Origin of the sequence: Caulobacter segnis (assembly GCF_023935105.1) — a bacterium.
In the GTDB taxonomy this organism is placed as follows: domain Bacteria; phylum Pseudomonadota; class Alphaproteobacteria; order Caulobacterales; family Caulobacteraceae; genus Caulobacter; species Caulobacter segnis_B.
In genome coordinates, this window is the sequence record NZ_CP096040.1 from 3,430,186 (window position 1) to 3,660,871 (window position 230,686).

A 230,686-nucleotide genomic window follows, 5' to 3' on the forward strand; every position below is an offset into this window, starting at 1 on the left:
AGCACGCCGCGACGCGTCGCTCCCTTGGTCACGCAACTACTCCTGGAACTAGAACTTCAGGCCCATGCCGACGAAGAAGCGGCGACCGAAGTAGCCGAGCTCGGTCAGGCGGATGTCGCCCGCGGTCGAGCGTTCCTCTTCCTTTGTCAGGTTCTTGCCCTCGACGAAGAACGAGATGTTCTGGACGCCGAACAGCTGCTGCGGCTTCCAGGTGATCTTGCCGTCCAGATAGCCCGTCGCGTCGCGGTACACCGGCTGCAACGAGTTGTCGGCGGCCGAGACCAGGTACTTGGACCGGTAGTTGTAGGCCAGGCGGGCGTTGATCGGCCCCTTGTCGTACCAGACCGTCAGGTTGGCGCTGTCAGAGGACAGCCCCGGGAAAGGCAACGGCGAGCCGTCCAGCTGCGAGAACAGCTCGACGTCCTCGGCCTTCTGGTAGGTGTAGTTGGCGTCGACGCCGAAGCCCGAGAAGATGCCCGGCAGGAAGGTGAAGGCGGTCTTTGCCGTGATTTCCACGCCCTGAATCTTGGCGCCGTCGCCGTTGATGTAGGTGCTGTAGTTGTAGAGCACCCCATCGCCATAGACGTCGCGCTTGCCCAGCAGCGTACGGTTGGACAGGTAGAACGACTTGATGTCCTTCTTGAAAAGGCCCACCGAAACCTGGGTATCCTTGTTCGGATAGTATTCGAACGACAGGTCGTACTGGTTGGCGCGATAGGGCTTCAGCGCGGGATTGCCGCCCACGCAGCTGGGTTCGTCGAACTCGCCGTTGGCGTCGGGCGAATTGTCGGTGGTGCAAGTCACCGTCGGCATCAGGAAGTCGAGACGTGGACGGGCCAGGAGTTGGGCGAAGCCAGCGCGCGCCGTCAGCTTGTTCGGGATGACCCAGAGCCCGGCGTTAAAGCTGGGCAGCCAGGCCGTATAGCTTTTGCTCGTGCTGACCAGCGCGTTAGACAGGGTGTAGGTGGTCGAAGAGCCGCCGTTCGTCGCCGCGTAGGTCTGAGCCCGCGACGAGACACCAGTGCCAGTGCTTTCGGTGTGCACCCGACGCCAGCCGAAATTGCCCTCGACCTCGTAGTCGCCCAGCGGGAACTCGTAGTCGAACTTGATGTACTGGGCGTCGGTCTTCTCGGTCATATAGTACGGGAACTGACTGTAGGCCTTGCCGTCGCTGCCGACCGTCTGCTCGAGATTGTTCAGATTGAAGTGCGAGGCGTCGAGCTGGGCCGCCACCGTGTTGAAGTCTGGATACTTCCAGGTCGACGGAATGCCGCCGCCGCCGAAGTAGAAGTCGCTGGGCAGGCTGGTCATGGCCTGGGCGAAGATCGAATTCGAGAAGGCCCGCGACCAGGTCTCCGTCGTCGCCCAATAGCCGGTGGTCGAGGCCGGCGAGGCGTTGACCGGACTGGTCTGATCGATCGTCTGGCTGGCCAGGATCGTCGCCGTCGAGTTCACCGCGTTCGAGTAGATGACGGTGTCGTCGGCGGTCGAATACGGATTGGCCCCGGCATTCAGGATGAAGCCGCCGTAGCCATAGCCCTTGGTGGAATAGTCCGTCACCCGACCACCGAACTCGATCTTCGGCACGAACGGCAGGTGCGTGTCGAAGTCGAAGTCGACCTTGTACTGGTCTTCCTTCGAGCTGGAATTCGATGGACGGTACTGGATCTGCCACTGACGGATGGCCGAGGCGTCCGCCGGGCTGTAGCCGTTGGCGAAGGTGAAGGCCGGATTGCCGGTCGATGGATCCAGAGTTACGGTCATGCCGGGCGTGTCGAAGCTGACGCTGACATTGTTGGTCTGCTTGACATTGCTGGTGTCGGCGCTGGAGCCCTGGAACTCGATCTGCAGGCGGTCGCCGCGATAATTGGCGCCGAAGTTGTAGTAGTTGGCGGTGGTGTCGTCCTGAAAGTCGCGGGCGCTGATGCCGAAGCCCGAATAGCCACCCGCGCCTGCCGTGGTCAGGCAGTTGCCCAGGGTGTAGGCCGTGACGTTGTGGTTGGCATCAACCTTGACCGACGAGGCCGTCGTGTCGGTCGAGGAGCAGGCTGTCGCGGACGCCGCGTTGCGCAGACGGGTCAACGACGTGAAGTCGGTGCCATAGTTGATGTCGTTCAGGCGCTGCTTGCGTTGATTGCGCTCGTAGCTGACCCAGCCGTCGATCCGGTCGGTGAATCGAAACTGGGCCGTGAACTCGGCCGAGACGCGCTCGTCGTTGCGGGTCCAGACGCCGTAGCGGGCGGTGCGCGGCGCATAATCGTACCATTGCGACAGACAGGCCGTGCGCAGGTTGGCGGTCGAGATCTGGGTCGCGTCGGGCGTGGTCAGGCTGCTGCAGCCGGCCTGAGCGCCGACTCCCCGGGCCAAGGCGTTGATCTGGTCGCTGTAGAGAGCGCTGTAGTAGTCGACCGTTTTATTGGCCGAGTTATCGAAGTCGGCGAATCGGCCCCAAGAGGTGTTGCGCACATAGTCGCCGCGCGTGTCGACGTCGTCATAGGTAACGTTGGCCATCAGACCCAGGCGACCATCGAACAGCCTAGTGGTGGCTAGAACGTTGCCACGCGGCTTCCAGCCCTTGCCCGTATCCAGGTTCTGGGCCGACGCCGTGAGCGACAGCGTCGGCTTCTTGAAGTCCAGCGGCTTGCGGGTCTTGATCGAGACCGTGCCGCCGACGCCGCCCTCCGTCATGTCGGCGGTGAAGCCCTTGAACACGTCGATTGACGCGACCAGTTCGGAGGCCAGTTCACGGAAATCGTTGGCGCGGCCGCCCCCGCCATAAACCTGAAGGTTGCCGGCACTCGACAGCGTGCTCATGCCGTTGATTTCGACGCGGTTCAGGTCGGGTTCGACGCCGCGGATCGACACCGCATTGCCCTCGCCGAAGTCGCGGGCCAGTTGGACGCCGGTGATCCGACCCAGAGCCTCGCCGACATTCTTGTCGGGGAACTGGCTGATGTCCTCGGCGACGATCGAGTCGGAAATGGTGCCGGCCCGCTTCTTGCGGTTCATGGCCGATTGCAGGCTGGCGCGCGTGCCCACGACGATCTCATCGACGACGGTGGCTTCGTTCGCGCCCGGACCGGTCGGCGCCTGTTGCGCCCAGGCCTGGTCGGCGATCGCGAGTCCGGCGCCGAGCGCGAGCCAGGAAACCGTGGCGGCGGTCGCGCGGCGGCGAGCCTTCGAGAATTGCATGGGGTGTCCCTCCCTTACCAGTTGGCCTGACGCTCCTTCCCAGGGCGCGTCGGACGCCTGCAGCACGCGGACTGGCCCTGAGGCGCAGCCGACGCACACCGGCGCATTCTTAGTACAAATACCGTAGTGCCATATGTTGAGATGTCAACGCAATTTATGGGAAGACACAATGGAGCTTTCGTGATGTAACCCTGAGCGATCCTGGGAGCGCCCTTTGTGGCGCGCACGACAGAAGCCGCGCCACGCGGCCTTCGGGATCGCGTAAGGCTTTCAGGGAGGGCGCGGCGCTCATGACACCCCCGAGACACAAGCGACTCGGTGCGACCGTCTGCGCCGCCGCGATCCTGCTGGCGACCGGCGCGGCTCAGGCCGCCCCGCGCTGGATGGAATCGCTGGATCGCGGCGTGGTGGCGGTTCCGGCCAAGGATGGCGGGACACTGGTCAGCTGGCGGCTACTGGGCGACGACCCGGGCGGCGCGGCCTTCAACCTCTACAAGGATGGTCGCAAGCTGAACGCCAAGCCGCTGACCGGCGGCACGGACTTCGTCGACAGGACCTCCGGCGCGGGCGCCTATACGGTGCGCCCGGTCAGCAAGGGCAAGGAAGGTCCGGCCAGCGCTCCGGTCCAGGTCTGGACCGACGGCTATCTCTCGATCCCGATCGAGCCGCCGCCCGGCGGCGTCACCCCGGCGGGCGAGACCTATACGTACACCGCCAACGACGCCAGCGTCGGCGACCTGGATGGCGACGGCCGCTACGAGATCATCCTGAAGTGGGACCCGACCAATTCGAAGGACAACGCCTTCGGCGGCTATACGGGGAACGTCTATCTCGACGCCTACACCTTGGAGGGCAAGCGCCTGTGGCGCATCGACCTGGGCCGCAACATCCGGGCCGGCGCGCACTACACCCAGTTCCAGGTCTATGACTATGACGGCGACGGCAAGGCCGAGATCGCGGTGCGGACCAGCGACGGGACGATCGACGGGACCGGCAAGGTGCTGGGCGATCCGAACGCCGACTGGCGCGAGACCGGCGGCGAGCGGCCCCAGGCCGACCGCACCGGCGCCTTCGTCCAGCCGGACGGAACCAAGGTCGCCAAGGTCCAGGGCCGCATCCTCAAGGGACCCGAGTTCCTGACTGTGTTCGAGGGCGCGACCGGCAAGGCCCTGGCCAGCGCGCCCTACTCGCCCCCGCGCGATCCGCGCACCGACGCGCCCAGCATCGCGCAGATGACGGAAATCTGGGGCGACGGCTACGGCAACCGCTCCGACCGGTTCCTCGCTGGCACGGCCTATCTGGACGGACAGCGCCCCAGCATCATCATGGGGCGCGGCTACTATGCCCGCAGCACGATCGCGGCCTGGGACTTCCGGGACGGCAAGCTGACCCAGCGCTGGCTGTTCGACAGCTCAGCGCCCGGTAACGAGGCCTTCGCCGGCCAAGGCAACCACCAGCTCAGCGTCGCCGACGTCGACAGCGACGGTCGCGACGAGATCCTCTACGGCTCGATGGCGATCGACGACACCGGCAAGGGCCTGTGGAGCGCCCGCCTGTTCCACGGTGACGCCATGCACGTCGGCGACCTCGACCCGACCCATCCTGGCCTGGAGAAGTTCGGCGTCCACGAAAGTCCGAAGATGAACGGCGGCGTCGGCGCGGCCATGCTGGACGCCAGGACCGGCAAGGTCCTGTGGAGCACGCCCACCGACCACGACACTGGCCGGGGCCTGGCCGCCGACATCGACCCGCGCTTCCCCGGCGACGAGGCCTGGGGCACGAATTCGGACGCGCTCTACACCGCCCAGGGCAAGGTCATCGAGGACGTGAAGCATCCGCGCCAGACCAATTTCGCCATCTGGTGGGACGGCGACGATTTGCGCGAGCTGCTGGACAAGAACCAGATCAGCAAGTGGGACTGGAAGACCGGCCAGGCCGCGCCGCTGCTGACCGCCGAGGGCATGACCTCGAACAACGGCACCAAATCCACCCCGGCCCTGTCGGCCGACATCCTGGGCGACTGGCGCGAGGAACTGATCCTGCGCGCCGAGGACAACAGGTCCCTGCGGATCTACGCCACGCCCTACCCCACCGACCGCCGTCTGGTGACCCTGATGCACGATCCGCAGTATCGGGTCTCGATCGCCTGGCAGAACACCGCCTACAACCAACCACCGCACACCAGTTTCCACCTCGGCGCGGGCATGAAGCAGCCCAAGCCGGCGGCCATCATTACCCGGAAGGCGTCCCAATGAAGTCGTTCATGATCGGCGGTCTGGCCGCCCTCCTGTTGGCCTCCACCGCTCTGGGCGGCGTCGCCAGCGCCCAGGACATGCAGACCCTGGCCAAGCCCGGCGCGCCGGAAGCGCCGCTGGAATGGGTGGACAAGACGACCGGCCACCGCATCTTGCGCCTGTCGCGCGAGCCGGGCAGCTCCAGCCTCTATTTCAACTACAACGGCTACACGCCCAAGGGCGACCGATTGGTCTTCGCCTCGCCCACCGGCATCACCGCCATGGACCTGAAGACCCGCACCCTGACCAAGATCGTCGAGGGCAAGGTCCGGCTGCTGTTCGTCGGCCGCAAGTCCGGCGCAGTCTATTATGAGAAGGCGCTGACGGCGGACCCGATGGGTCCCAAGGCGGTGATGGCGACCGATCCCTACACCAAGGCCACGCGCCAAGTGGCCAAGATGGAGAGCGGCTCGCTGCAAACGATCAACGCCGACGAGACTCTGCTGGCCGGCGTCGCCGTGCGCACCGACGTGCCGATCCCGCCGAACCTGGCCGACTCCCTGCCCAAGAACCCCGACGACGTGAAGAGCGCCGACGGCCGCGAGCTGTCCTACGCCGAGGGCCGCGAGGTGCAGCTGAACGCGCGCCTGGACAGCCGTATCCCGATGGAGATCTTCACGATCAACACGGGCACCGGCGAGCGCAAGATCGTCCACCAGGCCACCGACTGGCTGAACCACCTGCAGTTCTCGCCGACCGATCCGGGCCTGCTGATGTTCTGCCACGAGGGTCCCTGGCACAAGGTCGACCGCCTGTGGCTGGTGCGGACCGACAAGGCGGGCGACACCCCGGTCAAGATCCACACCCGCACCATGAACATGGAGATCGCCGGCCACGAGTGGTTCAGCGCCGACGGCAAGACCGTCTGGTACGATCTGCAGACCCCGCGCGGCGAGGACTTCTGGGTGGCCGGCTACGAGATCGCCACCGGCAAGCGCAATTGGCTGCACGTTCAGCGCAACGACTGGTCGGTGCACTTCAACTCATCGCACGACGGTAAGCTGTTCGCCGGCGACGGCGGCGACAGCGAGATGGTCGCCCATGCGCCGGACGGCAAATGGATCGTGCTGCTGAAGCCTCGCGCCGTTCCCGACGTCGCCGGCATCCACGCCCCCGGCGCCGAACACCTGATCGCCCCCGGTGTGCTCGACGCCGAGCGCTTGGTCGACATGCGCGGCCACGACTACCGCCTGGAGCCGAACGTCAACTTCACGCCGGACGACAAGTGGCTGGTGTTCCGCTCGAACATGCACGGGGCCGACCAGGTGTATGCGGTGGAGGTGGCGAAGGCGCAGTAGGGCACGCTTTCCCGACGCTCTAATCCCGTGTCATCCCGGAAAGCGCGTAGCGCTTATCCGGGACCCGGGAGTCGATGCATCGCGGTGGCCCCTGGGTCCCGGCTCTCCGCTTCGCTGCGGCCGGGATGACACGCTTCGGGAACTACCGCACCAACCGATGCAGCTCCGCCTCGACGATCCCCAACCTTCCTCCGGCCGCCACCTTCTCGGCGCCGGTGTCGAAGCTGGCCTTAGCGCCGTTGACCTCGACGATCTTGCCGAACGCGTCGCGATCCACGGTCGGCGCGGTCAGGGCGATGCGTAGGCGCGAGCCCTTCAGCGGCTTCAGCGGCAGGACGACATAGCCGAGGCTTTTGGCTGGCGTGCCCTCGTAGACCGCCTGGCCGTCCAGGGTGACGCGTAGCGGATAGGATCGCAGGCGCCAGCCGATCAGCTTCAACTCCAGCTCGTCGACGACCTGGGGCTTGTCCAGGCGGTACTCGATCCAGGCATTGGCCAACTGGCCATCGCTGGCCCAGTGGGTCATCTCGTCGTCGTCCATGGCCAGGCGGGCGTCGGCGGCATTGGAGCCGGCGATGGTCTGGGCCGGACGCACCGTGACGCGCCAGGTCTTGAACGACGGCGTCGAGGGCGTCGGGCCGCGCGCCAGGCTCACCGGCAGAGCGTCGTCGCCCACGGGCCACTGGCCGTCCGCTTTGGGCGTCGCGGCGATGTCCAGCGTGATCGAGGCGTCCGGCAGGCCATCGGCCTTGGCGGTGACGGTCACCTTGCCCGGCTCCAAGGTCGAGCGCAGGGAGATGCGGTTGACGCCCGCCTCGACCGGCAGGGTCTTCGAGAGAATGAAGTTGTCGTCGGTCCGCGACGCGCCAGGGAACTTGGTCACCTGGTCCGCGCCCGCCGCCTTCTCGGGCTCGGTCGAGGTCGGGGCGACGGGCTTGCGGCCCAGGCTGTCGCCCTGGGCGATGCCACCGCGCCATTCGACCGGCCCCGTCGTCGAGAAGCTGACCGTGTTCAGCGCCGTCGGCACGCGGCGGCCCTGCTTGTCGACGACCTCGACATCGACAAGCGCCAGGTCCGCGCCGTCGGCCTTCCAGCCGCCCGGCCCGGTGCGCGGCGTCAGGCGCAGGGCGGCCGGCTCGCCGGTGGTTTCCACGGCGTGGCGCGAGACCACCTTGCCCTTGGCGTCGTAGCCGACCGCCTCCAGCTTGCCCGGCGCCCACGCCACCTGCGGGAAGGTGAACAGGAACCCGTCGCTCTTCTTGCCCCAGCCCAGGGCGCGGCCGTTCAGGGACAGAGCGACCTTGTCGGCGCTGGAGACGACCAGCACGTCCTTCACCACGCCCGGCGCGTAGTTCCAGTGGCCGATGATGTGGCTGCGCGGATGCTCGACATCGACCCAGCCGTCCCACATCACCTGGTGGGCGTAGAAGCCTTCCTTGGGCAGCCGCATGCCGTCCACCTCACCGCTGCGGCGGTAGTTGTTGTCGCCGCGGAAGTGGGTGTTGCTGTCGGAGAAGACGATGTTGACGCCGCCCGAGCTGACCCGGTCGCCGCCGCCCGGCCGCTCACGCCAGTAGTCGTACCAGCGGCGGACGTTCTCGGCCGCGTGGCTGTCCTGGTTGCGGTTGTAGTCGGGGCTGTCCTTGTGGAACGGCGGGGTGAAGTCGTCCTGGAACTTCCGCGCGCCCTCGTCGCGGGAATATTCCATGGCCCACACCGGCTTGGATGCGCTCTTGTTGATGTAGAGCATCTCGCCGCCGTACTCGGCGACCTTGCTGGACAGCATCTCGCGCGAGCCGATGGCGCGGCCGCCGTGGGGATCGAAGCGGTCGCGGATGGCCTTCAACTCGGCCATGTGCGCGTCGCTGATGTTCTCATTGCCGCCTTCGTAGAAGACGATCGAGGGGTTGTTGCGGAAGCGGACGATGGCGTCGGCCATCACCTCCTTGCGCTGCTCCCAGCGGCGGCCGGTGACATCGCTCTCGGCGTCGCCGGCGGGCATGGCCTGCAGCAGGCCCACGCGGTCGGCCGAGGTGACGTCCTGGCGGGCCGGCGTGATGTGCATCCAGCGCACCAGATTGCCGCCGCTCTCGACCATCAAGGCGTTGGAGAAATCGCTGATCCACGGCGGGATGTCCGTGCCCAAGGCCGGCCACTCGTTGCTGGTGCGCTGCGCGTAGCCGTGGACCTGGATCACCCGGTCGTTCAGCCGGACCATGCCCTGGCCGAAGCCGGTCTTGCGGAAGCCCGTGCGGGTGGTGACCTCGTCGACCGCCTTGCCGTCCTCCACCAGCGCGGTGGAAACGCCGTAGAGATAGCCGTAGCCCCAGCTCCAGAAGTTCAGCCCCGACAGGCGCTGCTTGGCCGTGACGATGCGCGTCTCGCCGGGGGCCAGGGTCACGGTCGGACCGGCGAATGCGCCGACTATCTTGCCGTCGACGTCGCGGACGGTGACGCGGTAGCCAAAGGTGCGCGGCCGATCGGTCTCGTTACGAACCTCGGACTCGGCGTGGACGGTGGCCGCCCTGCCCTTGATGTCGAAGTCGTCGGCCCAGATGTAGACGCCGGTCGTGCCCAGGCTGGAATACAGCGGCAGGGTCTGGTGCAGGCCGCCGGTCAGGTGCAGGCGCACGGCGCGATGGATGCCACCGTAGTTCACATTGAAGTTGTCGTTGTTCCACTGGAAGCCGCTGCCGGTGGCCTTTTCCTTGTACTTCCAGTCGCTGTCGACGCGCACGGCGACCACGTTCTCGAACGGCGCGGGCTTGAGGACCTTGGAGGCGTCGACGCCGAAGGCCGTGACGCCGTTCTCGTGCCCGCCCGCCCGCACGCCGTTGACATAGACCTCGCCGGCCTGGCGGACGCCCTCGAACACCAGGAACGCCTTGTCGCCAGCGGCGAAGCCGGCCGGCAGCACGAAGCGCTTGCGGTACCAGGTGATCGCGCCCTTCAGGTCGTGAATGTCGACCCGGAAGGCGTCGTCCTCATTGTAGGCGCGCGGCAGGGTGACGGGCTTCCAGGCGGCGTCGTCGAAGCCGGGGGCCTCGGCGCCGGCGATCTCGCCCGTGGCCATCCGCCAGCCGTCGTTGAAGGTGAACTCGGCGCGTTGGGCCTGGACGACGGCCGGCGCGACGGCGGCGAGGAAGACGCAGGCGAGCGGAACGGGCCGGAAAAAGCGCGACATGTGACACCTCCCATTTGGTCAGGCCACTTTGGGCTCTCCAGCAGCTTTGGCTTGACAACCCCAGAGCTGTCAAGCAATCTCATTATATCGGACGATATCTCAATATTTGGGAATTATCCGCCAGCGGGTGGTCGCCTCCTCGGGCCCCGCTGCGCACTTTTCGCCCGCCATTCCTCCGTGCGGGCTTATGGAGCGCCTCGAGCGAGGCGCTCCATTTTCTTTGCCTAGCGCGAGGGACAGCTGGGGCCGCCCAGTTGCGCCTGGTTATCTAAGGGCGCCGGATGGACGTGGCGCGAGATCGGCAGCTTCAGCCGCGCCAGGCTGGTCGCCACCAGGGCCGCGCCCAGGCGGGCGCCCTGCTCGTTGATATGGGTGTCGTCGCTGATCCCCTCGGGATAGCGGGCGATGTGGTCGTAGGGCTTGTACTGGAGATACAGCCCGCGTGACGCCAGCTCTCCCCTCGCCTTCAGCGCCGCCATCATGTCGCCGTCCAGGTCGACCAGCGGGACCTTGAGGTCGGTCGCGACGCGATGGATCGTCGCCGCGTACGGCCCGTGGGCGTCCTTGGGCTGGCCGTTCTCCCACAGCCAGCGCGCGATCGGGGTCACCAGCACCGGCGTAGCCTGCTTGGCCCGCACGTCAGCCACGAAGCGGCGCAGGTTGACGTCATAGGCACCGTTCGGGTCGGTGAAGCGGACGATCTTCTTGGTGTCGGCGTCGTTGTGGCCGAACTGGATAAGCACCGTGTCGCCCGGCTGCAGCTGAGCGACCAGTTGGTCCCACAGCCCCTCCTCGATGAAGGTCTTGGTCGAGCGGCCGCCGCGCGCCAGGTTCACGACCTGGACGTTGGGATCCAGCGAGCACTTCAGCACCATGCCCCAGCCCATCTGGGGGTACTGCGCCGGCCCGTAGCTGGCGGCGGTGGAGTCGCTGGCGATGATGATGCGCGGCGGAGCGGCCGCCAGGGCGGCGGCGAGAGCCAGGGCGGCGATCACGATTTCAGCTCCGCCAGGATCGAGCGGTCGATGCTGGCGACATCGCGCACGCCAGTCAGGGCCATGGCCACGCGCATCTCCTTCTCGATCAGGTCCAGCAGTTGGGTGACACCGGCCTCGCCGCGCGCCGCCAGGGCGTAGACCGCGGCGCGGCCCAGCAGGACGCCCTTGGCGCCCAGGGCTAGCATCCGCACCACATCGAGGCCCGAGCGTACGCCGCCGTCGGCCAGCACGGTAAGCTTGTCGCCCACCGCATCGGCGATGGCCGGCAGGGCCCGCGTCGACGACAGCACGCCGTCCAGCTGGCGGCCGCCATGGTTGGAGACCACGACCCCGTCCGCGCCGATGTCGGCGGCGGCCTTGGCATCCTCCGGATCCAGCACGCCCTTGATGATCAGCGGGCCCTTCCAGAGGTCGCGGATCCACTCCAGGTCCTTCCACTGGATGGACGGGTCGAAGTTCGCCCCCAGCCAGCCCATGAAGTCCTCGAGGCCCGAGTTCTCGCCCAGCACGGGCGCGACATTGCCCAGGGTATGGGGACGCCCCATCACCCCGACGTCCCAGGCCCATTGGGGCTTCATCATCGCCTGGACCATGCGGCGGGCGGCGGCGTTGGGACCGCTCATCCCGGAGTGCGCGTCGCGGTAGCGAGCCCCGGGCACGGGCATGTCGACCGTGAACACCAGGGCCGTGGCCCCGGCCTCGCGGGCGCGGACTAGGAGGTCGCGCATGAAGGCCCGGTCGCGCAGCACGTAGAGCTGGAACCAGATCGGCGCGGACGAGGCCTTGCTGACCTCGTCGACGTCGCAGACCGACACGGTCGACAGGCAGAACGGCACGCCCTTCTTGGCCGCCGCGCGCGCCACCTGGCACTCACCCCGGCGGGCGTACATGCCCGTCAGGCCGACGGGGGCCATGGCCACCGGCAAGGCCTGCTTGACGCCGAACAGCGTGGTCGAAGGATCGCCGGACGAGACGTCCTTCAGCACCCGCTGGCGCAGCGCGATGTCGGCGAGGTCCGAGATGTTGCGCCCCATCGTCCGCTCGGCATAGGCGCCGCCGTCGATGTAGTCGAACAGGAAGCGTGGCAGCTTGCGCCGCGCCGCCTCACGAAAGTCCGTGGTGGACGAGACGATCATGGGAGGATCGGCGCCGGACTATTGCAGGTTCACGAAGGCGCCGCCGTCGACCAGCAGGGCCGCGCCGGTCACGTACTTGGCCAGGTCCGAGGCCAGGAAGACGATCGGGCCCGCCAGGTCGTCAGGCTCGCCCAGGCGGCCCAGCGGGATGCGGCCGGCCATGTATTCGCGCTTGGCGACGTCGGCCAGGTCTTCCTTGTTGATCGCCGTCTCGATGGTGCCCGGCAGCACCGAATTGCAGCGGATGCCGTACTTGCCCAGCGCGATGGCCGTGGACTGCATCAGGCTGTGCACGCCGGCCTTGGTCGGGGTGTAGTGGGTCTGCATGCCGCCGCCGACCAGGGCGCTGATCGACGACACGGCGATGATCGCGCCGCCATGGCCTTGCCTGACCATCTGGTTGGCTGCCGCCTGGACCATGTAGTAGGCGCCGAACAGATTGACCTTCATCGTCCGCTCCATGACTTCGGGCGGCATGTCGAGGAAGGCGTGGAAGGGGCAGATGCCGGCGTTGTTGACGAACACGTCGACCTTGCCGAACGCGTCGACTGCGGCCTGCACGAAGGACTTGGAGGTCTCGACGTTCGCCACGTCGCCCTTGATGGCGATGGCGCGGCGGCCCAGCGCTTCGATCTGGGCGACGGCGTCAGCCGCGCCGGCCTCGTCGGAGTGGTAGTTGATCGCCACGTCCGCGCCGTGCTGGGCGCAACCGATCGCGGCGGCCTTGCCGATCCCCTGCGAGGCGCCGGTCACCAGCACCACCTTGTCCTTCAGCAGCATAACTACCTCTTCCTACTCAGCATCAGCGGGCCAGCCGCTTTCCGTTCCAGCCCAGGTCGCGGCCGATGGCGTTGGCCGTGTCACGCACGTCGTCGACCAGCGTCTTCATCCGCTCGTCGTCCATGTACTGCGCCGCGCCCGAGACGCTGATCGCGCCGACGATCTGGCCCGCGGCCCCGCGGATCGGCGCGGCGACGCAGCGGATGCGGTCTTCGTTTTCTTCGAGGTCGAAGGCGATGCCGCGCTTGGAGTAGTCGCGCATCCAGTCGATCCACTGCTTCTCGTCGGGCGCGCCCGGCGAGGCCGGCCCTTCCGACTGGTACAGCGACCGCCAGCGGTCCTCGGTGTCGTCCAGCACCAGCGCCTTGCCCAGGCCCGTCGAGCGGATCGGCTGGCGATCGCCCACGCGCGAGCTGATGTTGATGCGGCGGCGGCCGGTCAGCTTGTCCAGATAGAGGGCGCGGTCGTCGTCGAGCACGCCCAGGTGCACCGTGTCCTCGGTGTCTTCCCACAGCTTTTCCAGGTGCGGGCGCGCGATGCGCGGGAGATCCATCTGCTGGCTGGCCAGATAGCCCAGCTCCAGGAGCTTGGAGCCCAGGCTGTAGCCTTCGCGCGGCGCCTGCGAGAGCAGTCGGCGCTCGACCAGGGCCGTGGCCAGACGGTGAGTCGTGCTGCGGGTCAGGCCCAATTGCTTGGCCAGGGCCGGCAGGGCGATGGTCCCGGACTCGGCGACCACGTCCAGCAGATCGAGGCCGCGAAACAGGGTTTGGCTACCGCTGGGAGACTTGGTCGTCGCGTTTTCGTCCGCCGCCACCGGTTCCGCTCCCCTTGACGCTGGTTTCATTTTGTAGCACTACCTCTCATATTGTGGAACGCAAGGCAAGCGGAACGACGGCGACTCTTACTGAGCGCGCCGGCCTCGCGAACCGATAGCGTGTCATAGGTTATGTTGGGGAGGTAGGCGAAGCTCGACGGCTTCGCCACGAGCCTACCGGAACGCTTCCGGCGGGCGCAGCCTCCCTTGTCCCAGGGCGGCGTCCAGGCGCGACCGCCCATAAGGTTGGAGCCCCGTCGTCCATGGCGTTTCCGGTCATCAAGCACGTACGCGCGTTCGTGGTCCGCGGAGGCGGCGCCGACTATCACGACCAGGGCGACGGACACTGGATCGACGACCACATCGCCACCCCGATGTCGCGCTACCCGGAATATCGCCAGAGCCGCCAGAGCTTCGGCATAAACGTGCTGGGCACGCTGGTCGTCGAGATCGAGGCCGCCGACGGCACGATCGGCTTCGCGGTGACCACCGGCGGCGAGCCGGCCGCCTATATCGTCGAAAAGCACCTGGCCCGCTTCTTGGAAGGCCGCGACCCGACCGAGGTCGAGAAGATCTGGGACCAGATGTACTTCTCCACCCAGTATTATGGCCGCAAGGGCCTGGTGGTGAACGCCATCTCGGGTGTCGACCTGGCACTCTACGACCTCTTGGGCAAGCTGCGTCAGGAGCCGGTCTACGCCCTGCTGGGCGGCAAGGTCCGCGACGAGCTGACCTTCTACGCCACCGGCGCACGCCCAGACCTGGCCAAGCAGATGGGCTTCATCGGCGGCAAGATGCCCCTGCACCACGGCCCGGCCGAGGGTGAAGAAGGCCTACGCAAGAACATCGAAGAACTGGCCACCATGCGCGAGCGCTGTGGCGAGGACTTCTGGCTGATGTTCGACTGCTGGATGTCGCTGGACCTCAACTACGCGACCAAGCTGGCCCACAAAGCTCACGAGTACGACCTGAAGTGGATCGAGGAAGCCCTCAGCCCCGACGACTACTGGGGCTATCGCGACCTGAAGAAGAACGCGCCCAAGGGCATGCTGGTCACCACCGGCGAGCACGAAGCCACCCGCTGGGGCTTCCGCATGCTGCTGGAAATGGAATGCTGCGACATCATCCAGCCGGATGTGGGCTGGTGCGGCGGCGTCACCGAACTGATCAAGATCGCCAACCTGGCCGACAGCAAGGGCGTGATGATGATCCCGCACGGCTCGTCCGTGTACAGCTACCACTTCGTCATCACGCGCCATAACAGCCCGTTCGCCGAGTTCCTGATGATGGCCCCGAAGGCCGACGAGGTGGTGCCGATGTTCCACCCGCAGCTGATCGGCGAGCCCGTTCCGGTGAACGGCAAGCTCAAGCTCTCCGACGCGCCGGGCTTCGGCGTCGAACTCAATCGCGAGGTCGGCTTGCACCGCCCTTACGCCCGCTAGACTTCTCCTGAAGGCAAGACACTCATGAAACTGCTCCGCTACGGCCCCAAGGGCGCCGAGAAGCCCGGCCTCCTCGACGCCGAGGGCAAGATCCGCGATCTGTCGGGCCACGTGGCCGACATCACCGGCGCCCAACTGTCGCCCGCCAGCCTCAAGGCCCTGGCCGCCATCGACCCGACCACCCTGCCCCTCGTCGAGGGCTCGCCCCGCTACGGCGTGCCGGTCAACGGCGTCAGCAAGTTCATCGCCGTGGGCCTGAACTTCGCCGACCACGCCGCCGAATCGAACCTGCCGATCCCGGCCGAGCCTGTGCTGTTCACCAAGGCCGTCAGCTGCCTGCAGGGCCCGAATGACCCGGTGATGATCCCGCGCGGCTCGGAAAAGACCGACTGGGAAGTCGAGCTGGGCGTCGTGATCGGCTCGCGCGCCAGCTACGTCACCGAAGAAGAAGCCCTGGACCACGTGGCCGGCTACGTCCTGATCAACGACGTCTCGGAACGCGCCTTCCAGATCGAGCGCGGCGGCACCTGGGACAAGGGCAAGGGCTGCGACACCTTCGGTCCGGTCGGCCCGTGGATGGTCACCTCCGACGAGGTCGGCGACCCGCAGAATCTGGGCATGTGGCTGGACGTCAACGGCCAGCGCAAGCAGGACGGCTCGTCCAAGACCATGATCTTCCCGATCAGCAAGCTGGTCTCGTACATCAGCGAGTTCATGACGCTGGAGCCGGGCGACCTGATCACCACCGGCACGCCTCCGGGCGTGGGCATGGGCCAGAAGCCCGAGCCCGTCTATCTGAAGGCCGGCGACGAAATCCGCCTGGGCATCGAGAAGCTGGGCGAACAGCGCCAGATCGTCGTGGCCTGGTCGAAGGACGGCGCCCAGTGAGCCCCGTCTCCTCCTCCAAGATCTACGCCGATCGTTTCGCCGGCCGCGTCGCGGTGGTCACCGGCGGCGCCTCGGGCCTGGGCAAGGCCGTGGCCGCCCGCATCGTCGCCGAGGGCGGCCGGGTCTCGCTGTGGGATCTGGACGCCGAAGGCCTGAAGGCGGCCGCCGCCGAAGTCGGCGCGGCCCATACCTTCGCCCTGGACGTCTCCGACGAAGCCGCCGTCCTGGCCGCCGGCAAGGCCGCCAACGAAGCCCTGGGCCGCATCGACGTCCTGGTCGCCTCGGCCGGCATCACCGGCGCCACGGCCCCGGTTTACGAATACCCGACCGATAGCTGGAAGCGCGTCTTCGACATCAACGTCAACGGCGTCTTCTACAGCTGCAAGTCGGTCGTGCCGCACATGCTGGCGAACGGATATGGCCGCATCGTCAACGTCGCCTCGGTGGCGGGCAAGGAAGGCAACCCCAACGCCGGCGCCTATTCGGCGTCGAAGGCGGCGGTGATCGGCCTGACCAAGTCGCTGGGCAAGGAACTGGCCACCAAGGGCGTCATCGTCAACAGCCTGACCCCGGCCACCTTCGAGAGCCCGATCCTGGAGCAGCTGCCCCAGAGCCAGGTCGACTACATGCGCGGCAAGATCCCGATGGGCCGCCTCGGCGAAGTCCACGAGAGCGCCGCCATGGTCTGCTTCATGGCTTCGGAGGAGTGCAGCTTCACCACCGCCGCGACCTTCGACACGTCCGGCGGCCGGACCACCTTCTAGAGCGAGACTGGAGCCATGGCGTACACCGGCCCCATCGTCGATCCCCACATGCACCTGTGGGACCTCGATCGGCACTACTACGCCTGGCTCCAGGACACGCCGCTGCCGACCAACCCGGCCGGCGACATGTCGTCGATCGCCTACAAGTCCTATGGGCTCGACGACTACCTGGCCGACGCGAAAGGCTGGAACGTCGTCCAGGTCGTGCATGTCGAGTGCGGCCTGCCGCCCAAAGATCAGCTGTCGGAGACCGACTGGCTGCAGTCGATCGCCGACCAGCGTGGCGTGATCGGCGGCATCGTCGCCGGCGCCAACCTGGATGATCCCGATGTCGAGGCGATGCTGGCGGCCCACGCCGCCCGCAAGAACGTCCGAGGCGTCCGCCAGATCGTCAATTGGCACAAGGATCCGGCCAAGACCTACGGCCCGACCGACAAGCTGCTGGACGCCCAGTGGCGCAAAGGCTTCGCGCTCCTGGCCAAGTATGGCCTGTCGTTCGACTTGCAGCTCTACGCCTCGCAGATGGACGTGGCGGCCGAACTGGCCGACGCCCATCCGGACATCCCGCTGATCGTCAATCACGCGGGCATGCCGACCGACCGCGACGAGGCTGGCCTGGCCGCCTGGCGCGAGGGGATGGCGACCCTAGCGAAGCGTCCGAACGTCAGCTGCAAGATCTCGGGCCTGGCCATGGTCGACCGATCGTGGACTACCGCCAGCCTCAAGCCTTTCGTGCTTCAGGTCATCGAGACCTTCGGCGTCGACCGCTGCCTGTTCGCCAGCAACTTCCCGGTCGAGAAGGTGCACGGCAGCTTCGGCGCCTTCTACGCCGCCTACGACGCGATCACGGCCGGCTTCAGCCATGACGAGCGCGAGACGCTGTTCGCCGGCAACGCCCGGCGGATCTACCGATTGACCTAAAAAAGAAGAGTCCTGGGAGGAAGACGATGAGCAAGACGACGGAAAGCCGCCCCCTCGCCTTCCGCATGCAGCTGAAGCCGGGTGTCGCCGCCGAGTACGAGCGCCGCCACGACGAACTGTGGCCCGACCTGGCCGCCGCGCTCCGCGAGGCGGGCGTCTATGACTATTCGATCTTCCTGGACGAGGAGACCATGAGCCTCTTCGCCGTGCTGCGCCTGCGTCCCGACAACAAGAAGGACGCCCTGCCGCTGCAGCCGGTGATGAAGCGCTGGTGGGACTTCATGGCCGACCTGATGGAGGTCCATCCCGACAACAAGCCCGTCGAGTGGCCGCTGAAGCCTGTCTTCTACTTCGAGGGCTGAGCATGCGCGCCCTCCCCGCCCTGGGCCTCGTCGCGACGCTGCTGGCCAGCACGGCGCCCCTACAGAAAGTCTGGGCAGAGCCCGTCCGCTACACGATGACGGCGTTCACCAACGCCAGCCAGTCGAACATGAGCGTGTACGACTCGGCCGACGGCACGCGTTTCACGCTGAAGAAGCCGCTGGCCTATACGCCGCCCCAGGGCCTCATCCGCGATCCCAGCGTGATGAAGCATACGGACGGCTGGTACTACGTCGCCTACACCACCGGCTGGACTGGCGACACGATCGGCCTGGCCCGCAGCAAGGATCTGACCGACTGGACCTTCCTGCGCGACGTGAAGATCGAGGTTCCGGGCGCGACCAACGGCTGGGCGCCGGAGTGGTTCGTCGACCAGGACGGCGCGGTGAACCTGATCCTGTCGGTCTCGACCACCGGCATCGCCGGCCAATTCCAGCCCTATCGCATCACCGCCAGCGACGGTCCGCTGGCGACCTGGAGCGCGCCCAAGGTGCTGTCGGGCCTGGGGCCGAACTTCATCGACACCTTCGTGGTGCGCCAGGACGGCCAGTACCAGGCCTTCGCCAAGAACGAGACGACCAAGTACATCGAGCTCTACACGGCCCCGTCGCTGGATGGGCCGTGGGCGCCGAAGGGTACGGGCGACTGGGCTGGCTGGGGTCGCTACCTGGAAGGCCCGGCCATGAGCCGCACGCCCGACGGCGCCTGGCGGATCTATTTCGACGAGTACATGGCCAAGCGCTACTGGTACTCCGACAGCAAGGACGGCTTCAGGACCTGGAGCCAGAAGACTGAACTGCCTGAGCTTTCCGGCACGGTGCGCCATTTCACGGTGCTGAAGGAAGGCGGCGATCCGCCCGCCGTCGCCAAGCCGGCGCAAGCCCATCAGATCACCTGGGACAAGTACTCGCTGAAGGTCGATGGCCAGCGGCTGTTCTCGTGGGGCGGCGAGTTCCACCCCTTCCGCGTGCCCAGCCCGGATCTCTGGCGCGACATCCTCCAGAAGATGAAGGCCAGCGGCTACAACACGGTCGCGATCTATTTCGACTGGGGCTACCACTCGCCCAAGCAGGGGGTCTACGACTTCAGCGGCGTGCGCGACATGGACCGCGTGCTGACCATGGCCAAGGAAGAAGGCCTGTACGTCATCACCCGCGCCGGGCCTTACGTGAACGCCGAGCTGACCCGGGGCGGCTTCCCCGGCTGGATGGTCAACCAGCAGGCCCGCGCCCGCACCGACGCGCCGGAATACATCCAGGCCGCCGACGAGTGGCTGACCCGGATCAACGCCGTCATCGCCCGCCACCAGCTGACCACCGGCCAGGGCACGGTCATCGCCCACCAGATCGAGAACGAGCTGGACGTCGTCGGCGCGCCGCAGCAGCGCTACATGCAGTGGCTGTACGACAAGGCCAAGGCCGACGGGATCACCGTCCCGATCTTCCACAACGACAAGGGCCGCAACGGCTACTGGGTGCCCAAGGGCTCGAACGTGCCGGGCACGGTGGAAGGGCCCAACGACCTCTATGCCTTCGACGGCTATCCCGGCGGCAACTGCCGCGTCGACTCCAAGCCCGCCAATCCAGGCGTCGCGCCCGACTGGGGCATCTATGGCGCCAATGGCGCCAAGGGCGGAGCCCTGGCCAGCCCCAACACCCCCGGCTTCCTGGCCGAGTTCGGCGGCGGCTGGTTCGACTACTGGGGCAGCAATGGCGACTACGACTGCACCGCCATTCACCGGGGTGTGGGCTACCAGCGGGTGTTCTACGGCACGAACATCGCCAACGGCCTGACGCTGCAGAGCTTCTACATGACCTATGGCGGGACCAGCTGGGGCTGGCTGCCGGCGCCGGTGGTGTTCACCTCGTACGATTATGGCTCGGCCATCGACGAGGCGCGGGGGCTACGCGACAAGGCCCGGGTGATGAAGCAGATGGGCGAGTTCATCGCGTCGGTCCCCGACCTCACCCGCATGGACAAGGGCGAGGCGGTCGCTGTCTCGAACGACAAGGTCCGCGTCTATCACAACGTCAACGCCGAGACGGGCAGCCACCTCTATGTAGTGGTTCACAACCCCAGCAGCGCCACGGGCGACGAGGCCTTCACCTTCAAGCTGAAGACCCGCGATGGCGAATATGTCGTCCCCTCGCGGATCAAGGGCCAGGACAGCAAGATGCTGATGGCCAGCTACGACCTGGGCAGCCAGCGGCTGGTCTATTCGACCTCCGAGATCCAGACGCACCTGAAGTGGAACGACGGCGATCTGGCCCTGCTCTATGGCCGCGCCGGCGAGGCTGGCGAGACGGTGCTGCGCTACGCCAGTGCGCCGAAGGTCGAGGTGATCGAGGGCGAAGTGACCTCGGCCTTCGACGCGGCCAAGGGCGACCTGAAGCTGACCTACGCACACAAGGGTCTGGCCCGCGTACGGATCTCCGGCGGCGGGCGTCCGCCCCTCACCCTGCTGCTGGCCGACGCCGAGACCGGCCAGACCTTCTGGCGGCGTGAGAACGCCTTGATCCGTGGCCCTGGCCTGGTGCGTAGCGACGCCAACAAGGGCGGGGTTCTGTCGCTAACCGGCGACACCGAGACCGACAGCCCGCTGGAGGTCTTCGCGCCCAAGGCCGTGACGTCGCTCCGGTGGAACGGCGCCAAGGTCGCGGCCAAGGCGACCGCCTCCGGCAGCCTGCTGGCCGACAAGCCCCTGGCCGGTCCGAGCCCGGTCGCCCTGCCCGACCTGGCCCAGCTGACCTGGAAGACCGCCCCCGGCTCGCCCGAGGCGGATCCCAAGTTCGACGACGCCTCGTGGCTGAAGACCGAGGGTCGCCGCAGCGGTTCGACCGTGCGCGGCCCTACCGGTCAACCGGCGCTGGACATGAGCACCTACGGTTTCCACCAGGGCGACGTCTGGTATCGCGGCCGCTACCAGGGCCAGGCCGACATCGACACCCTGACCCTGCACTACGGGGCCGGCGGCGCGGGCATGCTGCAGGTGTGGCTGGACGGCCGGTTCCTGGGCGAGCACGAGTTGGACGGCGGCCTGCCCCGCCCGATCACCACGGGCGTGGCGACCTTCAAGCTGCCCGAGGATCTGCGCGGGACCGGCGAGCACGTGCTGTCGGTCATGGTGCGCAACAACGGCCACAACTGGGACCTCGACGCCGACGACTTCCACAAGGAAGCCCGCGGCCTGGTCTCGGCCTCGCTGTCGGGCCCGGCGTCCTACAGCTTCGCCGTGCCGATCGCCTGGAAGATCCAGGGCAACAAGGGCGGCGAGGACATCCAGGACCCGGTGCGCGGCAACGCCAACAACGGCGGCCAGTACGGCGAGCGCGAAGGCTGGCACCTGCCGGGCTTCCCCGATGCGTCGTGGACCAAGGCCGACATGGCCGCGACCACGCCCTATGCCGGGACAACCTGGTACCGCACCAGCTTCGACCTCAACCTGCCCCAGGATCAGGACACCACCCTGGGCCTGACCATCGGCGACCCCGACAAGCCGCGTTCGCCCAATAAGCGCTATCGCGTGCTGATCTTCGTCAATGGCTGGAACATGGGGCAGTTCATCGCCCATGTCGGCCCGCAGCGGACCTTCGTCCTGCCCAACGGCATCGTCGATCCGCGCGGCAAGAACACCATCGCCCTGGCGGTGACCAGCGACGGCGCCGCAGGCGACGCCCTGGAAGCCGTCAAGCTCGTCAACCTGCGGACCGTGCGCGGCGGCGTCCCCGTCGCCCGCGTGCCCGCCCCCGACTTCAAACCCTGATTACCCGACGACTGGAGACTACCGTGCCCAATCTCGCACACGGCATCGACGCCAAGGACATCAAGGCCAAGATCGCCTCGCTGATCAGCAATCTGGTCGACATCACCGACGAGACCGGCGAGTTCCTGCTGCGCCTGGACGACGGCCGGGTCATCGACACCAAGGGCTGGAACGACTGGGAGTGGACCCACGGCGTCGGCCTGTACGGCCTGTGGAAGCAGTACGAGATGCACGGCGACGAGCGCGCCTTCGACATCATGACCCAGTGGTTCGCCGACCGCTTCGAGGCCGGCACCCCGACCAAGAACATCAACACGGTCTCGCCGTTCCTGACCCTGGCCTACCTGTACGAGGCCACCGGCGATCACACCTACATCCCCTATCTCGAGACCTGGGCCGACTACGTCATGTACGAGGGGCCGCGCACCGAGGAAGGCGGCTTCCAGCACATCGTCTTCAACAGCGAGAACCCCCAGCAGCTGTGGGACGACACGCTGATGATGAGCGTGCTGCCGCTGGCCAAGATCGGCCTGCTGCTCGACCGCCCCGACTTCGTCGAGGAGGCCAAGCGCCAGTTCATGGTCCACATCAAGTACCTGGCCGACCGCAAGACCGGCCTGTGGTTCCACGGCTGGACCTTCCTGGGCCGCCACAACTTCGCCGACGCCCTGTGGGCGCGCGGGAACTGCTGGGTGACGATCGCCATCCCCGAGTTCATCGAGCTCCTGGACCTGAAGCCGGGCGATGGCCTGCGCGCTTTCCTGATCGACGCGCTGGAGGCCCAGATCAAGGCCCTGACCGAGTTCCAGGACGCCGAAACGGGCCTGTGGCACACGATCATCAACGACAAGACCTCGTACCTGGAAGCCTCGGCCACGGCCGGCTTCGCCTACGGCATTCTGAAGGCCGTGCGCAAGCGCTACATCGGCAAGGCGTACGAAGCCGTCGCCATCCGCGCCATCAAGGGCGTGCTGGCCAATATCGATGAGGCGGGCGAGCTGCAGCAGGTCTCGTTCGGCACCCCGGTGTTCGACACGATCCAGGGCTACAAGGACATTCCGCTGACCTCGATGCCGTACGGCCAGTCGCTGGCCATGCTGGCCCTGGGCGAGTTCCAGCGGGCCTTCATCTAACCCCCATCCGCATCACCCCGGTCCAGCCCAGCGCTGGACCGGCAAGGGGCGCCAAGACCCCACCTCGAAGGGAAAGACAAGCACATGGCCACCGCCGAAACCCGCAAACCCACCTGGGTCAACTATTGGGGCTGGGGCTCCGGCGACATGCTGGGGGCCGGCGCGCAGGCGGTGATCACCGGCTGGCTGGCCTATTTCTTCATCACCTTCTGCGGGCTGTCGCCGGTCGAGACGGGCCTGATCCTGGGCCTGCCGCGCTTGCTGGAAGCCATCACCTGCCCGCTGATCGGCTACGTCTCCGACAACCTGCGCCACACCTGGGTCGGACGGAAGATCGGGCGGCGGAAGATCTTCCTGATCATCACCATCCCGCTGCTGCCGGCCTTCGCGTTGATCTTCGTTTCGGGCCAGACCTTCGCCTACTACCTGACGACCTTCATCTTCTTCGAGTTCGTCTACACGATGTTCCTGATCCCGTGGGAAACCCTCGCGGCGGAAATGACGAAGGATTACAAGGAGAAGGCTAAGTTCGCCGGCGTGCGGATGATCATCGCCCAGAGCTCGGCGATCCTGGCTTCGTACCTGCCGACCCTGATCATCAACAATTTCGGCGGCAAGGATTCGCCCAACACCTTCCTGATCATGGCCGCGATCTTCGGCGTGCTGTTCAGCCTGGTGGTGACCCTGGTCGTCTTCCTGTCGTGGGAGCGCCCCTACACCGAGGCCGAGAAACTGATCCAGCCCGAGCCGATGGACTGGGGCAAGGCGGCGATGATCCCGGTCAACATGTTCCGCGACCTGTTCTCGACCCTGAAGATCAAGGCCTTCCGCCAGCACCTGTCGCTGTATCTGGGCGGCTACATCAGCCAAGACATCTTCAACACCGCCTTCCCGCTGTTCGTGGCCACGGTGATGGTCGGCTCGACCCTGATCATCTCGCAGCTGATGACCACCATGTACGTGGCCCAGTTGATCTCGGTGATGATCGCCATCCGGGTGATCATCCGCACCGGGCCGGTGGTCGCCTATCGCCTGGCGATCACCTCGGTCGGCGCGGCCCTGCTGCTGTTCCTTGCCTTCTACCTGATCAAGCCGGCGGGCTTCGCGCAGGGCGTCGCGGCGCTGAACGGCAACATCTTCGGCGGCGGGGCGCCGATCGCCGTGCTGTTCTGGCTGTTCGTGCCGATCATCCTGGCGGGCCTGGGACGTGGCACGCTGAACTTCGTGCCGTGGGGCGTCTACAACTATCTGCCCGACGTCGACGAGGCCGTCACTGGCCAGCGCCGCGAGGGCATCTTCGCCGGCGTCATGACCCTGACCCGCAAGGTCGCCCAGTCCGGCGCCATCCTGCTGACCACCACCCTGATCGGCATGGGCGGCTTCGTCTCGGCCGCCAAGGGCAAGCCGGTCATGCAGCAGACGCCGGAAGCCATCCAGGCCCTGGTGATGGTCATGGTCGGCGGGCCGCTGGTGGTGATGATCGTCGGCATGCTGATCTCGTGGCGCTTCCGACTGAACGCCCGCACCCACGCGGTGCTGGTCCACGAGGTCGAGCGCCTCCGCGCCGGGGCCACCGAGGCCGAGAGCGCCGACTCCAAGCAGATCGTCGAGGACCTGACGGGCTGGAAGTGGGAGCGGCTCTGGGGCCGCCACTAGGACCTCAGAGCCAACCGTTGGCGCGGGCGATCCGGCCCGCCTCCACCCGGTTGGCCGCGCCCAGCTTCTGGGCCGCTTCGGACAGGTAGTTGCGGACCGTGCCGGGCGAGAGGTCCAGCACCTCGGCGATATCCTTGTTCGAACGCCCCTCCTCGGCCAGGCGCAGGATCTCGCGCTCGCGGTCGGTCAGCGGATCGGGCTGGGCGTCCCAGACCGCCTCGGACAGCTCCGGGGCGATGGCTCGTCCGCCGGCGGCGATGGTGCGCACGGCGGCCGCCAGCACGCTGCTGGGGCCGTCCTTCAGCAGATAGCCCTTCACCCCCGCGTCCATCGCCCGCCGCAGATAGCCGGGCCGGCCGAAGGTGGTGACGATCAGCACCCGCGTCGCCAGGCCTTCGGCCTTCAGCCGCCCGGCCACGTCGATCCCCGTCAGGTGCGGCATCTCGATGTCGGAGATCAGGACGTCGGGCTTCTCGGACTGGACCAGCGCCAGGGCCTGGGCGCCGTCCGCCGCGCGGCCGACCACCTGGATGTCGCCCTCCAGCTCCAGCAAGGCGCTGAGCGCGCCCAGCACCATCTTCTGGTCTTCGGCGATGACGACACGGATCACGAGGCGGGCTCCACAGGCGCGATGGCGACCAGGCGCGTGCCGCTCTCGTCCGACACGACGTCGAGGTCCCCGCCGATCGCCGAGAGGCGCGTGCGCATGCCCTTCAGGCCCGAGCCCTCGACCAGGCTCCCGCCCCTGCCGTCGTCGACGATGCTGAGGGTCAGGGCCACCGGGCTGGGCGCCACCCGGATCTGGCAGCGCGTCGCGCCAGCATGGCGGATGACGTTGGTGACGGCCTCGCGCAGCGCCATCGCCAGGACAGCCTCCTGCCCCGGATGCCCCTGGATCTCGGCGGAAGAGATCTCGGCCTGGATGTTGGCGGCGGCCAGGGCCGTCCTGGCGCGCTCCAGCTCGGTGGTCAGGGAGGCGCCCTTCATCCCGACCACGGCGGTGCGGACCTCCGACAGCGCTTCGCGGGCGGCGGCGGCCACCGACTGCATCTCGCGCTCGGCGGCAGCGGCGTCGCGGCTGACCAGCTTGGCGGCCAGCTCGGCCTTCACCGCCACGAGGGTCAGGGTGTGGCCCAAGAGGTCGTGCAGGTCGCGGGAGATCCGCTCGCGCTCGGCCATGGTGGCCAGGGCGCGGACTTCCTCATGAGCGACGGCCAGCTCCTGGTTCTTGCGCTCGACATCGGCCTGCATCAGTCCGGCGAAGCCCGTGATGCCGCCGAACAGCACGCCCGAGGCCCAGACCGGCCAGTTGTAGTTCAGGAACAGCGGCCCCATGGCCAGCAGCAGCAGCTCCATGCCGACCATGGTCCGCACCGCCAGCCGCCGGGACGGCAGGCGCGCGGCGAACGACATCGCGTAGATCGTGTAGACGCTCCAGCCGACGTTGAACCGCGACAGCGCCACCCCGATGCAGAAGATCGCCAGCACGTGCCACAGGGTGGGACGCCCGCGCCGGACCCAGATCCAGTAGAACAGGCCCACGAACGCCGCCATGCCGGCGACCGAGGCGACGATCTCCAAGGTCCCTGGCCGCCGGAACAGCCAGGCGATGAAGTAGAACGGCAGGTACGACAGGAAGATCAGGCTCCAGCGGCGGCGGTTCAGGCCATCCGCCAGCGGCGCGCTGTTCGCCTCGTCCTTGCTTCGACTCGTGGTCGCCGGGTCCATGGGGGCGATGTCGCGCGCCAGGCTCGTCAGGGTCAAGCCGCCTGCCTCCGCCAGGCTGCCCAGGTGCCGGCCACGGCGGCCAGGCTGATCGCGGCCAGGACCATCACGTGGCGCTGGACGTCGGCCATCGGCGTCATGCCCGACAGCATCATCGACAATCGGCCCAGGTGGTACGACGGCGTCAACTCGGCGAGCTTGACGATCCAGCCCGGCATCAGGTCCAACGGCACCCACAAGCCGCCGAACAGGCAGAAGCTGAGGAACAGCAGATTGGCGACGGCGGTCGCTCCCTGAGAGCCCAGGCGCAGGCCGATGTTTAGGCCGATCAGGGCGAAGGGAATGGCCGAGGCCAGCCCCAGCCCCAGGGTCGCGGCCCAGCGCCAGGGGACCATCACCACCCCACCGAACCAGGCCAGCACGCCCAGCAGGCCGATGGCGGTGGCGACCAGGGCCAGGGCCGCGACCAGGCGTCCGGCCAGGTAGCCGCCGGCCGGCAGCGGGGCGATCTGCTTCAGCTCGATCAGCTTGGCCTCGCGCTCGGCCGCGACGGCCGCGCCGAAGCCAAACATGGCCGGCGCGATGGCGGCGAAGATCACGTAGTTGGCCAGCATGACATGCGCGATCTCCTCGCGCCCCTTGCTGAGGCCCAGGCCGATGACGCCATAGAACAGCAGCGGCAGGGCCAGGCTGGGGATCAGGAACTGCGGGGTGCGCCAGGTCGAAACGATCTGGGCGCGGGCTTCACGGGCGTAGACGGCGAGCGTGTGCATCTCAGGCGACCTCGGCTTGACGGGGTTGGCCAGGCGCGCCGGCCTGGACGAGACGGGTGACGGCGTCCTCCAGCGAGGCCCCGGCGACGGTCAGGTCGTCGACGGTCTCGTCGCGAACCAGAAGTTCGCGAAGGGTGGCCGGGGCGGACGTGGTCAGCAGCGTGATCCTGCCGCCGTCGCGGCTGACGCCCGTGACCCGCGCCAGGCCCGCCAGCTCGGCGTCGGATAGGCGCGTGCGGCAGCGGATGGCGACGCCGGAGACCCGGGCCTTGATCGCCTCGGGCGAGCCGTCGGCGATGACCTGGCCGTGGTCGATGACGACGATGCGGTCGGCCAGGGCCTCGGCCTCGTCCAGATGGTGGGTGGTCAGTAGCACCGCGCAACCGCGAGCGATCTCGGCGCGGACGGCGGTCCACAGACCGCGACGGGCGTCGATGTCCATGCCGGTGGTGGGTTCGTCCAGCACCAGGAAGTCCGGACGGCCGGCGATGGCCAGGGAGAACTGCACGCGGCGCTGCTGGCCGCCCGACAGCGCCCCGCAACGGCGGCGCTCCAGGCCGTCGAGGCCGGCCAGGCGGACGATCTCGTCCAGCGGACGCGGCGTCTTGTAGTAGCCCCGGAAAAGATCGACCTGCTCGCGGACGGTCAGGGTGCGCGGCAGGCCCGCCTCCTGCAGCATGACGCCCATGCGGCCCCGGCCGGCGATGTCGCGCGGATCGCCGCCGAACAGCGCGGCCTCGCCGGCGTCCGGCCGCAGGCGGCCGGTCAGCAGGGCGACACTGGTGCTCTTGCCCGCGCCGTTCGGTCCCAGCAGGGCCACGCACTGGCCGGGGCGGATGATCAGGTCCAGGCCGTTCAGGGCCAGGGTCGCGCCTCGGCGTTTGACCGCCTTGGACAGCGCCGCGACGGGCAATGGCAGATCTGGCGGCGCGGGATTGGATGACATGGTTGGCTCCCTCGATGTGGAGCCAACATGACCACCTGCCCGGTGGCGCATCAGTGCCGGGCGTCATCGGCCCGACATGACAAACGTCACCCCCGGTGTCAGGCCGCCGCGTTCCAGGCCTTGGTCATCAGGGTGACCGGCGAGAAGTCCCCGAATTCCCAGCGCAGCGGCAGAGCCGCCGCGCGGCGCCAGGCCCTTTCTGGCTTGAACCGCCACTGGCGCTGGACGCCTTCGGGCCAAGACTGGCCGGTCGGCGGATCCCAATCGATCTCCACCCGTCCTTGCAGGTGCAGCAGATCGCCGGTGTCGAAGTCGACGAACAGCAGCGCCGCGCGCGGGTCGGCCACAAGATTGCCCAGCGTGTTGAAGAACCGGTTGCCGCGGAAGTCCGGCACGACCAGCTCGCCGCCCACGACCTTGACGAACCCCGGCAGCCCGCCTCGGTGCGAGATGTCGACACCGCCATTCTCCACGCCCGCCGCGCCCGACGCCGTGGCGACGAAGAAGGTGTCGGCGTCGGCGATCTGGACCAGGACCTCAGGCGCGTCGACGGCGACCGTCTCGGCCTGAACCGTGGACGCCGGCGCGCTCTCGACGGCGCGGGTCTGGATGTATTGCGGGCAGTTGCCGAAGCTTTGCAGCACGTTGAGGCGCAGACCCCCGGCGTCGGCGGTCTCGATCACCCCGTTGGCGCGGTTGCGGCGGCGGGTCGCGAAGTCCAGGCCCAGCGCGCCGAACGGTCGGCCGGCGCGAAAGGACTCATGACCCGGCTCGCCCTCGCGCGGCGTCGCCGAGATCATCAGTGTCGTCGGGTCTGGGCTGGAGATGAACCCCGGCTGGCCCGTCAGCACCGTGGCCACCGGCCACCCCGCCTCGTCCACCGTGGCGATGAACAGATACGGCAGCAGCCCGAAGAAGTCCCGATGCTGGTCGGGCATGAACGGCCGGATGCCGGTCATGCCGGGCGCGTGCAGGCCCGCCCGCGCCTGGGCGGCCAGTTCGCCGCCATGGAATGGCTGGTCCATCTCAGACCCCCTCGTATTCGGCGGCCCTCGCCTGGGCGAGCTGGACGAAGTCCGGCATGGGCTGGAACCATGGCTGGGCCTCGACCCGCGCCAGCCAGGCCCGCACGTTCGGATAGGGATCAAGCGACACCCCGCCTTCCGGCGCATGGGCGACATAGCTGTAACAGGCCAGGTCCGCGAGCGTGACATAGTCGGCGGCCAGGAAGGTCCTATCCGCCAGATGGTCGTCCATGAAGATCAGGACCCGGGCGGCGATCCGCGCGGCGCGCGCCGGATCGTCGGGCAGGCCGAACAGGGCGATCATCCGCGCCACCGCCGGGCCGTGCATGACCTCGCCGGCCGCGATCGACAGCCAGCGCTGCACCGAGGCCGCCGCCGCCGGCTCCTGCGGCAGCCACGGCCCGTCCGGGGCGTAGCGGCGGGCCAGGTAGACAAGGATGGCGTTGCTGTCGGCCAGGGTCAGGTCGCCGTCCTGCAGCACCGGGATCTGGCCCAGCGGATTGCGGGCCAGGAAGGCTGGCGAGGCGCGGACGTCCTTCGGCGCATCCGCGAACACGTGGCGCAGGCCCAGGGCGTTCAGCATCAGGGCCACTCGGTGGGTGTGCCCGGACAGGCTCGTGCCGTGCAGGACAATGGCGGCCATGGCGGATCTCCGACGCTTCGAGACGCACGCATATTGGCCATTGCGCCCGCCGCAATGAATTGAGCAAATCCGCAATATATTTTTCCAATTTACGGAATTCCGAATGGATCGCCTCGACGAGCTCTCCCTGCTGGTGGCGGTGATCGACGCGGGAGGCCTGGCCGCGGCGGGACGGCGGCTGCGGCGTTCGCCCGCCGCCATGACCCGCGCCCTGGCGGCGCTGGAGGAACGCGCCGGCGCGCGACTGATCGAGCGGACCACCCGACGCCTGGCCCCGACCGAGGCCGGCCGCGAACTGGCCGACCGGGCCCGCCGCCTATTGGCCGATTACGAGGCGGCTCTGGAAACCTCCGCGCCCGACGCCGTGCGCGGCCTGCTGCGCGTCACCGGTCCCACGGTGTTCGGCGGCCGCCACCTGGCGCCGATAGTCAACGCCTTCCTGGACCAGCATCCCGACGTTCGGGCCGACGTCACCCTGCATGACCGCAATCTGGACCTGATCGACTCCGAACTGCATGTGGCGCTGCGGATCGGCGCGCTGGCCGACTCCAGCCTGGTGTCGCGGCGGGTCGGCGCCATACGCCGGGTCACCATCGCCTCGCCCGACTATCTGGCCCGGTTCGGCGAGCCGAAGACGCCGGCCGATCTCGCGCGCCACCAGACCGTCCTGACCACGGCGGTCTCGGCCACGCCGGAGTGGCGGTTCGAAGCCGGCGGCCGGCCCCGCGCCGTGCGGCTGGATCCGCGCCTGCGGGTCAACGATGTCGAGGCCGCCCTGGCCGCCGTGCTAGCGGGCCAGGGGATCGGCCGCGCCCTCTCCTATCAGGTGGCCGACGAGCTGGCGGCCGGACGACTGGTCCGCCTGCTGCCCGATTTCGAGCCGCCGCCGCTCCCCGTCCAGCTTCTGACCGCCGGCGGCCGCTTCATGGCGCCGCTGGTGCGGGCGTTCCTCGATTTCGCCGCGCCCCGACTGGAACGTTTGGCCGTCCTGCGCGAGACCTGACCCAGCTTCGTTTCCTCGGAGCCCCCGCGCCCGCTCGGCGTTGATGCCTCGCGTAACAACGAGGCAGCGTCATGAGCAGCTCTTCCTTCCGGCGGGACACGATCACCCGGCCGATCTTCCAATGGGCCAAGGGCGTGCTGCCCGCCCTGTCGGAAACCGAGCGCGACGCCATCGAGGCCGGCGACACCTGGTGGGACGCGGCGCTGTTCACCGGTGACCCCGACTGGGACGAACTGCTCGCCTTCCCCAAGCCGACGCTGACGCCCGACGAGAAGGCCTTCATGGACGGCCCGGTCGAGACCCTGTGCGCGATGCTCGACGACTGGCGCATGACCTGGGAGACCCGCGACCTGCCGCCCGAGGCGTGGGACTTCCTCAAGCGCGAGAAGTTCTTCGGCATGATCATCCCGAAGGAGCATGGCGGCTTGGGCTTCTCGCACCTGGGTCATGCCGAGATCGTCCGCAAGATCGCCACTCGCTCGACCTCGGCGGCGGTGACGGCGATGGTGCCCAACTCCCTGGGCCCGGGTGAACTGATCCTGCGCTTCGGCACGAAGGAACAGCAGGACTACTGGCTGCCGCGCCTGGCCGACGGGCGCGAGATCCCGGCCTTCGGCCTGACCAGCCCCGAGGCCGGCTCCGACGCCTCGGCGATGAGCGACGAGGGCGTGGTCTGCCGGGGAACATGGAAGGGCGAACAGGTCCTGGGCGTGCGCCTGAACTGGCACAAGCGTTACATCACCCTGGGGCCGGTCTGCACGGTGCTGGGCCTGGCCTTCAAGCTGCGCGATCCCGACGGCCTGCTGGGCGGCGACGAGGACGTCGGCATCACCTGCGCCCTGGTCCCGACCGATACGCCAGGCGTCAGCATCGGCCGCCGCCACCTGCCGGCCTTCCAGACCTTCCAGAACGGACCGAACTGGGGCGAGGACGTCTTCATCCCGTTGGACCTGATCATCGGCGGCGCCGAGCGGGCCGGCCAGGGCTGGAAGATGCTGATGACTGCCCTGGCGGCCGGGCGCGGCATCTCCCTGCCCGCCATGTCCGGCGCGGCGGCGGCCTACAGCGCCTTGACGACCGGCGCCTACGCCCGCGTGCGTCAGCAGTTTGGCATCGCCATCGGCAAGTTCGAGGGCGTGCAGGAGCGCCTGGCCCGCATCGCGGGCAACGCCTACCTGGTCGACGGCGCGCGGCGGCTGACCTGCGCCGGCCTGGACATGGGCAAGCATCCCTCGGTGATCTCGGCCCTGCTGAAGTCCGGCGCGACCGAGCGGATGCGGGTGGTCGTCAACGACGCCATGGATGTCCACGGCGGCAAGGCGATCATGGAGGGTCCGCGCAACTACATGGGCAGCCAGTACCGCGCCGTGCCGGTCGGAATCACGGTCGAGGGGGCCAACATCCTGACCCGCAGCCTGATGGTGTTCGGCCAGGGCGCGATCCGGGCGCATCCGTACATGCTGCGCGAGATCCTGGCCCTGGGCGAAACCGACGAGTCCAAGGGCCTGGCCGATTTCGACGCGGCCTTCTGGGAGCATGTCGCCCATGCCCTGCGCAACGGGATCAAGGCCACGGCCCGCGCCTGGACGAACGGCGCCCTGTCGCCCGCGCCGGACGCCGGCCGCGCCAGCCGGTTCTACCGCCAGCTGGGCCGATACAGCGCCGCCTTCGCCCTGACCTCGGACATCGCCCTCCTGACCCTGGGCGGCGCGTTGAAGCGCAAGGAGATGCTGTCGGCCCGCCTCGGCGACATCCTCTCCGAGATGTACTTCCTGTCCGGCGCGCTGAAGCGCTGGGAGGACGAAGGCCGGCAGGACGCCGACTTCCCGCTGCTGGACTGGTGCGCCCAGACGGCCTTCGCGACGATCGAACAGCGCTTCGACGAGATCTTCGCCAATCTGCCCAACCGCCTGGCCGGCTGGCTGCTGCGGGCGGCGGTCCTGCCGTTCGGGGTGCGCCGTCGGGGGCGCCGGACCGCGTCACCCGCGCCTGCGCCGACCTGATCCTGCATCCCTCGCCCACCCGCGACCGCCTGGTCGAGGGCGTCTATGTCGGCGGCGAGGACGAGGCGATCGGCCAGCTGATCGACGCCTTCGAGCGCGTGGTCGCCACCCAGCCGATCCACGACCGCCTCAAGGATCAGGGCGTCCGGAGCTGGAAGGAAGGCCTGGACAAGGGATTGCTCACGCCCGAAGAGACCAGCGCCCTGGCCGCCGCCGACGAGGCCATCGCCAAGGTCATCGCGGTCGATGACTTCGCGGCCGAGGAGCTCGTCACCCGCGACGCCACGCCCATCCAGCCGCGCGCGCCGGCCAAACCGGCTCGCGCGGCGGCGACCGCCGAACCGCGGATCGACCGCGAACCGCGCGCGTTCGGCGACGAAACGCCCTACCCCGCCTGACAAACACTGCCTTGGAGCCAGCGCTCGGCCCGCTGTAGAACAGCGGTACGGCGCTGAGTCTCCGGAAGGTCGGTGGGTCCATGCATACGCAGAGAATTCTGGTCACGGGCGGGGCGGGCTTCGTCGGCTCGCATCTTTGCGATCGCCTGCTGGAGTCCGGCGCCGAAGTCCTATGCGTGGACAACTACTACACCGGCTCGCGCCTGAACGTGGCCCGGAACCTCTCCAATCCGCGCTTCGAGCTGCTGCGGCATGACGTGACCATGCCGCTGTATGTCGAGGTCGACCAGATCTACAACCTGGCCTGCCCGGCCAGCCCGGTGCACTACCAGTTCGACCCGGTGCAGACGACCAAGACCAGCGTCCACGGGGCCATCAACATGCTGGGCCTGGCCAAGCGCGTGAAGGCCAAGATCCTGCAGGCCTCGACCTCGGAGGTGTACGGCGACCCGACGATCCACCCACAGGTCGAGAGCTACTGGGGCAACGTCAATCCGATCGGCATCCGCTCGTGCTACGATGAGGGCAAGCGCTGCGCCGAGACCCTGTTCTTCGACTACTGGCGTCAGCACAAGCTGCGCATCAAGGTGGCCCGGATCTTCAATACCTATGGCCCGCGCATGCACCCGAACGACGGGCGCGTGGTGTCGAACTTCATCGTCCAGGCCCTGAAGGGTGAGGACATCACCCTATATGGCGACGGCAACCAGACGCGCTCGTTCTGCTATGTCGACGACCTGGTCGACGGCCTGACCCGGCTGATGAACACCGGCGACGACGTCACCGGCCCGATCAACCTGGGCAACCCGGTCGAGTTCACGATGCGGCAGCTGGCCGAGCTGGTGCTGGAGCTGACCGGCGGCAAGTCGGCGCTCGTCCACCGCCCCCTGCCCTCCGACGACCCGCGCCAGCGCCAGCCCGACATCACGCTGGCCAAGCAGCACCTGGACTGGACGCCGACCGCGCCGCTGAAGGTCGGGCTGATGAAGACGATCGAGTATTTCGACGATCTGCTGAAGGTCGCCTAGCCCTTCGGTCGGCTGCGGGGTGACAAACGTCACCCCGAACGCGTGACCCCCGGCACTGCACCGCTTCGAGTCGCTCCGGCAGGTTCCTCGTCAACAGAGGAGACCTTCCATGACCTTCCCGACCCGCCGCGTCGCCCTGCTGGCCGCCACGGGCCTGGCCGCGATCAGCGCCGCCGCCAACGCCCAGACGGCGACGACCTCTTCCGCTCCGGCCAAGAAGGAGCAGTCCACCCAGGTGCAGGGCGTCACCGTCACCGCGCCGGGCGCGCAGGACATCAAGACCTCGATCGACCGTCGCAGCTACAGCCTGGGCAAGGACCTGCAGGCCACGACCGGCTCGGTGGCCGACGTGCTGCGCAACGTCCCCTCGGTGCAGGTCGACGTGCAGGGCAATGTCAGCCTGCGCGGCGACAGCAACGTCACCATCATGATCGACGGCAAGCCCTCGGGTATGTTCAAGGGCGAGAACCGGGGTCAGGTCCTGCAGCAGATCCCCGCCAGCCAGTTCGAACGGGTCGAGGTGATGACCAACCCGTCGGCCGCCTTCAGCCCCGAGGGCACGGCCGGGATCATCAATCTGATCACCAAGCAGCAACGCGGCGTCGGCACGACCGGCTCGGTCCGCGCCAACATCGGCACCGGCGGGCGCAAGAACGGCAGCGTCACCCTGGCCCGCAACACCAAGCGCCTGACCCTGTCGGGCGACGCCGGCTGGCGGCGCGACAAGGCCAAGGGTGAGATCACCGACGACCGCCAGCGCCTGGACGCGCTCAGCGGCAAGTACGCGACCAGCCACCAGAAGATCGGCTTCACCAGCCGGGGCCAGTCGTACAACGCCCGCGCCGGCGTCGACTACGACCTGGACAAGCGGACCCGCCTCAGCGCCGAGGGCCGCTACAACCAGGTGATCTTCCGCTCGGACGCCGGCTCGGCCTACGAAGGCCAGGACATCAACGGGGCCCCCATCGCCCGCTTCCAGCGCGTGGGCGACGGCGAGATGAGGCGTTCGGTGGCCGGCCTGTCGGGCGATCTGCGCCGCAAGCTGGGCGGCGAGGACCACGAGTTCACGCTGCATACCAGTCTGGAGCGCACCCGCGACCGCCAGATCACCCTGGCCGACGCCTTCACCCAGCTGCCGACCGTCTCGAACTATGTCGAGCGCGTCCGCGTCGGCGACGAACTGATCCAGGGCCGCCTGAAGGCCGAGTACAAGAAGACCCTGGCCGGCGGCGCCAAGCTGGTCGCCGGCTACGAGCTGCAGGTGGACGACAACGACTACGACAACTACGGCGCCCGCGGCCCGAACCTGGGCGCGCTAAGCGTCGATCCGTCGCTGACCAATCAATTCAAGTACGACCAGACGGTCCACGCCGCCTATGTCACCTACAATCGCGCGTTCGGCGACTGGACGGTCATGCCGGGCCTGCGTGTGGAGGAAGTGACCATCGACACCAACCAGGTGACCTCAAACCTGAAGGACAGCTACGACTACCTGCGCGTCTATCCGTCGCTGCACGTGCAGTACAAGCTGGGTGACACCCGCCAGGTCAACGCCAGCTACAGCCGCCGCATCCAGCGCCCGGCGGCGGGCGACCTGAACCCGTATCGGATCTATCAGGACCCCTACAACTACCGTCAGGGCGACCCGCGCCTGAAGCCCCAGACCACGGACTCGTTCGAGGTCGCCTACCAGACGCGCAAGGGCTACAACTACTACCTCGGCACCCTCTATTGGCGCGAAGCGCGCGATGGCGTCACCGATGTGGTCCGCGACCTGGGCGGCGGCGTGCTGCTGACCACCAAGGCCAACCTCGCCAAGAGCCGCGCCGGCGGTCTGGAGCTGGTCGCCAACGCCCGGATCACGCCTAAGGTCTCGTACACGATCAGCGGCAGCGCCGCCTGGAACGAGATCGGCGCCACCGACTTGGGCTTCGCCGACAAGCGCTCGGCCTGGACGGTCTCCGGCTATGCGGCGTTGAACGTGCAGGCCACGCCCAAGGACTTCGTCCAGATCAGCGGCTTCGCCATCGGCAAGCGCCTGACGCCGCAGGGCTATCGCGAGCCGACGGGCATGCTGAACCTGGGCTATCGCCACAAGTTCAACGACCGCCTCTCGGGCGTCGTCACCGTCCAGGACGCGCTGAAGACCTTCGGCGACAAGCTGGTCATCGACACCGTCGCCCTGAAGGATCGCCGGACCATGGACCTGGACCTGCGGGCGATCTTCGTCGGCTTCACCTATGGCTTCGGCGGCCAGGGCGTCCTGAACCCACGCCGCCCGCGCGAGCCAGCCTTCGACTTCCAGCCGCCGGCGGGCGGTGTGGGCCCGATGTAGGTTCCGCTACGGTCTCCAACCCTTGAGCAGGTTGGAGACCGTGTAGGCCTTGGCCTGCCCGGCGGGCAGTTGGCGGCGACGGCCGGACGGCCTGCCCGCCCCCGGCCCTCGACTGGCGTATTCGAACAGGCGCGCGTCCTCGGGCTGGTACATGGCCCGACGCCCGCCCTTCAGATTGTAGTGCATCGGGTACCAGCCCTCGGGGACGATGTGGTCGTCCATCCAGCAGCGCACGAAAGCGGCGTGGCCCACCGCGTCCGGATTGCCGTAGCGGCCGTCCGGGAAGGTCATGGTGTGTCGCCACGGCCGCCCCAGCGCCATCGTGTGCCGGGGCATGTCCGGGTCCCGCGTCAAGCGGCAATCCAGGAAGACCAGACCGTAGGGCTGGCGGCGGTCGGTGTCGGGGGCGGCGATGAAGCCGTGGAAGTCCTTGCCCGGCCGGGTGCGCGAGCGGATCTCGCAGCGGTCGAACACCGCCACGCCCCGGCCGTAGATGAAGTCGACGCAACCGCTGATGAAGCAATTGCGGAACAGGCTGCGGCCGGCGTCGGTGAACAGGGTGTCCTGCCAGCCGGTCAGGGCCACGTCCTCGAAATAGGCGCGGTCGCTGCCCTCGCCCAGCTTCAGCGCCGTGGCCTGGGCCCCGCTGGCGCCGGTGCGGTCGTAGTCGACCTCGGCCGGCATGTTGTGCGGATAGTCGAAGTCGTTGGCGATGGTCAGGCGCTCGGCGCGGAAGCCCGGCGCCAGCACGGTCATGGTGGCGATCTCGGACGGACCGCCCGGCCGGTTGCGCCCTGCGGCGTACTCGTTGAACACGATCACGCTGGCCGCCCGGCCCTCACCCACCAGGTGGACGTTGGGCTTGGTCACCGTCACCTGCTCGCGCCAGGTCCCCTTGGGCACAAGGATGCGGAAGGGCTTGTCGCCGGACGCCGGCGCGGCGGCCAGGGCCTCGCCCAGGGTGGCGAAGCTGCGCGCGGCGCGGGGGTCGGGCTTGTCGGAGAGAACGGCGTCAAAGGCGGCGGGCTTGGCGAAGGCCGGCGCGGCCGTCAGGCCCGCGAGGCCGGCCAGCACCACCGATCGGCGATCGGGAAATCTGGACATCGGGAGCCTGTAAAGAGAAGCGGCGCGGCCCCGAAGAACCGCGCCGACTGTTGTCTTAGAAGGTGTAGCGGAAGCCGGCGAAGAACTCGCGGCCGGTCTCGTGGTAGAACGACACCAGCTGGCTGCTGTCGTAGTACTGATCCTGGACCTCGTTGGTCAGGTTCACGGCCTCGAAGGTAAAGGCCAGGTTCTTGTTCAGGGTGTAGGTCAGCGAGGCGTCGAAGTTCAGCGTCGCCTTGGTGCCTTCCACGTCCGAGCCGTTGCGGCCTGGGATCTGCGTCAGGTACTTGCTGCGATAGGCCGCCGAGACGCGGCTGCTGATCTTCTTGTTCTCGAAGTAGAGCGTGGCGTTGTAGCTGTTCTTCGACAGGTTGGTCAGCGGGCCGACGGCCGCCACCACACCGGTCGACGACAGATAGGTCACGTTCGACGTCACGTGGGTGTAGTTGCCCAGGAAGCCGAACTTGTCGAACGGCGCTGGCAGGAAGGTGAACGGCTGCTGGTAGTTGATCTCGAAGCCCTTCAGCGGACCGCCCGGCGTGTTCACCGAGGTGCTGAACTGCCAGACCGGCAGGCTGGGCGAGCAGCCGGGCGTGCTGCCACAGGCCGCGACCGCGGCGCTGTCCGGCAGGCCGAAGGGGTTCTTGTCGAAGGTCGACAGCGGCGACGTATAGCTCTGAACGAAGGTCGAGATGTCCTTGTAGAAGTAGGCGAAGGACAGCAGCGCCCCGGGCTGGAAGTACCATTCGATCGCCGCGTCGGCGGTCTTGGCGCGGTACGGATCCAGGAACGGGTTGCCGGAGGTGACCGTCTTGTTGCTGCCCGTGCTGATGTTCACGCCCGGCGTCAGCGAGCCCAGGTTCGGACGCGACATCACCTTGGCCGCGCCGAAGCGCAGCAGCAGATCCTCGGTCGGTTCGACGACCACGTTCATGGCCGGCAGGACGTCGGTATAGGAGCGCGAGGCGGTCGTGGCCGAGATCGTTTGGTAGTTCACGCCGCTGACCGTCGAGGGCACCACGCCGTAACCGAGCGCCTTCTGGCGGGTCTGGACGTAGCGCACGCCCAGGTCGCCGCGGACCGGCACGCCGCCGACGTCGAATTTGAAGTCGCCCTGCACGTAGCCCGTCGTGTCCCACTCGTCGATCGAGTAGTTGCTGCCCAGGCTGGGCTCGCGGCCCAGGTTGTAGATGCCGCAGCCGGCGGTGAAGCACGAATTGCCGAACGGGCTGGTCCACACCGTGCCCGGCGTCGTGGTGACCATCTTACCGTAGTTGACGTCGTCCATGTGCAGGGTGGCGATCGCCTTCTGCAGGTCCGGCGTGATCCACGAGGTGACGTTGCCGGCCGGGAGGCTCAGGCTCGAGAAGTCGATCGTCTGGGCGTAGGACGAGCGCGGGATGGCGCGCAGTTCGGCCGAGCTGATCGGGTTGATGTTGGCCGTCGTGCCGTTCGAGCGGGCGAAGGCGGTGCTGTCGGTGCCATAGGCCTTGTACGACAGGCCGCCCTTGACCTTCAGATTGTCGTTGAAGTCGTAGGCGACGTCGAACTGGGCGGTCTTGTAGCTGTTGTCGACGAAGCCCTGGACCATGCGGATCTCGGCCAGGGTCCAGGCGTCGGCGTTGGTGGTGTCGCCCGTGCCGTACTTGATGACCGGATACGCATCGCCGCCGCTGTAGTCCCAGCTGTAGCCCTGGACGTTGTACTGGTCCCACTGGACCGTATTCTGCACCGGGTTCGAGAAGGTCGACTTCGAGAAGCCGAGCACGCCCTTGACCTTCAGCTTGTCGGTCAACTCGTGCTCGCCCGTCAGGGTGAACTGGCGGAACTCGGTCTTCAGCTTGTCGAACCGCTGCTCGGTCTTCAGGTCGACGTTGTTCAGCGTCGCCTTGGTCATGACCGGGAAGTTCGAGCGCGGGGTGGCGATCGTGTAGTCGATCACGTCCACCTGGTTGATGCCGCACGAGGCCGGCGAGCTGGCCGTACAGGCGCCGGCCGTCTGGGGCGTGAAGGTCTCCAGGAAGTCCTCGTTCCTCTGACCCTTGAACTGGGCGTACAGCGCGTCGAAGGAGACCGTGGTCTTGTCGTCCGGCTGCCACTGCAGCGAGCCCGTCATGCCCAGGCGGTCCTGCTTGTTGCGGTACCAGTCGAAGCGCGGAATGCGCGGATGGACCGCGCCATTGGCCTCGGCGCAGGCGGCGGCGTTGGTGGCGCAGGTCACGCCCTTCACGCTTCGGAAGCCCGGCGAGGTGGCCGTGCCCGTCTGCCAACGCACGGTGCTCGTGCCCTCGTCCAGCAGGTCGCGCTTGGAATAGGCCACCGAGAACAGGGCGCCGATGGTGTCGTCACGCCAGGTGTTGGAGATCAGGGCGGCGACGCGCGGCGACGCCTTCTCAGCCTGGTCGTTGTAGCCCATCTTGCCCGACACCGCGAAGTTGAAGCCGCGCTTGTCGAACGGGTGGGCGGTGTTCAGGTCGACGGTCGCGCCCAGCGACCCCTCTTCCGTCTCGGCCGAGGCGGTCTTCTGCACGGTGATGCGGTTGAAGAGGTCCGAGGCGAAGACGTTGAAGTCGAACGAACGGCTGCGGTTGGTGCCGCCTGAGGCGTCGGTGCCGCCCGAGGTGGTCAGGGCTTCCATGCCGTTGATGCGCACGCGGGTGAACTGGGCCCCCAGGCCGCGGACCGAGATCTGGCGGCCTTCGCCGGCGTCACGCGAGATGGCGACGCCCGGGATGCGCTGGATGGATTCCGAGAGGTTCAGGTCCGGGAACTTGGCCATGTCCTCGGCGTAGATCGCGTCGACCGCCGCGGCCGAGGAGCGCTTGACGTTCAGCGCCTGCGCCAGGCTGTTGCGGAAACCGGTGACGACCACCGCCTCGACGGTGTCGTCGCTGGCCGGCGGCGCGGCCTGCTGGGCGCTGGCGGCGCCGGCGGACATGATCGAGATCGAGGCGGCCGCTCCGCAGAGCAGGCGGGCGCGCAGACGGAAATCTTCCGAAGAAGCCATTCTCATTCCCTCCCTGTGCGGTGTTCTTATGACACCGGTATCAATTGCTCACATGCTGCGTTTTCTTTCCATTTTTTGCAAGCCACTGTTGGTGAGACGTCCTGACGCGGCCTTTGACGAAAACCGTTGATTCAAAGGGCTCAGCGGCAAAAAGCGGAATGAATACGGGGTCCAAGCGGCTGAGCCGTCGTCGCGCCCTGAGCGAAGGCGCGGTCGCTTTTTCAACCCTTCCTTGCCGAAATGCGGCGCCTTTTTGTCCCAGGCGCGTTTTCCGAGTCGATCCATTCAGCGTGATCGCAGGGTGTGATGCGCAGGTTTCGGTTCGAGATTGTCTCGCCTGAACACTTCCCCGACCCGGAAGGCGCGCTGCTTGGCGACCTCGAGGAAGCCCGGCGCGAGGCTTTGAGATTGGGCGCCGCCCTCATCCGCGACTATCCCGAGGCGTTCGCCAAGCCGGGCCCCTGGCTGATGACCATCCTGGACGAGGCGGGCCATGTCCTGGCCGAGGTCGACCTAGGGCCGCGGACGCGGTCGCCCCTTCACCTCGTTGGCGCGCAACGCGCCCCGCTCCAGTCGGACGATGGTCTTGGGTCTTTGGCCTTCGACGGCGGCCAGCCTTATCTGCGTCAGCGACCGGGCAAGAAGGAGCGATAGCGTATCCAGATCCTGGCGCGAGAACCCCGCGAACACGCTGTCATGCACCGGCGCGAGGCTGATCAGCACCGCATCCACCAGGGCCTTGCCGAGCGGCGTCAGATCCACCACCACCAGGCGGCGGTCCTCGGCCGGCGTCCGGCGATCGACATGGCCAGAGGCGACGAGGCCATCGATGGTGCGGGTCAGGGTCGTTCGGTCGGCGCCGATCGCGGCCGCCAAACCGGTCATCGACGACAGGCCCTCCTTGTAGAGAGCGTCCAGCACCAGCCACTGACCGAAGACGATCCCGTGTCGGCTCAACCGATCGCCGACCAGCAGGCGGCGGGCCTGTTCGGTTTGGAAAAGCAGTCGGTTCAGGTCGTCGATGTCGAGCGGCAAAAGTCGGTTCCGGCGTCTCCAGACAGACTTTCAACGCAGAAACGGGGCTTTCAGATGACGATGTTCCGTCAGTTTTTCGGCCACGTTGCCAAGGCGCCATAAAAGAAGCCTCCCTCGCGAGGCGGCGCCTCACGATCAGCCTTGGATGACGCTCCACCCCACCATCGCGATCACCAGCCAGCCGCCCAACAGGCAGCCCGCGAAGTTTCGGATCAGCCAACCCCTGGTCTTGTGCAACGCCAGCATGCAACGCCCCTCAACGCACTTGTTCGTACGCTGCCAACTGATTCTATCCACAGGCAAGCATCTCGATGTTTCGAGGCTCGTCGTTTCGAGGCTCGTCGGCGGCCTGTCCCCGCATCAAGCCAAATTCTGTATCGGTCCATAGCGCCTTTGGCTTAGACCCCGCCCCACGCCCTCTCTACCGTGATGGTCAACAAGCGGCCTCCCGGAAAGACCCGAGACGAGGCCGCCGCTCGGAGAGGACTTCATGAGCCGAATGTCGCCGACGGAAATGGCCCGCCAACTCGGCGGCGGCCTGCTGTCGTTCCCCGTCACCCATTTCGACGCCAACCACCAGTTCCTGGAAGGCCCCTACCGCGAACATTGCGGCTGGATGCTGGAACGCGATCTGGCCGGCCTGTTCGCCGCCGGCGGCACGGGCGAGTTCTTCTCGCTGCGCCCCGAGGAAGTCGGCCAGGTGGTCCGCGCCGCAGTCGCGCAGACCGCTGGCAAGATCCCGGTCATCGCCGGCTGCGGCTACGGCACGGCCATCGCCACCGACCTGGCGCGTGACGCCGAGGCCGCCGGCGCCGACGGCGTGCTGCTGCTGCCGCCCTACCTGACCAACGCCATGCAAGAAGGCCTGCTCGGCCACATCGAGGCGGTCTGCAAGTCCACCAAGCTGGGCGTCATCGTCTACAACCGCGACAACGCCATCATCAACGAGGACACCCTCGAGAAGCTGTGCGAGCGCAACCCGAACCTCGTCGGCTTCAAGGACGGCGTCGGCGACCTGGAGCTGATGATGCGGGTCTATGCCCGCATGGGCGACCGCCTGACCTATATCGGCGGCCTGCCGACGGCCGAGACCTTCGCCCTGCCCTATCTGGAGATGGGCGTGACGACCTACTCGTCGGCGATCTTCAACTTCATGCCGGAGTGGGCGCTGGACTTCTACAAGTCGGTGCGCGCCCGTGACCGCGAGGCGGTGATGACCGGCCTGCGCGACTTCGTGCTGCCCTACATCGCCCTGCGCAACAAGGGTAAGGGCTACGCCGTGTCGATCGTGAAGGCCGGCATGAAGGCCATCGGCCGCGACGCCGGTCCGGTGCGCCTGCCGCTGACCGAACTGACCCCCGCCGAGTTCGGCGAACTGCAGGGCCTGATCGCCCGCGTCGACGCCGGCGATCAACGCCGCGCGGCCAACGCCTAGCGATCTCGGGGTCGATGCTCACGACGCATCGACCTCGCCCGCGCCTTCGATGAACGCGTTCACGCCCCTGCCCGGCAAGAAGACGTTGGCGATCGGTCCGAACGAGCGTCTAGCTTCACGCCTTCAAGGTGTTGTCGACGGGCGCTTTCCGATGTTCGAACTGAGCCAGCTGCGCTGCTTCGTGGCCACGGCCGAGGAGCTGCATTTCGGGCGCGCCGCCCAGCGGCTGAACATGACCCAGCCTCCGCTGAGCCGGCAGGTCCAGCTGCTGGAGCGGATCCTGGGCGTCACCCTGCTGGACCGCACCAGCCGTTCGGTGCGCCTGACCCCCGCCGGCCGCGCCTTCCTGCTGGAGGCCCGCCGCATCCTTCGTCTGGCCGAGAGCGCGGCCCTGGCCACCCGCCGCATCGCCAGCGGCGAGGCCGGCCAGATCGCCATCGGCTTCACCGCCGCCTCGGGCTACAACTTCCTGCCGCGGCTGGTGATCCTGTCGAAGGCCCGCCTGCCAAACGCCGACCTGACCCTGCGCGAGATGGTCACCCGCGAGCAGGTCGAGGCCCTGCTGACCGGCCGCATCGACATCGGCCTAGTCCGCCCGCCGATGGAGCGGGCCGAGTTCGCCACCGCCCGCGTCTTGTCCGAGCCGCTGGTCGCGGCCCTGCCCACCGGCGACGCGCGCCTGGCCAAGGCCTCGCTGACCCTGGCCGACTTCGACGCCGCTCCGCTGATTATGTATTCGCCCGAGGGCGCGGGCTATTTCTACAACATGCTGACGACCCTGTTCGACGCCAACGGCGTGACTCCGAACTACGTCCAGCATGTCACCCAGATCCACTCGATGCTGGCCCTGGTCCATGCCGGCCTGGGCGCGGCGATCGTGCCCGAGGCGGCCATGAGCCTGCACTTCGACGACGTGCAGTTCCGGCCCGTGGCGACCACGCCCGATCGGCCGGTCGAGCTCTACATGGCCTGGCGCAAGGACAACGAGAGCCCGATCCTGCAGACCTTCATCGACCTATGCCTGGCCGAGGCCTCGCCGACGGAGCCGGGCGCGCGCTGAGGCGCGGCGTCTCTCCCTCTCGGCGGGCCCTGGCCCAACGACGACAAGACTTGGGAGAGACAAAATGACCCTCGATCGCCGCGCCGTACTGGCGGCAGCCGCCGCGCTTTCCGTCGCCCCGAGGGTCAACGCCGCCGGCCGCGCCGCGCCAGTCGCCACGACCACCGCCGGCCGAGTGCGCGGCGCCGACGTCGACGGGATCAAGGTGTTCAAGGGCGTCCGCTACGGCGCCGACACGGCCCCGCGCCGCTTCCAGCCGGCGCAGGCCGCCCAGCCGTGGAAGGGGATCGCCGACGCCCTCGCCTACGGTCCGGCCAGCCCGCAGAGCAAGATCGACGAAGGGACCAGCGAGGACTGTCTGTTCCTCAATGTCTGGACGCCTGGCCTGGCCGACGGGAAGGCGCGGCCGGTAATGTTCTATGTCCACGGCGGGGCCCACGCGAACGGCTCGGGCTCCAGCCCGCTGTACGACGGGACCTGGCTGGCCAAGACCTATGACGTCGTGGTGGTGACGGTGAACCATCGTCTCAACTGCTTCGGCTACGCCTACCTTGCGCGGCTGGGCGGGCCGGAGCTGGCCGACAGCGGCAATGTCGGCAATCTCGACCTGATCCTGGCCCTGCAGTGGGTGCGCGACAACATCGCCGCCTTCGGCGGTGATCCCGGCAATGTCATGACCTTCGGTCAGTCGGGCGGCGGGGCCAAGTGCGTCACCCTGATGGCCATGCCCAAGGCGGCGGGCCTCTACCACAAGGTCGCGACCATGAGCGGCCAGCACGTCACGGCCATGGGTCCGATCCACGCCACGATCCGCGCCCGCGCCTTCATGGAGAAGCTGGGCCTCAAGCCCGACCAGACCGAGGCCCTCAAGACCCTGCCCGCCGGCCAGTTGGTCGAGGCGCTGAAGATGCGCGACCCGCTGGAGCGCAAGGGCGGCATCGTCTTCTGGTCGGTCGTCGACCACGGCGTGCTGGCTCGTCACCCGTTCTATCCGGACGCCCCGCGCGAAAGCGGCCACATCCCGATGATCATCGGCAACACCCACGACGAGACCAAGGCCTTCCTGGGCGGGGATCCCAAGAACTTCGCCCTCACTTGGGAGGAACTGCCGGGCCGTATGGAGAACGAGCTCGTTTTGGACGTCGCGCCCGAGCACGTCATCGCCCGCTATCGCGAGCTCTATCCGAACTACAAACCGTCGGACGTGTTCTTCGCGGCGACGACGGCCGGCCGCTCGTGGCCGGGCCACCTGATCCAGGCCGAGCGGCGGGCCCAGATCGACGCGCCAGCCTGGATGTACCAGCTGGACTTCGGCGCCCAGACCGATCCGAAGATGGGCGCCTACCATAGCTACGACATCGCCCTGGTGTTCGGCACGCTGGGGGCCAAGGGCTCGATGACCGGGACGGGTCCGGCGGCCCAGAAGGTGCGCGATCAGATGAGCGCGGCCTTCGTCAACTTCGCGCGGACGGGCGACCCGAACGGCGCGGCGATCCCGGCGTGGGAGAAGTATACGCTGCCACGGCGGTCGACCCTGGTGATCAACGAGGCCTCGGCGATGGTGGATGATCCCCGCAAGGCGGAGCGCGAGCTGTTCGCGGTCGCGCCGTTCATGAAGGAAGGGACGTAGGCGCCTAGCGGAACCTCGCCCTTCGACAAGCTCAGGGTGAGCTTCCTATTGAACGGCCTCGAAAATAGTCCTCACCCTGAGCTTGTCGAAGGGCGAGGACGGCTCCTCGGCGCTACCGCGCCACCGCCACGGTCTTCGAGAACGCCGAGCTTGCGCCCGCCGCTGTCGTGCTGGTCGCGGTGATCGCCGAGTCGGCCGCCGCGCCTTCGACCTGGCCGGCGAAGATCGCATCGCCCAGGCCATCGGTCACAGCCTGAATCGATCCCAGATAGCGCTCGCCCTCCGAGGTTCCGGCTCTGCCGGCGAAGATCTCGACAGTGACCAAGCTGGCCGGCGGGCCTTGCAAAGCCCCCGTCACCGCCAGCTTTCCAGCGGCGGCGCGGACCGAGGTCAGACGGGGCGGCGCCAAGCCGAACTGCGGTTGCGCATGACAGTTGGCGGCGTCGTCCTGGTTCAGGCAGATCGTCGCCGCCCCGGCCTTGTCGAACACCACGCCCATGCCGCGCGAGCCCACGAAGCTGGCGTGTTCCAGGCCCGGCGGGCCGATCACGATGCCGCCGCGCGCCAGCTTGGGATCGCACGAGCCGCCGGCCGAGCAGCGCAAGATCGGCAGACCATTGCCGGCGATGCTGTTCTGGCTGATCCGGTTGGCCGCGACCTTGGCTTCCGGGCGCACGGCGATGCCGATCCCGTTGCCGCGGATCGTATTGCCCTCGACCATGTTGCCCGCGCCCGTCAGACTGATCCCGAAGGCGTTGCCCTCGAAGGTGTTGGCGCCGATGTAGTTGCGCGCGCCCCAGTTCGACTGCAGGCCGTCCGAATAGCGGACGAAGCGGTTGCGCACGACGGTGTTGTCGTTGCCCCACAGGATCTCGATCCCCTGCGAGGGCTCCAGATTGTCGGTCCCGCCGTCGAAGAGGTTGTCGGCGATCAGGTTGAAGGCCGCGCCGCGCGTCAGCTCCAGCCCGTCGCCGTTCTCCAGGAAGGTGTTGCGCAGGACCTTGTTGTCCAGGGTGGTGTTCGAGGTCGAGCCGCCCTTGCCGTCGTCGCCGCTAAGCATGACCCCCGCGCCGCCAATGTTGCGGACGATGCGGTTGTCGACGATCACCGCGTTGGCGGTGCGCAGGATCAGCACGCCGATGCAGAAGTTGCGGATCTCCAGGCCGCGCAGCGTCACGCCCTTGGTGTCGATGAGGGCGAAGCCGGGATTGCTGGCGGTGCGGACATTGGTCCCGTACTGGCCAGGGACCATGCCCGGGCAGGACTTGAGGTCGCGCGGCAGGTAGCCCGAACCATCGACGACGTTGTGGCCGCCCGAGCGCGCGAAGGCCTGACCCTCGATCGAGACGGGCCCCTTGATCGCCGGCAGGGCCGACTTCAGCACGATGGCGGGCGCGGCGATCTCGATGCGGTAGCGGCCAGGCTCGGCGTTGCTGGTCGCGATCGCCCAGCGCAACGAACCCTTCGCCTCGTCATCGGCCTCGCGGTCGACCAGCAACAACATGGTCTCGGCGCCCGTCGCGGCGGGACCGCCGGTGGCGACGGCCGCGATCGGCTTCGGGTCGGGCGTCTGCGCCAAGGCGAGCGCCAGGAAGGCCCAAGTACCGATCATCGACGTCTCCTTACGAAACTAGACCCGGTCCCAGGGGAAGCTCAGGGTCGGGGCGTTCGTATAGCGCTTCATCTTGAAGGTCAGCCGCGTTCCGGCGCCGGGCGCCAGACGCAGCGTGAACGCCGAGGAGCCGACCGGCGTCGCCGCCCCCTCGCCCAGCGCCACGCTCAGGATCTGGTGCTCGCCATAGGCGCCGCCCTGGACGGTCACGGTGCGCGCCGCGACCGGGTTGGTGTTGACCAAGGTCACCACTGTCTCGTCCTCGGAGAGCTTCTCGACCAGCGCCGCGACGTCGGGCGGAACGCCGGCGCGGCGGCGCTCGGGATCGAACCAGCGCAACCGGGCATAGCGCAGCGCCCCGCCCTGTGACGGCGAGGTCCCCGACCAGGCCGGGCGAGCGATGTTGATCCCCCCTTCCATCAGATGGATCAGGGCCGTCACGCTGGCCGGGTTGATGTCCAGGGTGGCGTCGGCCAGGCGGGTGTCGGGGGTGGTCTTGTCGTCGCGCTGGGCCTGGGCGCGGGCGCGGACCCGTTCCAGGTCCTTGCGCAGGGCCGCGACCGGATAATCAGGGTCCTTGCCTTCCAGGTACGAGACCCACGGATGGTCGGCGGCGCGGGCCCGGTCACTGGCCTTCTGCGACATGTACCAGATCTCGAGGCCGTTCAGCCGGTACTCGCCGGGCGCATAGCCGTACCAGCCCTTGGGGCCGTACATGCGCGGGGTCATGACCTTGCCGTCGACCGTTTTCTTCTGGGCGTTGATCACGTCGTTCTGGCGACGCCAGACGTCCAGATACTTGTCGTCGCCGGTCAGCAGATAGGCGTTGAGGAAGCCGACCACGGCGCGCGGCACGCGGTTGCGATCCTCGCGCTTGCCGGTCTGCGGCACCACGGGCGAAAAGCCCCAGCCATAGGTCCCGCTCCACCACTGACCCTTGGGTCCGCCGATCTTGCCGTCCAGGCCGATCTTGCTGGGCAGGACGTCGCCATTGGCCTTGGCCCGCTCGATCCAGGCGTCGACGTAACTCACGATCCAGTCGCGGTACTTCGGCTCGTGATCCAGCATGTAGGCGTTCAGAACCAGGCTGGTGGCCTGCAGGTTCAGCGGCGCGTCGCCGACCACGTCGCCGTATTCGTCGTAGTGATGCAGCGTCTCTTCGTAGGTGCTCTCGCCATGCTCCATGAAGAAGTGGGTCGGGTCGAACCGGTCGCCGGCCCAATCCAGCGGCGTGGCCGGACGCAGCATCGGCCCCTTGCTGCCGGTGATCATGCTGCGGATGATCTTCAGCTTGGGATCGTAGTTGGGGACCGCCTTGTCCTCGCCGGTATAGAAGCCCGAGAAACGCTTCACCCGAGCGCGATACGTGGGGTCGTTGGGGTCCGACAGGCCCAGCAGGTTGAACACCGACAGCCCCTCGGACAGGTGCTGCCAGTCGGTCATGACCGGGAATTCGCGGAAGTACATCCCCTCGCGGGCGAACGGCACGTCCTTGGTCTTGGCCGCCGTGTACTGGGCGACATTGCCGTCGAAGGCCTTCTTGGCCATGGCCAGGACCTGATCGCCCGCGCCCAGCGCATGCAGGGTCGGCCAGTCGTTGACGTTCTCGATGGCGTCGTCGGGGCCGTCATTGGCGCCCCAGCGCTCGACCGCCCGCAGCCAGCCGCGTTCGTCGAAATAGCGGGCGAAAAAGGCCGCGCAGGCCTCCTCGTTGGCCTTCAGCAGCTCGCGCTGCAGCAGCGCCCATTCGGGCGGCGCCATCGGCGTGGAGACCGACAGGATCGGCGCGGCCCCCTTGCCTTGAGACAGGGCCGGACGCGCCAGGGCGGCGAAGACCAGGGCCGAGGCACCGGCCAGGACGGAACGGCGGGTCGTCATCACGCTCAGGCCGCCTTCAGTTCCAGGCGCTGGATTTTCCCGACTATCAGGAAGTAGGCCAGGATGGTGATCACGCAGTGCGCGCCGACGAAGATCAGGGCCCCGTCGAACGAGCCGGTCGCCTTGACGATGTAGCCGATGACGATCGGGGTCACGATGCCGGCGATATTGCCGAAAGTGTTGAAGACGCCGCCGGTGACGCCGGCCATCTCCTTGGGCGAGGTGTCCGACACCACCGCCCAGCCCAGCGACGCCACGCCCTTGCCGAAGAAGGCCAGGGCCATGACCACGACGACCAGCCACTCCTGCTCGATCCAGACGCAGGCGATGATGCAGGTCGCCAGAAGCATGCCCAGCAGCAGCGGCGTCTTGCGGGCGATGTCCAGCGAGCCCGTGCGCTTGAGCAGCGCGTCCGAGATGACCCCGCCGAACACACCGCCGACGAAGCCGGCCAGAGCGGGCGCGGCGGCGGTGAAGCCCGCCTCCATGATCGACATGCCCCGCGCCTTGACCAGATAGATCGGGAACCAGGTGACGAAGAAATAGGTCAGGACGTTGATGCAGTACTGGCCCAGATAGACGCCCAGCAGCATGCGGCTGGACAGCACCTGCTTGACGTTGGCCCAGGTGAAGGCCGCGCCGTTGCTGGCCGAGGCCTCCTCCATCCGCACCAGGCCGCCGCCGGCCTCGATATGGTCGAACTCGGCCTTGTTGATCCAGGGGTGCTTGGTCGGGCTGTGGATCAGCTTGGCAAAGAAGATCGCCGCCACGACGCCCACCGCGCCCATCACCCAGAACACCGAGCGCCAGCCGAACGTGTGGGCCAGCCAACCCATCAGCGGCGCGAAGGCGACCAGCGAGAAGTACTGGGCCGAATTGAAGATGGCGGACGCCGTGCCGCGCTCCGAACCTGGAAACCAGGCGGCCACGATGCGGGCGTTGGCGGGGAACGATGGCGACTCGCCCAACCCGACGGCGAAGCGCATGGCGAACAGCACGGTCGCCGCCATCAGGCCGGTGAAGAAGCCGGCGAAGCCCTGCAGCGCCGTGAACAACGACCAGACCACCAACGAGATGACGTAGATCTTCTTGGAGCCGAACCGGTCCAGCAGCGCCCCGCCCGGGATCTGGCCCAGCACATAGGCCCAGGCGAAGGCCGACAGGATGTAGCCCATGGCCACCGGGTCCAGGCCCAGCTCCTTCGACGCCGACTGGCCCGCGATCGAGAAGGTCGCGCGATCGGCGTAGTTGATCGTGGTGATGATGAAGAGGACCGTGATGATCAGCCAGCGCACCCGCGTTCGCTTGGTGGTGTCGGTCATCCGCGTCTCTTCCCTGTTCGAGAGCCGATCTGTCGTCGGCGTCCATCGGGGTGACGCTAGAGGCGCCCGTGACGAAGGTCTAAGTCAATTCGCCTATCGACCAATCCACGCGAGACATGGATCGAGGCGCCTTCCGTATCGAAACCCGCTCCGGGCGCCCCGACGGATAGCGCTATTTCTGGGAAAACCGGTCGAAATGGCCCAGTTGCGCGCGATCGTACCCTCGATCCGTGCCGAAAGCGCATAGGTTCATACCCGATTGGGATTGGCCCTCGACGAAAACCCACCCGTATCTTGAAGCCAACGAAGAAGGGGTTCGACCGCCTTCTGCACGAAAGAGACCCGCGTCTGCGGGCACTGGGAGGGATGATGTCGACCAACCGCAATTCCGCGCGCGCCGTTCTGGCGCTCAGCGCTTCGGCCCTGGCCTTGACGCTGGCCGGCGCCGCCGCCGCGCAGGATGCCGCCCCCGCCGCCGCGCCCGCGTCCGACGAGGTCGAGGCCGTCGTCGTCACGGGCTTCCGCGCCAGCCTGCAGAGCGCGATGAACATCAAGCGCAACTCCAGCGGCGTGGTCGACGCCATCAAGGCCGAGGACATCGCCCAGTTCCCCGACCTTAACCTGGCGGAGTCGCTGCAGCGCATCCCCGGCGTCTCGATCTCGCGCATCAACGGCGAAGGCCGCCAGATCACCGTGCGCGGCCTGGGCTCGGAATACACCCGCGTCCGCATCAACGGCATGGAGGCCATATCCACCACCGGCGGCACGGCCAACAGCGGCGGCACCAACCGTGGCCGCGGCTTCGACTTCAACGTCTTCGCCTCGGATCTCTTCAACAGCATCGCGGTGCGCAAGACCGCCTCCGCCGATGTCGAGGAAGGCTCGCTGGGAGCCACCGTCGACCTGAACACCTCGCGCGCCTTCGACAGCCGCAAGCCCCAGCTCGTGCTGTCGGCCGGCGCCAGCTACAACGACCTCGCCGAGAAGACGACGCCTCGCGTCTCGGCCCTGGCCAGCCGCACCTTCTTCGACGGCAAGCTGGGCGTGCTGATCTCGGCCGCCTACGAAGAGCGCCACCTCAAGGAGGAAGGCGCCAACATCACCCGCTGGTCAACCGGCGGCAGCAACGGCGGCTTCAACAGCGCCTCGACGATCCCCGGCTACACGATCGCCCAGATCAACGAGACCGACGCGACCAAGGCCATCTTCGCCCCGCGCATCCCGGCCTATGTCAGCTACGACATCAAGAACAAGCGCACGGGCCTGGCCGGTTCGCTGCAATACAAGCCCGACGCCAACACCGAGATCAACTTCGACGCCCTGTACGCCTATCTGGCCGGCGTGCGTAAGGAGGCCCAGCTGCAGGCCATCGGCCTGTCGCGCGCCACCACCGGCAAGCCGCAGACCATCATCCGCGACGGCGTCGTCGAGAACGGCAACCTCGTCTATGCGCGCATGGACAACGTCGATATGCGCACCCAGTCGGCCTATGACGAGCTGAACACCGAGTTCAAGCAGTTCACCCTGTCGGCCAAGCACAACTTCGGCGACCGCGTGGTGGTCGGAGCCCTGGCCGGCTACGCGGATTCGACCTTCACCCAGCCGGTCTCGACGATCGTCACCTTCGACCGCGCCAACACCGCCAACTATGTCTACGACTTCCGCGGCGGCGGCGCGCCGAAGATCGACCTGGGCTTCGACCCGACCAATCCGGCCAACTGGTCGGCCATCAACGGCACCTCGGAAGTCCGCATCCGCCCGACCTTCGTCGAGAACCAGTTCTCGACCGCCAAGATCTACGGCGAGTGGGAAGCCAACCAGAACCTGAAGCTCAAGGCCGGCGTCGACTGGCGCAAGTTCGAGTACGACAGCTACGGCCTGTACCGGACCACCGAGACCGTCAGCCAGACCCTGACCCCGGCCGAGCTGGCCTCGGTGTCCACGGTGTTCAGCGGCTTCGGCAAGGGCCTGGGCATGCCGGCCGGCAACGCCACCGCCTGGCTGGTCCCCGACATCGACAAGTACGCCGCCCTGCTGAACATCTACAGCAACACCGGCATCTACGCCCTGACCGGCACCAACAACAGCTCGGCGCGCGGCCAGTACGGCGCGGTCGAGGAGCAGGACACCGGCGCCTATGTCCAGGCCGAGTTCCGCTTCGAGGCCCTGGGCCTGCCCTTCCGCGGCGACGCCGGCTTGCGCCGCGTCCACACCGAGCAGGAGTCGGCCGGCTACGCCGCCGTCGGCGGCCTGGTCCAGCGGGTCGACGTCAAGCGCGGCTACGACCTGACCCTGCCGTCGTTCAACATCGCCGCCGACGTCACCGACACCTTCGTGGCCCGCTTCAGCGCCGCCAAGACGATCGCCCGTCCCGGCATCGGCTCGCTGGCCCCCGGCGGCGATGTGTCGGTGCAGGGCTCGAACCGCAGCTACAGCTCGGGCAACCCCTACCTGAACCCGACCCAGTCCAAGAACCTCGACGTCTCGCTGGAGTGGTATCCGTCCTCGGGCGCGATGTTCGCCGCCGGCTTCTTCTACAAGAAGATCGACACCTTCGTCGCCACCCTGAGCGAGTCGCGCGTCTACAACACGCTGGGCCTGCCGGACTCGCTGATCGCCGGCACCAGCGCCACGCCCGACATGGTGTTCAATGTCTCCAAGCCCGTGAACACCGAGGGCGGCAACCTGAAGGGCTTCGAGCTGAACGCCCAGCAGCCCTTCACCTTCCTGTCGGGCTGGATGAGCCACTTCGGCGTGATCGCCAACTACACCTACGTCGCCTCCAAGCTGGACTATCCGACCACGACGACGGCGGGCGGGCCGGTCATCGTCGAGGACCTGATCGGCCTGTCGAAGCATGCCGCCAATGCGACGCTCTACTACGAGACCCCGAAGTGGAGCGTCCGCGGCTCGCTGGCCTATCGCGGCGGCTACCTCACCGCGGTTCCGGCCGCCGACAACAACATAATCGCGACCACCAAATCGACCCTGAACGTCGACATGCAGGCCAGCTGGAACATCCGCGAGAACCTGAAGCTCTCGCTCGAAGGCGTGAACCTGACCGACGAGTTCAACGACCAGTCGGTCGGCTACAGCGACCGCTTGAACGTCTACACCCACAGCGGCCGCCAGTTCATCGTCGGCCTCCGCTACAACTTCTAGGCTTTCCACCTCTGGCTTCTAGGCGTCCTTCCACTACCCCCGCCTAGACTTCCTCGCGCCGTCCCTCCTCCCAGGGGCGGCGCGTTTTCTTCGTCGTTCCGACGTTCAGCGGAAACAAAAACAAATCGGCTTTTCTTAAATCCCGTCCGGATGGTATCGCTTCCAATACCAGGGAGTGCGCGCGACCATGCTCGACGAGACCAACCGGCGGTCCCGCCACGCCCACGACCGCGCCAGCCTGTCCGGCACCAATATCGAGCGCGCCGGCGACTACAATCAGCGCGTGGCGCTGCAATCCATTCGGGTCGGCCTGGCCAAGACCAAGCAGGAGGTCGCCGCCTATACCGGCCTCACCGTTCCCGCCGTCACCAACATCACCAACCGCCTGCTGGACGACGGCCTGATCGCCGAGGCGGGCAAGCTGCACGGCCACCGCGGACAGCCCGCCATGACCTTCACGGTCAATCCCGACGGCTGCTACTCGATCGGGCTGAATATCGACCGCGATCACGTCACGATCGTGCTGCTGGACCTAGCCGGCCAGGTGCGCGCCCGCGCCACGCGGGAGGCAGCCTTCGCCGGCCCCGAGGAAGTGGCGGCGTTCTTCGACCAGCACGTCAAGGCGTTCCGCAGACTCAGGAGCGTCCAGGCCGATCGCATCATCGGCGTCGGCGTGGCCGTACCGGACGACCTGGCCAAGACCGACCTGCCCAACCGTCCCGCCGCCTATGAGGCCTGGAACACGGTCGACCTGCGCGCCCTGCTCTCGCAAGGCCACGCCTGGCCGATCACCGTCGAGAACGACGCCGCCGCCGCCGCCCTGGGCGAGCTGCACTTCGGCCATGGCATGCGCAATCGCAGCTTCTTCTACATGCTGGTCAGTTCGGGCCTGGGCGGCGGCCTGGTGATCGACGGCGAGTACTTCCGAGGCGCGCACGGCCGCAGCGGCGAACTGGGCTTCCTGCCCGCGGATCCGTCTGGCGAGGCCACCATCGAGGACTTCTTCTCGCTGTCGTCGCTGTACGAGGCGCTGGGCGACCTGGCGCCGAGCGATCCGGCCGAGCTGGGCGGCCTGCCGTCGGAGGCCCTGAGCCGCATCGACGCCTGGCTGGACCAGGCCGCCGAACGCCTATGCGATCCGCTGGTGTCGATCAGCTGCCTGATCGACCCCCAGGCCGTGTTCATCGGCGGCCGCCTGCCCGGTCCGCTGATCGACCGGCTGGCCCAGGCGGTGAACGACAAGCTGGCTGCTCGCCGCCTGGCCCTGGCCATGGCCCCGGTCCGCCGCGCGGCCCTGTCCACCGACGCCCCGGCCATGGGCGCGGCGATCATCCCGATCATCGCCCGCCACCTGCCCTCGCGCTCGGCCCTGCGGACGGTCGACCAGGTCTAGAGGCCCCTACTCCGCCTCGCCGGGCGACCACAGCCGCGCCGCGCCGCGCACGCCCGAGCTGTCGCCCCAGCGCGCCGGCGCGATCCTGGCCGACCAGCCGTCCGAGAAGACCCGTGGCGCGATGACGGCCGGCAGACGCTCGTAGAGCGCCTCGACATTCGACAGACCACCGCCCAGGACGAAGACGTCGGGATCGACGATGTTGCCGATCACCGCCATGGCCCGGCCCAGGCGGTCGACCAGGCGATCGAAGGCGGCGCTGGCCTCGGGCTCACCGGCCAGGGCCGCCGCGACGATCTCGGGCCCGTCCAGTTCGCGCACCGTGCGGGCCTTGAAGTCGCGCCGCAGGCCGGTGCCCGAGACCCAGGTCTCCAGGCAGCCCTTCTGGCCGCACCAACATTGGGGCCCGGGCGACTCCTCGGCGTCAGGCCAGGGCAGCGGCATGTGCCCCCACTCGCCCGCGACGCCATCGCCGCCTTCGACCAGCCGTCCGTCGACCACCAGACCGCCGCCGCAGCCGGTGCCCAGGATGATGGCGAAGGTCACGCGCGCGCCGGCCGCGGCGCCGTCGGCCGCCTCGGACAGGGCCAGGCAGTTGGCGTCATTGGCCAGGCGGACCGGACGCTCCAGGGCCTTGGAAAGATCCTCGCGGAAGGTCCGGCCGTTCAGATAGACGGCGTTGGCGTTGCGCATGACGCCGGTGCGGGGCGAGGTCGATCCCGGCGCGCCGACACCGACCGTGCCCCGCTGGCCGGCCTCGGCCTCGATCCGTTCGACCAGGTCGCGGACGGCGAACAGCGCGGCGTCATAGGTGGCGGGCGTGGGCGTTCTCAGGCGCGCCACTACGCTCCCGTCCCGCGCCAGGGCCGCCGCCTCGATCTTCGTTCCGCCAAAGTCGACACCGATCTGAATCACGTTCGCACTCGATTCCGTTGTCGCGGCGCGCGTCACGGCGCCCGCGTGGATGCAGGAGGCGCGCTTCCGCCGCGCGCGATCTTGAAAGGGTCTAGGGGGTGACGCGCACCATCACGACGCCATGCGACGGCGCCGTCGCGACGAAGCGACCAGCTTGCTTGCCCAGGTCCTTGTGGGCCCAGAGGTCTCGCACCCGGGCCTTCAGCGTCGCGGGATAGCCCAGCTCGGTCCAGTCGACGGCGATCGACTTGGCCTCCGGCCCTCGATTGAACAGGATCACCGCGCGGCTCCCGTCGGCCAGCGGCTTGGACCAGACCTCCAGGTCGCCGTCGTCGCGGACGCGGCGGCCTTGGGCGCCCAGCCTGTCCTGATTGACCGCGATGACCTCTTTGTTCAGCAAGATGTCGCGGGTGTCCTGGTCCATGTTGGCGACGTCGTTGCCGGCGATCAGCGGCGCGGCCATCAGGGCCCACAGGCTGAAGTGCGAACGGTACTCGGTCGTGGTCAGCCCGCCGTTACCGACCTCCAGCATGTCGGGGTCGTTCCAGTGGCCGGGACCGGCGAACGGATAGAGCGGCTCGTTGAGGTCGACGATCCGCATCACGCCCAGCGAATAGTCGTGCTTGCCGTCCCACTTGTCGGTGATGTCGCCGGTCGTGCGCCACAGGTTGCCGACATTGGCCGCCCACAGCCACGGCTTGGCCGTGCCCCACTCGCACATGGAAAAGACGATGTCGCGGCCCGTTTCGCGCAGGGCGTCGGCCATCAGGGTGTAGGCTTCCTCGGCGTTGCGCGTACCGGTCTCGCACCAGTCGTACTTCAGATAGTCGACGCCCCACGACGCATAGGTCTTGGCGTCCTGGTACTCGTGGCCCTGGCTGCCGGGACGGCCGCCACAGGTCTTGCGGCCGGCGTCCGAATAGATGCCGAACTTCAGCCCCTTGGCGTGGACATAGTCGGCCAGGGCCTTGATGCCGTTCGGGAAACGCTTGGCGTCGTAGGTGATGAAGCCGCCCGCGTCGCGGGGCCCGTGCCAGCAGTCGTCGATGACCACGTACTGGTAACCGGCGTCCTTCATGCCGTTACCGGCCATGGCGTCGGCGACGCGGCGCACGGTGGCCTCGTCGATGTTACAGGCGAACTTGTTCCAGCTGTTCCAGCCCATCGGCGGCGTCTGGGCCAGGCCGTTGGCGACGCGCGGCGGCGGCTCCTTGTCGGCGGCCAACACGGCGGTCGGCAGAACCAGCGCGGCGGCGGCCAGCATGGCGGTCAGACGCTGGGATGGCCTAGGCATCGACGGGAGTTCCTTTCATGGGATCGGGCGCGGCGGCGCGCTCGAGCACGCTGGCGTGGGTGGGCATGCGGTCGGCGGCCTGGCGGCAGGCGATGCGGACGTGCTGCAGGCGTTCGGCCATCGCGCGCTCGTCCATCAGGTCGGCCAGGGGATCGTAGCTCTCGGGCTCGCCGCCCTGCCCGATCATGATCGCCAGCCAGTTGGGTTCCTGGAAGATGGTCTGGCCAGGGAAGACCGTCGCGCCGCGCGTCCGGAACAGCTCCATCTTGAGCTTCAGCGAGTCCGGGATCGCCATGTGGCGCATGCGATCCCACAGCGGTTCGCCGAGCCGCCGATTGGCGTGGTAGTGGTAGATCAGGAAATCCCGGATCTGCTCCATCTCCTCGCCCATGATCTGGTTGTAGATCGCGGCGACGGGCGGATCGTTCTTGGCGCGCGGGAAGCTGCCGGCCAGCTTGATCAGGCCGTGCTGGATCAGGTGGATCGAGGTCGACTCCAGCGGCTCCAGGAAGCCGCTCGACAGACCGATCGCCGCGCAGTTCTTGAACCGCGACTGCTTGCGCCGTCCCGTGGTGAACCGCAGGAAGCGTGGATCGGCCAGGACCTTGTTGTCCGGATGCTCAGCGGCCAGGCTGTCCAGCAGCGTCCCCGCCGCTTCGTCGTCGCTGATGTAGTCGCTGACATAGACATAGCCGTTGCCGGTGCGGTGCTGCAGCGGGATGCGCCAGCGCCAGCCGGCCTTGTCGGCGGTGGCCCGGGTGTAAGGGATGGGATCCTGATAGCGCGCCGACGGCACGGCCACGGCGCGGTTGGCGGGCAGGAACTCCGACCAGTCGTCATAGCCGACGCCCAGGGCGCCGCCGATCAGCAGGCCGCGGAAGCCGGAGCAGTCGATGAAGAAGTCGCCCTCCAGGGTCTCGCCGTCGTCGAGCGCCAGGGAGGCGATGGTCCCGTCCAGCGGATCCAGGTTCACGCCCCGGATGGTGCGCTCCAGCCGCCGCACGCCGCGTTCCTCGGCCACCTCGCGCAGCAGCTTGGCGTAGAGCGAGGCGTCGAAGTGATAGGCGTGGGCCATGGCCGCGCGCGGGTCGCGAGGATCCTCCACGCGCCAGTCGAACTTGCCGGCCTTGGCCGCCACACAGCTCAGCGAGAACTCGGAAAGCTCGGCCTTGTAGCCCAGCTTGCGCGCGCGCAGCCAATAGGCGTGGAACGACACCCCGTCCATCGGCGGGCCATAGTTGCCGAAGGGGTGGATATAGGCGTCGCCGGGATCGCCCCAGCCGACGAACTCGATGCCCAGCTTGTAGGTCCCGTTGGTCGACGACAGCATGCGGCGCTCGTCGACGCCCACGACCTGGTTGAAGAAGGTGATCGGCGGAATGGTCGCCTCGCCCACCCCGACCGTGCCGATCTCGGCCGACTCCACCAGGGTGATCTTCATCTGCTGGGGCGTGAAGACCTTGGAGAAGAACGCCGCCGACATCCACCCGGCCGTACCCCCGCCCACGATGACGAGGTGAGAGATCCTGCTCGCGTTTTCCATGCCGCCTTCGTTGCTCGAAAAGGTCCCCGCCGGCGAGGCGCCGGCGGGGTTGCAGGGGGTCTAGAACGTCCCGCGCACGATGAACGAAACACGGCGGTCGCTGACGGTCCAGCTGTGGGTGCGGACCAGCGATTTGGAGAAATTGCCCTGGGTGCCGAGATACCAGCTGTCCCGTTGGTCCATCTCGAGCTCGTAACGCGAGTTCAAGAGGTTGACCGCCTGGACGCCGATCTTGACCTGGGGCGTCAGCGCGTACGTCACCGATCCGTCCAGCTGGCCATACGACTTGGCGTAGACCGGCACCATCAGGTTCGAGGCCGAGGCGCTCATCAGGTACCGCGAGCGCCAGTTGTAGGCCAGGCGCGCGTCGATGCCGTACTTACTGTAGAGGGCCGTCGCATTGTAGGTGTAGCGCGACAGCTGCTCCAGCGGCAGGTCCAGCTTCGAGGCGGTGATCTGCGACGCGTCCTTGGTGTCGCTGGACACGTTCCGCGTGCCCTTGCTGTCCAGGATCGTCGCGTTGAATTCCGTGCCTAGGCCGCCCAGCGCCCCCGGCAGGAAGTCGTAGTACTGCTGGTACTGGAACTCCATGCCGTAGATCTTGCCGTGACCCATGTTCTGGGGAACGGTGCCGATGGCCTGGACGGTGCTGCCGTTTGACGTGGCGATGTTCAGCAGGGTCGGCGTCGACTGGATGTAGTCGTAGACGTCCTTCTTGAAGGCCCCCACCGCCATCATGCCGCCGTGGAAATACCACTCGCCCGACAGGTCGAACGAGTTGGCCCGCATCGGCTTGAGGTTCGGATTGCCGCCGAAGAAGCCGAAGGCGACATCGGTGTGGTACTGGACCGCCGAGCCCCCGGCCGCGGCCGTGTTCAGCTCGGTCTGGGTGTAGGCCACCCCGGTCTGCTGGTTGATGATGCCGTCCGCGACCGTGGCGGGGCGCGACTGCAGCGTGCCCGTCACCGACATCGACGGATCCAGCTGGTTGAAGTCGGGCCGGACGATGTTCTTGGACGCCGCGAAGCGCACGAACACGTTCGGCTTGGCCTTCAGCCGCAGGTTCAGGCTGGGCAGGACGTCAGTGTATTCGGTGCCGCCGGTCGTGGTGAAGGCCCGGCCGTCGGCATAGGTGATCTTCGTTGCGGCCGTGGGCGAGGCGAAGCGCCGCTGGCTCTGGTCGATCAGGTTGATCGTGCCGAACCCGTTGGCGTCGGTCTTGGTCCGCACGACGCGCAGGCCGAGGTTGCCGTCCCAGCTCATGCCCTCCTCGCCCCACGAGAACGGCAGGTCGGTTCCGAAGCGAACCTTGCCGTAGACCGAGGCGGTGTCTTCCCACTGGCGGTTGACGCCCCGGCCACCGGTGTTGGTGAAGCTGGTGTGCACGTCGCCCAGCGGCTGCCAGTAGCTGATGCTGCCCGTGGGCGCAGCCCAGATGGGCATGTAGCTCATCAGGGTGCCTTGGGTGAACGGGCTGTAGGTCCCGCCCGCCGGCGACCAGCTGGGGATCGTGCCGTTCGGCCCGCCCGGCGGGTAGTAACCGTATTCGCCGTCGGTATAGGCCGGGCCGCCGCCCGGGATCGGACCGTTCCAGACCACCTTGTTCAGGTAGTCGTAGAGCGCCGTCGGGCTCTTGGCCAAGTCGAACGACGGCATGATCAGCCCGGGCACCGACAGGTCGCCCTTGAAGAAGTTGTCGAAGCTGACCTTGTCCTGGTGCTGGGTGTACTTGTCGGCCGTGGCCGTGACCCGCGTGGCCCAGGGCGCCGAGATCAGGTTCCAGTTATAGGCCGTGTCGCGCGAGGTGGCGTCGCGGGACGTGGCCCGCGCCCCCAGCTTGATGTCCTTGATGAACTTGTCGTCGTCGAACGAATAGGTCGCGTCGAACTTGCCCGAATATTCCCGGGCGTCGTTGTCGTCGATGTGGTCCATCGCGGCGTACAGGTTGAACGCCGACGGGGTGCTGGTGACATTGGCCATGGTGATCTTCGGCAGCTCGCCGGTCAGATCCAGGCCGAAGCCGCCGTTCAGGGTGACGGTGTTGTAGACCGTCAGGTCGGTGCTGCCCCGGTGCGAATAAACGTACTGCAGGTCACCGGTAATCAGCCAGCGGTCGTTCGACCACTTGAAGCCGGCCGAGATGTCGTTGGTGTTGTCCTTCACCACGCCGTAGCGCGTGCCCAGGTTCAGCAGGAACGAGTTGGCCACGCCGTTGCCGCCGCCGCCGCCATCGACCAACTGGCCCTTCAGGAAGTTGCCGTCGGAGTCGTAGGTGAACGCCGTGCCGGTCGCCGGCCCCACCACGAACGACTGGTTGTTGGTCGCCGAGCAGCAGGCCGAAGTCTGGGCGAAGCGGTCCATGAAGGTCTGCTTGGCCTCGGTGCGGAACAGGGTGGTGTAGAGCTCCAGGCTCTCGTTGGGCCGCCACTGGAAGGCGGCGTAGTAGCCCTTGCGGTTCCGGTCCTGATCGTTGTTGCGGTACTGCACCCCGACCGGCACGAAGACCCGGCTCTTGGGCTGGCCGGCGATGGAGTTGTCGCCGTTGAAGTTCAGGCTGGAACCGCCGTCATAGGACGACTGCACGCCCAAGCCGTGCGCGTTGTACGGGTCGACCGCGATCGTATTGACGGCGGTCTTCAGCTTGGAGTTGGACACGCTGAGCAGCGCGCCGAACTCGCCCCAGTTGGTCTGGAAGCGATCGCTCAGCAGGATGCTGCCCGAGGGCGTCCCCGCCTTGCGCAGGTCGCCGCGCGTATAGTCGGCCGAGAAGGCCATCTGGCGGCCCGGTTGGTCGAACGGCATGCGCGTGCGCAGATTGACCGTGCCGCCCAGACCGCCCTCGACGATGTCGGCCGACGGGTTCTTGTAGACGTCGACGCCGGCGAACAGCTCGGGCGTGACGTCCTCCCACGAGATGGCGCGGCCGCCCTTGGCCGAGAACATGTCGCGCCCGTTCAGCTCCGAGCGGACCCAGGTCAGGCCCCGGATCTGGATGCCCGAGCCCTCGGCGTTCAGGCGATCAACGTCGCGCGGTTGATTGGTGCGGCCGATGGTGACGCCCGGAACGCGCTGCAGCGCTTCGGTCACCGAACGGTCCGGCAGGCCGCCGATGTCGACGGCGGTGATCGAGTCGACGATCTCCTCGGAGTTCTTCTTTAGATCCTGGGCCGACTGGATGGCCTTGCGCTGGCCGACGACGACGACCTCCGCGACAGCGCTGTCTTGACTGGCGGCTGTTTGAGCCCGCGCGTTCGCCGCCCACCCGCTGGACACCACCGTGACCGCCGCCGAGGCCAGCAGCATGCATTTCCGATTTAGAAAATTCACGTTCCCTCTCCCTGTGATGGTCCGCCCGACCAAGAGTCGATCCAGCGGCCTCGCCGTCCGCGCTACGTGTCCCGACAACAGGCATCGGGCCGCAGCGTCAGCGGCATATTTTATTTAATATGCTTTATTTAACCGGCGGACATTTATCGTACAAGCTACATTTTGCGATGGACGCGAACGTTGTTTGGCGCGTCGGATTGCCGACGGAACGCATTCCGAAATCGCTTTTTTTCAGCGAGAAAGAGAGAGCTCCAGAACGACAAAGCCCCCGCCGGCGAACCGGCAGGGGCTTGTGGTCTGAACGTTTTGAGCGTGGACGCTTACGCGCCGCCCGGGAAGCGGAAGGGAACCTTCACCGAACCGGTCTTGGCGCCCATCGGCAGCTTCTCGGCGATGCACATGGCGGCCTTGTCGAAACCCTTACCGCCGGCGCTGTTGTCGACGACCTTGCAGTCCGACAGCTTGCCGTCCGCGGCGTTGCACTCGAGCATGACCTGAGCGGCGTCGCGCGTGTTGGCGAACTGTTGCAGGCAGCGGCCCATCTGGTCTTCGAAACCGCCGGCGGCCGAGGCGGCCTGAGCGACGAAGAAGCTGCCAGCGAGACCCGCGGCGATCGCGATCGAGATTTTCATACCCACCCATTCCTTCTGGAACTGAACCGAACTTGTGAGGATGGTTATCGCGCCTAAGCCCTAAGGAACGGCCAAGGTTCGCGGTTAATCATTTCCGAAGTTGATTAACCGGCCGGCCCAACCCAACGCCCTCGCCCCCAAAGATCGCTGAACGGAGCGCACCGCGAGACGTTGTTGGCGGGCATCCGGAAGAGGGCCCCATGTCCGACTACGTACTCTACTATTGGTCTGCGCCGTTCAGGGGGCAGTTCGTGCGCGCCGTCCTGGCCCATGCCGGAAAATCCTGGACGGAAGGCGGCGACGCCGAGATCGCCCGACTGATGAGCCTGCCGGTCGAGGAGACGCCGGTCCCGTTCATGGGCCCTCCCCTGCTGGTCGATCGGAAGGCCGATTTCGCCGTCGCCCAGATGCCGGCGATTATCCTTTATCTGGGGGAGACGCTGGAGCTTTTGCCGGCCACGCCCGCCGCTCGCGCGCTAACGATGAAGATGGTCAACGACGCCAATGACGTGATCGACGAGATCACCCTGAACGGCGGCCAGCTGATGTGGACGCCCGAGCGCTGGCGCGATTTCGTCCCGCGCCTGAAAAAGTGGATGTCGTTCTGGGAGGAGACGGGACGCCGTCATGGCCTGAAGCCGAAGTCGGGCTTCCTGCTGGACGGCGATGCGCCCGGGGTCGCCGACGTCGTCGCGGCCACGCTGTGGTCGACCCTCGCCGACCGGTTCGACGCGATAGAGAAGCTTCTGGAAGAAGCCGCGCCCATGACCGCCGCCCTGACGCGGCGCGTCTATGCCCTCAAGCCGCTGGCCGACCTGGCCGCTCGGGCCCGGCGGGACTATGGCGACACCTATTGCGGCGGCCAGATCGAGGCCTCGCTGCGCAAGGTCCTCGACGCCTAGCCGTGGCGGACGGACCCGAAGGCCCGCCCGCCGTTTTAGCCTAGAAGCGCTTGCGGACTTGGAAGCCGGCCGTGCGCGGATTGATGCTGACGACCTGCTTGGGGTTGTTCACCGCCGAGGTCACGCTCATCAGTCCCACCTCATCGGTCACGTTGTTGACAAACAGGTACGCGCCCCAGTCGGCGCCTTCGACGCCGGCCCGGAGGTTGGCGTAGCCGTAGTCGCCTTGCTTCTCGTAGTAGACGTAGGTCGGACGGAACTGCGAGGCAGACTCGCCGACATAGGCGTAGTCGGCGCGCACCAGGCCATTCATGTCGCCCGGCAGCGGCCAGGTGTACTCGACCGAGGCCGAGCCGCTGTACTTGGCCACGTTGGGGAACTCGTCGCCGCGCAGGCCGGTCGAGCCGGTGATCAGGATGGTCGAGTTGGCCTGGTCTTCCGTCAGCTTGGCGTCGACGATGGCGGCGGTGCCGCTGATCGTCAGGCCACGGATCGGACGCGCCGTGGCTTCGACTTCAAAGCCCTTGATCTTGGCCTTGCCGGCGTTGGTCAGGTAGCTGAAGGCCCCGTTGGCGCTGGTGGCCGAGATCTGCATGTTCGACCAGTCGATCTGGTAGACGGCCGCGTTCAGCGTCAGGCGACGGTCGAACCACTGGCTCTTGATGCCGCCTTCGTAGTTCCACAGACTGTCGGGCTGATAGGCCAGAAGCGCGCTGGCCAGACCCGGCACGTTGTTAGCGCCGCCCGGACGGAAGCCCTTGGCCGCCACGGCGTAGACCATGACGTCCGACGTGACCTGATACGAGGCGTTCAGCTTGCTGACCCAGCCGTCGGCGCTAGCGTCGACCTGGGCGGCCGGACCGACATAGGACTGGGTGATGAAGTTGCTGATCAGGACCTGGCCGGAGACCGTCTTGTCGTACTTGAAGCGGCGCAGGCCGCCGGTCAGGGTCAGCTTCTCGATGGGCTTGTAGGACACTTCACCGAAGAAGGCAGTCTGCTTGGTCTCGGTGCCGACATGGCGCCAGGCGGTCAGGTCGTTGGGGTCGATGACGCCGGTGACGGCGTCGCCCTTGGCCACCTTGCTCTCGATGTAATCGTCGCGCTTTTCCAGATAGACGCCGGCCGTCCAGTCCAGCTTGTCCTCGAACAGCGAACCGTTGGCGCGCAGTTCGTGGTTCCACGAGGTCAGGCCCATCGGCTGGTAGAGCGCGCCGGGGGTGCGGCTATCGGCATAGGCGGTGTAGGCCGTCAGCTGCGTCGCCGTACAGGCCGGGTTCGTCGAGCCGCTCGCGGCCGGACCGCCCGCGACCCAGTTGCGGCACGAGGTGGCGTTGGCGCGGCTGCCCGACAGCGTCGGGCTGTAGTCGGAGTTCCGCAGCAGCGTCCACTTGTAATAGGACGAGGTCGCCGTGACCGTGGCGAAGTCCAGGTCCCATTTGCCCGTGACGTTGTACATCCGCAGATTGTCGCTGGTCGGGGCGATAACGCGGGCGTTGGTCTTGTACTCTTCCTTGCCCAGCGCGGGGTACCAGGTGTTCTGACCGTCCAGCGTGGTCTTCTGATAGAGGCCCGAGGCGTTGATCGTCAGGTTCTCGGTGGGCGTGAAGCCCAGCATCAGGCGACCGCCGCTGGAGTGCTGGTCGTTGATGTCCTTCTTTTTCAGCAGGACGTCGTCGATATAGCCGCCGCCCTCGGTCTTGTAGAGCACCAGGCGCGCGGCCAGTTTGTCCTCGATCAGCGGGACGTTGACCATGCCCTTGACCGAGTAGCCGGTGCTGCCGCCCTTGGTGCTGGTGCCCTGGGCCTCGACCGCGCCGGCGTAGCGGCTGCTGTCAGGCTTGTTGAGGATCACCCGCAGGGTGCCGCCCATCGAGCCCGAGCCGTACAGCGTGCCCTGCGGGCCGCGCAGCACCTCGACGCGCTCGGCGTCGAACAGGTTGACGTCGGCGCTGGTCGAGCTGGCGTCGGCGGTCGTGCCGGCCGGGCCCGTCAGCGGAGTTTCGTCGTAATAGAGGCCGACCGTGGCTTCACCGGCGCTGCGCACCCCGCGCAGAGTCAGGCGGCGGCTGGTCGGCGAGTTGCCGTCGACCTGCAGGTTCGGAACGGTGCGGAAATAGTCCTGGATGCCCGAGGCGCCCAGCGCCTGCAGCGACTTCTCGGTCACCGCGCTGACGCTGATCGGGGTGGTCTGGACGGTGGTCGAGCGCTTCAGCGCGGTGACCACGACCTCCTCGATCGTCCCGGCGTCGGCCGGCGGGCTGGCGGTCTGCTGGGCGAAGGCGTGGCCGGCGGCCAGGCTGGTCATGGCGGTGGCGCCCAGGGCCAGGGCCCGGAGGCCTCGGAACTGCAGTCTCATTATTGATCCCCTCTTGTCGGTCCGCTCGACGGCGGCCTGTAGGATCAGACGCAAGCCCGCGACGCTCCCTCATCGAGCGCCGCGAAAAAGACTGAGGACGGATCAGAAGCGGCGTTCGAAAGACAGGCGCACGGTGCGCGGCGCAACGCCGAAATACTCGACCGGCCCGGACGTGTTGCGGGCGGCCGTGGCCCGCCCCGCGCGGTCCAGCAGGTTGTCGACGGCGAGGTCGGCGGTCCAGGCGTTGCTCTCCAGGCCCAGGCTCAGGCCGAACAGCGCGTAACCGCCCATCTTCAGGTAGTCGGCGTTCTCGGCGTTGAAGGCCGAGCGCGCCAGGCCCGCATAGGAGCCGTCCAGGCGCAGGCGGCCGCTCAGCCCCTGGCCAAGGACCAGCGGCGCTCCATCGAGGCGGCGGCGGCGACCTTGGGCACGACCGGCAGGCGGTCGCCCTCCAGTCCCAGGCCGATGGCGGTGTTGGTGATCTGGTCGGCGGTCAGGCGCGCGTCGGTCAGGGTCAGGCTGCCCGCGAGGTCCCAGCCCAGGACGCGCTGCGCCGTGGCCTCGACCTCCAGGCCATGGATGCGGGCGGCCCCGATGTTGGTGACATAGGTGAAGGCGCGGTTCTGGGTCTGGGCCGCGTACTGCATGTCCGACCATTCGACGCGATAGAGCGCGACATTGGCGGTGACGCGACCGTCGCCGGTCTGGGCCTTTAAGCCCAGTTCGTAGTTGTTCAGGCGATCCGACCGGTAGACCGCCAACGCCTCGGGCAGCCCGGGCACGACGTTCACGCCGCCCGGCCTGAACCCCTGGGACACCTGCGCATAGCCGAACACGTCGGATCCGAACCGCCGGCTGGCCAGCGCCTTCAGGCTCCAGCCGCGCTCCTCGGTCCGCGCGTCGATGGCGTAGTCGGCCCAGGTGCCCGACACGACGTTGGCGATCTGCACCGCGCCCCGGTCGCGCTTGACGTAGTCGAAGCGCCGCGCGCCCAGCGTCAGCTCGGTCTCCGGCGCGACGGCGTAGGAAAGCTCGCCGAAGACGGCGCTCTGGGACAGGTGGTTCTCGATGTCGCGCCGGCCGATCAGCACGGGCGGCTCGGCCAGGGCGCCGGTCCCTGGATCGACGTGGCGGACCTGGCTGTCGATGTAGTCGCCCCGGACCTCGCGATAGGCGCCCAGCGTCCACTTCAGGGGTCCCGCGCCAACCGACGAGGCCCGCAGTTCGTGGATCTTCGCCGTCAGTTCGGCCGGCTGGTTCAGGATGGCCGGATACACGCTGTCGACATAGGCCGAGTAGCTGGACATCTGGGCCTCGCCGCAGGCCTGGCTCAGCGAGAACATCCGCATACAGCCGGCCGCGTTGGTCCGCTCGCCCACCAGCACGCCGCTGTAGTCCTGACGCCGCGTCAGCCGCCAGCGGTACCAAGAGGACACCGCCGTCAGGTCCACCGCCTCGCCCCGCCACTTCAGGGTAGCCGAGGCCAGGTCGATCTCGCCGTCGAACGGCGCGCGGCCGGCATGGACCGTCTTCCAGGGGCCGGCCGTGTCGTTCCAGGCCGAGATGTCGTCGCGATGGCTGGTCTGGTGGGTGGCCGAGACCAGGGCCGAGAACGGGGATCCCGTTTCCCACAGCGCGGCCAGCCTCACGCCTTGCACGCGGGAGGCGTCGACATCCTTCAGTCCCAGCCGGACATTGTCGATCACGCCCGGCTGATGCTGCTCATAGGCGCTCACGCGCACGGCGAAGCGTTCCGGAACCACCACGGTGTTCAGCACCGCCGTCGCCCCGCCGGCCTGACCGCCATGGGCGGCGGCGGATGCCGAGGCGCCGATGGCGGCGGAATCCTCTGATAGGTCCGGATGCCGGAACAGGATCCGCAGCGCCCCGCCCATCGCACCGGAGCCGTACAGCGTGCCCTGCGGCCCCCGCAGCAGCTCGATGCGGTCGACGTCGACCAGCGCCAGCTCCGGCGCCATCACTCCCGGGTCGGCCGTGGTGCCGACCGGCCCGGTCATCGGCGTCTCGTCGTAATAGAGGCCCGTGGTCGCCTCGCCGGCGCCGTAGACGCCACGCAGCACCAGCCGACGCCCGAACGCGGTCGAGATCAGCTTCAACCCCGGTAGCAGCGGCGAGGCCTTCTCCAGATCCAGCACGCCCAGGCGCGACAGTTGTTCGCCGGACACCACCGTCATGCTGATCGGCGTCTGCTGGACCAGGCTGGACCGCTTCAGCGCGGTGACGACCACCGAATCGATGGCGATCGGCTGTGGCGGGGGTTCAGGCCTGGGCGTGGTGGCGGCGGCCTCGCTCGGCGCCTCGCGCGGCGCCGGCACGACCAGGAAGCTGCGCCCCTCGAGTCGGACCACCAGGCCCGAGCCGGCCAGCAGTCGCTCCAGCGCGGCCTCGGGCGTGAACGCGCCGCTCACCGCCGGACTGCGCTTACCCCGCGTCAGGGCCGGTGAAAACAGGATCTCGCGATCGCTGCGCAGGGCCAGCTGGTTCAGCGCCTGGCTCAACGGCTGGGCGGGAATGTCGAAGCGATAGGCGGCGTCGGGACGCTTGGGCGCGGCCCAGGCGGCGCCCATCGGGCAAGCGCCGACCGCGCTCGCGCACAGCAAGGCCGCGACGGCGCCGCGTCTCGACGACGCTCTCGACGCTCCGGACCTCAACACACCGACTCCCGACCTCCCCCGACGGCTCGGATGTACGCCGTCGAGGGCGCGCACCTTGCCTCAATTCGCCGGCCGACCTTGTTTGGTCTGGTGTTCCGGCCTCTCAAGATCGCGTGTTGCATAGGGTTTAGGCAACAGGCCCTTGGTTGCGTTTGGTCGGCTTTGACGAGACCGCGCGGCTTGACACGAACGAAAGCGCGATTTCACCTGACGGTCATGTTGGGGCGTGAACAGTGATTTGGGGCGGTCGACCGTCCAGGCCGCCGGAGCAGGCGCCCAGCCTCTCCGACGCCGGCGCTCGGTTCACGCCGGCGCTGCGCGCCTTCTTCTCCCGCCGCGCGCCAGCCAACGACGTCGAAGATCTGGTCCAGGAAGTCCTGCTCCGGATCCAGAAGCGCCAGCCCGCCCCCGTCGTGAACAATGTCGAAGGCTATCTGTTCGAGGTCGCCGCCAACGTCCTGATCGATCGCGGCCGCCGCGACCGCACGCGCCGGCGCAACGATCATTGCGAACTGCAAGAAATTCATCACCCCGTTGATGAAATGTCGCCGGAGCGCGTCTTACAGGGACGAGAGCGGATGGCGCGCGCGATGGCGGCCCTCAACGAGCTACCGGAACGCACACGACGGGTTTTCATCCTCGTGCGCTTCGAGGAGATGAGCTACAAGCTCGTCGCTCAGCGTTTGGGGGTCTCTGTCAGCGCTGTCGAGAAACATGTGATGAAGGCGCTGCGTCATCTGCACGAGCGTCTGCGGGACCAGGATGACGTCGACCACGTCGGGCAAAGAGAGACACGACGACCCGGCTAGCACGGCCGCGACCTGGTTCGCGCGCCTGCAAGACGACGACGTATCCCCGCAGGACCGCCGGGACTTTCAGCACTGGCTGAACGCCGACGCGCGGCACGCGGCCGCCTGGGACGCCGTGCGCGCGACCTGGGACGACCTTTCTGGCCTTGAGAACGATCCCGCCCTGGCGGCGCTGCGCGCCGACGCCCTCGGCGCCGGCGAAGCCCCGCCCCGTCGCCTGAACCGCCGCGCCCTGGGCCTGGCCGCGGCCGGCCTGGTCGCTACCGTGGGCGGAGCGCTGCTGGGACGCCGCTGGCTGGAGGGCGACAAGACGCCCGCCCCCGCCGCCGACGAACCAGTTTTCACCACCGCCGTAGGCGAGCGCTCGACCTTCCGGCTGGCCGACAACTCGGTCGTGACCCTCGGCACCGACTCCGCCGTGCGGGTCAATCACTGGGGCGCCGAGCGCCGCCTGACCCTGCTACGCGGTCAGGCCTATTTCCAGGTGGCCAAGGACAAGACCCGCCCGTTCATCGTCTCGGCCGGCGACAAGTCGGTGACCGCCGTGGGCACCGCTTTCGACGTAAGGATGGAGCCGGGCAAGCTGTCGGTCACCCTGGTCGAGGGCCGCGTGCGGATCGTCGGCGCCTCGCCGCAAGGCCAGCGTCGCATCGAAATGTCGGCCGGCTCGCGCTTCGTGGCCAATGGCTCCGCCGACTGGGCGGTCGCGACCGTCGACACCGCCAAGGAATCCGCCTGGCTGCAAGGCCGCCTGGTCTTCGACGCCGAGCCGCTGTCCAGCGTGGTCGCCGAGATGAACCGCTACTCCACACGCAAGCTGGCCCTGGCCGATCCGACCCTAGCCGCCACGCCCGTCAGCGGCGTCTTCAAGACCGGCCAGATCGACGCCTTCGTCGCCGCGCTGCGCACCTACGGCCTGGCCGAGGTCGGGCGGTCGGATGACAAGCAGGTCGAGTTGGTGAGCCCGGGCCGGGGCAGTCTGTAGCTCTAGATCCTCCCCCCGCATCGCGGGGGCGGTGGCACAAAGGGCCGGAGGGGGCGAGCTCCGCGCCCGTCCAGCTTGCCCCTTGTCTCCATCGCTCCGGACACCTCCCCAGTGTCGCGGAAGAGGACTAAGGGGATAGAGCACGCTCTGCCCTCGAAATTCTCGATGAAAAACCCAGTGAAATCAATTACTTGTAGATTTTATACGCCGCCGGATGATCCGCATTGAAACCGCGTCCACAATGATCCCAGCTCGTCGTGAGGAAAGGGCGCGTGGCCAGCGACCATCGTGGCGGCGGGGGGGCGATCGAGCGGGGACAGGTCCGAGGGGGATACTCGGACGGTCCGGGGCTGGGCTTGCTGGGCTCACCCGCCCGCCGTCGGCGTGGTTGGAGGCAAAAGGGTCTGTCCTGATCAGTATTGATCCGCCCTCTTCGACCTTCGGGCTTCCGAGGAAACTCGGAGGCCTGGGTCCCGGTAAGGCCTGAACAGGGCCACCTGACGGGACGCTGGCGAATAACGGTCGCGCGGAGCGTCTGGCTTCGTCGAAACGGTATCAAACTTCTCACACTCCGGGCGTCGCCCGGCGCTCCGCGCCCCTTTCCAGAAACTTCGGCGGCAAGCCGCGTGAGGCGGTGGCGGCGCGGCTCTCGAAAAATCTCGCCGCATGGGTGAGGTTCGCCCGCGCTGCTGCGTCGTACAGATAGGCGCTTGTCGTCGCCCAATTTCGCTTTGTCGGGGAAACCGTTCCATGAAGCTCACCGCCCTGAAGCTCGCCCTCCTGTCCGCCAGCATGGCGACGGGTGTTCTGGCGACCCAGGCCTACGCCGCGCCGCTCAGCGACGCCGCCCGCGCCCAGATCCTCAAGGCCGTCGACGCCGACGCCCCGCAGATCCAGGACGCGGCCCTGAAGATCTGGGGCTTCGCCGAGGTCGGCTATCAGGAAGTGAAGAGTTCGACCCTGTTGCAGGGCCAACTGAAGACGGCCGGCTTCGACGTGAAGGCCGGCGTCGCGGGCGAGCCGACCGCTTTCGTGGCCAGCTTCAAGAACGGCGCGGGCCCGGTCATCGCCGTGCTCGCGGAGTTCGACGCCCTGCCCGGCCTGGCCCAGACCGCCGATCCGGTGAAGACCGGCATCCCCGGCCAGATCGCCGGCCACGGCTGCGGCCACAACCTGTTCGGCGCCGCCTCGGTCGGCGCGGCCGTCGCCCTCAAGGACTGGATGGTCAAGAACAACATCAAGGGCGAGCTGCGCGTCTACGGCACGCCCGCCGAGGAAGGCGGCTCGGGCAAGGTCTATTTCGTCCGCGACGGCCTGTTCAACGACGTCGACGCCACCCTGCACTGGCACCCGGCCAACGCGAACTCGGCCGTCCAGGGCGTGTCGATGGCCAATATCAGCGGCAAGTTCCGCTTCCACGGCGTCTCTGCCCACGCCGCCGGCGCGCCGGAAAAGGGCCGCTCGGCCCTGGACGGCGTCGAGATCATGGACGTGGCCACCAACTTCCTGCGCGAGCATGTCCCGGACAAGACCCGCATCCACTACGTGATCACCGCCGGCGGCACCGCCCCGAACGTCGTGCCCGACTTCGCCGAGGTCTACTACTACGTCCGCCACCCCGACCCGGCCGTGGTCAAGGACGTCTGGTCGCGGGTCGAGAAGGCGGCCGAAGGCGCGGCCCTGGCCACCGGCACGACCGTGGACAAAGAGATCACCGGCGGCGTCTACGCCCTGCTGCCCAACGACACCCTGGGCCGGGTGATGGACGCCAACCTGCGCAAAGTCGGCGGCATCACCTGGACGCCGGAAGAGGTCGCCTTCGCCAAGAAGATGCAGACCACCCTGGTCAATCCGCCGTCGATCGACACGGTCAAGACCATCGAGCCCTACAAGATCGAGCTGGAAGGCGGCGGCGGCTCGACCGACGTCTCCGACATCAGCTGGGTGACCCCGACCGTCGGCCTGGGCACGGCGACCTTCGTCCCCGGCTCGGCCGGTCACAGCTGGCAGAACGTGGCCGCCGCCGGCTCGTCGATCGGCGTGAAGGGCGCGGTCAACGCCGCCAAGACCCTGGCCCTGACCGGCGCGGACCTGTTCTCCAACCCCGACATCGTCAAGAAGGCCAAGGCCGAGTTGAACGAGCGTCGTGGCCCCAACTTCACCTACAAGGCCATGCTGGGCGACCGCCCGCCGGCCCTCGACTACCGCAAGCCCGCCTCGGCGGCGCGCGAATAACGATCGCCCCCTTCCCCGGCGATCGTCAGCGGCCGGCGCCACCTCCCCCTTTGGGCGTCGGCCGCGCTCCCTTCTGTACCGTTTCTTGGAGTCCGGCGTGGTCCAGACCGTCATCGTCCCCCGCGAGCGCTTCGAAGCGCTCAAGCGCGCCCTGCCGGCCGTGACCCGCGAACACCTGACCGACGTCTACGGCATCAGCGAGACGACCTGGACCAAGCTGCGCAAGGGCGAGCCGATCAAGCTGAACACGTGGGAGCGGATCCAGGCCCGCCTGGCGCGGCGCTTTGGGATGACGTCGTTCGTCTGACAGGACTTTCGGCCGTTCGAAGCCGGGCCGTCAAGTCCGGCGGGGACTCGACGGCCACTCCAACGCACGCCACCAAAGCCCCCACTCCCGGCGTACGGGGCGTCCCGCTTCTCGCGCAATGCGGCGGGGGCTGTCATTGCCCAGAAATCCACGTTTTATTGTCTGTCGGTTTCTCGACGCCGGTCAGGCCACCCACACGGCCATCCGGCGGCACCGTCGTCGATTTTCAGAGAGCTTTCAGGGATTTCCGTGCCCGCCACCGCTTTGCGTAGAGACGTTTGGCCCCTGGACGCCAAGATCCAGCCGGACGCCTTCCAGCTCTATCGCCAGGGCTGCGCGCATCTCTTCGACATCACGCTGCTGTCGCCCGAGGAGACGTTCTTCAACCGTCTCGAAGGCTATAACCTAGGCCCGCTGGTGCTGGCCCACTGCCAGGGCGTGCCGCAGCGGTTCGAGCGCAAGCTCTCCCACATCATGGTCGACGCCGCCGATACGGTGATGGCGGTCCTGGAGCTGGAAGGCGGCGACTGGCGCGGCGACTACGATGGACGCGCGGCCGGTGGTCACATGGGCCAGATCCGATTCATCGACATGACCCGCCCCTTCGCCATGTCGACCGGCGCCTACAGCTCGCTATACGTCATGACCTCGCGCGCCCAGCTGGACGGCTGCGGCGATCTGGACTTCCACGGCCTGGTGGTCTCGGAGGACAGCATCAGCGGCCGCCTCCTGGGATCGCACCTCCGCGCGCTCCTCGAGGTCGTCGACCGCATGACCGTGCGTGAGGCCGAGACCGCCGCCAAGGCGGTCCTGGCCCTGCTCGCCGGCGCGATTCTGGCCCACGCCGAACCCGCCTCGGGCGGTCCCCGGCCGATCGAGAAAATGCTGCTCGCCTCGGGACGCCAGTTCATCGAGCAGCGCCTGGACGACGTCGAGCTCTCGCCCGAATCCGTCCGTGGCCATCTGGGGGTGTCGCGCAGCCTGCTCTACAGGGTGTTCGAGCCTCTGGGCGGCGTCAGCGCCTTCATCCAGAGCCGCCGGCTCGACCAAGCCTTCGACGCCATTCTCCAGGACCGCGCCGAACAGCACACCCTGGGCGAGGTCGCCTATCGGCACGGCTTTCGCTCGGACGCCCACTTCAGCCGGGCGTTCCGGGGCCGCTTCGGCGTCACGCCCGGACGTCTGCGCCGCCTGGGCGAAGCGGCGCGCCAAGAAGGCCTGTCGGCGCTCGAACGGCCCGATGACGTCTGGGCCTGGTTACGCGGTCTCTGACGGACACGCCCGCCCGATCGCGCAAAGCGGTTGCAAGCTTGGCCATATCTGCCCCCCCGCGCTCAGTTCCCCACGCTCAACGCACCAAAGTTCACGCATAGAGCGAGCAGCATTGCCTCGGGCCGCCATCACGGCATACGATGCCCGCCCTCTCGTCACCCCACCGACGAGCACCTAGCCGGCGGCGTTCAGTGAGTGCTGCCGGCCTTCTCCTACTGTCAGATCTGGCGCTCGCGGTCGTCGCAAGCCGGCCCTTGACGATACCTCGTCTCAACTCGCCTTGGAGCCAGCGCTTAAGGGCGCTGTAGAACCTACGCATCCAGTGAGAACCACGGTTAAGTCCGGTTAGCGGACCTCATCAAGTTGCGGGCGGCGTGACGAGCAGTCCCGAGTTCGGCGCCGTTGCGACCCGCGGCCACAGCCAGACCACGGCCAGCCGCCCGCTCCGCTGGGAGTGAGCGCGGTGGAGTAGGCATCGGAAGCAGAGGCTTCAGAAGTCCGTGATGTCGTCTTCCCGCAGTGGAACGAAGTCATCACGCGTGAAGACGCGCCCGCGTTTCACGGTCATCACCACTGTCTTCAGGTTGTCGATCGACGCCAGCGGATCCTTGGACAACACAATCATATTGGCGAGCTTGCCGGGCTCCAGGCTGCCCATGTCACGCTCCTGCCCGGCCGCCCGCGCGCCGACCAGGGTCGCCGAGCGGATCACCGCGCTGGGCGGCGCACCGGCTCGGTCGACCAGCGCCGACAGTTCGTGGAACAGGTCCGGCCAGGGATCGGTCGCCGGCGCGACGTTGTCGGTGCCGGCCGAGATCTGGACCCCGGCCCGATAGGCCTGGCGGGTGATCGCTCCACCGACCACATCGTCGCAGGAGCCCGGCTTCAGCGGCGGCGTGCTGCTGGGGCCGGCAGGCGGCGCGGCGCCGTAGGTCCACACCGTCGCATCGAGGATCGTCCCGCGCGCGACCATGACGGCGAACAGCCGCGCCAGCACTGGATTGTCCCCTGCCCTGAACGTGTCGAGGTCGACCGGGTGACGGGGCTGGGCCCACTGGGGAGCCTGCGGATCGGTCTCACGAACCAGCAGGCAGGCGTGGGAAATCGCATCGACGCCGGCGGTGACCACCTCTGAGGGCTTGGCCGGGTAAAGCGTGGCGTGCGACCAGACGAGTAGGTGTTGGCGATGCGCTTCGGCCGTGATCCTGCCGGCAAGCACCGAATCCAGGTCGGCATAGAGCTTGATCGCAGTGGCCGACGTTCCAGCCGCCCGGGCGACGGCCAGCGGCAGGTCCGTCTGGTCGGTGACAGCCTGCATCCACGGGACTTGGCCCGGCTCCCCGCCAGCCGTGGTCTGGGCCGTGCGCGGGTCGTTGAAGAAGTCGGGGCCGGCCATCAACGCGGCGTAGTAGACGTCCGACGCGGCGATCTCGCCGACCCGACTGGCCCGCGCGATGTCACCGATGGCGCGAAGATCGTCGGCCATGTCACGAACCGCTGTCACCCCGCCATAGAGGTCCCGGCGCAGCATAGCCTCAGCTTGGCGGCGATTGGGCGGCGTGGCCAGGTGCACGTGCGAGTCGATGAGGCCCGGCATCAGGTATTTGCCGTGCAGGTCGACGACCTTGGCCTTGGTCTCGGCCGGCCGCGTCGCGTCGGAAAACACGCTCAGGATCCGCTCGCCCGAGACCAGCACGTCCATATGCGGACGCGCGGGCGCGCCCGTGCCGTCAATCAGAATGGCGTCGCGGTAGAGGACGAGGTCGGCGTTGGTCGGCGGCGCGAAGGGCGTAGGGGTCCCAGCCTGGGCCGAGGTCCAGGTCAGTGCGGCGAGAACAGCGCCGGCGCAGATCTTACGCCAGCTCGGACGAATATATCGGGTGCGCATTTACCAAATCCGACGGCGGGAGCCTTTGCTCAACCACGCAACGGAACCATGCTTGCTAAGTGATCGGCAATCTTCTTCGCCGCCCCGCAAGCGCCCCCTTTTCCCTTTGTCGAGGCTGCGCCAGTCCCCGACCTTGGAGCGCCTCCAAATACCGGACATTCGCCGCACCCAGGCTGGAGGGGCGAGAGCGACCTACAGCCTAGTTTGAGATATAGCATCCTCTGGGATCAACCTTCAGGGCAGACGGCTTGGCGCGGCAGGCTCCAGTCCTGTTGGAACAGCGTTGCGGCGATGCGCCAGGCCCGATCGCGTCGCTCTCCGAAATGTAAGGCCTCGGGCGGCGCCGGACAATCTGGCAGGACGCCGCGACCGGGCGGCCGGCTTGACCACGCCATGCGAAATTGCAGCAAGGGGATCGCCAGCTTCATCCCGCTATTGGGAAGCCGCACGGTCCAGCGATAGCCGCTCGTATTGCCGTCGTCAGCGCCGCCGACTTCCTCGCCGACAAACACCGCCCGTCCAGTGTGGCGCAGCATCGAGGCCAGCTCCGCGCCGCCCGAGAAGGTATCGCCGCCCGCTAGCACGACCAGGCGTCCGTGGAAGATGGGCGCGAAGGATGTCCATCGCGACATCAAGCCATGCGGAGGCGTGTTGCGCCGCGTCCAGCGCCCGCCTGGGATCGGGCGTTGCTGATCCCTGTCGCCGGCATCGAACACGTCCGTCTCGAAGCGCTGGCCGTTCAGGCTGGTGACAGCGAGGTGGCGCCCCCGGGCTTCGACCGCCGCATATTTGCGCAGCGGCGTTTCGACTAGATAGGAGAAGAGGATGCTCTCGTTGGGCTCCGAACCGCCGCCGTTCTCGCGCAGATCTAGGATCAGGTTCTTGGCGCCGCGCTGGTCCAGCTGTGCGAAAACGGCTTGTATCGCCTCGGGAAATGTCGCGCCCACAGCGCGCAGTCGGGCGTTGCTGAAGGTCGGGACGTTCAGATAGGCGGTGTGGTCGTCGAGCCATTCCAGCATCGGCAGCGGTGACGGATCGTCGACTTCGGCAGGTCGGGCAAGACGGGAAACGGCGGCGAGGTCGCGCTCGGTCCGTCCTTCGGCGCCCTCGAGCACGACCTGGAAACGCGATTGGGGCCCACGCAGTCGATACAAGATCGACGCGAATCCGCGACCCGAAATGTCGCGCATGGTCCCCGTACGGATCGCGCCGTCGTGCGGGGTCACAGCGACCATCTCGCTCAGCAAGTCGGCCGCGCCAACGCCATCGACGGAGATCAACCGCGCTCCCCTCGGGACGTCCGCCGCCTCGCCATAACCCGCGAGGACGAAAGCGCCCTGCTCGGTCCACAGCAGATCGAGCGGGAAGCGCGGCGCATCGCGATAGTGCTGACTCATCGCCTCACTGAGCTGAACGCCGAGATGGCCTTCGCCGATCTGGCCGACGAGCGGGCGGAGAATACGCCATAGCGATTCACTGTTGGTGACGCCCGCGACACGGGTGCGGGCCGCCGCCTTCGCGGTCGCCCATTGTCGCCGCGACTGACGCCAGTAGAGGTCGGGCAGGGCCGCCTCGACCGCCGAGATCGCCAGTTCCAGATCCTCGCGCGCGCCCTCTGTGGTAATTTCCGTGCGAGCTGGAGCCGGTGTCGCCGCGAACGCAGGACCGCAGGCCAACGCGGACGCCATTGCCAGAAGCGCGCCGCGCCAGGGGTTTGTCATCGCAGGTGAATTTCGATAAGCAAAATACTGCCTATTTAATGGAAGCAATATTTTGCCTAGTCAAGTAACGCCTTCCTTCTTGACCCACGTCGCCGCCAACGTTCGGACGCGGCGCGTCGCACTGGGCATGAGCCAGAAGGGTCTGGCCCAGGCGTCGGGCGTCAGCCTGCGCATGGTGGGTGGCATCGAAAATGGCGCGACCAGCGTCAGCACCGCCACCTTGGACAGGATCGGCGTCGCCCTGGGCGCCACTTTGGCCGATCTGGTGACGGACCCCGCGGTCAAGGCGAGCGCGCGGATAGACCGCGTCGGCTGGGTTGGAGGCCACGGCGGCGAGGGGGTGCTGCGCTGGAGCCTTGATGTCCGCCGCGAAGTCGAATTGTGGGAATGGCGACTGGAGCCGGGCGAGCGCTATCAAGCGGCGGCCGACCCCGTAGGGTGGCATGTCATGCTGTTCGTCGTCGGGGGGGTACTGACCTTGGAACTGGAGACGGGAACGATAGAGGTGCGCGCGGCAAGCCACGTGTTCGACAGCGCCCAGACCCACGCCTTCGTCAATCTCGGCAAGGCTCCTGTACGCTTCTTCCGCTGTACGGCGTGGTAGCGAGATAAATCGTCGGTTCACCCCTTCCCTGCCGATGCCTGACTCACTGGCGAACAGCGCCAGAAGCCGCGCTGCGAATGTTCGAGTTTCCGGACGTTGGGTCGACGGCGGCGACAGCGAAGTCCTTGGCTATTCGGACATGTTCGTCGCGTCTAAGGCGGCGTGCAGGTGCGGCACAAGCCACCGGGCCATTGCCTCCTGAGCCGCATCACCGGCCAGCAAGTCCTGTCGCACCTCCAGCTCCAGATAGTCGAGGCCGCGCGGATCGGCGTGAAGCGGGATGGTGTTGTCGGTCTCGTCCATGGCGTAGGGCGCGTTGTCGCCCACCAGCGCCTCGCCCAGATCGGCTTGCAACCGCGCCAGTATCGCCGAAGAGAACGCGGAATCATTTCGGTGCAGCACGCCCAGCCGCCAAGGCCGGCCCTGGCCTTGCATCGACGGGGTGAAGCTGTGCAGGGCCACCACCACTGTTCGCTGACCCGCTCGGGCATCGAGCACCTTGCCTATGGCGTCCTGGTAGGGCTGGTAGATCTCGGCGATCCGCGCCGCGATAGCTTGCGGGGAAAGGCTGCGATTGCCAGGGACCTGTATCGCGTCGCTGACCTCGGGCACGGAGCCCTCCGCGCCCGGGAACCGGTTGCAGTCGATGACAAGGCGCGAATAGACCTGCCGGATGAAGGGCGCGTCGAGCAGGACCGATAGCCGCGCCCCAAGTCCCGCTATGCCGATATCCCAGGCGATATGGCGCTCCAGGGCCGCCTTGGTTAGGCCCAATTGGTCCAGTCGCCGCGGGATCTGGCGGCCCGCATGGTCCCCAAGAAGCACAAAGGCCGACGGGGCGCCCGCATTGAGCACAAGGACCGGATCTGGATCACCTGCGACAAGAAGGCGGCTCGACGTCGCGCCAGAATCCACGCCACCTCTGATCAATGCCTGTGCTTTCGGTCCGCCATCTGACGCGCTACCGGTATCGCAATCCCGTGGCGTTCGGCGACCATCGCATGATGCTGCGCCCGCGCGAAGGTTGCGATCAGAGGCTGCTATCCTCCGATCTGGTGATCGTGCCCACGCCAGCCCAGTTGCGCTACGTGCAGGACGTGCTGGGTAACTGGGTTGGTGTCGCCAGCTTCCGAGGGCGCGCCAGCGAGCTGACCTTTGAAAGCCGCTTTACCCTTGATCATACACCCCTCCCCGCCTTCGGCGATCAGCCGGGCCATCTCGACGTCTTCGAGGCCGGCCGGCCGTTCCTCTACGGAGCCGACGACCTGCCAGACCTGGTCCAGTCGATCACCCCCCAGCACGAGGATCTCGACCGGACCCTGACCCAATGGGCCTTGCGCTTCACAAAGCCCGCCGGCTCCACCAGCCTGCAGCATCTGCTGGCCGAGATGACCCAGGCGATCTATGCCGATTTTCGGTATGGCAAGCGCTTCGAGCAGGGGGTCCAATCCCCCCTGACCACCTTGGAAAACCGAGGCGGCACCTGCCGCGACTTCGCGGTGCTAATGATCGAGGCCGTGCGGCGCCTAGGCTTGGCCGCCCAATTCATCTCCGGTTACATTCACAGCCCCTCGCGCAAGCTGGGCCAAGCCGAGCGCACGGGCGGCGGGCATACCCACGCTTGGCTTAGGGTCTATCTGCCCTCGTGCGGCTGGGTAGAATTCGACCCCACCAACGGTATTGTCGGCAACACCGATCTCATCCGCGTGGCCGTGGTGAACGATCCGAGGAAGGCGCCGCCGGTGCACGGCACTTGGGCGGGGTTTCCAACCGACTATCTGGGCATGGATGTCGAAGTCGACGTCACTGACCCGGAAAGCCAGGCCTATCCCGCATCGTCCTTTAGCGCCTTTGGCTGAAGGAAAAGCATCTTCCTCCCGTTTCGCGCGTTCGCCTCGAACCCCTCATCCATTTCCCGGATTGCCTGCTTGGCGCGCCGGCTCCTTCGAGAGACGACGGCCATGTTGATCCGCTACGGCTACGAGATCACTGTTTTCTGCCAGCAGCCGACCGCGATGGTGACGCTGCTAGGCCTAAGGGATGGACGCGAGCGCCAGGTGCGGATCGGAGAGTCGTTCTTCACCTCGCCCCAGATCGACACCTCGACCTATCGCGACCTGTTCGACAATGTTTGCCGGCGCTTCGTGGCCCCCGCCGGCGCTCTGACCCTTTGGAGCGACAGCGTCATCGAAGATAGCGGCGCCGTCGATCCCGTCGCCCTGGACGCCCAATTGCATCCGGTGGCCGACCTGCCCGACGACTGCCTCGCTTATCTGATGGGCAGCCGCTATTGCGAAACCGACCGCCTCAGCCAGATTGCCTGGGACAAGTTCGGCCATATCCAGCGGGGCTGGGCGCGGACCCAAGCCGTCTGCGACTTCGTGCATGGCCACATCGCCTTCAACTATAAGACCGCCAGCTCCACCCGCACCGCCTATGAGGTTTATGAGGGCCGCGTCGGGGTGTGTCGGGACTATGCCCATCTCGCCGTCGCCCTTTGCCGCTGCCTGAACATTCCGGCCCGCTATGTGAACGGCTATCTGGGCGACATCGGCGTGCCGCGCGTCGACCCGATGGACTTCAGCGCCTGGATGGAAGTCTATCTCGGCGGCAAATGGTGGACGTTCGATCCGCGAAACAACATCCCGCGCATCGGCCGGATCGTGATCGCACACGGCCGTGACGCCGCCGACGTCGCCATGCTGACCTCATTCGGGCTGCACCAGCTAAACGGCTTCCGAGTCTGGGCTTATGAGACGGACGCTGGCGGCCTGCCAGGCGCGATCGTCGACACCACTGGCGCGGCCGGCCGCGAAGTTCGTGCGCGATCGCCACTTTAGGCCGGATCGACTGAACGCCATAGACGGTCGTGCGCCAGGAGCCGACCTTAGGGCCCCGATTCCAGACCTTCGCCGCGCTAGGATCATCACAGCTGATAAGGACGATGACGGCGGCGCTCGACCATTTACCATGTCCGGATGCAGAGGGCGCTGGACCATATCTAACAGCGTCTGGACGGCGATCTGGACCTGGAGGTGGAGTGAAGCGATCCACTGACGGACACCGTTTACAATCCGAAACACTTTGTATTGAGCGGTTCACCGTGGCGGGAATGCTCGGCCCTAAAGTGGCAAGGGCCAGACAACGCTCAAACGTTTTGATTGGAGACCAACCTGAAACTTCGCATGCTCGCCGCTTCGACATCGCTGCTCATGGCGGCAGCTATCGTCGTTCCCGTCGCCGCCCAAGGTCAGGTCATGGATCGCGCCACCTTGGTCCGCGGCTACGCTCAGTTCTGCGCGACCCAGGGAACCCAAATGCCGGGCGCGGCGGGCGAGTCCGACATCAAGGGCGACGCGAGACTGGCTGCCTACTGCACCTGCTTCGCCGGAAAGTTCGCTGACCGCGCCCTCGCTAGCCTCGGCAAGCCACGCACCGCGCCGTTCGACATGAAGAAATCGGTGGCCGAGGAATACGCCATGCGCAACACCTGCCGCGCGCAGATGGGCCTGCCCAAGGTGGTCCAAACCCCCTGAGGGGCTCAGCTTCGTCATACGCACCGCCGGGCGGCGTCCATTGTGCGAACAGATCACTTCGCGCGAACAGATCACTTCGCGCCTAGATTGGAAGCAAGGACGATGATCTCACCGATCAAGCTCATAGCTCTCTCAAGCGTGGCGTTGGCCCTCCTGCCGCCTCACGCGCCTCGTGCGTCAGCGGCCTCCGATGCATGGGTTTTGTCGGAAAAAGGATACGGCCCGCTTCACACAGGCATGAGCAAGTCGGATCTGAAAGGGCGCGTCGGCGCCACTGCCGAAGAGGGTCAGGTTGGCGGCTGTGAACAGATCGACCTTGTCGATCATCCCGGTGTCGTCGTGATGTTCGAGCAGGGCAAGCTGGCGCGCGTCACGGTCCATGATCGCGACGTCAAGACCGACAGGGGCATAGGTCTAGGGTCGGAAGAAGCCGCAGTTCGAGCGGCCTATGCGCCCCTTCAAGTCGAACCTCATGCCTATAGCGACGCACCCGCGGCCTACTTCACCTATTGGCGCGTCTCCACCCGCCAAGGCATTCGATTTGAAACAGACGAAGCGCGGAAGGTTTCTGTGATCCATGTTGGCGACGATGCGATCAGGCTCGTCGAAGGCTGCTCATAGGGTTTGCGGCAACGTTCCGCGCCGGGCGGCCAAACGGTCTGAGCGTGGCGCAACAAGGTCGGCTCAACCTTCCGATTTCGGCCTCGTAGCCCCTCCCCTCGCGGTGTCGGCCCTCAGTGTTTCAGGGTCTCGTCGATGAAGGCGTCGATCTCCGATTCTCTAGCCTTCACGGGGATTTCGTGTCCGAACTGCGCATAGATGTGAGCGCGCGCGTGACCCCCATGCGCCTGGATCGCTTGAGCGAAGCGGCGGGCTTGTTCCGGATCGGTGCGATCATCTTGCGCCCCGTTCAGGATGAGGGTGGAGGCCTTGATCTCCGGCGCCAAAGGGAGCGCCGAGCGTGAGCGCAAGGCGTCCTCGCCACCCCCTATTTGTGTGAAGAATCGGGTCTTGACGCCCAAGGCCCCCGGCGACGGCGGATGGTCAAGATAGGCGGTAAAATCATAAAGCCCGGAGATGAGCACGAGGCCGGCGACGTCTGGGTCATGAGCCGCGACCAGCGCCGCCGTGACCGCACCAAGGCTAACGCCCTGGATCAAGACCTTGTCCCGCGACGTGTAACCTTCCGCCACGAGGGTCTTGATCACCGCTTCGACGGCGTGCTGCGAAAAGGGGCCGGCGAAATCCTCCGGACCGCTGGAGCCGCCGTATCCAGGCAAGGAAATCGACGCCACGACGTAACCCTTTTTCGCGAAACGGTCGAGGACGCCCCAATCGACGAAGACCTTGCCGCCTAGTCGGGCGTCGGGCGACTGGTAGCCGTGGAGGAAGATGATGGTAGGCCGGGGCCCGTCACCGCTCGGCCTGCTCACGAAATATTCCACCCGCGCCGCGCCGTTGTCGGGATGAGCGATCGTTTCGGCCTGGGCCAAGGGTGGACGGGAACAGCCCGCCAAGAGCAGGACGATACAAAAGGCGATCTGGCGAATTCGGCGCATGTCGTCTGACGGATCCTTGACGGGGAATGGTAACTTCGGGACTTGCCTTTCGCGACCCATACCCCGCCGGCAAAGACGCGCGCTAGCGTTGGCCAGCCGCTGGACCGCTATTGCCGCTTCGACAATCGGCTGGAGATGAAAGCATCCACTCGGTCGGTGTAGGCGCCTGGTAGGCCCAGAGTTCGGTTGATCTCGGCGTGGGACAGATCCTGGGGCAGGACGGGCATGTCGCGCCCGCCCGCCTTCGCCTTGGCCTGGAACCGCCGGGCGGTCGTCGCAGGGATCCTCGGGACGCTGTGTCGAGCAGACCAGCATCATCGGCACGGCCTTGGGCGTCCATTGGTCCATCGGCGACGCCTTGGTCCAATAGGCCGGGTCGGTTCCAAAAGCTTGGTCGTAGAACCTGGGATGTCGCCCGGCCATCGTCGCCGCCATCTGCATGGCGGCCAAGTCGAGCACCACCGTCCCGGCCCAGGGCTGGCCGACCATCTCGGGTTTGGACGACACAAGAGCCACCAAGTCCCTTGACCCGAGCTATGACGGTCAGGCCGCGGTGACGTTTGGCGGCCAGCTCACCGCCCTCTCAGACAGCGCGCCGCCGCCGCGCCCCGTCCGCGACGCCGTGGGCTCTCGCGTCAATATCTCGGTCTAGACGCTGGTCCGGAACGCTGCTCACCCCTGAAAAAGCCGTGCTGGCGCGCGGCCTCGCCAGCGAAGTCGACATCGCGACGAGAGCCGAGGCCCGGCCCGGAACCTTCAGCCACACCAGGCCATTCGCACCCGGCTGGTTCGAGGTTGCGCCCTTCGGAAGATAGCGCCCGCGGCGGCCCCGAAAAATTCTCATCCCCAGCCTGTAACCTGAGGCCGAGCTTCGGCGAATGGGTGTTGTCGGGCCGATCAGCGGCCTGGCTTCGTCAACCAGGAAACGCCCCATGACCAACTTCAAGTCCGCCACGATCGCCTCGGCCGCCGCCCTGTTCGCCGTGACCAGCATGGTCGCCGCCACCCACGCTTCCGCCGCCCCCAAGGCCGCGGCCGAAAAGGTCCATTGCTATGGCGTCAACACCTGCAAGGGCACCTCGGACTGCAAGACGGCCAAGAACGACTGCCGGGGCCAGAACGACTGCAAGGGTCAGGGCTTCAAGGAACTGAGCAAAAAGGCCTGCACGACCGCCGGCGGTTCGCTGACCGCGCCGCAGTAACCGGTTACGCGCGGCCGGTTCTTCGCGAGCCGGCCGCGCGCCGCCTGCCCTCCGCCCAGTCCGAGGTCGCCATGCCCGAAACGATCCCGCTCTTCGAAGGCTTCGGCCTGGGCCTGCGTCCGCCCCACTATGCGGACTTTCTTGAGCGCGAGATCCCTGTCGACTTCGTCGAGGTGATCTCCGAGAACTTCATGGTCCACGGCGGTCGGCCGCTCTACGTCCTGGACGCCGTGCGCGAGCGTCATCCGGTGGCGATGCACGGGGTGTCGATGTCGATCGGCTCGGCCGATGGCGTCAAGCCGGACTATCTGCGCCGCCTCAAGGCCCTGGTCGATCGCGTCGATCCGCTGTGGGTGTCCGACCATCTCTGCTGGACCGGGCTGGAAGGCTTCAACTCCCACGACCTGTTGCCCCTGCCCTACACAGAGGAAGCTATGGAGGTGGTCTGCGCCAACATCGCCCGCGTCCAGGACATCCTCGAACGACCGATCCTGCTGGAGAACCCTTCCAGCTATCTGACCTTCGCCGACGACGAGATGACCGAACACGGCTTCATGGCCCGGATGTGCGAGGCCACCGGCTGCTCGCTGCTTCTCGACATCAACAACATCTATGTCAGCGGAACCAATCACGGCTTCGATCCCGTCGCCTATATCGCCGGCGTGCCGGCCGACCGGGTGCGTCAGATCCACCTCGCCGGCCACAGCCAAGGGCGGGGCCTGCTGATCGACACCCACGATCAACCGGTGCCCGATCCTGTCTGGGCGCTCTACGGCATCGCGTGCCGGCGCTTCGGGCTCGTGGCGACGATGATCGAGCGCGACGACGACATTCCTCCGCTCGTCGACTTGCTGGCCGAGCTCGACATCGCGCGCGCCCACGCCGCCGGCCTGGAGCGCGCGGCATGAGCCTGCTGGCGATCCAGCGCGGCCTGCGCGACCATATCCTGGCGAACAGGGCGGATCGTCCGGAGGCCGTCGCGGCCAGCGGCGAGGCCGGCCTCGCCGTCTACCGACATGCCTATCGCGCCCAATTGGCGGCCTGCCTGCGCGACACTTTCGAGCAGACCTGGTCATGGCTGGGTGACGAAGGCTTCGACGCCGCCGCGCTCACCCATATCGCGGCCCATCCGCCCCGTGGCTGGACCCTGGACGCCTATGGCGAAGACTTTCCCCAAACCCTGGCGGGGCTCTACCCCGACGACCCTGATGTCGCCGAACTGGCCTGGCTGGACTGGTCCCTGCGCCGCGCCTTCGACGGTCCAGACGCCGATCCGATCACGCCCGAGGCCCTGGCCCATGTGGATTGGGACAGCGCCGCCCTGGCCCTGTCGCCGACCCTGGCGATCGGCGCGGTCGCGACCAACAGCGCCGCGATCTGGGGTGCCTTGGCCGATGGGCAGGCGCCTCCGCCGGTCGAACGCCTGCCCGCTCCCGCCGCGATCCGCGTCTGGAGGCAGGGTCTTTCGCCACGATACCGGACGATCGACGCCTTCGAACAACAGGCTCTGTCCATGGTGCTGGAAGGCCGCGGCTTCGCCCAGCTGTGCGAGCAACTCGCCGCCGACGACGACGCCGAGCGCGCCATCGAGCAGGTCGGCGGTCTTCTGGGCGCCTGGCTTCAGGATGGACTGGTCTGCAGCACTGGCTGACTGGGCTCGCTAAAGGCCAAGGGCGGTGAGCCCTGGATGATCGGCCGACCGAGCTAGCCCAATGAAACAGGCGACCTTCCAGCGCGGTAGAGATGCCGTTCAGCGCCAGTTGCTGACGTTGACGCACCGCCAGGAACTAGATGGGGTGGATGGCTCCCGCTCACGGCATCTGAGTGAGCATATCGCACACGAGGTCACCGGCGACCCAAAGGCCATGATCAAGACCGCCATTGGCGTGCGCGACCCCGAGGTCCAAAACGCCGCGCGCCGGTGGCGCCAAGAACTCACGCAAAAGGCTGCTGGCGGACGGCTTTTAAGCGAAGGCCTGGCGACGATGCTGACCGTCCACCTCTTCCGCAAATACGGGGAAGGCGACCTTGGCGGGGTCAGCACGAAGGGCGGTCTTGGCGCCAACCGGCTCAAGCGCGTGATGGACTACATAGAGGCCCATCTTGCCGACGATGTTTCGCTGCTCGACCTCGCCGGCGTCGCCGGCCTCAGCCCACATCATTTCGCAACGTCGTTCCGGGTCTCGACTGGCGCATCCCCGCATCGCTTCGTGATCAACCGGCGCATTCAGCGGGGAAAAGAACTTCTGCTGGAGACCTCAGACTCGATCTCCGCGATTGCTCTTGCCGTCGGCTTCGCCAGCCACAGCCAGTTCACGATCAATTTCCGCAAGCTGATTGGCGCGCCGCCTTCACAGTTCCGACGCGAAAATCGATAGTCCCATTGTGTCTGGTCCCGGTGTGTGGTGGTCGGCGGACATTGCCGTGCTTATGCGCCCTAGCGTAGCTCGGTTGCGGCGCATCGCGGGTGGCGGCGTCGCGCAGGCGCCAAACAAACATCTCCATGGCGATAGCGTCCTCCAACCTGAACGTGTAGGATTCACCATCGTACTGCGTCTGCCGTGTTGAGTGACTGATGGCCAAGCCTGAGCATCACCGCGCCGCGCGCGCCGAGGAGGCGCTTGCCACGCGGCGAGCGGCGGGCGAGACAGCAGGCATGGGCAACACCATTGACCATCTGCCGGCCGGCAAGCAGCGCGAGCTCGCCTTCGTGGTCGAGGTGCTGAAGGAAGCCTTCGCCGCGGAGGTCGCCAAGCGCTCGGGCGCTTTGGGCCAGGGCAAGATCCTCAAGATCATCCTGTTCGGATCATACGCGCGCGGCGACTGGGTCGAGGACCCGGTCGGGCGCTATTTCTCGGACTATGACCTGTTGGTCGTGGTCGACCAGGAGAAGCTCTCCGATCCGCTGGAGTTCTGGGAAGCCGCCGAAAAACGCCTGCTCGACGAGCTCTCTGCCGGCCAACGGCTGCGCACGCCGGTCAACTTCATCGTTCACGACCTTGAGGATGTGAACGAGCAGCTGCGGCTGGGGCGCTACTTCTTCACGGACATCGTTCGTGATGGCGTCGTGCTATTTGAGGTACACGGCCATCCGCTCATTGAGCCGACGCCATTGTCCGCCGAGCAAGCGCTGGAGGAGAGCCACGCCTACTACGAAGAGTGGATGGAGAGCGCGGATCAGTTCCTAGAGCACGCTAGAATCGATGTGCAGAAGGGGTGGCCAAAGCCTGCCGCATTCCATCTACATCAGACGACCGAGCGCCTGTACTATTGCCTCCTCCTCGTCGTCACGCTGTACGCCCCCAAGTCCCATAACCTCGTGCGCTTGCGCGGCCTGGCCGAGCCGCTCGATCCGCGCTTGGCCGAAATCTGGCCGACCGAGACTAAGTTCCACAAGCGCTGTTTCGAGCTGCTGCGCGCCGCTTATGTCAAGGCGCGCTACTCGCCGCACTACAAGGTCACCACCGAGGAACTGGCCTGGATCCAGGCGCGCATCGAGCTGCTCCAAAGCCTAGTCAAAGAGCTTTGCGAAGCCCGATTAAAGGCGCTTCAGGACGCGGCCTCCATTGGTCACCGCTAACGCCGCGAAGGTTCAGCCTTCCCACCGCGAAAGAAGCCGACGCCGCGCCTCTTCCAGATGATGGCGATAAGTAGCAAATTGCCTCATGTATCTGGCCATCATAGTGGTCCAGGAGTAGCCCTGCGGTGAGGGCCGCCTTGTCGTCGGGGCGGGTTTCCGGATGCTGCGCTCTTAAGGACGTCCTTACGAGTACGCAAAGCAGCAGGCATGAGCCATTCGACATTGATTATGGGCCCGGAGCGGCGTCGGCGATGGTCTGCCGAGGTCAAGCAGGCGGTTCTGGAAGCTGCCTTTGCGCCTGGCGCCGTCGTCGTTGAGGTGGCGCGCGAGTACGAGATTTCGACGAGCTTGATCTACAAGTGGCGCCAAGAGGCCATTGGGATGAGCGCGGCCCCGGCCTTCGCGCCGGCTCTTCTGGTGGAAGATGGCCCGCCGCCGCAGCCATGTGCTGAGCAAGGTTCAATCGTTGTCGAGCTGGCCGGCGGCACACGGGTCAGCATCAGTGCCGAGGCGCCTGCCAGCTTGGTGGCGGCGACGCTGCGAGCCCTGCGATGATCGCCATCCCCAGCGGGGTGCGGATCTGGATCGCTACAGGCCACACGGACATGAGGAAGGGCATGCAAGGCTTGGCCCTGCTGGTCCAGGAGCAGCTCAAGCGCGATCCGCACGCCGGCGATCTCTTCGTCTTTCGCGGCCGCGGCGGCAGCTTGGTGAAGGTCCTCTGGCACGACGGCCTGGGCATGTCGCTGTACGCCAAGCGCCTGGATCGCGGACGCTTCGTCTGGCCCGTCGCCAAGGGCGGCGCCGTGGCGCTGACGGGCGCCCAGTTGGGCTACATGCTGGAAGGCATCGACTGGCGTAACCCCCAGCACACCTGGCGTCCGGTCAGCGCGGGATAGGCCTGATCTTTCTTCGCCGGGCCTGCATTTAGGGGCGCCACAAGCGATCGGATTTATGATTCCATCGGGCCATGGACGCCATGCCAGAGGCCCTGCCGGATGATGTCGAAGCGCTGAAGGCGGCGCTGGCGGCCATGCTGGCGCGCGCCGATTTGGCGGAGGCCCAGCTCGCCGTCGCCAGGGATAAGCTCGATATCATTCAGGCCGAAGCCGCCGAGGCCAAGGCCCAGGTCTCGGATTCTCAGGCGCTCATCGCCCATCTCAAGCTGCAGATCGCCAAGCTACGGCGCGAGCGCTTCGGCGCATCCTCCGAGCGTACCGATCGGCTCCTCGATCAGCTGGAGCTGCAGCTGGAGGAGCTGGAAGCCTCAGCCAGCGAGGACGAGCTGGCCGCCGAGATCGCTGCGGCCAAGACGACGAAGGTCGCGCCGTTCGAGCGCAGACGTCCATCCAGGAAGCCCTTCCCCGAGCACCTGCCGCGCGAGCGCGTCGTCATCGAAGGGCCATGCGCCTGCGCCGCCTGTGGCGGCACGCGCCTTTCCAAACTGGGCGAGGACATCACCGAGACGCTGGAGGTCGTGCCGCGCCAGTGGAAGGTCATCCAGCACGTGCGCGAGAAGTTCACGTGCCGGGATTGCGAGACGATTAGCCAGGCGCCCGCGCCCTTCCACGTTATCGCCCGCGGCTGGGCCGGCCCCAGCCTCCTGGCCATGATCCTGTTTGAGAAGTTCGGCCAGCATCAGCCGCTCAATCGTCAGGCCGAGCGCTACGCCAAGGAGGGCGTACCGCTTAGCCTCTCTACCCTAGCCGATCAGGTCGGCGCCTGCGCCGCGGCGCTGATGCCGCTCTTCCAGCGCATCGAAGCCCACGTCCTGGCCGCCGAGCGATTGCACGGCGACGACACCACGGTCCCAGTCCTAGCCAAGGGCAAGACCGACACTGGTCGATTGTGGGTCTACGTCCGTGACGACAAGCCCTTCGCGGGGCCAGCGCCGCCAGCGGCGGTCTTCTACTATTCGCGCGATCGACGCGGCGCTCATCCCATCGGCCATCTGGCGACATGGTCGGGCGTCCTGCAGGCCGACGCCTACGGCGGCTATGGCGAGCTCTACGCGCCAGGTCGGCAGCCCGCGCCCGTGCTCGAGGCCGGCTGCTGGGCACACGCCCGCCGCAAGTTCTTCGAGCTGGCCGACGTCGAGGCCGCCGCCCACAGCAAAGCGCGTGGGCAGAAGTTGAAGGCGGTCTACCCGCTGGCCCTGGAAGCCGTCCTACGCATCGACGCCATCTTCGCCATCGAGCGCGAGATCCTTGGGCTTTCGCCTGCGGAGCGAAAAGCGGTTCGCCAAGCCCGCAGCAGGCCCTTGGTGGCCCAATTGGAGGCCTGGCTGCACGAAACGCGCGACAAGCTCACACGCGCTCACGACCTGGCCAAGGCCATCCATTACATGCTGCGGCGCTGGCCCTCGTTCGTCCGCTTCCTCGACGATGGTCGCGTCTGTCTCAGCAACAACGCCGCCGAGCGCGGGTTGCGCGGCATCGCCTTGGGCCGCAAGTCCTGGCTGTTCTGCGGCTCGGATCGTGGCGGCCAGCGCGCGGCGATCCTCTACAGCCTGATCGTCACCGCCAAGATGAATGAAATCGATCCGCAGGCCTGGCTCGCCGACGTCCTGGCCCGCATCGCCGGGCATCCCGCTCAGCAGATCGATGAGCTCCTGCCGTGGAATTGGCGGGCCGGCGCCGCACCGGCGCGGGCGGCCTGACGCTGCGCAGGGAATGTCCGGGTCTCGGCGGGGAGGTTACTTTGTGTGCCGACCCTAGCCGGACCTTAGTACCGCCTTTGCGGGCTACCCGCTAAGATAGCCACATGCGCACATTGATCGTGATGTTCTCTCTCGCGTTTATCACCCCCCTTGTCGGCTGCACCGGTGAGCGCCCCGCCCGGGCCGGTTCGGTCAGAGCGGGACGCAATATCGATTGCCAAGCGGTATGCGGGGACAATGGCCTTCGACAACACTCGCGTAGTGGCTCGACGCAGTGATCGGTCATGGATTGTGCAAGGGGACAGAGCCTCAGATCCGGCGCATCCGATCGTGGTCACCATTGACGGCGCTTCTGGCCAAATCACCAACCTGACCGGCGTGGATTATCGCGTATCTGTCAGAGGCTCGAAGCCGTAAAGGCGACCTGCCACAAGGCAGATTCCCACCCCGCTCGGAACTTGATGACGTCCGCTAATCGGACCTAGACCGCCGCGGTTCTCACCGGATGCGTACGTCCAGGATGTCAGAGGCATTGAAGAAGGCGGCCGCTACAACGTATCCCTCCGGTGAGGGCCGCCTTCCGCTGATCCAGGCATAGCAGCACTGCTAGCAGCGTGGTTAGGAGCGGTGTTAGCAGCGGTATGTCGTACTCGACGTTGATCACGGGCCCAGAGCGGCGCCGGCGCTGGAGCGAGGATCAGAAGGAGGCTTTGCTAGCCCAGGCCTTCGGGCCGGGCGGCAATGTCACGGAGACGGCCCGCCTCGCTGAGGTCCATACCAGCCTTCTCTATCGCTGGCGGCGCGCCACGTTGGCGCCGGTCCAAGGCTTTGCGCCAGCGGTGCTGATCGGCGAAGCGGATCAGCCGCCCCCGCCGCCTCCTGCAGGCCCGGCCATCTTCGTGGAGCTGCCTGGCGGCGTGCAGGTCCAAGTGATGGCCGACGCGCCAGCGGATTTGGTGACAGCGATGCTGCGAGCCCTGCGATGATCGCCATCCCCAGCGGGGTGCGGATCTGGATCGCCACGGGCCACACGGACATGAGGAAGGGCATGCAAGGCCTGGCCCTGCTGGTCCAGGAGCAGCTCAAGCGCGATCCGCACGCCGGCGATCTCTTCGTGTTTCGCGGTCGCGGCGGGAGCCTGGTGAAGATCCTCTGGCACGACGGCCTGGGCATGTCGCTCTACGCCAAGCGCCTGGATCGCGGACGCTTCGTCTGGCCCGTCGGCAAGGGCGGCGCCGTGGCCCTGACGGCCGCTCAGCTGGGCTACATGCTGGAGGGCATCGACTGGCGTAACCCCCAGCACACCTGGCGTCCGGCTAGCGCGGGATAGGCCCCTATCTTTCTTCGCTGGGCCTGCATTTAGGGGCGCCACAAGCGATCGAATTTATGATTCCATCGGGCCATGGACGCCGTGCCAGAGGCCCTGCCGGATGATGTCGAAGCGCTGAAGGCGGCGCTGGCGTCCATGCGGGCGCGAGCCGATCTGGCGGAGGCCCAGCTCGCCGTCGCCAGGGACAAGCTCGATATCATTCAGGCCGAAGCCGCAGAGGCCAAGGCCCAGGTCTCGGATTCTCAGGCGCTCATCGCCCATCTCAAGCTGCAGATCGCCAAGCTGCGACGCGAGCGCTTCGGCGCGTCGTCAGAGCGCACGGATCGGCTGCTCGATCAGCTGGAGCTGCAGCTGGAGGAGCTGGAAGCCTCGGCCAGCGAGGACGAGCTGGCCGCCGAGATCGCCGGGGCCAAGACGACGAAGGTCGCGCCGTTCGAGCGCAAGCGGCCATCCAGAAAGCCGTTCCCCGAGCACCTGCCGCGTGAGCGCGTCATCATCGAGGGGCCGTGCGCCTGCGCCGCCTGTGGCGGCACGCGCCTGTCCAAGCTGGGCGAGGACATCACCGAGACGCTGGAGGTCGTGCCGCGCCAGTGGAAGGTCATCCAGCACGTGCGCGAGAAGTTCACGTGCCGGGACTGCGAGACGATCAGTCAGGCGCCCGCGCCCTTCCATGTCATCGCCCGCGGCTGGGCCGGCCCAAGCCTCTTGGCCATGATCCTGTTTGAGAAGTTCGGCCAGCATCAGCCGCTCAATCGCCAGGCCGAGCGCTACGCCAAAGAGGGCGTGCCGCTTAGCCTCTCTACTCTGGCCGATCAGGTCGGGGCCTGCGCCGCGGTGCTGATGCCGCTCTTCCAGCGCATCGAAGCCCATGTCCTGGCCGCCGAGCGATTGCATGGCGACGACACCACGGTGCCCGTCCTGGCCAAGGGCAAGACCGACACCGGTCGATTGTGGGTCTATGTCCGCGACGACAAGCCCTTTGCTGGGCCAGCGCCACCGGCAGCGATCTTCTACTATTCGCGCGATCGCCGCGGCGCTCATCCCACTGGCCATCTGGCGTCGTGGTCGGGCGTCCTGCAAGCCGACGCCTATGGAGGCTATGGCGAGCTCTACGCGCCAAGTCGCCATCCCGCGCCCGTGCTCGAGGCCGGCTGCTGGGCACACGCCCGGCGCAAGTTCTTCGAACTGGCTGATGTCGAGGCCGCCGCCCACAGCAAGGCGCGTGGGCAGAAGTCGAAGGCGGTCTATCCGCTGGCCTTGGAAGCCGTCCTACGCATCGACGCCATCTTCGCCATCGAGCGCGAGATTTTGGGACTTTCGCCTGCGGAGCGAAAAGAGGTTCGGCAAGCCCGCAGCAAGCCCCTCGTCGCCGAATTGGAGGCCTGGCTGCACGAAACGCGCGACAAGCTCACACGCGCTCACGACCTGGCCAAGGCCATCCACTACATGCTGCGGCGCTGGCCCTCATTCGTGCGCTTCCTCGACGATGGTCGCGTCTGCCTCAGCAACAACGCCGCCGAGCGTGCGCTGCGTGGCATCGCCTTGGGTCGCAAGTCCTGGCTGTTCTGCGGTTCAGATCGCGGCGGCCAGCGCGCGGCGATCCTCTACAGCCTGATCGTCACCGCCAAGATGAATGACGTCGATCCACAGGCCTGGTTGGCTGATGTCCTGGCCCGCATCGCCGGGCATCCTGCTCAGCAGATCGATGAGCTCCTGCCGTGGAATTGGCGGGCCGGCGCCGCACCGGCGCGGGCGGCCTGACGCTGCGCAGGGAATGTCCGGGTCTCGGCGGGGAGGTTACTTTGTGTGCCGACCCTAGCCGGACCTTAGTACCGCCTTTGCGGGCTACCCGCTAAGATAGCCACATGCGCACATTGATCGTGATGTTCTCTCTCGCGTTTATCACCCCCCTTGTCGGCTGCACCGGTGAGCGCCCCGCCGGGCCGGTTCGGTCAGAGCGGGACGCAATATCGATTGCCAAGCGGTATGCGGGGACAATGGCCTTCGACAACACTCGCGTAGTGGCTCGACGCAGTGATCGGTCATGGATTGTGCAAGGGGACAGAGCCTCAGATCCGGCGCATCCGATCGTGGTCACCATTGACGGCGCTTCTGGCCAAATCACCAACCTGACCGGCGTGGATTATCGCGTATCTGTCAGAGGCTCGAAGCCGTAAAGGCGACCTGCCACAAGGCAAATTCCCACCCCGCTCGGAACTTGATGACGTCCGCTAATCGGACCTAGACCGCCGCGGTTCTCACCGGATGCGTACGCTACAACGAACGCGAAATTCGAAGTTGCAGCCCTGCTGAGGCTCCTGTATCGAACGCCCTCCCCCGCCGACGTGACTTGCGTCGACACCCGGATGGCCCGGTGGCGGAGTGGTGACGCAGCGGACTGCAAATCCGTGCACGCCGGTTCGATTCCGGCCCGGGCCTCCACCACTTTTCAAGCACTTAGCTCCTTTGGCTATCGACCAGTTTTCAGGTCGGTTTGCAGAACTCATTCCCGGTTCAGCCCCGCGCGCGAGTCGCTCGCTGATACATTTGGCGGCCGCCTTGCGTAGAATCTGCTCGCCACCCAGCGCCCCCTCAGCAGCACCCAACAATACCCACATTAATCAATAATTACCCATCATTTCGACCAAAATGATAAATACTCGACATTAGCCCGCCCCTTCCAGTTATATATTTGTTAAATGCGCCAACAGGTCGCATTTTTACCGACACACTCCCTCGATATACTTCGGTCCAACAACGGTAACTGCCGCGCCTCATAGCCTGAACTTGCCCCCATCAGGGCAAAAAGGAGTGAGGCTGCGACTAAGTAGGCGCGGCAAGCGCGGGGTGTGCCATGCGTATTCAGCTATTGGCCCGTGCGGCGGCGATTAGCGCCGCTGCAGCTCTCACGGTGGGGACGGGTATATCAGCCCCGCCGAGGCCGAACGCAGAGCGGCTTAACCCCGTCCACTTTCTCGGGGGAAGATCACTACACACCGGCCTATGGCCCGGTGTCGCTGGCCACCTTTCAGGCCAACCTGCAAGCCCTGATCACGGCGGCGAAGGTTTCAGGCGACTGTGTTATGTTCGCTGAGGCTCCATCCGCACCCACGCGCCAAACCCAGGCCATCCAAGACCAGTACAATCAAGTTATGGCGGACCTTGCAGCCTCAAATGGCTGTGCGTTCTTCGACTTTGTCGCGCGGGGATCTGGGTACGCCGCGATGGCCGCTCAAGGCTATTACGTCGACGACACCCACTTGCGTGCGATCGGCTATGCAGAAGAAGGCTTCTGGTTGGGCGATACCCTGGGTCGGATTTAGCCTTTAGCGCCTTACATTGACGTCCCGATCTCGGCGCAGTACTGGAATCGGGGGATCAAATCATGGTTGAAACTTCGGTCGCGGCTCCACGGGCTCGCTCTATCATCGGGCTAGATTTGATCCGCTTTGGCGCCGCTGTTGCGGTCACTGTCTACCATTTGGCTTGGCGCGTCTGGGAGGCTCCGATCACAACCGGAGTCGATATCGTGCGCGGACTCGTCAGGTATGACGGGTGGACCTTCTCAAGTGGTGGTTGGATTGGCGTCGAGGTCTTTTTCGTCATCTCGGGGTTGGTGATTGCATTCTCAGCTGAGACGGCAACGCCGTGGAAATTCGCAAAGTCGCGAATCGTCCGTATCTATCCTGGTGCCTGGCTGTGCGCTTCGTTAAGCGCTGTTGCCATCATGATCTTGGTGAAGCCGCCGCTCGGCGAATTGGCCGGTCAGTGGTTCCGCAGCATGGTCATCTACCCTCCGGGAGACTGGCTTACTGGCGTCTATTGGACCTTGGCGGTCGAGATTGCTTTTTATGCGACCGTTTTAGCCTTCCTCTTGCTTGGAGCTTTTGACCGCATTTCGTGGCTATTCGCCGGGCTGTCAGTTTGGAGCTTCGCTTACCTCGCTTACCTCGCGTTCATCCACTTCGCGCGTGTGCGCGTGGACCTGCCGGCCTTCGTCCCCAATGTCTTGCTGCTGAAGCACGGCTGCTTTTTTGCCGTAGGCGGCTATCTGTGGCTGTGGTCGAGGAAGCGCATCACGCCGGTCCACTGGGCTTTTGCCGTGCTTGCCGTCGTGGCTTGCGGCGTAGAGATCGCCGCCAAGTTCGATGGTCATGCCGAAGGTGCTGCGGGAGCGCTAGTGTGGCTCGCGGTCGTCGGCCTCATGGCGCTATCGATCGCGTACAATCGTTATCTGTCGTCACCGACCGTTGCACGGCTCTCGCGTTCACTGGGGCTTGCGACCTACCCGCTTTACCTAATCCACACGACGGTTGGGTTCCTGATAATCCGGTTCGTTCCGCTACCTGATGTGGGCCACCGGATCTTGCTCGGCTGCGCTGCGTCGATAGCGGCCGCGTTCGTCGTTAGTTTGTGGTTGGAGCCGGTCGGCCAGCGGCTTCTGTCGCGAGCGCTGGACAGGCTAGCGGGTGACAGACCCGAGCCGCAGATCAAGGCCGCGTAAGTTACTTTCAACAAGACCTACGCTAGCGTCTAGACCACCCACACCCCCGCATCGAGTGATTCCACGATCGAATTAAGTCATTGATGTTTATAATTTAATACCCACGAAGGACGGTCCTTCGTGGGTATTATTGTCTGTGCGTGCGCTAGAGCGTCGGACATGAAATCGGAATCGAAGGGATTCCAAGTTTACGCGAAGCATGATTCACCGTGGTTGGAGGTGGATCATGGGCAAGAGCTATTCGGGTGATCTTCGAGATCGGATCATTGGCTACGTCAGCGCCGGTGGATCACGTCGTGGTGCGGCCAAGCACTTTGGGGTCAGCGACAGTTGCGCGGTGAAGCTGCTGGCGCGGGTGGAGCAGACGGGCTGTTCTGCGCCGGCGCGCCAGGGACGGCCGCCGGGAGACGGCAAGCTGGCGGCGCATCGGTCGTTCCTGATCGAACAGGTCGAAGCCAAGCCGGATATCACCCTGCCGCAACTGGCGGCCTTGCTGGAGGCGCAACGCGGGGTGAGCGCGGATCCCAGTTCGCTGTCGCGGGCGCTTCGCGCGGCTGGGTTCACATATAAAAAAAGCCCTGATGGCCTCGGAGCGCGCACGCGAAGCGGTGCGTGAACGGCGCAGGGAGTGGATCGAGCACCGCCAGCCCGTCATGCGCCAGCAGCCGGCGCGGCTGGTGTTCATTGACGAGACGGCGGTCACCACCAAGATGACCCGGCTGCGCGGCCGCAGCCTGCGCGGTAAGCGCCTGGCGGCCGATGCGCCCTTCGGCCACTGGAGAACCCAGACCTTCATCGCTGGCCTGCGATGCGCGCAGCTGACCGCGCCCTGGGTGCTCGATGGCCCGATGAACCGTGACGCCTTCGACGCCTATGTCGAGACCCAGCTAGCGCCGACGCTCAGCCCCGGTGACGTCGTGGTTCTCGACAACCTCGCCGCCCACAAGGGACCAAGAGCCGTCCAGGCCCTCAAGGCGCGGGGAGCTTGGTTCCTGTTCCTCCCGCCCTACTCGCCCGACCTCAACCCGATCGAGATGGCCTTCTCAAAGCTAAAAGCCCATCTGCGCGGCGCCTGCGCTCGCACCTTCGACGACCTCTGGAGGGCCGTCGGCGACATCTGCAGCCTCTACGAGCCCCAAGAGTGCTGGAACTACTTCAAGGCCGCTGGCTATGCGTCACATTAAACGCACGATGCTCTAGTTGCCGATCGATCCTGTAAACAAATTGATGGGCAAAACTTTTGAAACAGTCACTAAGCGGCTTGGAGGGCCTGGTCGCCGCACCACAGAACCCCGCCCTTAAAAGGCCAAAGATTGCGTTGAGAGATAAGGAAGCTATCAACCAGGGCGTCGCTGATGCGCTTGGGCTTACTCCCACTCACCCTCATCGCGCTACTCCTAAGCGCCCCTGCCTGGGCTGACGCGCAGAGGCGACCGTCGGCCGGCGCTTTGGTCGACCGCATCACCTGGGGCGAAACTAATGAAACCGTTTCCGCCGCGGAGCGGTTGGGCGCTTCTCGATGGATCCAGATTCAGCTCCGCCCGCCCCAACCGACGGCGCTGCCGCAAAGTGTGGAGGCGCAAATCAAATCCATGCGGATTTCCAAAGAGCCCATGGCTGATATTGCCATGGCCATGGATGCGGAACTGAAGTCCGCCAACCATATCCAAGACGCTGGCGCCCGCCAGTCCGCCCTCAAGGCCTATCAAGTCGCCATGCAGGCGCTGCAGAGGGAGGCCACGGCGAGATCCCTGTTTTACGATCTCTACTCGGCCAACCAGCTCCAAGAGAGAATGACTTGGTTTTGGCTGAACCACTTCAACGTGCAGGCCGAGAAGCGCGACATCCGCGCAATGATCGGCGACTACGAGTACAATGCGATACGCCCGCGCGCATTGGGAAAATTTCGCGACCTTCTGCTCGCTGCCGAGCTGCACCCAGCAATGCTGCGCTATCTCGACAATGATCAAAATAGGCTCGGCCACATCAATGAGAACTACGCGCGGGAAATCTTAGAGCTCCACACCCTTGGCGTCGGATCGGGCTACAGCCAAAGGGATGTCGAAGAGATGGCCAAGGTTTTGACGGGCGTCGGCGTCAATGTTTCTCGTGAAGAGCCTCAGCTCACGGCCGAACAGAGACGGCTTTACGTGCGTAGAGGCGTCATGGAGTTCAATCCCGCGAAACACGACTTTGGCGGCAAGGTCATCCTGGGCCGAGAGGTGAGCGGTGACGGCCTTGCGGAGCTTGAAAACGCGCTCGACCTCCTGGCGCGCCAACCCGCGACGGCGCGACACATTTCGGGCAAGCTGGCGTTATACTTCATCGGCGATGCCCCTCCTGGCCTTGTCCAGAGCATGACCGAGCGGTTTCTGGCAACGGATGGCGACATCGCTGAAGTTCTCAGCGTTCTCTTTCGCTCCTCAGAATTTCGCGCCTCGCTGGGCGGCAAACTCAAAGATCCGATGCACTATACACTATCGGCCGTTCGCCTCGCGTACGAGGGACGGCCAATCGACAACGCAGGCCCGCTTCAATACTGGATCGAGCGACTTGGCGAAGGCCTCTACGGACGAAGCACACCAGACGGCTACCCGCTCGAAGACGCCTATTGGTCAGGCCCTGGACAATTGATCAATGTTTTCGGCGTGGCGCACCAAATTGCAGCACACGTCCCCGGGCTCTTCAACAATGATGCCGGAAACCAAAACCCTGTCCTTCCGCAACTGCGGTCCTCCCCCCTGCTGACATCACGCGCTCCCATGTTTAGTGCCGCAACCTCGACAACCCTAACCCAGGCCCGCTCCCCGTCAGAATGGAACGAACTCATGCTCTCTTCCCCAGATTTTTTGCATTATTAACCGTATGGATCGGCGCGCGTTCATATTGACCGGCCTTGCCACGACAGCCACCTACGGCCAAGCGTGGTCTGCGCCGGCGACAGATCAGCGCTTTCTGCTGATCTTCCTGCGGGGGGGATATGACGCGCTCAGCGCGGTTATCCCCACCGGTAGCGACTTCTATTACGAGAGCCGACCCACGCTCGCCGTCCCCCGGCCCGACGCGGGAAACGCTCGCTCGGCCCTAGCCCTCGACCGAGACTGGAGCCTACATCCCGCGCTCAGAGACAGTCTCTACCCCCTTTGGCAACAAGGGCAGGTCGCGTTTGTCCCGTTTGCGGGCTCGGAGGATCTCACCCGCAGTCATTTTGAAACTCAAGACACCATAGAATTGGGTCAGCCCTTGAGCGCGCGCCGCGACTACCGGTCGGGCTTCATGGGGCGCCTTGCACAACAGGTGGAAGGTTGCCGCCCCATTGCCTTCAGCGCGCAGCCGCCTATCACTTTCCAAGGACACAGGGTCGTCCCAAACATCATCATAAGCCCGACCGCAAGCTATGCGATGAATGACCGACAGGCCGCACTCATCAGCGGCATGTATCGTGGCCATCGTCTTGAGCGAGCGATCGTCGAAGGACTGTCGGCGGAGAGCAGAGCGCGCGCGATCGCACAGGAGATGGCGGCGGCGAGCGGCGGCGCGGCCGAAACGTCAAGCTTCGAACGCGCAGCGCGACGCGTCGGCGGGTTGATGAAGGCTGACTACAACATCGCCTTCATGGATGTCGGGGGCTGGGACACCCACGTGAATCAGGACAACGGTCTCGGCCAGTTCTCCGACAAAATATCCCAACTCGGGCGCGGGCTATCGGCGCTCGTGAACACGTTGGGACCGGAAATTTGGCGAAACACCACGGTGGTTGTCGTTTCTGAATTCGGCCGCACCTTCCGGGAAAACGGCGACCAAGGCACCGATCATGGCCACGGCAGCATCTATTGGGTGCTCGGCGGCTCGGTGAAGGGTGGGCGCCTGTTGGGGCCGCAGGTCAAGCTAACGCCCGAAACCCTAAACCAGGCGCGCGACCTTCAGGTTTTGACCAACTACCGCTCGTTGCTGGGAGGGCTTTTTGAAAGGCTCTACGGTCTAGACCGCAAGCGCCTGGAGAGCGTTTTTCCGCAGTCCTCACCCAATTCGATCGGCCTGGTCTGATCCGCCTCCCACCGGTTCGTCGTTGCCTCTGAGCTTAAGTTTCCTCTCGAACGCTACCTGGCACCCAGCTTCGAGGTAGAATGGCGGTGACAACTAGATGTCACGTCATCGGACTATGATCACAGGCTGACGGTCGTTCGCGGCGCCTGCTAGACGTTCAGTCACAACTTTTAGCCTTGAGCCGCAATATCGTGGTCGCATCAACGAAAAGCTTACGCTATGAGGCCACTACGCAAGCGGAATAGCTGCGTTATCGAAGGTGGGGATTTATGACGGTTAATAGCAATGGTAAGGTCGCGCTCATCACGGGCGTGACCGGGCAAGATGGCGCGTACCTGTCAGAGCTTCTGCTCTCCAAGGGTTACACTGTGCATGGCGTGAAGCGACGCTCTTCGTCGTTCAACACCGGCCGCCTCGAGCATATCTATCAAGATCCCCATGAGGCTGATCCGCGCTTTGTGCTGCACTATGGGGACATGACCGACAGCACGAACCTGATCCGGATCGTGCAGCAGACCCAGCCGGATGAGATCTACAACCTGGCGGCCCAGAGCCACGTCCAGGTCAGCTTCGAGACTCCGGAATACACCAGCAACGCCGACGCCACGGGCACCCTGCGTCTGCTGGAAGCTATCCGCATCCTGGGTCTGGAAAAGAAGACCAAGTTCTATCAGGCCTCGACGTCAGAGCTGTACGGCCTCGTCCAGGAGGTGCCGCAGAGCGAAAAGACGCCGTTCTATCCGCGTAGCCCCTACGCGGCCGCTAAGCTGTACGGCTACTGGATCGTTGTGAACTACCGCGAAGCCTATGGCATTCACGCCTCGAACGGCATCCTGTTCAACCACGAGAGCCCTCTGCGCGGCGAGACCTTCGTCACCCGCAAGATCACGCGCGCCGTCGCGTCCATCAAGCAGGGCTTCCAGGACAAGCTCTACCTCGGCAACCTGGACGCCAAGCGCGACTGGGGTCACGCCCGCGAATATGTCCGCGGCATGTGGCTGATGCTGCAGCAAGAAGAGGCCGACGACTACGTCCTGGCCACCGGCGAAACCACCATGGTCCGCGACTTCGTAGGCAAGGCCTTCTCGGAAGTCGGCATCACGATCAATTGGTCGGGCGAAGGCGTCGACGAAAAGGGTACGTGCGCCGAAACCGGTAAGGTCCTGGTCGAGGTCGACCCGCGCTACTTCCGTCCGACAGAGGTCGAACTGCTGATCGGCGATCCGACCAAGGCCAAGGAAAAGCTCGGCTGGGTCCACGAAACCAAGTGGGAGCAGCTCTGCGCCGAAATGGTCGCTGCGGACATGATCAACGTGGCGAAGGAGCAGCGTCGCAACGCTGAATAGATCCGACGATGAGTCAGCATCTGGATCTATATTCTCCGCTATGGGCCATCGGGCTCTTCGCCATCGCGCTAGCCACTGTCAGGCTTATTGGTCAGCCGAAACTCTTCGGCTTGCCTGTTCAGCCCGAGGCCAAGCGGTACGGAGAACTCGATGGCCTACGCGGCGTGCTTGCGTTTGCGGTGTTCCTCACCCACGCGGCGTCGACATTTCGCTTTCGCGTTGATGGTCGATGGGATTGGCCGCCCAGCACATTCTACACGATGTGCGGGTACGTTCCCGTGTCGCTATTCTTCATGATCACGGGTTTCTTGTTCTGGCGCCGAGCGATTGATCGGAAGCTGGAATGGCGCGGCTTTCTTGTCGGTCGAACCTTCAGAATATTTCCGCTCTACCTGGCCTCCCTGGCGCCGCTCCTTCTCTACGTGGGCATACAGACGGAGTGGAAACTTCACGAGCCCGTTCTAGCCCTCGCAAAGCACCTGCTGCAATGGACGCTGCTCGGCGCCATTGGTCGGCCAGACATCAACGGCGCGCCACAAACCTGGGCCATCAACCCGGCTATCTGGACCTTGCGCGCGGAAGCGATCTTCTACCTCGCTCTACCGGCGCTCGCCATACTGGCCACGCCGCGCCGCTTCGCCTTCCTGGCGGTCGTGGTGCTATTGGCTGCGGTCATCTCGGGGGGAGTCGACGGCGGCGGGGTGTGGATTCACTTCCTGTTCGGGATGCTCGCCGCTCAGATCTATTCAAGGTTTCCGGCCCTCCCGGCGTTGGCTTCCCCCGCAGCCGCGATGGGTTGCCTCGCGACCCTGCTGCTGCTGTGGATCTTCCGACAGCACGGCTACGGGCTCACGCACGCGGCCTTCACTTTTCCGATTTTCCTCTGCGCGCTCTACGGAAACAGCTTCTTCGGCCTTCTCAAAATGCAGAGTACGCGCTGGCTTGGCGAGATCAGCTACAGCATCTACGTACTTCACGGCATAGTCCTGTATGGTTTCTTCTGGGCGCTGAGCCGTCACACCCCAATAGTTGACATGCACCCGTTGCTCTATTGGGCCAGCATGATTTTTGTCACCGTTTCCCTGGTCTTCATTTCAACCATAACATTCTTGAAGATCGAGAAGCCGCTTATGCATGTGAGGAGCTTTCCAGTGATCGCGCCCTCCCCCTCCCCTCCACGCGCCAACAAGAGAGGCTAGTTTGAAGCTCGCTGATATTTATTCCCTTCAGGGCAAGCGCGTGTGGGTCGCCGGTCACCGCGGTATGGTCGGTTCGGCCATTGTCCGCCGCCTTGCGAAGGAAGATTGTGAAGTCTTGATCGCAGGTCGCGATGTGCTCGATCTCGAACGACAGGACCAGGTCGAGCGCTGGCTGGCCACTGAAAAGCCGGATGCAATCTTCATGGCCGCTGCAAAGGTCGGCGGCATTCTAGCCAATGACACCTACCCGGCGGATTTTCTCTACAACAACCTTGTGATCGAGACCAACATCGTAGACGCCGCCTACAAGAACGGTGTCGAAAAGGTCCTATTCCTGGGGTCTTCGTGCATCTATCCAAAGTTTGCGCCGCAACCCATTCAAGAAGACGCCCTGCTGTCTGGCCCTCTGGAGCCAACGAATGAATGGTATGCGATCGCGAAAATCGCAGGGATCAAACTCGCTCAAGCCTATCGCAAACAGCACGGCTGCGACTTCATCAGCGCGATGCCGACAAATCTCTATGGCCCGGGCGACAATTTCAATCTGTCCACCAGCCACGTCGTTCCAGCTCTAATGCGAAAGGCCCATGAGGCCAAGCTTAGCGGCGCCGAGGAAATCACGATCTGGGGTACGGGCACCCCGCGGCGGGAATTCCTCCACGCGGATGACTGCGCCGACGCTTGTGTGTTTCTGATGAAGACCTATTCCGGCTACGAGCATGTCAATGTAGGCTCGGGTTCGGACATCACCATTCTCGAGCTCGCAAACCTAATCTGCGAGGCTGTGGGCTTCAAGGGACGGGTCATCACTGATCCCACCAAGCCCGACGGTACGCCGCGGAAGCTGATGAGCGCCGACAAGCTCCGATCGATGGGCTGGGCGCCTCAGATTAGCCTATCCGATGGGATGTCGGGCACTTACGAATGGTACAAGCAGACCCAGACCCTAGGATGACGCCTTCCCACCAAGCCGCGGGGCTAGCGACCGCCTACAAGCCTCCTCCTCAGCCGACGAGCGCGGCTGTCACGGGCCTCTGGTTTGTAAGTCGATTGCTCTTCACGCTGTCACTCGTCGCTGCAGTGGTGCTGATGCTCGACCCGACCAGTCAGAACTGGGGCTTGGGAAGCTCGGGTGCCGTCAAATATCTTCCGGTAATCTTGTGCGCGGGCTCGGTGGCGGTAAACCTCGTCGCGAACCCGCTGAGCATTATGGTCCTATTCAAGCCAGCCAACGCAGCCATGCTTGGCTTGGCGCTATTCATGGCTGTGGGCTCATTCGCCGCGCAGGAGAGCACCGGCAAAGACCTCATGTTTACGTACATGGGGCGCGCCATGAACATCATCCCCTTCTTCGCCGCTGCGCTTTGCATGCAGCAAGGATACAGAGAAGCTCTTGAGGCGAGATTGGGGCGGATAATATATTGGGGCGGGCTGGTAATGATCCTGCTCATTCTTCTATCCGAGCTCAAGGTCGTCTTTGGCTTTCGGGGGGCCTTCCAAAACCAGACACCTCTCGCCGTCGGGGCCGCGCTTGCCGCGATGTGGCTTCCGAAGGGGAGGCTCTTCAAAGCCGCGTGGGCGCTTTTGGCGGTCGGCGTGTTCCTGGCCATGGGGAAGTACACCAGCCTCCTATGGGCCATTGTCGTCTTCGCGGTGTTTGTTCTGGTCAATGTCGCGCCTTGGCTATTCCGGGGCGGGACGCCTTCGTCGGGGGTCAAATCGGTGCGCACGGTGCTCGCCGTGGCTGCCGTGGCGCTTGTCACCCTGCTGGGTGCTGCCCTCTTTCAAAGCAAGCGAGAGGTCGCTTCGACGGACGCGCGATGGCCGGTCTTCCAGCAGCGGATCTCTGAATTCATGGAGAGCCCAATCTACGGCTCGCACTTCGAGAGCAGTCCCCTCGTCTCGATCGGCAATCTCGTTATCCCGACCCACAACGACTATCTCGAGGTCCTCAGCGGTGGGGGCCTGGTCGCACTTGGACTTCTCTTGGTCGCGGTTACGGCAGCGATGTCACGACTTCTAAAAATGTACCGGAACGGCATCGTAAACTACGGTTACCGAACCGCCGTGGCGGGCATCTTGATAGCCTCGCTGATCAACATGATGTCCAACCCGATGCTCTTTCTTACGGCGACATCTTACATGGTTTGGGCCTCGCTCGGCATTATGGCCAATTTCAGCGAGCCCGCGCGCCAACGCCCTTAAGGTAGAGCCATGAAGATCACACACTACACGGGCTCGCTCAGCCGATCTGCTGGCGGCCTGTACTTCTCCGTCTCGGGCCTGGCAAAGTCTCAACGCGCGCTTGGTCACGACGTGAGCGTTGTCGGGGTCGCAGATCAGTTCTTCGAGAGCGATCGCCATCAATGGGGCGACGTTCCCCTGCGCCCTACTAAACCTCTCTCCTCCTATGGCTTCAGCCTCGCGCCGATAGTCGATCTGATCACTAGGCGCCCAGACATTTTTCATATTCATGGGATCTGGAACGCCGGCCCCCTCTTCGGCTTACTCGCCGCAAGGCTCGGGTGTCGCGTCATCGTCTCTCCACGTGGCATGGTCGATGAGTGGATCTTGGCGCGTGGGTCGTCGGCCAAGAGGCTACACTCGCGGCTGTTCGAAACACCGCTCTTCCGAAAAGCCGCGATTCACGCCCTGAACGCGTCGGAAGCCGCGTCGGTTGAGACCTTCGCGCAAGGCGGACAGCACAGCCTCTTCACGATTCCCAACGGCATTGATGTCCCCACCGCGCCGCCAAGTGGCCCGCGGTCAAGGTCGGTTCTGTTCCTTGGTCGGCTTCATCCCAAAAAGCAGGTGGAAGAACTGATCCAGGCTTGGACCAAGCTTGAAGTCACGCATGGCTACACACTCAGTATCGCGGGCTGGGGCGACGATAAGTATGTCAGCAAGCTCAATACCTTAGCGCAAGCGACATCAAACGTGCAGATGCTTGGACCGCTCTATGGTCAAGCCAAAGAGTCGGCCCTGCGTGACGCAACCTATTTTATTCTGCCGTCTTTGAGCGAAGGCTTGCCTATGGCGGTCCTCGAAGCCTTGGCCGCTGGCTGCATTCCCATCATTACAGACGAGTGCAACCTTCCGGATCTCTTCCAGAAAGGCGTCGCAGAGCGTATGCGCTCGGACTTTTCGGACTTCGCGCTACGGATGCCAACCATCCTTAGTCGGCAGGAGACCGAACTTAGCGCTTTGAGCCAAACGGCGTGGACCGAGTCTAGGCAATACGACTGGCAGAATATTGGTCGGAAGATGGTGGAGCGATATCATGACGGCGGTGTCCAGAATTCCGACGAAGTGCGTCAATCTCCTCTCTGAAGCCTTTCGCTCGGTCTTCAATCGGTACGTTTTTCTGCCCTGGGTGAAGTTTGGGCGCTCGGTTCGCTTCCTTGGCCCGATCCAATGCTTTGGCGTGCGAGGCGAGATCAGCGTGGGCGCAAGAACGGTTCTGGGGCGGGACATTTCGCTGTCGGTGACCGAAGGTGGCACCATCCAAATTGGCGAAGATTGCTCAGTCAATTTCGGCACGATCATCTCTGCGCGCCAGTCGGTCAAGATCGGCGACCGCGTGCGTGTTGGAGAACTCTGCGGGATTCGAGACAGCGATCACAGGATCGACGCTCAAGAAAGCGTAGTAGGAAGCGGCTACAAGGTTGCGCCCGTCACTATTGGGGACGATGCCTGGATCGGCCGGTGTGCCACGATTATGCCCGGTGTGACGATAGGTAAGGGCGCGATCATCGGGGCCGGCAGCCTCGTCAATAGAGACGTTCCAGATTTCAATATTGTGGCAGGCACGCCAGCCAAGCTTATCAGAGTGCGACAGTGAGAATACGGGATCTAATTCAAACTGTCGCCGCCGCCGCTTTTTCCCAAGGCGTGCTTTTCCTTCTACAGACCTACCTCGTCTTCACGCACAGATTCTCCGAGGTCATCTCACTCGGAAAATATAGCGGTCTGTTCAGCCTGATATTCTTTCTTTGCGACGGGAACAGCGGTCTCGTTTTTGGCGTCGTGCGACGTAACCATGGCGTTGAGGCGGCGCACGCTGGCTTCATGATATACCGCATGCTGTCCTTCTCGGCGGCGGTCGTGGCCATGTTTGTCTATGCGTTCGTGTCGCCGCACGATGCGACATGGATCGTCCCGACCATTTTGCTTAGCCTCGCGCTCCGCGCGCCTTGGATCGATGGATATCTAGACGCCTCGGGCCGGCTCGCTCTGGCGGTCGTGCTTTCGAATTTTTGGACTCTCTGTGTTTGCATCGCCGCGATCGCCCTGCAGCGGGTCGACGCCATGGTGGTGGGCGTTGGCGCCGTGGCTGGTTCGGCCGTCATGGCATTGGCGAGGCTCGCAATTCGAGGCAGAGGCGCCGGCAGCTGGCAGCCATTCAGCTTCTCGAAGCCGGCGATGGCCGCCAGCGGCGAGATCTTCCGCTTCATGGGCCTCTATGGTTATGGCCAGATCTACGGAAGGCTGACCGTCTTCGCCATGGGAGCATTTTTCGCCGGCCCGGCTGCGGCGCTGGCGCTCCATGGAAAGCAGGTCTTCAACATCAGCGGACTCGTTGTGAGCTACATCCGCCGCTTGGAAGTGAGCTCCACGCCCCCCCCCTCGAGTGAAAAATGGAATGTCCGCGAAATGTTGTTCAGCGGAATCAGTCAGCTCCTGACCGCAGCCGGCGGCGCCGTTGTGGTGTTCATCGCCGGCGCAACCTCCCACATGCTACTGTTCGCGCTGTTGATCGCCCTGTGGCAAACCTTCGAGAAGATCTCCGGGAACTGCGTTTACGCCTTCCAGCTGATGAACAAACATGCGCTTGGATATGGCTCACTGATCTTCGTGTCGTGCATGGGAGCTATCGGCATATTTACCGGTCGCCTCTTTCATAATGTGAACATTTATCTTTTGGCGGAAACCGCAGCTTTTTGTATCATTCTGTGTTTTTGGGCGGCGACATATATGTCGTACCGGCGCCAAGAACCCGCGCTGGCTGAGGGCTAATGTCGACCGCACTTAATGCACGAAACACCAGCTCGATCACAGGCGGCCCTAGCTTCACGCTCAAGAACCGCCTTCTTCGCCTCGCCTGGCGAATAGTGTGGACCGTCCTATGTTCGTGGACCCCGCCTGTACTGCGCGATTGGCGGTCCATGGTCTTGAAGGCATTTGGGGCTCAAATCGGCGATCGTTCCGATGTGAGGGGCAGCGTGAAGGTGTGGTATCCGCCGCACCTAATCCTACGAGACCGCAGCATTCTGGCGGACGGCGTAGATTGCTACAACATGGCTCCGATCTACATTGGCAGCGATACAATCGTCTCCCAGCGCGCCTATCTTTGCGCGGGTACGCATGACTTCGAAGATCCCCATTTTCAACTCATCGCCCGCCCCATTGAGATTGGCGACAATGTTTGGGTGGCGGCTGAAGCGTTTGTCGGGCCAGGCGTCAAAATTCAAGAAGGTGTCGTGCTGGGAGCCCGCGCCGTAGCATGCTCCAACCTTGATCCATGGCTCATCTACGCTGGTAATCCGGCCAAGGCCCTACGCCCTAGATCAACCACCGGACGCCGCGGAAAGGAGGGATAGCCATGTCCACGCCGATGGTCTCAATCATCACCGTCACCTACAATAATCTCGAAGGCATAAAGAGGACGCTGGAGAGCATACAGTCTCAAACGGTCCGTGATTTCGAATGGGTCGTGATCGACGGCGCGTCGTCCGACGGAACGCAAACCTATCTTGCCGAGGTCGAGGCTCCGGGTTTTCGCTGGATCTCCGAAAAGGACGGCGGCATTTACAATGCGATGAACAAAGGGATCGCTATCGCATTGGGCAAGTATGCGATCTTCATGAACGCTGGCGATCAGTTCGCATCAGAACAGGTCATCGCCGATTTCAGAGAAGCCGTGGGTGCGGATCGTCCCGCCCTGGTCTACGGCGACGCCATGGAGCAAGGCAAATCCGGTAGCTTCTACAAGCCCGCTCGCCACCCGTCCCGGAATGCTTATGTGATGTTCACGCACCATCAAGCTATATTCTATGAAATGAGCATTCTTAAAGCCAAGGGATATGATGAGACTTATCGTTTTGGTAGCGACTGGGCTCTGACGACCCGGGTGTTAAAAGATCACCCAGGCAACTACCTCAAGATTGATAAACCGATTTGCGTTTTCGAGCGCGGTGGCGTCTCACAGAGAGATGATCATCGCAAGCAAATCAATCACGAGCATTGGCGTATATATCGAGAACTCGGGAAGCTATCGCTACCGACGGCTGCATTTTACTGGCTCTTGAAAACACAGACCAACAACGTACGACGGGCTCTGCCGGGCCTCTACGATTCAATCCGATACAAGAAACAACTTTCTTCTCATGATTAGTTCGCCCCAGTCCCTTTCGGTTCTCATTCTGACTCACAATGAGGCCAACCATATTGAACGCGCTATCAAGTCGGTGCGGGAAATAGCGCGCGACATCTTTATCGTCGACTCCGGCTCAACAGACGGCACTGTGGAAATCGCCATCTCCAACGGAGCTCATGTTTTACGAAATCCTTGGACGAATTATGCCCAACAGTTCCAGTGGGGGCTCGACAATGCCCCCATCACAACTGACTGGGTGATGCGATTGGATGCAGATGAGATTATCGAGGATGATCTTCGCGCCGAGCTAGCCGACGCCCTTCAGGCCGCCTCACCGGCGGTCACCGGGATCAACCTAAAGCGGAAGCACGTCTTTATGGGCCGGTGGATCAAGCACGGCGGCCGTTACCCGCTCGTGCTGCTGCGCGTCTGGCGGACGGGCATCGGCCGCATCGAACAACGATGGATGGACGAGCATATGCTGCTCAGCGAGGGGCGGACCATCACCCTCAACGGTGGTTTTTCAGATCACAACCTCAATGACCTGACGTTCTTCACCGACAAGCACAACAAGTACGCGACCCGAGAGGCCGTCGATATCATCAATCAGCGACGCAAACTCTTTGCGAGGGATGAGTCTCTGGGAGAGGCGTCTGTCCAAGCGACAAGAAAACGCGCCACCAAAGAGAAGTTCTATAACAACTTGCCCTTCGCGATGGGCCCGCTCTTCTACTTTCTATATCGTTATATTATTCAAAGGGGTTTCTTGGACGGCATTGAGGGGGCGATCTATCACGGCCTGCAAGGATTTTGGTACCGCTTTCTGGTGGACGCCAAGGTCTTGGAGCTGGAGAGAGATCTCAAGGGCGTTGTCGATCCGAAGCTTCAGGTCCGCAGACTAGCGGAGCTGACAGGATTGAAGCTCCCTGCGGCGTGACCCTAACCCGCGCAATTATCGAGCCCATGGATGACCCCGACAAACTTCTCGTAGATCGCGCTCTTCTGCCACGCGGCTTCGGCTCTATGCCGCGCGCCTGCGCCGAGTTCCCGCCGAAGCGGTGCGTCTGTCGCTAGCCGATCTAGAGCGACGGCCATGGCCTTGGCGGTGGGCTCAACAGCGATCCCAGCGCCCTGCACCTCCTGCTCCAGACTCGATCCGGGCATGGCCATGGCGATGACCGGACGGCCTGATGCCAGCATGCCGGTGAGCTTTGACGGAAGGACCAAGTCGGCTGCCTCCGGTCGTTGGGGAAGTAGATGGACATCCGCAGTGCCCAGAAGCTCACCAAGCCTCTCTAGAGGCTGAAGTGGGAGGAAGCGGACATTGGATAGATCGGAGCATGCGGCCTCCAAACTGGCGCGCGCGGGTCCCTCTCCGCAGAAAATGAAGGTGACAGCCGCTCGCCGTCCTTCATGAATTTGACGCGCGACGTCGGCAAGCATCTCGATGCCCTGCTTCGCGGCCATGTTGCCTGAATAGAGGGCCACAATGTCGTGTGCGTCTATCGCCAGTTCCGACCGGTAACTGGTGTTTGTGGACGGCAAGGTCGGGATACTCTCGACGTCGACCCAGTTCCTCAGCTCGACAATCGCGTCGCCCCCTACCCCCTTGGCATGAAGCAATCTCGCCATTGCCGGCGAGATAGTCGACACCCGATCGAACGCGCGAAAGGTTAGTCGTTCAGCGAAGAGCGCGAGCCTTCTTGCAATTCGGCTTTTAAGCAAGCCAAGTTCGAAGGCCGCATCGACCTCGAAATCCTGAATGTGCAACCAACTGCGTGCACCGGCGATCTTGGCCGCAATCAGAGCGGCAAACGACGATGTCAGAGTCGGTGCGACGGTAAAGACCAGATCGGGCTTGAACTTGAAGGCCGCGCTCAGGGCGGCAGGCACCGTCGCCGCTCCAAAGGAAGCAAGATGCAAAATGCGCGTTAGGCCTGACACCTTTTTGGGAACGAAGAGAGGGACTCGCCTGACCAAGACTCCATTCAAGATTTCGGTTCGCCACGACGCGCCCGAGTACCCCTCCAGGATCTTCCATTGCGGGTAGTATGGCGGAGCGCAAATCACCTCAACGCGGTACCCATCTTGCGCAAGCGCCTCGGCCAGTTCGGCCGTGTATTTCGCACACCCCACCATTTCGGGCGCGTAGTTCAGCGCCACAATCAGGACCTTTCGCCGCGCCTTGCTGCATCTCGCTGTCCGTGGCTGGCTTGCGCCTGCTTCGGGCTCGGCCGCGCTCAGTGCAGACTCATGATACAGTGCTCGCGAATCTTCCGTGGTGCTCTCAGTCACGGGCGTAGCCCCTCCGCCAGTCGACGAACTTTGCCAAGCCATCAGCGAGCTTGACCTTGGGCTGGTAGCCATAAAGGGCGCGCAGCTTGTCGATGTTGGCGAAGGTGGCTGGAACATCGCCGGGCTGCATCGGCAGGAAGGTCTTCTTCGCCTCGATCCCCAGCGCCGCCTCAAGCGTCGTGATCATGTCCATCAGCCCGACCGGGTCGTTGTCGCCGATGTTGTAGACCTCGTGCCCGCCGGTCTCGGGCGGGTTGTCGAGCACGCCGAGGACGCCGTCGACGATGTCGTCGATATAGGTGAAGTCGCGGGCCATCTTGCCCTCACCATAGACCTCGATCGGCTCGCCCTTCAGCATCTTCTCGGTGAAGCCGAAATAGGCCATGTCGGGCCGGCCCCAGGGGCCGTAGACGGTGAAGAACCGCAGGCCCGACTGCGGGAAGCCATAGAGCTTGGCGTAGCTCTGGCTGAGCAGCTCGCACGAACGCTTGGTGGCGGCATACAGCGACACCGGGCTCTCGGCCGGGTCGCTCTCGCGGAAGCCGTCGCCGTTCAGCGGCCGGTCGCCATAGACGCTGGACGAGGAGGCATAGACCAGGTGCTCGACGCCGGCGTGGCGGCAGGCTTCCAGCACCGACAGGTGTCCAGCCAGATTGCTGCGCTCATAGGCGAACGGGTTCTCGATCGAGTAGCGGACACCGGCCTGGGCGGCCAAGTGCACGACCCGCTTGGCGCCCGAGGCCTTCACCAGCGCGGCCAAGGCCTCGTGCTCGGCGATGTCCAGGCGGATCATCTTGAAGCCGTCACGTCCTTGCAGCCGCGCCGCGCGGGCGTCCTTCAGGGCTGGGTCGTAGTATGCGTTGAAGACATCGACCCCAATCACGGTCTCGCCGCGATCCAGTAGGCGCTCGGCCACGTGCATGCCGATGAAGCCCGCCGCGCCCGTAACGATGACCGGAGTGTTCATAATCTTACCCTCGTCCGATGGAGGCGTAGGTGAAGCCGTGGCGGACCATCTCGGCGGGCTTGTAGACGTTGCGCAGGTCCACGACGGTCGGCGACTTGAGCAGCAGCTTCAGGCGGTCCAGGTCCAAGGCGCGGAACTGGTCCCATTCGGTCAGGATCACCAGCGCGTCGGCCCCCTCGGCGGCCTCATAGGCGCCGGCCTTGAAGTCGACGTCCTTGAGCAGGTGCGCGGCTTCCTTGGCGCCCTCCGGATCGAAGGCCTGGACCTTGGCGCCCAGGGCCTGCAGGGCCGGGACGATGTCCAGGCTGGGGGCGTCGCGCATGTCGTCGGTGTTGGGCTTGAAGGTCAGGCCCAGGACGCCGATCGTGCGGCCCGCCAGGTCTTCCAGCTGCATGGCCTTGGCGATCTTGGTGGCCATGGCCTTCTTGCGCGCGTCGTTGACCTCGACCGTGGTCTCGATCAGCCGGGTCGGGGCGCCGTAGTCCTGAGCGGTCTTGACCAGGGCGATGGTGTCCTTGGGGAAGCAGCTGCCGCCATAGCCGGGGCCGGCGTTGAGGAACTTCGATCCGATCCGCTTGTCCAGGCCGATGCCCTTGGCCACTTGCTGAACATCCGCCCCGACCTTCTCGCAGAGGTCGGCCATCTCGTTGATGAAGGTGATCTTCATCGCCAGGAAGGCGTTGGCCGCGTACTTGATCAGTTCGCTGGTCCGGCGGCCGGTGAAGACGATCGGGGTCTCGTTGAGGCTCAGCGGGCGGTAGAGCTCGCGCATCACCGCCTGGGCGCGCTCGTCCTCGGTTCCCACGACCACGCGGTCAGGACGCTTGAAATCCTCGATCGCCGCGCCTTCGCGCAGGAACTCGGGGTTGGAGACCACCGCGAACTGGGCGTCCGGGCGGACCCTCTTGATGATCGCCTCGACCTCGTCGCCGGTGCCGACCGGCACGGTCGACTTGGTGACCACCACGGTAAAGCCGTCGATCAGCCCGGCGATCTCTTCGGCTGCGGCGTAGACGTACGAAAGGTCGGCGTGGCCGTCGCCGCGGCGCGTGGGCGTGCCCACCGCGATGAACACCGCGTCGGCGTCCTTGATCGCCTGGGCCCCGTCCAGGGTGAAGAACAGCCGCCCTTCGCGAACGTTGCGCGCCACCAGGTCATCCAGCCCCGGCTCGAAGATCGGGATTTCGCCTCGCTCCAGCCGCTCGATCTTGCTGGGATCCTTGTCGATGCACGTCACCACGTGACCGAAATCGGCGAAGCATGCCCCCGACACCAGACCCACATATCCCGTGCCAATCATCGCTACGCGCATTGGAACATTCCCCGAAGAAACTCTTGGACCAAATTCATCCGACGCCCTTACCGCGCGATCCAGCTCCGCATAGCAAGGGCAATATGATAGGAAGAACTAGCTGGAGCTGGTTCCTCCACGAAGCTGTCGCGAAGGCGAAGGAGTTAGTCGGGCGCGGTCATTTGTGACCTCGCCTCTGCCTCAGCATGGTGCCAACGCCAAGCGCTGGAGAGGATCGTGTCGAGATCGCGCGACGGTGCCCAGCCCAACTGCTCTCGCGCCTTACCGTTATCGCCGACCAAGACCGGCGCATCGCCGATGCGGCGCGGGGCAACCTGCACCGCCAGCGGCTTGCCTGCGGCCCGGCCCACGCCATCAACGAGCTCGCGCACCGTCGTGCCCGTGCCAGTGCCAAGGTTGTAGGTTTCCGACGAGCCGCCAGCGAGCAGGCGACGCAATGCCGAGACGTGCGCGTCAGCCAGGTCCAGCACGTGGACATAGTCGCGAACGGCCGTGCCATCTCGCGTGTCATAGTCGTCGCCGAAAATCGTGAAGTGCGAACGTTGCCCCATAGCCACCTGGATGGCTAGCGGGATAGCGTGGGTCTCAGGTTCATGCCATTCGCCGATACGGCCTTCGGGATCGGCGCCCGCAGCATTGAAATAGCGCATGACAGCGCTCTTGAACCCGGCATAGCGGTCGTAGTCGGCCAGGGCCTGCTCGATCATCAGCTTGCTACGGCCATAGGGGTTCAGCGGCGCCTGCGGATGGTTTTCCGCCATGGGCAGGCTAACGGGATCACCGAAGGTCGCGCAGGTTGACGAGAACACCATGGCGTTCACGTTAGCGCGGCGCGCGGCCTCGATCAGAGTAATGGCCCCCCCGACATTGTTGTCGAAGAAGACACCGGGGTTCTTGACGGACTCACCTACCTCGATGCGGGCCGCGAAATGTAGTACGGCCACAGGCTTGTGCGTTGAGAACACTCTGTCTAGACGCGCCGCGTCTCGGATATCGCCCTCTTCAAGAGGCCCCCATTGGACATGCTCACGGTGGCCGTTCGACATGTCGTCGAACACCACCGGCCGGAAACCGGCTTGAGCCAGAGCCAAGCAGGCGTGCGAGCCGACATAGCCGGCGCCGCCTGCGACAAGAACGGTCTGCATTGCCACCCCCGACCACGATGGAATAGATCCATCATCGCCATCAATCGCTAGTAAGCGTTTTCCGCCATCAGCAGATGCGGCACGGTCATCAGCAGGATCTTGATGTCACCGCCTAAGGTCCAGCGCTCGATATACTCGTTGTCCGCGTCGATACGGGCGGCCATAGCCTCTGTGGCGCTGGTGCCGCCGCGCAGGCCCTTGATCTGGGCCAGGCCGGTCAGGCCGGGGCGGGCGCGGAAGCGCAGGTGGTAGTTGGCGATCAGCGCGCCGTATTGCTCATCATGGGCCAGGGCATGGGGGCGCGGGCCGACGATCGACATGTCGCCCTTCAGCACGTTGAGGAGCTGGGGAAGCTCGTCGATGCTGGTCTTGCGGATGATACGGCCGAGCGTGGTGATCCGGTCGTCGTCGCGTTTGGCTTGGACGACCTTGGCGCCATTCTCCTGGCACCGCATCGAGCGGAACTTGAAGATCGTGAAAGCCTGACCGTTCAGCCCGCCACGGGACTGCCGGAACAACACCGGACCCGGAGACTCCAGCTTAATCAGCACGGCGATGAAGGCGAGGAGAGGTGCGAAGAACAGCAAAGCGCCGCCCGCTACCAGAATATCCATCGCCCGCTTGAGCGGATCTTGAGCGACCGGCGACGCTTTGACGGCGCACGTTCGCTGTTCCGCTGACGGATTAGATACGATCAGCACGTGGTCCCCACCAGTGTATGTGTCCGGGTCTTTGCCCGATGATTTAGGAAGCCTTTACTAAATCAGCGTTCCGCAAACAACCGCCCGCATCGAGGATTAACCAACCTTTTTTCGCGAAACGCCGATTCTTGCTCGATCAACTGACATTTTCGCCGCGTTGGCAGGCGCCAATCATCGTGAAACACAAAGTTTAGTTAAAAGGGAACAGCGTCTTCAGACGAATAAACTGTGACGAAATGCACATGAGCCCTCCATAACGAGGCCCAAGAAAGGTGCAAGTTCTTGGCGATGCGGTGCAGAGCCCGCCACAAGCCGCCCAATGTTTCTGACTGCTTGGTGCTTTGGTTGACGTCACGAACATCCGAGCCCACGGTCAACAGGCTGCGCCCCGTCCGGCAGGCGAGAACCGACTGCGGCCATATCACTCAACCGGTTCCGGCGGCCAACAACGCTTGGGCATAATCGCGGCGGTCGATGATCGGGCGGCAAAAAGTCAGAGCGCCGTCGATCACGGCAGGCTCGGTCAGCATGGCCTTAAACCAGGCGTTCGCTTCGGCCATGTCACGATGGACGGCGAGCACACGATAGTTGTGTTTCCCCGTGACCGCCGCGGCGGCGGAGACGTAAGGATCCTCGCGCAAGCGTTGCTCCAGCCTGTCGAGATCCAACCCGGTCAGCAGGCGAGTCCGGAGATCGGCGACGCAGTGGCAGATGTCGCCCGGCAGCACGACGCGGTCGATCAGCTTGAGCATGCCATTGCGCTTGAACCGGGCGATGATGCGAAAAGCTGTGGTCGACGACACGCCGAGCATCTCGGCCAGCTCGTGCACCGTGGGCAATGGCCGCCCCTCCAGCCGCGCCATCACCGCCAGATCGGCGGCGAGGTCGTCGCGTGGCGCGGGCGTCCGCTCGGCCGGGGTGGATCCAGGTTTTCGGGCGCTCACGACGCGTCGGCTCCTAGGGCTTCGGCGTGAAGAGTAGGTCGTGATAGTCCCAGCTGAAGTCGGCGATCGGCGAGACGGCCTTCATCGTCACCCGTGCGATCTTGCCGTCGGCGTCAAGATTGAAGGTGACGTAGGCCGGCTCAAGGGCCTTGTCGTCGAAGCGGGTGACGAAGGTGTCGTACTGCCAATGCTCCAGCCGGCCGGCCATGCGGGGCGTCGATCTGAAATCGATACGCAGGCCGTCCGCCGCCTCGGTCACCACGATGTCGCCGTACCAAGGATCGCTGTAGGTCCCCGCGTAGCGCGCCGTCGGCAGCGAGGGTCCCACGCCGGCCGGTTTGGCCTGGACGCCGCCCAACATCTTCAGCGCGCCGCCGACCAGCTGCTGCTTGTAGGCGATGTAGCGCTCTGTCCAGGGCTCGGGCCTGAGACCCAGATAGTGGTCGAGCAGCTCGTACATCAAGCCGCGCGGCAACTCGCCGTCCTCACTGTTCAGCGCGATCGAGAAGCCGGCATTGCGACTGGGGATCAGCACCACCACGGTCTTGAAGCCGAACACCGCACCGCCATGCCAGACGATCTGGGTTCCACGATAGTCCTGGATTTCCCAGCCCAAGGCGTAGGCTTGGAAGGTCGGCTGCGTCACCTCCATGCCGGGCGGCGCCTTGTCCAGCGGCTGGATCACCTCGGGCCGCCACATCGCCTCATGCTGGGCCTCGCTGAACAGGCTTCCGCCGCCAGGCAGAGCGCCATGGGCCAGCTGCAGCTTCAGCCACTTGGCCATGTCGTTGGCGCTGATCGCCAAGCCGCCGGCGGGGGCGGCGCTGGTCGCCAGTTCGTCGCGCTCATCGAGCACCTCCTGGTCTCCCGTCCCGCGCAGCCCGCCGTTCATCCGGGCGTGTGGCTGGGCGCGATTGGGGACGTCGAAACGGCGTCCGTCGGTGGTCGAGGCGCTCATCCCGGCTGGGGCGAAGACGTGCTCGCGGACATAGTCCTCCCAGGTCTGGCCAGTGACCGCCTCGATCAGTTGGCCGGCCACCATGTAGAGAATGTTGTCGTAGGCGTAGCCGCTGCGGAAACTGGTGGCGGGCTTGAGGTAGCGCAGACGGCGTACGGCCTCGGCGCGTGGGATGTTGCTGCGCGGCACGAACAGCAGATCGCCCTGCCCCAGGCCAAGACCACTGCGGTGGACCAGCAGATCGCGCACGGTCATCTCGCGTGTGACCCAGGGATCATACATCTGGAAGCCTGGCAGGCGGTCGGTGACCTTGTCGTCCCACGACAGCTTGCCGGCGTCGACCAGAGTGGCCAGGGCCGCCGTGGTGAAGGCCTTGCCGGTCGAGCCGGTCATGAACAACGTGTCGGCGTCGACCTTCTCCGGCGCGCCCAGCCTGCGGACGCCATAGCCCTTGGCCAGGACGGTCCGCCCCTCGTCGACGATCGCGATCGACAGACCCGGCGCGCCGACCTTTCGGCGCAGTTGCTCGACATGGGCGTCGAAACGCATGGGCGGCGGGACGACGGCGCCGACAGCCGGAGCGGCCTGCAGCGCGGCGGCGAGGACGAGACCGATCATGAAAGCTCCGGTTGTAGGGCGGGCCGCCGGGCGAGACGGACCAGGCCCAGGGTCGCCAGCGGCGCGACGTAGAGGGCGATCAAGGCGTAGGCCAGCAGGCGATAGCCGCCGGCGATCAGGCCGACCAGGCCGACCCGCTCGGCCAGCACCATGCAAAGCAGCAGCAGGGCCAGGGCGCACAGGGCGCGCGCCCGGACGCCGAAGGCGCGGCCCAGCCGGGCCCGGAAGGCGCCGGCGAGGCGCTCGTTGACGGCGTGCACGGCGCCCGTGCCGCTCTCCAGAAGGGCAGCGAAGACCATCAGCTGGAACAGCAGGCGAAACAGCGGGAGATCGAGCTTGCTCAACAGCACGTCGGACGGCAGGGCCGCCCCACCGATCTCGGGCGCGTAGGCGCACATGCAGACGAAGAAGACGAAGGCTGGAATCATGGCCAGGGGCCCGGCGATCAGCCCGGCCGTCACCGCGTCGCGATCGCTGAGCAGATGGCGGGTCACCGGCAAGACGATCACCGCCCCGATGATGTTGTAGCCGGCATAGGTCGCACCGCCGACCAAAGCGCCGGCGCCGACTTGAACCGGAACGGCGAAGGCGCTGGCGATCTTGTGGCCGAAAGCGCCCAAGGCCAGCGCCAGGAACAATGCGTAGACGCCGTAGAGCAGGATCGAAACCCAGGCGAACAATTGCTCGACCAATCGATTGCCGAAGGCGGCGAACAGGGTGACGCCCAGCAGCAAGGCCAGCATGCCGACGACCTTCGGGGCACCTAGCACCGCGTGACCGATCTCGCCCGCCGCCGCCCCGAAAACGGCCAGCACCAGTACCACGAAGACGCCGTAGGCCAGTTCGAAGGCCACCCAGCCACGCCCCAACAGGGCCTGGAAGAAGCCGCGATAGTCCCGCGTTCCAGTCGCCCGTGCGAACAGAAAGGTCAGAACGCACATGCCGCTCCAGACCAAGGTGGCCAAGGTCAGGCCCGCCAACCCACCCCACGGCCCGGCGGGCAGAAAGAACTCGGCGATCTCGCGGCCGGTAGCGTAGCCGCCGCCGATGACCGCGGCCTTGAACGCCAGGCCCGGCAGCAGCCAGCGGCTGAACCAAGCAGGCGAGCGGCCGCTCATGCGAGACAGGAGTCCAGCAGGCGCTCGAACGCCGCTCCGCCGCGCAGCGGATCGGCCACAGGCAGGCCCAGCCGCGCAGCGACCGCGGCGATCTCGGCTTCGGCGGCTTCCGGCGTCAGCTTGCCGGTGTTCAGACTGATCCCCGCGCAGCGGATATCCGGGCTGGTCACCTGCCCTAAGGCGAGAGTCGCCGAGATCACCGCCTCGATCGAGGGAATAGCGAAGCCCGGATGGCCGAGGATCTCGGTGCGGCCCGGCTCGTGGCAGACCACGAAGCTGTCCGGCTGGCTGCCGTGCAGCAATCCCAGGGACACCGCGCCGTAGGCTGGATGCAGCAAAGACCCCTGCCCTTCGATCACGTCGATGTGGCTGGAGGCGGCGGCGGGGCTCAGCATCTCGGCGGCCCCGGCCACGAAGTCGGAAACCACCGCGTCGATCGGCACACCGGCTCCCGCGATCATGATCCCCGTCTGACCGGTGGCGCGGAAGTCGACGTCCAGCCCCCTGGCCTTCAGGCCCCGCGTGATGGCCAAGGCGGCGTACTTCTTGCCCAGCGCGCAGTCGGTGCCGACCGTTAGGATCCGGCGTCCCAGGCGTGGTTTGCCGACGCCGACCGGTATGCCCGTCGGCGGGGTGCGTACGTCGATCAGCCGCCGCCCCGTCCGCTCGGCCGCGGCCTTCAACTCGGGTATGTCGCCGAGGCGGGCGTGCATGCCCGAAACGATGTCCAAGCCCGCCTCCAGAGCCTCGACAAGGCCGGCGATCCAGTTGGACGGTATGATACCGCCGGCGTTGGCGACGCCGATCACCAGGCCCCGCGCGCCCTCGGCCGCGGCCTGCGCCGGCGCCAAGGCCGGCAAGCCAGTGCTGACCCGGCCGCCCGGCAGGACGAACTCGCCGACGCAGCGCTCCCCCACCCAGTCGCGCAGACCGAAAGCGGTCTTGGCGTAGCCCGGCTCGACAGTATCGCCCAGGAACAACAGATAGGGCGACGGCAGGCCGGCGGCCTCACGCGAGACCTCGTCCTGGGGAACTCTGGCGGTGACACTCATGCGATCAGAAACCGGCCGTCAGGCTGAGGCCGATGGTGCGCGGCCGGATCACCCCCGTCGCGATCGCGCCGCCGGGATAGATCGGCAGGCCATTGGCCGTAACCGAGGACGTCGACACCTTGCCATCCGCGTCGGTGGCGTTCTTGACGTAAGCCTCCAATTCCACGGCGCCGAAGCTGATCCCCGCCCGTAGGTCGACGACCTCGTAGGACGACAGCTTGCGCTGCTCGCCGTGGGCCAGACGGTAGTCGGCGTCGAAGCTGCCGCTCTGCTTGCCCATCACCCGCAACGAGGCACCGACATAGGCCTGCTTGTCGCCGATGGACCAGCCATAGTCGCCGTTGAGGCCGAGGCTGAGCTTGGGGGTGAACGGAAGTTGGTCGCCCTTCTTACCGCCGACCAGGTCGCTGGTGTCGCCCGCCAATCGCGCGCGGGTGTAGGCGCCGTTCGCCGACAGCGTCAGGCCGTTCTCCAGCCGCGCCGTTGCGTTGAATTCGACGCCGTCGCTCTTGGCGTCGGCGCCGTTGGCGTTGATGCCGAAGTTATTGACCACGGTGAGCAGTTGAATGCCTTTCCAATCGATGTGGTAGGCGGCCACGTCGAGCGTAAAGCGATGGTCGGCGCTCTCGCCTTTGAAGCCGGCCTCGTAGCTTGTGACCTTGTCGGGCGCGTAGCTGGGCGGCGTGCCGGTGGGTGCGCTGGGCGGGATGACGTTGGGACCGCCAGGGCGGTAGCCCTTGGCCACGCGGCCATAGATGGAGCGGTGCTCGTCCAGCTTGAACTTGGGGGCCAGCGAGTAGGTGAAGACGTTGTCCGACGATCTCAAGTCGCTGTTGACCGGAACCCCGCCGGCCAGGACACCGTCGGCCGCCTGACTGGCGGTCTGCTTGTTGTGGCTGTATCGGCCTCCGACATCGACATCGATGCGGTCACCGAAATGCAAGGTGGCGTTAGCGAAGCCGGCGTACTCCTTGTAGCGCGAATTCAGGTTCAGGTCGGCCAGCAACGGCAGGCCGGTCAGGGACGTGAGCGTTCCGGGCGCGACGGCGACATATTCCTGGTGGACCAGGCCCTTCTCGTCTGTGAAGTAGCCGCCGACCAGCCACTCGAACGGCGCGCCCGCATTCGAAGCCAGGCGCACCTCCTGGGTGTATTTCCGGTTGTTGGTCTTCTGCCCCAGATAGAGGTCATTGGCGACGCCGAACACGGCTTGGATCAGGCCGCTCAGATTGTAGGTGGCGTCGTCGCGCTTAGTCTGGTTCTGCTTGGTGTAGCTACTGGACGCCGTAAGGGTCGCAAAGCCCAGGTCATGATTCAGCAGGGCGTTGTAGACGCGGTAATCGACGTCGGAGAAGGTCGGCACGTACTGCGACAGGGTCGGCCGACCATATAGGGTCTTCAGGGTGTCGGGGTCGCTCTCGACCTCCGTCGGCCCGTCGGCCTTGATGTTCTGCAGCACGGCCGTCAGGCGCAGGTTCGTCGTTTCATTCGGCTTGAACAATAGCGAAGCGCGGCCGCCATAGACCTTGGCGTCGTTGATGTCCTTGTCGACGTCCGAACCTTCCGTCCCGATCGAGTCAATGAAGCCGCCCTCCTTGCGATAGAAGCCCGAAGCTCGCAGCGCCACAGTTTGGGCCAGCGGGACATTGACCACCGCCGTGCCGCGATAAGACGGCGCGCCGCCCTTGGTGTTCTCGAGCGAAACCCGCGCGCGCGCGCTGTAACCGTCCAGATCCGGGGCGTTGGTGACGAACCTCAGCAGGCCGCCCATTGAGCTCGCGCCGTAGAGGGTGCCTTGCGGGCCGCGCAGCACTTCGATGCGCGCAACGTCGAACGTGTCGAAGTCGCCGGCCAGGACCGCGCCATTGACCAGACCGCTGCTCGAGCCGAACGGCGTCTCGTCCATATAGACGGCGACCGTCGAGGCGACCCCGCCTGTATTCACGCCGCGCATGACCAGTCGACCTTGGCCTGGCGTGCTCTGGGTCAGCTGCAGGCCGGGCACCAACTTGAGATAGTCGCTGAAGCTGGTGGCCTGCTGGGTCTCCAGCGTGTCGCCAGACACCACCGAGATCGCCTGCGGAATGTCGATCAGGGTCTGCTCACGCTTTTGGGCGGTGACGACGACCTCCTCGACGGTCGAGACGGAAGGCCGCGGTTCATCTTCGACCGCCGCCGCTGCGGACTGGGCCAGCAGCGCCCCGACAGCGCTGGAAATCAACAGGGTGGCACGCTTGAGCTTCATCCTAATCCCCTCGTGTTGTCGGCGACGACGGCCCAAACCGCCCCGCCCGAGCTCGGACGGATTCTCCGTTCTCGACCTCGGCCCATTACGCGAATTTAATCCCATTTAGGACAATGTTATCCCAATCAGAAAATTGTCAACGCGCTTTGCGGTGCGGATAGGATGGTTCGCGCATTTCGGCGCGACGGACCCAGGGATCGATCAGTCGAAGGAGGATGGCGGCGATGATCGCCAGCGTGGCCAGCAGGGCGAAATAGGCCGTGTGAGGCATCCGGCTCCACAAAGTTCCGACCAGGCCAGCGCTCAGGCTGCCGGCGAAGATTGTCAGGTACCAGGCCGCCACGGTGGTCGCTCCAAATCCGGGGGGTGCCAGGCGCGCAAACAGGCCAAGACCGGTTGGCAGGATGAACAACTCGCCGAAAGTGTAGATCGCGAAGAACAGCACCAACCACAACCAGTGGGCCTTGCCGCCGCTGAACGCCTCGACCACGCAGAGCATCAGGTAGGCGCCGGCCACGATCAGGGCCCCAGTCGCCATCCGCACGGCCGGCGAGGTGTCACGCCCGACATCGGCCCGCCGCTTCCAGCCGGCCAGCAGTACCGGCGTCATGGCCATGACCAGCAGCGGGTTCAGCGATTGGAACCAGGTCATCGGCACGGCCCAGGCGCCAAGCACCCGGTCGACGCCGGTGTCGGCCCACAGGGCCACCGTGTTGCCCGCCTGCTCATAGGCTCCGCGGAAAACGGTCACCGACATAGCCACGGCGGCCAACACGAGAATCGTCGGCAGGCCCAGCCGGCCGCGCTCGACTGGCGGCGCGCCTCTCGTCCGCCCCTGCTCGGCCGGCAGATAGCGCTGCCCCCACAGATAAATCAGCAATCCCGCCAACATCCCCAGGCCCGCCGCCGCGAAGCCGATGTGCCAGCCGAACACCTCGCCCAGCGTGCCGCACAGCAGTGGAGCCAGAAAGCCGCCGATGTTGATGCCCAGATAATAGATGTTGTACGCCCAGCCGCGCCGGGGATCGTCCTCTGCGTAGAGGTCGTTGATCTGACTGGGCAGGCTGGGCAGGAACAGGCCGTTGCCTAGGGCAATGGTCGCCAGGGCGAGATAGAGCAGGCTCTCGAACCCCATCATGAAATGGCCCGCGGCCATGACGCTGGCGCCGACGATGATCGCCCGGCGCTTGCCTAGCAGCCGGTCGGCGATCACCCCGCCGACGATGGGCGTGAAGTAAGCGCAGGCCGTATAGGTCCCGTAGATCAGGGACGCGGTCCCCTGGGCGATCAGGAGCTGCTTGGTCATGTAATAGACCAGCAGGGCGCGCATGCCGAAGTAGGAGAACTGCTCCCACATGTTCGTAAGGAAGAGGACGGTCAGGCCGCGCGGCTGACCGAACCACGGCGAGACCGACGCGGGCCGGCCGCTCATGCGGCGACGGCCGAGGCCGGATCGCCCCAAACGTCCTCGCCCGCCCACACCGCGCCGTCGCTGTAGACGACACCGGGCGGCCGGTCCTTGGCCAGAAAGGTCGGCCCATCCAGGTCGACGAGGTCGCAGACCTGGCCGAGCACGAAGCCGGGCCCCGTGGCCAAGCTGGTGCCGACCATGGTCCCGACCATGACGCCCAGCCCCAGCCGCCGCGCCTTGGCGGCCATCAGCAGCCCCTCGGTCAGACCGCCGCACTTGTCGAGCTTGATGTTGATGACCTGGAAACGTCCGATCGCCGCCGCCACGTCGGCCAGCGACACGCAGCTTTCATCGGCCGCGATCGGGATCGGGCTGGCGACGCCTTCCAATTCGGGCTCGTGGCCGCGCGCCAGAGGCTGCTCCAGCAAGGAGACACGCTGTTCGACCAGGGTCTCGATCAGCCCGTCCAAGTCGGCGCGGACAAAGCCCTGGTTGCCGTCGACGCCCAGCCAGGCGTCCGGGCGGGCGCTGCGGATGGCGCGCACCCGAGCCTGGTCGAGCGGCAGGTCGCCCGTCAGCTTGATCTTGATCGACCGCGCCTGGGCATAGTCCGCAGCGCCTCGGGCCATGACCTCGGGACTGTCGGCCCCGAGGGTGAAGGTGGTGCGTAACGGCCTAGGAGGATCCAGACCTGCCAACCGCCAGACCGGCTGGCCGGTCAGCGCCGCCTCCAGCTCCCAGAGGGCGCAGTCGATGGCGTTGCGCGCACCGCCCGGCGGCAGGATGAAGCGCAGCGCCTCGCGGGTCGGCCAGGCTTCGAGCGCTGCGCGGGCCGCTTCCAGTTGGCCTCGCATGCCGTCGACCGTCTCGCCCAGGAAGAAGACCCCCGACGCCTCCCCACGCCCCCTGGCCCGCCCGTCAGACAGGGTCACGACGATGATGTCGGACGTGTCGAACACATGGCCGGCGATGCGGAAGGGCTGGGCCAGCCGCAGGGTCTCGCTGGCGATATCCAGGGTCAGCCGGCCCATCAGTAATGCACCGAGAAGGCCAGCAGGTGGAATACGAGAGCGACGTAGAACAGCACGAGCATCGCCAGGACCAGGACCAGGCTCCACAGCTTGCGCGCCCAGCCGCGGCCGTCCGTCCAGGTCAGCCACAGGTTCCAGCCGGCGGCGGCCAGGGCGAGCGGCAGCACGATCCAGCCCAATCCCTGCAGGGCCAGCATGACCCCGTCCATGCCTCCAGCCATGGCCGCCGGGCTGGAAGTCAGGGTCGTGACCCCGACGGCCCAGGCCACCACCAGGGCCAGCAGCAAGCCCGCCCCGGCGCGGGCGGCCCGAGACGCGGTCAGCGCCTTGCCCGAGATGTCCGGACTGGCCTTGTAGCGGCGGCGCACGAGGGCGACGAGCGGCCAGTAGAGGAAGGTCAGCAGCACGACGGCGACGCTGGCGATTAGGGCCGGCGTCACCCAGGCGGTGTTCTTGGCCGGGTCCGGACGGTCGAAGACCATGAAGGGCGAACCGAAGTCCCAGCTCCAGCGCACCGGCTTGCCGTCGACGACCTGGGCGGCCAGGCGATCGTGGCCGCCCACCTCGCGCCAGACAAAGGGAGCGATCTCGACCCAGGCCTTGGGGCGGCCATTGGGTCCCAGCACGCTGGGAACGACCAACTCGCCCTTAGGGCCGACCGTGACCTTGGCGTCGCCCAGCATGTAGAACAGCGACAGGAACGTGCTGTCGGCGCGGCGGCTGACCGCCCAGGCGCCGGCCATGGCCTTGGCGTGCTCGGCGGCGGTCTTGGCGTCGACCCGGCCGTCCGGCCCGCCCGCGTACGGCAGGTAGCGGTCCGAGAAGTCGCGGAAGATCGCCGTGCGCAGCACGCCCGCCGCCCCCTCACGCCCCCCGCTGTTCAGCGACAGATAGAGGCCGACACCGTCGTTCAGGTAGAGATGCAGCGACGAATGGAAGCCCTCGGTGTCTCCCAGGTGACCGATCACCGTGCGGCCGTTGATCGAGGTCTGGAAGAACCCCAGCTCCATGCGGTCCAGCGGCCCGATCAGCGAGCGCGGGTTCACCTTGCTGGTCGGACTGTCGTGCATCAGCCGCGCCGTCTCGGCCGAAAGAATGCGCTGGCCGTCCAGCTCGCCGCCTTGCAGGTGGGCGATCATGAAGCGGCCCATGTCCGCGCCAGTCGACGAGGCCGCCCCGGCCGGCGCCGGACCGACGATCTCGAAGCCCTTCGACGGCTTACCCGGCTTGTCGTAGCCCGTGGCGTCCGTTCCCTTCAGTTTGGCGGGCAGCGGTTGCCGGAAGGTGGTGTTGGCCATCTTCAACGGGCCGATGACGTGGCGATCGAGATAGTCGTTGAACTTTTCGCCCGAGACCCGCTCGACGATGTAGCCGGCCAGGGCCGTGCCGTAATTCGAATAGGCCGGGGTCACGCCGGGATCGAAGATGCGCTTTGGAACATGGCCTTTCAGATAAGCGCCCAGTTCCGGCTCGGGCGTGTCGTAGAAGATGAGTTCCTTGACCACTTCCTCGAAGCCGGCCGTGTGGGTCATGAGCTGGCGCGTGGTGATCGGCTTGCCGTTGCGCGCCGGAATCTTGAAGTCGAGGTAGGTGTTGACGTCGGCGTCGAGGTCGATCTTGCCGGCCTCGACCTGCTGCATCACGGCTGTCCAGGTGAACAGCTTTGAAATCGAGCCCGGGCGGAACAGGGTTTTGTACGGATCGACGGGGGTCCGCTTGTCGCGATCGGCGTAGCCAAAACCTCGCGTCGTCAGGATCTGACCGTCCTTGACCACCGTCACCACGGCCCCGGGAATGTCGCCCGTACGCAGGGCGTAGGGCATGTAGCCGTCCAGCCAGAGATCAACGTCGGCCTTGGTCAGGGCCGGCGCGGTCGAGGCCACGGGCGCCGGAGCGGCGGAGGGCGCGACGCCGACCGGCTTGGCGACCGGCGGCGACGCCGTTTCCTGTCTCGTCTGACCGTTTGCGGCGCTCAGCCCCGCCAACAGCGCAAGCACCGCGATCGCGGCTCCCTTGATCGTTCGCATCCTTGTCTTCCCTCGCCAGGCGGCAGGATTGCTCCCGCCCGGCCGAGCCGATAAATTGGGAGACAACTATCCTGATCAGGACAATTGCTATCCTGATTGGAAAATTCGTCAATAACCCATAGGAGTCGCGGCGCGTGCCTTCGAACGTCCACACGCTTGGAACCCTGCTTCGTGGACTGCGCGACCGGGAGGGCTGGACGCTCAAGCAGATGAGCGAAAGGAGCGGAATCCCCGTCTCGACGCTCTCCAAGGTCGAGCATGACCGCCTGACCCTGACCTATGACAAGCTGCAGCAGGTGGCCCAGCGTCTGGGCATGCGCATGTCGGAGCTGTTCGCCGAGGATGACGCCAACCCGCCGCAGGCCGTCACCGCCCGCCGCAGCCTGGGCGAAATCGAACGCGCCGTGCGCGTCGAGACGCCGAACTACGACTACTACTATCTACACACCGAATTGCGCGGAAAGCGCATGATCCCGGTGATCACCAAGATCCGCGCCAAGAGCGCCGAGCAGTTCGGCGATCTCGTGCGCCATGCCGGCGAAGAATACATCTTCGTACTCAAGGGGCGGATCGTGGTCACCACCGAATTTTACGACCCCGTGGTGCTGAGCGAAGGCCAGTCGATCTATCTCGATTCCAGTATGGGCCACGCCTACCTCACGGCCGAAGGCTGCGACGAGGCCGAGGTCCTGGGCGTGATGTCCAGCGAGGACGAAGAGCTGATGAAGGCCCTGCTGGATATCCACGAGGACCAACGGCAGGCGCGACTCTGACGCTCGAATAGCAGCCAGGCCGAGCGCGACACCGGAGGCCTGGCAACGCCTCCGGGCCACGAACTTCCTAAGCGTCCGCCCCGCTCCTAGAATGTCGCGATCAGGCCGAAGTAGTAGCGGCGTCCCATGTAGTAGGTGTCATAGACGTAAGGCGTGCCGCCGCCGATGCTCCGATAATCGTCGGGCGTGAAGCGCGAAACGCTGTCGTCCAGCAGGTTCTTGCCCTCGACGAAGAGCTGCATCGACTTGGTCAGCTTGTACGAGGCCCGGGCGTCCAGTGACTTGGAGCCATTCTTGAAGATCGGGGTGACGACCTTGTAGTACGAGGTCGTCGAACCGCCGCCGGCCGCCGGAATGCGGTTGATGCCGGCCGAGGCGTCGGTGCGGTCGTAGTAGAAGTCGCGGCGTTGATAGGCCACCCGCGCGTTCAGCCGGCCGTCGTCGTACCAGAGATTGACGTTATAGACGTAGTTCGACTGCTTGGCCGGCGGCAGCGCCTTGCCTGAGAAGAGGTCGATCGGCGTGTTGGTCTCGTTGGACTTGGTCTTGGAATAGTTGAAGCCCGCGCCGGTGTATTTCAGACGCCACGGCAGGAAGGTGAAAGCCGTGCGGCCGGCGATCTCGAAACCCTTCTGCTTCAGGCCGCTGGGCCCATCCTTGTAGGTGTTGACCGTATAGGTGTCGCTGTTGATCTCGTAGTTGGTCACGGTGTCAGTGTCGGGATAGCCCGACTTCACGTCGATCGCGTAGAGACCAAGGCTCAGCTGGGTGTCGCGGTTGGGATACCACTCGGCCGACAGGTTCTGAGTCGTGGCCGCGTAGCCCTTCAGCTCCGGGTTGCCGATGCGGCTGTTGCAGCTGTTCACCGCATCGCCGCGGATCGTGCCGGCCGCGTCGTCGTCCTCGGTAGATGGGTCGTTGAACTGGCCCGGATACTGGCTGATCAGCTTCTCCAGCGCCGCGCGCGTGGTGGCGTCCATCTTGCCGCACGTCACCACCGAGTTGCCGGTCAGTTGCAGCATGCTGGGCCGGGCGCGTTGCTTGGCGATCGAATAGCGGACCACGAACTGGTCCTCGATCGGCCACAGGGCCAGGTTGAAGCTGGGCAGGAAATCGTTCGACGTTCGCTTGATGTCGGTCATCTTGCGCTCGACGAACGTGCTGGACACAACCTTGTTCGGATCGACGATCTGGCCGGCGTTCAGGGCCGCCAGGATGGCCGGATCGATGGTCAGGGTGTTGACGATAATCGACGGCTGACCCGCCACGTCGACTTTCTGGTAGCGCACGCCGACATTGCCCGTGACCAGCATCCAGCGAAGCCGCGTCTCGAAGTTGACCATGGCGTAGGCCGAGCTCGTCTTCTCGTTGGTGGAGTAGGACGGACGGTCGTAGGTTTTGCCGTCCGAGGCCTGACAGCGATACAGGCAGTCGATGTTGTGACGGCCAAGGTCGGCGTTCTGACCGAGTTGGGCGAAGAACGACCGGTAGTCGAAGGCCGACCAGCTATCGAGCAGCGTGCCCCGCCCCGGCATGCCGCCGAAGAACTGGCGGCCCGGAATGTCCGCGAGGTTGTTGCTGATCAGGGCTTGGTACTGGTCTTGGGTCAGGGTGTGGATGCGATAGAGCTGATCCTGGACGGTGGTGGTGGGACGGCTCACCGATCCGAACTGACAGGGGGCCGAGGCCGGGGCCGCCGACGGGATGCAGTACTGCACAAGGTCCAGGGCGCGCGCGCGATAGAGCGTCACGCCTGGCGCGATGTCAAAGCCGGCTTCGCGCCAGGTGGTGTTGTCGTGGTCGCGCCGCTGCAGGCCAAACTTCACGCTGGTCAGCGGGCCGAAGTGGTCGAACTCGCGCGTGACATCGATCTGGTAGTTCGCCTCCGTGCTCTTGTCGGCATAGGGCGTGTATTCCAGTTGCGACGTCGCGCTTAGCCCGTTGGCCGCCAGCGCCGGGGTGTAGGACGCTGGATTGTTCAGGTCGACCGACGACGGCGTCAGGATCGTCCAGAGACCGTTCTCGGGCACCATCTTGAAGGTCGCCGACGGGATCGAGGCGACGAAGCTGAACGCGCCGTCCTCGCGCGTGGCCTTGGCCCTGCCGTACTGGGCGCGCGCCTTGACGCTCCAGAGCCCTTTGTTGAAGTCCGCCCCGGCCTGCAGGTAGTGCTGCTGATCGTGCCGCTGGATGTAGCGGTCCTGGGTGGTCCAGTTCAGCGTCGTCGAACCGTTCCCGCGGATCAGGTCGTACTGGGTCACGTAGTGGTTGGGATTGACCACCACGTTGCGCATGCTGGTCGTCAGGACGCCCGCCGCATTGGTCGTCCCCGTGGGACTGGCGACGCTGAGATTGAAGGCGTCGGAGTTCTGATCGCGGATGTTGGGGTTGTACGACGCGAAGACCGTCAGGTGATCGTTGACCCGGAAGTCGGCGCGGAACTGGGCCGAATAGCGCTTATCCTCGCGCACGCCCCGGCTGAAGCGCACCAGCGACGGAACGAAGTCCTCGAACTGCGCGAAGCAGTTGAGACGCGAGTCGGTCTGGCCGGACGCCGGCGCGGGCAAGGCCGCGCAGCCGGCCTTGGTGGTGACCGCCGCGGCGATCGGATCAAAGGGCGTCGTGAAACTCTTGGACGGTGAGTTGTCCTGATCGCCTAGCGGCAGATAACCGGACTGCTTGTCCGAGACGCGCGCGGTGTCCGTCACCGTGCGCGCGTCGTCGTAGGTGAAGTTGACGAGGATGCCGAGACGATCGTCGAAGAACCGGCGCGTGGCGAAGCCGCTGAGGCGCGGCGTCCACTTCTTCTCCAGCGAGTTGTTCTGATACTGGACGTTCAGCTTGATCATCGGCTTGGCGAAATCCAGACCGCCACGCTGCTCGATCCGCACCGTGCCGCCGACGCCGCCCGGCGTCATGTCGGCGGTCTGGCCCTTGATCACGTCGACGCTCTTGATGAGGTCCGAGGACATGTCGCCCAGGCTGGTCACCGAACGTCCATCCTGGTTGCCGGTGGAGAGCATCGACATGCCGTCGACCTCGACCCGCACCAGATCCGCCCCCTGACCCCGGATGCTGAAGCCGCCCTGCTCGCCGTCGTCGCCGACGTCCAGACCGACGCCGGCGATGCGCGCCACGGCCTCACCGACGTTCTTGTCGGGGAAATTGCCGATGTCGTCGGCGACGATCGAATCCTGGTTGGTGGCCGCGCGCTTCTTGCGCTGGATCGCCGATTGCTCGGCCTTGCGCGCGCCGACCACGACGATTTCCTCGACCTGTTCGGTGGCCGCCGTCGCGCCGCCGCTCGTGGCCTGCGCGCGAACGGCGCTGGCGGCCCCCGCGGCAAGCGCCAGGATCGACGCGCCAACCATCAGCCTGACGGCCACGCCGTCGGGTTTGTTCGAGACGTTCATGTTCCCTACCCCGGTATTTCCAGCCCTGAAGTCTTGTCTTGTCGGGCGCGGTCATCGCCGCGCGCCTTGTCTTCTTGGCCCGCGCCAGAACGTCGGAAACGTTCCCGCGCGGGCGGATAGTCTATCGCCCCGGTGCCGACCGCCTTGGCGGTCCGACTAACCTAGGGATTGGCCGCGGCCCATTGCGCATAGGCGTCCAAGGCCTTCTGAGGCCCGGCCGAATACCAGGAGTATCCGTTGCGCCGCCCCTTCGAGATCTCGTTGACGTCGTCGTGGATGCTCTTGCCCCAGTCGCCGAAGATCGGTTTGCCGGTGCGCAGGTCGTAGTTGCGCGACCAGATCGGGCCCGCTCCGGGCGCATCGATCAGCTTGCGCCCTTCCTCGTCGCTGACCTTGGTGAAGGCCTTGTCGTAGATGGCGTGGGCCTTGAGCCAGGCCACGCCGGCATGGATCGCGGCCTTGACCTCGGGCGTCGGCTTGGACTGACGCATCAGGAACAGCAGGATGTCGGTGCTCTCGGCGCTGGCCAGGGAATGCATCTCGTAGTCGCGCGCCGAGCTGGGCTTCAGCGTCAGCGGATCGACCTGCTGCGGCCAGATGGTCTTCTTGCCGTCCACCACGACCTGGGCGTCCAGGATCGGCCGAATGGCGCGCGCCGAGGCTGCCCCCGCTTCCTTGCGCAGAGCCACAGGCGCGAAAGCGAACTCCGGCTTGGCCTCGGCGACGTCCTCCAGGATCATCGCGGCCTCGGCCACGGCGTTGTCGTTGAACGTCACCGCGTCGTGGAAGCCGCCCTCGATCGGGTAAATCTGAGGCCAGCCGCCGTTGGGATACTGCGCTCCGAGCAGATAGCGGACGCCCTTGAGGATGCTGGCGCGGTAGGCGTCGCCGTCCTTGCCCGGAAGCTGCTGCTGCACCTTGGCCAGGAAGCGCATCTCGGTCGTGGTCGCGCCGTTGTCGAGCGTGCCGACGAAGGTCCAGAAGCGATCGACGGGCGCGTCGAAGCTGTCGTCCAGCGCCATGTGTTCGGCATTGTTGGCGTAGCGTTGCCCCTTCAGGCGCGGCGGCTTGGTGCGATCCTGGTTCTTGCTCCAGCCGCCGGTCGGGGTCTGGAAGCTGACGATGGTGTCGGCGATGGCGCGAGCCTCGGGGCCCGCGTACCAGGACGCTTCCTTGTCGAGCGGCATGTGACTGCTGCCAGCCTCCGGCGGAGGCGGCGGGGCCTGACCCGGCGAAAGCTCGGCCGCCAGGGTCGCGCGGTCCTGCTGCATCTGGGCCTGCGAGCGCTTGATATAGGCGGCCCAGGCCGCGCGCTGAGAGGCGGGCAGTTCGGTGAGGCGCTCGAGCGTCAGCGACCGAGCCGGCTCGTTCTTGCCGATCATCGCGGCGTGGGCGAGGACCGGAACCGACAAAAGGAGAGCGCCGACCAGCGCCGCGCGGCGGACGCCGCCGGCCCGCCGGCTTCCGACGGCCGCTTCCGGTGTCACGTTGATCGCGCTTGATGTGTTCGTCACGCCCTACCCCAATCTCGCTCTTCGCGCCGGCGAACTCGGCCGGCGGCCTTTGGGCCATCTTGATCAAGCGGCGTGGCGGCCACCAAAGCCAACCACACCAAAATCCCACATTATGGCCTTACCACTCCAAATATGGAACGCGCGAAGCGGGAGTGAGTCAACCACTAATGAATGGCATTTTACCTAGGTGCATAAACCAATTGACGCCGCGGCTCGCAGGCGTGTTCAGCAGGCCCTCTTCCGACGCAGTGCGCTCGGGCAGTTTCGCCCAGAAAAACGTTTCCTTTTCAGAGCTATGGAAACATCTCCCTCGACAGGCCCAACGCCCCCAGCCACGCCAGTTGGGAAAGCCACGCCGCCTTAAATTGGTCTATCCAATTCTTGACCTCGGCGCGCCGAGAGTCATCGAGCGGCGAATAGAGACGGAATCATGATGCGCAACCGACCGCGGGGCGCCCGGCTCGACGGAGCCTCGCCGGCCACGTCGTGGCACGGCGCGGGAGACGACGCTTAGGGCTGGCGCTCCAGCGTCGCGGCCATCAGGCCGATCACCACTTCGTTGGCCGTGGTCCGAACCGTCAGCGCGCGCAGCGTCTTGTGCGGATCCAGGGGCAGTGACAGCACGGTGGCGGCGCCGCCCGGAATCTCGCGTCCCTGTCCCTTGAAGGTCGCCGGGTCCAGCACGCGGATCTGACCGGTGGCCAGGTCGACGCGGGTCGGCGGCGGCGTATCGACCCGGAATTGATAGTCGTCGAGGAAATAGTCCTGCTCGATCGGCCACCAGGTGTCGGGATTGCGCAGCGGCAGACGCGTCGTGGTTCCGTCCTGGTAGGTCACCACCACCTCGCCATTGTCGAAGCGGCTCTGCATCGGGTTGGTCGAGCCGGCCATCAGCAGATGCAGACGCCTCGCCCTGCCCGTGAGCGGCGCGACCACCGCCTTGGGATAATTGTCCCACAGCGAGGTGAAGGCGATGTTGGGAACCTCGGGCTCGCCGGGGGTGCGGAAGATCACGCCCTCGGGCGTCGCGATCTGGCCGCCCTGCCCGGCCGCCAGACGGCGCAGGCCCGTGTCGTCGATCTTGGCCATCTGGTTCAGATGCCCCGCCCAGCCCCCGATCCCCTGGGCGGGCAGGCCCAGGGACGCCCCGGCCGGGCGGGGCGAGCGGTACTTGCCCTTGGCGAAGATCGCCGTGACCCGATCGTTGAACACCAGGTTCACGGGATCCATTCGCCCGGCGACGGCCGGATGCGCCGTGGTCGCAGTCGCCGTCGCAGTCGCCGGCTGAGCCGCAACCCCACCGACCGGCGCGAGCCAGGTCATGCCGTTGCGCGAAACGCGCTGAAAGGTCCTGGCCGACCCCGTCACGGGCGCGGCGATCGGCTGGCCGTCCCAGCGCACGACCACCTCGGAAGGCCTGTCACCTGGCGCGACGATTTCGATCGCCGGACCGCCGGCAGCGTCCGGGGCCGAGCGCCAGGCCGCCTCGACGCCGTCGATTTCGACACCCGCTACGACATCGCGCGGAGCCGGCAAGCGCAGCACGACCGTCTTGAAGCGCCGATCACCCGGCTTGAGGCTCCAGCGATCCTCGTCTCCCGCACGACGAAAGTCGTAGGCGAAGGCTGGATGCGCGATCGACGCGTGGTCCCAGTTGGCGGGGAAACCCGGCCGGATGACCATCGTCCCGGCCAGAGCATCCGGACGCAGGCCGAACAGTCCCTCGACCAGGGCCCGCGCCGTGACGCCGGCGCTGTCGGCGAAGTCGCGCTGCGATTCCCGGCGATAGACGTCCGGCCACGCCAAGGTGCCCATGTTGCCGGGCGAGATGCCCATGAACATGCTGGCCAACAGGCCGCTCTTGGCCAGGACGAAGGCTTGGTCGGCGCGCCCCGCCCGCCACAGCGCCAGCGCCGTATGCAGGTTCTCCTGGGTCGCGACATTGTTGATCGACCAGGCGTAGGGCAGCCAATCGGTCGTCGCATAGAGGCCGTAGTCCGCGTCGCTGGGCACGCCCGTCCCCTTGATCGGGATGCGCGGCAGCCGCTTCAAGGCGTCCGACATGCGCCAGGCGTCGGCGGGCGAAGCGACCTCGGAATCGATCGCGTGATAGTAGGTCCAAAGACCGAAGGACGGATGCAGCCGCTGCTCGCCCAGAAGGTCGCGGTACTCACCGAACGCGCCCTCGTCCGGCATCCACAGCAGCGCGCGCATCCCCTTCAGGATCGCGTCGGCCTCCTGATCATAAGGCGTGGGATCCTCACCGATCAGCCGAACCAGCTTCGCGGCCATGCGATTGTGATAGGCCTGATAGGCCGAAGCGTGGGCGGCCCCGCCGCCATTGTACGAAAGATGGTCGCTGGCCCAGATCGCCGCGTAGGCCTCATAGAGCGCCAACTTGTCCGGCCCGTATTCACGACGAAACAGACGCCGCTCCCAGGCCAGATGCCGCTGGATGGTCGGCCACAGATCGCGGGCGAGCTTCAGGTCGCCCGTCCAGTCCAGATGCCGGAACAACGCGTCGATATAGACGGTATTCATGTCGTAGTGCGAATTGGACAGGTCGCCGTTCGAATGCAGGGCCGTCTCGGCCCGCGCCAGATTGGCGTCCTCGTCCAGCGGCGGTACGGCCGCCGGAATGGGTGAGACGTTCTGCCCCTTGGCCCAGTCGCGGAAATGCTGGTCGGCCCGGTCGGCGCGGCCCAGGGCGTCCAGCCAATAGGGCCCGCGCCACCCCAAGAGCTTGGTCCGCCACGCGACCGCGCCGTGCATGACAGCCTGCTGGGGGCCGTCCCAGGTGGCCTCCGCACCGACATTCAGCGCGGCCATGGCGGCTTTGATGTAAGGGTCGGGCGTGTCGATCCGGACCTGCGCGCGTAGCGCCTGGAAGTGGCTGCGGGCCTCCTCAAAGCGGACGGCCAGCTCGGTTCGGGCGAAGGCCGGCGGGCGGATCACCGGCGCGACCGGACTGTCCGGCCGCCCCGCGCGCACCGCCGTATAGTCGACGAGATCTCCGGCGACATTGGGATCGACCCGCTGCAGGGACACGATCAACGGCGCGTTCGACGTAAGCCTCGCCCGTCCTATGGCGACGCCGCCCTGATCGGGCGCCGAGCTCTTCAACAAACGGCCCAGATCATCCCATGCGGTCGCATCGCCCCTGGAGAACCGCGCCGCGCTGCTGGCACTACCGACGATCACCGCTTGCGGCGCGCTCACCTCGAACCCTTCGGCGCCGGTTATGACACCATTGGTTTCCGCGAAGGTCGGCTTGAATTGGAACCACTCGGAGATCGGAATCTTCTCGGTGCCGATGTCACCATCGCGGACGCCGCGCTGGCCGGTGATCCCGCCAAACGCCCAGACCAGCTGCAGCCCGGGCGGCAGGTCGGCCCCTTCGACGCGTAGCGTCAGCCCCTCGGTGACGGCATAGGCCAGCGCCTCGATACGCAGCACGCCCTGTCCCAGCAGCGGATCGCGGATCTCGTAGATCAGCTCCCCTGGCCGATAGCGCGTGACGATCCGTTGCGCGGCGTGTAGCCAGCGCGCGCCGGACGGACCGGCGACGCCCAGCCGCAGGTTGCCGCCGCGCCCCGGCAGATAGAGAACGAATTCAGGCTTGTCGCCGCCATCGACGCGGAACGCGGTGTCGCCGCCGTATAGAGGCCGGTTGAAGGTCTCCGTCCCGTTCTCGATGACGAAGTCGCCGTCCTGGGGGTGATAGCGGATCGGACGCTCGATATTGCCGACCAGATTCGGCGTCGGGCCGCCGACCGCCGACGGCGCGGTCTGCGCCAACGCCCCAGTCGCGGAAAGACTGGCGCAAAGCGCAAGCGCCAGACCGGCATAGCGGCGACCTCGCGCCATCGGCATCCCCCTCCCACACCCGGACTCTGCGCCGGTAATCGATCCCAGTTTCACATCGTGGGATACCAAACCATATGTTGCGAGGCATTCGTTGCGATCGCAACAGCAGTCTTTTTGCGAACAGGCGTTGGCACATGTCACTCACGGGCCACTCCACCGCGAGGCAGCCGATTTGACCAATAACGCCAATACCACGGCCTGCCCATTTTTAGCGGCAAATGCAAAATGCCCTACCTAAATGTCGAACTCTCGACAGAAGATCTTCAAATGTATTATCAAATATTAACACATATTATCCATTCCTTTAATACACTAGTACACTGCGGTAACCTGCCGCATTACAGTAAGATGCCGTGCGATATACGCTTCAAGAGACCACGCATTCTGTGGCTCTGGGGGTGGCATGACGTTCGACATTATCCGTAAGGCCGGATGGCTGGTGAGCGTCCTGGTTTTCGGCGTCTCAGCCGCCCCCGTCGCGGCGCAGGTCTTCGAAATCGGCGCTGACGGCGCGGTGACGCGCTTCGATGGTCCTGCCGTGTTCACGCTCGATAGCGTCCAGGCGCTGACGCCGCCTCGCCAGGCGAGCAACGAAGCTGACTCTAGCGCCATCCAACAGCAAATCTCTTCTGTCGCCGCGACCTACGCGCTCGACCCCAAACTGGTCGAGGCCGTGGCCTGGCGCGAAAGCCGTTTCCGTCCCGAAGCGCGTTCGGCCAAGGGCGCGATCGGGGTGATGCAACTGATGCCTGATACGGCCCGCGCCCTTGGCGTGAACCCCATCGATGTCAGCCAGAACATTCATGGCGGCGCGCTCTACTTGCGCCGCATGCTCGCGGAATTCGACGGCGACGTGCGCCTTGCCTTGGCGGCTTACAACGCTGGTCCCAACGCCGTTCGCAAATACGGCGGAGTGCCGCCCTACGCGGAAACCAAAGCCTATGTCGCCTCGATCCTTAGCCGCATGGCCGTTAACGCGCCCATCCTCGGAGCTTCCAACTGATGCGTAAACTCCCCCTCGCCCTGGCCGCCACCCTCACCTGCGCCGCCGGCCAGGCCCACGCTCAAACCGTCCAGGCTGACCCGCAGGGGTCCAGCGCGCTTCTGGCCGGCGTGACCTGGCTTCAGGGCACCCTGATGGGCAATGTCGCCACCGCCGTGGCCGTAATGGCTGTGGCCGCCGTCGGCTTCATGATGCTGACCGGCCGCCTCAACTGGCGCTACGGCGCCACCGTCATCCTGGGCTGCTTCATCCTGTTCGGCGCCACGACCATCGTCAGCGGCATCCGCGCCGCCGCCGGGGCCGCCTGAACCATGACCGCTCCGCTGGATCGCGACGTGGTGTTTGGCGCCCTGACCCGCCCGCAAATGTTCGCGGGCGTGACCTACAGCTACTTCGTGATCAACGGCGTGGTCACCGCCGAGCTCTTCCTGATCACCAAGTCGTTCTGGGCCATCGCGGCCGCTCTGGTGATCCACGCGATCGGTTACGCCGCCTGCCTGCGCGAACCCCGCATCTTTGACCTTTGGCTGACCAAGGTCAGCCGTTGTCCCCGTGTACCCAATTTCCGAGCCTGGCGATGCAACAGCTACAGCGCGTGAATCCCAAGAAGGAAACCACCGCCGGCAAGCGGCTGCCCTACGCCCGCCACCTGGACGACGTCACGATCGAGACGCGCGACGGCCTCCTGATGCAGGTTATCCACCTGGCCGGCCTGCCGTTCGAAACGGTCGACAGCGAAGAGCTGAACTACCGCAAGGCCGTGCGCGACGTGATGCTGCGCGGCCTGGCCTCCTCGCGCTTTGCGATCTACCACCACATTGTCCGCCGCCAGGTCGAGGCCGCGACCCAAGGCGCCTTCGCCGACGCCTTCAGCGCTCAGTTGGACGCCACATGGAGCGAGCGCCTGGCGGCGCGGAAGCTCTACGTCAACGACCTCTTTCTGACGATCGTCCGCCGCCCGCTGCAAGGCCATGGCGGCGTCATCGACGGCCTGCTACGCGTCCTGAAGGGGACGGGCAAGGCCGAGGCCGCAGCCCTGCAGGTCGCCGATCGCCGCGAGCTGGACAGCGCCCGCGATAGCCTCCTGTCCGCCCTCGCCCCGTACGGCGCGCGGGTCCTGGGAATTTATGAAGGGGCCGCCGGCCGCTGCTCCGAGCCGCTGGAATTCCTGTCCTGCCTCTACAATGGCGAGATGCGCCCAGTGCTGGCGCCCCAGGGCGACGCCGGCGAGTACCTGCCCTATCGTCGCGTCAGCTTCGGGCTGGAGACGCTGGAGCTGTCGCGCGCCGGCGCCCTGGCCCGGAACTTCGGGTCGCTGGTCTCGATCAAGGACTATCCGGGCCAGACCACGCCGGGGATTCTGGACGACCTCCTGCGCCTGCCCTGCGAGATGGTCGTCACCCAGAGCTTCGGCTTCGTCGATCGCCAGCCGACCCTGGAGCGGATGAACCTGGCCCTGCGCCGCATGAAGGCCGCCGACGATGACGGCCTGTCCCTGCGCGCCGACCTGACCCGCGCCAAAGACGACGTCGTCTCAGGACGAGCCACCTTCGGCGAGCATCACCTGACCGTGCTGGTGCGTGGCGACACCCTGGAAGACCTCGACCGCTCGACCGCCGAGGTGATGTCCGCCTTCACCGAGATGGGCTCCATCGCGGTGCGCGAGGATATCAATCTGGAACCGGCCTTCTGGGCCCAGTTTCCGGGCAACTTCAAAGACATCGCCCGCAAGGCCCTGATCTCGACCGCCAATTTCGCGGGCTTCGCCAGCGGACACAACTTTCCGGTCGGCCAGGCGGACGCCAATCATTGGGGCCCGGCGGTGACGCTGCTGGAGACGACTTCCGCGGGCCCCTACCACTTTAATTTTCACAAAGGCGACCTGGGTAACTTCACGGTCATCGGCCCGTCGGGGTCGGGCAAGACCGTAGTGTTGAACTTCCTGCTGGCCCAGGCCCGCAAGTACAGTCCGCGCATCGTGTTTTTCGACAAGGACCGGGGCGCGGAGATCTTCCTGCGCGCCGTCGGCGGCCGCTATGAGACCCTGCGCCCGGGTCACCCGACCGGCTTCAACCCGCTGGCCCTGCCGGACACGGCGGCCAACCGTCGCTTCCTGGCCGAATGGGTGGCCAAGCTGGTGGCCGTCCCGGGCGAAGCCTTGTCGGCCGACAACGCCGCGCGGATCAAGGACGCCGTCGACGCCAGCTACGATCAGGCGCCCAGTCTACGCCGTCTTCGTTACTTCGCCGAGTTGTTCCGCGGTTCGCGCCGCCCCGACGCCGCCGATCTGGCCGCCCGCCTGGCGCCCTGGCATGGCGCCGGCGAGCACGCCTGGCTGTTCGACAACGAGACCGACGGCTTGGACCTGGACCAGTCTACCCTCGGCTTCGACATGACCCAGCTTCTGGACGACCCGGCGCTGCGGACCCCGGCCATGATGTACCTATTCCATCGCGTGGAGCAGCGCCTGGACGGCCACCCGACCCTGATCGTCATCGACGAAGGCTGGAAGGCCCTGGACGACGACGTCTTCGTGGCCCGCATCCGCGATTGGGAAAAGACCCTACGCAAGCGCAACGGCGTGGTCGGCTTCGCCACCCAAAGCGCCCAGGACGCCCTGGAAAGCCGGATCGCCAGCGCCATCATCGAGCAGGCGGCGACCCAGATCTTCATGGCCAATCCCAAGGCTCAGGCGAAGGATTACTGCGAAGGCTTTGGCTTGACGGCGCATGAATTCGAGCTGGTCAAAACCTTGCCCGACACCACGCGCTGCTTCCTGATCAAGCACGGGACCGACAGCGTCGTGGCCCGCCTAAACCTCGCCGGCGCACCCGAGCTGCTGACCGTGCTGTCGGGCCGCGAAACCACTGTTCGCAAGCTCGACACCCTGCGCGAACAGCTGGGCGACGATCCCTCGACCTGGATGGAGAAGCTGGTGAGGGCCGCGTGACGATTAACGCCTGCGCGCAAACCCCTGTCGACGCCCCGATGGTCCAGAGCCTGATCGGTTCGGTCGATTGCCGGGTCGACGACCTGGCCGCCAGCGGCTACGCGGCTCTGGGTCCAGGCTCGCCCGTCGCCCTGCTGCTCACGGGCCTGATGACCCTCTACGTGGTCTTCGTCGGCTATCGCCTGCTGCTAGGCCGAGGCGGCATACGCGTCGGGGACGCCACGGTGATGGTCCTGAAGATCGGCCTGGTCGTGGCGCTCGCCACCAACTGGCCGCTGTTCCAGACCCTGGTCTACGACACCCTGACCAAGGGCCCCGGCGAGGTCGCCGCCCTGCTGCTGGGCGGCTCATCCCACCCCTTCAACGGCCTGCAGGAAGCCTTCGACGGTCTGCAGAAGTCCGCGACCCTGATGGCCAGTCGCGCCAGTCCCGGCGCGGCGGCGATGCAGGGCGGACCGGGCTTTGGCGCCTTCGCGGTCAACACCGGCGGCATGGTCCTGGTCCTGTCGACCCTGGGCGTCCTGCTGGCCTCCAAGGTCGTGCTGGCCATCCTGCTGGCCTTGGCCCCGCTGGTCGCCGGCCTGATGCTGTTCGAGGCCACCCGCGGCCTGGTCGAGGGCTGGCTGAAGGCGATGATCGGCCTGGCCCTCACGCCGATGGTCGCCGTCCTGACCCTATCGCTTGAATTGACGATATTGGCCCCCTCGTTGCGGGCCCTGGCCGAGGCGCGCGCGGCCCAGCAGTTCGCCGCCTTCGACGTCGGGCCCGCCGTGATGGTGCTGGTCCTGGCCCTGGTCTTCGCCCTGGTGATGGTCTTGGCGATGGTCGCCTTGGGCGTCGTCGCCGCGGGCCTGCGTCTGCCGCGCGGCCTGGCCGGCTCCAACTGGAACGACCGGACGGCGGCGACCGAGCCCCTCCGCTATGCGCCCCCGCATGTCGAGCCGATGAGCCGCGCGGCCACTGTCGCCGCCGCGGCCGCGGCCCTGGACCGTCGAGACGCCGCCGCCGTCGCCTCCGCCCCCGTGACGCCGCGGCTGCTGACCGTCGTCGCCGCGGATCGCGGCGCCGGCCAGACCCGCCCCGCCTACGCAGCCCCGAGCGCGCCACTCGGCCAGACCTACCGCCGCACACCCGCCCCGCGCCGCGCCGCCTCGGACGCCCGGAGAGATCAGTGACCCTCGCTTACCCCCGCTCGCTGCTGACCGCGCTCGCCTGCGCCGCCCTGGGGGTCGCGGCCCTGGCCGGTCCCGCCGCGGCCGCCGACGCCCCGCGTCCTGGCGCCGTAGACCCGCGCATCCGCACCGTGGCTTACGACCCTGACCAAGTCGTGCGCCTGACCGGCTATTTCGGCATCCAGACCATGTTGGAGTTCGCCCCGGACGAGCGGATCGAGAACGTCTCGATCGGCGACGCCATGGGCTGGCAAGTGACGCCGAACAAGAAGGCCAATCTGCTGTTCCTGAAACCCCTGGACCGCACGGCCACCACCAACATGACGGTGGTGACCGACCGCCGCCGCTATGTGTTCGAGCTGGTGGTCGCGGGTCCCAAGGCCACAACCAAGGATCTGGCCTACGTCGTCCGCTTCCTTGTCCCCCCACCCGCGCCCGTCTTCGCCGTGGCCGCGGCGCCGGCGCCGCCCGCCGCGCCCGTGGTCCGCAACAGCGCCTATACGGTGAAGGGCGAGGCTGCCCTCCAGCCGACCAAGGTCTTCGACGACGGCGCGGCCACCTATTTCGCCTGGCCTGTCCAGGCCGACCTGCCGGCGGTGTTCGTCGTCGGCGCCGATGGCGTCGAGGGGCTGGCCAACGCCGCGGTTCGCGACGGCTATCTGGTCGTCGACCAACTGGCCCCGCGCTTTGTCCTGCGCTCTGGCAAGGCCAGCCTGATCGTCACCAACGGCGCGTTCCCCTCCCACCAGGAGGCCGCCCGATGAGTGTCCAGGATCCGCGCCAGTCCGCCCAGGTGCAGGACGATCTCGCCGCCGCCGACACTCAGGTCCGCCCGGCCATCGCCCGCGCGCACGCCGGCCTGCCGACGCCGGTGATCCTGGCCGGCTTCGGCGCGCTCGGCGTCGGCGTGTTCCTGTGGATGGCCGGCCATCGCGCCGACGCGCAACCGCGCCCTGAGCGCCCCGCCAAGGTCGCTACCGTCGCCACGACCGCCCAGACAACGCCGCAAGCGCTGGCGCCGGTCATTCCCGGCCCGCAGTTCACCGAGAACAACAGCCTGCCGCCGACGCCGGCTCAGGTCGCGGCCATGAGCGCCGAGCCGCTGCCGCCGGTCCCGTCCGTCGACGTGGACCAGCGCCGGCGCGCCCCGACCCTGGTGGTCGACTTCGGCGGCGCGCCCGCGCTGATCAAGACCAGCGCCGAGACAACGCCCTCGACCATGATGGGCAAGGTGGCCCCGGCCGCCGACATCGGCCTGAACCCAGATGAGAGGTTCGCCGATCGCCTCTCGGCCGACGACGCCGAACCGGCCAAGGCCACGGCCATGCGCGACCTGGACGCGGTCATCCCGCAGGGCGCGGTGATCCCGGCGGTGATGGAGACGGCGATCAATTCCGACCTGCCGGGTCTGGCCCGCGCCATGGTCACCCGCGACGTCAAGAGCTTCGACGGGTCCAACGTCTTGATCCCGCGCGGCAGCCGGGTGATCGGCCAGTACAGGTCGGGCGTGGCCCTGGGCGCCTCGCGTATCTTCGTGATCTGGACACGCGTGATCCGGCCCGACGGCGTCTCGATCCAGATCGCTTCGCCGGCCGCCGACCCGCTGGGACGCGGCGGCCTGCAGGGCAAGGTCGACCGCCACTTCTTCAGCCGCTTTGGCGGGTCGATCCTGATGTCAGTACTAAACGCCGGCGTCGCCGCCGTCGGCAACGCCCGTTCGACCTCGCAGATCTACATCGGCTCGGCGTCGCAAGCGGCCAGCATGGCCGGCACGGTGATGAAGAGCGATCAGGTCTCGCCGACCATCCAGACGCCGCAGGGCGCGCCGGTGACGATCTTCGTGGCCCGCGACCTCGACTTCTCGGGCGTGCGCCGATGACCGCGCTGGCGTCCACGCCGAAGTTTGGCGTCTATCTCGAAGCCTATCTCGCGCCGCTCGCGCCGTGGCTAGCCGATCCTGCCGTTACGGATCTCTACGTGAACCGGCCCGGCGAGCTATGGGTCGAGCGCCTAGGCGGCGGCGTCGAACGCGTTGAAGTCCCCGCCCTGGATGAGACTAACCTCTGGCGCCTCGTCCGCCAGGTCGCGAGCCTGTCCAGCCAGGGCGTCAGCCGCGAGCACCCCCTGCTCTCGGCCGTCCTTCCTGACGGCGCGCGGGTGCAGGTCGTGGCCCCGCCGGCGACGCGCGAGGGCCTGGCCCTGGCGATCCGCAAGCACGTGGTCAGCGACCTTTCCCTGGCCGACTACGCCGCGACGGGCGCCTTCGACCAGGTCATGGCCCCCAAGACCAATGCCGACGCCATCCTACGCGCCTTCCTCGACGCCGGCGATATCCGCAATTTCCTGGCCACCGCCGTGCAGGCGGGCAAGAACATCGTCGTCAGCGGCGGCACCTCGACCGGCAAGACCACCTTCCTGAACGCGCTCCTCAAGGAAGTCCCGCTGGACCAGCGCCTGGTGCTGATCGAGGACGCGCCCGAGATTCGCCTGGCCCATCCCAACGCCCTTGGCCTGGTGGCCGTGCGCGGCGAGCAGGGCGAGGCCCGGGTCACGGCTGAGGACCTGTTGCAGGCCTCGCTGCGCCTGCGCCCCGACCGGATCATCCTGGGTGAGTTGCGGGGGGCCGAGGCCTTCTCGTTCCTGCGCGCGGTGTCCAGCGGTCATCCCGGCTCAATGACCACCGTCCATGCCGACGATCCGGCCGCCGCGGTCGACCAGTTGGCGCTGATGGCCTTGCAAGCCGGCGCCAATCTGCGCCGCGCCGACGTCGTCGATCACGTCGGACGCGTCGTCGACGTCTTTGTTCAACTCCATCGTCAGAATGGTGTCCGAGCGGTGCGGGAGGTCGTCTTCCAGAACCGCTAAGCCACAGCTTTTGTTCAGTTTTCAGTTTCAGGCGCGCCGCCTCCGCGACGCGTCAAGGGTACTGTCATGCATAAATCTCACTTGAGCTCGGCGGCGGCGCTGAGCGTCTCGCTCCTCGTGTCGGCTTGCGGCGGATCCGGCGCCGGCGACGCGCCCCCCACACGTTCGATCACGGCAGCCGGCGGAGCTCCCGCAATCGCGCTTGCCCCGTCGGGCGATATCCAACCCGACGAGGCCGCGCGGTTCGCCAAGCAAGCCAGCTTTGGTCCGACCCCAGCGCTGATCAACGCCATCGTCGCCAAGAAGTCGATCGCGGCCTGGTTGGACGAGCAGTTCACCCGGACCTCGAGCAGCTACGCCGACCTGGCCGCCAAACCGGTGCCCAGCAATTTCTGCTCAACACAGTTTGCCTCCGGCACGGCGGAGCTAAACAACTGCAACCGCGACAACTTCACGGCTACGCCTATGCAGATGCGGTTCTACGCCAACGCTATCGGCGGCGAAGATCAGTTGCGGCAGCGCGTGGCCTTCGCCCTATCGCAGATCGTGGTCGCCTCGGCCGTCGACGTCGGCAACACCGCTGGCCTTGCGACCTTCAACCAAATCCTGCTCTCCAACGCGTTCGGCAACTATCGCGACATCCTCAAGATGGTCACCCTGAACCCGTACATGGGCGACTATCTGGACATGGCCGACTCCAACAAGAGTCAGCCCAACGAGAATTACGCCCGCGAGCTGATGCAGCTGTTCTCGGTCGGAACGATCCTCCTGAACCCCGACGGCACGCCCCAGATCGACAATACCGGCGCGACCATCGCCACCTACAGCAACACCGACGTCAAGGAAGTGGCCCGAGCCCTAACCGGCTGGACCTATGCCCGGCTGAACGGCGCGGCCCTGACCGACAACACCAATCGCGACTGGACCCAGCCGATGGTGATGTACGCCGCGCGCTACGACACCGGGGCCAAGACCTTCCTGGGGCGGACCGTGCCGGCCAACGCGACGCAGCAGGCCAGCGTCGACGCCGTCGTGGACGCCGTCTTCAACCACCCCAACACCGGCCCGTACATCTGCAAGCGTCTGATCCAGCAGCTGACCTTGGCCAACCCGACCCCAGCCTATGTCGAGCGCGTCGCCGCCGTTTTCGCCAACAACGGTTCGGGCATCCGCGGTGACATGAAAGCTGTGATCCGCGCCATCTACCTGGATAGCGAGGCCCAGTTGGTCTCGCAATTGCCGGGCAAGGTGAAGGAGCCGGTGTTGCTGGCCACCTCGCTGGCCCGGGCCGTTGGCTTTACGACCGATGGGTACGCTTTCACCACCCGCGACGCCGGCATGGGCCAAGCCCCGTTCCGGGCGCCGTCCGTGTTCAACTTCTATCCTTATGAGTTCCCGCTGCCGCAAGGCGCAGGTCTCGTCAGCCCGGTCAGCAAGCTGATGACCACCTCCACCACCATGGCGCGGCACAACTTCCTCTACGACTGGACCGTCGGGGGCGACGCCACGCGAAGCGAGTTCAAGCCCACCTTGGGCGCGACCGGCGCGGTTCCCGATTGGGCCTCATGGGAAGCCCTTGGAACAGACGACGGCAAGATCCTCGACCGCATCAACCTCGTCATGCTGAACGGCACCATGACCAAGGCCCAGCGCCAGTCGCTGCTCACGGCTATGGTCGCGATCAAGAACAGCAACCCCACGCTGCAGACCCGCAAGCGCGCTCAGATGGCGCTCTACGTCGTCGCCTCCTCCCCTTTCTTCCAAGTCGATCGGTAAGCGTCATGTCCGTCTCTCGTCGTGAACTCCTGCGCCTGACCGCCGGCGGCTCGGCCATCGCCGCGCTCGGCCAGCTTGGCCTCTCCAGCGCTCTGGCGGCTGATACCTCGGGCTATCGCGCCATGGTCGGGGTCTTCCTGTTCGGCGGCAACGACGCCTGGAACATGGTCGCTCCCACCGACGGCCGATACGCCGACTACGCCAAGCAGCGCGGCTCGGGGCTGGCCCTGGCGCAAAGTAGTCTTGTGCCGCTGACCGGCACGGCCTTCGGCCTGCATGCCGCCATGGCCCCGCTGAAGACCGCCTGGGACGAAGGGGCGCTGAGCGTGGTGCTCAACACCGGCACCTTGTTCGCCCCGCTGACCAAGGCCCTCTACACCAGCCGTCCTGACCTGCGGCCCGTCAACCTGATGTCCCACGAGGACCAGCAGAACCAGTGGCAGGGCATGCGCACCCGCGCCGTCAACAACGACGGCTTCATGGGGCGGATCAACGACCGCGCCCAGGCCGCCAGCCTGCCGCCGCTGATCTCGATCGCCGGCTCCAACCTCTGCCTGATCGGTGATCGCACCGCGCCGCTGATCCTGCCCTCGTCCGGCTCGATCGTCCGCAACGGCTACAACGCCACGACCACCGACGCGTCCGTGAAGGCCCGGCAGGCGGCGCTGGACGTCTTCGCCGACGCCTCGTCCTACGGCGCGATCACCGATCTCACCAGCAAGAGCATGAGCAGCGCCTACGCCCAGGCGGTGGCCGCCAACACCATCATCAGCTCTACGACCTCGGCCGTGGATAAGCACTTCGTCCATCCGACCACGGGCGCGGCCCTCGGCTCGGACATCTCCCGCCAGCTCTTGCGCGCCGCCCGGATGATCGAGGCCCGCGGCACGCTGGGTCACGCCAAGCAGACCTTCTTCGTCAGCCAGGGCGGCTACGACACCCACACCAACGAACTGGGCGCCCACAACACCCTCTATGCCGACCTCGCCAACGCCCTGGCCGGCTTCTACAACGCCATGAAGGCCCTGGGCCTACAGGACAGCGTCACCGCCTTCACCATGTCCGACTTCGGCCGGGTGTTCAAAGGCAACGCCAGCGGCGGCTCCGACCACGCCTGGGGCTCAAACCATCTCGTCCTGGGCGGCGCCCTGGCCAACGGCAAGGTCCATGGCCGCTATCCGGATATGACCTTCGGCGGTCCCGAAGACAGCTCCAACGACGGTCGCTGGATCCCGTCCATCGCCACCGAAGAGTACATCGGCGCCATCGCCCGCTGGTACGGCGTCAGCGCTGCCGACCTGCCTTACGCCTTCCCCAACTGGGCCACCTGGAACGGCGGTGGGCGAGGCCCCGTGCCGCTGTTCGGGTAGATCTCAATGCAAAGAGACCGCGCCGGTCCCGCTCGAGGGCGAACCGACGGCGGACAGGGGAGGCTTAGAAACGGTAGCTCACGCCCAGTTTCACCGAGCGGCCGTAGCGGTAGTAGCCCTGTGGCAGCATCGGATTGCCGTTGATGCTGTAGGTGTTGGCCTTGTCGAGGAGGTTCTGGCCCTCCAGCGAGATGTCCATCTTTTCGGTGATCTTGTAGGCCGCGTGCGCCGTGACCCAGGTGATCGGATCGGCCTTTTCGTTGTAGCCGTTGCCCAGAACGTTGACGGCCGTGGTGAAGCCGGCGGTGCGGTCGCCCGAGAGGCTGAGCGAGACCGGGCCGTGGTCGTAGAAGACCCCCAGCGAGTAGACCGACGGCGCGATGCCTTCCAGCGGACGCTCCTGGTCGCCGACGAAGCTCTTGGCCCAGTTGCGGGTGTACTGCGCCCGAACGCCCAGGCCGTTGTCGAGGAAGTGCTGCAGAGTTTCTGTGATAAATCAACGGATTTACCACACCAATAGACGCTGGTGGATCCTGCTGGAAAAGCAGGGATAGCGGAAACGGAGCCAAGAAAAATCCGCCATGGCCGTTCGAAAAGGCGAACTGATTTGGTTTCCAACTGAGGCAGATCTGCGCCATCAGCCCACGTTGGCTCGGCTCGCTGCCCGTGGCGATGTTGTTATCTATGATCGCCGGCCTTGGCCACCGAGCTCCATCGCCACGCGCGTGGGAAGACTTTCTGACATGAGGCCGCGCCTCTGCGCTGTGCTGCGGCGCGCTTTCTTTGCCGCCAATAGCGAACAAGATTAGAATGTGCCTTTAGGCGGTAGCTGGCCAGTGGCGCTGGCGCTCAACTGGAGCATCCAGAAGGTGCCGCCCGAAGCCGGATCGTCTTAGCCCCACGCCAAGCTGGCGCTCACTACGAGGGCGACGAGGGCGCCAATGATGATCACCCCGGTCCACAGCGCAGCCGCACGCCACAATGGTCGCGACGACTTTGGCTTTTCTGCGGGATCAGAAAGCGCGACACGATCGGCAGCGTTCGGCTGAGGATCAGGGGGCGCGGCGTTGGCCGAGAGGACCGACGGCTGAGGGGCAGGCTCGTGAGAATCCTCCGCTCTCGCGGATCGCGATCGACGCCGCCGGCCTAAAACCAGAGCGCCCCCAGTGACGACGGAAGCGCCTACGATCGCCCAAGTCCAGCGTTGGATCAGTTCTCCGTGAGCTGTCTTGTTGGCGCTGCGCAACCGTTCGGCGGCGGCCTCTCGTTCAGAGCGCGCCAACGCCTCTTCTAGCTCCGTCAGCTTCTGCTTAGTGGCAACGTCGACGCCGCCCTCAGGTTTGCCAAGAGCGCAGGGCTCAGGATCCAACTGGAAGGCGGTCTCGGTTCGCTGCAGCAAGGTGATTAAGCTATCGACGCGGGTGGCCACGTTCTGATCGCCGGCCACCGCCACGGCCCCGTCAGAGTCGACCTGGCTCACCCCAGCCCAGGTGTTCACCCCGATCAATCGGCCGCAGGCGTCGAGCAGGGGTCCGCCACTGTTGCCGCGGCTGATTGTTGCGCCATGGAAAACTGTTGCGACCGCATCGCCGCCGACAGCGCGGTCGGAAAGTAGCGCGATAGCGCCGACAGTCGAATAGGGCGTCCTCGGCTTTATAATGTCATCGGCCGTGAGCTGAAGCATCTCCTCGGCCTTCCCTGGATAACCCGCCGCCCGTACGCGATCGGTTCGGCCAGGAATCGACGAGGTCAGAGGTAGGACCGGTGCCTCTAGCCCCGGGACCTTGATAATGGCCAAGTCGGGTGTGGGCCAAGTCCATTGGACCTCTGCATTCAACGCCCGATCGCCCTGCCCTGGTGTGGGGGTCACCCAAACCAACATGCCGTTCAGCCTCTCGCCGTCCGGACCGAGCGTGGCGGCCACCACGTGGCGGTTGGTGACAACCACGCCTGGGGCGACGACAAAGCCGCTGCCATAACTCTGTAGAAACCGTCCCTCGTCGGTCTGGCGGACGATCGAGACCCGGACTACAGATCGCTCGGCGTCGGATAAGGCGGTTTCTTCATTGGTTTGAGAAGACGCAAAAGCCAGACGTCCACCCGCCAAAACGACCAATACTGTGCAGATGAGCAGATTTGTCCGATAGGTCATATTAGGCCCCCGCAGAAATGGATAGCCTCAAGTAGCGGGCTAGGCGAGTCCTCGCGCGCTGGTGGTGGCTTTCCCTGCAGTCTTTTGTCTGCCTATGATTATTCCGCACCAAGGGGGCGCGCGGATGAATCGGGACCGATGGCTTGGCCGCCTGGTGACGGCGACCCTAACTATAGCAATGTGCGGCTGCTCGGCTGAAGCGCCGCAGGCCTGGGAACGTCTCGCCGAAGCGCCGTATGACAACATCAGCGACGGTGTGAGCAAGATCGCAGATGGGTCGCTCTATACGGTGAGCGGATCGAGCGATGTCACCGCCGAGGACGCGGCGAGATTCAGCGAACTAGGTCAAGCTTGGCTGGCCGCGCCCGCCAGCCGCGAGGCGTCCAAGGCGTTGGTTGATTTCTGCGCGCCAAGCGGCGACTCCGGCGGCCTCTATTACGCTCACATCCCGCTGCGGAAACTCAGCCGCAAGGCCGAGCAGGCCGCCACGAGCCTCTATAGAGCACTTGAGGCGCGTACGGACCTTAAGACACAGCTCCCGCCAGAGACCTCCACTCAAGCTGGGCCCTACCTCCTGATGTTGGGCGGCGATCCAGAACGAAAATTCGATCTGATGCAAACCTGCGTGGGACGATTTGCCTCGCAGAAGGGGGCGACGGCCTTGGTCGCTCAGAGCCTATTGCCGCTCGCCAAGTCAAAGGACGCCGACATACGGACCTCGTATGAGACCGCGCGAGAGAAGGCCGCAGGTCGAACGATCCGCGCCCTGCCCTACAAGCCCCTGGCCCTGGTCTGGTACGGCCAGAGCCAGGGCCCTTATGCCGCAATGATCGGATTGCCGGACGGCCCGCTGATGGCCGATATCGATCCGGTCAAGTTGTGCGGCCTCGACCCCGACACCTCGCCTGACCTGGGCGCGTCGAACTGCCTGCGATTGACAGCGGCCGCCTCACGCAAGCGCAATCACGGGTCGGACGCGCCAACCATCGACGTCACGACAGCCTGGCTGGAACGGACGCTGCCGCAACTGGAGCCAAACGGCGCCAGACCCTCCCCTGCCCTGTCCAACGTCGACCGCTCTGTGAAACTCTTGGGCTATCGGCTAAAGGAACTCGGCCGATGAAGACGCTTTTTGCGCTCGCCGCTGCGTTCTGGGCATCAGTGGCCGCATGGCCAAGCCTTGCGATCACCGGCGCGAATGCGCCAACGCCTATCCTATCGACTCAGGCCGTCACTGGCCCGCCGCGAGGCGCTACGGCCACCACCTTAGCTTCAACCGTCTGGACTGACGGCCTGCGCAGCTTCTGGCTCGAGCCCCAGGGTCATCAGTTTCGTCTCCGCGCAATCGACGCGGATGGCGCGATTGATACCGCCGACCATCTGTCGCCATTGGCCCAGAAGGCGATCGCGGCCGCCGCTGAGGAGTCGTCTGTCTCCGATCCGCGCCTCGATAGAAGCTCACGCGTCGAGTCGGGGTACGAGGGCCTGCTATCGGAGCCGATGGATATTATTGGCTTGCGCGAAGGCGCACTCCTGCAAGCCCATACTGGCACGTTCTTCGTCCTGGCATACGCGTCAGTGGCTAGTGACGGATCGCTGACCTTCACTAAAGCGCCAAACGGCAGCGTGATCGGGCGCTACTTCCCGGAACGCCCCTCGCTTTGGACTCGCCTTCAACGCTGGGTCGCGTCTCTGCTACCGTGGGTGTCGCCCCGGCTGTTGGCCTACGACCGGGCGCCGACGCCGGCGTTCGATCCTGCAGAGACCACCAACGACTCTTTCAGTTGGCCCATCGACCTCGTGTTGCGACAGGGCGGCGACGATGCGCGACGCTTTTTCGACTTCCTAGGCGCTCGGGCTTGGCGGCTCGACAAGGGGGCTGTTTTCCACCCAACTGCCTTGCGCGCGCCGAGCGGCTCTCAGGACCAAGCCGCTATCGAAGCCATAAGGGCCGCTCTTGAACGCGGCGGCGGCGAGCCGGCTGGCGCGTATTAAGGGCCAGGGAGAAATGGATCGGCGGTCATTTGTAGTCGGGACGCTCGCCGGTTCCACGAGCGCCGGCCAGCCTGATCTCCAGGTTGGTGATGTTCTGTTCGGGGCCTACCCCCATTCGCCATGGGCGTCTCTGGCCGCCGCCTTCTCCCTCGATCGCGCACCGTTCGGCCATGTTGGCTTGGTCGCTGGCCTAGCCCCTGCGCAAATTGTCGACGCAAACGGCGATCCCACGGGCGGTGCAGTCGCCCTGCGGCCAATCGCCGAGTTTTTGCAGGGGGCGCAGTGGGTGGAAGTGCGCCGACTTCGCCGCTCTTTCGTCGATCGACAAAGGGTCGCGCGGACGGCCCAAGCCTGGATTGGCGCGCCCTTCGATAGTCGCATTCTGCTTGATGACGACCGGCTCTACTGCACGGAGTTGGTGTGGAAGGCCGTCAAGGTCGCTTGCGGCCTGGATCTGGTTCCCGAAAAGCGTCGCATCGGACTCCGCCCGGTGATCGACATCGGCAGTTTACGCGCCAGCCGAGAATTAGAATTTATCTGGGCCGGTGAGCCCGCGCGGTTGCATATTCCCCGGCGTGCGGGGCGCTGAACCATCCGCCCGATCGAAAGCCAAGACCTGGAAATTGGCGCGCTAGCCCTGCGGGGCACTCCATCGCCCTTGCGCTCGTCGGTTCGCGCCGATGCGCGAGGGTTGCAATTAGCGATGGCGCGCAAAAACGAACGCCGATACCTTTCCTGCGTTGGGGGATGTCGGATGCGGCTGCATTGCAAGAAGCTTGCGAGCTTATCGTTTGCCGTGGCTGTGGTTGGCGCGGCAGTGCCCTTTGAGTCGCCCATCTCCGTCGCCCAACCGACTGCTAAATGTGTGACCCAGACCATGAGCGCGGCCGGACTGTCGGGCGTAAACAACTGCGGACGGTCGGTTCATTTCAATCTGTGCGCAGTCAGCGGCGGGGCGCCGCCCAACCGTTTGTCCAAGACGCTCGCAGCTGGCGAGACCTGGTCGCTACAGTTGCCGCCCGCGACCGGTCAAAAGCCAAGATCGACTTACGATTACTGCGCCGTCAAACCTGGCTCCAGTCCGGCCAACTGTCCCGTCACCTGTCCGGTACCGGGCTCGGTCGACCCCGGGTCGGACGAACAAATCTGGGCCCGTCGTCCTTCGACCGAGGACTTCCAACGCAACTATCCTGATCGAGCCCAGCGCATGGAAATCTCCGGCCGCGCAGTCTTGTCGTGCATGCTGGACGAACGCGGCTTGCTGACCAATTGCGCCGTCGTCGAGGAAACGCCTGCCGGATACGGTTTTGGCGAAGCGGCGCTGCGGCTGAGCCGCCTGTTTCGAGCCAAACCCCGAACGCTGGATGGGCAGACCGTAGGCGGCACAACCGTGCCGGTCACGCTCAGTTTTCAAGTTCCGCAATGACACCTTCGCAGCACGTTCCCGAACTGGTCATAAGCGCTGTTCTCATCGCGCTGGCCTGGAGCGATGGAGCGCGCGCCGACTGCGTGACGCGATTTAGACCGGCCCTAGGCGCCGGTGACTGGCAAGGCGCCATGGCCGATTACGTCGCTAAGCGGCAAGCGGGCGCAAGCGGTCGGTCCGACTTCACACTAGCCGTCAAGCGGTTGGACGCCGAGATCCAAGGCTTCGACTCCCTCAAGCCTGGGCCACTCTATCGCGTCGCCGAGACGCTCACCGATTTGGAAAGCGCGGTGACTGATATTGGCTCGTGCGAGCCTCTGCCGCCCCAACAAGCAAGCGCCTGGACGCGGACCCTCGAGACGGCCGCCACCGAATTCCTCGTTTCATTTGGCGATCCGTGGGAAGCCTATCTCCTTCGCCCTGGAGATCGTTTGGCCGCTAACGATCGTGGCCGCATTTACGCTTCGCCGATGTTGCGTCGCCTCGTGCAGGCTAGGCGGCCGGCGCTCTGGGCAAAGATTGATACAGATGAAAGCGCAGCGGCCGCCCGCGTCGTGGCCGAGGGCGCGGAGGAACGCCGGCAGGTTCTGATCGCTGCGAAGTCACGTCTAAAGGCTCTCGAAGAGGCGCGACTGGCCCAAGCCGAGGGCGAGCGGCGTGAGCAGGAGAGCGCGCGCGTGGCCCAGGCGGCCGCAGAGCGAAGCACCGCCATCCGTAAAGCCGCTACATTCGCTCTGCCCGCCCAAGCTGGTCCGTGGTCTCGCAGCCCCGGGGAACGGGCGTATGTGCGTGTTCTCAACGGGGTCAGGACGACCCTGGGATGTGGCGTCGCGGGCGGGTTGGTCCTGAAGATGAAGCGCCTGAACGGCAAGTTCGTCTTCGATGACACCGATCGAGTGGCCGTTAGGACGGTTTTGAATGGCCGTCCCCGCATTGTATGGGCCAATCTTCGTGGGACGGGCAGTTCCAAAAGCACGCGTCGAGAGTTCCAAGGCGAAGTCGAGACCACGACGTACTATTACGACCCGACCGAGGCCTATCTCTCAATCCAATCCCCTGAAATGATGGCGGCTTATAAGGGGAAGATGTTCCATGCCGCGGGCGATTTCCTCGATAAACTCAGCGCCGGAGCGGGCGGCGAAAACCCCATCAGCGATTTGATGAGAGGCCTTGGCGACTTGACGGCGTCCACAGGGACTATCGCCGCCCCCCTTGAGCTGGATATCGACGAGGTGAAAACCCAGCCCTCGCTGAAGTTGGTCGTTGGCGCCGCCAGCTGGACTATCGATCTTGAACCCACGCGGCCACCGTTCAAGAGCTTGATGGACGCCTGTTGGGGATAAGCTTCCGCCTCAGGCGTGCCGGAAAGCCCACAGCGCTATCCCTCCCCGTTGGGACCGACCACAGCCAAGCCGCGTCTGGAGCAGACCTCCTAGTTCCGCAGCGGCGGGATAGCGCCAAGTGGCTAGGCGCTGAGTGACGCTGCCCTGAAAGCGCAGCTGACGTGCTTGCCGCGCTGCTTCTCGGGCCTCCGCAAGCGTTACCGCTTTGAGCGATCCAAGACCCATTCGCCTTTCGCGACCAGCAATCCAGAATCGGAAAACCCATGATCTGCCGCCCGCTCCCGTCACTTGGAGATGGAGGCCACCGCCATCGGGATAGAGGCCAGGCGCGGTGAGTCGCTTCAGCGTCAGGACATTGAGTTGCTGGACCAAGCACGCCATGGAGATCGCTTCCGCCTTTATACGGTACAGCCAGCCTGAAGGGTGGATGTTGGTGCTCGCGAAAGGATGAAAGAGTGACGCAAAATCCGCCAAATCATTGAAAAATCGCGCAATTCCGGACAAGTCCGGACGCAGGCGGATTGTACTGGAAGTGGGGTGGCGGAAACGGAGGGATTCGAACCCTCGATACCCTTTAGGGGTATGCCGCTTTAGCAAAGCGGTGCCTTCAGCCTCTCGGCCACGTTTCCTCCTTGAGAGGGAGCGGTTCGATAGCCTGTTCGCTTCGCGATGACAACGCGATTGTGCGGAAATTCTGCATGTTAACGTCGCACTTAGACGGAGGCGCTAGATCGAACGCGGTTTTCTAAAAGTCGAGCGCCATGCAGCCCGTCCCGCAACCCACCGCCAACACCGAGAACGCCTCGGCCTTCGTCCCTTCGAGCGACGCCGCCGCGCCGCGCGCGGGGCGGCGGCGCGCCCGGACCGATGAGCCGCGGGCCGTTCCGACCCGGACGGCTGGTTCCGACCCGGGCGCGACTGGAGGCGCGCTGGCTGGCGCGCGGATTCCAGGTGACCGATGTCCTGGTCGTCGTCGGCATCGCCGTGGGCCTGGCCATGGCGGGCTTTCCGGTGGCCGCTTGCCTCTGGACCGTGACGACGCTGATCGCCCTGCACGCGGTGGGCGCCTACGCCTTCCCGCGTAGGCAGACCCTGCCTCAACACCTGGCGCGCGTCGCCGTCGCCGTCGGCGCGGGCCTGGTGGTCGCCGGCTCGACACCGCTGGCCTTTGGCAGGGTCGATGCGCCCGTCGTGAGACTTCTGGCGACCGCAGCCCTGGCCTTCGCCGCCCTGCACGCGGCCTGGTGGACGATCATCGCGCGCGGTCGCCAGCAGGGGCGCCTGACGCCCAACATCGTCGTGGTCGGCGCCACGGCCAATGCCGAGCGCCTGATCGACGCGGCCATGCGCACGGGTGAGGTCAACGTGCTGGGCGTGTTCGACGACCGCTTGAACCGCGTACCCGAGAACATCATGGGCGTGCCTGTTCTGGGCGACACCAGCGCCCTGCTCGACCATCGCATCATGCCCTTCGTCGATCGCGTGGTGATCGCCGTGCCGGCCTCGGCCGAGAGCCGCGTGCGCCAACTGGTCGACAAGCTGAGTGTCCTGCCCAATCCGCTGAACCTTTTCATCGAGATGGGCGGATCGGCCGACGACGACGCGGCGGTGACCCGCATCGCGGCCGGCGGCGAGAACGAACTGTCGGGCGCCACCACGGCCTCGCGCCGCGCCTGGATCAAGCGCGCCCAGGACCTGACGATCGCCGGCCTGGGCCTGGTGGCCGCCGGCCCCATCATGCTGCTCGTCGCCCTGGCCGTGAAGCTAGACAGCCCCGGCCCGATCTTCTTCCGCCAGCGCCGCCACGGCTTCAACAACGAGGCGATCCTCGTCTGGAAGTTCCGGTCGATGCGCCACGAGATGGCCGACGCCAACGCCGCGCGCCAGATCAGCGCCGACGACGACCGCGTCACCCGGGTCGGCAAGTTCATCCGCAAGACCAGCCTCGACGAACTGCCGCAACTGTTCAACGTGCTGGCCGGCGAGATGTCGATCGTCGGCCCCCGTCCCCATGCCATCGGCATGAAGACCGCCGGCGTGGAGTCGGCCAAGCTGGTCGCCGACTACGCCCACCGCCACCGCATGAAGCCCGGCCTGACGGGATGGGCCGCCATCAACGGCTCGCGCGGCCCCGTCGACACGCCCGAAAGCGTTCGCCAGCGCGTGGCCCTGGATGTCGAATACATCGAGCGCCAGTCGTTCTGGCTGGACCTCTACGTTATCCTCATGACCGTCCCGTGCCTGCTGGGAGATCGGTCGGCGGTGCGTTAGAGCGTGGTGGAGTCGGGTGCGAGCGGCCAGCCCGCCCCAAGCGCGCCATCGGCGCAAGGCCTTCGAGTGAAGTGAAGGGGTGAATTCCCTGGGGACTTCGTGGCGATAGCGCCAGCGACCGCCTCTCAGGGAATCTCGTGACCCAAGCGGCGCGGATCTCCGCGCCGTTTCGACATCATCCGAGCGCCGCACGGCGGCGGGTGGAGATGGATCTCTATCCGGCGGGCTTGCCGTGCCCCGCGATCAACGGCGACGCCGGCAAGGACGGTCCGCCGCTGAATTCGAAACAGTCTGAACCCGGTGGACCGGGTTCAGCCGTGGGCGAGCCATTCGCGGGCCTGGCGCTGGGCCTCGGCGACGTCTTCGCTGGCCATCTCCTGCGACAGCTCCTTGCGGTAGACCTTGGCTTCCACCGAACCGCGCATGGCGGCCAGGTTGAACAACATGTGTGCCGAGACGTAGTCCAGCGGCGCGCCGCCCTGACCGGTCGAATACAGCAGGCCCATGCGGAACAGCTCATCACCCGTCGAGGTGACGGTCGGCAGCGGCAGCGTGGCGACGATGGCCGGCGGCGCTTCGTTCATCAACATCATGGCTCATCTCCTCTCTCGAGCTCGCCCTCGACGTTTTGCCGGATCTGAGCCCGAGAGCAGAAAAGTCCTGAGCCACTGAACATATAGTTAAGCGCGCGGACATCATAAATGTCGCACCCAATACACGCGCTATTCAACGTGTTTACCGCGTATAAACGACAGTATACGGCGCGTTAACGCGCTCTTTGGCCAAAGAGGACCTTGCGGGCCTCTTCCGCCGCTTTCCCAGACGCTTGCAGCCCTCCGGACCGCAATTCCGCGCCAAGCTTGAAGCCCTTCTGAACCGCTTCGCGAGCGCCAACGCGCTCGAACCAGCTCCTCAGATTGGGGAACTCGTCAAGAATGATGCCCTGGTTTTTCCACGGGACAATCCATGGCCAGCTCATGAAGTCGGCGATGGACAATTGGCCGCAGATGAAATCGCGGCCCGTGAGACGCTTGTCGAGCACCCCGTACAGTCGGTGGGTCTCGTTGGTGTAGCGGATGGCGCCGTAGGCGATCTGGCGCTGGTCGGCGATGATCGAGGCCGCGTACTGGCGGAAGTGATGGGTCTGGCCGGCCATCGGACCGAGGCCGCCCATCTGCCACATCACCCACTGGTCGATCTCGACCCGGTCGCGCTCGGTCTCGCCGTAGAACTGGCCGGTCTTGCGCGCCAGGTACTGCAAGATGGCCCCGGACTCGAAGATCGAGATCGGCTGGCCGTCCGGCCCGTCCGGATCGACGATGGCCGGCATGCGGTTGTTGGGGCTGATCGCCAGGAAGTCGGGCTTGAACTGCTCGCCGGTCCCGATGTTCACCGGGATCATCTCATACGGCAGCCCCATCTCCTCCAGAGCGATGGAGACCTTCCAGCCGTTCGGCGTGGGCCAATAGTAGAGTTCGATCGGACGGCTCATCGGCCTTCCCTCCCCGCTCATCATCGTTGCTCGCAACATGGTCGCGATGCTCGGCCGCGCCAAGGCCTTGGCCGGGGAATCCCTGAAAGCCCCGTTCAGGCGGGGTTCAGCCGAAGACGTCCATCGTGCGTTTCAAGGTCGAGGGAAGTTTCTCGGTAGCGCTTCGACGGCGCCGCCCGACCACGAGGAGAAGACGAGATGAAACGTCTACTGCTGACCATCGCCGCTGTAACTTCGGTGGCCGGCCCGCTGGCCCTGACGGCCACCGACGCGGCCGCCCAGGATCGCGGCCGTTGGGAGCATCGCGACCGTGACTGGGACCGTGACCGCGGCCGGGACTGGGATCGTGATCGCGGACGCCCCGATCGCGACCGGGGTCACTGGGACAACGGCCGCCACAATGGCTGGGACCGCCACGACCGCTGGGATGGCGGCCGCCACAACGGCTATTATTATAACAATCGCTGGTCCTACGGCCCGCCGCCGCCCGCCTATTACGGTCGCCCAGGCTTCCGTCCCGGCTATACGGCCTGGCGTCGCGGCGCCTATCTGCCCGGATATTATCGCGAGCGCGGCTATGTGGTGAACGATTACTATCGTTACCACCTGCGCCCGCCGCCCCGGGGCTACTATTGGTACCGCACGGGCAATGACTACGTGCTGGCGGCCATCGCGACGGGTCTGATCTTCGACGTCATCGCCAACCGCTAGACCTGACTGCCCTTCGGCGGTTCGAAACGGCGTCCTGGGCTTTGCCTCGGGCGCCGTTTTGCCGCCATTCACGCCACAACCTCGCCGCGTATTGGGCGCGATGGCCCGATTGCGAAGTCATTTCGACCGCATTGACCAGCCAGCGTTGAACTCGCGTCACACTTCGACGCTGCAGCAATACGGTCAAGCCCCATGAAGACCCTGCGCATCACCACCGCCGCGCTCACTCTGGCCGCCGCCGCTTACGCCGGTTCGGCGCTGGCTCAGACGACGGCGCCGCAGACCACGCCGGCCGATCCTTCGCCGATGACGTCGACCGCTCCGGCCACGACGACGACGCCGCCGGCCACGGATCCCTCGACCCAGACCGCGCCGCCGGCGTCCGAGACCGCCGCCCCGGCTGACAGCGCCGGCACGCCCAGCTCGGCCACCGCGCCGTCCACCGACGAGCAGGCCGCGCCCAGCGCCGACAAGGCCGAGAAGAAGGCCAAGAAGCACAAGAAGCACGCCGACGACCCGGCGGCGCCGAGCCAGCCTCAATAAGAACAGTCCGCATCAACGAAGAAGGGCCCGCGGTTCTCGCCGCGGGCCCTCGTCATGTCCGGCCTGGCCCGGACGCCTATTCGACGCCGAGCTTCTTGCGCAGCAGATCGTTGACCGTACCCGGATTGGCCTTGCCGCCCGTGGCCTTCATGACCTGGCCGACGAACCAGCCCAGGGCCTGCGGCTTGTCCTTCACGGCTTCAGCCTTGTCGGGATTGCCAGCGATCAGCTCGTCGATGGCCTTCTCGATGGCCCCGGTGTCGTTGATCTGCACCAGGCCGCGCTTCTCGACGATCTCGGCGGGGCGGCCCTCGCCGGCCCACATGTGCTCGAAGACTTCCTTGGCGATCTTCGACGAGATCGTGCCGTTCTCGATCAGCTCGACCAGCTGGGCGATGTCCGACGACGGCAGCGGCGAGTTGGCGATCTCGTGGCCGCCGGCCGACAGCTTCGACAGCAGCTCGTTGGTCACCCAATTGGCCACCAGCTTGGCGTCGCGGCCCTTGGCGGCGGCCTCGAAGTAGTCGGCGCGGTCGCTCTCGATGATCAGCACCCCGGCGTCATAGGCCGACAAGCCGTACTGGCTCTGCAGGCGCGCCTTCTTGGCGTCCGGCAGTTCCGGCAGGGTCGCTTCCAGGTCCTTGACCCAGGCCGGGTCCAGAACCAGCGGCAGCAGGTCCGGATCGGGGAAGTAGCGATAGTCGTGCGCCTCTTCCTTCGACCGCATCGACCGGGTTTCGCCCTTGGTCGGATCGAACAGGCGAGTTTCCTGGTCGATCTTGCCGCCGTCCTCCAGGATCTCGATCTGGCGACGGGCCTCGTACTCGATAGCCTGCTGGATGTAGCGGTAGCTGTTGACGTTCTTGATCTCGCAGCGCGTGCCCAAGTGGCTGAAGCTGCCGGTCTCGCGGAACTTCTCGTAGTCGCCGGGGCGGCAGACCGAGACGTTGACGTCGGCCCGCAGGTTGCCCTTCTCCATGTCACCGTCGCAGGTGCCCAGATAGACGAGGATCGTGCGCAGCTTCTTGACGTAGGCGGCCGCCTCTTCCGAGGTGCGCATGTCCGGCTTGGAGACGATCTCCATCAGCGCCGTGCCGGCCCGGTTCAGGTCGACATAGGTCGCGTTCGGATCCTGGTCGTGCAACGACTTGCCCGCGTCCTGTTCCAGGTGCAGGCGCTCGATGCGCACGTCGAAGGTCGTGCCGTCGTCGCGCTCGACGGTGACGACGCCCTCGCCGACGATCGGCTGGTCGAACTGGCTGATCTGATAGCCTTGCGGCAGATCCGGATAGAAGTAGTTCTTCCGATCGAAGCGGCTCTTCAGATTGATCTGCGCCTTCAGGCCAAGACCCGTCTTCACCGCCTGCTCGACGCAGAACCTGTTCAGCACCGGCAGCATGCCTGGCATGGCCGCGTCCACGAGGCTGACCTGCTCGTTCGGACCCGCGCCGAAACCGACGGCGGCGCCGGAGAAGAGCTTCGACTTGCTGGCTACCTGGGCGTGGACCTCGAGGCCCAGAACGATTTCCCAGGGGCCGGTGCGGCCTTGGATCACTTTGGAATCTTGCGTCATGGCCGTCTCTCTACATCAAGCGGGGCGGGACGGAAAAGCTCTGGGACGTCGCCGGGGCGCATCTTCTGGGCCGCCGGGCCGGCAAGGCTTTGAGGCCGCCCACGCAAGTCAGGCCGTTCGTTTTCCGCCCTTTTTGAATAAGGCGGGAATGAGTCAAATCCGGCGCCATTGCGGGGCAAGGGAACCGCTGAGTTATCGCGTCGTTCATTTTCTCGAACAGCTCACTCACGGAGGTAGAAATGCCCAGCGCTTACACTGCCCGCCCTACTCTTAATTTCGATGCGCCGGAACCGGCCGTGACGACCGACTCCAATGCTTCGGCTCTGTTTCCGAGCCAGCCGGTCTATGCTCGCACGCCGAAGAAGAAGGCGTCGAACAACCTGCCGCTTCTGGTCGGCGTCCCCGTCCTGGCCGTCGCGGCCGGCGCCCTGATCTGGGGCATGACCGCCAATCGCGCCGAAGCCCCGACCGATCCGCAGTCGATGAAGGTCGCCGTCGCCGAAAGCCCCGCGCCGCTGAAGGCGCCGCTGGCTCCGGAGGCCACCCCGGCCCCGATTCCGCAGCCGACCGAGGTCGCCTCGAATGAGACGCCGGCCCCAGCTCCGGTCGCCCGCTCGACCGCACCCCGCGCCGCCGCCCCGGCTCGCCCGGCCGCCCGTCGCGCCGCCCCGGTCGAGAGCGCCCCGGCCGCCGAGAACGCCTCGGCCAATGTCAGCGCCACTGTCCCGGCCACGCCGCCGACCGTCAGCGCCCCGATCGCCGAGCCGACCCCGCTGGTCGTCCCGCCGCCGGCCTCGCCGCAACCGGTTCAGGCCGTGCCGGAACCTAGCGCGCCGATGTAATCCCCCAGGGTCCCACACCCCCGGAACAAAGAAGGGCGGCTCCGCGAGGAGCCGCCCTTTTCACTTTACCACCACTTCTCGGCTTTCGCGGAGAAGCCCGCGGCCTTCTCGACCGCCCCGGCGACCGAGAACACCGTGGCCTCGTCGAGGGGCTTGCCGATGATCTGCAGGCCCAGCGGCAGGCCGTTGGCGTCAAGGCCGGCCGGCAGGCTGAGGCCCGGCAGGCCCGCCAGGTTGGTCGTCACCGTGAAGACGTCGTTCAGGTACATGGCGATCGGATCGTTCGAGTTCTCGCCCAAGCCGAACGCCGCCGAGGGCGCGGTCGGGGTCAGGATCGCGTCGACCTTGGTCCAGGCGTTGTCGAAGTCCTCGGCGATGCGGCGACGCACCTTCAGGGCCTTCAGGTAATAGGCGTCGTAATAGCCGGCGCTGAGCACATAGGTGCCGATCAGGATGCGGCGCTTGACCTCGTCGCCGAAGCCCGACGCCCGGGTGTGCTCGTAGATCTCGGTCAGGTTGGCGCCGTCCTCGCGCAGGCCGTAGCGCATGCCATCGTAGCGGGCCAGGTTCGAGGACGCCTCGGCGGGGGCCACGATGTAGTAGGCCGGCAGGGCGTACTTGGTGTGCGGCAGGCTGATGTCGACGATCTCGCAGCCAGCGTCCTTCAGCCAGGCGATGCCGTCCTGCCAGAGCTTCTCGATCTCGGCCGGCATGTTGTCGACGCGGTATTCCTTGGGAATGCCGATCTTCAGCCCCTTCACCGACTTGCCCACGAACTGGGTGAAGTCCGGAACCGGGATGTCCAGGCTGGTCGAGTCCTTGGGGTCATGGCCCGACATCGAGGTCAGCAGCAAGGCTGCGTCCTCGACGGTCTTGGCGATCGGCCCGGCCTGGTCCAGCGAGCTGGCGAAGGCCACGACGCCCCAGCGCGAGCAGCGGCCATAGGTCGGCTTGATGCCGACCGTGCCGGTGAAGGCGGCCGGCTGGCGGATCGAGCCGCCGGTGTCGGTGGCCGTGGCCCCCAGGCACAGATCGGCGGCGACGGCGGCGGCCGAACCACCGGACGAGCCGCCCGGGGTCAGGGCCTTGTTGCTGCCCTGGGCGCGCCAGGGGTTGGTCACCGGACCGAAGTAGCTGGTCTCGTTCGACGAGCCCATGGCGAACTGATCGAGGTTCAGCTTGCCCAGCATCACCGCGCCGTCGCGCCACAGCTGGCTGGTCACCGTCGACTCGTAGGTCGGCGTGAAGTTCTCGAGGATCTTCGAGCAGGCCGTGGTGCGCACGCCCTCGGTGCAGAACAGGTCCTTGATCCCCAGCGGCGCGCCTTCCAGCGGACCGGCCTCGCCCAGCGCCCGGCAGGCGTCGGACTTGGCGGCCATGTCCAGGGCCTTTTCCGGGGTCTCCAGGATGTAGGCGTTCAGGCCGCGCGCGGCCTCGATGGCCTCGATGTGGGCCTTGGTGAGTTCGACCGAGGTGAACTCGCCCTTGGCCAGGCCGTCGACGGCGGCCTTCAGGGTCAGCTTCGTCAGGCTCATTATTCGACCACCTTCGGCACGACGAAGAAGTTGTTCACGGACTTGGGCGCGTTGCTGGTCACGCGGGCCGGGTCGCCGCCCATGGTGACGACGTCGTCGCGCAGCGGCAGGCCCGAGGCCACGACGCTGGTCAGCGGCTCGCAGCCGTCGGTGTCGACCTCGGCCAGCTGTTCGATCCAGGTCATGATGCCGTTGAGCTCCTGGGCCAGGGCCTCGATGCGCTCCTCGGGTTCGGCGATGCGGGCGAGCCGGGCGACCTTCCGCACCGTGGCGGCGTCAATGGCCATGGGGATCTCCTGAAATTCGAACGCGTGGGTTAGCGGTCCCGAGACGAGGTTTCAAGGATGGTTTCAGACGCGCCCACGCCTGATAAAGAGAGCCATGCCCGTTCTCGACATCGAAGACTTCGCCGCCGCCCTGCCTCAGTACGCCCCCGTCGTGGGCCTGGACCCGGGTGAAAAGACCATCGGGGTCGCCGTCTCCGACGTTACCCGCACGGTCGCCAGCCCGCTGGCGCTGATCGAAAAGACCAAGTTCACTCAGGACGCCGAGCAGTTGTTCAAGCTGATGGACAGTCGCGGCGCGGTCGGCATCGTGGTCGGCCTGCCGATGAACATGGACGGGACCGAGGGCGTGCGCTGCCAGAGCAACAGGGCCCTGGCCCGCAACCTGCTGCGCCTCAAGCCCGACCTGCCCATCACCTTCTGGGACGAGCGCCTGTCGACGGCGGCGGTGACGCGGGTGCTGATCGACGAGCATGACGTGAACCGGAAAAGACGGGCCGAGGTCGTGGACAAGATGGCGGCCGGCTGGATCCTGCAAGGGGCGCTGGAGCGGCTGCGGGGTTTGTAGACCTGACACTCGCCCCCTCCACGCTGCGCGCTCCTCCCTGAGAGGGGAAAGACGGACGCCGCCCCGTCTGCCCCTTCGGGGGCGGACGACCGCGAAGCAGTCAGGTGGGGGCCCGCGGCGTTGACCAGATTGTCCGCGACGCAACATCCTCCACAGCGCATTGCCGCCCTTCGCCTTCCCTTCCCCGTCAAACCCGCCTATGACGCGGGCTCATGACGGCTTCAGCCCATGACCCCGCCCGCGCGGCCATCGATGCGATCCGCGCCCGCGTCTTCGAATTCCCCAAACGCCATTTCCTGTCCGCTGGCGACCTGAACGCGCCCCAGGCCACCGACCTGCTGGACCTGGCCGACGCCTTCGTCGCCTTCAACCGGCAGACGTCAAAGAGCCTGGACCTGCTGCACGGCCGGACGCTGATGAACCTGTTCTTCGAGAACAGCACCCGGACCCAGAGCTCATTCGAGCTGGCCGGCAAGCGGCTGGGCGCCGACGTGGTCAACATGAACCCCAAGACCTCGTCGGTGGCCAAGGGCGAGACCCTGATCGACACGGCGGTGACGCTGAACGCCATGCGTCCCGACCTGCTGGTCGTGCGCCACGCCTCGTCGGGCGCGGCCAGCCTGCTCAGCCAGAAGGTCAGCGGCCACGTGGTCAACGCCGGCGACGGCCAGCACGAACACCCGACCCAGGCCCTGCTGGACGCCCTGTCGATCCGCCGCGCCTTCGGCCGCGTCTCGGGCCTGACTGTGGCGATCTGCGGCGACGTGCTGCACAGCCGCGTGGCCCGCTCGAACGTCGCCCTTCTGCACACCCTGGGCGCCAGCGTGCGCCTGGTCGGCCCGCCCACCCTGATGCCGGCCCAGGCCGAGCGCTGGGGCGTCACCGTCCACCACGACATGAAGTCGGGCCTGGCCGGCGCCGACGTCGTCATGATGCTGCGCCTGCAGCTGGAGCGGATGCAGGGCGCCTTCGTGCCCTCGACCCGCGAATATTTCCGCTTCTACGGCCTGGACCGCGAAAAGCTGGCCCGCGCTGCGCCGGGCGCCAAGGTCATGCATCCGGGCCCGATGAACCGGGGCGTCGAGATCGACAGCGACGTCGCCGACGATCCGGCTGTCAGCCTGATCCAGGATCAGGTCGAGATGGGCGTCGCCGCCCGCATGGCGGTGCTGACCAGCCTCGCAGCCCGCATTGAGGCTGTCGGCTTTTGATGGAACAGCAAAAGCCGATGAACAGCCTCAAAATCAAACATTCGAGCGTGGCGGGACGCCACGCTTTGGAGGCGAGCCAATGACGTCCGCCCAGCCCCTCGCCCTCGTCAACGCCCGGCTGGTCGATCCGGAAAGCGGCTATGACGGCCCCGGCGGCGTCATCGTTTCGGAAGGCGTGATCGCCGACGTCGCCAAGGGTCGCGAGTTCGGCAAGCTCAGCAAGGCCGTGCGGGTCGTCGATTGCGGCGGGGCGCTGCTGGCCCCCGGCCTGATCGACCTACGGGTGCGCACCGGCGAGCCCGGGGCCGAGACTAAGGAAACCCTGGCCAGCGCCGCCAAGGCCGCGGCTGCCGGCGGCGTCACCTCGTTTGTGGTCCAGCCCGACACGGCCCCGGCCATCGACGATCCCAGCGTCGTCGACTTCATCCTGCGGCGGGCGCGCGACATCGACAGCGCCCGCATCCTCGTGGCCGGCGCGGCGACCCGTGGCCTGAAGGGCGAGCAGATGGCCGAGATCGGCCTGATGCGCGAGGCCGGCTGCGTCTACGTCACTGACGCGGGCAAGCCGATCGTCGACAGCAAGGTCATGCAGCGCGTGCTGACCTATGCGAAAGGGTTCGACGCCCTGCTGGCCCACCGCCCGATGGATCCGTGGCTGGCCAAGGGCGGGGCGGCGACCGGCGGCGAGTTCGCCGGCCGCATGGGCCTGCCCTCGATCTCGCCGATGGCCGAGCGGATCATGCTGGAGCGCGACGTCGCCCTGCTGGAAGCCACCGGCGGGCGGTTGTTGGTCGACCAGATCAGCTCGGCCCAAGCTTTGGAGACGCTTCAGCGCGCCAAGAAAAAAGGCCTGAGGATCAACGCCTCGGTGTCGATCAACCACCTGTCGTTCAACGAGCTGGACATCGGCGACTACCGCACCTTCGCCAAGCTGAACCCGCCCCTGCGCGGCGAGGACGATCGGCAGGCGCTGATCGAGGCCCTGGCCTCGGGCCTGATCGACATCGTCGTCTCCTCGCACAGCCCGGCCCCGGCCGAGGACAAGCGCCTGCCGTTCGACGAGGCCGCGCCGGGCGCCGTGGGCCTGGAAACCCTGCTGCCGGCCCTGCTGTCGCTGTATCACGACGAGCGCCTGGCCCTGGTCGACCTGATCCGCGCCGTCACCCTGGCCCCGGCCGAACTGCTGGGCCTGCGCGGCGGCCGCATCTCGCCGGGGGCTCCGGCCGACCTCGTCCTGTGCGACATCGACGCCCCCATCATCGTCGACGCCGCGCGGCTGCTGTCGAAATCCAAGAACTCGCCGTTCGACGGGCGGCGGCTGCAAGGGCAGGTGCTGATGACGGTGGTGGATGGCCGTGTGGTTCACCGGGCGGAGGGGTAACCGGCCCGGTCGCATACCACTGATCTCCCATTGTAAAGAGGCGCCGATTTCAGCACACTTTCGCCGAGCGCTGTTCTCGGGGGACCACCAGATGACCGCGATAGATGCGGGCCGCCGCCCGGTGGCGACCGTCGGCCGTCGGTTCTATCTCATCCTGTCGCTGTTGATGGCGGCGGTGTTCATCGGCGGCTTTGGCCAGACCGTGCCGGACGACTTCACCCACAAGCCGGGCCTGCCGCTGCTCTACCATGTGCACGGCGCGGTCTTTACCTGCTGGGTCGTGCTGTTCGTGGTCCAGCCGGCCTTCATCGCCAAGGGCGCGGTGAAGCTGCATCGGCAGATCGGCATGCTGGGCGCGGGCCTGGCCAGCCTGATGATCGTCATGGGCCTCGCCGCGACGCTCATGGCCTATCACTACCACCGAGTCCCAAGCTTCTTCCCGGGCGGTGTGTTCTTGGTGATGAACTGTCTGGGCATCCTGGTGTTCGGCGGTTTGGTCGCGGGCGGCGTGGCGCTGCGACGCCAAGCCGAGTGGCATAAGCGGCTGATGCTGTGCGCCACCGTCTCGATCCTGGGGCCGGGGCTGGGGCGCCTGCTGCCGATGGACGCGTTCGGCGCCGCCGCGCCGGCGGTCATGTTCGGCGTGATCTTAGTGTTCGCCCTGGCCGGCCCCATCGCCGACCAGATCGTTCGCAAACGCATCCACCCGGCCTATTTCTGGGGCGTGGGCGCGATCCTGCTGAGTGACCTGCTGATCGGCCCGCTGGCCTTCGCGCCGCCGGTCATGGCCCTCGTGAAGGCGCTGGGAGGCCATTAGGCCGTACGACTTTGCCCTGTCTTCGAGTCTGCACTACACCTGAAGCTCACAACTCTCGCTTGCGCAACGGTTGAATTCGCGCGCAACTCTCCCTAGGGTCGAATCGTGCAAGATCTCGCCGCCGCCACCTATCTGACGCTCGCGATCACCATCGTCGGCGGCTATCTGCTGGGCTCGATCCCGTTCGGGCTGATCGCCACGCGCCTGGGTGGGGCCGGCGACATCCGCCAGATCGGTTCGGGCAATATCGGCGCGACCAACGTGCTGCGCTCCGGGCGCAAGGACCTAGCCCTGATCACCCTGGTCGGCGACGCCGGCAAGGGCGTGGTCGCGGTGCTGCTGGCCCGGTTCCTGACCCACGGCAATCCGGCGATCATCGCCCTGGCCGGCGGGGCGGCGTTCCTGGGCCACCTGTTCCCCGTCTGGCTGAAGTTCAAGGGCGGCAAGGGCGTGGCCACCTTCTACGGCGTGCTGCTCAGCGCCTGCTGGCCCGTCGGCGTGCTGGCCGCAATCACCTGGCTGGCCATGGCGGCCCTGTTCCGCGTCAGCTCGCTGGCGGCCCTGACCGCCGCCGTGCTGGCCGCGCCGTTCGCCCTGGCCACTGACCAGCCCTATCCGATGCTGGGCCTGGCCCTGTTCATGGCCGTGCTGATCTTCATCCGCCACCGCGAGAACATCGCCCGCCTGCTCAAGGGCCAGGAGCCCAAGATCGGCAAGAAGAAGGACGCGGAGCCCTCCGCCGCCGCTCCATAACCTTGGGGACGCCGTGATCCCGGGTCGGCTCTCGGACATCCAGCGCTTCGCCCGGCTGCGCCTGGCGTGCACCGAGACCGTCGGTCCCGTCACCTTCGACGACCTGATCTCCTGCTACGGCGCGCCCGAGCGGAGGCTATCGGGCCTGCCCGGCCTCTCCCGACGCGGCGAACGCGCCTTCCCGCTGGCCCCGCCCCCACGCGAAGCGACCTCATGCGGGCGGCCGGCGCGCCGGTCTCGGCGGTGATGGCGGCGCTGGTCGAACTCAGCCAGGCCGGACGCGCCGAGCTGCTGGACGGCGGGATGGCAGCGCGGCCATAACAGGCCCGCGACACGGAGCGGCTGAGTTGGACAATCTGCAAGAAACCTTCGACGCGGCCGTGGCCGCCGCCGGCGAAGGTCGGCTCGAGGCGGCCGAGGCCGGCTTCCGTGCGGTCCTGGCGCGGTTGCCCGATAGCGGTTCGGCCCTGTTCGGCCTGGGCGTTACCCTAATGAACGGCCGCCGCTTCGCCGAAGCCGTCGACGCCCTGGCCGGCGCCGTCACCACGCCTGAGGTCGAGCCCTTGTGGCGGACCTGCCTGGCCCAGGCGCTGTACATGACCGGCGACTTCGCGGGCGCGGCCGAGGCGTTCGAAGCCGATGGCGAGACCCTGGCCGACGGCGCCCGCCTGACCTGGGCGCGCGCGGCCGCCTACGCCGCCGCCGAGACCCTAACCGCCGAGGCGGCGCTGGCGCTCTATGGCCGTATCGCGGGCCCGCTCGCGGAGGATCCGGCGACCGTGATCCGCGAAGGCTTTTCGATCCTGGTCGCCTTCAAGCGCCTGGCGGCGGCCCGGACGCTGGGCGACTGGCTCGCGCACAACACGCCCGACGACCCGGTCCAGACGCACGAACGCCGGGTGCTGACCGAGCAAGACATCGATCGCGCGCCCTCGGACTATGTCGAGGCCCTGTTCGACGGCTTCGCCGACCGCTTCGACCAGCAACTGGTCGACAACCTCGGCTATGGCGCGCCGCCGTTGCTGGCCGATCTGGTCGCGCGTCGCGCCGAGCGGTTCGAGGCCATCCTGGACCTGGGCTGCGGCACGGGCCTGGCCGGCCCGCCCCTGCGTCGCTTCGGAGCCCGTCTGACGGGCGTGGACCTGTCCGGCGGCATGCTAGCTAGGGCCGCCGAGCGCGGCGACTATGACACGCTGGTCCAGGCCGAGGCCGTGGCCTTCCTGCGGTCCGCGCCCGCCAGTTTCGACCTGATCTTCGCGGCCGACGTGCTGGCTTATTTCGGCGACCTGGCCCCGCTATTCGCCGGCGCGGCGCGGTCGATGGTTCCCGACGGCCTTCTGGCCGTCACCACCGAGTTGGGCGAGACCGGCTGGCGCCTGCTGCCGTCCGCCCGCTACGCCCATGGCGACGCCTATGTCCGCGAGACCGCCGCCCCCTGGTTCGAGATCGTCGAGACCGCCGACATTCCTCTGCGCCGCGACGCCACCGTGGTCACCGCTGGTCGCCTGTACGTGATGGCCCTCAAGCCCGCCTAACCGCCGCTTCGCCGCGCCCCCTTGGCGAACAGCAGGTCTGACCAGCGCCAGTGGCCGCCGCCCAGGGCGAAGCGGGCCCCGCCCGGGCCGTCGTTCAGGGAGATCAGGACGAGGCCCCGCATCGGCTCGGCGCGGCAGGCGGCCGGGGCGAAGGCGACCTCCATCATGATCATCTCGCGCAGGCCGGCCAGCCCGTCGCCCTCTTCGCCGCTGGTGCGCTGCCAGTCGCCGCTCCAGACTAGGGGCGCGCGGCCGGCGCCGACGGTGGCGCTGTGGGCGCGCATCAGCGAGGCGCGGGCCCTAGGGTTCTTGCGCAAGCCCTCCTGCAGCAGCCGGACCATGTCGCAACCCTCGCCGCCGCCACCGCCGCCCGCGCCGGAGCCGGCGGTCGCCGCGCCCTGCAGCTCGGACTCGCCCAGCCCCATGACCCGACTGGGCGTCGGATCGCGGCTGGCCACGAAGGTCGGGACATTCTTGGGCGGCGCCTTGGTCTCACGCAGGGGCGATTTCGGAGCCGAGCGGGCCGTGGTCTTGGCCGGCTTCTCGGGCGACGGCGGCTTGGCCGGCGCCTTCACCGGCGACTTGGGCGCGTCGTGCGGCGCGGGCGGCGGTGGGGGCGGTGGCGGTGGCGGTGGCGGCGGATCGACCAGTTCGACCATCACCGAGGGCGGCTCGGGCGCGGGCGGCGTCACGTGAGCGGCCAACAGGATCGCCACGGCGCCGACGTGCGCGGCCAGGCTCACGACCAGGGCCACGCCCTTCCCGCCACGTCGTCTCCAGTGCGCCATCAGTCCGCCGCGTCACAGGCCGAAGCGCCGACCCAGGGACGCGACTCGACCATGGCCGCGCGTCAGGAACGTGGCGATTGGCAGAGCTTGCCAGCGCCGCGCAGACAACCGAAAATCGAGCACCCCGGGAGACGCAATCGTGGATGCTCTTTTGAAACTGGTCTGGATCCTGCTGCTGGCGGCGCCCGTGGCGGCCTTGGCGCTGCGGACGCTGATCAACCGGCTGCCGGCGCGGAGTCAGGAGGCCGCGGCGAAGCCCCTATCGCTGGTCCTGGGCGTCTTCTTGGTCGTGGTGATCCTCGCGAACTTGGCGGGGATCCGCTTCGTGCCGCTGATCGCCAACATCTGGACGCTGGCCGCCGCCTACTTCGCCTACTGTTTCCTCGCCTTCGGCATCGGCCGCCTACCCCTGCCCGGCCTCGTCCGGTCTTTGGCCCTGGTCGTGAGCGCCCTGCCGATCGCCTTCGGTTACTTCCTAGGCAGCGTCGGCCTGCTGGGTCTGATGTTCATGGTCGGCTCGTACGCCAATCCTTCGAAGGAGACCCGGCTCGCGACCGACCTCGTCTGCACCAGGATCGACGGCGGCGGCCCCAGCGGCGGCTATGCGCTGCATGTCCACCGCGAATGGGCTGCTGCCCCTGCTGCATCGCCAGGTCAGGGTCATCGCCGCGAAGAATGAATATGAAGGTCCCGCCCAGTGCGCGGATCTGATCGGACGACCGCTCTAGACTCTGAGATCCACCAGCAGCCCCGTTCCGGCGGCCGGGGCGGCGCGCACGGCTTCCTTCAGCCGATCGGCGACTTCCGCGCGTTCGGCGTTCGAGGTCACGGGCTTGATTTCCCGGATCGGCGAGACATAGGCCTCGGTGGCGATCCGGTTGACGGTCAGATCCATCGGCGTCCGGTCACAAAACGACGCCATGATGCTGGCACAACGACCTTAACAAGCGGCTAAGCGCGGCCGTTTCACAGGGCCTGCGTTGACAGACCCCTAGTGAAGCCCCCACTTTCCGGCGCTCGCCTGCAGGGCGATCCGCTTTCCAGCCCAGAGTCAGAATGAACGTCGTCGTCGTCGAGAGCCCGGCCAAGGCCAAGACCATCAACAAGTACCTCGGGTCCGACTACACGGTTCTCGCCTCGTACGGCCACATCCGTGACCTGCCCTCGAAGGACGGCTCGGTCGAACCCGACAACGACTTCGCCATGAGCTGGGAAGTCGACTCCAAGGCCAGCAAGCGCGTCAGCGACATCGTCGACGCCCTGAAGAAGGCCGACCGCCTGATTCTGGCCACCGACCCGGATCGCGAAGGGGAAGCGATCAGCTGGCACGTCCTGGAAGTGCTGAACAAGAAGAAGGCGCTGAAGGACAAGGCCGTCCAGCGCGTCACCTTCAACGCCATCACCAAGACGTCCGTGCTGGAGGCCATGGCCAATCCGCGCGACGTCGACATGGAGCTGGTCGAGGCCTATCTGGCCCGCCGCGCGCTCGACTACCTGGTCGGCTTCACCCTCTCGCCGGTGCTGTGGCGCAAGCTGCCGGGCAGCCGCTCGGCCGGCCGGGTGCAGTCGGTCTGCCTGCGCCTGATCGTCGACCGCGAACTGGAGATCGAGCGCTTCAAGACCCAGGAATACTGGACCGTCGACGCCGACGTCTCGGCCGGCGCCGATCCGTTCCTGGCCCGCCTGGTCAAGCACGAGGGCAAGAAGCTCACCAAGTTCGACCTGGGCAACGAGGCCTCGGCCCTGGCCGCCAAGGCCGCCGTGGGCGCGGCCGTGTTCAAGGTCGCCGCCGTCGAGAAGAAGCCGGGCAAGCGCTCGCCCGCCCCGCCCTTCACCACCTCGACGCTTCAACAGGAAGCCGCCCGCAAGCTGGGCTTCTCGGCCCAGCGCACCATGCAGGCCGCCCAGAAGCTGTATGAAGGCATCGACATCGGCGGCGAGACCGTCGGCCTGATCACCTACATGCGGACCGACGGCGTGTCGGTCGAGCCCGAGGGCATCGCCGAAGCGCGCAGCGTCATCGGCAACGTCTACGGCGCATCTTACGTCCCCGAGACCCCGCGCTACTACAAGGCCAAGGCCAAGAACGCCCAGGAGGCCCACGAAGCCATCCGGCCGACCAGCCTGAACCGCAATCCCGGCTCGCTGCGCCTGGAGGGGGACCTGGGCCGCCTGTACGAGCTGATCTGGAAGCGGATGATCGCCTCCCAGATGGAGAGCGCCCGCATCGAGCGCACCACGGTCGACCTGGAAAGCGCCGACGGCCAGACCGGCCTGCGCGCCACGGGCCAGGTCGTGCTTTTCCCCGGCTACCTCGCCGTCTACGAGGAAGGCCGTGATGACGAAGGCGACGAGGACAGCGCTCGCCTGCCGGTGATCGAGGAAGGCGCCTCGGCCAAGGTCATCGAGGCCCGCGCCGACCAGCACTTCACCGAACCGCCGCCGCGCTATTCGGAAGCCAGCCTGGTCAAGAAGATGGAAGAGCTAGGGATCGGCCGTCCGTCGACCTACGCCTCGGTCCTGACCGTGCTGCGCGACCGCGAATACGTGAAGATGGAGAAGCAGCGCTTCGTCCCCGAGGACAAAGGCCGCCTGGTCACGGCGTTCCTGGAGCAGTTCTTCCGCCGCTATGTCGAGTATGACTTCACGGCCGCCCTTGAAGAGCAGCTCGACCTGGTTTCGGACGGCAAGCTGGACTGGAAGCAGTTCCTGCGTGACTTCTGGAAGGACTTCCACGCCGCCGTCGGCGAGATCGCCGAGCTGCGCACCACCAACGTGCTGGACGCGCTGAACGAGGCCCTGGGCCCGCACATCTTCCCGGACAAGGGCGATGGCTCGGACCCGCGCCTGTGCCCCACCTGCCATAGCGGCCAGCTGTCTTTGAAGACCGGCAAGTTCGGGGCCTTCATCGGCTGCTCGAACTATCCGGAATGCCGCTACACCCGCCAGCTGGGCGTGTCGGAAGGCGACGGCGAGGCCGAGAGCGCCGACAAGGAACTGGGAATCAACCCCGCCAGCGGCAGCGCCGTGTGGCTGAAGAACGGGCGCTTTGGCCCCTATGTCGAGGAGCTGGCGGCCGAGGGCAGCGGTGACAAGCCCAAGCGCTCGTCCCTGCCCAAGGGCTGGATCGCCTCGGCCATGGACCTGGAGAAGGCCCTGCGCCTGCTGTCGCTGCCGCGCGAGGTGGGCAAGCACCCGGACGACGGCAAGGTGATCACGGCGGGCCTGGGACGCTTCGGGCCGTTCGTGCTGCACGACGGCACCTACGCCAATCTGGAGAACGCCGACGAGGTGTTCGATGTCGGCCTAAACCGCGCCGTCGCTATCCTAGCCGACAAGCGCGCCGGCGGCGGACGCCCGCAGCGCGGGGCCGCGGCGGCCCTGGCCGAACTGGGCAATCACCCCGAGGACGGCAAGCCGGTGCGGGTGCTGTCGGGGCGCTTTGGCCCCTACATCAAGCACGGCGACACCAACGCCAATGTGCCGAAAGGCAAGGATCCGGCGGCCCTGACCATCGAGGAAGCAGTGGCCCTGCTGGCCGAACGCGTCGCCAAGGGCGGCGGCAAGAAGCCGGCGAAGAAGGCCGCCGCATCCAAGAAGCCGGCGGCCAAGGCCGAAGGCGACGCGCCGGCCAAGAAGACGGCCGCCAAGAAACCGGCCGCCAAGAAGGCCGCCTCCAAGGCGACAGCGACCGCCACATCGTCTGACGACGGCGCCGCGCCGTGGGACGACGAGACCTGAACCTGTTCAGAGGCCGGGGACACGAGTAGAGTTCGATCATGACGACGCTGGAACGTCCTCTGCCCCTGCATGTCGTGGTGGCCGCGCTGGTGCTGTGCTGCGTGGCCGGTTTCACCATGGGCGTGACCAACGCCATGAAGATCGACCACGGCGGCGGCGAGGTCTCCAACCAGCCGCTGGCCGAGGTTTCGGGCGTACCGGTCAAGGACGCCACCCCCGCCCTCGCCTACGAGCCGCCGCCGGTGGAGGCCCCCAAGCCCAAGGCCGTCGAGGTCCAGACCGTCGAGCAGGAGGCGCCGGCCCCGACGATCGAGACCCCGCCGGCCAATCCGACGCCCACGCCGGCCGCGGCGCCGACGCCCAAGCCGGCCGACCCGCCGCCGCCCCGGTCGATCGAGGACCTGTACTAGGGTCCGCGCGCGTTTCCCTTGGCCATCCGCCCCCGTAACGGGGTAAGGCAGGACATGGCCAAACTTCGCCCGCCCAAAGCGTTCAAGCCGCGTCCCGCCGCCGGCCTGCCCGATCGCGAGACGCTGATCGCGTTCCTGCGCGACGCCGGGGAAAGCGGCAAGGCCGACATCGCCCGCCACTTCGGCCTCAAGGGCGCCGACCGTCGGGCCCTGCGCGAGATGATCCGCGAGCTGGAAGCCCAGGGGCTCTCGCCAAGCGCGGCCGCAAGGGCTTCGCCGAGGCTGGCTCCCTGCCGCCCGTGGGCGTGGCCGACGTGGTCGAGCGCGACGCCGACGGCGAGCTCTATGTGAAGCTGACCAAGTCGGACGATGACGTGCCCAACGTCCGTCTGGCTCCGGGCAAGGGCGAGGCGGCCGCCGGCGCGCCGGGCCTGGGCGACCGCCTGCTGGTCCGCTTCGAGCGGCTGGAGACCGGCGAGTTCGAGGCCAAGCTGATCAAGCGCCTGGGCCAGAGCGCCCACAAGGTGCTGGGCGTCATCCGCAAGCACCGCAAGGAGATCCGCGTCGAGCCGGTCGACCGCAAGTCCAAGGACGTGCTGGTCCTGGATCCCAGCGTCGCCCACGATTTCAAGGACGGCGATCTCGTGGTCGCTCAGGTCGGCACGCACGGCGGCCGCTACGGCCCCAAGCCCGGCAAGGTGCTGGAGGTGGTCGGGACCGAGAACGATCCCCGCGCCGCCTCGCTGATCGCCATCCACAGCCACGGCATCCCGACGGGCTTCTCCGAAGAGGCCGAGCGCGAGGCAAAGGCCGCCGTCGAGCCCACCCTGGCCGGCCGCGAGGACCTGCGTGACCTGCCGTTCGTGACCATCGACCCGGTCGACGCCCGCGACCACGACGACGCCGTCTACGCCCATCCCGACGAGGACGACACCAACAAGGGCGGCTGGGTGGTCTGGGTGGCCATCGCCGACGTCGCCGCCTATGTCCGCCCCGGCTCGGCCCTGGATCGCGACGCCCGCGAGAAGGGCAACAGCGTCTACTTCCCCGACCGGGTGGAGCCGATGCTGCCCGAGACCCTGTCCAACGGCCTGTGCAGCCTGCGCGAGAGCGAGAACCGCGCGACCCTGGCCGTCCGGATGGTGTTCGACAAGTCGGGCCGCAAGAAGGGCCACAAGTTCGTGCGCGGCCTGATGCGCTCGGCCGCCAAGCTCAGCTACGAACAGGCGCAAGGCGCCATCGACGGCCAGCCGGACGACAAGGCCGGCCCGCTGCTGGAGCCGATCCTGAAGCCGCTGTGGGAAGCCTACCGGACGATGAAGATCGGCCGTGACGCCCGCTCGCCCCTGGCCATCGAGAGCGACGAGCGCCGGATCATCATCAAGGGCGGCGAGATCGCCTCGATCACCAAGCGCGCCTCGCTCGAGGCCCACAAGCTGATCGAGGAGATGATGGTGCAGGCCAATGTCTGCGCCGCCGAGAGCCTGGAGGCCAAGCGCTCGCCCCTGATCTACCGGGTGCACGACACGCCCAGCCTGGAGAAGGTGCAGAACCTGGCCGACTTCCTGCAGACCCTGGAGATCCGCTGGAACAAGGGCGAGGCCCCGCAGACCTCGCGCTTCAACAAGCTGCTGGAAGAGACCCGCGAGAGCCCGAACGCGGCGATCATCAACGAGGTGGTCCTGCGCACCCAGATGCAGGCCCACTACAGCGCCGACAACATTGGCCACTTCGGCCTGAACCTGGCCAAGTACGCCCACTTCACCAGCCCAATCCGCCGCTATGCCGACCTGATCGTCCACCGGGGGCTGATCCGGGCCCTGGGCCTGGGCGACGATGGCCTCACCGACCAGGACATCGCCCAGATCAAGGACACGGCCGAGGTCATCACCCACGCCGAGCGCCGGGCCATGGCCGCCGAGCGCGACGCCACCGACCGCTACATCGCCGCCTTCCTGGCCGACCGGGTGGGCGCGACCTTCGAGGGGCGGATCACCGGCGTCACCCGCTTTGGCCTGTTCATCAAGCTGACCGACACTGGCGCCGACGGCCTGGTCCCCGTCTCGACCCTGGGCCAGGAGTTCTTCGTCCACGACGACAAGATGCACGCCCTGGTCGGCGAGCGGACCGGCAAGCGCTGGCCGCTGGGCCTCGGCGTCGAGGTCAAGCTGGTCGAGGCCACGCCCGTGACCGGCGGCCTGCTGTTCGAGATGCTCAGCGACCCGCTGCCGCCGGATCCGAAGATGCCGCGCCCCAGGCTGGGGGCGAGACGTCAGGCGGCGGTAAAGCCGCGCGGCGGCCTGCCGAAGGGCGTCCGGCGCGGGAAGCGGCGGTAAAATGCTCCCCTAGCGGGGAGGATCTACTTCGCCGCGATCGCCGCCTGCAGGCGATCGGCCATCGCCTTCTGATCCGCCACCGACGGGTGCCAGTGGCACGCGCCGCGGTCCATGTCGGTGATCCGCACGGCCGTCGCGCCTGTACGGCCCGCCACCTCGGCGACGTCGTCGGCGAAGGTGTCGCCGGCGATCAGGAAGACGCGCGCGCCGGGCCGGCTGACCTTCAGGCCCTGGACGAAGGCGACATAGGTCTCGCGGTAATCTTTACGCAGCGCCGCCTCGTCGGCCCAGCGCTCACCAGGGTTCAGGGGCGTCGAGAAGTCGTTGGTGCCCAGGCCGATGACGACGATGTCCGGCTTCCACGAGTCGTTGGCCGCCACGCGCGGCTCGGCCTGGCCGGGGATCAGGCGCGGGAACAGGACCGGTAGCGGCTCGCCCGGCGCCAGGCCGTTATAGTTGCGCACCACGCCCCGGCCCGAGAAGGCCTCGATGCGGTAGTCGGCGTCCAGCCGCCCGGCCAGGATCGGCCCGAAAGCCAGGCTGGTGTCAGTCAGGTCGTGGACCTGCTGCTGGGTGCAGTCGCGACTGGTCGAGCGGACGCCGTAGCCGACCGTGTGCGAGTCGCCGATGAACTCGATGCGGCGAGGCCGGGCCGGCGCGGGCGACGCCCTGCCCTGCCCGCCCACGAAGAAGCCCTCGAACCGGGCCGAGCCGGTCTGGCTCTCGGTCAGCTTGTCGATCCGCACGACATGTTCGCCGGCGCCCAGGGCGTCCAGCTTCAACCGGGTCTCTCCGGACGTCGTCAGCTCGGCCTTGCGCACGCCGTCGAGGCTGACGGCCAGGTGCTCGGCGCCCGTGTTGACCGCGACCTCGACCGACGGCCCCGAGAACCGGCCCTCGAAATAGACCCCCGGCCAGCCGAAGTCGTAGCTCCCAGCGGGAGCGGGCGCGACGCGGCCGCCGATGTTCAGGGGCAAGGCGGTCTGGGACCAGACGGGCGTGGCCAGGGCCAGGGCGGCGGCGAGAGTCAGCAAGCGCATGCCCTCTTCTCATGCGGGATGCGCGCCGCGTCAAACCCCGCTATGCCACGATCATGCGCGCCGAGATCGAACCCTTCCACGCCATCGCCATCAGCCGTCTGGCCCACCAGTTGAAGATGGAGGGCGCCTCGATCATCCACATGGAGTTCGGCCAGCCCTCGACCGGCGCCCCCAGCAAGGCGATCGCCAAGGCTCATGAAATCCTGGACGCCGAGGCCATGGGCTACTGGGAAAGCCCGCTGCTGCGCCAGCGGATCGCCGAGCGCTACCAGACCCTGTACGGCGTCACTGTGGAGCCCGAGCGGATCGTGCTGACCTGCGGGGCCTCGCCGGCCCTGGTGCTGGCGTTGTCCAGCGTGTTCACGCCCGGCGACCGCATCGCCCTGGCCCGTCCCGGCTATGTCGCCTACCGCAACAGCCTGAAGGCCCTGCACCTGGAGCCCGTCGAGATCGCCTGCGGGCCGGAAGACCGCTTCCAGCTGACCGCCAGGCATCTGGCCGACCTCGAGCCCGCCCCGGCCGGAGTCATCGTCGCCAGCCCGGCCAACCCGACCGGCACGATCATCGAACCCGAAGAGCTGGAAAAGATCGCGCAAGTCTGCCGCGAGCGCGGCATCCGGATCATCAGCGACGAGATCTATCACGGCCTCAGCTACACCGGCCGCACGCCCTCTATGCTGGAGTTCGCGCCCGACGCCCTGATCGTCAACAGCTTCAGCAAGTACTTCAGCATGGCCGGCTGGCGGCTGGGCTGGCTGCTGACGCCCAAGGGCGAGGACCTGGAGCGGGCGAGGGCCTATGTCGGCAACCTGTTCCTGACCGCCCCGTCGCTGAGCCAGCACGCGGGCCTGGCGGCCATGGACTGCATCGACGAGCTGGAAGCCCACATCGACGTCTACCGCGCCAACCGACAGCGGATGCTGGACGCCCTGCCGGCGCTGGGCCTCCAGCAGATCGCCCCGCCGGACGGCGCCTTCTACATCTGGGCCAATATCGGCCACCTGACCGACGACTCGCTGGGTTTCTGCCAGCAGCTGCTGAAGGACACCGGCGTGGCCACCGCGCCGGGCGTGGATTTCGATCCCGTCGAGGGCAAACACTTCATCCGCTTCAGCTTCGCGGTCTCGACGGCCGAGGTCGAGGAGGCGCTGCGGCGGATCACGCCGTGGTTCGCCAACCTCTCTGCTCCCCCTTTGGGGGAGCTGTCGCAGAGCGACTGAGGGGGCTAATGCGGCTTAGACCGAGCTGCCCCCTCCGGCCCTCTGGGCCACCTCCCCCGGAGGGGGAGGAGAGATTTGAGCCCCCTACTTCCGCTCCAGATAGTCCAGCGCCATGAACACCTCGGCCTTAACGCCGGTCTCAAACACCGCCTCGTCGACGTCGAAGAACGGAGAGTGGTTGGCGGGCGCCGTCGCGGCGGGCACATCGGCCTTGCGGCCGCCCAGCTGGACGAACACCGCGGGGACCTTTTCGGCGTAGAGCGAGAAGTCCTCGGCCCCGGTGACCAGCGGCGCGTTGTCGTCGACCTTGCCGGGCGCGGCCTTCTCCAGGCTGGCCTTGACCCATTTCGACAGGGCCGGATCGTTATAGGTCACCGGATACGGCTGGCTGAACACCGCCTCGGCCTTGGCCCCATAGCGGTCGCCGATGCTGGCGACGGCCTTCTGGACCTTGGCCACCAGGTCATCGTGGCGGGCGGTCGAGAAGGTCCGCAGGGTCCCCTCCATCTTCAGGTCCTCAGGGATGATGTTCTGGCGCATGCCCATGTTGATCACAGCGATCGTCACCACCGAGGGCGAGGCGCCGACGTCGACCTGGCGGGCGGCGATCTGGTTCATGGCCTGGATGATGTCGGCGGCGACGCTGGCCATGTCGATCCCGGCCCACGGCCGCGCGCCGTGGGTCTGCTTACCCTTGACCGTGATCGTGATGCGGTCCGACGAGGCGTAGAATCCCTCGGGGCGGTAGTTCAACTGGTTGGCGTCGCCGGGACCGATGTGCAGGCCGAAGACCGCGTCGACCTTGGGATGGTCCAGCGCGCCATCGCGGATCATCAGCTTGGCGCCGCCTTCCTCGCCCGCCTGCGGCCCTTCCTCGGCCGGCTGGAACAGCAGGACGACCGTGCCCTTGATGTCCTTCTTCATGCCAGCCAGCACCGTGGCGGTCCCCAGCAGCATGGCCACGTGGGTGTCGTGACCGCAGGCGTGCATGACCGGCACCGTCCTGCCCTCCCAGGTCGCGGTGGCTTTGGAGGCGAACGGCAGGCCGGTCTTCTCTTCCACCGGCAAGGCGTCCATGTCGGCGCGCAGGGCCACGACCTTGCCGGGCTTGCCGCCCTTCAGGATCCCGACCACGCCGGTCTTGCCGACGTTCTCACGGACCTCGAAGCCCAAGGCCTTCAGTTCCTTGGCGATCAGGGCCGAGGTGCGAACCTCCTGGTTGCCCAGCTCGGGATGTTCGTGGATGTCGCGCCGCCAGGCCACGACCTTGGGCTGGACCGCCTTGGCCGCGGCGGCTACCTGGGCCTGAGACGGCGCCGCAAGAGCCGGCGCGCCGAAAGCCAGGCCGGCGACCAACGCCAGCGTCGAAACCCGTCCAAACATCGTAAAGCCCCTCCAGAATCCGCCTGACGTTACGTCGGTCTTTCCAGCTCACGCAATCGGTCTAACCTTCCCCCATGACCCTGCCGCCGATCGACGCGAAATTCGACACGATCAACGACGGCGCCGTGCGCGAGACCGGCGCGGCGCTGAAGCCCAAGCACGCGGCCACGGTCATCATCGTCCGCACTGACGGCCCTCAGCCGCGCCTGCTGATGGGCCGGCGCAACGGCGGCCACGCCTTCATGCCCGACAAGTGGGTGTTCCCCGGCGGCCGGGTCGATCGCACGGACTATGACGCCCCCGCGTCCAGTGAACTGGCCCCCGAGGTCGCCCTGCGCCTGACCCAGGAAGCTCGTCACCCCAGGCCGGCGCGCCTGGCCCGCGCCCTGGCCCTGGCGGCCGTGCGCGAGACCTTCGAGGAGACCGGCCTGCTGCTGGCCAAGCAAGCTCCTGAACGGCCCGGCGCGGGGCCCTGGCGACCGTTCCTGGCCCAAGGCGCCCTGCCCGACCTGGCGCCACTGTCCTTTGTGGCCCGCGCCATCACTCCGCCCTATCGCCCGCGCCGCTTCGACGCCCGCTTCTTCATGGCCCCGGCCGAGGCGCTGCTGAGCCTAGACCGTCGCCCCGACTGCGGCGAGCTGGACGAGATCGCCTGGGTCGACTTCCAGGAAGCCATGGCCCTGGATCTGCCCAACATCACCCGCTTCGTGGTCCACGAGATCGGCCAAAGGCTGGCTGAGACTGGACGGCCCGCGCCCTTCATGCGTTTCCTGAACGGTAAGCGGCATCTGACCCACCTCTGAGAGGCGGGATCGCTGGGGGAGGAGATTGGCGATGATCGGTTCGATTCTGGCCTTTGCCCTGCAGGCGACGCCCGCGCCGCCACCCTCCGATATCAATAGACTGGCCTTCCTCGGCGGCTGCTGGACCCTGACCCGGCCCAATGGGACCAAGATCGACGAGCAGTGGCTGGCCCCGGCCGGCGGCGCGATGGTCGGCATGAGTCGCAGCGTCCGCGACGGCAAGCTGCGCGAGTTCGAGTTCATGCGCATCCTGGCCGCCGCCGACGGCAAGCTGCAGTTCGTGGCGCTGCCTTCCGGCCAGGCCGAGGCGGCCTTTCCGGTGAAGGACATCGCCGAGAACGCGGTGACCTTCGAGAACCCGCAGCACGACTTTCCGCAGCGGATTCTCTATCGCCTGGTCGACAAGGACACCCTGGTGGCCCGGATCGAGGGCTCCGTCGGCGGCCAGGCCCGCTCGGCGGATTTTCCGTATCAGCGGTGCCCCGCCGGTAACTGACTCCGGCAATTGACTTTGAGCCGCCGATGAGTATGTTCCGCGCCTCTTATTTCCAACGCGCGGGAACCTGCGCGACCACCGCAGGGATTCGACCATGGCCAAACCGGCTTCCATCAAGATCCGCCTGAACTCGACGGCGGACACCGGCTTCTTCTATGTCACCAAGAAGAACGCCCGCACCAAGACCGAGAAGATGGTGCTGAAGAAGTACGACCCGGTTGTCCGCAAGCACGTCGAATTCCGCGAAGGCAAGATCAAGTAAGATCGCCTTTAGCGCTGAGACACGAAAAACGCCCGGCTAGCGATAGCCGGGCGTTTTTGATTCCAGCCTCCGGTGACGGAAGCGCTTCAGGCCGTCAGCCTACCAGCGCCCTCCGGTCCACAGCCAGCGCAGCACCGTGAAGCTTCCCCAAAGTACGGTGAGCGCCGCCAGGACCGAGCCGACGCATAGCGCCAGGAACGCGCCCATGACGGCGACGCTGGCCAGGCCGGCCGTTGGATGATCCCAGGCTTCTCCGCCGATCAGGAAAAGTGCGCAGCAGGCCACCAGGCCCAACAGCAGCCAATGGCCCGCGAACGAGCGCTTTCTGAAACTGATTCCTCTCGCCATCCCCGGCCTCCCTCATAGGATGTATTGGGAAGAATGCTCAACAAGGGTGTGGAGAAGGTAAAGAAGGCCCCCTAATCGAAGCTTAGCAATGGGAGCCGTAGGCGAGCGGCCGGCAGACGCCGTCGATATCCGTCGGCGGCGTCACGTGTGTGACCCCCGCAAGGGTCGGGGCGATGTCCACGGTGTCCAGCGGCAGCACCCGCTCGTGCGGGCTGGCGCCCTTCCACCAGAACAGGATCGGCACGCGGCGATCGTAGTCCCAGGGGCTGCCGTGAGTCGAGACATAGGTCGTCCCGGCCGTGGCGGGCACGCGATAGGGCTTGAAGGCGACGAGGATGTCGCCGACCCGGCCCGGATAGGCGCTGCGACGCAGGCGCTCGGCCACCGACAGCTCCTCGGGGAAGGCGTCGGCGGGCGCGGCCGCCAGGGTCAGGATGGCGTTGGAGTCGTAGGCCTCGGCCACGGCTGGATCCTTGTTGATCAGCACGAGGGCCGCGGCGGTGACGCGGGCCCGGTCGGTGATCGAGGGCGTCCTGCCGTCCGGGCCCACGACATAGATCTGATCGATGCCGCCATCGGCCTTCAGCGGATCCCACGACAGGTCGAGGTCCTTGCGCAGCTGGGCGTTCAGGCCGGCGATCCATGGCTTGCCGAGCACGCGCTGGCTATCATAGCCCTCGCCCGCCAAGCGCTCGACGAAGTCGGCGCCGCCGTGGTCGGCGGCCAGGACCACCAGGACGCCGCCCTTGACCTTGTCCAGGCTCTTGAGAAACACGCCCAGGCGTTCGTCCAGCCGGGTGATCTGGTCGCACATCTCCGGGCCGCGCGTGCCGTAGCGGTGGCCGATGAAGTCGGTGGCCGACAAGCTGACGGTCAGGACGTCGACCTGCGGGCCGTCGCCCAGGCCGTAGGTCTCGCGCAGGCTCTGGGCCAGTTCCAGCGTCGCCTGGTCGGTATAGGGGCTGGCATAGAGGTCGCGCAGCTTGTCGGCGTCACTGGTCGCGGCCGGGATCGGCAGGGCCGCGCGCCATTGGCGACCGCCGGTCTCGTAGGAGGCCTCCAGAGCCTTGCAGCGCTTGGCCGAGGCCTTGTCGTAGTCCCAGGTATACGGATGCTTCTTGAGATCCGCCGCCAGCTTGGCGTTGAAGGCGGCGACCGGCTTGAGGCGCTGCTCCGCCGTCTGGCCTTGCGGGACCCAGGTCGTGAAGCCGAAGCCCGGCTGGTACCAGAACTGGCCGTCGGCGTGGTGACCCGACATGGTGATCGCGCCGCGATCCTTGCCCGAGACGCCGAACACGCGGCTGCTCGGCGACACGGCCTTCAGCCAGTCGCCATAGGTCGTCGCGACCATGTTGGCGGGCGACACTGCCCTGCCCTTCGGGTCGTCGGCCGGGGTCACGGTCGGGTCGGCCAGGCAATAGACCGTCTTGCCCGTCTCGCGGTCGTACCAGTCGTTGGCGCTGATGCCGGTCTTGTTGGGATGCTTGCCCGTCAGCAGGGTCGAGTGCCCCGGGCACGTCTCGGTGAAGGCGTGCGACTGGTAGCCGTTCGGATAGACGATGCCGCTGCTCAGCGTGGCCAGGCCGCCGGTGAACTCGCCCCGGTGCTGGGCGTAGAGATTGGCGCTGAACTGGTCGACCGAGATGACCACGACCAGCTTCGGATCCGGCTTGGAGATCGCTTGGGCCCCAACGGTCTGGGCTTGGGCGGCGAAACCCGTCGAAACGGCGGCGGCGAGCAGGCCGCGGGTAAGCATCTTCTTCATTCCGGCGATTTCACCCGAATGGTTCATCCGTGCAAGGAAGGATGGGTTTCAGCGTTGAAATGTGGAGGTCGGCGCCCTCCGCGCGTCAGTTCGGCTTGCCGCTGGTCATGCCCAGCACGTACGGCGGCTGCGTCGCCGCGACGTCCGGCGGACGCACCGTGGGCGGCAATGGCGCCGCGCCCGCCAGACCCTTGCCGGTGACGTTGACGGCGGCCAGCAGCAGACCTTCGGCGACCCGCACATCGATGCCGCTGAGGTTGGCGTTCCTGATGTTGGCCAGGCTCATGCCTTTCCCGGCCGTGCCGGTGATGTCCTTCAGCACGAAGCCGTCCAGCGGCTTGTCGGGGTGGATGTTGACCGCCTCGACCAGCACCGGGACGTCGCTGACCTTGATCCGCTCGAAGGTGAAGTTGCGCGCCGTGGGCACGCCGTCCAGGCCGGGCACCGGGAACTGATCCTGCTTGCCGCTGTCCAGGAGGTTCAGCCGCAGGAAGCCGCCGCCGGTCCCGGAGACTTCCAGGTCACGCATGACGATGTCCTCGATGAACGCCCCGCGCCCGGGCCGGCTCTTGATGTAGATGGCGAAGGTGTAGGCCGTCAGGCACTTGCAGCGTTCGACCCGAACGCGGCGGATCCCGGCCGAGGTCTCGCTGCCGATGCCGATGCAGGCCCAGCGATGGTCGCGGAACACGCAGTCGGTGATCACCACATCCTCGGTCGGACGGGCGATCAGATTGCCCTCCAGGCCGCGGCCGGACTTCAGCGAGATGCAATCGTCGACCGTGTCGAAGTCGCAGCGGTCGATGACCACGCGCCGGCAGGAGTCGACGTCGATGCCATCGGCCCCGCCGTTGACCACCAGGTTCCGGAACACGACGTCGTCGCAGAACACCGGGTGGATCGACCACATGTCGTTCTGCTGGGTCCGGACATCGGTGACCGAGAGGGTCTGGACCTCGACGAACTCCAGCAGGGCCGGATGGCGCAGGCCGGTCTCCTTCTGGACGCGGCCCTTGATCGCGTCGGTGGCGACGATGCTTCCCTTGCCGGTGATGGCGACGTCGTGCGCGCCCTGGGACCCGATCAGGCCGATGTAGCCGGGCACGAAACGGCCCTCCCAGCGCACTTGGGTGACCGGATAGTCCGCCAAGTCCGGCGAACCTCGCAGCGTCGCGCCCTCCTCGATGCGCAGGGTGGTGTTCGAGCCGATCCGGATGGCCCCGACCACGAAGGTCCCGCCCGCGATCACCACCTCGCCGCCGCCGAAGACGGCGCAGCGGTCCAGGGCCGCCTGAACGGCCTGGGTGTCCTTGGTCGCCCCGTCGCCCCTGGCGCCGAGATCGCGCGGGTCGATCCGCAGGGCGGGCCGGACGGGCGCGGGCGTCCTGGAAGCAGCGGCGGCGCTGGCGCGGGTCGTGGCGGCCAGCGCCCCCAGACCCATGCCTCCGAGACTGGCAAGAGCCATGACGGCGCGGCGATTGGCGGACATGGACGAACGCTCCCCAAGACTGGACCGGCTATGACACCGGTTTCTTCAGGGCAGCATGCGATGGGCGCGACGGGCGCGCCAATCCATAAATTGTCTGGATTCGAACGGTCTAGGCGGCCTTGCCGACCACCGCGTTGCGGCCCGAGGCCTTGGCCTCGTAGACGCCCTCGTCGGCGCGCTTGAGCAGGGCCTCGGGCGTATCGCCCTCGCCGATGGTAGCCGAGACCCCGACCGAGATGGTCACGGTCAGCAGTTCCTGCCCCTGAGCCACCTTGAAGGGCGAGCCGGCGACATTGTTGCGGATCCGCTCGGCGATGCGCAGGGCGGCGGCCATGGGGGTTTCGGGCATCACCACCACGAACTCCTCGCCGCCATAGCGGCAAGGCAGGTCTACGGCCCGGACGTTCGAAGCCAGGCGCAGGGCGAACTCGCGCAGCACCTCGTCGCCGACGTCGTGGCCGAAGGTATCGTTGATCTTCTTGAAGTGGTCGATGTCGATAAGCAGGGCCGAAACCTCGTCGCCGCCCAGGATCGCCCGCTTGACCAGCGTATCCAGCTGGCCGTGCATGTAGCGACGGTTGTGCAGCCCGGTCAGCTGGTCGGTGACCGCCAGCTCCAGGCTGTGGTCGAGGTTGTTGCGCAGGTAGTCGGTGTAGCGCTTGCGCTGGACCTGGGTCTTGATGCGCGCGGCCAGTTCCTGCGGGTCGGCCGGACGCGACAGGATGTCGTTCACGCCGATCTCCAGCGCCTTGACCATCCGGCCGCGATCGTCGGGATCGACCAGGGCCAGGACCGGCAGCTGGCGGGTGCGCTCGTCCGAGCGCAGCGCGGCGGTGAAGCGCAGGCCGTCGAAGGCCTTGGCCGCGGCGTTGACGATCACGAGGTCGACGGGGCCGGCGGCGCTGATCTTGGCCTTCTCGGGGTCGGTCTCGACCACCGGGCGATGCTCGACGCCGATCTCGCCGGCCAGGCGCTCGCCCTGGCGCTGATTGTCGTCGACGACCAGGATCCGGCCGCCCAGGCCGTCCAGGCGGGCGGCGGCGCCGGCGATCACGCCGATGCGGCGACCCGAGGCCTCGCGCTGGCGCAGTTCGTCGATGACCAGCTTGAAGCGGGTCAGGCTGCGCACGCGGGCGAACAGCATGACGTCGTCGATCGGCTTGGTCAGGAAGTCAGAGGCGCCCGCCTCCAGGCCGTGGATGCGATCGGCCCGGCCGTCCAGGGCCGTGATCAGCACCACCGGGATGTGGCGGGTGTTGGGGTCGTCCTTCAGCTTGCGGCAGACGGTGAAGCCGTCGATGCCGGGCATCATCACGTCCAGAAGGATGATGTCGGGAAGGTCGCGGGCGGCGATCATCAGGGCCGTGGCCCCGTCCATCGCGGTCGTCACTTCGTAGTACTCGGCCGTCAGCTTGGCTTCCAGCAGTCGAACATTGGCCTCGATGTCATCGACGACGAGGATCCGCGCGCTCATGCGGGCTGTCTTTCCAGCAGGCGCTTGATGGTGTCGAGGAAATGGACGACCGAGATCGGCTTGGAGATGTAGGCCTCGCAACCGCCCTCGCGGATACGCTCCTCGTCGCCCTTCATGGCGAAGGCCGTCACGGCGACCACCGGGATATGGGCCAGCTCGTCGTCTTCCTTGAGCCACTTGGTGACTTCCAGGCCCGAGATCTCGGGCAGCTGGATATCCATCAGAATCAGATCGGGCTTGTTGTCGCGGGCAATAGACAACGCCGACAGACCCTCGCGGGTCTGCAGGGTTTCGTAACCCTGGGCCTCGAGCAGATCATGAAAGAGCTTCATGTTCAGCTCGTTATCCTCCACGATGAGGACCTTCTTCGTCATCCTTACCCCGACCGTACGGTCATGTGGCGACGCCTACGGATTCGCGCCGTCTTCCCAGACCTGATGGCACGAATATCCTTAAGCCCGCGCTAATCGCGTTCATACCCAACGATCCGAGCTCATGGAACCGCGTTACAACGACCTCCAGGCCTGCGCCATTTCCCCCGCCGCGCCGCTGGTCATCGTCGATGTCGACGAGGTCCTGGCTCAGTTCATGCGCGGTTTCGGCGCGTTCATCGAGCGTCACGGCTTCGAGCTGCGGGTCGACCGGTTCGCCCTGTTCCAGAACATCTATCGCCCTGGAGAGACCGAACACCTCGATCTGATCGCGGGCAAGGCCCTGTTCGATGATTTCTTTCGTGACGGCGCCGATGACCTCCTGCCTGCCCTGGGCGCGGCCGACGCCCTGGCCGACCTGTCCACCCACGCCGAGGTCGTCATCCTGACCAATGCCCCCGAGCATGGCCGCATGGCGCGCATCAAATGGCTGAAGACCCACGGCTTCGACTACCCCTTGATCATCAACAGCGGCCCCAAGGGCCCGCCCGCCGCGGAATTGGCCGCGCGCACCTCGGGACCCGCCGTGTTTATCGACGACCTTTTGCCCCAGCTCGAATCGGTGGCGGAGAAGGCGCCGCGGGTCGGCCGGTTTCAGATGGTCAGCGACGAGCGCCTGCGCCCGTTCGCCCCATCCGCGCCCGATCGTCATGTCCGCATCGACGAGTGGCCCGCCCTGAAGGCCGCCATTGAGGAGCGCCTCTCTGCATGATCCGGTTCGGCATCGATTTCGGCGGCACCAAGATCGAGGCGGCCGCCCTCAACGCGGCGGGTGAGTTCGTGGCCCGCGTTCGCAAGCCGAACCCGGGAAACTATCAGGACGCGCTCGAGGTGGTGGCCCAGCTGGTGACCGACGCCGAGACCATGGCCGGCGCGACATGCGCGCGGCTAGGCGTGGGCCTGCCCGGCTCGGTCTCGCCCAAGAGCGGCCTGATCCGCGGGGCCAACAGCGTCTATCTGAACGACAAGCGCTTCGGCGAGGACCTGGCCAAGCGCCTGGCGCGTCCGGTGCGCGTGACCAACGACGCCAACTGCCTGGCCCTGTCCGAAGCCGCTGACGGCGCGGGCTCTGGCGAACGCGTGGTCTTCGCCGCCATCCTGGGCACCGGCTGTGGCGGCGGCGTGGTCGTCGACGGCCAGATCATCGAAGGCCGCAACGGCTTCGCCGGCGAATGGGGTCACTTTCCCCTGCCCTGGCCCAAGCCCGAGGAATATCCCGGCCCCGACTGCTGGTGCGGCCGCAAGGGCTGCTTGGAGACCTGGATCTCCGGCCCAAGCTTTTCACGCGACGCGGGCTTTCCGAACGGCCAGGCGACGATGGAAGCCGTCGCCGCCGGCCAGCCCAACGCCGTGGCGGCGCTGGACCGCTATGTCGACCGCGTCGGCCGCGCCCTGGCGGTGATCTGCGACGTGATCGACCCCGACGTCATCGTCCTGGGCGGCGGCATGTCGAACGTCGACGCTCTTTATGAGCGCCTGCCCGCCGCCATCGCCCCGCATGTCTTCTCGGATGTCTTCGAGACGCCGGTGAAGAAGGCGACCCATGGCGACAGCTCCGGCGTGCGCGGCGCGGTCTGGCTGTGGCCGTCCGAGGCCTAGGGACCGCGCCATGAAGTCCCTGTGCCGCGACTGCGGGTGGACGGGCGAGGCCAAGGTCTCGCGCTGTCCGTCCTGTCACTCGCCGCGCACGATCTTCCACGAGGAGTTGGGGACACTCTCGATCGCCCACCTGGACTGCGACGCCTTCTACGCCTCGGTGGAAAAGCGCGACGACCCGACCCTGCGCGACCTGCCGGTGATCGTCGGCGGGGGCAAGCGCGGGGTGGTGACCACCGCCTGCTACATCGCCCGCATGAGCGGCGCGCGTTCGGCCATGCCGATGTTCAAGGCGCTGAAGCTGTGCCCCGACGCCGTGGTCATCAAGCCGAACTTCGCCAAGTACAAGGAGGAGAGCCGGCGCATCCACGAGAAGCTCGACAGGCTGACGCCGCTGATCCAGCCGCTGAGCCTGGACGAGGCCTGGATCGACCTGACGGGCACGCAGCGCCTGCACGGCGCGACGCCCGCCCAGATGCTGGCGCGGCTGCAGGCCGAGATCGAGCGCGACATCGGCCTGACGGTCTCGATCGGCCTGGCGCCGAACAAGTTCCTGGCCAAGATCGCCTCGGAACTGGACAAGCCGCGCGGCTTCTCGGCGATCGGCGCGGCAGAAGCGAAAGACTTCCTGGCCAACAAGCCGGTCGGCATCCTGCCCGGCGTCGGTCCCGCCACGGTCTCCAGCCTGGCCGAGATCGGCCTGAAGACCGTCGGCGATATCGCCGCCGCCGACCTGAAGCTGCTGGCCAACCGTCTGGGCTCGGGCGGCCTGCGCCTGCACCGCCTGGCCCACGGCCAGGACAGCCGCATCGTCGATCCCGACCAGGCCCGCAAGACGATCAGCGCCGAGACCACCTTCAACGACGATCTGCACAAACGTGAGGCGCTCGAGGACGAGCTGTGGCCGCTGTGCGAGAAGGTCGCCAAGCAGGCGCGCAAGGAAGGCGTCGCCGGCCGCGTGGCGACGCTGAAGCTGCGCACCCCCGACTTCAAGATCCATACCCGCCGCCGAACCCTGGCCGTGCCGACCCAAACGGCCCGCACCCTGTTCCAGGTGGCGCGCGAGCTGCTGGCGGCCGAACCCGGCGGCCTTTCATACCGCCTGATCGGGGCGGGCCTGACCGAGTTCGTCGACGCCGAGACCGCCGGTTCGGACATGTTCGCGGACGATGAACGCCGCACGCTCAAGAACGAAACGGCCATCGACGCCCTGCGCGGCAAGTTCGGCGCGGGCGCGGTCGTCAGCGGCCGGGCGCTGAAGGGCCGCTGAAGCCGCCCTCTTGCGCCGCGCCCGATCGCTAACCATCTGGGCTTCTCGTCACAGCCGGTCGCCCCGTGAGCGGGACGGCGGGCTCCACCTCCAGACGGAGCGTGACCGGCGCGAAACCGCTCACAGTTTCAGCCGCCACACTCCGGAACCGTTCGTCGGCGGTCTTCGCTCTCCCAAACGTGAAGCCGAAATCCGAGGCGCCCCTGTGCTAAAGCGGCGCAGCGGCGCTTCGGCCTCTTCCAAAGCCGCCGCGTTTCCATATCTAATTCAGGCAGGCGGGTGATTTGCCCGCCGGGAGAGAACAAGTCGATGGCCGAGCGGAAGCAAGGCGGACAAAGCAACGGCGCTGGGTCGTCGGTCGTCACGGAAGTGAAGCCGAAGACGCAGAAGCCCTCGCTTTATCGAGTTCTGATTCTCAACGACGACTACACTCCGATGGAGTTCGTGGTCTACGTTCTCGAACGGTTCTTCAACAAGTCGCGTGAAGACGCTACTCGCATCATGCTGCACGTTCACCAGAATGGTGTCGGCGTCTGCGGTGTCTACACATACGAAGTCGCAGAAACCAAGGTCGCGCAAGTCATCGACTCGGCGCGACGCCATCAGCACCCCCTGCAGTGCACCATGGAAAAGGACTGAGGAGCCTCCCCCATTGCCCTCTTTTTCGCGCCCCCTGGAAGAGTCCCTGCATCGCGCCGTCGCGTACGCCAACCAGCGTAAGCACGAGTACGCCACGCTGGAGCACCTTCTGCTCTCCCTGACCGACGACGAGGACGCCGCCGGAGTTATGCGCGCGTGTGACGTCGATCTCGCCGCGCTGAAGAAGAGCCTCTCGAACTATCTCGACGTCGAACTGTCCTCGCTGGTCGTGGACGACGACGAGGACGCCAAGCCGACAGCCGGCTTCCAGCGCGTGATCCAGCGCGCGGTGATCCACGTCCAGTCGTCGGGCCGTGAGGAAGTGACCGGCGCCAATGTTCTGGTCGCCATCTTCTCCGAACGCGAGAGCCACGCCGCCTACTTCCTGCAAGAGCAGGACATGACGCGGTACGACGCGGTCAACTTCATCGCCCACGGCATCGCCAAGAAGGCCGGCGCCTCGGAAGCCAAGAGCGTCAAGGGCGCCAGCGCCGGCTCGAACCAGACCGAGGACGACGGCGAGAAGCCGAACACCAAGACGGGCGGCGAGGCTCTCGAGGCCTATTGCGTCGACCTCAATGAAAAGGCCCGCCAGGGCAAGGTCGACCCGCTGATCGGCCGCGCGAACGAAGTGGAACGCGCGATCCAGATCCTGTGCCGTCGCACCAAGAACAACCCGCTGCTGGTGGGCGACCCGGGCGTCGGCAAGACCGCCATCGCCGAGGGCCTGGCCCGCAAGATCGTCACGCACCAGGTCCCCGAGGTCCTGGAAGGCGCCACCATCTACTCGCTCGACATGGGCGCGCTGCTGGCCGGCACCCGCTATCGCGGCGACTTCGAGGAACGCGTCAAGCAGGTGGTGAAGGAACTCGAAAACCACCCGAACGCGGTGCTGTTCATCGACGAGATCCACACCGTGATCGGCGCCGGCGCGACCAGCGGCGGGGCTATGGACGCTTCGAATCTCTTGAAGCCCGCGCTGGCCTCCGGCTCGCTGCGTTGCATGGGTTCGACCACCTACAAGGAGTTCCGCCAGCACTTCGAGAAGGACCGGGCCCTGGTCCGTCGCTTCCAAAAGATCGACGTGAACGAGCCGACGGTGGAAGACACCATCAAGATCCTCAAGGGCCTGAAGACCTATTACGAGGACTTCCACAAGCTGAAGTACACCGCCGAAGCCCTGAAGGTCGCGGTGGAGCTGTCGGCCAAGTACATCACCGACCGCAAGCTGCCGGATAAGGCGATCGACGTGATCGACGAGGCCGGCGCCAGCCAGATGCTGCTGCCGGAAAGCCGCCGCAAGAAGACCATCGGCGTCAAGGAGATCGAAAGCGTCGTCGCCAAGATCGCCCGCATCCCGCCGAAGTCGGTCAGCAAGTCGGACACCGAGGCCCTCAAGGAACTCGAGACCGACCTGAAGCGCGCGGTGTTCGGCCAGGACGAGGCTCTGAACCAGCTGTCGGCCGCCATGAAGCTGGCCCGGGCCGGCCTGCGTGAACCGAACAAGCCGATCGGCTCGTATCTGTTCAGCGGCCCGACCGGCGTCGGCAAGACCGAAGCCGCCAAGCAGCTGGCCCAGACCCTGGGCATCGAGATGCTGCGCTTCGACATGTCGGAGTACATGGAGCGCCATACCGTGAGCCGCCTGATCGGCGCCCCTCCCGGCTATGTCGGCTTCGACCAAGGCGGTCAGCTGACCGACGCGGTCGACCAGCACCCGCACGCCGTCGTCCTGCTCGACGAGATCGAGAAGGCGCACGGGGATGTCTACAACATCCTGCTGCAGGTGATGGACAACGGCGCCCTGACCGACAGCAACGGCAAGAAGGTCGACTTCCGCAACGTGGTCCTGATCATGACCACCAACGCGGGGGCGTCCGACGCCCAGCGCAATTCGATCGGCTTCGGCCGCTCGAAGGTCGAGGGTGAGGAAGAAGCCGCTCTGAAGCGCCTGTTCACGCCGGAGTTCCGCAACCGCCTGGACGCCGTCGTGGCCTTCAAGCCGCTGACGCCGGAGATCATCCGCCAGGTCGTGCAGAAGTTCGTCATGCAGCTGGAGGCCCAACTGGCCGATCGCAACATCACGATCGAGCTCTCCGACGACGCGGCCGACTGGCTGGCCAAGAACGGCTTCGACGAGCTCTACGGCGCCCGTCCGCTGGCCCGGGTCATCCAGGAGCATATCAAGAAGCCCCTGGCCGACGACATCCTGTTCGGACGTCTCGTCCGGGGCGGTCACGTCAAGGTCGTGCTGGAGAACGGCAAGATCGAGTTCGAGATCGAAAGCAACGGCGGCGACGCCAAGCCGAAGGCCGACGAAGCCGAGCCGGAAATGGCTCAGTAAGTCGCCTCGCGATACCTACGGAAAGGCCCGGCGCGATCCGGGCCTTTCTCGTTTCCGCTAACGCGAAAATTGTGGACGAAACAAGAACAAACGACTAGCGTGTAGCTATGAACACGGCAGGCTTCGACAGCTTAAGCGCCTCCAAGCGGCTTCGCGAAGCCGGTCTGGAGGAGCACGTGGCCGAAGCTATTGTCGAGATCGTGCGCCAGACTTCCAGCATGCCCGACATCGGCCATCTCGCCACCAAGGACGACCTTAGGCAGTTCGCCACCAAGGACGATCTAAAGCAGCTTGAGATGGGCACGAAGGCGGACTTTCAAGAAGCCAAGTTGACGATCGCCCAGCTTGAGGTGCGCCTCAGCGAAAAGATACGTCTGCAAGGCTGGTCCCTGCTCGGTGGAATGGCCTTACTTCTGGCCCTCAATACGGCCATGGCAAAGCTAATCGGTTAGCCCCGCAGATACCGCCCACCAACGCGCACCAGCAGACATTCCGCCCGTTCGGCGTCCAAACCGGCGGGGTTGAAGACGTCCAGCCCTACCTCTGACAACAGAGGTTGATCGATACGCCCCAGGCGATGCTGGCCCATGTTCCAGTCACGGAAGCGGCGGTGATCGGCCGGACCGTCGGCGAGGGTCCGCAGGTCGGCGTGGCGCTGGTCCCGCGCGATCCGAGCGAAGGTCTCTTCAAGAGCAGTCTCCGGCCCCTCCAGCCACTGCAGGAACCGTCCCTCCGCCACCACTAGGAAGCCCGTGATGTCGTCCAGCCGATTGTTCTGGATCGACTTGGCGATGATCGCGCGCAGCACCTCGTCGAACGCTCGCTCGGCGCCCGTGAAGCGACTGGCGTAGATCAGCCTTCGCAGGCGGCCCCGGCCTTTGTCGTCCTGGCTCATGGCGCGCTCCGTTGTATCGACGCTGAAAGCGCCAGTACGGGATTCGTCGCGCCCTGTTGGACGGCTAGCCGACCCAGGCGGCGGAATGCCTACAGCGCCGCCGAGATCTTCGCCGCCAGGGCCTTGAGTTCCTCGACATCGGCCATGCCCCCCTCGCCGTGACGGCCCAGGTCCTGACCCTCGTAGCGGGGGATGACGTGGAAGTGCAGGTGGAAGATCGTCTGGCCGGCCGGGGCGCCGTTGAACTGGGTGACGACCACGCCATCCGGCTTCAGGGCCGCGACCACCGCACGCGTCAGCTTCTGCGTCGCGGCCCCGAGGTCCGCCAGCACGTCGGTCTCGACCTCCAGGATATTTCGCGCCTGGCTGACCTTGGAGATCACCAGGGCGTGGCCGCGCGACTGCGGGAAGACGTCCATGAAGGCCAGGACCTTGTCGTCCTCGAACACCTTCACGCTGGGGATCTCGCCCCGGACGATCTTGGCGAAGATGTTGTCGGCGTCGTAGCGTCCGTCGAGGCTCATGACCGTCTCCTTCTGGCTGACCGGTCGTAGCAAACGAAGGGCGACGCGCAAACCATGGCCGAGACCAAACCCCAAGGCCTGACCGAGCAGCAGCAGAAGTGGTTCGCCTCGGTCCAGGCCAACCTGGAGCGCGAGACCGGCAAGACCCTGGAGGAATGGGTCGAGATCGTCCGCCGCGAGTGCAAGGAGACCAGGCCCAAGGCGCGCACCGACTGGCTGAAGGCGACCTATGGCGTCGGCCAGAACCGCGCCGCCACGATCCTCTCGGTCGCCTTCCCGTCCGACATGGGCTGGGACGACGCCGATGGCCTGCGCAAGGCGCTGTGGACCGATCCGGCCTCGACGGCGATCCTGGAAGCGGTCGAGGCGGCCGTCGCCGAGTTCGACGGCCTGGTCACCGGCCAGCGCAAGGCCTTCACGGCCTGGTCCCGCAAAGCGCAGTTCGCGGCCCTGAAGCCGGCCAAGGGCGGTCAGGCGGTGCTGGGCCTGGCGGTGGCGACGGACGCCTCCCCTCGGCTCTCCGAGCCCAGGAACGAGGGCTGGTCCGATCGCCTAAAGGCCAAGCTGGTTCTGACCGCCGCGGCCGATGTGGACGATGAGGTCAGGGCGCTGCTCAGGGCCGCTTGGGAGCGCTCGTAGCTTCGCCCTAGGAACGCCCGTTCCCGCCCGCCGTTGGTCTCCAAAACCCACGGAGATTCAACGATGTCCAAGGAAGCCGATCTGGCCGAGAAGTTCTGGAAGGCCCTCAAGTCCGACCGCACCGTGATGCTGGGCCTGCCCGATCACGAGAACGGCCGCGCCCAGCCGATGACAGCGGTCATCGAAGGCGATCACTCGGGTCCGATCTGGATCTTCAGCGCCGTCGACGTCGATCTGGTCGAGGCCGTCGAGGGCGGCGCGCGCGACGCCTTCATCCACTTCGCCGACAAGGGCCACCATCTGTTCGCCGCCGTCGACGGCAACCTGCGGATCGACAACGACCGCGAGACGATCGACCGGCTCTGGAACCCCTTCATCGCCGCCTGGTTCAACGGCAAGGACGATCCCAAGCTGCGCCTGTTGCGCTTCGAGCCGGCCGACGCCCAGATCTGGCTGAACGAGAACAGCCTGTTCGCCGGCGTGAAGATGATGCTCGGGGTCGATCCGAAGACCGAATACAAGGACAAGGTCGGCGAGGTCCGGCTGCAGTAGCCCGCCCTACCCTCCGTCGCGAGGCGGATCCGGCGTGTGACGGAAGGGCGAGAACTCTTCCGTCAGCATCTCGATGTCGCTTTCAACCGCCTCGCGCTCGCGCTCCAGGTAGCGGGCGACGGGCTCGCGCAGGGCGGGGTCGGCGATCCAATGGGCCGAATAGACGGCGCTGGGCAGGTAGCCGCGGGCGATCTTGTGCTGCCCCTGCGCCCCGGCCTCGACACGCGGCAGGCCCAGCCGGATCGCGTGCTCGATAGCCTGGTAGTAGCAGAGCTCGAAGTGCAGGAACGGCACGTCCTCGACGCAGCCCCAGTGGCGGCCATAGAGGCAGTCCCGGCCGATCAGGTTCAGCGCGCCGGCGATCCAGGGCCCGCCCGGCCGGCGCGCCAGGATCAGTAACACCTTGTCGGCCATCCGCTCGTGCAGCAGCGAGAAGAACCGGCGGTTCAGATAGGGTCGCCCCCACTTGCGGCCGCCGGTGTCCATGTAGAAGGCGAAGAACGCGTCCCAGTGTTCCTCGGTCAGCGCGTCGCCGGTGAGCGCGACGATCTCCAGCCCGTCCTGAGCGTCGCGGCGCTCGCGGCGGATGGTCTTGCGGCGATTGGCCGACAGGGCCGCCAGGAAGTCGTCGAAGGCAGCGTAGCCCTGGTTCTCCCAGTGATACTGCTGGTCCTGGCGCGGCAGCATCCCGCGCTCGCCCATCCAGCGCCACTCGTCCTCGACCGGGAAGGTCACGTGCAGCGACGAGGCGCCGAGGCGCTCGCACAGGGTCAGGGCTCCGCCCAAGAGGGCCGAGCGGCCCTCATCAACGTCGACATCCGGCCGAACGATCAACCGCGAGCCGGTCACCGGCGAGAACGGCGAAGAGCACTGCAGCTTGGGATAATATCGCCCGCCGGCCCGCTCATAGGCGTCGGCCCAGGCATGGTCGAAGACGTATTCGCCCTGGCTGTGGGATTTCAGATAGAGGGGCATGACCCCGGCCACTGCCCCCGCCTCGTCGTCGACCGTCAAGTGATGCGGCGCCCACCCTGTGCGGGCCGAGACGCAGCCGCTCTCCTCCAGGATCGACAGGAAGTCGTAGCTGACGAACGGATCGCCGGTCTGGCCCGCGCAAGCGTCCCAGGCCGCCTTGCCGATCTCGCCGATCGCGCGGTGGACGCGAACCGCCGACTGGACCCCTATCGGGTCTGGCGTCACGCCGTGAAGCCCTCGAAGATCAGGTTGTCGCAATGGTCGCGCACGCCTTCCCACTGGTCGGGCGAGCGGACCGTCCAGGCGACGATCGGCATGCCCTTGGCGCGATATAGGTCGGCGCGCGGGCTGGGCAACATGTCCAGGCCCAGGGCCAGGAAATCAGGCCGCGCGATCTCGACCTGCTCCAGCGCCGCCAGCGACTTGCGCATTTCGGGGGCGAGTTTGCGGGCGCCCTCGTCGTTCCAGCCGTAGCTGTCCAGGCCGCGCAGGATCTGCGGGTGATGGTCGGCGAACCAGGCATGCGAGTACGGGTTGAAGCCGATCACGGCGGTCGGGCCGTTGTGATCGACCAGCACCTCGGTCACCCGCCTTTCCAGCGGGCCGACATCGCCGAAGGGCGTTTTCAGCTCGATGAAGACCATGGCGCGGTGACCGATCATGGTCAGGGTGTCGGCCAGGGTCGGGATGGTTTCGTCCGTGCCCATGAGCGCGTAGCTTCCGAGCTCGGCGGCGGTGTGGTCGCGCAGGCGTCCTTCCCGGCCGGTCATCCGCTCCAGACGATCGTCATGGAAAACCACCGCCTCGCCGTCGGCGGTCAGCTGGACGTCCAGCTCTATGCCGTAGCCGCCGGCGCAGGCGGCCTGGAAGGCGGCCAGGCTGTTCTCCGGCGCGCCATCCTTGGCCCAGAGGCCACGGTGGGCCACCGGCGGGTCGAACAGGCGCTCCCACGCCTCGCCGAAGACATCGGTCGAGGGGCGTTCGCGCGAGCGCATCAGGCGATCTCCACCACCGCGTCCACCTCGACCGCGAAGCCGAGGGGCAGCTTGTAGACGCCCACCGCCGAGCGGGCGTGGCGACCGGCCTCGCCCAGCACCTCGACCATCAGGTCCGAGCACCCGTTGACGACCTTGGGGATGTCGATGAAGTCCGGCCCGGCCTGGACGAAGCCGCCCAGCTTCACGACGCGGACCACGCGGTCCAGGTCGCCGTCGCAGGCGGCCTTCATCTGGGCCAGCAGATTGACGCCACACAGGCGCGCGGCCTTCTGGGCGATCTCCAGGTCGACGTCGACGCCGACCGTTCCCTTGATCCCGCCGTCGGGCGCGATCGAGATCTGGCCGGAGATGTGCACGAGGTTGCCGGAGCGGACGAAGGGCACGTAGTTGGCCACCGGCGCCACCGGCTGGGGCAGCTCGACACCAATCGCCTTCAGGCGTTCATCGACCTTCGACATTCACGCGCTCCACTGGATTTGTGGGCCATGCTTAACGCGGCAGATGGGAGCGCAAAAGAAAAAAGGCCCGGACCTCTCGGTCCGGACCTTCATAGGCTGGGTTGGCTGGCCGCCGGTAAGGCGACTAAAACCCGAAGCGGCTCTTAGCGAGCGGCTTGGAACTTCTCGACGGCGGCGCTGACGCGTTCGTTCAGCGGCTTCACCGAGTCCTTGATCGAGGCCGAGACGATCTCCGAGGCCTTGCTGACCTGGGCGATGTAGGCTTCCAGGGCCGACTTGGCCCAGGCGGTCTGCAGTTCGACGGCTTCCTGGACGCTCTTGGCGGCGGCCAGCGACTTTGCGGCGGCGACTTGATCTTCCGCGGCCTTCTTGCCGTAGGCAAAGGTCTGGGCGCCCAGGGCTTCGGCGCCCTTGGTGGCGGCGGTCACCGAGGCGACGACGGCTTCCAGGTTCTTCTTCGAGTGGGTGTTGGCTTCGGCCAGGGCGGCCAGGGACTTCTCGACGCCGTCCTTGAACGCTTGGTTCGAGGCGGTCGTGAATTGCTCGACGGTGGTCTTGACGGTTTCGGCGGCGGCCATTGGGGCTCTCCTGGGGAGGAAGAAGACGGCGGGGCGGAGAACGAGCCGCAGCTCGCCCATCTGCGCTTGGGACACCGCGGTTCTCTCATGTTGCAGTGCAGCAGTCAACAATTTTGTGCAGCGCACCATGACGCAACGGAATCAGCCAGCAAGCTGCAGCATTGGAAGCACGCCCCCGATTTTTTCACGCCTGCGGCAAGATCGCTCACCAGTTGTTTACTTTAGCGAAAGGCGTCTTCCATCATGCTACGGGTCACGCGTGTGGCGGCGCCAGCCGCTTCCCAGTTCAAAATGACGGACGCTGCCCGATGTTCGCCAAGCTTATTTCCGCCCGCTCCTTCCTCGCCGCAGCCGGCCTGGCGCTGTCTTGCATGGTCGGCGCGCTCGCCCCGACCACCGCCTCGGCCGCCATACCCTATCTGCAGCTGAACGCCTCGGAGCCGAAGTACGCGGCGATCGTCATCGACGCCAATTCGGGCGAAGTCCTTTACGACAAAAGGGCCGACAGCCCTCGCTACCCCGCCTCGGTCACCAAGGTGATGACCCTGTACCTGACCTTCGAGGCGCTCAGCGAAGGCCGGCTGAAACTGACCGACCGGGTCGTCATGTCGCCCCGCGCGGCGGCCCAGGCCCCGACCAAGATCGGCCTGCGCCCCGGCGACAGCATGAGTGTCGACGAGGCCATCAAGTCCATGACGGTCAAGTCCGCCAACGACGTCGCCGTGGCCATGGCCGAGCGACTCGCCGGCAGCGAGTCGCGATTCGCCGCCCTGATGACCCTGCGCGGTCAGGAGCTGGGCATGCGCAACAGCCGCTTCGTGAACGCCTCGGGCCTGCCCGACAGCCGCCAGATCTCAACGGCCCGCGACCTGGCCATCCTGTCGCGCGCCGCCATGCGCGACTTCCCGCAGTACTACAGCTACTTCTCGGTGAAGGGCTTCACCTTCCGGGGCAACTACATCAAGGGCCACAACCGCCTGCTGGACAGCATGGAAGGGTTCGACGGCCTGAAGACCGGCTACACCAACGCATCGGGCTTCAACCTAGCGGGCTCGGCCGTGCGTGACGGCCGTCGCTTGATCGCCGTGGTCCTGGGCGGCCCGTCGACCGCCTGGCGCGACAACAACATGGAAGACCTGCTGCTGACCGGCTTCGACGTGATGAAGCGTCGTTCGCGCGGCGAGCGCACCTCGATCGCCGCCAATATTTACGAGGACGATCCCTCGGGCCCGATCGAGCGTCCGTCGGTCGAGCAAGGCGACGGCGACCAGGCCGGCCTGCGCATCGTCCTGACCGAGAACCCGCGCAATCCGGGCCCGGTGAAGGTCTCGCCGACGATGCGCGGCGCCCAGGAAGCCGCCAAGGCCAAGCCTGCCGCCAAGAAGGCGAAGGGCGAATGGGGCGTGCAGGTCGGCGCCTTCAAGTCCAAGTCGCTGGCCAACGATCAGCTGAAGCTGGTGCGCGGTCGCTTCGCCAAGGTCGTGGCCGAGGCCGAGGCCGCCGTGGAAGGCGCCGGCGGCACGTTCCGCGCCCAGTTCCAGGGCATGACCTCTGACGCCGCCCGTAGCGCCTGCTCGGCCCTGAAGGCCAAGCGCGTGCCCTGCATGGTGCTCCAGCCCTAAACACCGCCTCCCCGGCGAAAGCCGGGCCCCAGATCGAACCAAGGGCGCCGAGCGGCTAGGCTCGGCGCCCTTTCGCATTCACGGTTGACGCTCAGGATGAGCCCGGGCCCCGGCTTTCGCCGGGGAGACGGCGGTGAGACTAGGCTTCCGAGATCACTTTCGAGATCAGCCGCGCCATTCGCGCCACGCCTTCCTCGATCTGCTCGTCGGTGGGCAGCGAGTAGCTGAGGCGGATGGCGTTGGGCGTCTGGACCTCGGCGAAGAACGGCGCGCCGGGCACGAAGGCCACGCGCTCCTCGGCGATGGCCCGCGCCAACAGCGCCGCGCCATCAATCCCTTCCGGCAGGTCGACCCAGACGAACATGCCGCCTTCCGGATGCGACCAGGTCACGCCCTTGGGCATGCTCCGCTCCAGCGCCGCCAGGATCACCCGCGCCTTGTGGCCATAGGCGCCACGCAGACGGTGCAGGTGCTGGTCATAGCCTTCCGAGACGGCGCGGTGGGCGACCATCTGGTTGATCGTCGAGACGTGCAGGTCAGCGCCTTGCTTCAGCAGGACCAACTTCTCGATCACCGCCTTGGGCCCGCAGACCCAGCCGATGCGCAGGGCCGGCGACAGGGTCTTGGACAGGGTGCCCAGGAACAGGGTGCGGGCGTTGTCGATGCCGCCCGAGCGGGCGATGTCCAGCGACAGCAGGGTCGGCGTCGTCTCGCCCACGAACCGCAGTTCGCGATAGGCCGCATCCTCGACCAGGGTCATGTCCAGACGGTCGGCCAGGGCCAGCACGGCCTGGCGCTCCTCCAGGGTCAGGCTAACGCCGGTCGGATTGGCGAAGTCGGGCACGAAATAGCCCAGCGCGCCGTGCGGAAGGTCGGCGGCCGCCGGATCCCGCAGCGCATCCTCCGGCAGGTCGCGATAGGCGGGCTCGTAGCCGTTGAAGGCCTGCAGCGCGCCCAGATAGGTCGGTCGCGCCACCACGACCGTGTCGCCGGGGCTGATGAACAGCTTGCCGACCAGGTCCAGCGCCTGCTGCGAGCCGGCGGTCAGCATGATGTTGTGCGGCTCGCACGGCATGCCGTCGCGGCTCATCCGCTCGGCGATCCACTGGCGCAGCGGTAGATAGCCTTCGCTGACCGAATATTGCAGCGCCTGCCGTGACAGGGCCGGATCGGCCAGAATGGCGTCGTAACCGGCCTGGATCTGCTCGGCCGGGAACAGGCCAGGATCGGGGATGCCGCCGGCGAACGACAGGATGTCGGGCTGGTCCAGCAGCTTGAGCAGCTCGCGGATCTCGCTGGCGCGGACGCGGCTCATGCGGTCGCTGAAGCGCGCGGCCCATTCGGCGGCGCGGTCGGTGTCTTGGGTGGTCATGGGGTGATCTAGTCCGAACTGAATGACGCTATAGAGCCGCGACGGCGGCTCGCCTGAACTCGGTTCAGGACGTCATACCGAGCAGGTTTGGCCCGACGAGCGGCGGCGCCAGAAGCGTTCGCGATTGATCATGCCCTTCTCCTATCTCAGCTGCGCCGCTTGATCAAACGATCGCGCGCGGCGTTGAGCTGGGCGGCCAGCCCTTGCGTGCCGCCCTTGTCGGGATGGGCCAGCTGGATCAGGCGCGTATAGGCCGCCTTGACCTCGGCCAGGGTGGCCTCGGGGCCAACGCCCAGGATGGCGCGAGCTTCCGATAGGCTGAGTTCCGGCTTGGGCGGCTGGACCATCTCGCGGCGGATGACTGGACGGCGGCGCGCCTCGGTGACGCTCCACAGCGCGATGACGCCCAGCACGATCCCCGTGCCCCACGATCCGCGGATCGTGGCGTAGGCCGCCGCCGCGAAGGCGGCGATCGAGGCCGCCCCCGCCCCTACCCGCCAGCCGTCGCCCTTCAGCAGGGTTCGGCCACGAGGCCACAGCAGGAAGACGAGGATGGCCGCGCCCAGCAGCAGGTACAGCATCGGAACTCCAAACACGAAAACGGGCGGCAGGGTCGCCCCTAAAGCCTGCCTGAGCAGGCTTTAGATCCGAACATTGGAGCGCGTTTAGGGGGCGAAACCGCGAGCACTTTCGCCCAACGCGTTCCCGCCCGCTCTCAACCATGTAGACGTTGGCTTACTGCGCCGCCAGCAGGGTCTCGCCCGAATAGGCCGCCAGGCCCAGGCTGTGCATCAGGGCGCGCAGTTCCTGGCGCGCGGCCAGGTGCTGCAGCGACACCGGCACCGGGCGCACCTGCGGCGACAGGTCGGCGATGGTCAGGCCGAACGGGAACAGCTCGCGATAGATGACGCGGTCGCGCAGGCCGGGGCCGATGCGGAAGCCGACGCGCTTGGCCAGGGCCGTCAGACGGTCCTCCAGGCGCTTGCGGTTACGGGCCTCGGTGGTGGCCAATCGATTGCGTAGCACGACCCAATCCATCGCCTGGCGCTGGCCAGACAGGGCCCGCTGCTTGCGGCCTTCCCAGACGGTCAGCGAGTACAGGCTGGGCTTGGTCAGCTCCAGGGTCACCGGATCCACGGTGCCCAGCATGTCGAAGTCGACGAAGCTGTCGTTCATCGGCGTCACGACCAGATCCGCTCGGCCGTGGGCCAGGCGGGTGATGGCGCTGTCGCCGCCGGGGGTGTCGATCAGGATGAAGTCGCAGTCCTCGGCCGCCTTGGCGAAGGCGGCCTCGAAACCGGCGACCTGCTCCTCCTCCGACTTCTCGGCCAGGGCGATGTCGTTGTCGCTGAGGGTCAGCGACAGCGGCATGGGCAGATCCAGCTTCTTGCTGGCCGTCCAGGCGACACGGTTCTCGAAGAACCGACCCGAGGTGCGCTGGCGCAGGTCCAGGTCGAGCACGGCGACCTTGGCGCCACCGTACAGCAGCGCGGTCGCGAGGTGGACGGCGATGGTGGACTTGCCCGCACCACCCTTTTCGTTGCCGACGACGATGACGCGCGTTTCGGCCATGGCTCGATCCTCGATGCGTCGCGACTCGCACGACCTTGGACTGAAGGTTAACACGATGTTACCGCCGCCCCACCGGGTCAACCGTCTCAATCCACAGGCATAATTGTCGCACCCCGAAAGCGGGTTTCCCGCGCGGGATGGTGGACCCGGCGCCGCGCCGGGGTCATAAGCCACGCCTGTCCGCGTGGAGCCCTTCAGAGCATGAGCAGCCCGATCATCGTCCGCACCGTCGCCGAGATGCGCGCGCACGTGCGCGCCTGGAAGACGGCCGGCCAGCGCGTGGCCTTGGTCCCGACGATGGGCGCCCTGCACGAGGGCCACCTTTCGCTGATCCGCATCGCCCGCCAGAACGCGGACCGGGTCGTCGCCACCATCTTCGTCAATCCCAAGCAGTTCGCGCCGCACGAGGACTTCGACGCCTATCCGCGCGGCGAGGCCGCCGACGTCGAGAAACTGGCCTCGGTCGGCTGCGACCTGCTGTTCGCCCCGAACGGCGCCGAGATGTACGCGCCCGGCTTCGCCTCAGCGGTGTCGGTGTCGGGCGTCTCCGAACCGCTGGAAGGCGCGGCGCGGCCGCAGTTCTTCGGCGGGGTGGCGACCGTGGTGGCCAAGCTGTTCAACCAGAGCCAGGCCGATGTCGCCGTGTTCGGCGAGAAGGACTACCAGCAGCTGCAGGTGGTCAAGCGCATGGCCCGCGACCTGGATATCCCCATCGCGATCATCGGCGCCCCGACGGCGCGCGCCGAGGACGGCTTGGCCCTCTCGTCGCGCAACGCCTATCTGTCGGCGCCGGAACGCGCGGCCGCCGTGGCCCTGCCCACGGCCATGAAGGCCGCCGCCGCCGAGATCGCCGCCGGCGGTCGGATCGACGCGGCCGAACAAAAGGCCACGGCCGCCCTGCAGGCGGCCGGCTTTGGTCAGGTGGACTATGTCGAGGTGCGTGAAGCCAGCGACCTGTCGCGGCTGGGTCCCGGTCCGATCGGCGATGCCCAAGGCCGGATCCTGATCGCCGCGTGGCTGGGCAAGACGCGGCTGATCGACAACATGGCCGTCGGTTAGCCTGCGGACCTAGAGGGGTTTCAGGGCGATCAGCAGACCGGCGATCAAGCCCACGAACAGCATCCCCACGCCCAAGGCGGCGAAACCGGCCTTCATCGTCATCCCTCCGCTATCCCTGCGACAAGGTGACACCCGCCACGGTTGCCAGTTCACTAACGACACACGTCGTGATCGTTACCAGGCGCCGATTTCCCGCAGTTGCCGCGCCAGGTCCGGCGGCAGGTCGGCGGCTTCGCTTTCGGTGAGGTCCGGCGGCGCGTCCTCGGGCTTGAGATAACGCCAGCCCTGGAACGCGCGGCGCGGCTGCGGCGCGACGCGAATGATCGGCGGATCGACCGTCACCTCGCAGCGCGAGGCCGCGCCCGAGCCGACGGTGTCGATGGCCAGGATCTTCTGGCGGCACAGGATCTGGCCCTTGAACACCCGGTACAGCGAGCCGCCATCCAGGACCTCGTCGATCCGCTTGGGCGTCATCCGGGTGTGCATGACCCACGGATGACCTTCCGTGTGCCAGGCCAGGAGATCCTCGACGGTGTCGCAGCCGACGACTAGCTTGATGATGTGCAGCGCCATGGCCGCTAGATAGCGCGGGACGGGGCCAAGGCAACAACCCTGGTCGCGTCCGGAAGCCCAGAAACGCGAAAGCCCCCGCCGGCGGACCGACGGGGGCTTACGTGGATAGCGCTGAGGCTAGGAGAAGCTTACGCGCCGCCCGGGAAGCGGAAGGGAACCTTAACCGAACCGGTCTTGGCGCCCATCGGCAGCTTCTCGGCGATGCACATGGCGGCCTTGTCGAAGCCCTTGCCGGCCGCGCTGTTGTCGACGACCTTGCAGTCCGACAGCTTGCCGTCCGCGGCGTTGCACTCGAGCATGACTTGAGCGGCGTCGCGCGTGTTGGCGAACTGTTGCAAGCAACGGCCCATCTGGTCTTCGAAGCCACCGGCGGCCGAAGCGGCCTGAGCGACGAAGAAGCTGCCGGCGAGACCCGCGGCGAAAGCGATCGAGAGTTTCATACCCACCCGTTCCTATTGGTTCTGACGAACAATACCGATGGGCGGCGTTCTCGCGGATCTACCCTAAAGAATGACCAAGGTTCGCGGTTAATCATTTCCAAAAATGATTGGGCCGCGAGAGGCCGGAGACCGGCGATGACTGACCATCGGCGATCCAATTCGCGGCGGTCAAGCCTCCTTGTAAGAACTATGCTTGACGGGCCGTTAAGCCTGCGCCTCCAGCCGCGCCAGCACTACGCCCTCGCTGACCTGGCCGCCGGCGCTGACGGACAGTTCGGCGACCACGCCGTCGAAAGGCGCGGACAGGGCGTGCTCCATCTTCATGGCCTCGAGGGTCAGCAGGGTCTGGCCCTTGCCGACGGCTTGGCCGACTTCCACGGCGACCGAGACGATCTTGCCCGGCATCGGCGACAAGATCGCGCCATCCGACGCTGCGCCTTCGCCCAAGCCGCCTACCTGGGCCTCGAAATCGAAGGTCTGGACGTCGCCGCCCTCGAACACCTGGATCGGACCCTTGCCGTAGGTGGTCGGCAGGCGGGTCACCTCGTCGAAGGTCTCGCCGCTCTCGTGACGGATGTCCCACGACCAGTCCTCGGTCCCGCCGCCGATCAGGGCGACGCGCAGCGGCATGGCTTTGCCGTCGGCCGACATCGGCAGATGCATCGGCGCGCGCTCGGCGTTCATCCGGAAGCCCAAGAGCTTGGACGGCGCGCTCTCCCACGGATCGCGACGGGCCTCGGCTTCCAGGAAGCTGTCCAGCCGCCAGCCGATCGCGGCCATGGCCGGCTCGTCAGTGAAGGACCGCTCGGTGAGCTCGTCCAGGCGCGCCTCGATGAAGCCGGTGTCGACCGCGCCGTCGACGAAATCCGGATGGCTGGCGCACTTGGCCAGGAAGGCGGCGTTGGTCTTGACAGGCCAGACCTCGACCAGGGCGCAGGCGTCGGCCAAGCGCCGGGCGGCGTCCTCGCGATCGGCGCCGTGGGCGATCAGCTTGACGATCATCGGATCGTAAAAGGGGGTGACCTCGCCGCCCTCCTCCACCGCGCTGTCGACGCGGACGTCGCCCTCGGGCAGGCGGAAATGCTTCAGCTTGCCCGTCGAGGGCAGGAAGCCAGTCGCGGGGTTCTCGGCATAGAGGCGGGCCTCCATGGCCCAGCCGTCCAACGTGATCTCGTCCTGCTCCAGTGGCAGGGGCTCGCCCGAGGCGACCAGCAACTGCCACTCGACCAGGTCCTGGCCGGTGACCATCTCGGTGACCGGATGCTCGACCTGCAGGCGGGTGTTCATCTCCATGAACCAGATGCGGTCGGCGCGCAGGCCCTCGCTGGCGTCCGCGATGAACTCGACCGTGCCGGCTCCGACATAGCCCACCGCCTGGGCGGCCTTCACGGCGGCCGCACAGACGGTCTCACGCGTCGCCTCGTCCATGCCCGGCGCGGGGGCCTCCTCGATGACCTTCTGGTGGCGGCGCTGCAGCGAGCAGTCGCGCTCGAACAGGTGGACGACGTTGCCGTGCTGGTCGCCGAACACCTGCACCTCGATATGGCGCGGACGGGTGACGTACTTCTCCAGCAGCACCCGGTCGTCGCCGAAGCTGGCGGCGGCCTCGCGGCGACACGAGCCCAGGGCGGCCTCGAAGTCCTCGGGCTTGTCCACCTTGCGCATGCCCTTGCCGCCGCCGCCGGCCACGGCCTTGATCAGCACTGGATAGCCGATCTGCTGCGCTTCGGCGGCCAGACGCTGGGCCGACTGGTCCTCGCCCAGATAACCGGGCGTCGTGGGCACGCCGGCCTCGATCATGACCTTCTTGGCCGCGTCCTTCAGGCCCATGGCCCGGATCGCCGAGGGCGGCGGGCCGATCCAGATCAGTCCGGCGTCGATGACGCTCTGGGCGAAGTCGGCGTTCTCGGACAGGAAGCCATAGCCGGGGTGAATGGCCTCCGCCCCCATCTGCTTGGCGGCCGCCAGGATCTTCTTGGGATCCAGGTAGCTCTCCTTGGCCGGCGCCGGACCGATCAGGATCGCCGCGTCGGCCTCCAGCACGAACGGGGCATTCGCGTCGGCTTCCGAATAGACGGCGATCGTCGCCACGCCCAACTCGCGGGCGGTGCGGATGATGCGTCGGGCGATCTCGCCGCGATTGGCGATCAGGACGGAGGAGAGCAAGCGAACGGACCTACATCTGGGAAAGGGTGAAGACCATCAGGGCGATGAGCAGGGACGCGAAGGCGATGACCGTCATCCACCAGACGATCAGCGTCTTCAGCAGCGCGCCGACGACGCTGGAGCCATAGCCGCCGCGCAGCGTCTGGAAGAGGTTGATCGGTGTCCAGAGCAGCACGATGGCCAGGGCGGGCGCGGCCAGCGCCCCTGGCAGAACGAACACCAGGGCCCAGGTCAGGAACGAGAACGACAGCAGGTTGGTGGCCACCAGCAGGTGGTCGTAGATGAAGTACTGGCGCTTGTTCAGGTAAACGAAGGCCAGGCTCAGGCCGATGATCGGCAGCAGCAGCACCGCCAGGCGGTGAGCCCAGCCGAACAGCACCAGGGCGTAATAATCAGGGTTCTCGATCGCCTTGGCGATGCGCTCCTTGAGCCAGCCGCCGTTATAGTACTTGCCGGAATGGCCCGGCTTGGCAGCCTCAGCCTGGATCGCGGCCTTGGTCTTGGCGTCGGGTCCGACGATGTTGAAGTGCTGGCCGGCGATCTGAGCTTCGGCCAGCTTGTTAGCGCCCGCCTCCAGCTTATCAGGGCTCTGGAAATCCAGGCGTCGGATCTGAGCGGCCGTATCGGCGCCGCGGCTGTGGAGCCTGGCCTGGGCCTCGGCCCCGGCGTTGGCGTTCTTCTCCAGCGCATCGGCTTCGGCGATGTTCTGGGCGTAGCGCGCCTCGGCTGTCTTGACGTCGTCGGCGTAGTCGGCGGCGATCTTGGCCTTGTCGGCGTCCGCGTCCTTCAGGCCCTCGTCGCGCTCGGCAGCGGCGCTCTGAAGGCGCTCCTGGCGGTCGGCGGCGGCTTCCTTGCGGATTTCGTCGGCCTTGGCCTCGCGGCCCTGCGGCGTGGCGAGGGCGGCCGCTTCCTTCTCCTCCTTGAGCTCCTGCTCGTGGCGAATGCCATGGATGGCGTGCTCGGCGGCGAAGATGAACAGTAGCAGGGCCACCAGGAAGGTGCGGAACGGCGGCACGTGCCGCACGATCCGGCCTTCCATGTAGTCCTTGGCCAGCTTGCCCGGCCGGAAGAACAGCAGCGGCAGGGTGTTGGCCAGGCGACCGTCGAGGTGGAACATCCCCTCGATGGCCTCCCAGATCAGGTGCAGGATCGAGCGGTGATGGGTGTCGGCGTTCTGGCCGCAGGAATAGCAGTACCACCCCTCGAGCGGCGTCCCGCAGTTTTTGCAGGGGTCGCCCTTGTGGGTGAACGGCTTCTTCTTCGGCCCGACGAAGCTCGCCGCCGAGTCCGCCACCGCCGTTTCAAGATCCGCGCCTGCGACCATGCCCCACCTCCCCTGGTTGAATCATTCAGCCCAGGACGGTTTACGACGGGCGATGAAGGCACGCACCCCTTCTTGCCCCTCTTCCGACACGCGGCGGCGAGCGATGCGCTTGGCGGTCTCCTCGATCAGGCCCTTGTCGATTTTCTGGCCAGCGAAGTCGTTGACCAGGGCCTTGGCGTCGCCGATCGCGCCGGGCGCGCAGGGCAGCATCTCTTCGATCAGGGCGTCGCGGGCGACTTCCAGGCCGGCGACGTCCTCGAACACCTCGTCGACCAGGCCGTAGCCCCAGGCGTCGTCGGCGTCGAGCACCCGGCCGGTGGCGAACAGCAGCTTGGCCGTGCGCGGACCCAGGGCCTGGATCACATAGGGGCTGATGGTCGCCGGAGTCAGGCCCAGCTTGACCTCCGAGAACGAGAACTTGGCGTCGGCCAGGGCCAGAGCGTGGTCACAGGCGGCCACCAGGCCCGCGCCGCCGCCGAAGGCTGGCCCCTCGACCAGCGCCACGGTCAGGGCCGGGATGTCATGCAGCGCCTTGAGCATTTGGGCCAGTTCCAGAGCGTCCTCGCGGTTGTCGTCCTCGTCCCATTCGACCGCGTCGGCCATCCAGGACAGGTCGGCGCCGGCGCTGAACGCCCCGCCGACGCCGCGCAGGAACACCACCCGCACGCCCTCGGCGCCGTGCATCGTCTCGAAGGCCTGGCGCAGGGCGGCGATGGTCGCCGCGTCGAAGGCGTTCTTCTTGTCGGGCCGGTTGATCCAGATCGTCACCGCGCCTTCGGGGGTGCTGTCGATATGGACGAGCGGGCTCATCGCGTCAGTGTCGTTCACTTCGACGATGGGGTCGGCGATCGGGTTGGTCATGGGAGGGCCCTCTCTTGGCCTGAAGCTACATCCGGAAAACGCCGAAGGTCGTCTCGGGGATCGGCGCGTTGAGACTGGCCGAGATTGCGAGACCCAGCACGTCGCGCGTTTGCGCCGGATCAATGATCCCGTCGTCCCAGAGACGCGCGGTGGCGTGGTAGGGATTGCCCTCGTCCTCGTAGCGCTGGCGGATCGGCGCCTTGAAGGCCTCGGCCTCCTCGGGCGTCCATTTGGCGGCGTCGCGGTGGACGGTGGCCAGCACGCTGGCGGCCTGCTCACCGCCCATCACCGAGATGCGGCTGTTGGGCCAAGTGAACAGGAAGCGCGGTGAGTAGGCGCGGCCGCACATGCCGTAATTGCCGGCCCCGAAGCTGCCGCCGATCAGGACCGTGAACTTGGGAACCTCGGCCGAGGCGACGGCCGTGACCAGCTTGGCGCCGTCCTTGGCGATGCCGCCGGCCTCGTACTTGCCGCCGACCATGAAGCCCGAGATGTTCTGCAGGAAGATCAGCGGGATCTTGCGCTTGCAGGCCAGCTCGATGAAGTGCGCGCCCTTCAGGGCGCTCTCGCTGAACAGAACACCGTTGTTGGCCAGGATCGCCACGGGCTGGCCCCAAATGCGGGCGAAGCCGCAGACCAGGGTCGTGCCGTATAGGGCCTTGAACTCGTCGAACTTCGAACCGTCGACGATGCGGGCGATGACCTCGCGCACGTCGTAGGGCGCGCGGACATCGGTCGGGACGACACCGTAGATCTCCTCGGGATCGTACAGCGGCGGCTCGGCCTCGGCGATGACCAGCGGTTCGGGCTTGGTGGTGTTGAGGTTGGCGACGATCGCGCGGACGATCTCCAGCGCATGCTCGTCGTTATCGGCCACGTGGTCGACGACGCCGGAGCGGCGGCCATGGGTCTCGGCCCCGCCCAGTTCCTCGGCGCTGATCACCTCGCCGGTCGCGGCCTTCACCAGCGGCGGCCCGGCCAGGAAGATGGTGCCCTGATTGCGGACAATGACGGTCTCGTCGCTCATCGCCGGAACATACGCCCCGCCGGCCGTGCACGAGCCCATGACGCAGGCGATCTGAGCGATGCCCGCCGCGCTCATCCGTGCCTGATTGAAGAAGATCCGACCGAAGTGGTCGCGGTCGGGGAAGACCTCGGCCTGGTGCGGCAGGTTCGCCCCGCCGCTGTCGACCAGATAGACGCACGGCAAGCGGTTCTGGGCGGCGATCTCCTGGGCGCGCAGGTGCTTCTTCACCGTCATCGGGAAATAGGCGCCGCCCTTCACCGTGGCGTCGTTGGCCACGATCATCACCTCGCGGCCCGAGACCCGGCCGATCCCGCAGATCATGCCCGCGCCTGGAGCCTCGCCGTTGTAGAGGTCGCAGGCGGCCAGCTGGCCGATCTCCAGGAAGGGCGAGCCGGGATCAAGCAGGCGCTCGACGCGCTGACGCGGCAGCAGCTTGCCGCGCGCGGCGTGGCGTTCGCGGGCGCTCTCGGGGCCGCCAAGCGCCGCTTCGGCGACCTTGGCGCGCAATTCGTCGACCAGGGCGCGGTTGTGAGCCGCGTTGCGGGTGAAGGCGTCGCCGGACGCGTCGATAACGGAGTTCAACTTCGGCATGACCGACGCTTAGCCTTTTCCACCCTAGCCCGGAAGTCGGAGTTTTTTGGACCCCGAACCGAAAGATTCAGAGCCAAATCCGTTCTCTGACATTTCGGCTTCGGGAGCAACAGTTGCGCCCAAACGCGCCCCCGTGGTCAAGCCTGCCCGATCAAGGTAGCGTCCGCGCCGTGGAAACGCCCCTGCCCGACGACTCGGCCCTGGCCCGCCTGTTCGCCCGTGAGCGACGGACCGGGGCGGCCACCTGGTTTTCCCTGCCCGGCGGGGCGACGCTGTTCGAGCCTGGCGAGGACGCCGACAACCTCTACTTCCTGAAGACCGGACGCCTGGGCGCCTTTCGCAAGGAAGAAGGCCAGGAGCCACAGTTCCTGGGCGTCATCCGACCGGGCGAGCCGGCCGGCGAGATGGCCCTGGTCGGCGGCACCACCCACTCGGCCAACATGGTGGCCTTGCGCGACAGCGAGGTCCTGGCCCTGCCCCGCGACGACTTCTTCGCGGCGGCCGAGGAAGACCCAACCGTGATGCTGGAGCTGTCGCGGCTGATGATCCGCCGCGCCCGCCAGGCCCAGACCCAGGCTGCGATCGGCGATCCGTCGGTGTTCGGCTTCATCGCCGTCGAGCCCGGCGCGGCGATCCGCCCGGTGGTCGAGCGCTTGGCCCGCTGCATCGAGAGCCTGGGCTACTCCGCCACCGTCGAGGGCGGCGAGTCCCTGCTGGCCCCGACCGAGTGGTTCAGCAATGTCGAGCGCGAGCACGACTTCGTCCTCTATGTCGCCGAGGCCGACGAGACTGCCTGGAAGCACGTGGTCGGCCGCCAGGTCGATCGGCTGTTCCGCGTCGGTCGCGGCGAGCGGCCCCCGCCGGCCACCGTGCCGACCTACGCCTCGGGGCCCCTGCAGGCCCAGCGCCTGGTCGACCTGATCCTGCTGCAGTCCGCCAGCCTGGCGCGACCTGCCGGCTCGGCGGCGTGGATGGAGGCCACCCAAGCCGCGCGGCTATTCCATCTGCGTGAGAACGGCGTCGCCGACCTGCAAAGGCTGGCGCGAGTGCTGACGGGCCAGTCGGTGGGTCTGGTGCTGTCCGGCGGCGGCGCGCGGGCCTATGCCCATATCGGCGCGATCCAGGCGCTGCGCGAGCGCGGCATCCCGATCGACTTCGTCGGCGGTGCCTCGATGGGCGGCATCGTGGCCGCCGGCATCGCCATGGGCTGGGACGACGGCGAGTTGGAGGACCGCATTCGCCGGGCCTTCGTCGACAGCAGCCCCCTGGACGACATCGCCTTCCCGATGATCGCCATGACCCGGGGCGAAAAGGTCAAGGCGCGGCTGGACGAGCATTTCGGCGCGGTCGACATCAGCGACCTGTGGCTGCCGTTCTTCTGCGTCTCGTCGAACCTGACCTCGGGCGCCTACCAGCTGCATCGCACCGGCGACCTGCAGACGGCGCTGCGCGCCTCGATCTCGCTGCCCGGCGTGCTGCCGCCCGCGACCGAGAAGGGCCAGGTGCTGGTCGACGGCGCGGTGATGAAGAACTTCCCGGCCGACGTGATGCGGTCGTTCCAGCTGGGGCCGATCGTCGGCGTCGACGTCACGCGCGGCCGTAGCATCACCAGCGACGATATCATCGCCCCGCCCTCGCTGTGGAGCTGGATCCTGTCGGGCGAGTGGCGCAAGGGCCCCCCGATCGTGGCCCTGCTGATGCGCGCGGCCACCGTGACCACCGGCCGCGACCTGGCCGCCGCCCGCGAAGCCACCGACGTGCTGATCACGCCGAAGCTGGAAGGCGTCGACATCCGCGATTGGCGGGCCTTCGAGCCGGCGGTAAAGGCCGGCTACCTCGCCGCCAGCTTCGTGCTGGAGGGGCTGCACGCGCCGGTCACCGAGCTGCGCCGCCGGCCCAGCCTGGCGGAGCGGCGGGCGAACCTCACGCGCGGCGCGCCACGATGAACAGGCGCTTGAACGGGAACAGCGTCACCCCGTCCTCGCGGCGCGGGTGCTCGACGGCCAGCCGCGCTCGCCAGGCGTCCAGGAAAGGCTTCTTCTCGTCGTCCGGCAAGGCGTCCAGATAGGGCCGCAGGGTCGTGCCCATGGTCCAATCGACGATCGGATCCTGGCCATGCAGGGCATGCAGATAAGTCGTCGTCCAGATGTCGATCACAGGGAACAGCGACGCCAGCCAGGCGTAGTAGTCGGCCGGATCGTGGGCCGCGCGCACACCCTCCACGCCCGTGAGCCGCTTGGCCCAAGGCCCTTCGGCGGCGATCTCCAGCAGGCTGGCCCGCCAACCTAAGCCCTCGACGACCGGCATCTGGATCGCCAGCACGCCGCCGGGCGCCAGGCTGCTGGCCAGGCGCGGGATCAGGGCGGCATGGCCGTCCACCCACTGCAGAGCGGCGTTGGAGAAGATCAGGTCGGCCGGCGTGTCGGGCGTGAAGCTGGCGATGTCGCCCAGAACCCATTCGACCCGCGTCGGCAAGGCCTTGGCCCGCGCCAGCATCTGCGGACTGGAATCCAGCCCCCTTACCCGCGCCGCCGGATATAGCGCGGCCAGCAAGGCGGCCTGCTCGCCCAAGCCGCAGCCCAGGTCCCAGATGTCGCGAGGGTCCAGATCGCGGGGAATGGCCGTCAGCAGGTCTAGCGCCGGTCGCTCGCGATACCCCCGGTAGAGGGCGTAGACGTCAGGATCCCAGCTGGCCATCCGAACCCCCGTGACAATTCGCGCCGATGCAACCGGCGCCATTGTGAAGAATTCTTCTCATAGGCGAAGATTCAGCATACGGTCCATGTCAGGTCTCCGACAGAGGGACTACTAGGGAAGGATTCACGCGGTATGCCCACGCGCATTCATCTTGCACCGAGCGGCCCTTCGGCGCCGGTCCCCGGTATTCGTCGCATCAACCTCAACCGCCCGCTCGCGATCGGCGCGGCCCTTGTTCTGTGGGCGGCCATCCTGGTGGGCCTCAAGCTGCTGACGGTCTGATCACCCAGGGTGCGACTTCGCGTCGCGCGCGGTTTGCTCTTTTCTTTCGCGCGATCAGGCCCATATGCTGACGGTGTTGTTCAACCAACTGAAAGGAGGTGACCAGTGTCTCATTGTCTCCAACCGCGGTCGCAAGTCGTGACCTGGAGCCTTAAGAACGAGGTTTCCGCCTGAGGCGTTGAACGCCAAAGGTTTTAAGTCACGGGCTGCGAAAGCGGCTACGACGATGGAGGGCCGTTCCGAGCAATCGGAGCGGCCCTTTTTCATTGCGCCCCAGAGGGGTGGCGCATCAAGCTCCGATCAGCTCGCGACCGATCAGGAAGCGGCGGATCTCGTTGGTTCCCGCGCCGATATCATAGAGCTTGGCGTCGCGCAGCAGGCGCTCGACCGGCCACTCCTTGGTATAGCCCGCGCCGCCCAGAGCCTGGATGGCTTCCAGCGACACCTTCACCGCGTTCTCGCTGGCCATCAGGATCGCGCCGGCCGCGTCGAAGCGCGTGGTCTTGCCCGCGTCGCAGGCCCGCGCCACGGCGTAGACATAGGCCCGGGCCGAGTTCAGGGCCACGTACATGTCTGCGATCTTGCCCTGCATCAGCTGGAACGAGCCGATCGCCTGGCCGAACTGCTTGCGATCGCGCACGTACGGCAGGACGATATCGAGACACGCCTGCATGATGCCGAGCGGTCCGGCCGAGAGCACGGCGCGCTCGTAGTCCAGGCCGCTCATCAGCACCCCGACGCCGCCGCCCACCGGGCCCATGACGTTCTCTTCCGGGATCTCGCAGTCCTCAAACACCAGCTCGGCAGTGTCCGACCCGCGCATGCCCATCTTGTCCAGCTTCTTGGAGACGCTGAAGCCCTTCATGCCCTTCTCGACGATGAAGGCGGTGATGCCCCGGCTGCCCTCGCCCGTCTTGGCGTAGACCACCAGGGTGTCGGCGTGCGGCGCATTAGTGATCCAGAACTTCGTGCCGTTCAGGACGTAGCGGTCGCCGCGCGGCTCGGCGCGCAGCTTCATCGACACCACGTCGGAACCCGAACCGGCCTCGCTCATGGCCAGCGAGCCGACGTGCTCGCCGCTGATCAGCTTGGGCAGGTAGCGCTGCTTCTGCTCAGGCGTGGCCCAGCGGCGGATCTGGTTGACGCAGAGGTTCGAGTGCGCGCCGTAGCTGAGCCCCACCGAGGCCGAGGCGCGGGAGACCTCCTCCATCGCCACCACATGTTCCAGATAGCCCAGGCCCAGGCCGCCGAATTCCTCCTCGACCGTGATGCCGTGCAAACCGAGGTCGCCCATCGGGACCCACAGACCGCGCGGGAACTCATTGGTCTCGTCGATCTGGGCGGCCAGGGGCGCGATCTTGTCGGCGGCGAAGCGGGCCGTGGTTTCGCGGATCGCGTCGGCCGTCTCGCCCAGAGCGAAATCCATCGAGGGTGCGAAATTCATCGTTGCGGCTCCTCCCAAAGCACAAACGCCCGCGATTCACCGGGACCCGCGGGCGTTCTTGCTCACCTTCCGCGAGGGAAAGAAAGGAACTATTTCTTGCCGCGTGTCTCGGGCCCTGCCAGGCGCCGAAGCAGAAGATAGGCCGAAACCACGAAACAGATCGCGCCGATCGTGCTGGCGCCATAGCCGAACAGCTTCACGTTCTGGTCAGCGCCGGCGGCTACGGTCAGGATCCACAGCACGCCGCCGCCGAACAAGGCCAGGCCCAGGATACCCAGGATCCACAACAGACTGGCGTTGCCCAGGCGCGGCGGCTCGACCTTCACCGCCGTCATGTCCGCCTGGTCCAGGCCGGCCTCTTCGCTGGTCGAGAAGCCGCCGAGATTGAACAGCGACGCCCCGTTGGCCGGGTCGAACAGGGTCGGCTCGCTGGGCGCCGGAGCTTGGGTCGTCACCCCCTCTCCCTCGTTGGCCGGGGTGGGTGTCAGCTGGAACGGCTTCAGTTCAACCGGGGCGTCCGCCCGAGGCGTGTCGGCGGGCTTGGGTTCGACCGGCGGCCTGGTGGTGGGCGCCGGATCCGTCACGGCCGACTGGGTCGGGACCGGCGGTTCGGGCAGACCCAGTTCGTCCTGGCGCGGGATCACCGGCGACTCCGACAGGATGGCCTCCAGGCGCGCGCTGACCAGCGCGGCCGACTGTTCGGTGGCGGTCGGAGCGTCCTCTTCCGGGACAACCATGTTCAACGGCAGGCCTTCCTCGCGCGCGGCGACGACCCGATCGCCCTCCGTGCGCGTATTGACGCTGGTCGGCGTCTGCTTGGGGATGGCGCAGCTGGCGTCATAGTCGATCTTGGGGCGCAGCACGGGGCTCGGCGCGGGCACCCATTCGCCGTTGGCCGGCGTCAGGAACAGGGTCTTCTCGGCCGAACGGCGGCGGACCAGGGCGTCGATGACGATCCGTTCGCCCTCGAAATCGGCCTTGCGCCACATCTCCATCGCGCACGCGGCTTGCAGCAGCGAGCCTTCGTTGATCCGGCGCAAAACCCCCGAACGCAGGAAGTTTTCAAGGCCGATGTTGAAGGCGAAGCAGACCAGCGCATCGAACTGGTTCTGGTTCAGCGGCGCGTAGGTGTGCTCGTTGACCGAGTGGGCGACCGAGATCAGGTCGTATAGCAGCAGCGCCTCGGCGTCCTTTTCCGAGACGGACGCCCCGGCGCGCGCGGTCAAGGTGTGGCCATAGCCGACGGTCCAGCGTCCGTCGGGCAGCCTCGCGGCGTGCTGACGGTAGCCCTCGAACCTCTTGATGAGATCGACGGCGGCCCGGGAGAGCTGATGACGCGGTTTCATCGCCTAGTTGACCCAGTTTGAAACAGACACGGATGCGTTCGCCTGTCCCGGCGCAAGGTCCGCGCCAGTTTTCCCTTACCACGCCTCGAAAACGTCAATGCAGCAGCAGTGACGCGATCAGCAGGACGGCGAAGAAACCGGTGAAGTCGGTCAGGAAGGTCACGAAGATCGACGACGACACCGCCGGGTCTCGGCCCATCTTCTCCAGGGCCAGGGGCGCCAGGATGCCGCCGACCGCCGCGGTGAAGATGTTGGCCACCAGGGCCGAGCCGACGATGATCGCCAGCTTGCCGTGATGGTCGGCGGGTCCGAAGAACAGATAGGTCGCCGTGCCCATCACCAGGGCCAGGCACAGGCCGTTGACCAGGCCCACCAGCAGCTCGCGCAGCACGATCCGGCGGGCGTTGGCCGTGGTCAGCTCCTTGCTGGCCAGGGCGCGCACGGCGACGGCCAGGGTCTGGGTGCCGGCGTTGCCGCCCAGCGACGAGACGATCGGCATCAGAATGGCCAGGGCCACCAGCTGGGCGATCTCGGCCTGAAAGATGGCGACGCCGCTGACCGCCACGGTCGCGGTGGCCAGGTTCAGCATCAGCCAGGGCAGGCGCGACCTGACGATCTCGACCACCGAGGCGTCACGGCCAGCGTCGGACACGCCGGCCAGGGCCAGGATGTCTTCTTCCGCCTCGTCGCGGATGACCTCGACGATGTCGTCGACGGTGATCTGGCCCACCAGCCGGCCGCCCGGCTCGATCACTGGGGCGCTGATCAGATGGTACTTGTCGAAGATGTAGGCGACCTCTTCCTGGTCCATCTCGACCGGGATTTCGGTGACCGCCTCCATCAGCTCGGTCAGCGGCGTATCGCGGCGGCTGCGCAGCAGGATGCTGATGGGGATCGCGCCGACCGGCTTGAAGGTCGGATCGACCACATAGACGTCGAAGAACAGCTCGGGCAGCGTCTCGCCCGCCTCGCGCACGTGATCGATGGTCTGGCCGACGGTCCAAAATTCCGGCGCGGCCAGGAACTCGCGCTGCATCAGGCGGCCGGCGGTCTCGTCCTCGTACGACAGCGTCGTCTCAATGGCGGCGCGGTCGATCTCGCCCATGGCGGCCAGCACCTGGAAGCGCTTGGTGTCGTCCAGGTCGTCGATGACGTCGGCGGCGTCGTCGGTGTCCAGTTCCTCCAGCGCGCGGGCCAGGGTCACCGACGGCGTGGCTTCCAGCACCTCTTCGCGGAGATTCTCGTCCATCTCCGAGATGATCTCGCCAAGGGCCTCGGGATCGAGCAGCGGGATCACCTGCTCGCGGTAGTCGGCCGTCAGGAAGCCCATCAGGTCGGCGACGTCGGCCGGCTCCAAGGCTCCGACCAGCTCGCGCAGGCGCTTGGCGTCGCCGCTGTCGGCGGCGTCGATCACCATTTCGACGTATTCGGGATTAAGGGCGTAGTCCTCGCCAAGGGCCAGGTCTTCCAGCTCCTCGGGGGTCTCTGATTTGGCCAGCGGGATGTCGTCCAGCACGTCGTCGGTCAGTTCGGCGGTGTCCCGGGTCATGGGGGCCTCCTGAGCTCTTGGAGCGCTGAGTTCGTGCTGCCGAGCCCGTTACTACTAACAGGCTCTCTTTTCCTAAGGTTGCGCGCCACAAGCGCCGAAACCAGCTTCCATCTTCGGCTGTAGCGCTTGCGTCCGATGAAGTGACCCTGAGGCGAAATCAGGGCCTGAAACGATTAGAGCGCCCCTAGCGAGTCGGAAACCGATTTCGCCGGAGCGCTCTATTCTGTGTTCAACACTGGTGCGGTCGAGAAGACTCGAACTTCCACATCTTGCGATACAGCGACCTCAACGCTGCGCGTCTACCAATTCCGCCACGACCGCATCGTGGTGAGGGGCGGCAGGTAGCAAACTGAATCGGATTTGGGAAGCCGGAAGTTTCGCTACGCGCGAAACGGGCCTGCGACCAATTACGCCCCGCCCGCCATGTAGTCGTAGACGTCGGCCGCGCGGGTCACCTGGATGGCGATGCGGTCGTCGCTGATCTGGATCTCGCCGCGGGCGATCGGATGGTTGTTGGCCAGGATCCAGACCTCGTCATTGGTCTTGGCGTCCAGCGGGATCACCGCGCCACGACCCATGCGCAGCAGTTGCTGCATGGGGAGGATCGAGCGCCCGAGAAGGACGGAGATCTCGACATTGACGGCGTTGACCTGGCTCACGAAGTAAGGCCCCTGAAACTGACACGCGACCAACCGGGTCGCCACGTCTCGATTGCAAAATTAGGGCCGTATGCTTGCGCTCCCGTTAAACGCTGAAAACGCTGAGATTCCGACCATGAGCCGCGAGGACGCCGCGCCCGTGGGGTGGGCGGTTTCGACCCACTACGTGGATTACCCGGCAGCCGTTGCCGCCATGGAGGCGCGCGCGGCCGCCATCGCCGACGGGACGGCGGGCGAGCTGGTCTGGCTGCTGGAGCACCCGCCCCTCTACACCGCCGGGGTCTCGGCCAAGGCGGGCGACCTGATCCAGCCCGACCGTTTCCCGGTGTTCGAGAGCGGGCGCGGCGGGCAGTTCACCTATCACGGCCCCGGCCAGCGCGTGGCCTATGTGATGCTGGACCTGACCCGGCGCGGCCGCGACGTGCGCGCCTTCGTCGCGACGCTGGAGGCCTGGATTATCGACGCCCTGGCCGCCTTCAACGTCACCGGCGAGCTGCGCGACGGTCGCGTCGGGGTCTGGGTCGAGCGTAAGGGCCCGGGCTGGAGCCGCGAGGACAAGATCGCCGCCATCGGCGTGAAGCTGCGCAAGTGGGTCAGCTTCCACGGCATCAGCTTGAACGTGGAGCCGGATCTGTCGCACTTCTCCGGCATCGTGCCCTGCGGCCAGACCGAGCACGGCGTGACCAGCCTGGTGGACCTGGGGCTGCCCGTAACCCTCGACGAGGCCGACGCGGCGCTACGCGCCAGCTTTACGAAGGTGTTCGGGCCGGTCGAGGACGCCCCTCCCCCGGCTTAGGAGCGTCGGTCTAGATCGAGATCGTCTTCAGCGGGTTCGCCCCATAGCGGTTGGCGCCCTGCTCGCCGCCCATCACGCCCAGTTCGACGATCGCCCAGATCAGGACCAGGCTGAACAGGAAGTCCAGGAAATGCTCCGGCTGCGGCCAAACCGCGACCACGGCCACCAGGATCAGCAGCGCCCACCAGCCCGAACGGCCGCGGTCGTGCAGGCGCTTGGACAGCACGCAGGCACCCGAGAACAGAAGGGCCGGATAGACCAGCCAGCCGGTCAGCCAGTGCAGGGTATAGCCGGCGATGGCCTCGTACAGCACCGCCACCCCGATCAGCACGCCGGCCGCGATCAGGAACGGCGTGCGCGCCAGCCTGCCGTTTGACGACAGGAACAGCTCCGCCCATTCGCTACGATCGCCCATGCCCGCCCTTGCCGTTCGTCGAGTCGGCCGTTCGCCGACCGTGGCAATCTAGAGCCTGCGCCGTGGCGGAGAAAGAGCCGCGCCTTAAGCGAACTCCACGAGGACTTCGTCGGCGGCGACGGGGTCACCGGCCTTGGCGTTGACGGCCTTGACGGTGCCGTCGCGCTCGGCGCGGATGATGTTCTGCATCTTCATGGCCTCGAGGACGCAGACGACCTCGCCCTCGCGGACGGCCTGGCCCTGGGCGACGTCCATCGAGACGACGAGGCCAGGCATGGGCGAGAGGACGAGCTTTGAGGTGTCGGCGGCCTGCTTGGCGGGCAGCTTGCCGTGCAGCTCGGCGCTGCGCGGGGTCAGCACCAGCACCCGGGCCTTGGCGGCGCGATGGCGGATGTCGAAACCCTCGGCGGCCGGGGCGACCTGGACCGTGAAGGCCTGGCCGCCGAGCCGGGCCCGGAACACCGGCTGGCCAGGCCGCCAGGCGATGTCGGTCAGGCTCAGGGAGCGACCCTCATCGAGCAGCGCGACGGTGACCTCGCCGTCCTGGCCCGAGACCTTCACCCGCCGCTTGGCGGAACCGACCGCCACCACCCATTCGTCACGCGCCGGCCCCATCAGGCCCGAGGCCTGGCTACGAGCCCGGGCGGCCTGGACGCGCTGCATGGCCGCGCCGACGGCGGTCAGGATGTCCAACTGCGCTTGGGTGGCTTGCGCGCCCTGGAAGCCGTCGGGGAACTGGTCCTTGATGTAGCTGGTGGCCAACTGACCGGAGCGGAAGCGCTCTTCGTCCATCACCGCGGCCAGGAACGGGATGTTCTGGCCCAGGCCCTCGATGTGGAAGTCCTCCAGCGCCCGGCCCATGCCGTCGATCGCCGCGATGCGGGTCGGGGCCCAGGAACACAGCTTGGAGATCATCGGGTCGTAGTACATCGAGATCTCGTCGCCCTCGCGGACCCCCGCGTCGTTGCGGATGGTGTAGCCGCCGTCCTGCTGGCCCTCCGCCGGCGGGGCGTAGCGCACGAGGCGGCCGATGCTGGGCAGGAACTTGCGGTAGGGATCCTCGGCGTAGATCCGGCTCTCGATGGCCCAGCCGTTGATCTTCAGATCCGATTGCTGGAAGGCCAGCGTCTCGCCCCAGGCCGAGCGGATCATCTGCTCGACCAGATCAAGGCCGGTGATCAGCTCGGTGACCGGGTGTTCCACCTGCAGGCGGGTGTTCATCTCCAGGAAGAAGAAGCTCTTGTCCTGCCCCGCCACGAACTCAACCGTGCCGGCGCTGTCGTAGTTGACCGCCTTGGCCAAAGCGACGGCCTGGGCCCCCATGGCTTCACGCGTGGCCGGATCGAGCAGCGGCGACGGGGCCTCCTCGATGACCTTCTGATTGCGGCGCTGGATCGAGCATTCGCGCTCGAACAGGTGGACGACGTTGCCGTGCTTGTCGCCCAGCACCTGGATCTCGATGTGGCGCGGGCTTTCGATGAACTTCTCGATGAAGATCCGGTCGTCGCCGAAGCTGGCCTTGGCCTCGGCGCGCACGGCCGGGAAGCCTTCCTCGACGTCCTGGCGGCTCCAGGCCACGCGGATGCCCTTGCCGCCGCCGCCGGCCGAGGCCTTGATCATCACCGGATAGCCGATCTGCTCGGCGATCGTCACCGCCTCGGCGGTGTCGGCGATCTCGCCGATGTGGCCGGGCACGCACGACACCCCGGCGGCCTGGGCGAACTTCTTGCTCTCGATCTTGTCGCCCATGGCGCTGATCGCGCCGGGGTTGGGGCCGATGAACACGATCCCCTCGTCGGCGCAGCGCTTAGCAAAGCCGGCGTTCTCCGACAGGAAGCCGAAACCCGGATGGATCGCCTGGGCCCCGGTCTCTTTGCAGGCGGCGATGATCTTGTCGGCGACGAGATAGCTCTGGGCGGCCGGCGACGCGCCGATGTGCACGCTCTCGTCGGCCATCTCCACGGCCAGAGACCCCGCGTCGGCGTCCGAATAGACCACCACCGTGGCGATCCCCAGTCGCCGGCACGTCTTGATCACCCGCACCGCGATCTCGCCCCGGTTGGCGATCAGGATCTTCGTGAACATCGGCAACTTCCGCCCGTCATTTTGTGCTTTGCAGCATGGCGTATCAGCCCCGGTCGGGTTTGCAAGCATGCCCTTGGGGCGCTACAAAAACGCTCAGACATGACACCGGTTACCAAAAGTATGGAGCCGAGATGTCCGCCATGGGGAGGAGACGGTTCACATGAAGGCGATTTTCCTGGGCTCGGCCTGCGCGCTGATCCTGGCCAACGCGGCCGTCGCGGCGCAGTCCGAACCGGCGCTGCTGTTCAAGCTGTCGGGCGACAAGGGCCTGGTCGCCGACGTCGCCCACGGCGACCCGATCCCCAACTTCGCCGACAAGGTCACGCCGATCGACGGCAAGGTCGGCAAGGGCTTCCACGCCGAGGACGATGGCGTTGTCTCGTGGAACGCGCCCGGCAACATCCAGGCCCAGCGGGGCACGCTCTCGTTCTTCTGGCGCTCGGGCTATCCGGTGGGCGTCGCGCCGTTCGTGATCTTTCGCGTCGGCTATGCCGACCACTCAAGCTGGGACATGGCGTTCCTGCGCATCGACTGGAACGGCCACGGCTTCGACGCCTTCGTCACCGACAACGGCCTGGCCCGCACCCGCGTCTCGTTCAAGGTCGACAAGAACCCGGCCGCCGACGCCTGGACGCACCTGGCCTTCACCTGGGACGAGACCACCGGCGTCCAGCTGTATGTCGACGGCAAGCTGGCGGCCAAGACGGAGACCAAGGCGGTCTACGACGCCGGTCTGGACCAGTTCGGCGTCGCCGGCCGCGTGATCGCCCCGCATCAGGTGCAAAGCCGCTACAACTTCACCCGCGGCGGCGACCTGGACGAGCTGCGCGTCTACGACCGCCCGCTGGCGGCCGACGCCATCGCCGCCCTGGCCCGCAACGAAGCGCCCGCGGTCGCCGCGCCGGTTCCGACCCTGGCCGATCCGGCCGTCCACGCCGCCTGGAAGCAGCGCTACGGCTGGAACCTCGCCGCCCCTCCCTTGCTGACCGACGCCCAAACCACCATCCGCAAGGTCGAGTTCGCCGACGCCAAGGACATCAAGGAATGGATGTGGAAGGGCACGGACGGCATCTCCGAAACCACCTGGCCCGGCGTCTACAACCGCTCGCGCCTGCCTGGCCGCAACGACTACTTCCAACTGCCGGACTGGAACGTCTATGTCGACGGCGGCAAGGCCCTGACCCTGACCCTGCCCAACGAGCCGATCAACCGCCTGGAGATCCAGGGTCCGGCCTATGGCGACCTCTCGTGGGCCGCCCCAGGGGCTGGCAAGGCGGGCGACAAGGGTTCCAGCGTCGGGACGCGCGCCAAGGACCAAGAGCGCACCGTGACCCCCCTGGCCAAGCCGCTGAACGGCGGCGTCCTGACCTTCACCAACGTGGCTCAAGAGACCCCGATCCAGGAGATCTGGGCCTACAACGTCTCGGCCGGGGCCGAGCCGAAGGACGCCTTCAAGATGAGCTACACGGTCCGCGCCGACGTGGCGCCGGACTATCTGAACCTGGCCGACCTGAACGCCTACATCGCCGGCCACCACCCGGCGGGCGAGCGCGCTACGGTGGTGGCCATTCCAGACGCCGCGCCCTCGCGTCCCCGTCCCGCCTCGGACCTCACCGCGCCCGGCCTGCCGATCGTCCACGTGCTGATCCCGTCGGGGTTCGGCGACGCGCCGGCCGCCAAGCCGCTGGCCCGCAACTGGGCCTATGGCTGGGAGAACGCCCGCGACGGCCTGGACGGCGTGGCCATCGACATTCCGGCCCTGCCCGGCGCGGCTGGAGCGGTGATCCCGCTGAACATCCAGGTGAAGGACCCGATCTGGCCGGGCCGCAACATGATCGACGTCAGCGTCTCGGTGAAGGCCGGCGAGCCTCGCACCGTGTGGTTGGACCTGCGCGACCGCATCCTGACCGCCGACAGCCTGTACCTGACCATCGCCGCCGACAGCGCCGCGTTCGGGCCCAAGGCCCTGGACGGCGCCAAGATCCGCCTGGTTCTGAAGGATCGCGACAAGGCCAAGGTCGAGCACATCGCCGACCGCCTGAACCAGGTGAAGGACAACTGGGCCTTCCTGGTCGAGGAGCACACGACCTCCAAGCGCCAGGGCCTTTACCGCCGCCTCTACGCCGACATCACCGACCTCCTGAAGGTCGACCCCGACAACCAGATCGGCCGGGAGTACTGGGGCGACATCACCTATGGCAGCCAGGGCTGGCCGGCCTTCGACCAACCCAAGCCGACCGATGGCACGCCGCTGTGGGCCTTCCGCCAGACCGAAGACCTGAAGCTGGTGAGCAAGTTCATCAACTGGTGGATCGACGAGCGCCAGGCGGATTTCGGCGACTTCGGCGGCGGCCTGTCGGACGACACCGACCTCTTGCAGCAATGGCCGGGCGTGGCCCTGATGGGCGTCCAGCCCGACAAGCTGACCCACTCGCTGAACCGCCTGACCGACGCCGTCTACAAGAACGGCATGTTCACCGATGGCCTCTCGACCATCGTGACGGATGAGCTGCACGCCTACGAGGAAGGCATCAACAGCAACTCCGAGGCGATGTACGTCAACTACGGCGACCCGCTGGCGGTCGAGCGCCTGTTCACGACGGTGAAGGCCTTGCCGCGGGTGGTCGACAAGAACCCGGCCGGCCACGTCCACTTCAACACCAACTGGTACAGCGGCAAGATCTCGTACCGCGAGGGCCCGTGGGAGTGGCAGAAGCCGTACTCGTTCGGCGTCGTCCACCCGTCGATCCTGATCAGCGACTACAATGGCGACCCGACCGCCCGCGACACCGTCATCGGCCTGGCCGACGGCTACCTGGCCCACGTCAGCAAGAAGGACGGCTCGTATCCCAACGAGATCAACTGGCGCACCGACGCCGAGCGCGGCGGCACGGTGCTGCAGGGCTCGGGCGCGGACGGTCCGTTCCAGATCTTCTGGGCCGCCTATCGCCTGACCGGCGACGCCAAGTACCTGGCCCCGATCAACTGGCGGATCTCCAAGGCCGGGATCAAGTCGCTGGCCAGCATCAACGACAACGCCCTGACCGCGATGGGCCTGGGCGAAGCCAACAAGGACGCGATCGTCAAGATGGCGGCCAAGGGCGGCGCGATGGAGCGCTACGCGGCCTGGAGCCTGACCGGCGACAAGAAATACCTCGAGGATCTCTACGCCGACGAGATCCAGTGGAACGCCCAGCACATGTACATGCACACGGAGGGCCATTGGTGGTCGGACCGCGTCGAGCTGCCGTCCGACGTCCTGCAACGCTCGCGCCTGGGCGGCATCGCCAACAAGCGCAGCCAGATGACCCCCGGCCACGTGGTCAGCTGGCGTTTCGACAACGCCGACGGCACGGACATCGCGCTGCTGGTCAAGGACGCCACCAAGACCGGCTTCAAGGTCATCGCCTATAACCGCACCGACAAGCCGGTGACGGGCGTGATGACCGGCTGGAACGTCGCCCCCGGCCTGTGGAGCATGAGCCAGGGCGTCGACTACAACGGCGACGACCAGATCGACGGAACGCCCGAGACCGCCTCGATCGAATTCGAGCGCAGCCTGGGGACCAAGATCGCCCTGTCGCCGCGCCAGACCGTGGTCATCGACATGAAGCTGATCAAGGCCGGCGACGATCCGGCTAGGCGCGCCGATCTCGGCATTGGTCGCGGCGACGTGACGGTCAAGGGCTCGACAATCACCGCCAAGGTCCACAGCCTGGGCGCCCAGGACACGCAGGCCGCCAGGCTGGAGCTGGTCGACAAGGCCTACAAGGTCGTGGACGGCGCGGCGATCCCGCCGCTGAAGGCCCCGCTGGACTTGCTGCCCAAGACCGCTTCGGTGAAGCTGAAAATCCCGGCCGGCGTGAAGGTCCAGGGCCTGCGGGTCCGGATCGTCACCAGCCAGCCCCAGAACACCCGCCTGAACGACGAGGTCGTGCTGCCATGAGAAAATCCGTCGCCCTGATCGCCGCCGGCCTGGTCCTGGCCGGGGGTTCGGCCTTCGCCCAGACGGCCGCCCCTTCTGCGGCCCCGACGCCCGCGCCGCAGCCGCCCTACGCGGCCCGCGTCATCACTCTTGCCGAGGCCAAGACCGTCGCGGCCGCCGCCGAGGCCGAGGCGCGCAAGAACGGCTGGACGATGGTCATCGTCGTGCTGGAATCAAACGGCGCCCAGGTCTTCGCCGAGAAGATGGACGGCACGCAGTACGGCTCGAACGAGGTGGCGCTGAAGAAGGCCCACACCTCGGCCAACTTCCGCCGCCCAACCTCCTACTTCCAGGAACTGGTAAAGGCCGGCACGCTGAACGCCATCTTCACCGGCGCGACGGCGGTCGAGGGCGGCGAGCTGCTGCTGGTCGACGGCAAGATCATCGGCTCGATCGGCGTCTCGGGCGGCTCGGCCGCACAGGACGGGATCGTGGCCCGCGCCGGTCAGGCCGCGCTCAAGTAGCCGCGAACTCCTTGGCGAACATCGCCACGTAGCCCGCGATCAGCTCTTCCTGCTCGGGCGCGATCAGGCGGGCGACGGCGGCGGCGAAGGTCACGGGGGCCAGGCCCGAGGCGCTGACCAGCTTGCCGTCGGTCACCGCCTTCGCGCTGTCGACATAGTGATCGCCGCCCGCATAGCCGGGCGCGATGCTTTCCAGCCAGTCCTGGCCGTTCGAGGTGTGCTTCCTGCCGTCGAACAGGCCCGCCCGCGCTAAGGCCGTGGTCCCGGCGCAGATGCCGGCCACCGGCTTGCCGTCGGCGAAGGCCTGGCGGATCAGCGACGAGATCGCCGGGTTCTCGCCCTGGCTCCACGCGTCGCTGCCGATCAGGATGAAAACATCGGCGTCGCTCAGCACCGGATCGTCGAACCGGTAGTCGGCCGCGGCCAGCACACCGCCGATCGAGGTCTCGGGATCACCGGTCGGGGTGGCGATCTCGATCTGGACCTTCAGGTGCTCGCGCAGCAGCGCCAGCACGGCGCCGGCCTCCCAATCGGCCCAGCCCGGCTGCAAGAAGGCGACGGCGACGGTCATCGAATGCTCCTGGTCCTACCGGATCGGCGCTCGAGCGCCTACATTGGCTGTCATGACAGACGCAGCCATCCTTTCAACCATCGGCTTCGACCTCACGCCGCCGACGGACGCCGAACGCGAACGCCTGGAGGCCGACCTGACGGCCGAGGAGGCGCGAGTCCTCCTGCAACACGGCACCGAGGCCCCGTTCTGCGGCGGCCTGCTGGGCGAGAAGAGTCCCGGCGCCTATTGCTGCCGCCTCTGCGGCCTGCCGTTGTTCAAGCACGAGACCAAGTTCGAGAGCGGCACCGGGTGGCCCAGCTTCTACGCCCCGTTCGCCGAGGACCACGTGGTCGGGATCCGCGACACCTCGTACGGCATGGTCCGCATCGAGACCCGTTGCGCCCGCTGCGGCAGCCACCAGGGCCACGTCTTCCCCGACGGCCCGCCGCCGACGCGCCTGCGCTACTGCATCAACTCGGTGTCGCTGCAGTTCGTGAAGGAGGGCGATCCCCTGCCCGATCCGCTGCATCGCGGCGATCGGATCGGCTGACGCCGGCCGGGTCGAGACTGGGAGCGAGACCACCATCTCGCCCCAGCTTTTCTCAAATCCTATTCAATTGATATGAATTGAGGCGAACGGAGGGACCGGGCATCTGCTGATCGACGGCCAAAGCCCATCGAGTTCCGCATGATGATGCCCCCCTCCTCCGCCTTCGAGCCCGCTCGCTCCTATCGCGGCGACCGCGAGGACCCGCCGATCCTGATCGTGCCGGGCCTCTATAATTCCGGTCCCGACCATTGGCAGAGCCATTGGGAGCGCGAGCTGCCCACCGCCCAGCGGGTCGAGCAGCAGGATTGGGAGCGCCCCCTGCTGGGCGACTGGACGATCAGCCTGGCCGAGGCCGTGCGCCAGCGACCCGGCGCGATCCTGGTGGCCCATAGTCTTGGTTGCGCCCTGGTCGCCCACTTCGCCCAAGTGACGGGCGGACGCGGTGTCGGCGGGGCCATGCTGGTGGCGCCGGCCGACGTCAATCGCGAAGGCCCGGCCGGCCGCCTGCTGGTCGGCTTCTCGCCGATCCCCCGCCAGCGCCTGCCCTTCCCCAGCCTGGTCGTGGCCAGCCGCGACGACCCCTATGTCGAGATCGAGCGCGCCGAGGCCTTCGCGCGCGGCTGGGGCTCGGACTTCGTCGATCTGGGCCGCGCGGGGCATATCAATGTCGACAGCGGCCATGGGGCGTGGACGAAGGGGCGCGGACTGCTGCGCGGCCTGATCCACCGCGTCGAGGCGGCGGATCGGCTGTAGGTTCAGTCTGAAAAGAAGAGTTGGTGCGGGCGGTCGGGGTCGAACCGACACTCCTTTCGGAACCGGATTTTGAGTCCGGCGCGTCTACCAGTTTCACCACGCCCGCGTGCTTCGCGCCTGC

195 protein-coding genes, 4 tRNA genes and 8 pseudogenes (1 of these 207 cut by a window edge) are annotated in these 230,686 nt (G+C 66.5%); 113 read left to right on the forward strand and 94 right to left on the reverse strand.

Annotated elements, in window-relative coordinates; genetic code table 11:
* Positions 1-32, reverse strand: partial view of an exo-rhamnogalacturonan lyase family protein gene (locus MZV50_RS16065; protein WP_252630311.1) — the 5' portion only. The gene continues 2,647 nt to the left of window position 1, outside the view; only the first 32 of its 2,679 coding nucleotides appear in the window; it begins with the start codon at positions 30-32; the stop codon falls past the left edge of the window.
* Positions 33-48: 16 nt separating this feature from the next.
* On the reverse strand, positions 49-3,192 hold the full coding sequence (locus MZV50_RS16070) for a TonB-dependent receptor (RefSeq protein WP_252630312.1): 3,144 nt from the start codon (positions 3,190-3,192) through the stop codon (positions 49-51).
* A gap of 290 nt (positions 3,193-3,482) precedes the next feature.
* Between MZV50_RS16070 and MZV50_RS16075 the strand changes: the two genes are divergently transcribed.
* Positions 3,483-5,447, forward strand: coding sequence for a rhamnogalacturonan lyase (locus MZV50_RS16075; RefSeq protein ID WP_289781871.1), 1,965 nt, complete (start codon positions 3,483-3,485; stop codon positions 5,445-5,447).
* The gene (locus MZV50_RS16080) at positions 5,444-6,784 is read left to right on the forward strand and encodes an oligogalacturonate lyase family protein (RefSeq protein ID WP_252630313.1); all 1,341 of its coding nucleotides are present in this window, start codon (positions 5,444-5,446) and stop codon (positions 6,782-6,784) included. The genes MZV50_RS16075 and MZV50_RS16080 overlap by 4 nt, the downstream gene beginning before the upstream one ends.
* A gap of 56 nt (positions 6,785-6,840) precedes the next feature.
* On the opposite strand, the pseudogene MZV50_RS16085 reads toward MZV50_RS16080, so the two are convergent.
* The 6 genes and pseudogenes from MZV50_RS16085 to MZV50_RS16110 form a co-directional block, all read right to left on the reverse strand.
* Positions 6,841-6,918 (reverse strand): annotated as a pseudogene (locus tag MZV50_RS16085) (hypothetical protein); the annotation flags it as partial.
* Positions 6,919-6,926: 8 nt separating this feature from the next.
* Positions 6,927-9,968, reverse strand: a complete 3,042-nt coding sequence (locus tag MZV50_RS16090) for a DUF4982 domain-containing protein (RefSeq protein WP_252630314.1) — start codon at positions 9,966-9,968, stop codon at positions 6,927-6,929.
* Between the two features lie 224 nt (positions 9,969-10,192).
* A complete protein-coding gene (locus tag MZV50_RS16095) occupies positions 10,193-10,963 on the reverse strand; it encodes a rhamnogalacturonan acetylesterase (protein ID WP_252630315.1) in 771 nt (256 codons plus the stop codon).
* Positions 10,960-12,102 carry an FMN-dependent L-lactate dehydrogenase LldD gene (lldD, locus tag MZV50_RS16100; RefSeq protein ID WP_252630316.1) on the reverse strand — a complete coding sequence of 381 codons (1,143 nt, stop codon included), beginning with the start codon at positions 12,100-12,102 and terminating at the stop codon, positions 10,960-10,962. The genes MZV50_RS16095 and lldD overlap by 4 nt, the downstream gene beginning before the upstream one ends.
* Before the next feature lie 18 nt (positions 12,103-12,120).
* Entirely contained in the window at positions 12,121-12,882 is a 762-nt protein-coding gene (locus tag MZV50_RS16105; RefSeq protein ID WP_252630317.1) for an SDR family NAD(P)-dependent oxidoreductase, read from the reverse strand.
* A gap of 22 nt (positions 12,883-12,904) precedes the next feature.
* Complete coding sequence (locus tag MZV50_RS16110; protein ID WP_436792180.1) at positions 12,905-13,726, reverse strand: IclR family transcriptional regulator; 822 nt, start codon at positions 13,724-13,726, stop codon at positions 12,905-12,907.
* A 233-nt stretch (positions 13,727-13,959) separates the two neighbouring features.
* Here MZV50_RS16110 and rhmD point away from each other — a divergent pair, with 233 nt between their 5' ends.
* From rhmD to MZV50_RS16150, 8 genes are all read left to right on the forward strand, one after another.
* Positions 13,960-15,138 carry an L-rhamnonate dehydratase gene (rhmD, locus tag MZV50_RS16115; RefSeq protein ID WP_252630319.1) on the forward strand — a complete coding sequence of 393 codons (1,179 nt, stop codon included), beginning with the start codon at positions 13,960-13,962 and terminating at the stop codon, positions 15,136-15,138.
* A gap of 24 nt (positions 15,139-15,162) precedes the next feature.
* Positions 15,163-16,026 (forward strand): fumarylacetoacetate hydrolase family protein, encoded by an 864-nt coding sequence (locus tag MZV50_RS16120; protein WP_252630320.1) that lies wholly within the window; start codon positions 15,163-15,165, stop codon positions 16,024-16,026.
* Positions 16,023-16,790: an SDR family NAD(P)-dependent oxidoreductase gene (locus MZV50_RS16125; protein ID WP_252630321.1), complete on the forward strand. Its 768-nt coding sequence runs from the start codon at positions 16,023-16,025 to the stop codon at positions 16,788-16,790. Before MZV50_RS16120 ends, MZV50_RS16125 begins: the two co-directional genes overlap by 4 nt.
* Before the next feature lie 15 nt (positions 16,791-16,805).
* Positions 16,806-17,711, forward strand: a complete 906-nt coding sequence (locus MZV50_RS16130) for an amidohydrolase family protein (RefSeq protein ID WP_252630322.1) — start codon at positions 16,806-16,808, stop codon at positions 17,709-17,711.
* A 26-nt stretch (positions 17,712-17,737) separates the two neighbouring features.
* On the forward strand, positions 17,738-18,073 hold the full coding sequence (rhaM, locus tag MZV50_RS16135) for an L-rhamnose mutarotase (RefSeq protein WP_252630323.1): 336 nt from the start codon (positions 17,738-17,740) through the stop codon (positions 18,071-18,073).
* Between the two features lie 2 nt (positions 18,074-18,075).
* A complete protein-coding gene (locus MZV50_RS16140) occupies positions 18,076-21,855 on the forward strand; it encodes a beta-galactosidase (protein WP_252630324.1) in 3,780 nt (1,259 codons plus the stop codon).
* A 23-nt stretch (positions 21,856-21,878) separates the two neighbouring features.
* Complete coding sequence (gene bglB, locus MZV50_RS16145) at positions 21,879-22,988, forward strand: beta-galactosidase BglB (protein ID WP_252630325.1); 1,110 nt, start codon at positions 21,879-21,881, stop codon at positions 22,986-22,988.
* A gap of 84 nt (positions 22,989-23,072) precedes the next feature.
* Positions 23,073-24,644, forward strand: coding sequence for an MFS transporter (locus MZV50_RS16150; protein ID WP_252630326.1), 1,572 nt, complete (start codon positions 23,073-23,075; stop codon positions 24,642-24,644).
* A gap of 4 nt (positions 24,645-24,648) precedes the next feature.
* Here the strand turns inward: MZV50_RS16150 and MZV50_RS16155 are convergent, their stop codons facing one another.
* From MZV50_RS16155 to MZV50_RS16180, 6 genes are read right to left on the reverse strand one after another with little or no spacing between them, the layout of a single operon-like run.
* Entirely contained in the window at positions 24,649-25,254 is a 606-nt protein-coding gene (locus MZV50_RS16155) for a response regulator transcription factor (RefSeq protein ID WP_252630327.1), read from the reverse strand.
* On the reverse strand, positions 25,251-26,408 hold the full coding sequence (locus MZV50_RS16160) for a sensor histidine kinase (RefSeq protein WP_252630328.1): 1,158 nt from the start codon (positions 26,406-26,408) through the stop codon (positions 25,251-25,253). Before MZV50_RS16160 ends, MZV50_RS16155 begins: the two co-directional genes overlap by 4 nt.
* On the reverse strand, positions 26,405-27,142 hold the full coding sequence (locus tag MZV50_RS16165) for an ABC transporter permease (RefSeq protein ID WP_252630329.1): 738 nt from the start codon (positions 27,140-27,142) through the stop codon (positions 26,405-26,407). The genes MZV50_RS16160 and MZV50_RS16165 overlap by 4 nt, the downstream gene beginning before the upstream one ends.
* Position 27,143: 1 nt before the next feature.
* A complete protein-coding gene (locus tag MZV50_RS16170) occupies positions 27,144-28,139 on the reverse strand; it encodes an ABC transporter ATP-binding protein (protein WP_436792181.1) in 996 nt (331 codons plus the stop codon).
* A gap of 47 nt (positions 28,140-28,186) precedes the next feature.
* A complete protein-coding gene (locus MZV50_RS16175) occupies positions 28,187-29,113 on the reverse strand; it encodes a pyridoxamine 5'-phosphate oxidase family protein (protein WP_252630331.1) in 927 nt (308 codons plus the stop codon).
* A 1-nt stretch (position 29,114) separates the two neighbouring features.
* On the reverse strand, positions 29,115-29,756 hold the full coding sequence (locus MZV50_RS16180; RefSeq protein ID WP_252630332.1) for a glutathione S-transferase: 642 nt from the start codon (positions 29,754-29,756) through the stop codon (positions 29,115-29,117).
* Positions 29,757-29,859: 103 nt separating this feature from the next.
* Between MZV50_RS16180 and MZV50_RS16185 the strand changes: the two genes are divergently transcribed.
* The 4 genes and pseudogenes from MZV50_RS16185 (at position 29,860) to MZV50_RS16200 (ending at position 36,523) form a co-directional block, all read left to right on the forward strand.
* Positions 29,860-30,759 (forward strand): LysR family transcriptional regulator, encoded by a 900-nt coding sequence (locus tag MZV50_RS16185; protein ID WP_252630333.1) that lies wholly within the window; start codon positions 29,860-29,862, stop codon positions 30,757-30,759.
* Between the two features lie 71 nt (positions 30,760-30,830).
* Positions 30,831-33,160 (forward strand): annotated as a pseudogene (locus MZV50_RS16190) (acyl-CoA dehydrogenase).
* Positions 33,161-33,240: 80 nt separating this feature from the next.
* Positions 33,241-34,188 (forward strand): UDP-glucuronic acid decarboxylase family protein, encoded by a 948-nt coding sequence (locus tag MZV50_RS16195; protein WP_252630334.1) that lies wholly within the window; start codon positions 33,241-33,243, stop codon positions 34,186-34,188.
* 109 nt (positions 34,189-34,297) lie between these two features.
* Positions 34,298-36,523 (forward strand): TonB-dependent receptor domain-containing protein, encoded by a 2,226-nt coding sequence (locus tag MZV50_RS16200; protein WP_252630335.1) that lies wholly within the window; start codon positions 34,298-34,300, stop codon positions 36,521-36,523.
* Between the two features lie 6 nt (positions 36,524-36,529).
* Here the strand turns inward: MZV50_RS16200 and MZV50_RS16205 are convergent, their stop codons facing one another.
* Together MZV50_RS16205 and MZV50_RS16210 are read right to left on the reverse strand one after the other, a co-directional pair.
* The gene (locus MZV50_RS16205; protein WP_252630336.1) at positions 36,530-37,627 is read right to left on the reverse strand and encodes a pectinesterase family protein; all 1,098 of its coding nucleotides are present in this window, start codon (positions 37,625-37,627) and stop codon (positions 36,530-36,532) included.
* A gap of 55 nt (positions 37,628-37,682) precedes the next feature.
* A complete protein-coding gene (locus MZV50_RS16210; protein WP_252630337.1) occupies positions 37,683-40,634 on the reverse strand; it encodes a TonB-dependent receptor in 2,952 nt (983 codons plus the stop codon).
* Between the two features lie 306 nt (positions 40,635-40,940).
* On the opposite strand from MZV50_RS16210, the pseudogene MZV50_RS26730 reads away from it, so the two are divergent.
* Positions 40,941-41,138: pseudogene (locus tag MZV50_RS26730) on the forward strand (DUF6894 family protein); the annotation flags it as partial.
* Positions 41,139-41,147: 9 nt separating this feature from the next.
* On the opposite strand, the gene MZV50_RS16215 reads toward MZV50_RS26730, so the two are convergent.
* Positions 41,148-41,669 carry a MarR family winged helix-turn-helix transcriptional regulator gene (locus MZV50_RS16215; protein WP_252630338.1) on the reverse strand — a complete coding sequence of 174 codons (522 nt, stop codon included), beginning with the start codon at positions 41,667-41,669 and terminating at the stop codon, positions 41,148-41,150.
* A gap of 490 nt (positions 41,670-42,159) precedes the next feature.
* Between MZV50_RS16215 and kdgD the strand changes: the two genes are divergently transcribed.
* The 3 genes from kdgD (at position 42,160) to MZV50_RS16230 (ending at position 45,794) form a co-directional block, all read left to right on the forward strand.
* On the forward strand, positions 42,160-43,104 hold the full coding sequence (gene kdgD / locus MZV50_RS16220; protein WP_252630339.1) for a 5-dehydro-4-deoxyglucarate dehydratase: 945 nt from the start codon (positions 42,160-42,162) through the stop codon (positions 43,102-43,104).
* 151 nt (positions 43,105-43,255) lie between these two features.
* On the forward strand, positions 43,256-44,164 hold the full coding sequence (locus MZV50_RS16225; RefSeq protein ID WP_252630340.1) for a LysR substrate-binding domain-containing protein: 909 nt from the start codon (positions 43,256-43,258) through the stop codon (positions 44,162-44,164).
* 64 nt (positions 44,165-44,228) lie between these two features.
* Entirely contained in the window at positions 44,229-45,794 is a 1,566-nt protein-coding gene (locus tag MZV50_RS16230; protein ID WP_252630341.1) for a carboxylesterase/lipase family protein, read from the forward strand.
* Positions 45,795-45,806: 12 nt separating this feature from the next.
* Here the strand turns inward: MZV50_RS16230 and MZV50_RS26735 are convergent.
* The 4 genes and pseudogenes from MZV50_RS26735 to MZV50_RS16245 all read right to left on the reverse strand — a co-directional run.
* A pseudogene (locus tag MZV50_RS26735) lies at positions 45,807-45,900 on the reverse strand (hypothetical protein); the annotation flags it as partial.
* Positions 45,901-45,906: 6 nt separating this feature from the next.
* The gene (locus MZV50_RS16235) at positions 45,907-47,406 is read right to left on the reverse strand and encodes a right-handed parallel beta-helix repeat-containing protein (protein ID WP_252630342.1); all 1,500 of its coding nucleotides are present in this window, start codon (positions 47,404-47,406) and stop codon (positions 45,907-45,909) included.
* A gap of 18 nt (positions 47,407-47,424) precedes the next feature.
* Positions 47,425-49,284, reverse strand: coding sequence for a hypothetical protein (locus MZV50_RS16240; RefSeq protein WP_252630343.1), 1,860 nt, complete (start codon positions 49,282-49,284; stop codon positions 47,425-47,427).
* 5 nt (positions 49,285-49,289) lie between these two features.
* Entirely contained in the window at positions 49,290-50,606 is a 1,317-nt protein-coding gene (locus MZV50_RS16245; protein WP_252630344.1) for an MFS transporter, read from the reverse strand.
* A gap of 369 nt (positions 50,607-50,975) precedes the next feature.
* Here MZV50_RS16245 and MZV50_RS16250 point away from each other — a divergent pair, with 369 nt between their 5' ends.
* Both MZV50_RS16250 and MZV50_RS16255 read left to right on the forward strand, forming a co-directional pair.
* Positions 50,976-53,768: a TonB-dependent receptor gene (locus MZV50_RS16250; protein ID WP_252630345.1), complete on the forward strand. Its 2,793-nt coding sequence runs from the start codon at positions 50,976-50,978 to the stop codon at positions 53,766-53,768.
* Positions 53,769-53,955: 187 nt separating this feature from the next.
* A complete protein-coding gene (locus MZV50_RS16255; RefSeq protein WP_252630346.1) occupies positions 53,956-55,161 on the forward strand; it encodes an ROK family transcriptional regulator in 1,206 nt (401 codons plus the stop codon).
* Positions 55,162-55,167: 6 nt separating this feature from the next.
* On the opposite strand, the gene MZV50_RS16260 is transcribed toward MZV50_RS16255, so the two are convergent.
* The 5 genes from MZV50_RS16260 to MZV50_RS16280 form a co-directional block, all read right to left on the reverse strand.
* A complete protein-coding gene (locus MZV50_RS16260; protein WP_252630347.1) occupies positions 55,168-56,076 on the reverse strand; it encodes an ROK family protein in 909 nt (302 codons plus the stop codon).
* Between the two features lie 91 nt (positions 56,077-56,167).
* Entirely contained in the window at positions 56,168-57,370 is a 1,203-nt protein-coding gene (locus MZV50_RS16265) for a glycoside hydrolase family 27 protein (protein ID WP_252630348.1), read from the reverse strand.
* On the reverse strand, positions 57,363-58,913 hold the full coding sequence (locus MZV50_RS16270) for a tryptophan halogenase family protein (protein WP_252630349.1): 1,551 nt from the start codon (positions 58,911-58,913) through the stop codon (positions 57,363-57,365). The genes MZV50_RS16265 and MZV50_RS16270 overlap by 8 nt, the downstream gene beginning before the upstream one ends.
* A 60-nt stretch (positions 58,914-58,973) precedes the next feature.
* Positions 58,974-62,240, reverse strand: a complete 3,267-nt coding sequence (locus MZV50_RS16275) for a TonB-dependent receptor (protein ID WP_252630350.1) — start codon at positions 62,238-62,240, stop codon at positions 58,974-58,976.
* Between the two features lie 320 nt (positions 62,241-62,560).
* On the reverse strand, positions 62,561-62,872 hold the full coding sequence (locus tag MZV50_RS16280; RefSeq protein ID WP_252630351.1) for an energy transducer TonB family protein: 312 nt from the start codon (positions 62,870-62,872) through the stop codon (positions 62,561-62,563).
* A gap of 200 nt (positions 62,873-63,072) precedes the next feature.
* On the opposite strand from MZV50_RS16280, the gene MZV50_RS16285 reads away from it, so the two are divergent.
* Positions 63,073-63,774 (forward strand): glutathione S-transferase, encoded by a 702-nt coding sequence (locus MZV50_RS16285; RefSeq protein ID WP_252630352.1) that lies wholly within the window; start codon positions 63,073-63,075, stop codon positions 63,772-63,774.
* A 40-nt stretch (positions 63,775-63,814) separates the two neighbouring features.
* On the opposite strand, the gene MZV50_RS16290 is transcribed toward MZV50_RS16285, so the two are convergent.
* The 3 genes from MZV50_RS16290 to MZV50_RS16300 all read right to left on the reverse strand — a co-directional run bounded on the left by MZV50_RS16290 (position 63,815) and on the right by MZV50_RS16300 (position 68,721).
* A complete protein-coding gene (locus tag MZV50_RS16290; protein WP_252630353.1) occupies positions 63,815-66,133 on the reverse strand; it encodes a TonB-dependent receptor in 2,319 nt (772 codons plus the stop codon).
* Positions 66,134-66,235: 102 nt separating this feature from the next.
* On the reverse strand, positions 66,236-66,424 hold the full coding sequence (locus tag MZV50_RS16295; RefSeq protein ID WP_252630354.1) for a TonB-dependent receptor: 189 nt from the start codon (positions 66,422-66,424) through the stop codon (positions 66,236-66,238).
* Positions 66,425-66,504: 80 nt separating this feature from the next.
* Positions 66,505-68,721 (reverse strand): TonB-dependent receptor domain-containing protein, encoded by a 2,217-nt coding sequence (locus MZV50_RS16300; protein WP_252630355.1) that lies wholly within the window; start codon positions 68,719-68,721, stop codon positions 66,505-66,507.
* A 320-nt stretch (positions 68,722-69,041) separates the two neighbouring features.
* Between MZV50_RS16300 and MZV50_RS16305 the strand changes: the two genes are divergently transcribed.
* The 5 genes from MZV50_RS16305 (at position 69,042) to MZV50_RS16335 (ending at position 74,416) form a co-directional block, all read left to right on the forward strand.
* The gene (locus MZV50_RS16305; protein ID WP_252630356.1) at positions 69,042-69,617 is read left to right on the forward strand and encodes an RNA polymerase sigma factor; all 576 of its coding nucleotides are present in this window, start codon (positions 69,042-69,044) and stop codon (positions 69,615-69,617) included.
* The gene (locus MZV50_RS16310; RefSeq protein ID WP_252630357.1) at positions 69,571-70,602 is read left to right on the forward strand and encodes a FecR family protein; all 1,032 of its coding nucleotides are present in this window, start codon (positions 69,571-69,573) and stop codon (positions 70,600-70,602) included. Before MZV50_RS16305 ends, MZV50_RS16310 begins: the two co-directional genes overlap by 47 nt.
* A 750-nt stretch (positions 70,603-71,352) precedes the next feature.
* Positions 71,353-72,837, forward strand: coding sequence for an amidohydrolase (locus tag MZV50_RS16325; RefSeq protein ID WP_252630358.1), 1,485 nt, complete (start codon positions 71,353-71,355; stop codon positions 72,835-72,837).
* Positions 72,838-72,934: 97 nt separating this feature from the next.
* Positions 72,935-73,144, forward strand: coding sequence for a hypothetical protein (locus MZV50_RS16330; protein ID WP_252630359.1), 210 nt, complete (start codon positions 72,935-72,937; stop codon positions 73,142-73,144).
* Between the two features lie 264 nt (positions 73,145-73,408).
* Entirely contained in the window at positions 73,409-74,416 is a 1,008-nt protein-coding gene (locus tag MZV50_RS16335; RefSeq protein WP_252630360.1) for a helix-turn-helix domain-containing protein, read from the forward strand.
* Positions 74,417-74,906: 490 nt separating this feature from the next.
* Here the strand turns inward: MZV50_RS16335 and MZV50_RS16340 are convergent, their stop codons facing one another.
* Entirely contained in the window at positions 74,907-76,304 is a 1,398-nt protein-coding gene (locus MZV50_RS16340) for an amidohydrolase family protein (RefSeq protein ID WP_252630361.1), read from the reverse strand.
* 227 nt (positions 76,305-76,531) lie between these two features.
* Positions 76,532-78,025, reverse strand: a complete 1,494-nt coding sequence (locus MZV50_RS16345) for a S41 family peptidase (protein ID WP_252630362.1) — start codon at positions 78,023-78,025, stop codon at positions 76,532-76,534.
* A gap of 79 nt (positions 78,026-78,104) precedes the next feature.
* Between MZV50_RS16345 and MZV50_RS16350 the strand changes: the two genes are divergently transcribed.
* The gene (locus MZV50_RS16350; RefSeq protein WP_252630363.1) at positions 78,105-78,629 is read left to right on the forward strand and encodes an XRE family transcriptional regulator; all 525 of its coding nucleotides are present in this window, start codon (positions 78,105-78,107) and stop codon (positions 78,627-78,629) included.
* Positions 78,630-78,758: 129 nt separating this feature from the next.
* Here MZV50_RS16350 and MZV50_RS16355 read toward each other — a convergent pair whose 3' ends face one another.
* Entirely contained in the window at positions 78,759-79,544 is a 786-nt protein-coding gene (locus tag MZV50_RS16355; protein WP_252630364.1) for an N-formylglutamate amidohydrolase, read from the reverse strand.
* A 14-nt stretch (positions 79,545-79,558) separates the two neighbouring features.
* Here MZV50_RS16355 and MZV50_RS16360 point away from each other — a divergent pair, with 14 nt between their 5' ends.
* The 4 genes from MZV50_RS16360 (at position 79,559) to MZV50_RS16375 (ending at position 82,786) form a co-directional block, all read left to right on the forward strand.
* Positions 79,559-80,488, forward strand: coding sequence for a transglutaminase family protein (locus MZV50_RS16360; protein WP_252630365.1), 930 nt, complete (start codon positions 79,559-79,561; stop codon positions 80,486-80,488).
* Between the two features lie 102 nt (positions 80,489-80,590).
* The gene (locus tag MZV50_RS16365) at positions 80,591-81,469 is read left to right on the forward strand and encodes a transglutaminase-like domain-containing protein (protein WP_252630366.1); all 879 of its coding nucleotides are present in this window, start codon (positions 80,591-80,593) and stop codon (positions 81,467-81,469) included.
* A 321-nt stretch (positions 81,470-81,790) separates the two neighbouring features.
* The gene (locus MZV50_RS16370; protein ID WP_252630367.1) at positions 81,791-82,165 is read left to right on the forward strand and encodes a hypothetical protein; all 375 of its coding nucleotides are present in this window, start codon (positions 81,791-81,793) and stop codon (positions 82,163-82,165) included.
* Positions 82,166-82,267: 102 nt separating this feature from the next.
* Positions 82,268-82,786: a hypothetical protein gene (locus MZV50_RS16375; RefSeq protein WP_252630368.1), complete on the forward strand. Its 519-nt coding sequence runs from the start codon at positions 82,268-82,270 to the stop codon at positions 82,784-82,786.
* 113 nt (positions 82,787-82,899) lie between these two features.
* Here the strand turns inward: MZV50_RS16375 and MZV50_RS16380 are convergent, their stop codons facing one another.
* Positions 82,900-83,724, reverse strand: a complete 825-nt coding sequence (locus MZV50_RS16380; RefSeq protein WP_252630369.1) for an alpha/beta hydrolase family protein — start codon at positions 83,722-83,724, stop codon at positions 82,900-82,902.
* A gap of 439 nt (positions 83,725-84,163) precedes the next feature.
* Here MZV50_RS16380 and MZV50_RS16385 point away from each other — a divergent pair, with 439 nt between their 5' ends.
* The 28 genes from MZV50_RS16385 to MZV50_RS16520 all read left to right on the forward strand — a co-directional run bounded on the left by MZV50_RS16385 (position 84,164) and on the right by MZV50_RS16520 (position 110,904).
* Positions 84,164-84,376 (forward strand): hypothetical protein, encoded by a 213-nt coding sequence (locus MZV50_RS16385; RefSeq protein WP_252630370.1) that lies wholly within the window; start codon positions 84,164-84,166, stop codon positions 84,374-84,376.
* Positions 84,377-84,656: 280 nt separating this feature from the next.
* Complete coding sequence (gene bufA2, locus MZV50_RS16390; RefSeq protein ID WP_252630371.1) at positions 84,657-84,926, forward strand: BufA2 family periplasmic bufferin-type metallophore; 270 nt, start codon at positions 84,657-84,659, stop codon at positions 84,924-84,926.
* 71 nt (positions 84,927-84,997) lie between these two features.
* Positions 84,998-85,834 carry an MNIO family bufferin maturase gene (bufB, locus tag MZV50_RS16395; protein ID WP_252630372.1) on the forward strand — a complete coding sequence of 279 codons (837 nt, stop codon included), beginning with the start codon at positions 84,998-85,000 and terminating at the stop codon, positions 85,832-85,834.
* Entirely contained in the window at positions 85,831-86,577 is a 747-nt protein-coding gene (locus MZV50_RS16400) for an HvfC/BufC N-terminal domain-containing protein (RefSeq protein WP_252630373.1), read from the forward strand. Before bufB ends, MZV50_RS16400 begins: the two co-directional genes overlap by 4 nt.
* Before the next feature lie 61 nt (positions 86,578-86,638).
* Positions 86,639-87,304: a helix-turn-helix domain-containing protein gene (locus tag MZV50_RS16405; RefSeq protein WP_252630374.1), complete on the forward strand. Its 666-nt coding sequence runs from the start codon at positions 86,639-86,641 to the stop codon at positions 87,302-87,304.
* A 197-nt stretch (positions 87,305-87,501) separates the two neighbouring features.
* Positions 87,502-88,506 (forward strand): HEPN domain-containing protein, encoded by a 1,005-nt coding sequence (locus MZV50_RS16410; RefSeq protein WP_252630375.1) that lies wholly within the window; start codon positions 87,502-87,504, stop codon positions 88,504-88,506.
* 207 nt (positions 88,507-88,713) lie between these two features.
* Positions 88,714-89,061 carry an IS66-like element accessory protein TnpA gene (tnpA, locus tag MZV50_RS16415; protein WP_252630376.1) on the forward strand — a complete coding sequence of 116 codons (348 nt, stop codon included), beginning with the start codon at positions 88,714-88,716 and terminating at the stop codon, positions 89,059-89,061.
* Positions 89,058-89,405, forward strand: coding sequence for an IS66 family insertion sequence element accessory protein TnpB (gene tnpB, locus MZV50_RS16420; protein WP_252630377.1), 348 nt, complete (start codon positions 89,058-89,060; stop codon positions 89,403-89,405). The genes tnpA (MZV50_RS16415) and tnpB (MZV50_RS16420) overlap by 4 nt, the downstream gene beginning before the upstream one ends.
* A gap of 80 nt (positions 89,406-89,485) precedes the next feature.
* The gene (gene tnpC / locus MZV50_RS16425) at positions 89,486-91,165 is read left to right on the forward strand and encodes an IS66 family transposase (protein ID WP_252635258.1); all 1,680 of its coding nucleotides are present in this window, start codon (positions 89,486-89,488) and stop codon (positions 91,163-91,165) included.
* Positions 91,166-91,806: 641 nt separating this feature from the next.
* Complete coding sequence (gene tnpA / locus MZV50_RS16430; protein WP_252630378.1) at positions 91,807-92,151, forward strand: IS66-like element accessory protein TnpA; 345 nt, start codon at positions 91,807-91,809, stop codon at positions 92,149-92,151.
* Positions 92,148-92,495 carry an IS66 family insertion sequence element accessory protein TnpB gene (tnpB, locus tag MZV50_RS16435; protein ID WP_252630379.1) on the forward strand — a complete coding sequence of 116 codons (348 nt, stop codon included), beginning with the start codon at positions 92,148-92,150 and terminating at the stop codon, positions 92,493-92,495. The genes tnpA (MZV50_RS16430) and tnpB (MZV50_RS16435) overlap by 4 nt, the downstream gene beginning before the upstream one ends.
* 72 nt (positions 92,496-92,567) lie before the next feature.
* Entirely contained in the window at positions 92,568-94,256 is a 1,689-nt protein-coding gene (gene tnpC, locus MZV50_RS16440; protein WP_252630380.1) for an IS66 family transposase, read from the forward strand.
* 607 nt (positions 94,257-94,863) lie between these two features.
* Positions 94,864-94,937 (forward strand) — tRNA-Cys (locus tag MZV50_RS16445).
* A gap of 569 nt (positions 94,938-95,506) precedes the next feature.
* Positions 95,507-95,818: an SGNH/GDSL hydrolase family protein gene (locus MZV50_RS16450; RefSeq protein ID WP_252630381.1), complete on the forward strand. Its 312-nt coding sequence runs from the start codon at positions 95,507-95,509 to the stop codon at positions 95,816-95,818.
* Between the two features lie 62 nt (positions 95,819-95,880).
* Positions 95,881-96,999, forward strand: coding sequence for an acyltransferase family protein (locus tag MZV50_RS16455; protein WP_252630382.1), 1,119 nt, complete (start codon positions 95,881-95,883; stop codon positions 96,997-96,999).
* Positions 97,000-97,225: 226 nt separating this feature from the next.
* Positions 97,226-98,183 (forward strand): IS630 family transposase gene (locus MZV50_RS16460; RefSeq protein ID WP_252630383.1). Its coding sequence is split into 2 segments (ribosomal slippage): positions 97,226-97,551 and positions 97,550-98,183, totalling 960 coding nucleotides; the frame shifts between segments, so codons are not numbered across the junction.
* Between the two features lie 264 nt (positions 98,184-98,447).
* Positions 98,448-99,860 carry a DUF1800 domain-containing protein gene (locus MZV50_RS16465; protein ID WP_252630384.1) on the forward strand — a complete coding sequence of 471 codons (1,413 nt, stop codon included), beginning with the start codon at positions 98,448-98,450 and terminating at the stop codon, positions 99,858-99,860.
* A gap of 25 nt (positions 99,861-99,885) precedes the next feature.
* Positions 99,886-101,046, forward strand: coding sequence for a DUF1501 domain-containing protein (locus tag MZV50_RS16470; RefSeq protein ID WP_252630385.1), 1,161 nt, complete (start codon positions 99,886-99,888; stop codon positions 101,044-101,046).
* 269 nt (positions 101,047-101,315) lie between these two features.
* Positions 101,316-102,392: a GDP-mannose 4,6-dehydratase gene (gene gmd, locus MZV50_RS16475; protein WP_252630386.1), complete on the forward strand. Its 1,077-nt coding sequence runs from the start codon at positions 101,316-101,318 to the stop codon at positions 102,390-102,392.
* An 8-nt stretch (positions 102,393-102,400) separates the two neighbouring features.
* Complete coding sequence (locus MZV50_RS16480; protein ID WP_252630387.1) at positions 102,401-103,591, forward strand: acyltransferase family protein; 1,191 nt, start codon at positions 102,401-102,403, stop codon at positions 103,589-103,591.
* Position 103,592: 1 nt separating this feature from the next.
* Positions 103,593-104,546 carry a GDP-L-fucose synthase gene (fcl, locus tag MZV50_RS16485; RefSeq protein WP_289781872.1) on the forward strand — a complete coding sequence of 318 codons (954 nt, stop codon included), beginning with the start codon at positions 103,593-103,595 and terminating at the stop codon, positions 104,544-104,546.
* A 95-nt stretch (positions 104,547-104,641) separates the two neighbouring features.
* Positions 104,642-105,796 (forward strand): hypothetical protein, encoded by a 1,155-nt coding sequence (locus MZV50_RS16490; RefSeq protein ID WP_252630388.1) that lies wholly within the window; start codon positions 104,642-104,644, stop codon positions 105,794-105,796.
* A 9-nt stretch (positions 105,797-105,805) separates the two neighbouring features.
* Complete coding sequence (locus MZV50_RS16495; RefSeq protein ID WP_252630389.1) at positions 105,806-106,921, forward strand: glycosyltransferase; 1,116 nt, start codon at positions 105,806-105,808, stop codon at positions 106,919-106,921.
* Positions 106,872-107,432, forward strand: coding sequence for an acyltransferase (locus MZV50_RS16500; protein WP_252630390.1), 561 nt, complete (start codon positions 106,872-106,874; stop codon positions 107,430-107,432). The genes MZV50_RS16495 and MZV50_RS16500 overlap by 50 nt, the downstream gene beginning before the upstream one ends.
* Positions 107,429-108,607, forward strand: a complete 1,179-nt coding sequence (locus MZV50_RS16505) for a hypothetical protein (protein WP_252630391.1) — start codon at positions 107,429-107,431, stop codon at positions 108,605-108,607. Before MZV50_RS16500 ends, MZV50_RS16505 begins: the two co-directional genes overlap by 4 nt.
* Positions 108,608-108,756: 149 nt before the next feature.
* Positions 108,757-109,191, forward strand: a complete 435-nt coding sequence (locus MZV50_RS16510; RefSeq protein WP_252630392.1) for a hypothetical protein — start codon at positions 108,757-108,759, stop codon at positions 109,189-109,191.
* A gap of 2 nt (positions 109,192-109,193) precedes the next feature.
* Complete coding sequence (locus MZV50_RS16515) at positions 109,194-109,985, forward strand: glycosyltransferase family 2 protein (RefSeq protein WP_252630393.1); 792 nt, start codon at positions 109,194-109,196, stop codon at positions 109,983-109,985.
* The gene (locus MZV50_RS16520; RefSeq protein ID WP_252630394.1) at positions 109,978-110,904 is read left to right on the forward strand and encodes a glycosyltransferase family 2 protein; all 927 of its coding nucleotides are present in this window, start codon (positions 109,978-109,980) and stop codon (positions 110,902-110,904) included. The genes MZV50_RS16515 and MZV50_RS16520 overlap by 8 nt, the downstream gene beginning before the upstream one ends.
* Before the next feature lie 2 nt (positions 110,905-110,906).
* Here the strand turns inward: MZV50_RS16520 and MZV50_RS16525 are convergent, their stop codons facing one another.
* From MZV50_RS16525 to MZV50_RS16585, 13 genes are all read right to left on the reverse strand, one after another.
* Complete coding sequence (locus MZV50_RS16525) at positions 110,907-112,262, reverse strand: WcaI family glycosyltransferase (RefSeq protein WP_252630395.1); 1,356 nt, start codon at positions 112,260-112,262, stop codon at positions 110,907-110,909.
* Positions 112,255-113,229: an NAD-dependent epimerase/dehydratase family protein gene (locus MZV50_RS16530; RefSeq protein ID WP_436792182.1), complete on the reverse strand. Its 975-nt coding sequence runs from the start codon at positions 113,227-113,229 to the stop codon at positions 112,255-112,257. Before MZV50_RS16530 ends, MZV50_RS16525 begins: the two co-directional genes overlap by 8 nt.
* 4 nt (positions 113,230-113,233) lie before the next feature.
* Positions 113,234-114,541, reverse strand: coding sequence for a UDP-glucose dehydrogenase family protein (locus tag MZV50_RS16535; RefSeq protein WP_252630396.1), 1,308 nt, complete (start codon positions 114,539-114,541; stop codon positions 113,234-113,236).
* Positions 114,542-114,684: 143 nt separating this feature from the next.
* Positions 114,685-115,686: a UDP-glucose 4-epimerase GalE gene (gene galE / locus MZV50_RS16540; protein ID WP_252630397.1), complete on the reverse strand. Its 1,002-nt coding sequence runs from the start codon at positions 115,684-115,686 to the stop codon at positions 114,685-114,687.
* A gap of 47 nt (positions 115,687-115,733) precedes the next feature.
* A complete protein-coding gene (locus MZV50_RS16545; protein WP_252630398.1) occupies positions 115,734-116,387 on the reverse strand; it encodes an exopolysaccharide biosynthesis polyprenyl glycosylphosphotransferase in 654 nt (217 codons plus the stop codon).
* Between the two features lie 425 nt (positions 116,388-116,812).
* Entirely contained in the window at positions 116,813-117,331 is a 519-nt protein-coding gene (locus MZV50_RS16550; RefSeq protein ID WP_252630400.1) for an Lrp/AsnC family transcriptional regulator, read from the reverse strand.
* A gap of 13 nt (positions 117,332-117,344) precedes the next feature.
* Complete coding sequence (locus MZV50_RS16555; RefSeq protein WP_252630401.1) at positions 117,345-118,907, reverse strand: serine hydrolase; 1,563 nt, start codon at positions 118,905-118,907, stop codon at positions 117,345-117,347.
* On the reverse strand, positions 118,904-120,025 hold the full coding sequence (locus MZV50_RS16560) for a hypothetical protein (RefSeq protein ID WP_252630402.1): 1,122 nt from the start codon (positions 120,023-120,025) through the stop codon (positions 118,904-118,906). The genes MZV50_RS16555 and MZV50_RS16560 overlap by 4 nt, the downstream gene beginning before the upstream one ends.
* On the reverse strand, positions 120,022-121,077 hold the full coding sequence (locus MZV50_RS16565; RefSeq protein WP_252630403.1) for a DUF1611 domain-containing protein: 1,056 nt from the start codon (positions 121,075-121,077) through the stop codon (positions 120,022-120,024). Before MZV50_RS16565 ends, MZV50_RS16560 begins: the two co-directional genes overlap by 4 nt.
* 4 nt (positions 121,078-121,081) lie before the next feature.
* On the reverse strand, positions 121,082-123,322 hold the full coding sequence (locus MZV50_RS16570; RefSeq protein ID WP_252630404.1) for a TonB-dependent receptor: 2,241 nt from the start codon (positions 123,320-123,322) through the stop codon (positions 121,082-121,084).
* 136 nt (positions 123,323-123,458) lie between these two features.
* On the reverse strand, positions 123,459-124,754 hold the full coding sequence (locus MZV50_RS16575) for a peptide MFS transporter (protein ID WP_252630405.1): 1,296 nt from the start codon (positions 124,752-124,754) through the stop codon (positions 123,459-123,461).
* Positions 124,751-125,764 carry a dipeptide epimerase gene (locus MZV50_RS16580; RefSeq protein ID WP_252630406.1) on the reverse strand — a complete coding sequence of 338 codons (1,014 nt, stop codon included), beginning with the start codon at positions 125,762-125,764 and terminating at the stop codon, positions 124,751-124,753. Before MZV50_RS16580 ends, MZV50_RS16575 begins: the two co-directional genes overlap by 4 nt.
* Positions 125,764-127,791 (reverse strand): serine hydrolase domain-containing protein, encoded by a 2,028-nt coding sequence (locus MZV50_RS16585; RefSeq protein ID WP_252630407.1) that lies wholly within the window; start codon positions 127,789-127,791, stop codon positions 125,764-125,766. The genes MZV50_RS16580 and MZV50_RS16585 overlap by 1 nt, the downstream gene beginning before the upstream one ends.
* 134 nt (positions 127,792-127,925) lie before the next feature.
* On the opposite strand from MZV50_RS16585, the gene MZV50_RS16590 reads away from it, so the two are divergent.
* A complete protein-coding gene (locus MZV50_RS16590; RefSeq protein WP_289781873.1) occupies positions 127,926-128,564 on the forward strand; it encodes a helix-turn-helix domain-containing protein in 639 nt (212 codons plus the stop codon).
* 86 nt (positions 128,565-128,650) lie between these two features.
* On the opposite strand, the gene MZV50_RS16595 is transcribed toward MZV50_RS16590, so the two are convergent.
* The 3 genes from MZV50_RS16595 to MZV50_RS16605 form a co-directional block, all read right to left on the reverse strand.
* Positions 128,651-131,977: a TonB-dependent receptor gene (locus tag MZV50_RS16595; protein WP_252630409.1), complete on the reverse strand. Its 3,327-nt coding sequence runs from the start codon at positions 131,975-131,977 to the stop codon at positions 128,651-128,653.
* A gap of 161 nt (positions 131,978-132,138) precedes the next feature.
* Entirely contained in the window at positions 132,139-133,491 is a 1,353-nt protein-coding gene (gene pelA / locus MZV50_RS16600) for a pectate lyase (RefSeq protein WP_252630410.1), read from the reverse strand.
* Between the two features lie 510 nt (positions 133,492-134,001).
* A complete protein-coding gene (locus MZV50_RS16605; protein WP_252630411.1) occupies positions 134,002-137,358 on the reverse strand; it encodes a DUF4450 domain-containing protein in 3,357 nt (1,118 codons plus the stop codon).
* Between the two features lie 403 nt (positions 137,359-137,761).
* Between MZV50_RS16605 and MZV50_RS16610 the strand changes: the two genes are divergently transcribed.
* From MZV50_RS16610 to MZV50_RS16655, 10 genes are all read left to right on the forward strand, one after another.
* Positions 137,762-138,361, forward strand: coding sequence for a lytic transglycosylase domain-containing protein (locus MZV50_RS16610; RefSeq protein ID WP_252630412.1), 600 nt, complete (start codon positions 137,762-137,764; stop codon positions 138,359-138,361).
* The gene (locus MZV50_RS16615) at positions 138,361-138,669 is read left to right on the forward strand and encodes a TrbC/VirB2 family protein (RefSeq protein ID WP_252630413.1); all 309 of its coding nucleotides are present in this window, start codon (positions 138,361-138,363) and stop codon (positions 138,667-138,669) included. Before MZV50_RS16610 ends, MZV50_RS16615 begins: the two co-directional genes overlap by 1 nt.
* 3 nt (positions 138,670-138,672) lie before the next feature.
* On the forward strand, positions 138,673-138,960 hold the full coding sequence (locus MZV50_RS16620) for a type IV secretion system protein VirB3 (protein ID WP_252630414.1): 288 nt from the start codon (positions 138,673-138,675) through the stop codon (positions 138,958-138,960).
* On the forward strand, positions 138,939-141,311 hold the full coding sequence (locus tag MZV50_RS16625; RefSeq protein ID WP_252630415.1) for a VirB4 family type IV secretion/conjugal transfer ATPase: 2,373 nt from the start codon (positions 138,939-138,941) through the stop codon (positions 141,309-141,311). Before MZV50_RS16620 ends, MZV50_RS16625 begins: the two co-directional genes overlap by 22 nt.
* Positions 141,308-142,486 (forward strand): type IV secretion system protein, encoded by a 1,179-nt coding sequence (locus MZV50_RS16630; protein ID WP_252630416.1) that lies wholly within the window; start codon positions 141,308-141,310, stop codon positions 142,484-142,486. The genes MZV50_RS16625 and MZV50_RS16630 overlap by 4 nt, the downstream gene beginning before the upstream one ends.
* On the forward strand, positions 142,483-143,247 hold the full coding sequence (locus tag MZV50_RS16635; RefSeq protein WP_252630417.1) for a TrbG/VirB9 family P-type conjugative transfer protein: 765 nt from the start codon (positions 142,483-142,485) through the stop codon (positions 143,245-143,247). The genes MZV50_RS16630 and MZV50_RS16635 overlap by 4 nt, the downstream gene beginning before the upstream one ends.
* Positions 143,244-144,362: a TrbI/VirB10 family protein gene (locus MZV50_RS16640; protein WP_252630418.1), complete on the forward strand. Its 1,119-nt coding sequence runs from the start codon at positions 143,244-143,246 to the stop codon at positions 144,360-144,362. Before MZV50_RS16635 ends, MZV50_RS16640 begins: the two co-directional genes overlap by 4 nt.
* Positions 144,359-145,348 carry a P-type DNA transfer ATPase VirB11 gene (gene virB11 / locus MZV50_RS16645; RefSeq protein ID WP_252630419.1) on the forward strand — a complete coding sequence of 330 codons (990 nt, stop codon included), beginning with the start codon at positions 144,359-144,361 and terminating at the stop codon, positions 145,346-145,348. Before MZV50_RS16640 ends, virB11 begins: the two co-directional genes overlap by 4 nt.
* Positions 145,349-145,414: 66 nt before the next feature.
* A complete protein-coding gene (locus tag MZV50_RS16650) occupies positions 145,415-147,124 on the forward strand; it encodes a DUF1800 domain-containing protein (RefSeq protein WP_252630420.1) in 1,710 nt (569 codons plus the stop codon).
* 5 nt (positions 147,125-147,129) lie between these two features.
* Positions 147,130-148,494, forward strand: coding sequence for a DUF1501 domain-containing protein (locus tag MZV50_RS16655; protein WP_252630421.1), 1,365 nt, complete (start codon positions 147,130-147,132; stop codon positions 148,492-148,494).
* A gap of 64 nt (positions 148,495-148,558) precedes the next feature.
* Here MZV50_RS16655 and MZV50_RS26595 read toward each other — a convergent pair whose 3' ends face one another.
* Positions 148,559-148,693, reverse strand: coding sequence for a hypothetical protein (locus MZV50_RS26595; RefSeq protein WP_354668902.1), 135 nt, complete (start codon positions 148,691-148,693; stop codon positions 148,559-148,561).
* A gap of 693 nt (positions 148,694-149,386) precedes the next feature.
* Positions 149,387-150,646, reverse strand: a complete 1,260-nt coding sequence (locus MZV50_RS16665; protein ID WP_252630422.1) for a S1 family peptidase — start codon at positions 150,644-150,646, stop codon at positions 149,387-149,389.
* Between the two features lie 124 nt (positions 150,647-150,770).
* Here MZV50_RS16665 and MZV50_RS16670 point away from each other — a divergent pair, with 124 nt between their 5' ends.
* From MZV50_RS16670 to MZV50_RS16690, 5 genes are all read left to right on the forward strand, one after another.
* The gene (locus MZV50_RS16670) at positions 150,771-151,769 is read left to right on the forward strand and encodes a hypothetical protein (RefSeq protein ID WP_252630423.1); all 999 of its coding nucleotides are present in this window, start codon (positions 150,771-150,773) and stop codon (positions 151,767-151,769) included.
* Positions 151,766-152,641 (forward strand): hypothetical protein, encoded by an 876-nt coding sequence (locus MZV50_RS16675; RefSeq protein ID WP_252630424.1) that lies wholly within the window; start codon positions 151,766-151,768, stop codon positions 152,639-152,641. The genes MZV50_RS16670 and MZV50_RS16675 overlap by 4 nt, the downstream gene beginning before the upstream one ends.
* 13 nt (positions 152,642-152,654) lie before the next feature.
* Positions 152,655-153,230, forward strand: coding sequence for a YiiX/YebB-like N1pC/P60 family cysteine hydrolase (locus tag MZV50_RS16680; RefSeq protein WP_252630425.1), 576 nt, complete (start codon positions 152,655-152,657; stop codon positions 153,228-153,230).
* Positions 153,231-153,395: 165 nt separating this feature from the next.
* A complete protein-coding gene (locus tag MZV50_RS16685) occupies positions 153,396-154,067 on the forward strand; it encodes an energy transducer TonB (protein WP_252630426.1) in 672 nt (223 codons plus the stop codon).
* Positions 154,068-154,198: 131 nt separating this feature from the next.
* Positions 154,199-155,410 (forward strand): hypothetical protein, encoded by a 1,212-nt coding sequence (locus MZV50_RS16690; protein WP_252630428.1) that lies wholly within the window; start codon positions 154,199-154,201, stop codon positions 155,408-155,410.
* Positions 155,411-155,419: 9 nt separating this feature from the next.
* Here the strand turns inward: MZV50_RS16690 and MZV50_RS26600 are convergent, their stop codons facing one another.
* Entirely contained in the window at positions 155,420-155,791 is a 372-nt protein-coding gene (locus MZV50_RS26600) for an Arm DNA-binding domain-containing protein (RefSeq protein WP_354668952.1), read from the reverse strand.
* A gap of 157 nt (positions 155,792-155,948) precedes the next feature.
* A tRNA-Ser gene (locus MZV50_RS16695) sits at positions 155,949-156,039 on the reverse strand.
* A gap of 238 nt (positions 156,040-156,277) precedes the next feature.
* Between MZV50_RS16695 and hfsE the strand changes: the two genes are divergently transcribed.
* Positions 156,278-157,681, forward strand: coding sequence for a polysaccharide biosynthesis protein HfsE (hfsE, locus tag MZV50_RS16700; RefSeq protein ID WP_252630430.1), 1,404 nt, complete (start codon positions 156,278-156,280; stop codon positions 157,679-157,681).
* 311 nt (positions 157,682-157,992) lie between these two features.
* Here hfsE and MZV50_RS16705 read toward each other — a convergent pair whose 3' ends face one another.
* Together MZV50_RS16705 and MZV50_RS16710 are read right to left on the reverse strand one after the other, a co-directional pair.
* On the reverse strand, positions 157,993-158,274 hold the full coding sequence (locus tag MZV50_RS16705) for a sel1 repeat family protein (protein ID WP_252630431.1): 282 nt from the start codon (positions 158,272-158,274) through the stop codon (positions 157,993-157,995).
* A 173-nt stretch (positions 158,275-158,447) separates the two neighbouring features.
* Entirely contained in the window at positions 158,448-159,173 is a 726-nt protein-coding gene (locus MZV50_RS16710) for a glutathione S-transferase N-terminal domain-containing protein (RefSeq protein WP_252630432.1), read from the reverse strand.
* Between the two features lie 198 nt (positions 159,174-159,371).
* Here MZV50_RS16710 and MZV50_RS16715 point away from each other — a divergent pair, with 198 nt between their 5' ends.
* Entirely contained in the window at positions 159,372-159,884 is a 513-nt protein-coding gene (locus MZV50_RS16715) for an RcnB family protein (RefSeq protein ID WP_252630433.1), read from the forward strand.
* Positions 159,885-160,076: 192 nt separating this feature from the next.
* On the forward strand, positions 160,077-160,427 hold the full coding sequence (locus MZV50_RS16720; RefSeq protein WP_252630434.1) for a proteophosphoglycan 5: 351 nt from the start codon (positions 160,077-160,079) through the stop codon (positions 160,425-160,427).
* 76 nt (positions 160,428-160,503) lie between these two features.
* Here MZV50_RS16720 and gatB read toward each other — a convergent pair whose 3' ends face one another.
* Positions 160,504-162,000, reverse strand: coding sequence for an Asp-tRNA(Asn)/Glu-tRNA(Gln) amidotransferase subunit GatB (gene gatB, locus MZV50_RS16725; RefSeq protein WP_252630435.1), 1,497 nt, complete (start codon positions 161,998-162,000; stop codon positions 160,504-160,506).
* Positions 162,001-162,296: 296 nt separating this feature from the next.
* Here gatB and MZV50_RS26505 point away from each other — a divergent pair, with 296 nt between their 5' ends.
* A complete protein-coding gene (locus MZV50_RS26505; protein WP_289781874.1) occupies positions 162,297-162,842 on the forward strand; it encodes a hypothetical protein in 546 nt (181 codons plus the stop codon).
* Positions 162,843-162,907: 65 nt separating this feature from the next.
* On the opposite strand, the gene gatA is transcribed toward MZV50_RS26505, so the two are convergent.
* Both gatA and gatC read right to left on the reverse strand, forming a co-directional pair.
* Positions 162,908-164,377: an Asp-tRNA(Asn)/Glu-tRNA(Gln) amidotransferase subunit GatA gene (gene gatA, locus MZV50_RS16735; protein ID WP_252630436.1), complete on the reverse strand. Its 1,470-nt coding sequence runs from the start codon at positions 164,375-164,377 to the stop codon at positions 162,908-162,910.
* Positions 164,377-164,664, reverse strand: coding sequence for an Asp-tRNA(Asn)/Glu-tRNA(Gln) amidotransferase subunit GatC (gene gatC / locus MZV50_RS16740; protein WP_252630437.1), 288 nt, complete (start codon positions 164,662-164,664; stop codon positions 164,377-164,379). Before gatC ends, gatA begins: the two co-directional genes overlap by 1 nt.
* Positions 164,665-164,758: 94 nt before the next feature.
* Between gatC and ruvX the strand changes: the two genes are divergently transcribed.
* From ruvX to MZV50_RS16775, 7 genes are all read left to right on the forward strand, one after another.
* The gene (ruvX, locus tag MZV50_RS16745; protein ID WP_252630438.1) at positions 164,759-165,229 is read left to right on the forward strand and encodes a Holliday junction resolvase RuvX; all 471 of its coding nucleotides are present in this window, start codon (positions 164,759-164,761) and stop codon (positions 165,227-165,229) included.
* A gap of 212 nt (positions 165,230-165,441) precedes the next feature.
* Positions 165,442-166,440: an aspartate carbamoyltransferase catalytic subunit gene (locus MZV50_RS16750; RefSeq protein WP_252630439.1), complete on the forward strand. Its 999-nt coding sequence runs from the start codon at positions 165,442-165,444 to the stop codon at positions 166,438-166,440.
* Between the two features lie 79 nt (positions 166,441-166,519).
* Positions 166,520-167,821 (forward strand): dihydroorotase, encoded by a 1,302-nt coding sequence (pyrC, locus tag MZV50_RS16755; RefSeq protein ID WP_252630440.1) that lies wholly within the window; start codon positions 166,520-166,522, stop codon positions 167,819-167,821.
* 91 nt (positions 167,822-167,912) lie between these two features.
* Positions 167,913-168,638: a hypothetical protein gene (locus MZV50_RS16760; RefSeq protein WP_252630441.1), complete on the forward strand. Its 726-nt coding sequence runs from the start codon at positions 167,913-167,915 to the stop codon at positions 168,636-168,638.
* A 105-nt stretch (positions 168,639-168,743) separates the two neighbouring features.
* A complete protein-coding gene (plsY, locus tag MZV50_RS16765) occupies positions 168,744-169,391 on the forward strand; it encodes a glycerol-3-phosphate 1-O-acyltransferase PlsY (protein ID WP_252630442.1) in 648 nt (215 codons plus the stop codon).
* Positions 169,392-169,404: 13 nt separating this feature from the next.
* The gene (locus MZV50_RS16770) at positions 169,405-169,638 is read left to right on the forward strand and encodes a hypothetical protein (protein WP_252630443.1); all 234 of its coding nucleotides are present in this window, start codon (positions 169,405-169,407) and stop codon (positions 169,636-169,638) included.
* Between the two features lie 100 nt (positions 169,639-169,738).
* Positions 169,739-170,926 (forward strand): methyltransferase domain-containing protein, encoded by a 1,188-nt coding sequence (locus tag MZV50_RS16775; RefSeq protein WP_252630444.1) that lies wholly within the window; start codon positions 169,739-169,741, stop codon positions 170,924-170,926.
* Here MZV50_RS16775 and MZV50_RS16780 read toward each other — a convergent pair.
* A complete protein-coding gene (locus MZV50_RS16780; protein WP_252630445.1) occupies positions 170,923-171,714 on the reverse strand; it encodes a hypothetical protein in 792 nt (263 codons plus the stop codon). The two genes, MZV50_RS16775 and MZV50_RS16780, sit on opposite strands and share 4 nt — an antisense overlap.
* A gap of 139 nt (positions 171,715-171,853) precedes the next feature.
* Here MZV50_RS16780 and MZV50_RS16785 point away from each other — a divergent pair, with 139 nt between their 5' ends.
* Positions 171,854-172,393 (forward strand): hypothetical protein, encoded by a 540-nt coding sequence (locus tag MZV50_RS16785; RefSeq protein ID WP_252630446.1) that lies wholly within the window; start codon positions 171,854-171,856, stop codon positions 172,391-172,393.
* 45 nt (positions 172,394-172,438) lie between these two features.
* Here the strand turns inward: MZV50_RS16785 and MZV50_RS16790 are convergent, their stop codons facing one another.
* On the reverse strand, positions 172,439-172,609 hold the full coding sequence (locus MZV50_RS16790; protein WP_252630447.1) for a hypothetical protein: 171 nt from the start codon (positions 172,607-172,609) through the stop codon (positions 172,439-172,441).
* Positions 172,610-172,770: 161 nt separating this feature from the next.
* On the opposite strand from MZV50_RS16790, the gene topA reads away from it, so the two are divergent.
* The 3 genes and pseudogenes from topA to rnr all read left to right on the forward strand — a co-directional run bounded on the left by topA (position 172,771) and on the right by rnr (position 178,201).
* Positions 172,771-175,455, forward strand: a complete 2,685-nt coding sequence (gene topA, locus MZV50_RS16795; protein ID WP_252630448.1) for a type I DNA topoisomerase — start codon at positions 172,771-172,773, stop codon at positions 175,453-175,455.
* Positions 175,456-175,493: 38 nt separating this feature from the next.
* Complete coding sequence (locus MZV50_RS16800; protein WP_252630450.1) at positions 175,494-175,865, forward strand: hypothetical protein; 372 nt, start codon at positions 175,494-175,496, stop codon at positions 175,863-175,865.
* 54 nt (positions 175,866-175,919) lie between these two features.
* Positions 175,920-178,201: pseudogene (rnr, locus tag MZV50_RS16805) on the forward strand (ribonuclease R).
* Between the two features lie 23 nt (positions 178,202-178,224).
* Here the strand turns inward: rnr and MZV50_RS16810 are convergent.
* A complete protein-coding gene (locus MZV50_RS16810; RefSeq protein WP_252630451.1) occupies positions 178,225-179,241 on the reverse strand; it encodes an SGNH/GDSL hydrolase family protein in 1,017 nt (338 codons plus the stop codon).
* Positions 179,242-179,294: 53 nt separating this feature from the next.
* On the opposite strand from MZV50_RS16810, the gene MZV50_RS16815 reads away from it, so the two are divergent.
* The gene (locus tag MZV50_RS16815; RefSeq protein ID WP_252635262.1) at positions 179,295-180,461 is read left to right on the forward strand and encodes a pyridoxal phosphate-dependent aminotransferase; all 1,167 of its coding nucleotides are present in this window, start codon (positions 179,295-179,297) and stop codon (positions 180,459-180,461) included.
* A gap of 84 nt (positions 180,462-180,545) precedes the next feature.
* Here MZV50_RS16815 and MZV50_RS16820 read toward each other — a convergent pair whose 3' ends face one another.
* Positions 180,546-181,844 (reverse strand): amidohydrolase, encoded by a 1,299-nt coding sequence (locus MZV50_RS16820; RefSeq protein ID WP_252630452.1) that lies wholly within the window; start codon positions 181,842-181,844, stop codon positions 180,546-180,548.
* Positions 181,845-181,918: 74 nt separating this feature from the next.
* Here MZV50_RS16820 and MZV50_RS16825 point away from each other — a divergent pair, with 74 nt between their 5' ends.
* The 3 genes from MZV50_RS16825 (at position 181,919) to rpmG (ending at position 183,405) form a co-directional block, all read left to right on the forward strand.
* Positions 181,919-182,647 (forward strand): NUDIX hydrolase, encoded by a 729-nt coding sequence (locus MZV50_RS16825; RefSeq protein ID WP_252630453.1) that lies wholly within the window; start codon positions 181,919-181,921, stop codon positions 182,645-182,647.
* Positions 182,648-182,678: 31 nt separating this feature from the next.
* Positions 182,679-183,143 (forward strand): DUF6265 family protein, encoded by a 465-nt coding sequence (locus MZV50_RS16830; protein ID WP_252630454.1) that lies wholly within the window; start codon positions 182,679-182,681, stop codon positions 183,141-183,143.
* Between the two features lie 94 nt (positions 183,144-183,237).
* On the forward strand, positions 183,238-183,405 hold the full coding sequence (rpmG, locus tag MZV50_RS16835; protein ID WP_004620056.1) for a 50S ribosomal protein L33: 168 nt from the start codon (positions 183,238-183,240) through the stop codon (positions 183,403-183,405).
* Between the two features lie 99 nt (positions 183,406-183,504).
* On the opposite strand, the gene MZV50_RS16840 is transcribed toward rpmG, so the two are convergent.
* From MZV50_RS16840 to divK, 5 genes are all read right to left on the reverse strand, one after another.
* Positions 183,505-183,753, reverse strand: a complete 249-nt coding sequence (locus tag MZV50_RS16840) for a hypothetical protein (RefSeq protein WP_252630455.1) — start codon at positions 183,751-183,753, stop codon at positions 183,505-183,507.
* 82 nt (positions 183,754-183,835) lie between these two features.
* The gene (gene phoY, locus MZV50_RS16845) at positions 183,836-185,494 is read right to left on the reverse strand and encodes an alkaline phosphatase PhoY (protein WP_252635263.1); all 1,659 of its coding nucleotides are present in this window, start codon (positions 185,492-185,494) and stop codon (positions 183,836-183,838) included.
* A gap of 109 nt (positions 185,495-185,603) precedes the next feature.
* Complete coding sequence (locus MZV50_RS16850; protein WP_252630456.1) at positions 185,604-187,007, reverse strand: glycoside hydrolase family 28 protein; 1,404 nt, start codon at positions 187,005-187,007, stop codon at positions 185,604-185,606.
* Between the two features lie 109 nt (positions 187,008-187,116).
* Positions 187,117-188,481, reverse strand: a complete 1,365-nt coding sequence (locus tag MZV50_RS16855) for a PleD family two-component system response regulator (protein ID WP_252630457.1) — start codon at positions 188,479-188,481, stop codon at positions 187,117-187,119.
* Entirely contained in the window at positions 188,478-188,855 is a 378-nt protein-coding gene (gene divK, locus MZV50_RS16860) for a cell-cycle response regulator DivK (protein ID WP_062097996.1), read from the reverse strand. Before divK ends, MZV50_RS16855 begins: the two co-directional genes overlap by 4 nt.
* 121 nt (positions 188,856-188,976) lie before the next feature.
* Between divK and MZV50_RS16865 the strand changes: the two genes are divergently transcribed.
* The 7 genes and pseudogenes from MZV50_RS16865 to MZV50_RS16895 all read left to right on the forward strand — a co-directional run bounded on the left by MZV50_RS16865 (position 188,977) and on the right by MZV50_RS16895 (position 195,213).
* On the forward strand, positions 188,977-189,624 hold the full coding sequence (locus tag MZV50_RS16865; RefSeq protein WP_252630458.1) for a hypothetical protein: 648 nt from the start codon (positions 188,977-188,979) through the stop codon (positions 189,622-189,624).
* Entirely contained in the window at positions 189,621-190,511 is an 891-nt protein-coding gene (locus MZV50_RS16870; protein WP_252630459.1) for an ROK family protein, read from the forward strand. Before MZV50_RS16865 ends, MZV50_RS16870 begins: the two co-directional genes overlap by 4 nt.
* Positions 190,512-190,521: 10 nt before the next feature.
* The gene (locus MZV50_RS16875) at positions 190,522-191,778 is read left to right on the forward strand and encodes a DNA polymerase IV (RefSeq protein WP_252630460.1); all 1,257 of its coding nucleotides are present in this window, start codon (positions 190,522-190,524) and stop codon (positions 191,776-191,778) included.
* Positions 191,779-191,920: 142 nt separating this feature from the next.
* Positions 191,921-192,061 (forward strand): annotated as a pseudogene (locus MZV50_RS16880) (hypothetical protein); the annotation flags it as partial.
* Between the two features lie 26 nt (positions 192,062-192,087).
* On the forward strand, positions 192,088-192,417 hold the full coding sequence (gene clpS, locus MZV50_RS16885; RefSeq protein ID WP_013079900.1) for an ATP-dependent Clp protease adapter ClpS: 330 nt from the start codon (positions 192,088-192,090) through the stop codon (positions 192,415-192,417).
* 13 nt (positions 192,418-192,430) lie between these two features.
* Positions 192,431-194,761, forward strand: coding sequence for an ATP-dependent Clp protease ATP-binding subunit ClpA (gene clpA, locus MZV50_RS16890; RefSeq protein WP_252630461.1), 2,331 nt, complete (start codon positions 192,431-192,433; stop codon positions 194,759-194,761).
* Between the two features lie 107 nt (positions 194,762-194,868).
* Positions 194,869-195,213 carry a hypothetical protein gene (locus tag MZV50_RS16895; RefSeq protein ID WP_252630462.1) on the forward strand — a complete coding sequence of 115 codons (345 nt, stop codon included), beginning with the start codon at positions 194,869-194,871 and terminating at the stop codon, positions 195,211-195,213.
* On the opposite strand, the gene MZV50_RS16900 is transcribed toward MZV50_RS16895, so the two are convergent.
* Together MZV50_RS16900 and MZV50_RS16905 are read right to left on the reverse strand one after the other, a co-directional pair.
* Positions 195,210-195,656 carry a BLUF domain-containing protein gene (locus tag MZV50_RS16900; RefSeq protein WP_252630463.1) on the reverse strand — a complete coding sequence of 149 codons (447 nt, stop codon included), beginning with the start codon at positions 195,654-195,656 and terminating at the stop codon, positions 195,210-195,212. The genes MZV50_RS16895 and MZV50_RS16900 overlap by 4 nt on opposite strands.
* Before the next feature lie 89 nt (positions 195,657-195,745).
* Positions 195,746-196,180 carry an HIT family protein gene (locus MZV50_RS16905; RefSeq protein WP_252630464.1) on the reverse strand — a complete coding sequence of 145 codons (435 nt, stop codon included), beginning with the start codon at positions 196,178-196,180 and terminating at the stop codon, positions 195,746-195,748.
* A 54-nt stretch (positions 196,181-196,234) separates the two neighbouring features.
* Here MZV50_RS16905 and MZV50_RS16910 point away from each other — a divergent pair, with 54 nt between their 5' ends.
* Complete coding sequence (locus MZV50_RS16910; RefSeq protein WP_252630465.1) at positions 196,235-196,819, forward strand: DUF4287 domain-containing protein; 585 nt, start codon at positions 196,235-196,237, stop codon at positions 196,817-196,819.
* A 63-nt stretch (positions 196,820-196,882) separates the two neighbouring features.
* Positions 196,883-197,371, forward strand: a complete 489-nt coding sequence (locus MZV50_RS16915; RefSeq protein ID WP_252630466.1) for a pyridoxamine 5'-phosphate oxidase family protein — start codon at positions 196,883-196,885, stop codon at positions 197,369-197,371.
* A gap of 6 nt (positions 197,372-197,377) precedes the next feature.
* On the opposite strand, the gene MZV50_RS16920 is transcribed toward MZV50_RS16915, so the two are convergent.
* From MZV50_RS16920 to MZV50_RS16935, 4 genes are all read right to left on the reverse strand, one after another.
* The gene (locus tag MZV50_RS16920) at positions 197,378-198,571 is read right to left on the reverse strand and encodes a GNAT family N-acetyltransferase (protein ID WP_252630467.1); all 1,194 of its coding nucleotides are present in this window, start codon (positions 198,569-198,571) and stop codon (positions 197,378-197,380) included.
* Positions 198,568-199,341 (reverse strand): glycerophosphodiester phosphodiesterase, encoded by a 774-nt coding sequence (locus tag MZV50_RS16925; protein WP_252630468.1) that lies wholly within the window; start codon positions 199,339-199,341, stop codon positions 198,568-198,570. The genes MZV50_RS16920 and MZV50_RS16925 overlap by 4 nt, the downstream gene beginning before the upstream one ends.
* Positions 199,341-199,802 (reverse strand): RidA family protein, encoded by a 462-nt coding sequence (locus MZV50_RS16930; RefSeq protein WP_252630469.1) that lies wholly within the window; start codon positions 199,800-199,802, stop codon positions 199,341-199,343. Before MZV50_RS16930 ends, MZV50_RS16925 begins: the two co-directional genes overlap by 1 nt.
* A 143-nt stretch (positions 199,803-199,945) precedes the next feature.
* Entirely contained in the window at positions 199,946-200,380 is a 435-nt protein-coding gene (locus MZV50_RS16935) for a phasin family protein (protein WP_252630471.1), read from the reverse strand.
* A 308-nt stretch (positions 200,381-200,688) separates the two neighbouring features.
* On the opposite strand from MZV50_RS16935, the gene MZV50_RS16940 reads away from it, so the two are divergent.
* Complete coding sequence (locus MZV50_RS16940) at positions 200,689-202,002, forward strand: D-alanyl-D-alanine carboxypeptidase family protein (RefSeq protein WP_252630472.1); 1,314 nt, start codon at positions 200,689-200,691, stop codon at positions 202,000-202,002.
* A gap of 139 nt (positions 202,003-202,141) precedes the next feature.
* On the opposite strand, the gene MZV50_RS16945 is transcribed toward MZV50_RS16940, so the two are convergent.
* From MZV50_RS16945 to mipZ, 4 genes are all read right to left on the reverse strand, one after another.
* Positions 202,142-203,374: an aminotransferase-like domain-containing protein gene (locus tag MZV50_RS16945; RefSeq protein ID WP_252630473.1), complete on the reverse strand. Its 1,233-nt coding sequence runs from the start codon at positions 203,372-203,374 to the stop codon at positions 202,142-202,144.
* Positions 203,375-203,446: 72 nt separating this feature from the next.
* On the reverse strand, positions 203,447-203,506 hold the full coding sequence (locus MZV50_RS16950; protein WP_024265769.1) for a hypothetical protein: 60 nt from the start codon (positions 203,504-203,506) through the stop codon (positions 203,447-203,449).
* 14 nt (positions 203,507-203,520) lie between these two features.
* Positions 203,521-203,955, reverse strand: a complete 435-nt coding sequence (locus MZV50_RS16955) for a J domain-containing protein (RefSeq protein ID WP_252630474.1) — start codon at positions 203,953-203,955, stop codon at positions 203,521-203,523.
* Positions 203,956-204,109: 154 nt separating this feature from the next.
* Positions 204,110-204,946: a division plane-positioning ATPase MipZ gene (gene mipZ, locus MZV50_RS16960; RefSeq protein WP_252630475.1), complete on the reverse strand. Its 837-nt coding sequence runs from the start codon at positions 204,944-204,946 to the stop codon at positions 204,110-204,112.
* Positions 204,947-205,147: 201 nt separating this feature from the next.
* Here mipZ and panC point away from each other — a divergent pair, with 201 nt between their 5' ends.
* Complete coding sequence (panC, locus tag MZV50_RS16965; protein ID WP_252630476.1) at positions 205,148-206,005, forward strand: pantoate--beta-alanine ligase; 858 nt, start codon at positions 205,148-205,150, stop codon at positions 206,003-206,005.
* Between the two features lie 9 nt (positions 206,006-206,014).
* Here the strand turns inward: panC and MZV50_RS26740 are convergent, their stop codons facing one another.
* From MZV50_RS26740 to MZV50_RS16995, 7 genes are all read right to left on the reverse strand, one after another.
* Positions 206,015-206,101, reverse strand: coding sequence for a hypothetical protein (locus MZV50_RS26740; RefSeq protein WP_436792228.1), 87 nt, complete (start codon positions 206,099-206,101; stop codon positions 206,015-206,017).
* Between the two features lie 78 nt (positions 206,102-206,179).
* Positions 206,180-206,578, reverse strand: a complete 399-nt coding sequence (locus MZV50_RS16970) for a DUF1489 family protein (protein WP_252630478.1) — start codon at positions 206,576-206,578, stop codon at positions 206,180-206,182.
* Positions 206,579-206,706: 128 nt separating this feature from the next.
* Positions 206,707-207,018, reverse strand: coding sequence for an energy transducer TonB (locus MZV50_RS16975; protein ID WP_223390649.1), 312 nt, complete (start codon positions 207,016-207,018; stop codon positions 206,707-206,709).
* A gap of 204 nt (positions 207,019-207,222) precedes the next feature.
* A complete protein-coding gene (locus tag MZV50_RS16980) occupies positions 207,223-209,184 on the reverse strand; it encodes an acetyl/propionyl/methylcrotonyl-CoA carboxylase subunit alpha (RefSeq protein ID WP_252630479.1) in 1,962 nt (653 codons plus the stop codon).
* A 10-nt stretch (positions 209,185-209,194) separates the two neighbouring features.
* A complete protein-coding gene (locus tag MZV50_RS16985; protein WP_252630480.1) occupies positions 209,195-210,508 on the reverse strand; it encodes a DUF3667 domain-containing protein in 1,314 nt (437 codons plus the stop codon).
* 21 nt (positions 210,509-210,529) lie between these two features.
* The gene (locus MZV50_RS16990; protein ID WP_252630481.1) at positions 210,530-211,369 is read right to left on the reverse strand and encodes an enoyl-CoA hydratase-related protein; all 840 of its coding nucleotides are present in this window, start codon (positions 211,367-211,369) and stop codon (positions 210,530-210,532) included.
* A 25-nt stretch (positions 211,370-211,394) separates the two neighbouring features.
* Positions 211,395-212,987, reverse strand: a complete 1,593-nt coding sequence (locus tag MZV50_RS16995) for a carboxyl transferase domain-containing protein (RefSeq protein ID WP_252630482.1) — start codon at positions 212,985-212,987, stop codon at positions 211,395-211,397.
* A 170-nt stretch (positions 212,988-213,157) separates the two neighbouring features.
* On the opposite strand from MZV50_RS16995, the gene MZV50_RS17000 reads away from it, so the two are divergent.
* Entirely contained in the window at positions 213,158-214,933 is a 1,776-nt protein-coding gene (locus MZV50_RS17000) for a patatin-like phospholipase family protein (protein WP_252630483.1), read from the forward strand.
* Here the strand turns inward: MZV50_RS17000 and MZV50_RS17005 are convergent.
* A complete protein-coding gene (locus tag MZV50_RS17005; protein WP_252630484.1) occupies positions 214,911-215,684 on the reverse strand; it encodes a methyltransferase domain-containing protein in 774 nt (257 codons plus the stop codon). The two genes, MZV50_RS17000 and MZV50_RS17005, sit on opposite strands and share 23 nt — an antisense overlap.
* 132 nt (positions 215,685-215,816) lie before the next feature.
* Between MZV50_RS17005 and MZV50_RS17010 the strand changes: the two genes are divergently transcribed.
* Together MZV50_RS17010 and MZV50_RS17015 are read left to right on the forward strand one after the other, a co-directional pair.
* On the forward strand, positions 215,817-215,966 hold the full coding sequence (locus MZV50_RS17010; protein ID WP_252630485.1) for a hypothetical protein: 150 nt from the start codon (positions 215,817-215,819) through the stop codon (positions 215,964-215,966).
* Positions 215,967-216,054: 88 nt separating this feature from the next.
* A pseudogene (locus tag MZV50_RS17015) lies at positions 216,055-216,140 on the forward strand (hypothetical protein).
* A 115-nt stretch (positions 216,141-216,255) separates the two neighbouring features.
* Here MZV50_RS17015 and MZV50_RS17020 read toward each other — a convergent pair.
* The 5 genes from MZV50_RS17020 to MZV50_RS17040 all read right to left on the reverse strand — a co-directional run bounded on the left by MZV50_RS17020 (position 216,256) and on the right by MZV50_RS17040 (position 221,009).
* Positions 216,256-217,410 (reverse strand): isovaleryl-CoA dehydrogenase, encoded by a 1,155-nt coding sequence (locus MZV50_RS17020; protein WP_252630487.1) that lies wholly within the window; start codon positions 217,408-217,410, stop codon positions 216,256-216,258.
* 89 nt (positions 217,411-217,499) lie between these two features.
* Positions 217,500-218,756: a lysozyme-family localization factor SpmX gene (gene spmX / locus MZV50_RS17025; protein WP_252630488.1), complete on the reverse strand. Its 1,257-nt coding sequence runs from the start codon at positions 218,754-218,756 to the stop codon at positions 217,500-217,502.
* A 94-nt stretch (positions 218,757-218,850) separates the two neighbouring features.
* Positions 218,851-220,305 carry a magnesium transporter gene (gene mgtE / locus MZV50_RS17030; protein WP_252630489.1) on the reverse strand — a complete coding sequence of 485 codons (1,455 nt, stop codon included), beginning with the start codon at positions 220,303-220,305 and terminating at the stop codon, positions 218,851-218,853.
* 236 nt (positions 220,306-220,541) lie between these two features.
* Positions 220,542-220,626: transfer RNA gene (locus MZV50_RS17035), tRNA-Leu, on the reverse strand.
* A gap of 86 nt (positions 220,627-220,712) precedes the next feature.
* Entirely contained in the window at positions 220,713-221,009 is a 297-nt protein-coding gene (locus MZV50_RS17040; protein WP_252630490.1) for a FliM/FliN family flagellar motor switch protein, read from the reverse strand.
* Between the two features lie 25 nt (positions 221,010-221,034).
* Between MZV50_RS17040 and lipB the strand changes: the two genes are divergently transcribed.
* Positions 221,035-221,760, forward strand: coding sequence for a lipoyl(octanoyl) transferase LipB (gene lipB, locus MZV50_RS17045; protein ID WP_252630492.1), 726 nt, complete (start codon positions 221,035-221,037; stop codon positions 221,758-221,760).
* 10 nt (positions 221,761-221,770) lie between these two features.
* On the opposite strand, the gene MZV50_RS17050 is transcribed toward lipB, so the two are convergent.
* Both MZV50_RS17050 and MZV50_RS17055 read right to left on the reverse strand, forming a co-directional pair.
* Positions 221,771-222,175 carry a DUF805 domain-containing protein gene (locus MZV50_RS17050; protein WP_252630494.1) on the reverse strand — a complete coding sequence of 135 codons (405 nt, stop codon included), beginning with the start codon at positions 222,173-222,175 and terminating at the stop codon, positions 221,771-221,773.
* A gap of 84 nt (positions 222,176-222,259) precedes the next feature.
* Positions 222,260-224,260, reverse strand: coding sequence for an acetyl-CoA carboxylase biotin carboxylase subunit (locus tag MZV50_RS17055; RefSeq protein ID WP_252630495.1), 2,001 nt, complete (start codon positions 224,258-224,260; stop codon positions 222,260-222,262).
* A gap of 21 nt (positions 224,261-224,281) precedes the next feature.
* Between MZV50_RS17055 and MZV50_RS17060 the strand changes: the two are divergent.
* Together MZV50_RS17060 and MZV50_RS17065 are read left to right on the forward strand one after the other, a co-directional pair.
* Positions 224,282-228,206 (forward strand): annotated as a pseudogene (locus tag MZV50_RS17060) (LamG-like jellyroll fold domain-containing protein).
* The gene (locus MZV50_RS17065) at positions 228,203-228,709 is read left to right on the forward strand and encodes a GlcG/HbpS family heme-binding protein (protein WP_252630496.1); all 507 of its coding nucleotides are present in this window, start codon (positions 228,203-228,205) and stop codon (positions 228,707-228,709) included. The pseudogene MZV50_RS17060 and the gene MZV50_RS17065 overlap by 4 nt, the downstream one beginning before the upstream one ends.
* Here MZV50_RS17065 and MZV50_RS17070 read toward each other — a convergent pair.
* On the reverse strand, positions 228,702-229,280 hold the full coding sequence (locus tag MZV50_RS17070; RefSeq protein ID WP_252630497.1) for a type 1 glutamine amidotransferase family protein: 579 nt from the start codon (positions 229,278-229,280) through the stop codon (positions 228,702-228,704). The genes MZV50_RS17065 and MZV50_RS17070 overlap by 8 nt on opposite strands.
* Before the next feature lie 52 nt (positions 229,281-229,332).
* On the opposite strand from MZV50_RS17070, the gene msrB reads away from it, so the two are divergent.
* Complete coding sequence (gene msrB, locus MZV50_RS17075; protein ID WP_252630498.1) at positions 229,333-229,812, forward strand: peptide-methionine (R)-S-oxide reductase MsrB; 480 nt, start codon at positions 229,333-229,335, stop codon at positions 229,810-229,812.
* 144 nt (positions 229,813-229,956) lie between these two features.
* On the forward strand, positions 229,957-230,565 hold the full coding sequence (locus tag MZV50_RS17080) for an alpha/beta hydrolase (RefSeq protein WP_252635265.1): 609 nt from the start codon (positions 229,957-229,959) through the stop codon (positions 230,563-230,565).
* A 21-nt stretch (positions 230,566-230,586) separates the two neighbouring features.
* Here the strand turns inward: MZV50_RS17080 and MZV50_RS17085 are convergent.
* Positions 230,587-230,671, reverse strand: a tRNA-Leu gene (locus MZV50_RS17085).
* Positions 230,672-230,686: the final 15 nt, after the last annotated feature.

Excerpts from the sequence above, each read along its gene's own strand:
- MZV50_RS16810 (WP_252630451.1), bottom strand. The coding sequence starts at position 179,241 with ATGCGCTTGCTGACTCTCGCCGCCGCCCTGGCCCTGGCCACGCCCGTC.
- MZV50_RS16165 (WP_252630329.1), bottom strand. The coding sequence starts at position 27,142 with ATGCACACGCTCGCCGTCTACGCCCGTGAAGCCCGCGCCCAGATCGTT.
- MZV50_RS16870 (WP_252630459.1), top strand. The coding sequence starts at position 189,621 with ATGATCCGGTTCGGCATCGATTTCGGCGGCACCAAGATCGAGGCGGCC.
- MZV50_RS16295 (WP_252630354.1), bottom strand. The coding sequence starts at position 66,424 with ATGGGCGGTTACGCGCTGTTCGGCCTGAGCCTGGGCCTGGAGAGCAAC.
- rhmD (WP_252630319.1), top strand. The coding sequence starts at position 13,960 with ATGGCGTTTCCGGTCATCAAGCACGTACGCGCGTTCGTGGTCCGCGGA.
- MZV50_RS16625 (WP_252630415.1), top strand. The coding sequence starts at position 138,939 with ATGCAACAGCTACAGCGCGTGAATCCCAAGAAGGAAACCACCGCCGGC.
- MZV50_RS16640 (WP_252630418.1), top strand. The coding sequence starts at position 143,244 with ATGAGTGTCCAGGATCCGCGCCAGTCCGCCCAGGTGCAGGACGATCTC.
- MZV50_RS16595 (WP_252630409.1), bottom strand. The coding sequence starts at position 131,977 with ATGAACGTCTCGAACAAACCCGACGGCGTGGCCGTCAGGCTGATGGTT.
- topA (WP_252630448.1), top strand. The coding sequence starts at position 172,771 with ATGAACGTCGTCGTCGTCGAGAGCCCGGCCAAGGCCAAGACCATCAAC.
- MZV50_RS16675 (WP_252630424.1), top strand. The coding sequence starts at position 151,766 with ATGAAGACGCTTTTTGCGCTCGCCGCTGCGTTCTGGGCATCAGTGGCC.
- tnpA (WP_252630376.1), top strand. The coding sequence starts at position 88,714 with ATGAGCCATTCGACATTGATTATGGGCCCGGAGCGGCGTCGGCGATGG.
- MZV50_RS16510 (WP_252630392.1), top strand. The coding sequence starts at position 108,757 with ATGGTCTTGAAGGCATTTGGGGCTCAAATCGGCGATCGTTCCGATGTG.
- MZV50_RS16515 (WP_252630393.1), top strand. The coding sequence starts at position 109,194 with ATGTCCACGCCGATGGTCTCAATCATCACCGTCACCTACAATAATCTC.
- MZV50_RS16680 (WP_252630425.1), top strand. The coding sequence starts at position 152,655 with ATGGATCGGCGGTCATTTGTAGTCGGGACGCTCGCCGGTTCCACGAGC.
- MZV50_RS16650 (WP_252630420.1), top strand. The coding sequence starts at position 145,415 with ATGCATAAATCTCACTTGAGCTCGGCGGCGGCGCTGAGCGTCTCGCTC.
- MZV50_RS16410 (WP_252630375.1), top strand. The coding sequence starts at position 87,502 with ATGGCCAAGCCTGAGCATCACCGCGCCGCGCGCGCCGAGGAGGCGCTT.
- MZV50_RS16520 (WP_252630394.1), top strand. The coding sequence starts at position 109,978 with ATGATTAGTTCGCCCCAGTCCCTTTCGGTTCTCATTCTGACTCACAAT.
- MZV50_RS16285 (WP_252630352.1), top strand. The coding sequence starts at position 63,073 with ATGTCCGACTACGTACTCTACTATTGGTCTGCGCCGTTCAGGGGGCAG.
- MZV50_RS16865 (WP_252630458.1), top strand. The coding sequence starts at position 188,977 with ATGGAACCGCGTTACAACGACCTCCAGGCCTGCGCCATTTCCCCCGCC.
- tnpC (WP_252635258.1), top strand. The coding sequence starts at position 89,486 with ATGCCAGAGGCCCTGCCGGATGATGTCGAAGCGCTGAAGGCGGCGCTG.
- MZV50_RS16925 (WP_252630468.1), bottom strand. The coding sequence starts at position 199,341 with ATGCGCTCGCGCGAACGCCCCTCGACCGATGTCTTCGGCGAGGCGTGG.
- MZV50_RS16825 (WP_252630453.1), top strand. The coding sequence starts at position 181,919 with ATGACCCTGCCGCCGATCGACGCGAAATTCGACACGATCAACGACGGC.
- MZV50_RS16575 (WP_252630405.1), bottom strand. The coding sequence starts at position 124,754 with ATGAGCGGCCGGCCCGCGTCGGTCTCGCCGTGGTTCGGTCAGCCGCGC.
- MZV50_RS16070 (WP_252630312.1), bottom strand. The coding sequence starts at position 3,192 with ATGCAATTCTCGAAGGCTCGCCGCCGCGCGACCGCCGCCACGGTTTCC.
- MZV50_RS16975 (WP_223390649.1), bottom strand. The coding sequence starts at position 207,018 with ATGAAACTCTCGATCGCTTTCGCCGCGGGTCTCGCCGGCAGCTTCTTC.
- MZV50_RS16990 (WP_252630481.1), bottom strand. The coding sequence starts at position 211,369 with ATGACCAACCCGATCGCCGACCCCATCGTCGAAGTGAACGACACTGAC.
- MZV50_RS17020 (WP_252630487.1), bottom strand. The coding sequence starts at position 217,410 with ATGAATTTCGCACCCTCGATGGATTTCGCTCTGGGCGAGACGGCCGAC.
- MZV50_RS16080 (WP_252630313.1), top strand. The coding sequence starts at position 5,444 with ATGAAGTCGTTCATGATCGGCGGTCTGGCCGCCCTCCTGTTGGCCTCC.
- MZV50_RS16380 (WP_252630369.1), bottom strand. The coding sequence starts at position 83,724 with ATGCGCCGAATTCGCCAGATCGCCTTTTGTATCGTCCTGCTCTTGGCG.
- MZV50_RS17070 (WP_252630497.1), bottom strand. The coding sequence starts at position 229,280 with ATGACCGTCGCCGTCGCCTTCTTGCAGCCGGGCTGGGCCGATTGGGAG.
- MZV50_RS16955 (WP_252630474.1), bottom strand. The coding sequence starts at position 203,955 with ATGCTGTACCTGCTGCTGGGCGCGGCCATCCTCGTCTTCCTGCTGTGG.
- MZV50_RS16405 (WP_252630374.1), top strand. The coding sequence starts at position 86,639 with ATGAAACAGGCGACCTTCCAGCGCGGTAGAGATGCCGTTCAGCGCCAG.
- MZV50_RS16815 (WP_252635262.1), top strand. The coding sequence starts at position 179,295 with ATGCGCGCCGAGATCGAACCCTTCCACGCCATCGCCATCAGCCGTCTG.
- MZV50_RS16875 (WP_252630460.1), top strand. The coding sequence starts at position 190,522 with ATGAAGTCCCTGTGCCGCGACTGCGGGTGGACGGGCGAGGCCAAGGTC.
- hfsE (WP_252630430.1), top strand. The coding sequence starts at position 156,278 with ATGAGCCGCGGGCCGTTCCGACCCGGACGGCTGGTTCCGACCCGGGCG.
- MZV50_RS16620 (WP_252630414.1), top strand. The coding sequence starts at position 138,673 with ATGACCGCTCCGCTGGATCGCGACGTGGTGTTTGGCGCCCTGACCCGC.
- MZV50_RS16280 (WP_252630351.1), bottom strand. The coding sequence starts at position 62,872 with ATGAAAATCTCGATCGCGATCGCCGCGGGTCTCGCTGGCAGCTTCTTC.
- MZV50_RS16400 (WP_252630373.1), top strand. The coding sequence starts at position 85,831 with ATGAGCCTGCTGGCGATCCAGCGCGGCCTGCGCGACCATATCCTGGCG.
- MZV50_RS16075 (WP_289781871.1), top strand. The coding sequence starts at position 3,483 with ATGACACCCCCGAGACACAAGCGACTCGGTGCGACCGTCTGCGCCGCC.
- virB11 (WP_252630419.1), top strand. The coding sequence starts at position 144,359 with ATGACCGCGCTGGCGTCCACGCCGAAGTTTGGCGTCTATCTCGAAGCC.
- MZV50_RS16930 (WP_252630469.1), bottom strand. The coding sequence starts at position 199,802 with ATGTCGAAGGTCGATGAACGCCTGAAGGCGATTGGTGTCGAGCTGCCC.
- gatA (WP_252630436.1), bottom strand. The coding sequence starts at position 164,377 with ATGAGCCTGACGAAGCTGACCCTGAAGGCCGCCGTCGACGGCCTGGCC.
- tnpB (WP_252630379.1), top strand. The coding sequence starts at position 92,148 with ATGATCGCCATCCCCAGCGGGGTGCGGATCTGGATCGCCACGGGCCAC.
- MZV50_RS26740 (WP_436792228.1), bottom strand. The coding sequence starts at position 206,101 with ATGAAGGCCGGTTTCGCCGCCTTGGGCGTGGGGATGCTGTTCGTGGGC.
- MZV50_RS16225 (WP_252630340.1), top strand. The coding sequence starts at position 43,256 with ATGTTCGAACTGAGCCAGCTGCGCTGCTTCGTGGCCACGGCCGAGGAG.
- lldD (WP_252630316.1), bottom strand. The coding sequence starts at position 12,102 with ATGATCGTCTCGTCCACCACGGACTTTCGTGAGGCGGCGCGGCGCAAG.
- MZV50_RS16530 (WP_436792182.1), bottom strand. The coding sequence starts at position 113,229 with ATGAACACTCCGGTCATCGTTACGGGCGCGGCGGGCTTCATCGGCATG.
- MZV50_RS26595 (WP_354668902.1), bottom strand. The coding sequence starts at position 148,693 with ATGGACATCTCGCTGGAGGGCCAGAACCTCCTCGACAAGGCCAACACC.
- MZV50_RS16720 (WP_252630434.1), top strand. The coding sequence starts at position 160,077 with ATGAAGACCCTGCGCATCACCACCGCCGCGCTCACTCTGGCCGCCGCC.
- MZV50_RS16170 (WP_436792181.1), bottom strand. The coding sequence starts at position 28,139 with ATGCGCCACCGGGCAGGTGGTCATGTTGGCTCCACATCGAGGGAGCCA.
- MZV50_RS16610 (WP_252630412.1), top strand. The coding sequence starts at position 137,762 with ATGACGTTCGACATTATCCGTAAGGCCGGATGGCTGGTGAGCGTCCTG.
- MZV50_RS16585 (WP_252630407.1), bottom strand. The coding sequence starts at position 127,791 with ATGCGAACGATCAAGGGAGCCGCGATCGCGGTGCTTGCGCTGTTGGCG.
- MZV50_RS16495 (WP_252630389.1), top strand. The coding sequence starts at position 105,806 with ATGAAGATCACACACTACACGGGCTCGCTCAGCCGATCTGCTGGCGGC.
- MZV50_RS17065 (WP_252630496.1), top strand. The coding sequence starts at position 228,203 with ATGAGAAAATCCGTCGCCCTGATCGCCGCCGGCCTGGTCCTGGCCGGG.
- mgtE (WP_252630489.1), bottom strand. The coding sequence starts at position 220,305 with ATGACCCGGGACACCGCCGAACTGACCGACGACGTGCTGGACGACATC.
- MZV50_RS16180 (WP_252630332.1), bottom strand. The coding sequence starts at position 29,756 with ATGGCCGCCATTGTCCTGCACGGCACGAGCCTGTCCGGGCACACCCAC.
- MZV50_RS16325 (WP_252630358.1), top strand. The coding sequence starts at position 71,353 with ATGAAGCTCACCGCCCTGAAGCTCGCCCTCCTGTCCGCCAGCATGGCG.
- MZV50_RS16270 (WP_252630349.1), bottom strand. The coding sequence starts at position 58,913 with ATGGAAAACGCGAGCAGGATCTCTCACCTCGTCATCGTGGGCGGGGGT.
- MZV50_RS16340 (WP_252630361.1), bottom strand. The coding sequence starts at position 76,304 with ATGCGCACCCGATATATTCGTCCGAGCTGGCGTAAGATCTGCGCCGGC.
- MZV50_RS17010 (WP_252630485.1), top strand. The coding sequence starts at position 215,817 with ATGCCCACGCGCATTCATCTTGCACCGAGCGGCCCTTCGGCGCCGGTC.
- MZV50_RS16140 (WP_252630324.1), top strand. The coding sequence starts at position 18,076 with ATGCGCGCCCTCCCCGCCCTGGGCCTCGTCGCGACGCTGCTGGCCAGC.
- MZV50_RS16200 (WP_252630335.1), top strand. The coding sequence starts at position 34,298 with ATGACCTTCCCGACCCGCCGCGTCGCCCTGCTGGCCGCCACGGGCCTG.
- MZV50_RS16560 (WP_252630402.1), bottom strand. The coding sequence starts at position 120,025 with ATGAGCGGCCGCTCGCCTGCTTGGTTCAGCCGCTGGCTGCTGCCGGGC.
- MZV50_RS16820 (WP_252630452.1), bottom strand. The coding sequence starts at position 181,844 with ATGTTTGGACGGGTTTCGACGCTGGCGTTGGTCGCCGGCCTGGCTTTC.
- clpS (WP_013079900.1), top strand. The coding sequence starts at position 192,088 with ATGGCCGAGCGGAAGCAAGGCGGACAAAGCAACGGCGCTGGGTCGTCG.
- MZV50_RS16970 (WP_252630478.1), bottom strand. The coding sequence starts at position 206,578 with ATGGCGCTGCACATCATCAAGCTAGTCGTCGGCTGCGACACCGTCGAG.
- MZV50_RS16455 (WP_252630382.1), top strand. The coding sequence starts at position 95,881 with ATGGTTGAAACTTCGGTCGCGGCTCCACGGGCTCGCTCTATCATCGGG.
- MZV50_RS16500 (WP_252630390.1), top strand. The coding sequence starts at position 106,872 with ATGACGGCGGTGTCCAGAATTCCGACGAAGTGCGTCAATCTCCTCTCT.
- MZV50_RS16205 (WP_252630336.1), bottom strand. The coding sequence starts at position 37,627 with ATGTCCAGATTTCCCGATCGCCGATCGGTGGTGCTGGCCGGCCTCGCG.
- MZV50_RS16915 (WP_252630466.1), top strand. The coding sequence starts at position 196,883 with ATGTCCAAGGAAGCCGATCTGGCCGAGAAGTTCTGGAAGGCCCTCAAG.
- MZV50_RS16780 (WP_252630445.1), bottom strand. The coding sequence starts at position 171,714 with ATGGCGCACTGGAGACGACGTGGCGGGAAGGGCGTGGCCCTGGTCGTG.
- MZV50_RS16195 (WP_252630334.1), top strand. The coding sequence starts at position 33,241 with ATGCATACGCAGAGAATTCTGGTCACGGGCGGGGCGGGCTTCGTCGGC.
- MZV50_RS16655 (WP_252630421.1), top strand. The coding sequence starts at position 147,130 with ATGTCCGTCTCTCGTCGTGAACTCCTGCGCCTGACCGCCGGCGGCTCG.
- MZV50_RS16940 (WP_252630472.1), top strand. The coding sequence starts at position 200,689 with ATGTTCGCCAAGCTTATTTCCGCCCGCTCCTTCCTCGCCGCAGCCGGC.
- MZV50_RS16830 (WP_252630454.1), top strand. The coding sequence starts at position 182,679 with ATGATCGGTTCGATTCTGGCCTTTGCCCTGCAGGCGACGCCCGCGCCG.
- MZV50_RS16935 (WP_252630471.1), bottom strand. The coding sequence starts at position 200,380 with ATGGCCGCCGCCGAAACCGTCAAGACCACCGTCGAGCAATTCACGACC.
- MZV50_RS17080 (WP_252635265.1), top strand. The coding sequence starts at position 229,957 with ATGCCCCCCTCCTCCGCCTTCGAGCCCGCTCGCTCCTATCGCGGCGAC.
- MZV50_RS16250 (WP_252630345.1), top strand. The coding sequence starts at position 50,976 with ATGTCGACCAACCGCAATTCCGCGCGCGCCGTTCTGGCGCTCAGCGCT.
- MZV50_RS16265 (WP_252630348.1), bottom strand. The coding sequence starts at position 57,370 with ATGCCTAGGCCATCCCAGCGTCTGACCGCCATGCTGGCCGCCGCCGCG.
- kdgD (WP_252630339.1), top strand. The coding sequence starts at position 42,160 with ATGAGCCGAATGTCGCCGACGGAAATGGCCCGCCAACTCGGCGGCGGC.
- MZV50_RS16840 (WP_252630455.1), bottom strand. The coding sequence starts at position 183,753 with ATGGCGAGAGGAATCAGTTTCAGAAAGCGCTCGTTCGCGGGCCATTGG.
- gatC (WP_252630437.1), bottom strand. The coding sequence starts at position 164,664 with ATGGCCATTGACGCCGCCACGGTGCGGAAGGTCGCCCGGCTCGCCCGC.
- MZV50_RS16345 (WP_252630362.1), bottom strand. The coding sequence starts at position 78,025 with ATGACAAACCCCTGGCGCGGCGCGCTTCTGGCAATGGCGTCCGCGTTG.
- MZV50_RS16310 (WP_252630357.1), top strand. The coding sequence starts at position 69,571 with ATGACGTCGACCACGTCGGGCAAAGAGAGACACGACGACCCGGCTAGC.
- MZV50_RS16360 (WP_252630365.1), top strand. The coding sequence starts at position 79,559 with ATGCCTGTGCTTTCGGTCCGCCATCTGACGCGCTACCGGTATCGCAAT.
- MZV50_RS16580 (WP_252630406.1), bottom strand. The coding sequence starts at position 125,764 with ATGGGCCGGCTGACCCTGGATATCGCCAGCGAGACCCTGCGGCTGGCC.
- MZV50_RS16120 (WP_252630320.1), top strand. The coding sequence starts at position 15,163 with ATGAAACTGCTCCGCTACGGCCCCAAGGGCGCCGAGAAGCCCGGCCTC.
- panC (WP_252630476.1), top strand. The coding sequence starts at position 205,148 with ATGAGCAGCCCGATCATCGTCCGCACCGTCGCCGAGATGCGCGCGCAC.
- rhaM (WP_252630323.1), top strand. The coding sequence starts at position 17,738 with ATGAGCAAGACGACGGAAAGCCGCCCCCTCGCCTTCCGCATGCAGCTG.
- tnpB (WP_252630377.1), top strand. The coding sequence starts at position 89,058 with ATGATCGCCATCCCCAGCGGGGTGCGGATCTGGATCGCTACAGGCCAC.
- MZV50_RS16760 (WP_252630441.1), top strand. The coding sequence starts at position 167,913 with ATGACCGCGATAGATGCGGGCCGCCGCCCGGTGGCGACCGTCGGCCGT.
- MZV50_RS16110 (WP_436792180.1), bottom strand. The coding sequence starts at position 13,726 with ATGAAACCAGCGTCAAGGGGAGCGGAACCGGTGGCGGCGGACGAAAAC.
- MZV50_RS17055 (WP_252630495.1), bottom strand. The coding sequence starts at position 224,260 with ATGTTCACGAAGATCCTGATCGCCAACCGGGGCGAGATCGCGGTGCGG.
- MZV50_RS17050 (WP_252630494.1), bottom strand. The coding sequence starts at position 222,175 with ATGGGCGATCGTAGCGAATGGGCGGAGCTGTTCCTGTCGTCAAACGGC.
- gmd (WP_252630386.1), top strand. The coding sequence starts at position 101,316 with ATGACGGTTAATAGCAATGGTAAGGTCGCGCTCATCACGGGCGTGACC.
- MZV50_RS16905 (WP_252630464.1), bottom strand. The coding sequence starts at position 196,180 with ATGAGCCTCGACGGACGCTACGACGCCGACAACATCTTCGCCAAGATC.
- MZV50_RS16685 (WP_252630426.1), top strand. The coding sequence starts at position 153,396 with ATGCGGCTGCATTGCAAGAAGCTTGCGAGCTTATCGTTTGCCGTGGCT.
- MZV50_RS16175 (WP_252630331.1), bottom strand. The coding sequence starts at position 29,113 with ATGGACCAGCCATTCCATGGCGGCGAACTGGCCGCCCAGGCGCGGGCG.
- rpmG (WP_004620056.1), top strand. The coding sequence starts at position 183,238 with ATGGCCAAACCGGCTTCCATCAAGATCCGCCTGAACTCGACGGCGGAC.
- lipB (WP_252630492.1), top strand. The coding sequence starts at position 221,035 with ATGCTTGCGCTCCCGTTAAACGCTGAAAACGCTGAGATTCCGACCATG.
- MZV50_RS16715 (WP_252630433.1), top strand. The coding sequence starts at position 159,372 with ATGAAACGTCTACTGCTGACCATCGCCGCTGTAACTTCGGTGGCCGGC.
- MZV50_RS16850 (WP_252630456.1), bottom strand. The coding sequence starts at position 187,007 with ATGTCCGCCAATCGCCGCGCCGTCATGGCTCTTGCCAGTCTCGGAGGC.
- MZV50_RS16615 (WP_252630413.1), top strand. The coding sequence starts at position 138,361 with ATGCGTAAACTCCCCCTCGCCCTGGCCGCCACCCTCACCTGCGCCGCC.
- MZV50_RS16565 (WP_252630403.1), bottom strand. The coding sequence starts at position 121,077 with ATGAGTGTCACCGCCAGAGTTCCCCAGGACGAGGTCTCGCGTGAGGCC.
- MZV50_RS16790 (WP_252630447.1), bottom strand. The coding sequence starts at position 172,609 with ATGGATCTGACCGTCAACCGGATCGCCACCGAGGCCTATGTCTCGCCG.
- pyrC (WP_252630440.1), top strand. The coding sequence starts at position 166,520 with ATGACGTCCGCCCAGCCCCTCGCCCTCGTCAACGCCCGGCTGGTCGAT.
- MZV50_RS16240 (WP_252630343.1), bottom strand. The coding sequence starts at position 49,284 with ATGACGACCCGCCGTTCCGTCCTGGCCGGTGCCTCGGCCCTGGTCTTC.
- MZV50_RS26600 (WP_354668952.1), bottom strand. The coding sequence starts at position 155,791 with ATGGCGTGCTTGGTCCAGCAACTCAATGTCCTGACGCTGAAGCGACTC.
- MZV50_RS16385 (WP_252630370.1), top strand. The coding sequence starts at position 84,164 with ATGGCGGCCAAGTCGAGCACCACCGTCCCGGCCCAGGGCTGGCCGACC.
- bufB (WP_252630372.1), top strand. The coding sequence starts at position 84,998 with ATGCCCGAAACGATCCCGCTCTTCGAAGGCTTCGGCCTGGGCCTGCGT.
- MZV50_RS16130 (WP_252630322.1), top strand. The coding sequence starts at position 16,806 with ATGGCGTACACCGGCCCCATCGTCGATCCCCACATGCACCTGTGGGAC.
- spmX (WP_252630488.1), bottom strand. The coding sequence starts at position 218,756 with ATGAAACCGCGTCATCAGCTCTCCCGGGCCGCCGTCGATCTCATCAAG.
- MZV50_RS16665 (WP_252630422.1), bottom strand. The coding sequence starts at position 150,646 with ATGACCTATCGGACAAATCTGCTCATCTGCACAGTATTGGTCGTTTTG.
- gatB (WP_252630435.1), bottom strand. The coding sequence starts at position 162,000 with ATGACGCAAGATTCCAAAGTGATCCAAGGCCGCACCGGCCCCTGGGAA.
- MZV50_RS16300 (WP_252630355.1), bottom strand. The coding sequence starts at position 68,721 with ATGGGCGCCGCCTGGGCCGCGCCCAAGCGTCCCGACGCCGCCTATCGC.
- MZV50_RS16290 (WP_252630353.1), bottom strand. The coding sequence starts at position 66,133 with ATGAGACTGCAGTTCCGAGGCCTCCGGGCCCTGGCCCTGGGCGCCACC.
- mipZ (WP_252630475.1), bottom strand. The coding sequence starts at position 204,946 with ATGGCCGAAACGCGCGTCATCGTCGTCGGCAACGAAAAGGGTGGTGCG.
- MZV50_RS16605 (WP_252630411.1), bottom strand. The coding sequence starts at position 137,358 with ATGGCGCGAGGTCGCCGCTATGCCGGTCTGGCGCTTGCGCTTTGCGCC.
- MZV50_RS16570 (WP_252630404.1), bottom strand. The coding sequence starts at position 123,322 with ATGAAGCTCAAGCGTGCCACCCTGTTGATTTCCAGCGCTGTCGGGGCG.
- MZV50_RS16800 (WP_252630450.1), top strand. The coding sequence starts at position 175,494 with ATGACGACGCTGGAACGTCCTCTGCCCCTGCATGTCGTGGTGGCCGCG.
- MZV50_RS16855 (WP_252630457.1), bottom strand. The coding sequence starts at position 188,481 with ATGAGCGCGCGGATCCTCGTCGTCGATGACATCGAGGCCAATGTTCGA.
- MZV50_RS16150 (WP_252630326.1), top strand. The coding sequence starts at position 23,073 with ATGGCCACCGCCGAAACCCGCAAACCCACCTGGGTCAACTATTGGGGC.
- MZV50_RS16710 (WP_252630432.1), bottom strand. The coding sequence starts at position 159,173 with ATGAGCCGTCCGATCGAACTCTACTATTGGCCCACGCCGAACGGCTGG.
- MZV50_RS16245 (WP_252630344.1), bottom strand. The coding sequence starts at position 50,606 with ATGACCGACACCACCAAGCGAACGCGGGTGCGCTGGCTGATCATCACG.
- ruvX (WP_252630438.1), top strand. The coding sequence starts at position 164,759 with ATGCCCGTTCTCGACATCGAAGACTTCGCCGCCGCCCTGCCTCAGTAC.
- MZV50_RS16670 (WP_252630423.1), top strand. The coding sequence starts at position 150,771 with ATGAATCGGGACCGATGGCTTGGCCGCCTGGTGACGGCGACCCTAACT.
- MZV50_RS16910 (WP_252630465.1), top strand. The coding sequence starts at position 196,235 with ATGGCCGAGACCAAACCCCAAGGCCTGACCGAGCAGCAGCAGAAGTGG.
- MZV50_RS16185 (WP_252630333.1), top strand. The coding sequence starts at position 29,860 with ATGGATCGCCTCGACGAGCTCTCCCTGCTGGTGGCGGTGATCGACGCG.
- MZV50_RS16230 (WP_252630341.1), top strand. The coding sequence starts at position 44,229 with ATGACCCTCGATCGCCGCGCCGTACTGGCGGCAGCCGCCGCGCTTTCC.
- MZV50_RS16090 (WP_252630314.1), bottom strand. The coding sequence starts at position 9,968 with ATGTCGCGCTTTTTCCGGCCCGTTCCGCTCGCCTGCGTCTTCCTCGCC.
- MZV50_RS16705 (WP_252630431.1), bottom strand. The coding sequence starts at position 158,274 with ATGATGTTGATGAACGAAGCGCCGCCGGCCATCGTCGCCACGCTGCCG.
- MZV50_RS16900 (WP_252630463.1), bottom strand. The coding sequence starts at position 195,656 with ATGAGCCAGGACGACAAAGGCCGGGGCCGCCTGCGAAGGCTGATCTAC.
- MZV50_RS16255 (WP_252630346.1), top strand. The coding sequence starts at position 53,956 with ATGCTCGACGAGACCAACCGGCGGTCCCGCCACGCCCACGACCGCGCC.
- MZV50_RS16750 (WP_252630439.1), top strand. The coding sequence starts at position 165,442 with ATGACGGCTTCAGCCCATGACCCCGCCCGCGCGGCCATCGATGCGATC.
- MZV50_RS17005 (WP_252630484.1), bottom strand. The coding sequence starts at position 215,684 with ATGGCCAGCTGGGATCCTGACGTCTACGCCCTCTACCGGGGGTATCGC.
- tnpA (WP_252630378.1), top strand. The coding sequence starts at position 91,807 with ATGTCGTACTCGACGTTGATCACGGGCCCAGAGCGGCGCCGGCGCTGG.
- MZV50_RS16995 (WP_252630482.1), bottom strand. The coding sequence starts at position 212,987 with ATGCCGAAGTTGAACTCCGTTATCGACGCGTCCGGCGACGCCTTCACC.
- MZV50_RS16375 (WP_252630368.1), top strand. The coding sequence starts at position 82,268 with ATGATCTCACCGATCAAGCTCATAGCTCTCTCAAGCGTGGCGTTGGCC.
- MZV50_RS16895 (WP_252630462.1), top strand. The coding sequence starts at position 194,869 with ATGAACACGGCAGGCTTCGACAGCTTAAGCGCCTCCAAGCGGCTTCGC.
- tnpC (WP_252630380.1), top strand. The coding sequence starts at position 92,568 with ATGGACGCCGTGCCAGAGGCCCTGCCGGATGATGTCGAAGCGCTGAAG.
- MZV50_RS16555 (WP_252630401.1), bottom strand. The coding sequence starts at position 118,907 with ATGATCGGTCTCGTCCTCGCCGCCGCGCTGCAGGCCGCTCCGGCTGTC.
- MZV50_RS16535 (WP_252630396.1), bottom strand. The coding sequence starts at position 114,541 with ATGCGCGTAGCGATGATTGGCACGGGATATGTGGGTCTGGTGTCGGGG.
- msrB (WP_252630498.1), top strand. The coding sequence starts at position 229,333 with ATGACAGACGCAGCCATCCTTTCAACCATCGGCTTCGACCTCACGCCG.
- MZV50_RS16105 (WP_252630317.1), bottom strand. The coding sequence starts at position 12,882 with ATGCTGCTGAAGGACAAGGTGGTGCTGGTGACCGGCGCCTCGCAGGGG.
- MZV50_RS16235 (WP_252630342.1), bottom strand. The coding sequence starts at position 47,406 with ATGATCGGTACTTGGGCCTTCCTGGCGCTCGCCTTGGCGCAGACGCCC.
- MZV50_RS16480 (WP_252630387.1), top strand. The coding sequence starts at position 102,401 with ATGAGTCAGCATCTGGATCTATATTCTCCGCTATGGGCCATCGGGCTC.
- MZV50_RS16210 (WP_252630337.1), bottom strand. The coding sequence starts at position 40,634 with ATGGCTTCTTCGGAAGATTTCCGTCTGCGCGCCCGCCTGCTCTGCGGA.
- galE (WP_252630397.1), bottom strand. The coding sequence starts at position 115,686 with ATGCAGACCGTTCTTGTCGCAGGCGGCGCCGGCTATGTCGGCTCGCAC.
- MZV50_RS16690 (WP_252630428.1), top strand. The coding sequence starts at position 154,199 with ATGGCCGATTACGTCGCTAAGCGGCAAGCGGGCGCAAGCGGTCGGTCC.
- bufA2 (WP_252630371.1), top strand. The coding sequence starts at position 84,657 with ATGACCAACTTCAAGTCCGCCACGATCGCCTCGGCCGCCGCCCTGTTC.
- MZV50_RS16945 (WP_252630473.1), bottom strand. The coding sequence starts at position 203,374 with ATGACCACCCAAGACACCGACCGCGCCGCCGAATGGGCCGCGCGCTTC.
- MZV50_RS16365 (WP_252630366.1), top strand. The coding sequence starts at position 80,591 with ATGTTGATCCGCTACGGCTACGAGATCACTGTTTTCTGCCAGCAGCCG.
- divK (WP_062097996.1), bottom strand. The coding sequence starts at position 188,855 with ATGACGAAGAAGGTCCTCATCGTGGAGGATAACGAGCTGAACATGAAG.
- MZV50_RS16985 (WP_252630480.1), bottom strand. The coding sequence starts at position 210,508 with ATGGTCGCAGGCGCGGATCTTGAAACGGCGGTGGCGGACTCGGCGGCG.